Origin of the sequence: Chryseobacterium sp. MMO-72, from assembly GCF_037146035.1 — a bacterium.
Taxonomy (GTDB): Bacteria; Bacteroidota; Bacteroidia; order Flavobacteriales; family Weeksellaceae; genus Chryseobacterium; species Chryseobacterium indicum.
The window spans coordinates 57,672-288,357 of the sequence record NZ_JBBCWG010000004.1 but is presented as its reverse complement, the minus strand read 5'-3'; the positions used below and the strand labels follow the sequence as shown (position 1 = coordinate 288,357).

The 230,686-nt window shown below is 36.3% G+C and carries 207 protein-coding genes, 1 tRNA gene and 3 pseudogenes (2 of these 211 only partly in view); 153 read left to right on the top strand and 58 right to left on the bottom strand.

Features of this window, described 5'->3' with window-relative positions:
* Nucleotides 1–248, top strand: partial view of a glutamine-hydrolyzing GMP synthase gene (gene guaA / locus WFH39_RS08320; RefSeq protein WP_336689542.1) — the 3' end only. Its footprint begins 1,282 nt before the window's first position; 248 of the gene's 1,530 nt are visible here — the last part of the coding sequence; its start codon lies beyond the left edge, outside the window; the stop codon is at nucleotides 246–248.
* Nucleotides 249–542: 294 nt separating this feature from the next.
* Here the strand turns inward: guaA and WFH39_RS08315 are convergent, their stop codons facing one another.
* Nucleotides 543–851 carry a hypothetical protein gene (locus WFH39_RS08315; RefSeq protein ID WP_336689541.1) on the bottom strand — a complete coding sequence of 103 codons (309 nt, stop codon included), beginning with the start codon at nucleotides 849–851 and terminating at the stop codon, nucleotides 543–545.
* 48 nt (nucleotides 852–899) lie between these two features.
* Here WFH39_RS08315 and WFH39_RS08310 point away from each other — a divergent pair, with 48 nt between their 5' ends.
* Entirely contained in the window at nucleotides 900–2,399 is a 1,500-nt protein-coding gene (locus tag WFH39_RS08310; RefSeq protein ID WP_336689540.1) for a carbon-nitrogen hydrolase family protein, read from the top strand.
* A gap of 50 nt (nucleotides 2,400–2,449) precedes the next feature.
* Here the strand turns inward: WFH39_RS08310 and WFH39_RS08305 are convergent, their stop codons facing one another.
* On the bottom strand, nucleotides 2,450–2,599 hold the full coding sequence (locus tag WFH39_RS08305) for a bacteriocin-like protein (RefSeq protein ID WP_336689539.1): 150 nt from the start codon (nucleotides 2,597–2,599) through the stop codon (nucleotides 2,450–2,452).
* 1,299 nt (nucleotides 2,600–3,898) lie between these two features.
* On the opposite strand from WFH39_RS08305, the gene WFH39_RS08300 reads away from it, so the two are divergent.
* Nucleotides 3,899–5,545: an ABC1 kinase family protein gene (locus tag WFH39_RS08300; protein ID WP_336689538.1), complete on the top strand. Its 1,647-nt coding sequence runs from the start codon at nucleotides 3,899–3,901 to the stop codon at nucleotides 5,543–5,545.
* Nucleotides 5,546–5,636: 91 nt separating this feature from the next.
* Here WFH39_RS08300 and WFH39_RS08295 read toward each other — a convergent pair whose 3' ends face one another.
* Nucleotides 5,637–8,276, bottom strand: a complete 2,640-nt coding sequence (locus tag WFH39_RS08295; RefSeq protein ID WP_336689537.1) for a hypothetical protein — start codon at nucleotides 8,274–8,276, stop codon at nucleotides 5,637–5,639.
* A gap of 52 nt (nucleotides 8,277–8,328) precedes the next feature.
* A complete protein-coding gene (locus WFH39_RS08290) occupies nucleotides 8,329–8,508 on the bottom strand; it encodes a hypothetical protein (RefSeq protein ID WP_273077618.1) in 180 nt (59 codons plus the stop codon).
* A 59-nt stretch (nucleotides 8,509–8,567) separates the two neighbouring features.
* Between WFH39_RS08290 and WFH39_RS08285 the strand changes: the two genes are divergently transcribed.
* Nucleotides 8,568–9,311, top strand: a complete 744-nt coding sequence (locus tag WFH39_RS08285; RefSeq protein ID WP_336689536.1) for a S24 family peptidase — start codon at nucleotides 8,568–8,570, stop codon at nucleotides 9,309–9,311.
* A 102-nt stretch (nucleotides 9,312–9,413) separates the two neighbouring features.
* Nucleotides 9,414–10,778 carry a flavin monoamine oxidase family protein gene (locus tag WFH39_RS08280; RefSeq protein WP_336689535.1) on the top strand — a complete coding sequence of 455 codons (1,365 nt, stop codon included), beginning with the start codon at nucleotides 9,414–9,416 and terminating at the stop codon, nucleotides 10,776–10,778.
* Nucleotides 10,779–10,795: 17 nt separating this feature from the next.
* Here the strand turns inward: WFH39_RS08280 and WFH39_RS08275 are convergent, their stop codons facing one another.
* Nucleotides 10,796–11,143: a winged helix-turn-helix transcriptional regulator gene (locus WFH39_RS08275; RefSeq protein WP_336689534.1), complete on the bottom strand. Its 348-nt coding sequence runs from the start codon at nucleotides 11,141–11,143 to the stop codon at nucleotides 10,796–10,798.
* Nucleotides 11,144–11,255: 112 nt separating this feature from the next.
* Here WFH39_RS08275 and WFH39_RS08270 point away from each other — a divergent pair, with 112 nt between their 5' ends.
* Genes WFH39_RS08270 through WFH39_RS08260 form a run of 3 tightly spaced genes read left to right on the top strand, consistent with a single transcriptional unit; the run spans nucleotide 11,256 to nucleotide 13,089 of the window.
* On the top strand, nucleotides 11,256–12,020 hold the full coding sequence (locus WFH39_RS08270) for a type 1 glutamine amidotransferase domain-containing protein (protein ID WP_336689533.1): 765 nt from the start codon (nucleotides 11,256–11,258) through the stop codon (nucleotides 12,018–12,020).
* A 33-nt stretch (nucleotides 12,021–12,053) separates the two neighbouring features.
* Entirely contained in the window at nucleotides 12,054–12,470 is a 417-nt protein-coding gene (locus tag WFH39_RS08265) for an OsmC family protein (RefSeq protein WP_442891699.1), read from the top strand.
* Between the two features lie 4 nt (nucleotides 12,471–12,474).
* Entirely contained in the window at nucleotides 12,475–13,089 is a 615-nt protein-coding gene (locus WFH39_RS08260; protein WP_336689532.1) for an NADPH-dependent F420 reductase, read from the top strand.
* 41 nt (nucleotides 13,090–13,130) lie between these two features.
* On the opposite strand, the gene WFH39_RS08255 is transcribed toward WFH39_RS08260, so the two are convergent.
* Together WFH39_RS08255 and WFH39_RS08250 are read right to left on the bottom strand one after the other, a co-directional pair.
* The gene (locus tag WFH39_RS08255; protein WP_336689531.1) at nucleotides 13,131–13,877 is read right to left on the bottom strand and encodes a pirin family protein; all 747 of its coding nucleotides are present in this window, start codon (nucleotides 13,875–13,877) and stop codon (nucleotides 13,131–13,133) included.
* A gap of 59 nt (nucleotides 13,878–13,936) precedes the next feature.
* Nucleotides 13,937–14,530, bottom strand: a complete 594-nt coding sequence (locus WFH39_RS08250; protein ID WP_336689530.1) for an isochorismatase family protein — start codon at nucleotides 14,528–14,530, stop codon at nucleotides 13,937–13,939.
* A gap of 114 nt (nucleotides 14,531–14,644) precedes the next feature.
* Here WFH39_RS08250 and WFH39_RS08245 point away from each other — a divergent pair, with 114 nt between their 5' ends.
* Complete coding sequence (locus WFH39_RS08245; protein WP_214589304.1) at nucleotides 14,645–14,986, top strand: winged helix-turn-helix transcriptional regulator; 342 nt, start codon at nucleotides 14,645–14,647, stop codon at nucleotides 14,984–14,986.
* A 33-nt stretch (nucleotides 14,987–15,019) separates the two neighbouring features.
* Complete coding sequence (locus WFH39_RS08240) at nucleotides 15,020–16,372, top strand: DEAD/DEAH box helicase (protein ID WP_336689529.1); 1,353 nt, start codon at nucleotides 15,020–15,022, stop codon at nucleotides 16,370–16,372.
* Nucleotides 16,373–16,405: 33 nt separating this feature from the next.
* Here WFH39_RS08240 and WFH39_RS08235 read toward each other — a convergent pair whose 3' ends face one another.
* From WFH39_RS08235 to WFH39_RS08200, 8 genes are all read right to left on the bottom strand, one after another.
* The gene (locus WFH39_RS08235; protein ID WP_336689528.1) at nucleotides 16,406–16,840 is read right to left on the bottom strand and encodes a lipocalin family protein; all 435 of its coding nucleotides are present in this window, start codon (nucleotides 16,838–16,840) and stop codon (nucleotides 16,406–16,408) included.
* 107 nt (nucleotides 16,841–16,947) lie between these two features.
* Nucleotides 16,948–17,913, bottom strand: coding sequence for a tetratricopeptide repeat protein (locus tag WFH39_RS08230; protein WP_336689527.1), 966 nt, complete (start codon nucleotides 17,911–17,913; stop codon nucleotides 16,948–16,950).
* A gap of 17 nt (nucleotides 17,914–17,930) precedes the next feature.
* Nucleotides 17,931–18,584 carry a GDSL-type esterase/lipase family protein gene (locus WFH39_RS08225; protein ID WP_336689526.1) on the bottom strand — a complete coding sequence of 218 codons (654 nt, stop codon included), beginning with the start codon at nucleotides 18,582–18,584 and terminating at the stop codon, nucleotides 17,931–17,933.
* A gap of 77 nt (nucleotides 18,585–18,661) precedes the next feature.
* The gene (locus tag WFH39_RS08220; protein WP_214589308.1) at nucleotides 18,662–19,123 is read right to left on the bottom strand and encodes a lipocalin family protein; all 462 of its coding nucleotides are present in this window, start codon (nucleotides 19,121–19,123) and stop codon (nucleotides 18,662–18,664) included.
* Between the two features lie 194 nt (nucleotides 19,124–19,317).
* The gene (locus tag WFH39_RS08215; RefSeq protein WP_214589309.1) at nucleotides 19,318–20,481 is read right to left on the bottom strand and encodes an iron-containing alcohol dehydrogenase; all 1,164 of its coding nucleotides are present in this window, start codon (nucleotides 20,479–20,481) and stop codon (nucleotides 19,318–19,320) included.
* A 630-nt stretch (nucleotides 20,482–21,111) separates the two neighbouring features.
* Complete coding sequence (locus WFH39_RS08210) at nucleotides 21,112–21,690, bottom strand: hypothetical protein (RefSeq protein WP_336689525.1); 579 nt, start codon at nucleotides 21,688–21,690, stop codon at nucleotides 21,112–21,114.
* A gap of 33 nt (nucleotides 21,691–21,723) precedes the next feature.
* Complete coding sequence (locus tag WFH39_RS08205; protein WP_336689524.1) at nucleotides 21,724–22,128, bottom strand: hypothetical protein; 405 nt, start codon at nucleotides 22,126–22,128, stop codon at nucleotides 21,724–21,726.
* 73 nt (nucleotides 22,129–22,201) lie between these two features.
* A complete protein-coding gene (locus WFH39_RS08200; protein ID WP_336689523.1) occupies nucleotides 22,202–23,524 on the bottom strand; it encodes a hypothetical protein in 1,323 nt (440 codons plus the stop codon).
* Nucleotides 23,525–23,649: 125 nt separating this feature from the next.
* Between WFH39_RS08200 and WFH39_RS08195 the strand changes: the two genes are divergently transcribed.
* Nucleotides 23,650–26,184 (top strand): phosphoenolpyruvate carboxylase, encoded by a 2,535-nt coding sequence (locus WFH39_RS08195; RefSeq protein WP_336689522.1) that lies wholly within the window; start codon nucleotides 23,650–23,652, stop codon nucleotides 26,182–26,184.
* A 168-nt stretch (nucleotides 26,185–26,352) separates the two neighbouring features.
* Here the strand turns inward: WFH39_RS08195 and WFH39_RS08190 are convergent, their stop codons facing one another.
* On the bottom strand, nucleotides 26,353–27,963 hold the full coding sequence (locus tag WFH39_RS08190; RefSeq protein ID WP_336689521.1) for a S8/S53 family peptidase: 1,611 nt from the start codon (nucleotides 27,961–27,963) through the stop codon (nucleotides 26,353–26,355).
* Between the two features lie 86 nt (nucleotides 27,964–28,049).
* Between WFH39_RS08190 and WFH39_RS08185 the strand changes: the two genes are divergently transcribed.
* From WFH39_RS08185 to WFH39_RS08170, 4 genes are all read left to right on the top strand, one after another.
* Entirely contained in the window at nucleotides 28,050–29,174 is a 1,125-nt protein-coding gene (locus WFH39_RS08185) for a DegT/DnrJ/EryC1/StrS family aminotransferase (RefSeq protein WP_214589316.1), read from the top strand.
* Between the two features lie 437 nt (nucleotides 29,175–29,611).
* Complete coding sequence (locus WFH39_RS08180) at nucleotides 29,612–30,049, top strand: hypothetical protein (protein WP_336689520.1); 438 nt, start codon at nucleotides 29,612–29,614, stop codon at nucleotides 30,047–30,049.
* Nucleotides 30,050–30,067: 18 nt separating this feature from the next.
* The gene (gene galE, locus WFH39_RS08175; protein WP_336689519.1) at nucleotides 30,068–31,090 is read left to right on the top strand and encodes a UDP-glucose 4-epimerase GalE; all 1,023 of its coding nucleotides are present in this window, start codon (nucleotides 30,068–30,070) and stop codon (nucleotides 31,088–31,090) included.
* A 28-nt stretch (nucleotides 31,091–31,118) separates the two neighbouring features.
* The gene (locus WFH39_RS08170) at nucleotides 31,119–31,571 is read left to right on the top strand and encodes an adenylyltransferase/cytidyltransferase family protein (protein ID WP_336689518.1); all 453 of its coding nucleotides are present in this window, start codon (nucleotides 31,119–31,121) and stop codon (nucleotides 31,569–31,571) included.
* A 49-nt stretch (nucleotides 31,572–31,620) separates the two neighbouring features.
* Here the strand turns inward: WFH39_RS08170 and WFH39_RS08165 are convergent, their stop codons facing one another.
* The 5 genes from WFH39_RS08165 to pnuC all read right to left on the bottom strand — a co-directional run bounded on the left by WFH39_RS08165 (nucleotide 31,621) and on the right by pnuC (nucleotide 37,588).
* Nucleotides 31,621–34,191 (bottom strand): TonB-dependent receptor domain-containing protein, encoded by a 2,571-nt coding sequence (locus WFH39_RS08165; protein ID WP_336689517.1) that lies wholly within the window; start codon nucleotides 34,189–34,191, stop codon nucleotides 31,621–31,623.
* Nucleotides 34,192–34,358: 167 nt separating this feature from the next.
* A complete protein-coding gene (gene mltG, locus WFH39_RS08160; protein WP_336689516.1) occupies nucleotides 34,359–35,384 on the bottom strand; it encodes an endolytic transglycosylase MltG in 1,026 nt (341 codons plus the stop codon).
* Nucleotides 35,385–35,412: 28 nt separating this feature from the next.
* Nucleotides 35,413–36,180: a diaminopimelate epimerase gene (gene dapF / locus WFH39_RS08155; protein ID WP_336689515.1), complete on the bottom strand. Its 768-nt coding sequence runs from the start codon at nucleotides 36,178–36,180 to the stop codon at nucleotides 35,413–35,415.
* Between the two features lie 104 nt (nucleotides 36,181–36,284).
* Nucleotides 36,285–36,911, bottom strand: coding sequence for a hypothetical protein (locus tag WFH39_RS08150; RefSeq protein ID WP_336689514.1), 627 nt, complete (start codon nucleotides 36,909–36,911; stop codon nucleotides 36,285–36,287).
* On the bottom strand, nucleotides 36,908–37,588 hold the full coding sequence (gene pnuC, locus WFH39_RS08145; RefSeq protein ID WP_336689513.1) for a nicotinamide riboside transporter PnuC: 681 nt from the start codon (nucleotides 37,586–37,588) through the stop codon (nucleotides 36,908–36,910). Before pnuC ends, WFH39_RS08150 begins: the two co-directional genes overlap by 4 nt.
* Nucleotides 37,589–37,753: 165 nt before the next feature.
* Between pnuC and WFH39_RS08140 the strand changes: the two genes are divergently transcribed.
* The 3 genes from WFH39_RS08140 (at nucleotide 37,754) to hemN (ending at nucleotide 41,992) form a co-directional block, all read left to right on the top strand.
* A complete protein-coding gene (locus tag WFH39_RS08140; protein WP_336689512.1) occupies nucleotides 37,754–39,271 on the top strand; it encodes an APC family permease in 1,518 nt (505 codons plus the stop codon).
* Nucleotides 39,272–39,332: 61 nt separating this feature from the next.
* A complete protein-coding gene (locus tag WFH39_RS08135) occupies nucleotides 39,333–40,346 on the top strand; it encodes a WD40/YVTN/BNR-like repeat-containing protein (protein WP_336689511.1) in 1,014 nt (337 codons plus the stop codon).
* A gap of 287 nt (nucleotides 40,347–40,633) precedes the next feature.
* Nucleotides 40,634–41,992, top strand: coding sequence for an oxygen-independent coproporphyrinogen III oxidase (hemN, locus tag WFH39_RS08130; RefSeq protein ID WP_076393548.1), 1,359 nt, complete (start codon nucleotides 40,634–40,636; stop codon nucleotides 41,990–41,992).
* 66 nt (nucleotides 41,993–42,058) lie between these two features.
* Here the strand turns inward: hemN and WFH39_RS08125 are convergent, their stop codons facing one another.
* A complete protein-coding gene (locus WFH39_RS08125; RefSeq protein ID WP_336689510.1) occupies nucleotides 42,059–43,423 on the bottom strand; it encodes a PQQ-dependent sugar dehydrogenase in 1,365 nt (454 codons plus the stop codon).
* A gap of 215 nt (nucleotides 43,424–43,638) precedes the next feature.
* On the opposite strand from WFH39_RS08125, the gene secD reads away from it, so the two are divergent.
* The 7 genes from secD (at nucleotide 43,639) to WFH39_RS08090 (ending at nucleotide 51,459) form a co-directional block, all read left to right on the top strand.
* Nucleotides 43,639–46,551: a protein translocase subunit SecD gene (gene secD / locus WFH39_RS08120; protein WP_336689509.1), complete on the top strand. Its 2,913-nt coding sequence runs from the start codon at nucleotides 43,639–43,641 to the stop codon at nucleotides 46,549–46,551.
* Between the two features lie 357 nt (nucleotides 46,552–46,908).
* Nucleotides 46,909–48,141 (top strand): TCR/Tet family MFS transporter, encoded by a 1,233-nt coding sequence (locus tag WFH39_RS08115; RefSeq protein WP_336689508.1) that lies wholly within the window; start codon nucleotides 46,909–46,911, stop codon nucleotides 48,139–48,141.
* A gap of 187 nt (nucleotides 48,142–48,328) precedes the next feature.
* Complete coding sequence (locus WFH39_RS08110) at nucleotides 48,329–48,673, top strand: Sec-independent protein translocase subunit TatA/TatB (protein WP_336689507.1); 345 nt, start codon at nucleotides 48,329–48,331, stop codon at nucleotides 48,671–48,673.
* 1 nt (nucleotide 48,674) lies between these two features.
* Nucleotides 48,675–49,241 (top strand): phosphatase PAP2 family protein, encoded by a 567-nt coding sequence (locus WFH39_RS08105; RefSeq protein WP_214589330.1) that lies wholly within the window; start codon nucleotides 48,675–48,677, stop codon nucleotides 49,239–49,241.
* The gene (locus tag WFH39_RS08100) at nucleotides 49,238–50,053 is read left to right on the top strand and encodes a tetratricopeptide repeat protein (protein WP_336689506.1); all 816 of its coding nucleotides are present in this window, start codon (nucleotides 49,238–49,240) and stop codon (nucleotides 50,051–50,053) included. Before WFH39_RS08105 ends, WFH39_RS08100 begins: the two co-directional genes overlap by 4 nt.
* Before the next feature lie 457 nt (nucleotides 50,054–50,510).
* Nucleotides 50,511–50,969, top strand: coding sequence for a tRNA (cytidine(34)-2'-O)-methyltransferase (locus tag WFH39_RS08095; RefSeq protein WP_214589332.1), 459 nt, complete (start codon nucleotides 50,511–50,513; stop codon nucleotides 50,967–50,969).
* Between the two features lie 52 nt (nucleotides 50,970–51,021).
* Nucleotides 51,022–51,459, top strand: coding sequence for a hypothetical protein (locus WFH39_RS08090; RefSeq protein ID WP_336689505.1), 438 nt, complete (start codon nucleotides 51,022–51,024; stop codon nucleotides 51,457–51,459).
* Nucleotides 51,460–51,463: 4 nt separating this feature from the next.
* Here the strand turns inward: WFH39_RS08090 and WFH39_RS08085 are convergent, their stop codons facing one another.
* Nucleotides 51,464–51,937 (bottom strand): 23S rRNA (pseudouridine(1915)-N(3))-methyltransferase RlmH, encoded by a 474-nt coding sequence (locus WFH39_RS08085; protein ID WP_108411135.1) that lies wholly within the window; start codon nucleotides 51,935–51,937, stop codon nucleotides 51,464–51,466.
* A gap of 134 nt (nucleotides 51,938–52,071) precedes the next feature.
* Here WFH39_RS08085 and WFH39_RS08080 point away from each other — a divergent pair, with 134 nt between their 5' ends.
* Nucleotides 52,072–53,091 (top strand): YihY/virulence factor BrkB family protein, encoded by a 1,020-nt coding sequence (locus tag WFH39_RS08080; protein ID WP_336689504.1) that lies wholly within the window; start codon nucleotides 52,072–52,074, stop codon nucleotides 53,089–53,091.
* On the opposite strand, the gene nhaA is transcribed toward WFH39_RS08080, so the two are convergent.
* From nhaA to WFH39_RS08015, 13 genes are all read right to left on the bottom strand, one after another.
* On the bottom strand, nucleotides 53,088–54,269 hold the full coding sequence (gene nhaA / locus WFH39_RS08075; RefSeq protein WP_336689503.1) for a Na+/H+ antiporter NhaA: 1,182 nt from the start codon (nucleotides 54,267–54,269) through the stop codon (nucleotides 53,088–53,090). The two genes, WFH39_RS08080 and nhaA, sit on opposite strands and share 4 nt — an antisense overlap.
* A 2-nt stretch (nucleotides 54,270–54,271) precedes the next feature.
* Nucleotides 54,272–56,482 (bottom strand): RelA/SpoT family protein, encoded by a 2,211-nt coding sequence (locus WFH39_RS08070; RefSeq protein ID WP_214589336.1) that lies wholly within the window; start codon nucleotides 56,480–56,482, stop codon nucleotides 54,272–54,274.
* Nucleotides 56,483–56,594: 112 nt separating this feature from the next.
* A complete protein-coding gene (locus WFH39_RS08065; protein ID WP_336689502.1) occupies nucleotides 56,595–56,960 on the bottom strand; it encodes a hypothetical protein in 366 nt (121 codons plus the stop codon).
* A gap of 212 nt (nucleotides 56,961–57,172) precedes the next feature.
* Nucleotides 57,173–59,107, bottom strand: coding sequence for an acetate--CoA ligase (gene acs, locus WFH39_RS08060; protein ID WP_290261807.1), 1,935 nt, complete (start codon nucleotides 59,105–59,107; stop codon nucleotides 57,173–57,175).
* Between the two features lie 99 nt (nucleotides 59,108–59,206).
* Nucleotides 59,207–61,093, bottom strand: a complete 1,887-nt coding sequence (locus WFH39_RS08055) for an AMP-binding protein (RefSeq protein WP_336689501.1) — start codon at nucleotides 61,091–61,093, stop codon at nucleotides 59,207–59,209.
* Between the two features lie 106 nt (nucleotides 61,094–61,199).
* On the bottom strand, nucleotides 61,200–61,559 hold the full coding sequence (locus tag WFH39_RS08050) for a response regulator transcription factor (protein ID WP_336689500.1): 360 nt from the start codon (nucleotides 61,557–61,559) through the stop codon (nucleotides 61,200–61,202).
* 139 nt (nucleotides 61,560–61,698) lie between these two features.
* The gene (gene tnpA / locus WFH39_RS08045) at nucleotides 61,699–62,136 is read right to left on the bottom strand and encodes an IS200/IS605 family transposase (protein WP_214589341.1); all 438 of its coding nucleotides are present in this window, start codon (nucleotides 62,134–62,136) and stop codon (nucleotides 61,699–61,701) included.
* A 33-nt stretch (nucleotides 62,137–62,169) separates the two neighbouring features.
* The gene (locus tag WFH39_RS08040; RefSeq protein WP_442891701.1) at nucleotides 62,170–64,878 is read right to left on the bottom strand and encodes an ATP-binding protein; all 2,709 of its coding nucleotides are present in this window, start codon (nucleotides 64,876–64,878) and stop codon (nucleotides 62,170–62,172) included.
* Nucleotides 64,871–65,065 (bottom strand): hypothetical protein, encoded by a 195-nt coding sequence (locus WFH39_RS08035; protein ID WP_336689498.1) that lies wholly within the window; start codon nucleotides 65,063–65,065, stop codon nucleotides 64,871–64,873. The genes WFH39_RS08040 and WFH39_RS08035 overlap by 8 nt, the downstream gene beginning before the upstream one ends.
* A 77-nt stretch (nucleotides 65,066–65,142) precedes the next feature.
* Nucleotides 65,143–65,370 carry a DUF6814 family protein gene (locus tag WFH39_RS08030; protein WP_116099539.1) on the bottom strand — a complete coding sequence of 76 codons (228 nt, stop codon included), beginning with the start codon at nucleotides 65,368–65,370 and terminating at the stop codon, nucleotides 65,143–65,145.
* Nucleotides 65,371–65,413: 43 nt separating this feature from the next.
* Entirely contained in the window at nucleotides 65,414–66,994 is a 1,581-nt protein-coding gene (locus WFH39_RS08025) for an MFS transporter (RefSeq protein WP_336689497.1), read from the bottom strand.
* 204 nt (nucleotides 66,995–67,198) lie between these two features.
* Nucleotides 67,199–68,578 (bottom strand): porin, encoded by a 1,380-nt coding sequence (locus WFH39_RS08020; RefSeq protein WP_336689496.1) that lies wholly within the window; start codon nucleotides 68,576–68,578, stop codon nucleotides 67,199–67,201.
* 190 nt (nucleotides 68,579–68,768) lie between these two features.
* The gene (locus tag WFH39_RS08015; protein ID WP_050379900.1) at nucleotides 68,769–69,185 is read right to left on the bottom strand and encodes an IS1/IS1595 family N-terminal zinc-binding domain-containing protein; all 417 of its coding nucleotides are present in this window, start codon (nucleotides 69,183–69,185) and stop codon (nucleotides 68,769–68,771) included.
* 160 nt (nucleotides 69,186–69,345) lie between these two features.
* Between WFH39_RS08015 and WFH39_RS08010 the strand changes: the two genes are divergently transcribed.
* From WFH39_RS08010 to argH, 8 genes are all read left to right on the top strand, one after another.
* On the top strand, nucleotides 69,346–69,942 hold the full coding sequence (locus tag WFH39_RS08010) for a GNAT family N-acetyltransferase (protein WP_336689495.1): 597 nt from the start codon (nucleotides 69,346–69,348) through the stop codon (nucleotides 69,940–69,942).
* Entirely contained in the window at nucleotides 69,914–71,101 is a 1,188-nt protein-coding gene (gene argG / locus WFH39_RS08005) for an argininosuccinate synthase (protein WP_336689494.1), read from the top strand. Before WFH39_RS08010 ends, argG begins: the two co-directional genes overlap by 29 nt.
* A gap of 393 nt (nucleotides 71,102–71,494) precedes the next feature.
* On the top strand, nucleotides 71,495–72,460 hold the full coding sequence (gene argC / locus WFH39_RS08000; RefSeq protein WP_336689493.1) for an N-acetyl-gamma-glutamyl-phosphate reductase: 966 nt from the start codon (nucleotides 71,495–71,497) through the stop codon (nucleotides 72,458–72,460).
* Nucleotides 72,461–72,766: 306 nt separating this feature from the next.
* Nucleotides 72,767–73,906 (top strand): aspartate aminotransferase family protein, encoded by a 1,140-nt coding sequence (locus WFH39_RS07995; protein WP_336689492.1) that lies wholly within the window; start codon nucleotides 72,767–72,769, stop codon nucleotides 73,904–73,906.
* Between the two features lie 307 nt (nucleotides 73,907–74,213).
* Nucleotides 74,214–75,185, top strand: a complete 972-nt coding sequence (locus WFH39_RS07990; RefSeq protein ID WP_336689491.1) for an acetylornithine carbamoyltransferase — start codon at nucleotides 74,214–74,216, stop codon at nucleotides 75,183–75,185.
* Between the two features lie 55 nt (nucleotides 75,186–75,240).
* A complete protein-coding gene (gene argB, locus WFH39_RS07985) occupies nucleotides 75,241–76,035 on the top strand; it encodes an acetylglutamate kinase (RefSeq protein ID WP_336689490.1) in 795 nt (264 codons plus the stop codon).
* Entirely contained in the window at nucleotides 76,010–77,092 is a 1,083-nt protein-coding gene (locus tag WFH39_RS07980; protein ID WP_336689489.1) for a M20 family metallo-hydrolase, read from the top strand. Before argB ends, WFH39_RS07980 begins: the two co-directional genes overlap by 26 nt.
* Before the next feature lie 278 nt (nucleotides 77,093–77,370).
* Nucleotides 77,371–78,675, top strand: coding sequence for an argininosuccinate lyase (gene argH, locus WFH39_RS07975; protein ID WP_336689488.1), 1,305 nt, complete (start codon nucleotides 77,371–77,373; stop codon nucleotides 78,673–78,675).
* Between the two features lie 127 nt (nucleotides 78,676–78,802).
* On the opposite strand, the gene WFH39_RS07970 is transcribed toward argH, so the two are convergent.
* Nucleotides 78,803–79,264 (bottom strand): Lrp/AsnC family transcriptional regulator, encoded by a 462-nt coding sequence (locus WFH39_RS07970; RefSeq protein WP_076393695.1) that lies wholly within the window; start codon nucleotides 79,262–79,264, stop codon nucleotides 78,803–78,805.
* Nucleotides 79,265–79,428: 164 nt separating this feature from the next.
* On the opposite strand from WFH39_RS07970, the gene egtD reads away from it, so the two are divergent.
* The 9 genes from egtD (at nucleotide 79,429) to WFH39_RS07925 (ending at nucleotide 90,074) form a co-directional block, all read left to right on the top strand.
* Nucleotides 79,429–80,415, top strand: a complete 987-nt coding sequence (gene egtD, locus WFH39_RS07965; protein ID WP_336689487.1) for an L-histidine N(alpha)-methyltransferase — start codon at nucleotides 79,429–79,431, stop codon at nucleotides 80,413–80,415.
* A 21-nt stretch (nucleotides 80,416–80,436) separates the two neighbouring features.
* Entirely contained in the window at nucleotides 80,437–81,618 is a 1,182-nt protein-coding gene (egtB, locus tag WFH39_RS07960) for an ergothioneine biosynthesis protein EgtB (RefSeq protein ID WP_336689486.1), read from the top strand.
* A 343-nt stretch (nucleotides 81,619–81,961) separates the two neighbouring features.
* Nucleotides 81,962–82,852, top strand: coding sequence for an aspartate carbamoyltransferase catalytic subunit (locus tag WFH39_RS07955; RefSeq protein WP_336689485.1), 891 nt, complete (start codon nucleotides 81,962–81,964; stop codon nucleotides 82,850–82,852).
* Nucleotides 82,853–83,092: 240 nt separating this feature from the next.
* Nucleotides 83,093–84,166: a carbamoyl phosphate synthase small subunit gene (locus WFH39_RS07950; protein ID WP_235131081.1), complete on the top strand. Its 1,074-nt coding sequence runs from the start codon at nucleotides 83,093–83,095 to the stop codon at nucleotides 84,164–84,166.
* Nucleotides 84,167–84,481: 315 nt separating this feature from the next.
* Nucleotides 84,482–87,661, top strand: coding sequence for a carbamoyl-phosphate synthase large subunit (carB, locus tag WFH39_RS07945; protein ID WP_336689484.1), 3,180 nt, complete (start codon nucleotides 84,482–84,484; stop codon nucleotides 87,659–87,661).
* 235 nt (nucleotides 87,662–87,896) lie between these two features.
* A complete protein-coding gene (locus tag WFH39_RS07940; RefSeq protein WP_336689483.1) occupies nucleotides 87,897–88,706 on the top strand; it encodes a tetratricopeptide repeat protein in 810 nt (269 codons plus the stop codon).
* Nucleotides 88,707–88,745: 39 nt separating this feature from the next.
* Nucleotides 88,746–89,294 (top strand): hypothetical protein, encoded by a 549-nt coding sequence (locus WFH39_RS07935; protein WP_336689482.1) that lies wholly within the window; start codon nucleotides 88,746–88,748, stop codon nucleotides 89,292–89,294.
* Between the two features lie 12 nt (nucleotides 89,295–89,306).
* Entirely contained in the window at nucleotides 89,307–89,738 is a 432-nt protein-coding gene (locus WFH39_RS07930) for an SRPBCC domain-containing protein (RefSeq protein ID WP_336689481.1), read from the top strand.
* Nucleotides 89,739–89,750: 12 nt separating this feature from the next.
* Nucleotides 89,751–90,074, top strand: a complete 324-nt coding sequence (locus WFH39_RS07925; protein ID WP_336689480.1) for a hypothetical protein — start codon at nucleotides 89,751–89,753, stop codon at nucleotides 90,072–90,074.
* Between the two features lie 215 nt (nucleotides 90,075–90,289).
* On the opposite strand, the gene WFH39_RS07920 is transcribed toward WFH39_RS07925, so the two are convergent.
* Nucleotides 90,290–91,135, bottom strand: a complete 846-nt coding sequence (locus WFH39_RS07920; protein ID WP_336689479.1) for a hypothetical protein — start codon at nucleotides 91,133–91,135, stop codon at nucleotides 90,290–90,292.
* 112 nt (nucleotides 91,136–91,247) lie between these two features.
* On the opposite strand from WFH39_RS07920, the gene WFH39_RS07915 reads away from it, so the two are divergent.
* The 6 genes and pseudogenes from WFH39_RS07915 to WFH39_RS07890 all read left to right on the top strand — a co-directional run bounded on the left by WFH39_RS07915 (nucleotide 91,248) and on the right by WFH39_RS07890 (nucleotide 96,576).
* Nucleotides 91,248–92,399, top strand: coding sequence for an ABC transporter ATP-binding protein (locus WFH39_RS07915; protein ID WP_336689478.1), 1,152 nt, complete (start codon nucleotides 91,248–91,250; stop codon nucleotides 92,397–92,399).
* Between the two features lie 21 nt (nucleotides 92,400–92,420).
* Complete coding sequence (locus WFH39_RS07910) at nucleotides 92,421–94,298, top strand: hypothetical protein (RefSeq protein WP_336689477.1); 1,878 nt, start codon at nucleotides 92,421–92,423, stop codon at nucleotides 94,296–94,298.
* 208 nt (nucleotides 94,299–94,506) lie between these two features.
* Complete coding sequence (locus tag WFH39_RS07905; protein WP_336689476.1) at nucleotides 94,507–95,112, top strand: DUF2911 domain-containing protein; 606 nt, start codon at nucleotides 94,507–94,509, stop codon at nucleotides 95,110–95,112.
* A gap of 3 nt (nucleotides 95,113–95,115) precedes the next feature.
* Nucleotides 95,116–95,643 carry a GNAT family N-acetyltransferase gene (locus WFH39_RS07900; protein WP_336689475.1) on the top strand — a complete coding sequence of 176 codons (528 nt, stop codon included), beginning with the start codon at nucleotides 95,116–95,118 and terminating at the stop codon, nucleotides 95,641–95,643.
* A gap of 332 nt (nucleotides 95,644–95,975) precedes the next feature.
* A pseudogene (locus WFH39_RS07895) lies at nucleotides 95,976–96,334 on the top strand (cupin domain-containing protein).
* Nucleotides 96,335–96,345: 11 nt separating this feature from the next.
* Nucleotides 96,346–96,576 carry a hypothetical protein gene (locus WFH39_RS07890; RefSeq protein ID WP_336689474.1) on the top strand — a complete coding sequence of 77 codons (231 nt, stop codon included), beginning with the start codon at nucleotides 96,346–96,348 and terminating at the stop codon, nucleotides 96,574–96,576.
* 47 nt (nucleotides 96,577–96,623) lie between these two features.
* Here WFH39_RS07890 and WFH39_RS07885 read toward each other — a convergent pair whose 3' ends face one another.
* Complete coding sequence (locus WFH39_RS07885; RefSeq protein ID WP_336689473.1) at nucleotides 96,624–97,367, bottom strand: dienelactone hydrolase family protein; 744 nt, start codon at nucleotides 97,365–97,367, stop codon at nucleotides 96,624–96,626.
* An 861-nt stretch (nucleotides 97,368–98,228) separates the two neighbouring features.
* Nucleotides 98,229–98,660 carry a type I restriction enzyme HsdR N-terminal domain-containing protein gene (locus tag WFH39_RS07880; RefSeq protein ID WP_214589371.1) on the bottom strand — a complete coding sequence of 144 codons (432 nt, stop codon included), beginning with the start codon at nucleotides 98,658–98,660 and terminating at the stop codon, nucleotides 98,229–98,231.
* A gap of 8 nt (nucleotides 98,661–98,668) precedes the next feature.
* On the opposite strand from WFH39_RS07880, the gene holA reads away from it, so the two are divergent.
* The 30 genes and pseudogenes from holA to WFH39_RS07730 all read left to right on the top strand — a co-directional run bounded on the left by holA (nucleotide 98,669) and on the right by WFH39_RS07730 (nucleotide 145,733).
* A complete protein-coding gene (gene holA / locus WFH39_RS07875; RefSeq protein ID WP_336689472.1) occupies nucleotides 98,669–99,706 on the top strand; it encodes a DNA polymerase III subunit delta in 1,038 nt (345 codons plus the stop codon).
* A 186-nt stretch (nucleotides 99,707–99,892) separates the two neighbouring features.
* Nucleotides 99,893–100,834, top strand: a complete 942-nt coding sequence (gene trxB, locus WFH39_RS07870) for a thioredoxin-disulfide reductase (RefSeq protein WP_076393660.1) — start codon at nucleotides 99,893–99,895, stop codon at nucleotides 100,832–100,834.
* Nucleotides 100,835–101,062: 228 nt separating this feature from the next.
* Nucleotides 101,063–101,147, top strand: a tRNA-Ser gene (locus tag WFH39_RS07865).
* Between the two features lie 933 nt (nucleotides 101,148–102,080).
* A complete protein-coding gene (locus WFH39_RS07860; protein ID WP_214589402.1) occupies nucleotides 102,081–102,797 on the top strand; it encodes an NUDIX hydrolase in 717 nt (238 codons plus the stop codon).
* Nucleotides 102,798–102,814: 17 nt separating this feature from the next.
* Nucleotides 102,815–104,299, top strand: coding sequence for a xylulokinase (locus WFH39_RS07855; protein ID WP_336689471.1), 1,485 nt, complete (start codon nucleotides 102,815–102,817; stop codon nucleotides 104,297–104,299).
* Nucleotides 104,300–104,407: 108 nt separating this feature from the next.
* Complete coding sequence (gene xylA, locus WFH39_RS07850) at nucleotides 104,408–105,736, top strand: xylose isomerase (RefSeq protein ID WP_336689470.1); 1,329 nt, start codon at nucleotides 104,408–104,410, stop codon at nucleotides 105,734–105,736.
* A 94-nt stretch (nucleotides 105,737–105,830) separates the two neighbouring features.
* Nucleotides 105,831–108,710: a SusC/RagA family TonB-linked outer membrane protein gene (locus WFH39_RS07845; protein ID WP_336689469.1), complete on the top strand. Its 2,880-nt coding sequence runs from the start codon at nucleotides 105,831–105,833 to the stop codon at nucleotides 108,708–108,710.
* Between the two features lie 11 nt (nucleotides 108,711–108,721).
* Nucleotides 108,722–110,665, top strand: coding sequence for a RagB/SusD family nutrient uptake outer membrane protein (locus tag WFH39_RS07840; RefSeq protein ID WP_336689468.1), 1,944 nt, complete (start codon nucleotides 108,722–108,724; stop codon nucleotides 110,663–110,665).
* Nucleotides 110,666–110,751: 86 nt separating this feature from the next.
* The gene (uxuA, locus tag WFH39_RS07835) at nucleotides 110,752–111,930 is read left to right on the top strand and encodes a mannonate dehydratase (protein WP_336689467.1); all 1,179 of its coding nucleotides are present in this window, start codon (nucleotides 110,752–110,754) and stop codon (nucleotides 111,928–111,930) included.
* A gap of 120 nt (nucleotides 111,931–112,050) precedes the next feature.
* A complete protein-coding gene (locus WFH39_RS07830) occupies nucleotides 112,051–112,866 on the top strand; it encodes an SDR family oxidoreductase (protein ID WP_336689466.1) in 816 nt (271 codons plus the stop codon).
* Between the two features lie 19 nt (nucleotides 112,867–112,885).
* Nucleotides 112,886–114,304 (top strand): glucuronate isomerase, encoded by a 1,419-nt coding sequence (gene uxaC / locus WFH39_RS07825; RefSeq protein WP_336689465.1) that lies wholly within the window; start codon nucleotides 112,886–112,888, stop codon nucleotides 114,302–114,304.
* A 2-nt stretch (nucleotides 114,305–114,306) separates the two neighbouring features.
* Nucleotides 114,307–115,314 carry a PfkB family carbohydrate kinase gene (locus WFH39_RS07820; protein WP_336689464.1) on the top strand — a complete coding sequence of 336 codons (1,008 nt, stop codon included), beginning with the start codon at nucleotides 114,307–114,309 and terminating at the stop codon, nucleotides 115,312–115,314.
* On the top strand, nucleotides 115,311–115,943 hold the full coding sequence (locus tag WFH39_RS07815; RefSeq protein ID WP_336689463.1) for a bifunctional 4-hydroxy-2-oxoglutarate aldolase/2-dehydro-3-deoxy-phosphogluconate aldolase: 633 nt from the start codon (nucleotides 115,311–115,313) through the stop codon (nucleotides 115,941–115,943). The genes WFH39_RS07820 and WFH39_RS07815 overlap by 4 nt, the downstream gene beginning before the upstream one ends.
* 2 nt (nucleotides 115,944–115,945) lie before the next feature.
* On the top strand, nucleotides 115,946–117,235 hold the full coding sequence (locus WFH39_RS07810) for an MFS transporter (RefSeq protein WP_336689462.1): 1,290 nt from the start codon (nucleotides 115,946–115,948) through the stop codon (nucleotides 117,233–117,235).
* 126 nt (nucleotides 117,236–117,361) lie between these two features.
* Nucleotides 117,362–119,083 carry a glycoside hydrolase family 43 protein gene (locus WFH39_RS07805; RefSeq protein WP_336689461.1) on the top strand — a complete coding sequence of 574 codons (1,722 nt, stop codon included), beginning with the start codon at nucleotides 117,362–117,364 and terminating at the stop codon, nucleotides 119,081–119,083.
* A 209-nt stretch (nucleotides 119,084–119,292) separates the two neighbouring features.
* Nucleotides 119,293–120,903: a glycoside hydrolase family 43 protein gene (locus WFH39_RS07800; protein ID WP_336689460.1), complete on the top strand. Its 1,611-nt coding sequence runs from the start codon at nucleotides 119,293–119,295 to the stop codon at nucleotides 120,901–120,903.
* Between the two features lie 297 nt (nucleotides 120,904–121,200).
* Nucleotides 121,201–123,060, top strand: a complete 1,860-nt coding sequence (locus WFH39_RS07795; RefSeq protein ID WP_336689459.1) for an alpha/beta hydrolase-fold protein — start codon at nucleotides 121,201–121,203, stop codon at nucleotides 123,058–123,060.
* Nucleotides 123,061–123,153: 93 nt separating this feature from the next.
* On the top strand, nucleotides 123,154–124,521 hold the full coding sequence (locus WFH39_RS07790) for a glycoside hydrolase family 43 protein (RefSeq protein ID WP_336689458.1): 1,368 nt from the start codon (nucleotides 123,154–123,156) through the stop codon (nucleotides 124,519–124,521).
* A gap of 2 nt (nucleotides 124,522–124,523) precedes the next feature.
* Nucleotides 124,524–126,464, top strand: coding sequence for a glycoside hydrolase family 97 protein (locus tag WFH39_RS07785; RefSeq protein WP_336689457.1), 1,941 nt, complete (start codon nucleotides 124,524–124,526; stop codon nucleotides 126,462–126,464).
* Between the two features lie 240 nt (nucleotides 126,465–126,704).
* Complete coding sequence (locus tag WFH39_RS07780) at nucleotides 126,705–129,227, top strand: glycosyl hydrolase 115 family protein (protein ID WP_336689456.1); 2,523 nt, start codon at nucleotides 126,705–126,707, stop codon at nucleotides 129,225–129,227.
* A gap of 261 nt (nucleotides 129,228–129,488) precedes the next feature.
* Nucleotides 129,489–132,218 (top strand): T9SS type A sorting domain-containing protein, encoded by a 2,730-nt coding sequence (locus WFH39_RS07775; protein WP_336689455.1) that lies wholly within the window; start codon nucleotides 129,489–129,491, stop codon nucleotides 132,216–132,218.
* Nucleotides 132,219–132,430: 212 nt separating this feature from the next.
* Nucleotides 132,431–135,058 carry a glycoside hydrolase family 3 C-terminal domain-containing protein gene (locus WFH39_RS07770; protein ID WP_336689454.1) on the top strand — a complete coding sequence of 876 codons (2,628 nt, stop codon included), beginning with the start codon at nucleotides 132,431–132,433 and terminating at the stop codon, nucleotides 135,056–135,058.
* A gap of 84 nt (nucleotides 135,059–135,142) precedes the next feature.
* Nucleotides 135,143–137,125 (top strand): alpha-L-arabinofuranosidase C-terminal domain-containing protein, encoded by a 1,983-nt coding sequence (locus WFH39_RS07765; protein ID WP_336689453.1) that lies wholly within the window; start codon nucleotides 135,143–135,145, stop codon nucleotides 137,123–137,125.
* Nucleotides 137,126–137,343: 218 nt separating this feature from the next.
* Entirely contained in the window at nucleotides 137,344–139,041 is a 1,698-nt protein-coding gene (locus WFH39_RS07760) for a ribulokinase (protein WP_336689452.1), read from the top strand.
* A 331-nt stretch (nucleotides 139,042–139,372) separates the two neighbouring features.
* Nucleotides 139,373–140,071, top strand: coding sequence for an L-ribulose-5-phosphate 4-epimerase (locus WFH39_RS07755; protein ID WP_336689451.1), 699 nt, complete (start codon nucleotides 139,373–139,375; stop codon nucleotides 140,069–140,071).
* 176 nt (nucleotides 140,072–140,247) lie between these two features.
* Nucleotides 140,248–141,744 carry an L-arabinose isomerase gene (gene araA, locus WFH39_RS07750; protein WP_336689450.1) on the top strand — a complete coding sequence of 499 codons (1,497 nt, stop codon included), beginning with the start codon at nucleotides 140,248–140,250 and terminating at the stop codon, nucleotides 141,742–141,744.
* 20 nt (nucleotides 141,745–141,764) lie between these two features.
* Nucleotides 141,765–142,925: an aldose epimerase family protein gene (locus WFH39_RS07745; RefSeq protein ID WP_336689449.1), complete on the top strand. Its 1,161-nt coding sequence runs from the start codon at nucleotides 141,765–141,767 to the stop codon at nucleotides 142,923–142,925.
* A gap of 3 nt (nucleotides 142,926–142,928) precedes the next feature.
* A complete protein-coding gene (locus tag WFH39_RS07740) occupies nucleotides 142,929–144,656 on the top strand; it encodes a sodium:solute symporter family transporter (protein ID WP_336689448.1) in 1,728 nt (575 codons plus the stop codon).
* Nucleotides 144,657–144,838: 182 nt separating this feature from the next.
* Nucleotides 144,839–145,321 (top strand): annotated as a pseudogene (locus tag WFH39_RS07735) (Crp/Fnr family transcriptional regulator); the annotation flags it as partial.
* 58 nt (nucleotides 145,322–145,379) lie between these two features.
* Nucleotides 145,380–145,733 carry a DUF4260 domain-containing protein gene (locus tag WFH39_RS07730; RefSeq protein WP_336689447.1) on the top strand — a complete coding sequence of 118 codons (354 nt, stop codon included), beginning with the start codon at nucleotides 145,380–145,382 and terminating at the stop codon, nucleotides 145,731–145,733.
* 5 nt (nucleotides 145,734–145,738) lie between these two features.
* On the opposite strand, the gene WFH39_RS07725 is transcribed toward WFH39_RS07730, so the two are convergent.
* Nucleotides 145,739–146,425, bottom strand: coding sequence for an NUDIX hydrolase (locus WFH39_RS07725; protein ID WP_336689446.1), 687 nt, complete (start codon nucleotides 146,423–146,425; stop codon nucleotides 145,739–145,741).
* A gap of 521 nt (nucleotides 146,426–146,946) precedes the next feature.
* Between WFH39_RS07725 and WFH39_RS07720 the strand changes: the two are divergent.
* From WFH39_RS07720 to WFH39_RS07670, 11 genes and pseudogenes are all read left to right on the top strand, one after another.
* Nucleotides 146,947–149,343: pseudogene (locus tag WFH39_RS07720) on the top strand (beta-L-arabinofuranosidase domain-containing protein).
* Nucleotides 149,344–149,481: 138 nt separating this feature from the next.
* Nucleotides 149,482–151,395: a sialate O-acetylesterase gene (locus WFH39_RS07715; protein ID WP_336689445.1), complete on the top strand. Its 1,914-nt coding sequence runs from the start codon at nucleotides 149,482–149,484 to the stop codon at nucleotides 151,393–151,395.
* Between the two features lie 113 nt (nucleotides 151,396–151,508).
* Nucleotides 151,509–152,963 carry an MFS transporter gene (locus WFH39_RS07710; RefSeq protein ID WP_336689444.1) on the top strand — a complete coding sequence of 485 codons (1,455 nt, stop codon included), beginning with the start codon at nucleotides 151,509–151,511 and terminating at the stop codon, nucleotides 152,961–152,963.
* A gap of 288 nt (nucleotides 152,964–153,251) precedes the next feature.
* On the top strand, nucleotides 153,252–154,373 hold the full coding sequence (locus WFH39_RS07705; RefSeq protein ID WP_336689443.1) for an endo-1,4-beta-xylanase: 1,122 nt from the start codon (nucleotides 153,252–153,254) through the stop codon (nucleotides 154,371–154,373).
* A gap of 101 nt (nucleotides 154,374–154,474) precedes the next feature.
* On the top strand, nucleotides 154,475–155,449 hold the full coding sequence (locus WFH39_RS07700) for a glycoside hydrolase family 43 protein (protein ID WP_336689442.1): 975 nt from the start codon (nucleotides 154,475–154,477) through the stop codon (nucleotides 155,447–155,449).
* 167 nt (nucleotides 155,450–155,616) lie between these two features.
* Entirely contained in the window at nucleotides 155,617–157,647 is a 2,031-nt protein-coding gene (locus WFH39_RS07695) for an alpha-glucuronidase (protein ID WP_336689441.1), read from the top strand.
* Between the two features lie 281 nt (nucleotides 157,648–157,928).
* Entirely contained in the window at nucleotides 157,929–158,582 is a 654-nt protein-coding gene (gene fsa / locus WFH39_RS07690; RefSeq protein ID WP_336689440.1) for a fructose-6-phosphate aldolase, read from the top strand.
* A 4-nt stretch (nucleotides 158,583–158,586) separates the two neighbouring features.
* Nucleotides 158,587–159,432: a transketolase gene (locus WFH39_RS07685; protein WP_336689439.1), complete on the top strand. Its 846-nt coding sequence runs from the start codon at nucleotides 158,587–158,589 to the stop codon at nucleotides 159,430–159,432.
* A gap of 597 nt (nucleotides 159,433–160,029) precedes the next feature.
* Entirely contained in the window at nucleotides 160,030–160,983 is a 954-nt protein-coding gene (locus WFH39_RS07680; RefSeq protein WP_336689438.1) for a transketolase family protein, read from the top strand.
* Between the two features lie 112 nt (nucleotides 160,984–161,095).
* Complete coding sequence (gene galK / locus WFH39_RS07675) at nucleotides 161,096–162,280, top strand: galactokinase (RefSeq protein ID WP_336689437.1); 1,185 nt, start codon at nucleotides 161,096–161,098, stop codon at nucleotides 162,278–162,280.
* Complete coding sequence (locus tag WFH39_RS07670) at nucleotides 162,249–163,292, top strand: UDP-glucose--hexose-1-phosphate uridylyltransferase (protein ID WP_336689436.1); 1,044 nt, start codon at nucleotides 162,249–162,251, stop codon at nucleotides 163,290–163,292. The genes galK and WFH39_RS07670 overlap by 32 nt, the downstream gene beginning before the upstream one ends.
* A 16-nt stretch (nucleotides 163,293–163,308) precedes the next feature.
* Here WFH39_RS07670 and WFH39_RS07665 read toward each other — a convergent pair whose 3' ends face one another.
* Entirely contained in the window at nucleotides 163,309–164,217 is a 909-nt protein-coding gene (locus WFH39_RS07665; protein ID WP_336689435.1) for a helix-turn-helix domain-containing protein, read from the bottom strand.
* 153 nt (nucleotides 164,218–164,370) lie between these two features.
* Here WFH39_RS07665 and WFH39_RS07660 point away from each other — a divergent pair, with 153 nt between their 5' ends.
* The 5 genes from WFH39_RS07660 to WFH39_RS07640 all read left to right on the top strand — a co-directional run bounded on the left by WFH39_RS07660 (nucleotide 164,371) and on the right by WFH39_RS07640 (nucleotide 167,849).
* Nucleotides 164,371–165,195 (top strand): SDR family NAD(P)-dependent oxidoreductase, encoded by an 825-nt coding sequence (locus WFH39_RS07660; protein ID WP_336689434.1) that lies wholly within the window; start codon nucleotides 164,371–164,373, stop codon nucleotides 165,193–165,195.
* A gap of 31 nt (nucleotides 165,196–165,226) precedes the next feature.
* Nucleotides 165,227–166,060, top strand: a complete 834-nt coding sequence (locus tag WFH39_RS07655; RefSeq protein ID WP_336689433.1) for an alpha/beta fold hydrolase — start codon at nucleotides 165,227–165,229, stop codon at nucleotides 166,058–166,060.
* Between the two features lie 27 nt (nucleotides 166,061–166,087).
* Nucleotides 166,088–166,978 carry a helix-turn-helix domain-containing protein gene (locus WFH39_RS07650; RefSeq protein ID WP_336689432.1) on the top strand — a complete coding sequence of 297 codons (891 nt, stop codon included), beginning with the start codon at nucleotides 166,088–166,090 and terminating at the stop codon, nucleotides 166,976–166,978.
* Between the two features lie 274 nt (nucleotides 166,979–167,252).
* On the top strand, nucleotides 167,253–167,528 hold the full coding sequence (locus tag WFH39_RS07645) for a DUF6150 family protein (protein WP_336689431.1): 276 nt from the start codon (nucleotides 167,253–167,255) through the stop codon (nucleotides 167,526–167,528).
* Nucleotides 167,529–167,543: 15 nt separating this feature from the next.
* Nucleotides 167,544–167,849: a DUF2911 domain-containing protein gene (locus WFH39_RS07640; protein WP_336689597.1), complete on the top strand. Its 306-nt coding sequence runs from the start codon at nucleotides 167,544–167,546 to the stop codon at nucleotides 167,847–167,849.
* Here WFH39_RS07640 and WFH39_RS07635 read toward each other — a convergent pair.
* Nucleotides 167,798–170,839 carry a DEAD/DEAH box helicase gene (locus WFH39_RS07635; protein ID WP_336689430.1) on the bottom strand — a complete coding sequence of 1,014 codons (3,042 nt, stop codon included), beginning with the start codon at nucleotides 170,837–170,839 and terminating at the stop codon, nucleotides 167,798–167,800. The genes WFH39_RS07640 and WFH39_RS07635 overlap by 52 nt on opposite strands.
* Nucleotides 170,840–171,053: 214 nt before the next feature.
* Nucleotides 171,054–171,218 (bottom strand): helix-turn-helix domain-containing protein, encoded by a 165-nt coding sequence (locus WFH39_RS07630; protein WP_305121825.1) that lies wholly within the window; start codon nucleotides 171,216–171,218, stop codon nucleotides 171,054–171,056.
* Between the two features lie 191 nt (nucleotides 171,219–171,409).
* On the opposite strand from WFH39_RS07630, the gene WFH39_RS07625 reads away from it, so the two are divergent.
* On the top strand, nucleotides 171,410–171,982 hold the full coding sequence (locus tag WFH39_RS07625; protein WP_336689429.1) for a hypothetical protein: 573 nt from the start codon (nucleotides 171,410–171,412) through the stop codon (nucleotides 171,980–171,982).
* 39 nt (nucleotides 171,983–172,021) lie between these two features.
* On the opposite strand, the gene WFH39_RS07620 is transcribed toward WFH39_RS07625, so the two are convergent.
* From WFH39_RS07620 to WFH39_RS07575, 10 genes are all read right to left on the bottom strand, one after another.
* The gene (locus WFH39_RS07620) at nucleotides 172,022–172,666 is read right to left on the bottom strand and encodes a response regulator transcription factor (protein ID WP_336689428.1); all 645 of its coding nucleotides are present in this window, start codon (nucleotides 172,664–172,666) and stop codon (nucleotides 172,022–172,024) included.
* Nucleotides 172,667–172,670: 4 nt separating this feature from the next.
* Nucleotides 172,671–173,399 (bottom strand): sensor histidine kinase, encoded by a 729-nt coding sequence (locus WFH39_RS07615; protein ID WP_336689427.1) that lies wholly within the window; start codon nucleotides 173,397–173,399, stop codon nucleotides 172,671–172,673.
* Nucleotides 173,400–173,907: 508 nt separating this feature from the next.
* Nucleotides 173,908–175,344 (bottom strand): hypothetical protein, encoded by a 1,437-nt coding sequence (locus WFH39_RS07610; protein ID WP_336689426.1) that lies wholly within the window; start codon nucleotides 175,342–175,344, stop codon nucleotides 173,908–173,910.
* An 11-nt stretch (nucleotides 175,345–175,355) separates the two neighbouring features.
* The gene (locus tag WFH39_RS07605; RefSeq protein WP_336689425.1) at nucleotides 175,356–178,160 is read right to left on the bottom strand and encodes a hypothetical protein; all 2,805 of its coding nucleotides are present in this window, start codon (nucleotides 178,158–178,160) and stop codon (nucleotides 175,356–175,358) included.
* Between the two features lie 6 nt (nucleotides 178,161–178,166).
* Nucleotides 178,167–178,970 carry a COG1470 family protein gene (locus WFH39_RS07600; RefSeq protein WP_250902131.1) on the bottom strand — a complete coding sequence of 268 codons (804 nt, stop codon included), beginning with the start codon at nucleotides 178,968–178,970 and terminating at the stop codon, nucleotides 178,167–178,169.
* A 79-nt stretch (nucleotides 178,971–179,049) separates the two neighbouring features.
* Complete coding sequence (locus tag WFH39_RS07595; protein WP_336689424.1) at nucleotides 179,050–179,595, bottom strand: peptidoglycan-binding protein LysM; 546 nt, start codon at nucleotides 179,593–179,595, stop codon at nucleotides 179,050–179,052.
* Nucleotides 179,596–179,792: 197 nt separating this feature from the next.
* On the bottom strand, nucleotides 179,793–180,338 hold the full coding sequence (locus WFH39_RS07590) for a peptidoglycan-binding protein LysM (RefSeq protein WP_336689423.1): 546 nt from the start codon (nucleotides 180,336–180,338) through the stop codon (nucleotides 179,793–179,795).
* Between the two features lie 200 nt (nucleotides 180,339–180,538).
* Nucleotides 180,539–181,084, bottom strand: a complete 546-nt coding sequence (locus WFH39_RS07585) for a peptidoglycan-binding protein LysM (RefSeq protein WP_336689422.1) — start codon at nucleotides 181,082–181,084, stop codon at nucleotides 180,539–180,541.
* Between the two features lie 77 nt (nucleotides 181,085–181,161).
* Complete coding sequence (locus WFH39_RS07580; RefSeq protein ID WP_336689421.1) at nucleotides 181,162–181,707, bottom strand: peptidoglycan-binding protein LysM; 546 nt, start codon at nucleotides 181,705–181,707, stop codon at nucleotides 181,162–181,164.
* A 197-nt stretch (nucleotides 181,708–181,904) separates the two neighbouring features.
* Nucleotides 181,905–182,447: a peptidoglycan-binding protein LysM gene (locus WFH39_RS07575; protein WP_336689420.1), complete on the bottom strand. Its 543-nt coding sequence runs from the start codon at nucleotides 182,445–182,447 to the stop codon at nucleotides 181,905–181,907.
* A 567-nt stretch (nucleotides 182,448–183,014) separates the two neighbouring features.
* Here WFH39_RS07575 and WFH39_RS07570 point away from each other — a divergent pair.
* The gene (locus tag WFH39_RS07570; RefSeq protein ID WP_336689419.1) at nucleotides 183,015–186,914 is read left to right on the top strand and encodes a response regulator; all 3,900 of its coding nucleotides are present in this window, start codon (nucleotides 183,015–183,017) and stop codon (nucleotides 186,912–186,914) included.
* A gap of 519 nt (nucleotides 186,915–187,433) precedes the next feature.
* On the opposite strand, the gene WFH39_RS07565 is transcribed toward WFH39_RS07570, so the two are convergent.
* Nucleotides 187,434–188,972: a hypothetical protein gene (locus WFH39_RS07565; RefSeq protein ID WP_336689418.1), complete on the bottom strand. Its 1,539-nt coding sequence runs from the start codon at nucleotides 188,970–188,972 to the stop codon at nucleotides 187,434–187,436.
* A 534-nt stretch (nucleotides 188,973–189,506) separates the two neighbouring features.
* Here WFH39_RS07565 and WFH39_RS07560 point away from each other — a divergent pair.
* Together WFH39_RS07560 and WFH39_RS07555 are read left to right on the top strand one after the other, a co-directional pair.
* Nucleotides 189,507–189,671 carry a hypothetical protein gene (locus WFH39_RS07560; protein WP_214589456.1) on the top strand — a complete coding sequence of 55 codons (165 nt, stop codon included), beginning with the start codon at nucleotides 189,507–189,509 and terminating at the stop codon, nucleotides 189,669–189,671.
* A gap of 101 nt (nucleotides 189,672–189,772) precedes the next feature.
* Complete coding sequence (locus WFH39_RS07555) at nucleotides 189,773–190,036, top strand: hypothetical protein (RefSeq protein WP_336689417.1); 264 nt, start codon at nucleotides 189,773–189,775, stop codon at nucleotides 190,034–190,036.
* Between the two features lie 18 nt (nucleotides 190,037–190,054).
* Here the strand turns inward: WFH39_RS07555 and WFH39_RS07550 are convergent, their stop codons facing one another.
* Nucleotides 190,055–190,333 carry a hypothetical protein gene (locus tag WFH39_RS07550; RefSeq protein WP_336689416.1) on the bottom strand — a complete coding sequence of 93 codons (279 nt, stop codon included), beginning with the start codon at nucleotides 190,331–190,333 and terminating at the stop codon, nucleotides 190,055–190,057.
* 142 nt (nucleotides 190,334–190,475) lie between these two features.
* Here WFH39_RS07550 and WFH39_RS07545 point away from each other — a divergent pair, with 142 nt between their 5' ends.
* The 29 genes from WFH39_RS07545 to WFH39_RS07405 all read left to right on the top strand — a co-directional run bounded on the left by WFH39_RS07545 (nucleotide 190,476) and on the right by WFH39_RS07405 (nucleotide 208,233).
* Nucleotides 190,476–190,697, top strand: coding sequence for a hypothetical protein (locus WFH39_RS07545; protein ID WP_336689415.1), 222 nt, complete (start codon nucleotides 190,476–190,478; stop codon nucleotides 190,695–190,697).
* Between the two features lie 5 nt (nucleotides 190,698–190,702).
* On the top strand, nucleotides 190,703–191,260 hold the full coding sequence (locus tag WFH39_RS07540; protein WP_336689414.1) for a helix-turn-helix transcriptional regulator: 558 nt from the start codon (nucleotides 190,703–190,705) through the stop codon (nucleotides 191,258–191,260).
* A gap of 44 nt (nucleotides 191,261–191,304) precedes the next feature.
* Nucleotides 191,305–191,499: a hypothetical protein gene (locus tag WFH39_RS07535; RefSeq protein WP_336689413.1), complete on the top strand. Its 195-nt coding sequence runs from the start codon at nucleotides 191,305–191,307 to the stop codon at nucleotides 191,497–191,499.
* A 329-nt stretch (nucleotides 191,500–191,828) separates the two neighbouring features.
* A complete protein-coding gene (locus WFH39_RS07530) occupies nucleotides 191,829–192,053 on the top strand; it encodes a hypothetical protein (RefSeq protein ID WP_336689412.1) in 225 nt (74 codons plus the stop codon).
* A gap of 9 nt (nucleotides 192,054–192,062) precedes the next feature.
* The gene (locus WFH39_RS07525; RefSeq protein WP_336689411.1) at nucleotides 192,063–192,695 is read left to right on the top strand and encodes an N-6 DNA methylase; all 633 of its coding nucleotides are present in this window, start codon (nucleotides 192,063–192,065) and stop codon (nucleotides 192,693–192,695) included.
* Complete coding sequence (locus tag WFH39_RS07520) at nucleotides 192,695–193,606, top strand: tyrosine-type recombinase/integrase (protein ID WP_336689410.1); 912 nt, start codon at nucleotides 192,695–192,697, stop codon at nucleotides 193,604–193,606. Before WFH39_RS07525 ends, WFH39_RS07520 begins: the two co-directional genes overlap by 1 nt.
* 9 nt (nucleotides 193,607–193,615) lie before the next feature.
* A complete protein-coding gene (locus WFH39_RS07515) occupies nucleotides 193,616–194,275 on the top strand; it encodes an HNH endonuclease signature motif containing protein (RefSeq protein WP_336689409.1) in 660 nt (219 codons plus the stop codon).
* On the top strand, nucleotides 194,259–194,675 hold the full coding sequence (locus WFH39_RS07510; RefSeq protein WP_336689408.1) for a hypothetical protein: 417 nt from the start codon (nucleotides 194,259–194,261) through the stop codon (nucleotides 194,673–194,675). The genes WFH39_RS07515 and WFH39_RS07510 overlap by 17 nt, the downstream gene beginning before the upstream one ends.
* Nucleotides 194,672–194,986 (top strand): hypothetical protein, encoded by a 315-nt coding sequence (locus WFH39_RS07505; RefSeq protein WP_336689407.1) that lies wholly within the window; start codon nucleotides 194,672–194,674, stop codon nucleotides 194,984–194,986. The genes WFH39_RS07510 and WFH39_RS07505 overlap by 4 nt, the downstream gene beginning before the upstream one ends.
* Nucleotides 194,987–195,132: 146 nt before the next feature.
* Complete coding sequence (locus WFH39_RS07500) at nucleotides 195,133–195,393, top strand: hypothetical protein (RefSeq protein ID WP_336689406.1); 261 nt, start codon at nucleotides 195,133–195,135, stop codon at nucleotides 195,391–195,393.
* A 29-nt stretch (nucleotides 195,394–195,422) separates the two neighbouring features.
* Nucleotides 195,423–198,464, top strand: a complete 3,042-nt coding sequence (locus tag WFH39_RS07495) for a hypothetical protein (RefSeq protein WP_336689405.1) — start codon at nucleotides 195,423–195,425, stop codon at nucleotides 198,462–198,464.
* Nucleotides 198,464–198,829, top strand: coding sequence for a hypothetical protein (locus WFH39_RS07490; RefSeq protein ID WP_336689404.1), 366 nt, complete (start codon nucleotides 198,464–198,466; stop codon nucleotides 198,827–198,829). Before WFH39_RS07495 ends, WFH39_RS07490 begins: the two co-directional genes overlap by 1 nt.
* Nucleotides 198,830–198,836: 7 nt before the next feature.
* Nucleotides 198,837–199,382, top strand: coding sequence for a hypothetical protein (locus tag WFH39_RS07485; protein WP_336689403.1), 546 nt, complete (start codon nucleotides 198,837–198,839; stop codon nucleotides 199,380–199,382).
* Nucleotides 199,379–199,840 carry a hypothetical protein gene (locus WFH39_RS07480; protein ID WP_336689402.1) on the top strand — a complete coding sequence of 154 codons (462 nt, stop codon included), beginning with the start codon at nucleotides 199,379–199,381 and terminating at the stop codon, nucleotides 199,838–199,840. Before WFH39_RS07485 ends, WFH39_RS07480 begins: the two co-directional genes overlap by 4 nt.
* 2 nt (nucleotides 199,841–199,842) lie before the next feature.
* Complete coding sequence (locus WFH39_RS07475) at nucleotides 199,843–200,418, top strand: hypothetical protein (RefSeq protein WP_336689401.1); 576 nt, start codon at nucleotides 199,843–199,845, stop codon at nucleotides 200,416–200,418.
* 1 nt (nucleotide 200,419) lies between these two features.
* Nucleotides 200,420–200,749, top strand: a complete 330-nt coding sequence (locus WFH39_RS07470) for a hypothetical protein (RefSeq protein WP_336689400.1) — start codon at nucleotides 200,420–200,422, stop codon at nucleotides 200,747–200,749.
* A gap of 11 nt (nucleotides 200,750–200,760) precedes the next feature.
* Nucleotides 200,761–201,225: a hypothetical protein gene (locus tag WFH39_RS07465; RefSeq protein ID WP_336689399.1), complete on the top strand. Its 465-nt coding sequence runs from the start codon at nucleotides 200,761–200,763 to the stop codon at nucleotides 201,223–201,225.
* Between the two features lie 2 nt (nucleotides 201,226–201,227).
* On the top strand, nucleotides 201,228–201,473 hold the full coding sequence (locus WFH39_RS07460; protein ID WP_336689398.1) for a hypothetical protein: 246 nt from the start codon (nucleotides 201,228–201,230) through the stop codon (nucleotides 201,471–201,473).
* Between the two features lie 3 nt (nucleotides 201,474–201,476).
* Entirely contained in the window at nucleotides 201,477–201,893 is a 417-nt protein-coding gene (locus WFH39_RS07455) for a zinc ribbon domain-containing protein (protein ID WP_336689397.1), read from the top strand.
* 17 nt (nucleotides 201,894–201,910) lie between these two features.
* The gene (locus tag WFH39_RS07450) at nucleotides 201,911–202,141 is read left to right on the top strand and encodes a hypothetical protein (protein WP_336689396.1); all 231 of its coding nucleotides are present in this window, start codon (nucleotides 201,911–201,913) and stop codon (nucleotides 202,139–202,141) included.
* A 31-nt stretch (nucleotides 202,142–202,172) separates the two neighbouring features.
* On the top strand, nucleotides 202,173–202,406 hold the full coding sequence (locus WFH39_RS07445) for a hypothetical protein (RefSeq protein WP_336689395.1): 234 nt from the start codon (nucleotides 202,173–202,175) through the stop codon (nucleotides 202,404–202,406).
* Nucleotides 202,407–202,874: 468 nt separating this feature from the next.
* Nucleotides 202,875–203,273, top strand: coding sequence for a hypothetical protein (locus tag WFH39_RS07440; protein ID WP_336689394.1), 399 nt, complete (start codon nucleotides 202,875–202,877; stop codon nucleotides 203,271–203,273).
* 1 nt (nucleotide 203,274) lies between these two features.
* Nucleotides 203,275–203,832, top strand: a complete 558-nt coding sequence (locus WFH39_RS07435) for a hypothetical protein (RefSeq protein ID WP_336689393.1) — start codon at nucleotides 203,275–203,277, stop codon at nucleotides 203,830–203,832.
* A 33-nt stretch (nucleotides 203,833–203,865) separates the two neighbouring features.
* Complete coding sequence (locus tag WFH39_RS07430) at nucleotides 203,866–204,534, top strand: hypothetical protein (protein WP_336689392.1); 669 nt, start codon at nucleotides 203,866–203,868, stop codon at nucleotides 204,532–204,534.
* Between the two features lie 10 nt (nucleotides 204,535–204,544).
* On the top strand, nucleotides 204,545–206,335 hold the full coding sequence (locus WFH39_RS07425; RefSeq protein ID WP_336689391.1) for a hypothetical protein: 1,791 nt from the start codon (nucleotides 204,545–204,547) through the stop codon (nucleotides 206,333–206,335).
* 64 nt (nucleotides 206,336–206,399) lie between these two features.
* On the top strand, nucleotides 206,400–206,765 hold the full coding sequence (locus WFH39_RS07420) for a hypothetical protein (protein WP_336689390.1): 366 nt from the start codon (nucleotides 206,400–206,402) through the stop codon (nucleotides 206,763–206,765).
* Nucleotides 206,762–207,172 carry a hypothetical protein gene (locus tag WFH39_RS07415; RefSeq protein ID WP_336689389.1) on the top strand — a complete coding sequence of 137 codons (411 nt, stop codon included), beginning with the start codon at nucleotides 206,762–206,764 and terminating at the stop codon, nucleotides 207,170–207,172. Before WFH39_RS07420 ends, WFH39_RS07415 begins: the two co-directional genes overlap by 4 nt.
* On the top strand, nucleotides 207,150–207,686 hold the full coding sequence (locus WFH39_RS07410) for a hypothetical protein (protein WP_336689388.1): 537 nt from the start codon (nucleotides 207,150–207,152) through the stop codon (nucleotides 207,684–207,686). The genes WFH39_RS07415 and WFH39_RS07410 overlap by 23 nt, the downstream gene beginning before the upstream one ends.
* Nucleotides 207,679–208,233, top strand: coding sequence for a glycoside hydrolase family 19 protein (locus WFH39_RS07405; RefSeq protein ID WP_336689387.1), 555 nt, complete (start codon nucleotides 207,679–207,681; stop codon nucleotides 208,231–208,233). Before WFH39_RS07410 ends, WFH39_RS07405 begins: the two co-directional genes overlap by 8 nt.
* A gap of 27 nt (nucleotides 208,234–208,260) precedes the next feature.
* On the opposite strand, the gene WFH39_RS07400 is transcribed toward WFH39_RS07405, so the two are convergent.
* On the bottom strand, nucleotides 208,261–208,485 hold the full coding sequence (locus WFH39_RS07400) for a hypothetical protein (protein ID WP_336689386.1): 225 nt from the start codon (nucleotides 208,483–208,485) through the stop codon (nucleotides 208,261–208,263).
* Nucleotides 208,486–208,494: 9 nt separating this feature from the next.
* Complete coding sequence (locus WFH39_RS07395) at nucleotides 208,495–208,710, bottom strand: hypothetical protein (RefSeq protein ID WP_336689385.1); 216 nt, start codon at nucleotides 208,708–208,710, stop codon at nucleotides 208,495–208,497.
* Between the two features lie 36 nt (nucleotides 208,711–208,746).
* On the opposite strand from WFH39_RS07395, the gene WFH39_RS07390 reads away from it, so the two are divergent.
* From WFH39_RS07390 to WFH39_RS07270, 25 genes are all read left to right on the top strand, one after another.
* Nucleotides 208,747–209,004 (top strand): hypothetical protein, encoded by a 258-nt coding sequence (locus WFH39_RS07390; RefSeq protein WP_336689384.1) that lies wholly within the window; start codon nucleotides 208,747–208,749, stop codon nucleotides 209,002–209,004.
* 109 nt (nucleotides 209,005–209,113) lie between these two features.
* Nucleotides 209,114–209,926 carry a hypothetical protein gene (locus WFH39_RS07385; RefSeq protein WP_336689383.1) on the top strand — a complete coding sequence of 271 codons (813 nt, stop codon included), beginning with the start codon at nucleotides 209,114–209,116 and terminating at the stop codon, nucleotides 209,924–209,926.
* 2 nt (nucleotides 209,927–209,928) lie between these two features.
* Entirely contained in the window at nucleotides 209,929–212,013 is a 2,085-nt protein-coding gene (locus WFH39_RS07380; protein WP_336689382.1) for a coiled-coil domain-containing protein, read from the top strand.
* 53 nt (nucleotides 212,014–212,066) lie between these two features.
* Complete coding sequence (locus WFH39_RS07375; RefSeq protein ID WP_336689381.1) at nucleotides 212,067–212,879, top strand: hypothetical protein; 813 nt, start codon at nucleotides 212,067–212,069, stop codon at nucleotides 212,877–212,879.
* A 96-nt stretch (nucleotides 212,880–212,975) separates the two neighbouring features.
* Nucleotides 212,976–213,272, top strand: coding sequence for a hypothetical protein (locus tag WFH39_RS07370; protein WP_336689380.1), 297 nt, complete (start codon nucleotides 212,976–212,978; stop codon nucleotides 213,270–213,272).
* Nucleotides 213,250–214,590, top strand: a complete 1,341-nt coding sequence (locus WFH39_RS07365; protein ID WP_336689379.1) for a hypothetical protein — start codon at nucleotides 213,250–213,252, stop codon at nucleotides 214,588–214,590. Before WFH39_RS07370 ends, WFH39_RS07365 begins: the two co-directional genes overlap by 23 nt.
* Entirely contained in the window at nucleotides 214,590–215,507 is a 918-nt protein-coding gene (locus tag WFH39_RS07360; protein WP_336689378.1) for a DUF6712 family protein, read from the top strand. The genes WFH39_RS07365 and WFH39_RS07360 overlap by 1 nt, the downstream gene beginning before the upstream one ends.
* Nucleotides 215,504–216,352: a hypothetical protein gene (locus WFH39_RS07355; RefSeq protein ID WP_336689377.1), complete on the top strand. Its 849-nt coding sequence runs from the start codon at nucleotides 215,504–215,506 to the stop codon at nucleotides 216,350–216,352. The genes WFH39_RS07360 and WFH39_RS07355 overlap by 4 nt, the downstream gene beginning before the upstream one ends.
* Entirely contained in the window at nucleotides 216,333–216,773 is a 441-nt protein-coding gene (locus WFH39_RS07350; RefSeq protein WP_336689376.1) for a hypothetical protein, read from the top strand. The genes WFH39_RS07355 and WFH39_RS07350 overlap by 20 nt, the downstream gene beginning before the upstream one ends.
* Nucleotides 216,774–216,775: 2 nt before the next feature.
* Nucleotides 216,776–217,198 carry a hypothetical protein gene (locus WFH39_RS07345; protein ID WP_336689375.1) on the top strand — a complete coding sequence of 141 codons (423 nt, stop codon included), beginning with the start codon at nucleotides 216,776–216,778 and terminating at the stop codon, nucleotides 217,196–217,198.
* 52 nt (nucleotides 217,199–217,250) lie between these two features.
* Nucleotides 217,251–218,078, top strand: coding sequence for a hypothetical protein (locus WFH39_RS07340; protein WP_336689374.1), 828 nt, complete (start codon nucleotides 217,251–217,253; stop codon nucleotides 218,076–218,078).
* A 16-nt stretch (nucleotides 218,079–218,094) separates the two neighbouring features.
* Nucleotides 218,095–218,628: a DUF4468 domain-containing protein gene (locus WFH39_RS07335; protein WP_336689373.1), complete on the top strand. Its 534-nt coding sequence runs from the start codon at nucleotides 218,095–218,097 to the stop codon at nucleotides 218,626–218,628.
* Nucleotides 218,629–218,651: 23 nt separating this feature from the next.
* Entirely contained in the window at nucleotides 218,652–219,158 is a 507-nt protein-coding gene (locus tag WFH39_RS07330) for a DUF4468 domain-containing protein (RefSeq protein ID WP_336689372.1), read from the top strand.
* A gap of 218 nt (nucleotides 219,159–219,376) precedes the next feature.
* Entirely contained in the window at nucleotides 219,377–219,694 is a 318-nt protein-coding gene (locus WFH39_RS07325; protein WP_336689371.1) for a hypothetical protein, read from the top strand.
* Entirely contained in the window at nucleotides 219,675–219,929 is a 255-nt protein-coding gene (locus tag WFH39_RS07320) for a hypothetical protein (protein WP_336689370.1), read from the top strand. Before WFH39_RS07325 ends, WFH39_RS07320 begins: the two co-directional genes overlap by 20 nt.
* A gap of 85 nt (nucleotides 219,930–220,014) precedes the next feature.
* Complete coding sequence (locus WFH39_RS07315) at nucleotides 220,015–220,836, top strand: hypothetical protein (protein ID WP_336689369.1); 822 nt, start codon at nucleotides 220,015–220,017, stop codon at nucleotides 220,834–220,836.
* A 4-nt stretch (nucleotides 220,837–220,840) separates the two neighbouring features.
* The gene (locus WFH39_RS07310; RefSeq protein ID WP_336689368.1) at nucleotides 220,841–221,095 is read left to right on the top strand and encodes a hypothetical protein; all 255 of its coding nucleotides are present in this window, start codon (nucleotides 220,841–220,843) and stop codon (nucleotides 221,093–221,095) included.
* 33 nt (nucleotides 221,096–221,128) lie between these two features.
* A complete protein-coding gene (locus WFH39_RS07305; RefSeq protein ID WP_336689367.1) occupies nucleotides 221,129–221,311 on the top strand; it encodes a hypothetical protein in 183 nt (60 codons plus the stop codon).
* 7 nt (nucleotides 221,312–221,318) lie between these two features.
* Entirely contained in the window at nucleotides 221,319–221,645 is a 327-nt protein-coding gene (locus WFH39_RS07300; RefSeq protein WP_336689366.1) for a hypothetical protein, read from the top strand.
* Complete coding sequence (locus WFH39_RS07295) at nucleotides 221,626–222,267, top strand: hypothetical protein (protein ID WP_336689365.1); 642 nt, start codon at nucleotides 221,626–221,628, stop codon at nucleotides 222,265–222,267. The genes WFH39_RS07300 and WFH39_RS07295 overlap by 20 nt, the downstream gene beginning before the upstream one ends.
* Nucleotides 222,242–223,954, top strand: coding sequence for a hypothetical protein (locus WFH39_RS07290; RefSeq protein ID WP_336689364.1), 1,713 nt, complete (start codon nucleotides 222,242–222,244; stop codon nucleotides 223,952–223,954). The genes WFH39_RS07295 and WFH39_RS07290 overlap by 26 nt, the downstream gene beginning before the upstream one ends.
* A 92-nt stretch (nucleotides 223,955–224,046) precedes the next feature.
* Entirely contained in the window at nucleotides 224,047–224,814 is a 768-nt protein-coding gene (locus tag WFH39_RS07285) for a GLPGLI family protein (RefSeq protein WP_336689363.1), read from the top strand.
* A gap of 37 nt (nucleotides 224,815–224,851) precedes the next feature.
* Nucleotides 224,852–225,136 carry a hypothetical protein gene (locus WFH39_RS07280; RefSeq protein WP_336689362.1) on the top strand — a complete coding sequence of 95 codons (285 nt, stop codon included), beginning with the start codon at nucleotides 224,852–224,854 and terminating at the stop codon, nucleotides 225,134–225,136.
* A gap of 602 nt (nucleotides 225,137–225,738) precedes the next feature.
* Nucleotides 225,739–230,343, top strand: a complete 4,605-nt coding sequence (locus WFH39_RS07275) for a phage tail tape measure protein (protein ID WP_336689361.1) — start codon at nucleotides 225,739–225,741, stop codon at nucleotides 230,341–230,343.
* Between the two features lie 2 nt (nucleotides 230,344–230,345).
* Nucleotides 230,346–230,686: the beginning of a hypothetical protein gene (locus WFH39_RS07270; RefSeq protein WP_336689360.1), read on the top strand. The gene runs 1,669 nt beyond the window's last position; 341 of the gene's 2,010 nt are visible here — the first part of the coding sequence; it begins with the start codon at nucleotides 230,346–230,348; its stop codon lies beyond the right edge, outside the window.

The window sequence follows — 230,686 nt, the reverse complement described above, 5'->3', positions numbered from 1 at the left end:
TTTCTCAGGCTTTCGTGGTGCTTCTTCCGGTAAAATCAGTAGGCGTAATGGGCGATGAGAGAACATACGAATACACAGCCGTTGTTCGTTCCGCAAACACCATCGACTTTATGACAGCAACGTGGAGCAGACTTCCTTACGAGTTCTTGGATACCGTTTCCAGCAGAATCATCAACGAAGTAAGAGGAATCAACAGAGTAGCGTATGATATTTCAAGCAAACCACCTGCAACTATTGAGTGGGAATAATTTGAATGGAATTTTAAATATAAATCCTGCCTTTTGGCGGGATTTTTTGTTTACCAATCCTGTCTCAGAAAAATTAATAGGCTTAAAAGATAAATCAGGATAAGAAAAACAATTCCATTGAAGATATAAAGTGAAATTTTTCGGTGATGCTGATGAATAATGTAAAAGTTAATAATTAGAATTAGTAAAATAACGGGAATAAATTCAAGGAAAAACTCAATTTGAATACATATTGATAAAATCAGATAGATCCATGATATCAATAAAATAACTACAGAAATAGTTTTCATTAGTTTAATTTTCAAGTATAAAATCAGAAAAAATTTTAGAATAATCTTCACTAAAATAGAAAATCCTGCTTATTCCATCATATCTTGCAATTACAAACTTGATATACTTGTAAGATTGTTTTTGTATTAAATAAAAGTCATTTAAAATCTGCTTTGTATTTTTTTTGGTATTTTCGTTTTTCGAAATATGATTTCTAAGTTCGTATAAACTAATAAGTTCATTTATAAACAATAGACGATCGGTATATGAAATATCAAAATTTTTCATCTTCGAATCATAATTTTGGATTTTGTCATAAATTAATTCCTTCATTTTTTTTATACTAACTTTTTTCCCTAAATTTAAATAAAATTACATCAAATGCAAATAGAAACAAGACCATTAATGGTTCAGGATTATGATGAATTGGTCATTACCATGAAGAGAGCTTATCCCCAAATGTCGGAATACGTCTGGTCTAAAAAAAGTATCGAAAAACTTACCCGAATATTTCCTAAAGGACAAATCTGCATTACGGTTGACGGAAAACTCGCAGCGGTTGCCCTTTCCATTATTGTGAATTATGATGAATTTGGCGACGATCACACGTACAGCGATATCACAGGAAATTATACTTTTAACACCCACCTTTCAACAGGAAATGTCTTATATGGGATCGAAGTCTTTGTGGATCCGGAATTTCGTGAACTGCGTCTCGGAAGAAGACTCTATGATGCGAGAAAAGAACTCTGCGAATTACTGAATCTAAGATCCATTGTTTTAGGCGGAAGAATTCCAAATTACCACAAACACAGCGATTTATCTCCAAGAGAATACATCCGAAGAGTTCGCGATAAAGAAATTTATGATCCGGTTCTGTCTTTTCAGCTTTCCAATAACTTTTTACCGATCAGGGTTTTAAAGAAATATTTGCCGGAGGACGAATCATCCAAAGAAAATGCAGTTCTGCTTCAGTGGAACAACATTTATTACAGCAAAAAACCAAACACGATGCAGGACAGCATCATTCGTTTGGGGTTGGTTCAATGGCAGATGAGACATTTTAAGGATATTGATGCTTTTTATGAACAGGTGGAATTTTTTGTCGACGTAATGGGAGATTACAAAGCAGATTTCGTTCTGTTTCCGGAACTGTTCAATACGCCTTTGCTGGCTCCTTTCAATAAACTTTCGGAAAGAGACAGTATGATTGAGCTGGCGAAATTAACCGAAGAGATCAAGATGAAAATCTCAGATCTGGCGATCAGTTATAATGTCAATATAATTTCCGGAAGCATGCCGGTTTTCGAAAATAATGATTTATACAATGTAAGTTACCTTCTTCACAGAGACGGCAGAGTAGACGAATACAGGAAGATCCACATCACACCCAACGAGAAAAAATATTACGGAATGAAAGGCGGAAACGAAATCCGTGTTTTCGATACCGACTGCGGAAAAATAGGTTTAGTGATCTGTTACGATGTTGAATTTCCGGAGCTTCCAAGAATTTTAGCCGATCAGGGAATGAAAATTCTATTTGTACCTTATCTTACAGACACCCAAAATGCGTATATGAGAGTTCGTCATTGCGCCGCAGCGAGAGCAATTGAGAACGAATGTTATGTGGCAATTGCAGGTTGCGTAGGAAACCTTCCCGGAGTTAATAATATGGATATTCAGTTTGGTCAGGCTGCGGTTTTTACCCCTTCGGATTTTGCGTTTCCGTCGAATGCAGTGAAAGGAGAAGCCACCCCGAACACAGAAATGACATTAATTGTGGATGTCGATCTGAATTTATTGAAAGATCTGCATCATCATGGTTCAGTTCAGGTCATGAAAGACAGGAGAAAAGATTTGTACGAAACATACCTAAAATAGAAAAACGGAATGCATTTCTGCATTCCGTTTTTATTCTTTCAAAAAAGATCCTAATTCGGGCACAAAACAGCCGGACAGATTAATCCGGGACATCTTGGTCTTCCATCATCAGGACAGCACTTATTAGAGCAGTTTTTGATAAATCCGCTTCCTGCGATATTTTTCATTTGTTCTCTTGAAACTTTCTTTAAATTTTTCATTTTAATAATTTTTTAGCGTTGGTTTTAAATATTTTGTCATTGTAAAGTTAAAGAAAAAAATGATAGAATATTCATTTAGAGCTTTTTCCCGCTATCCACTGTATCTTTTTTGTTACTGGCTCCGCTTCGCTTCGCCCGCAACAAAAAAGGATGTCGTTTCTATCGGGGCTATGGTTGGAAGTTGCTTCATTAACATTAGGAAATAACCACAGAGTTTGTCAATCCTTAGAAATCTAAGCGCAAATCTTTCAGTCTTATATTTTTCTAATACTACGTTTAGATTCCTGCGGAAAGACAAACTAAATTGAAAAGATTGAATAGCTTTATTATCATTACACTGCTATCATTTGCTGAGTAAAACGCCGTTGCGAACGAAAAATATTTTCAATCCTTTTAAATGAAATCTTTGTGATCTTTGTTTTAGGAAATAGATTCTTGGATCTGCTGTGCTTCTTTCAGGATAACATATCATATTTAATAAAATTTACTTCAAAAATTTGCGATAATAAAAACTTGCATTACACTGCTATCATTTGCTGAGTAAAACACCATTGCGAACGAAAAATATTTTCAATCCTTTTAAATGAAATCTTTGCGATCTTTGTTTTAGGAAATAGATTGTTCACTGTGTTGCGCTTCTTTCAGAATTACATCTCATATTTAATAAAATTTAATTCAAAAATTGCGATAAAAAAACTTGCATTCCACTGCTATCATTTGCTGAGCAGAACGCCATTGCGAACGAAAAATATTTTCAACCTTTTTAAATAAAATCTTTGCGATCTTTGTTTTAGGAAATAGATTCTTCAATCTGCTACGCTTCTTTCAGAATTACATCTCATATTTAATAAAATTTACTTCAAAAATTGCGATAAAAAAATTTGCATTACACTGCTATCATTTGCTGAGTAGAACGCCATTGCGAACGAAAAATATTTTCAATGTTTTTAAATAAAATCTTCGCGATCTTTGTTTTAGGAAATAGATTCTTCAATCTGCTGCGCTTCTTTCAGGATGACATCTCATATTTAATAAAATTTACTTCAAAAATTGCGATAAAAAAACTTGCATTACACTGCTATCATTTGCTGAGTAGAACGCCATTGCGAACGAAAAATATTTTCAATCCTTTTAAATAAAATCTTCGCGATCTTTGTTTTAGGAAATAGATTCTTCACTGCGTTGCCTTTGATCAGAACAAACTGAAAGGGAAAATTATAAAAAAGCGATTTAAAATAGAAAATTAATTATTATCAATAGGAACAATTTTTGAATTAAATTGCAACTACATTTCAGACTATGTTCGATAAACAGCAAAGAAAATTAAAAAGATCTGCCCGGTTAATTTCCGTATTAAGCAAATACGGCTTCAAAGATCTGTTGGCAAGAATGAACGGCGGAAATAAAGAGGAAATTCCAGCCAATTCCGACGAAGTCGTTTCAAAAGGAACTGTTTACGAAAGAATCCGGCTCTTTTTGGAAGAGCTGGGACCAACTTTTGTAAAGCTCGGACAGTCTTTCAGTAACAGAGAAGATCTTCTTCCGCCGGAACTTCTTCAGGAACTTCAGAAGCTTCAGGATAAAGTGGAAACGGTTGAAATGAACGTGGAAGAAATACTGGAAAACGAATTTAGTATTTCGGTGAAAGATCATTTTGCGGATATTCAGAAACAGCCTTTGGCAACAGCATCGATTGCGCAGGTTTATAAAGCAACATTAATTGATGCTACAGAGGTTATTCTGAAAATTAGAAAATCAGATGTTCAGTCTGTGATTGAAGACGATTTACTGCTTATCAAAGATCTGGAAAAACTGGTCTCTTCTTATTCCGAAATAGGAGAGAAGCTCAATCTGAAACAGGCGATTTCCACCTTTGAAAAATCTTTACTGGAAGAAGTTTCTCTGATTAATGAAAAGGAAAACATCCTGCAGTTCAGAAGAAATTTTAAAAACAGCAAAGAAACCTACGTTCCGAAGGTGTATGAAGAATTTTCCAACAATAATGTTCTTTGTATGGAGTTTATTGATGGAATTAAAGTAACTGATACGTCAAGGCTCTTGCAATACGATATCGATCCAGTAATCATTTCCGAAACGGGGCTAAGACTTTTTGTTTTCCAGATTTTAGACTATGGATTTTTCCATGCAGATCCTCACGCGGGAAATATTTTGGTAAAAAAAGACGGAAAATTAGTTTTTATTGATTTCGGTGCAGTCGGGAAAATTCCTCCGAATGATAAAGAAGTCCTTGAAAATCTTATTGTAAGTTTTGTTGCCAAAAATCCGCATAAAATTGTACGTTATCTGAAGAAAATGGCTATCAGTTATGAGATTCCGGATGAAAGAAGATTTGAAAATGATGTGGAAGATATTCTGAATTTCGTTCACAGCACCTCTCTGAAAGAAATTAATGCACAGGTCATCATCAATAAGATGAAAGATGTGCTGAAAGATAACCGTCTTCATATGCCGGATTACTTTTATCTTTTGTTCAAAGGAATCAGTCTTATTGAAGGAGTGGGAAGAACTATAAATCCGGACTTGGATGTGGTAAAAAGTCTCTATCCTTACACTAAAAAAATATTTACCAGAAAAATAAGTCCGAAAAATATTGTAAAAACAGGAATGGACAGAATGCTCATGTTTACAGACAGTGTAGACGAAATTCCCAAAGAACTGCGTTCTGTTTTACAGAAATTAGACGAAAATAAATTCACCGTTTCCAGCGAAATAAAGAATATTGAAAAAACAAACCAGCTGATAAAATCAAGCATTATCAATCTTATTCTGGCAATGGTTTTAGGCGCAAATATCATTGCAACGGCAATTGTATTTACTTCAGAATCGGGACCGAGAATCGGGGAATTGTCTTTGGTAGCCGTTTTAGGATTTATATTTTCTGTATTTTTAGTAATTGTTATTTTACTGAGGGTTACGAGAAAGTAAAACTTTCAATTCTAAAATAAAAACCCTGCAAGTTCAGTATTTTAGTCTGGACTTGCAGGATAATATGGTTTTAGTAATTTAAATTTTGAAATTAGTTATAGACTCTGAATTCAAATGATCCGGCTTCTCCGTAAACATCATAGTTGAATCCGTAAGAATCTACAATATCGACGTAAATAGTATCATTATCTATTCTTCCGCTTACGCAAAATCTCTGATCTTTTCCTACGGTTTTTTGGTTTATTACACTTACTGACCAAATTTTTCCGGCAGGAAATGCTCCGTTTAAAGTACCGATAAATTCTCCTGTACCTTTCTTACTCCACACAATATCTCCAACGGTATTTTCAAATACTGTAAATCTTGGCTGTGCTGCAGATTCATCAAATACCAAAGATCCTGAATAAATTTTGTATGGTTTAACCTCTTGTAAATGCTTTCTCTGAACAAAATCTGTATCGCTATTGGCTGGAAATACATTAATTCCTGAAATACCTGTTCTACGGTCTATTTTAGCAATATTTGAAAGATATACAGAACTGATGTTTGAATTACCAATCGTTGCAGTATTGTCACCGTTTCCTGTTGTTGCTGCACCTAGTACAATTTCATTAGTAGACGTGTTTCGATCTTTGAAACCACTTCTGTTACCTACAACAACACTTTGAAAAACATTTTTGGAGTTTCCGGTTGCCTCACCTATGAAAATACTTTTCTGTGCTTCTTCTACATTTATCCCTGCGCCATTTCCTACAGCAACCAGTTCGTTCCATATATTATTATCGTAAAAATTTCCTTTGAAACTTTGTAGTGCATAACAGCCTAATACAACTGAAGATCTAAGATTAAGTACATTTGGGGCAATGTCCTGACCTACTGCTGTTATTCTGTCAACAATATTACTTGCGTTCTTGAGATTATTATATCCAACTATAGTATTGATCCTTGTCTTTCTTATATTTTCAAGATTATTATTACCAAAAACAAATGTTGTTGCAATAGAGTTAGCTTTTGATAAAGAGTTGGTACCAAAAATAGCATTATTGATTCCTACTGCATATTGGGAGGCAGAATTTTTACCAAAAGAGATATGATTGTCATTACTGTTTGCAGTTCTTAATTCAAATGTAACACCATTGTTAAAATCTCGCACTTCGTAAATAGGTGATTGTTTTTCATTGTTTTTAATACGCTGCATGGAAACATTTATCTCTCCTGTGATATTTGTTCCTTCTAAAGAAATATCTAAAAAATTATTAACATTATCGGTTACTTCAGCCAATTGATTGTTTAATATCCACTTGTCATCATTACCACTGTCAATGAGATAAATTGTTTTATATCCCCATGTCCCGGTATTACCAATATTTGAGTTGATGCTAAACAGGTAAGATTCTCCCGGAGTTAACCCTTCAAAAAGTCTGTAATTTCCGGCGGGAGAATTTTTCAGGATTAACTTTTTTGTTTTTACATCATATGATGCATTGGAATTTGACGGTGAAGAAACTAAAGAAAGATTTACATTCTCAACAGGAACTTTATTCAATTCGTCCTGAATATGATTAATAGATTTTCCCTGAATTCCAAAATATTTTTCTTTAAAATTACCTTCTACTAATGGTCTGTAATTGAAGTCCGGGCTTCCGTTTCCGTAATGCTCGTGAGAACCGATTAACAGGTTGTGACTTGCAGGATGTCTTTTCGGATCTTTATAAAATCCAAAGCCTAACATGACATCATTATCTAAATAGGAATCATGCGTTTCGCCGGGATATTTTCCATTTGCATCGTAAATATTTCCTCCCATCACCAGCGAGTTAAATATATAACGGTAATTTCTTACATTATATCCTGTAACTACAGAACTATGTATATCGCCTGCCCAGATTAAATTTCCGATGGTGACGTTATTAGTCATCATTTGTCTTAAATTAAAACCATTGGAGGCTATTGCGGTTCTGTTTTGGTTGCCATAAATTCCTTTAGCATTAGCAATATTGTTACCAAAGGCTGTTATTGAATCGCCAATCGGAATATCATTCAATTCATACAAAGCAGTACCGAATAAACTGTAATTTGTTCCATCAACAAAACCTTTCCCTAGTTTTGAACCGTAGGCGATTAACGAATCATGTGCAGGGTGTTCAGGTCTGTACTCTGTATTTCCTTTAAAATCAGAAAGAATATCGGTTCCCTGTAAGATATATCTTGAAGAATATAATTTTTCGCTCTCATCTTTCCCAATATAATTCGGTAAGACATTCCATCCTGCAATAAAAGCATCATACATTGTTTTGTTTTCATGATCTTTATTGTTTGTAATAACCCTTCTGCCAGAGTTTGTTGTATACTGCAAATAATGATCGTTGATGTATTGTTTTGAATAGACATTTCCTGTTAAACCACTTTCAGAACTGTCTATCGTGGCAATATTTGAAGGTAACTGATTAACATTTAATTTATTTTTCCAATTTTGGATGTTCTCACTGCTTAAATTGGAAGCGTCTAATTTGGCTAAACTGTTTTCATGAGCATTAGAAGAATTAAGGTGATTATTGAACGCTTCTAAACTTGCTGTTTGATGAAAAAGTGCAGAAAGTCCTTCGATTGATGAAAGCGGAATAAATTCGTTTTTGTGAAAAAAAGAAGACCAGGATGCTGCAAATTCCTCTTCCGTAGGTGTTTTTCCTGTCTGAAACCAATATAGAATTGTATTTAAAGGTGTTGCCATTTTTTTAATATTTTGTTAGTATTTGGTTGATAGATTTTAATTTGTGATAATATTAGTAAGTGATTTTAAATTTCGGGAACATGTAATCGTCCTTTCGGATCTCAGGATAATAATTTTGTTCATCAGATAAATCGATCTTATAATTTGATTTCGAATAGAAATCTTTTGCTGTTTTTTGACAATTGGCGAGAATTTCAGCAATTTCTTGTAACTTAGTTATTAATATTTCCATACTTTTGGTTGATTTAAAAAAGCAAATATAAACGATTTATTTCGTATAAAAAAATAAATATGCATCAAATTTCGCCTATAAAAAATAAAATTTTACAATATATTGAATATAAGGGTATTAGTAAATATAAATTTTATCAGGAAAGTGGTATTACAAGAGGAGTTTTGGATAAAGAAAGTGGAATAAGCGAAGATAATATAGCGAAATTTATCGCTTATGCGCCGGAAGTTGATCTGTCATGGCTTTTTTTAGATCAGGGAAAAATGCTTAAAAATAAAGAAATCGAAAAAACGTTTGAAATTGGTGATTTTAAAAATGATAAAAAGCTTCAGCCTGAAATGGTAGACATTTCCGGAGATAAGCAATATGAAAAAGTTTTTAGTAAGCTGAAATTTGATGATGAAATAAAGATTGTTGAAAACGGAATTCCTTTTTACAGCTTGCCGGTAAGCGCAGGAAAACTTAATGAACTGCTGGAATTAACGGAAACACCTACCGGATATATCAATTTGCCCGGAGTTCACTGCGATGCATTTTTTCCTATTGTTGGTGCTTCATTTGAGCCCTATATTAAAGCAGGAGACATAATAGGAATCAATTTTATAGATAAATGGGAAAATCTCGATCCGGATTGTATTTATTTAATTATTACTTATGATCAGAGAATGATTAAAAGATTAATGCATCATCCTGATGATAGTACATTGCTGATATGTATTTCTCCAAACTATAAAGAATTTACTATTGATAAATTTACTATCCGATATATCCATAAAGTAACATTTTGCGGACGTCCAATCTGATTTTCATAAACCGTCGGACTTAATTTTTTTGTTTTTAAAAGTTTTTATTGCATTTTTAAACGTATGGAAAAATAAATTATATTTGTTTTTCAAAAAATACAAATGCAACGCAGAAAATTTATTAAGAAAACTTTAGCAGGTCTTCCCCTTATATTTTTAGCACCTTCTTTGTTGGCAAACTCATGTTCTTCGGAAGATGAAACTGAAACTCCTAACGGAAAATCTGTCATCGTTATTGGAGCGGGAATTTCTGGTCTTGCTGCAGCTAAAAGATTGAAAGAAAAAGGCTTTGAGGTTACAGTTTTAGAAGCTCAGGAAAAAGTTGGAGGAAGATTAAAGACCAACCGAAGTCTGGGAATTCCTTTTGATGAGGGAGCAAGCTGGATTCACGGAATTAATGGTAACCCGATAACAAATCTTGCACAGCAGGCAGGAATGCAGACTTTTGAAACGGTTGATGACAGCAGGAAATCTTATGATATTGGAGGAATCCTACGGAGCAATACCGTATTTGATAATACGGAAACCGAATATTACAATATTCTTTCCACTTTAAAAAACAGCGGAAATCCGGCGCAGAGTTTTCAGACCGTTTTTCAGAATTTGTATCCGAATAAATTTAACGACAGGTTATGGAAATTTTTTCTTTCTACCTACTTCACTTTCGACAGGGGAGATCTGGATAAGGTTTCTTCCGTGCTTTATGATGAAGGAGAAGAATTTGGAGGAGTAGAAAAAATAGCAACCAATGGTTATGATACGATTGCCAGTTTTTTATCTTTCGGATTGAATATCAGACTCAATGAAAGAGTTAGCAAAATAGATTACAGCAATGCCAAAATAAAGATAACTCATAACGGAAGTATTTCAGAGGCAGATTATGTAATTGTAAGTGTTTCGTTGGGGGGTTTAAAAGCCAATAAAATTGAATTTCTTCCCTCACTTCCAGCTGCAAAGCAAAACGCTATCCAAAAAGTGGGAATGAACTGTGTAAATAAATTTCTTTTAACATGGAACACTGCTTTTTGGGATGATGTACAGTATATTTCTTACACGCCGGAAATTAGAGATAAATTTAATTATTTTGTGAATGTAAAGAAATTCAGTCCCAATGCAAATGCTTTAATGACTTTTGCCTACGCAGATTATGCAAGACAAACAGAGACGATGTCAGATTCTCAGGTTATCTCAGAAATCATGAGTCATCTGAAAGATATTTACGGAAACAGCATTCAGGATCCGGTAAATTTGCTTCGTACCAAATGGCAGAACAATGAAAATTTTTTCGGTTCCTATTCCTATACAGCAGTCGGTACAGAAATGTCTCATTTCGATGATTTGGCAGAAGAGGTAAACGACAGGCTTTTTTTTGCCGGAGAGCACACGGAAGCAGATTATTTTTCAACGGCTCACGGCGCTTACTTAAGCGGAATTCGGGAAGCTGATAAAATTATAGCATTGCTTTAAATGAAGTAACGGTTAAATTATTTTTCTTCAATGCCGAAATCTTTCATCAGCTCAAATCCGTAATTTCTTAAAATTGAAATAATTTCTACAGCTTTTTTACCGCGCTCAGTAATATTGTATTCAGTTCTTGGAGGAACTTCCGGAAATATTTCTTTGGAAATAAAGCCGTCTTCCAGCAATTCTTTTAAACTTTTAGAAAGCATCCTGTCTGAAATATGAGGAATGCTGTTAGCCAATTCCGAGTAACGCCATGCTTTATCTTTCAGACGCCAGAGAATAGGCATTTTATAGGTTCCGCCTATTTTGCTCATGGCAAATTCTACAGGATTGTGAAAAAGGTGCTTATCCGAAACAAAATCAGGCATACTTACATTTTTGTGTGTTTCTTACAAAGATAGCCATTATTGATTTTCTTTCCTACTCAGAATTATCTTTGTTTCATCAAAATTAGAGATTTTAAAATCAAAAAAACAAAAAATGGAAAAAGTAAAAGAAGTAAATAGCTATGTTCATTTTCACGGAGCTCCCGTAAAAGGTAAAATTCTGATGGTGGCAAGCTCGCCGAGTGTGAGTAAACAAACCAATTGGCTAATCGGTTTCTGGGCAGCAGAATTAACTCATCCTTTAAGAGTCTTTCAGGAAGCAGGTTACGAAGTGGAACTGGTTTCAACAGAAGGCGGAAAACTGGAAATGGATGGCTATTCCAACCCTTTGGATGAAAGCGGTTATTCTGCTCATGATGTAATTTCTTTAGGGTACATGCAGAAAACTGACTTTAACGAGATGCTTGAAAATACAAAAAAACTAACCGAAGTTGATGTAAAAAACTATGACGCTGTTTTCTTGGTTGGCGGACAGGGACCGATGTACACATTCAGAGGAAATAAAGATTTGGAACAATTATTTGTGAGTTTCTATGAAAGCGGAAAGCCAAGCGCAGCAGTTTGCCATTCAACAACTTTATTATTGGAAGCTAAAAAATCAAATGGTGAATTATTAGTAAAAGGAAAAACCTGGACCGGTTTTGCTGATGCAGAAGAAGAGTTTGCAGATCAGGCGGTCGGAATGAAAATTCAACCTTACAGAATTGAAGAAGAAGCTAGAAAATTACAGGAAACAACATTTAAAGTTGCGGCTCCGTTTAGTTCATACGCTATTCAGGACGGGAATTTAATCACCGGGCAACAGCAGAATTCGGGAGCGGCTGCTGCAGAATTAGTTGTAGAGCTTTTAAGTAAATAATGTATTACAGTTTATATTGATTAAATAAAATATATGCAGATCAAAAGAAAATCTACCGCAGTATGGAGCGGAACCGGGAAAGACGGAAAAGGAAACCTTTCCACACAAAGTACAGTTTTAAACGAAACCCAATATGGTTTTAATTCCCGTTTCGCAGACGGAATCGGAACGAATCCTGAAGAACTGATTGCCGCAGCTCATGCCGGTTGCTTCAGTATGAAACTGGCTTTTAATTTACAGGCTGCGGGTTTTTCGGCAGATGAATTAAAAACTGATTGTGAAGTCGTTCTGGAAGATGGAAGCATTACTCAGTCCAACATTACTTTGGCAGCAAAAGTTTCCGGAATTGAAGCTGAGAAATTTGAGGAGTTTGTAAAAGATGCTGAAGCCAATTGTCCGGTTTCTAAACTGCTGAATGCAAAAATTACCGTAAATTTCACGTTAAACTAAAAGTATGAATATAGCAATCATCGGCTCCGGAAATGTAGGCGGAGCTTTGGCTCAACAGTGGATAAAATCGGGACATAACGTTTTGATAGGCGCACAATTTCCTTTGAGTGAAAAAAATATTTCCTTTGCAACAAAAATCGGGGAAGATCGTTTTGCGGTGATCGAAAATGCGGTGAAGCAGTGTGAAGTAATTCTTATCGCAACACCTCCAACGGCGATTTTTGAAGTGATTGAACAGTTAGGCGATGTTTCGGGAAAAGTAATTATTGATGCTACCAATGCAGTAATGAAGTCTCCGGAACCTTATAAAACAGTGTATCACGCTTTGGCAGATAAAACCAATGCAGAAATCGTAAAATGTTTTAACACAACAGGTTTTGAAAATATGCTCGATCCGATATACAATGGTGAAGGAATCGATATGCTTATGGCGGGAGACAGCGAAAAAGCAAAAGAAGTTGCCAAAAGGCTTGCTTTGGATTGTGGTTTCGCTTCCTGTACAGACTTTGGAAAAGCGGATAAAGTAGAACTGCTGGAAAAATTTGCACTTTCGTGGATCAATCTCGCCATTATGCAGGGTTACGGAAGAAACATGGCTTTTAAGATTTTGAAAAGATAATTTATAAAAAGGGCTGAAGTTTAAAATTTCAGCCTTTTTGTTTATCTTTTCATTCCGCTATACATTCCGTTTCTTGTGAACTTTGAGTTTTTATCAATTTCAAAGCAAACCATTGTGCAGGTTTCATCTACTGATAAAATTTGGGACTTATTATCAAGAATGACGCTGTCGCCTTGCTGCAGGGAAGTTTCATTTACATTCAGTTTCCCGTCGAAAATATAAATAAAATAAACAGAGTTTTCAAAATATGAATCGGGTAATCTGATGTTGTTTTTTTCCGCTTCCATATCATACACCAAAATATTGCTTTTGATTTCAAGTGGTGCATTACTGCCTTTTACGCCTGCTACGAGCCGCCATTCATTCTTGCTTAATTTTCCGGCATTGGCAAACTGTACATGAGGCGGATCGTCTTCGTTCTCAGGTCTTATAAAAATCTGTAAAAGCCGTACATCTTCTGTAAACCTCTCAGCAGGAATACTTTCTTCGTGATAAATACCGCTTCCTGCATTCATCAGCATTAAATTCTCCGGTGTTACTGCGATTTCCTTACCCGTACTGTCTTTGTGCAGCGTTGTACCACTTCGCATCAGCGTAAGTATTTCGTCATTTTTGTGAGGATGCATCCCTACAAATGCGCCCGGTTTAAGATGAGCATCATCAAATCTGCCTAAATTATAAAATCCAAGATCATGATCAGCCGTATTTCTTCCGGGAATTACAATATTAATATGAAAATCCCCGTGTCCGGCTTTTTGTCTTTCAGAAGCTTTATTTATTGTGAACATAAAAAAGTTATTTAAAAAAATAAATGAATCCTTAAATTGAGGAACCATTTATTTTTAATTTATGCCATAGATGGTAAAACATCAGAAAACAAGATTCCTAATAATTCTCCACCTTCGGGTCTTGCCCAGTCTTCAGCAATTTCTGCCATAAGCGTATTAGTAGCTGTTAAAACAACTCCTGCTTTTGCCATTCTCTGCTGGCTTAGATTTTCACTTAAATCAAACGGAGAACCGGATGCATCCATTACAGCCTGTACATTAAAACCTTCTTCAACAGCACTTATTGCCGGATAAACAAGACAGACGTCCGTTGTTACTCCTGCCATAATTAAATTTTTCTTTCCAGTTGCCAAGACTGCATCCCGAAAGTCTGTATGCTCCCAACAGTTTACAATTCCTTCTCTTTTTATTCTTTTTTCGAATGCCTCAGGAAGAATTTCTGCTAATGCGGGCATTAAAGGTCCTTGTGCGGCATATTCCTGACTGCTTGTAAATATAACAGGAATATTCAGAACTTTTGCCATTTTTGCCAAAGCCAGTGTTTTCTTTTCAACTTCTTTCAGAGGAATATTTTTGATGAGTTTCATTGTTCCCACTTGGTGATCTATAAGCAATAAAGCTGTGTTGTCTGATGTGAATTTTGTTGTATTCATTTGTTTTGTTATTTTAAATATGTATTGCAAAATTAAAATGCTTACTATACTTTTGCAATAAGTGTATAAAATGTATATTAGTATACTTTAATATAGTTATTTAAGTAATAGGCAATGCAAGAGAAAATAGAAATTCAGCCGGTAATGGATGCACTGGAAGTTATTGGCGGAAAATGGAAGTTTCCCATTTTATATAGCTTATGCAGCGGAAAAAAGAGATTTAAAGACTTATTGGGAGATATCGGAAAGATTACGCCCAAAATGCTTAGTCTTGAACTAAAAGACTTGGAAATAAACGGGCTGATAACCAGAACGGCTATTGCAACTGTTCCGGTGACGGTAGAATATGAAATGACGGAATACGGTCTTACATTAAAACCCGTATTGGTTCATATTCAGGATTGGGGCAAAAAACACCGCGAGAAAATTATTAATGAAAGCAGGAATGCAAAATAAGGGCTTCAAAAATTAATTGTCTATCTTTGCAAAATGGAAAAACTCACTTTTGCAGATTTTGACCTTCCGGTTAAAATTCTTGATGTTTTAGCAGATCTTAATTTATTTGAACCTACTCCTATTCAGGAAAAGAGCTTAAAACCTATACTTTCCGGACGTGATGTAATGGGAATCGCACAGACGGGAACAGGAAAAACTCTGGCGTATCTTTTACCTGTTCTTAAAACATGGAAATACAATAAATCGGGGAATCCTACGGTTTTGGTGCTTGTTCCTACGAGAGAATTGGTGGTACAGGTTGCAGAGATCGTAGAAAAACTGACGGAAAATACTACTGCAAGAGTAATCGGGATTTACGGAGGAAAGAATATCAATACCCAGAAATTGTTATTTGATAACGGATGCGACATTCTGGTGGGAACTCCCGGAAGAGTAATGGATTTGGCGATCGATAATGCCATTTCTTTAAAAGAAGTTCAGAAGCTGATTATTGATGAGTTTGACGAAATGCTGAACCTAGGTTTCAGACCACAGTTGGCACATATTTTCGAAATGATGAAGGAAAAAAGACAGAATATTCTTTTTTCTGCAACCATGACGGAAGCTGTTGATGAAATGCTGGATGAGTACTTTGCAAGCCCTGTCGAAATTTCACTGGCAAAATCCGGAACGCCGCTTGAAAAAATTGAGCAGACTGCCTACAAAGTAGAGAATTTCAACACCAAGATCAATCTATTGGAGTATTTACTGAAAACCGATACCGATATGTCCAAAGTATTGATTTTCACCAATAATAAAAGAAATGCAGATCTTTTATTCACAAAAATTGATGAACTTTTTCCTGAGCAGTTTGATGTGATTCACTCCAATAAATCGCAGAATTACAGACTAAAAGCGATGAAAAGCTTTGAAAATGAGGAGATTAAAGGGTTGATTACGACAGATGTCATGGCAAGAGGTCTTGATATTTCGGATATTACCCATGTTATCAATTTTGAAACGCCGGATATTCCTGAACAGTATATTCACAGAATCGGTAGAACGGGTAGGGCGGACAAAGATGGTAAAGCCATAACTTTTGTTACCAAAAAAGAAGAAACTTTAGCTCTCGACATTGAATTATTGATGGATAAAGAACTGAAATACATCGATTTCCCGCAAGAAGTAAAAATAAATCCTAAAAAAATCGCTTCAGAGGAAGAAACGGTAATCATGAAAAATCCTGTGAAGGTTAAACTGAATGAAGGAGGAGGAGCTTTTCATGAAAAGAAAGCGAAAAATACCAAAGAAAACTGGGGCGGACCTTCTAAAAGAAAAGCACCTAAAAAATTTGGAGCCAACAGAGCGCAGCAGAAATCAATTTCTAAATCCAAAAGAAAGAAATAAAAAAACTCCCGAATTTTTCGGGAGTTTGCTTTTTTATCGGATCAGGACAAGAACTATTTTATCGTCGATTCCGTCTCCGTCTTCATCACTGTAATCTGAAACAATATGCATTTCATAATTGGTAAGCTTCAGAACTTCACTGGATTCGCCGTCTATAACGATCTGTTTATTCAGCGGGTCATAAGAATAAGAAGAAGTATCTGTTCCCAAATTTTCACAATTTCCGCTCATTCCATCATCAAAAATGTTGCTTACCATTGTATTGTTCGATTTAAAATCAAACGTACTTTTTTTGTAGCAGCTTGAAGAAGGATCATTATAAATAGTACTTCCGTTTTTTCCGGAAACTGCCATTTCTCTGGAAGGCTTCCAGACTCCTACAACAGATGCATATGCATCGTCATCATCACTTTTGCAGGCTGTGAAAAGAAAACCTGCCGAAATAGCAAGAAATAAGATTTTTTTCATGGTTTAAACTAATTTTTAAGGCTGCAAAGAAAAGGAAAAAAAATTATTATACCGAAAAATTATTAAAAAATCTACCAATAATAATGTGTTTCAGGATGTTTCTCTTTTTACTTAAATTCGATCTTATTTTTATTTAAAATCTCTTTGAATTTTTCAACTTTACCCTCTTCCTGCATTTTTTTATAGATGTAACTTATCATAGTTTCTGCATCTGTTCTGTAAGGAGATTTTTGATTGTCATAAATTCTAAGAGCTTTTGCCATGTAATCTAAAGCTTTTTCATTTTCTTTTAAAGCACTAAAATAAATGTTACCCATTCCATAATATACTTCTGGATCTCCTGGATACATCTTATCCAGATCTTTATAAGCGTCAATAGCTTTCTGATATTCCTTTTTATAAATATAAGCTATAGGGATATTTTGTAAAGCCATTTTTCCTTTAGGATCAACTTCCAAAGATTTTTTATAAGCTTCTAAAGCTTTGTCATAATCGCCTACTTTTCTGTAGGTAATGCCTAAATTATCCCAAGCATAAGTAAATTCTGGATCAATTTTTACAGCATTTTCATAATTTTTTATAGTTTCTTTCCAATCCTCCTTTTTTGACGCCGAAATTGCCATATTGTAAAATTCTAAAGCTTTATCATTTTTTGATAGTTTTTCAGACTTACTTTCTGCAACGTTCATAGCCTTTTTCAGACTGGAACAGTTTTTCATCAGGCTTCTTTCAATGGAGTTATAGTTTTCTCTATATTTCTCAGAATCCTTATTAGTTTCTAAATTTAGGGTTATATTCTTTTTAGTATCTGAACTTTTATTCTTTTTTGAAGATTCCTCCACTTCAGATAGTAAAATTCCAAGTTGCAGTGCAAGTGCATTTTTATCGATACATTCATGAATATTTTTAATTATAGAATCCTTTTTTTTATCAAAAAGACTTATTGAATCTACACATTTACAAGTGTTTTCAGAGAGTTCATCGATCAGTTTTTGTTTTGTAGATTTTTCTTGTGAAGAAATAGATATGCAAAAAAATATCGAAATTAAAATGGTTATTTGTTTTTTTATCATGGTATAGTGTTAAAAAGTTATTTCATATAAGGATTCATCACAGAAGTCCATAATCTGTAGCCTTCCGGAGTCATGTGAAGCATATCTTCCACAAAGAGGTCTTTTCTTACATTTCCGTTTTCATCCTGCATTACCTTTGTGATGTCAATAAACGCTGAATTCGGTTGTTTTTTCATGAAATCGGCAATCTTTTTATTGGCTTCCTTCATTTGTGGCCAAAGTTTTTCGCGGCTCGGAGAATATTTAATGGAAATATAATCCACTTCTATTTTCGGGAATTTTGTGCGGATTTTTTTGTAGAATGTTTTAAATCTTTCCACTACAACATCAGCTTTCAATTTGGCGTTGTCAGCAAAATCATTTTCACCACAGTAAATGATGATCTGTTTGGGCTGATAAGGATTCAAAAGATCCTCTGCATAATCATTAAGATCCGTTAACCTTGATCCTCCGAAACCTCTGTTGATAATGGTTTTATCCGGAAAGTAATTCGCGACATCCGTCCATTTGGTAAAAGATGAACTTCCTACCAAAAGAATTGCATTTTTAGCCGGAGGATTTTCCAGATTCAGTTTCTTAAAATTTTGAATGTCCTGCCAGAACATCGGTTTTTCCTGTGCAAAAAACAGGGCAAAAGTCAGCATCAGAAATGCCGAAAAAATCTTCTTCATTGTTTTAATAATTTTAGTTGAATATTAAAATTTCTTTTCAAGAAAAAACTCCCGAAATTTTCGAGAGTTTTCTTTTTTTATCTTTTGTAGGTAATATATTCCGCATCCGGTATCGTATCACCGTTTTGGTCTATGTTGCCGGACATTTGCTTTATTCTCATCTCAGAGCTCGTAAGAATTACAATTCTGTATTTCACCGGGCTCGTGTTGGTATAAGTAACCGTTAAATCTTTTGTTTCAGAATTGTACTCATATTTCCCTTCTACTTTCGCCACAACATTACAGTTTGTACCAGTTCCTCCATACGTTGTAAAAGAGGTATAATAATCTGTTCTGAACTCCAGTTTGTCATTCACAGAACATCCTGTAGGCGTTGAAGTACCGATTACAAATTTATCGTCTTTTCCTGATATCGTTTCTTTTTTACTGATCTTCCAATCACCTTTCATCATATCCATTTCATAACCTTGGATATCATCATCGTTACATGAAGTAAGCGCTAACGCTGAAAAGGCAAATAAAAGTAATTGTTTTTTCATTTTTACAAATTTAAGAATATGCTAAAATATAAATAAATTTGAAATATCTCTAATGAAATTAAGGTTTTTTAAACGATTGATTACAGAAAAAGCAAATTGGAACAAAAATTGTAAGGTTAAAGTTTATTCCTGTCTGTTTTATTTTTTACAGCATAGCAATAAACTTCCCTCTTCGGATCTGAAACTTTCGGCTTTTAATAGCTCATTTCCACAATTTTAGAAGCATCTTGAGGTGTCAGTTTTCTGTATTCTCCCAAACCAAGCCAGTTTCTCTCTGTAAAAGTTTTTTCCACTCTTTCAGCAGTACCTTTATAATCTTCTGTATAATCAGAAAGTTTCGTATCAATATGAAGGCTGTGGAAGAATTCTTCCAGCTTTTTGATTCCCAGTTCTGCCTTTTCTTCCAGTGTTCCGTCTTTAATTCCCCAGACTCTTTCTGCGTACTGAGCCAGTTTACCTTTTTTGGTTTCAAAATTATAACGATAATGCGATGGCGCAATAATGGCTAAAGTTCTTGCGTGATCGATCCCGAAATAAGCCGTCAGTTCATGTCCCATCGCGTGAACCGCCCAGTCTGTGATTACTCCCTTCTGTATCAGTCCGTTCAGAGCCATTGTACAGCACCACATGAAATTTCCGGCTGCGTCATAATCAAATTCCTCCGCCAGAACTTTCGGAGCGGTTTCCTGTATACTGATCAGAATACTTTCTGCAATTCTTTCCTGAAGATCCGCAGAAGAAGGAGCCGTCATATATTGTTCCAGAACGTGAGTATAAGCATCCGTTAAACCGTTAACGATCTGTCTTTGCGGAATTGATCTCACCACTTCAGGATCCAGAACCGAGAACTGAGGAAATAATCCCGGACCTCCCGAAGACAATTTTTCGTTGGTTTCTCTTCTGGAAATCACGTACCCCGAATTCATCTCAGAGCCGGTAGCAGGAAGCGTAAGAACAGTTCCGAAAGGCATTCCTTCCCCTTCAAAAGTTCTTACAGGTTTCGTAAGGATTTCCCACGGTTCTCCATCGTAATTTGCAGCAGCGGAAAGAAACTTCGTTCCGTCGATTACAGATCCGCCTCCGACAGCCAAGAGAAAAGTAATATTATTTTCTTTGATAAAGCTCAAAGCATTAATCAACACTTCATATTCCGGATTGGCTGGAACTCCGCCGAATTCATGCACTTCATGATCTTTTAAAGCTTCTTTTACCTGATCGTAAACACCGTTGTTTTTGATGCTTCCGCCTCCGTAAATCATTAAAATTTTGGCATCTGCGGGAATTTCTTTTGAAATTTTAGCAATTTCACCTTTTCCGAAAAGTATTTTGGTTGGATTTTTTAGTTCGAAATTAAGCATTGTTCTTAAATTTATTTTAAATCAAAATTACGCAATACCACACAAAAACTAAGTTAATAAAGTTTTAAAATTTTAATGATTCTCTTTTATTAAAACTATTGAATTTTGTTGAATAATCATTTAAAAGATCACATAAGAAGAAAATCAAAGATTTTCATAGACTAATGTGTTCTGATATAAAGCTTAGAAATTGTTTTAAAATCTTATGTTATTGATGTGTTTAAAAAACTCTTTCATTCAATCTACAACACTGTCATTTTGAGCGAAACGAAGTGGAGTCGAAAAATCTAAAATTACTTCAGACTAAGGGATTCTTCATTGCATATTGCTTCGCAAAATTCCATTCAGAATGATAGAGGAATTTAACCACAAAAGTCACAAAAGATGATGATAAAGCCAAATTTCAGAATAATAAAAGGTCTCAAAAGAATAAAAATCAGAGATTTTTAAAAGCTATTGTGTGCTTTTTCTATTATGATTGTTAACTTTAATTAAGTATAAAAATCTTTTGTGACTTTTGTGGTTAAAAAGTATGTGTATTTAATATTTAAAGATTTCATTTTCAATAGATTAATCATTGAATAATGCTTCGCGAAATTTCATTCAGAATGACAAAAAAACAAAAAAACTTTAATAAGCTCCATTATTTTTCATCTCCAGTTTTCCCGTTTTTCTATTGATTTTAATGAAAAAAGATTCCTTAGTTTCAGAATTGTTTTTAGATTTTGAAAGATACAGCGAAATGTACTGATCTTCAATTTTATATGAACTTCCTAGCTGATTGGAACTGTCAACCGAATATCCGAAAGTATTCGCAATTAAAATAGCTTCCGGAAGATTGTCTACAAATCCGATAAAATCTCTTAGCTGCTGTTCGTTTGAAAAGTATTTCGAACGGCTTTTTTCACAGGCTAAAACGTAGGAAAAACAATCTTCTCCGAGACATTTTTGAAAAAATCCTTTTTCGGGAGCAGGATCATTCAACGTCATCAAATCCGGCATCTGACTTTCGTAAATAATGGCTTTATCAGGATCGGGATTGTTTCTGAGAACACTCCAGTATTCGTATTTCTTATCCGGAACGATAAAAGGGTAGAGCAGTTCTGTATTATCAAGGATTTCCGGAATTTTTTTGAAGTCTGCAGGAACGGTTTTCTGGCTGAATATCCAACCTGAGCAAAGCAGTAAAACCGGAAATAATACTTTCATTCTTTTGTTTTTGCAAATGTAGCGAACAGAAATTTACTGGAAAATAATTTTGTAGTAGCCGTTCTCGTCTTTCACATCAATTCCAATGCCAGTAAAAGTAAGTTTGTTGATCTGAAAGCCATTACAGCCTCCTTTAAATTCCGACGACTGGATCGTAAAAGTGAAATTTTTAGTATTGGAAGTAAAGGTATAATTTTTCGTTCCGTTGTAAGCACCCACGTTTTCCAGAATAACCATATCATCATTGGTTTTTGTAAGCTGAATATTGGTCTGGTTTTCCTCCTTCACCGAATAATTGGTAAGCGTTCCGTCTGTAATCAGATTCACATCATTGGAATCCACAAATTTAAAAGCGATCGGTTGTGGCGCATTGTAACAGTCTTCGCCGCAGGCGGAGAAAAGGAGAAGGGGAAGTAGGAATAGGAGTATTTTTTTCATGGGATTCAGATTGGTGTAGAATGTAAAATTACAAATTTATTACAGAGTGAACAGTTTAATTTATTTTAGAAGTTTATTCTGAATCAATTTCATACGGATTGTTTATTTTTGCTTTCAACTTATCGGCAAGAGGAATCGCAATTTCATCATCACTAAAAATATTATATGAGGAAAGAGTATCATGAGCGCACCATCTGATTTTCCAGTTGTTATCTTTGGTCATCATTAAGATTTTTTGAATAATCATATTACTTCTACTGATATCTTCTTCTTCCAGCCATGCATTTATTAGATTAAGTGCTTTCAGCCTGATTTTATCATTTGTGTTACTAAGTTCTTTATACAAATAATCGATTATTTTTCGTGAAGACTGAGATGGTTCAAGCTCATATAATATTTCATCTAAAATATCAAAGATGTTATTAGAAAAAGGATCTTTTTTAGCAATTTCAAAAAGTCTTATAAATTCATTACCGAGAAAGTCTTTCCAGTCTTCAGCGTTTTCAGATAATGCATAATAAATAGAATCCAGATTGGTTTCCTCAAAATTTGTAATGCTTTCACAGTAAGACTTCAATTCATCTGGATTATTTTTGGCTAAAACTCCAATGTTATCAAGATTTTTCTGAAGTTCTTTTTCATCAAGAGAAAATAGATCATCAATTTTTGGAATACTCTCAAAAGCTGAAAAGTCTTTTTCAGGCATTTTTTTGAAACTGCTTCCAAAATTTGGTTTTAGAAAGCGATTTTTATAAAGTTTCAAATATTGCTCAATAAAATAATCAGGAGTGTCTAAATTATCTATTTTAAATTCAATTTTCTTATTTTTATGATAAAGGGAAAGATATTTTACTTCAGTTTCATACTTCGAATATTCTGTAACTTCTTGTTTGATAAGTATTTTTTCATTTTTGATATTACTCCAGATCATGTATTCATGATTTAGTTGAATTCCATTATTGCTAATTATTAAAATATTTTTCGCCGAGTATTTTTTAATTACTTTTATAATTTTGATACTATAGCTAATAATTAAAAAGGCGCTCATACCAATCATAAAATAATCACCTCTTTTATATTTTGTGTAGTCTAACCCTGCAAGTTTAATAAAATATATTCCGAGAGTAATAAATACCAAATATCCAATGACACCAATTGCCAAAGATAGTTTTGAATAATTAATATGGATTTCACTAGGAAGACTATTATCATCAATAAAAACATTTCTATTTTTATGATAATTATTTTCCGAAACAGCACATATTGCACATATCAGAGAACCAAGAAAAGGAATAAATGAGAAAAACAGGTCCTTTTTAAAGAAAAAGATAGCAACTATTAAACAAATAATTGTTAAAATTGAGAATAATGCAGTTCCAAATTTTTGTTTTATCATGTGTTTTTTTTAACTCTTGCGAAGATACATTTTAAACCTAAACCTCCTTTATTTTATAAAGGATATTTATAAAAATTAAATAAAATCCCATTTGAATTCAGACCAAAATCCCCTACATTTGTTATATGATACACGACCAACGCGCAGAAAAATTCAGGCAGATCGTGGAAAATAAGTTCCAGATCTACAATTCATTGTTTATGAGCCTGCCTTATGATAAAATGACGAATATCGGGATGCTGCTTCCGTTCCTTTGTGAAGAAAGCAAAATCGGTTACGAAGCCGGAAAAACACCTGAAGAAATCGTTGAAGAATTCTTTAAAAATCATACCGATTTGCAGACTGAAGAACAGAAAACAGAACTGCTTTTCAAAATAATCCAATATATTGAAAGACAGGTGGTTTTGTTTGATAGTATTGAGGATGCTGCATTTCCGAACCTGCATTCCGAAAGTGATAACGGAACGGTAACCAATATGTACGAACGTTCGCTTCAGGATCATAAATTGGAAAAAGTGCGTGAAAAACTGAAGGATTTTGCCATTAAAATCGTGTTTACGGCGCATCCGACACAGTTTTATCCGAATTCCGTGCAGAGAATTCTTCACGATCTCAGAAATGCCATTACAACCGATTCTATTACGAATATCGATATGCTTTTGCAGCAGTTGGGAAAAACACCGTTCGTTAATAAAGAAAAACCGACTCCGATTGATGAAGCGTTGAGCATCATTTATTATCTGAGATACGTATATTACGATACCATCGGAGAACTTTTCACGAAAATAAAAACGACATTCGAAAACGATCATTTTCACTTACATGAAGATCTGATCCAGCTTGGTTTCTGGCCGGGGGGAGACCGCGACGGAAATCCTTTTGTAACAGCAGAAGTCACGAAAAGAGTGGCGGAAGAACTGCATACTGCAATTTTAAAAGCCTATTACAACAACCTGAAATCGGTTCGAAGAAGACTGAGTTTCAGAGGTGTTTCAGAAGTTTTAACAAAACTGAGCAACGAACTGTATTCCGCGATTTTCAGAAATGAAAAAATTACGGCAGATGATATTATCAAAAGACTGGAAGAAGCCGAAAAAATCCTCGTGGAACAGCACAATTCATTGTTCCTTGATCAGTTGGTGAATTTCAAAGACCGTGTGAAGATTTTCGGGACACATTTTGCGACTTTGGACGTTCGGCAGGACAGCAGAATCCATCAGAAAGTGATTGATGAGGTTTTTGCTAAAGTATTCGGAGCCAGTGATGCGACGCACGAAGAAAAATTCAGTAAGTTAATTCAGGTTACTGAAAAAGTAAATCCTGATGATTTTGAAGATATTGTAAAAGATACTTTGCTTACGGTTTCCCAAATTTCAGAAATCCAGCAACTGAACGGATTGAGAGGGATGAACCGGTATATTATTTCCAATTCCGATGCGGTAAAAGATGTAATGAATGTGTATGCGTTTTTCAAAGTCTGCGGTTATCAGGAAGAAGAAATCAATATGGATATCGTTCCGCTTTTCGAAACAATGGAAGGTCTTGCCAACGCAGAAAATGTAATGAACGAATTGTATCAAAATCCTGTTTACAAAAAGCATCTGAAAAAAAGAGGAAATCAGCAGACCATTATGTTAGGTTTCTCGGACGGAACGAAAGATGGCGGTTATCTGAAAGCGAACTGGGAAATTTATAAAGCCAAAGAAGTGTTAACGAAACTTTCCGAGCAAAACGGAATTAAAGTCGTGTTTTTCGACGGTCGAGGAGGACCTCCCGCAAGAGGAGGCGGAAAAACCCACGATTTCTATGCTTCACAGGGGAAAACCATTGCGAATAATAAAATTGAATTAACAATTCAGGGACAGACGATTACGAGTATTTTCGGAAATAAAGAACAGGCAAAATATAATTTCGAACAGCTTTTAACAGCCGGAGTGGAAAATGATGTTTTCAAAAATTCGAAAAAAGAACTAACAGAAAAAGAAAGGGCGTTAATCATCGAACTGGCTGAAATCAGTTATCAAAAATATTCAGACCTGAAAGCGCATCCTATGTTTGTTCCTTATTTGCAGGAAATGAGTACGCTCGAATATTACGGGAAAACAAATATCGGAAGCCGGCCGTCGAAAAGAGGAGGCGGAAGTGAGCTTAAATTTGAAGATTTAAGAGCGATTCCGTTTGTAGGATCATGGTCGCAGTTGAAGCAGAATGTTCCGGGATTCTTCGGGTTTGGTTTTGCAATGCAGCAGTTGAAAGAACAGGGACGATTTGATGAGGTAAGAGAATTGTACAGAGGTTCGGATTTCTTTAAAACGTTGGTTTTAAATTCAATGATGAGTATGAACAAGACCTATTTTCCTTTGACGTATTACATTAAAAACAACCCGAAATTCGGTGCATTCTGGAATGTTCTGTTTGATGAATACAATCTTTCCAAAAATATTATGCTGGAATTAACTGGCTTTAAAATGCTACAGGAAGAAGATCCGCTTTCCAGAAAATCGGTGAAAATCCGCGAGAGAATTGTTTTGCCTTTATTGAGCATTCAGCAATATGCATTAATGAAAATTCAGAAAGGGGAAGGCGATCTGGAAGCTTACGGAAAACTGGTGACGCGTTCTTTATTCGGAAATATTAATGCGAGCAGGAATTCGGCTTAATAATAAATAATCTGTGTGTCATTCTGAATGCAGTGAAATGGAATGAAAAATCTAAACATTTTGCTTAGATGTTTGCTGAATGATGATTTGCAATTAGACATCAGTCTTCGGCTTCGCTCAGCCTTCGGGAATAATAAGAAAACCTCTCAATGCGAGAGGTTTTTCAGTTTATTCTTTTATGAATTTTTCGTAGTATATTTTATCCTTCGTCTGAATTTTCAGGTAATAAACACCTTTTGCAAAATCTTCGACTTTTACAGATTTCTGGTTATTGGTTTTTGTAATGAATCTTCCTAAGTTATCATAAACTTCCAAGGATAAAACATCACTTTCTGAAGCTATGTTTAAAATATTTTTAACAGGATTCGGGAAAATGGCAATATTGTTTTTCTTTACCAGTTCTGAAGTACTTAAAACGTTATTGTAAAGACCTCCGAAATTTAAAATTCCGAATCCCATCTGATCGGTATGATTGGGATAAAGAGAAGCGTTCTGTCTTAATTTATCCCTCATTAAATCTCTGTTCATGGTAGGAAAAGCCTGAATAAGACAGGCGACTCCTCCCGCAGCAATGGGAGTGGCAATGGATGTTCCGTTAACTGAAATGGTTGAATTATTATTGATAACACTTGTTGCGGCGGTTCCTCTTGCACTCGCATCGGGTTTTATAACACCCGCAGAATTCGGACCGAAAGATGAGAAGGTGGAAGAAGCTCCGGAAGAATCTACAGCTCCGATGGTAAAGACTTTTGCGTTATCTGCCGGAGTTAAAATATAATGCCACGTCTGAGCTCCTGAATTTCCTGCCGCGAATAGAGTTAAAATACCTTTGTTGACGGCAATTTCTGCACCTCTTGCGATAAAGGAAGTGGTTCCGTTCATATTGGCGTAAGTATAGTTGTATTTCGGGTCATCAAAAGTAGCATAGCCCAGAGATGTTGTAATCATATCAACTCCTTTTCGGTCGGCTTCTTCGGCGGCTTCGATCCAGTAAAGTTCTTCTTCGGGAATTTCTATTGCTGCATTTTCGCTTCGGTACAGATAAAAATCCGCATCCGGAGCTGAGCCGACAAAAGTATCCTGAATATATCCTCCGATTGCACCCAGAACAGCAGAACCGTGGTTGTTAAGCGAAGTATTGTAAATGTCTGAGCCTTTGGCCACAAAATCATATCCGCCCTTGATGTGTCCGTTCGTCCATAATCTTGAATAGGCAGAACCTGTATTTACGTAAGGGAATCCGGAATCAATAACCGCAATGGTAACTCCTGTTCCTGTATAACCTGCCAAATGAAGCGGACGGAGATTGATCTGGTCGATCTGCGCAGAGCCTGAACCATAGTCAAAAGTGGTTAAATTTTTATTCGCCGGGTTGATTGGATCGTCCCACTTATTCTGATGATTCATTTTTGTTCCTCCTGACGAATTTCTTGCAAAACTTTCTACAGACAGCACATAATTCTGCGCCTGAAGCATGGTAATCTGAGCCGGTGTTGCATTCACGGCGACACCATTCAGCCATTTTGAATAATCAGTTACGGTGAATCCTAAATTCTGAATATTGGTAATGTAAGTCGGTTCTATCGGAGCATCCTGATCATTCAGCGTAATTCCTAACGAAGTACGTCTGTTAAGGGATTTTTGAGATAATTCTGATAACGGATTTGCATAGAATGCAGCCTTGTTCGGTTTGTCTTTAAAAAATACAAAAACAAGCGACGTCTGGGCAAAACCGGCAGAGTAACCCGCTAAAAGACAAAAAAGTAAAGTTTTTTTCATGTATTTATTTTGTATAAAGATAAAACAAAATCAATAAAATTTTTGAAGGGATTTTAAATTCCTTATTTTTACAGAAATATTTATTTATGAAAAAGATTCAAATGGTTGACTTACAAAGTCAGTATTACAAGATAAAAAATGATGTGGATAATGCCGTTTTAAATGTAATGGATTCAGCGGCTTTTATCAATGGTCCTGAAGTAAAGTCTTTCCAGAATGAATTAGAGTCCTATCTGGACGTAAAACATGTTATTCCCTGTGCAAACGGAACTGATGCACTTCAGATTGCTTTGATGGGTCTTGATCTGAAGGAAGGTGATGAGATCATCACGGCAGATTTTACTTTTGCGGCAACTGTGGAAGTTATTCATTTGCTTAAACTTAAATCTGTTTTGGTGGATGTGGATTATGATACTTTCACCATTTCAACAGAGGCGATTAAAAAAGCTATTACTCCTAAAACAAAAGCCATTATTCCCGTACATATTTTTGGGCAGTGCGCGAATATGGAAGAAATTTTAAAAATTGCTGAAGAACATAATTTATATGTAATTGAAGACAATGCACAGGCAATCGGTTCTGAATTCACATTTTCGGACGGAACTGTAAAAAAAGCAGGAACCATGTCTACGGTTGGAACGACTTCTTTCTTTCCATCTAAAAATTTAGGATGCTATGGAGACGGTGGAGCAATTTTCACGAATAATGATGATCTGGCGCACCGTTTAAGAGGAATTGTAAACCATGGAATGTACCAAAGATATTATCATGATGAGGTAGGTGTAAACTCAAGATTAGACAGTGTTCAGGCTGCTATTTTGAGAAAAAAACTTCCGCATCTGGATAACTATAACGAAGCAAGAGGAAGAGCAGCAGATTATTATGATGAAGCTTTTGCCGGGCATGAACATATTTTAACACCAAAAAGAGCGGAATATTCTACTCACGTTTTCCACCAGTATACTTTAAGAATTCTGAACGGAAAACGTAATGATTTGCAAAAATTCTTAGCTGAAAAGGAAATTCCGGCAATGATCTATTATCCGGTCGCTTTAAGAAAGCAAAAAGCCTACTTTCAGGAAAGTAACGACGCCGATTTTGTGAATACGGATAAACTTCTGGATCAGGTAATTTCTCTTCCAATGCATACGGAACTGGATGATGAGCAGCTGAAGTATATTACGGATGCGGTGTTGGAGTTTATGGGGTAGACTATGCTTCACGACGAAAGAATATTAAAAAATAAGTTTGCTTATTTTTATGCTATAATTTTTGTTTTTTTTGGCTAATGTATTTTGGCTATTTTACTCTATTGATTATAAGTGATAATTTTATTATTAGTGAAAATTATGCTGGTTTAAAGTATTTATTTTACACATTAATATTTGGAATCTTTTCAACTTTATTAATAAGTTTTGTATGTATTTTTAAGGAATCAAATAAATTTTTCATCAGTTTCAATACTGCTGTACTCTTAATAATTTTTCTTCATCTTTTAAGATACTTTATTGATTTTAAAGAAATTTATTCTCAGTTTGTTTATTTTATATTTTTTTTTGTTTTTGTCTGGAATGTTGGTTAATATTTTTCGACACAAGAGAAGCAAATGTGAGATCGAAAACATAGGAGAAAATAAAGATTAAATAATATGAGACCAAAAATATTTAAATATAAGTTTGTAGGAATATCAATATTCATATTTGAACTATTTGTAACAATGTTATTTGGTTATGGGAGTTATGATTCATTTATAGAATTTAGCTCTGTAAATATATTTTCAATTGAAAATTTTATTTTTATTTTCGCTTTGATGATATTTATTACTGCAGTTTTATGTCTTATTACTATTATATTTAGAATTAAAAAGAGTATATACTGTTTAAATGTAAACCTATTTTTAATTTTACTATTTTTTCTTGTGGGCTATATAAAATTATTAATAAATGATGATTTCAGAAGTGATGATAATTTGAAATTAATGATTACAATTTCTGTTACCTTAGTTTTTATTTTTTTAACTAACTTTTTTAAATATAAAGAAATAGAGTTTTTAGAAATAGATAACATAGGAACACATAACGATTAAAAAAGAAACAATAAAAAAATGGCAATACTCGTAACAGGAGGTTTAGGATATATCGGTTCCCATACGGTGGTGGAACTTTTAAATAACAATTTTGAGGTTGTTATTGTGGATGATTTATCGCATTCCGAGAGATTTATATTAAAAAATATTGAGGAAATTACAAGGAAAAAACCTGTTTTTTATCCTTTCGATCTAAAAAGAAAAGAACTTCTAACGCAGGTTTTTGATGCTCATGAAATTGACGGATGTATCAACTTTGCGGCATTCAAAGCGGTAGGCGAAAGTCAGGTGAAACCTGTTGATTATTATGAGAACAATTTGTTTTCATTAATCAATATTCTGCAGGAATTTAAAGAAAGAGGAATTTCAAACTTTATTTTCAGCTCATCCTGCACGGTTTACGGACAGGCTGATGAAATGCCGATCCACGAAAATACTCCGTTAAAAATGCCTGAAAGCGTTTACGGAAAGGCAAAGCAGATGGGAGAGGAGATCCTGATTGACTTTGCAAAAGCATATCACCGCAAAATTTCTTTATTAAGATATTTCAATCCGATCGGAGCACATCCTTCAGCAAAAATAGGGGAGTTACCTATTGGAGTTCCGAATAATTTAGTACCTTTCGTGATGCAAACTGCGGCAGGAATCCGTGAAAAACTAAATGTTTGGGGAAATGATTACCCTACTGAAGACGGAACGGCTGTCCGTGATTATATTTATATTGTAGATTTGGCTAAAGCCCATGTTGCAGCATTGAAAAAATTAATGGCTGACGATTCTGATCATGCGGTTGTTGATATTTTTAATTTAGGAACAGGAAAAGGTTCATCGGTTCTGGAAGTAGTAAAAGCTTTCGAAACAGCAAATGACGTGAAAGTTCCTTACCAGATCTGCGACAGAAGAGAAGGAGATATTACAATTGCTTATGCAAACGTAGATAAAGCCCAGAAAGAGCTTAACTGGAAGTCTGAAACATCTTTAGAAGAAGCATTACGGACAGTTTGGCAGTGGCAGAAATATTTAGAAACAAGAAACACTTAACAATTTGTACAAAAAAGAAGATATTTATATGAAAACACAAAGAATAGGCATCACGTTTTCGTCATTCGACCTGCTTCACGCAGGGCATATTAAAATGCTTGAAGAAGCAAAAACCGTATGTGACTACCTTATTGTAGGTTTGCAGATTGATCCCTCCCACGATCGCCCAACCAAAAATAAACCGACTCAGACTATCGTAGAAAGATATATTCAGTTAAAAGCAGTAAATGCTGTTGATGAGATTATTCCATATTACACAGAGGAAGATCTTCTGGATATTTTAAAATCTTTTGTAATTGATGTGAGAATTATCGGGGACGATTATCTTGACAGAGATTTCACCGGTAAAAAATACTGTGAAGAAAAAGGAATTGAGATTTTTTACAATAAAAGAGATCACAGGTTTTCTTCCAGCGATTTAAGAAAAAGAATCTACGAAGCTGAACTTCAGAAACTTGAAAAAACAGAAGCTGCAAAATAAAAAAATCCCGAATTCAATTTCGGGATTTTCTGTTTGTATGAAAGGCGGATTACATTGGTCCTCCTTGCTGATCGTCTCCGGTTGCATTGGAGTTGATGTCTTTTTTACGTTTCGGCTGTTCTACTTTTTCGTTTCCTTGCTTGAATCTGTAGGTCAAAGATAAAGCAAATTGTCTTGGCTGCCACTGCATATAAGAATCTCTTATACTGTTTGCCGTGTATGTAGTAGCCTGCATCGCTCTCGTATTGAAAATATCCTGAATATTGAAAGATATTGTTCCATTACCATCCCAAATCGTTTTTGATGCTCCGAAGTTAATGGCATACATATCTTTTCTGTCCTGATAAGCCGTTTTCTGCCCTCCTCTGTAGAAGCCTTGAATCTGGAAATTGAAAGTTTTGTCTACTTTAAAAGTTGTGGTAAGTCTTGCTCTTGTAGAAAAACCACTACCGTTAAAATCTGCAACTGCCTGAATAGGATTTCCGTTTTTGTCGAATGTGTCATACAAAGTGCTGCCTTTGGTATTATATCCGAATAAATCTACGTTACCTAAAAATTTAAGCCAGCTTGTTGCATCCCAGTTAAAATTCAGATCTAAACCGTAACGGTCATCAGATCCTAAATTAATTGGCTTGGTATGAGATTCAATACGTCTTGGTATAATAAGACTTCCATTTTCATCTTCTGCAAGTTTATTATAAACTAACATTTTTGTATCATCGGTCTGATGTCTGAAATACAAAGTCGGATTAATGGTGAATTTCTTTTTAGAAATGCTATAACCGAACTCGTAAGAATCTACATAGGAAGGATTCAGATCAATATTTCCGTCAAAAATATTTTGATTATCGCTATAATTTGGATTAGGAATCATGAAGAATGATCTCGGACGGTCAATTCTTCTCGCATAGTTTAGTAAAAGCTGATTGTCTTTTGCGAATTCATAGCTCAAGTAAACACTTGGAAACAGATTATTATAATTCTTTGTAGTAATTATATCCTTATCCTTAGGAGATAAATTGGCATAATTAATATCGATGTTAGAGAGTTCGTCTCTTAATCCTAACTGATAGCTGATTTTTCCGATCTTACTTTTAAACTGCAAATAAAAAGCATTAAATGTTTCCTTATATGTTGCGTCATAGGTGTAAGGCCTTAAAAATGATAAGGTAGGATTTAAAGCTGTGCTTTCCTGAACATCATTGCTGTAGTCATTAGAGTTGATGTCTATTCTGTATCCTGCCTCTAATTTAGAATATTCTCCAATCGGCAATTCGTAATCTGCTTTACCGATTAACGTTTTATTTTTAGTGTTCTGATTTACAATGTCCTTAAGACTGAATATTCCATCTCTGGTTTCATCAATATTGGTATCATTAAAAGATCTGTTGCTCTGTAAACTTAGTGATACGGATAAATTCTGACCTTTATCATCAAATTTATGATCTAATCCAAAATCTCCCTGAAAAGCAAGATTGTTATTTGTGCCTAAAGTTCTTCTGTTAGAAGATGAACTTGGATTACTTAAATAAAAATAACTGTAGTCAATATTTCCGTCATTTTCGCTGTCAAAAGTTCTCACCGTACCGGAGGCGTTAATTGAAGTTTTTGGAGAAATATCGTATACAACTCCTGCTGAAGCATTGTAGTTGTTATTCTTACTGTTTGTTACAGAATTTTGATGTCTTTCCGTAAAATCGCTTGCTGCAATAGCATTAGAGAAATAATCGTCGCTTCTGTTTGTGTTTTTAGATTCTCTATAACCGCCGCCTCCATTAAGAAACCATGAGAAGTTTCCTTTTCTCCAGCTTAAATTGGTATTAAGGTTTGTTTGCGGCAAATATCCAACGGTTCCGGTAACACTTCCGTTGAAGCCTGTTTTCTTATTTTTCTTAAGGATAATATTCAGAATACCTGCTGTTCCGCTTGCCTCAAATTTTGATGAAGGGTTGGTAATTACTTCAATTTTTTCAATCTGATCTGCCGGAATACTCTGCAAAGCATTAGCTCCATCATCAATCCCCAGAAGGGCAGAAGGTTTTCCGTTGATTAAAAATTTTACATTAGAGCTTCCCCTCATAGAAACCGTTCCGTCTGTGTCTACAGAAACCGAAGGAACGTTGGAAAGGACGTCCTGAAGATTTCCCCCTTTACTTACAATATCCTGAGACGGATCATACGTTCTTTTATCCAGTTCTACCTTGTAAGGCTTCGTAGCCTGAGCTGTAATCACAACTCCCTGAATGTCTCCTGTTTTCAGATTGGTAGCACTCTTTTCAGGGTCGATTGATAAAGCACCGATGTTTCCTGCCGCAGTAATTTGTTTGTTAACTACACTTTTCTGGTAATCGATTGCTTCAATAGTAATATCATAAGCTCCCGGAGCAAGATCAAGCTTGTACTGACCTTTTTCGTCGGTAAGCGTAGCATCACTGAACTGTTTGTTTGCCTTGTTACTGAAGGTAACAGAAGCGTAAGGAACGGGCTGGTTATTCTTGCTGACAACCGACCCGGAAATACCGACCTTCTCCTGTGCAAAAGCCAATGCTGCTGCCGAAAGTACAAAAGTAAGCCCTAAGGTTTTCTTTGTAAAAATGTTAATGATTTCCGTCTGATTCATAAGGTATTTTTTGTGTAAAATCGTAAAAGATTTTCCCTAATATTATGAAATTGTTAATCTGTTTAAATTTCATAATATTAAGTTTAATTTATTATTTGTAAGGTATATGTCGGACTAAAAAGCCAAATGTTAGTTGTAGAATTGTTAAAAAAAAGTTAATATGATTATTATTTTATATTTTTTGAATTCAGCCAGTCCTGATAAGCTTTTGCATTAACAGCATGTTCTTCTGCACTTGCTGTAAATTTGTGGTATCCGAATCTCGCAGGATCAGCACACATAAAAATATAATTGTTCTTTTCTGCATTCAGCACGGCATCCACAGAATTTTTATCTACTACACAAATAGGTCCCGGAGGAATTCCTTTGTTTGAATAGGTGTTGTATGGCGATGGAGTAGAAAGATGCTTATAAAAAACCCTTTTGATTTGCTCCTTAAAATTTGTCTGCTTATTGATTGCATAAATTACCGTTGGATCAGACTGAAGTTTCATCCCTTTTTTATAGCGGTTAAGATATAATCCTGCAATCGTTTTCTGTTCGTCCTTTTTTCCTCCCGATTCCTTGTACACGATAGAAGCCAGAGCATAAATCTGATCTCTCGTTAAACCGGATTGCTGTTCTTTAGATTTTCTTTCGCTGTTCCAGAATTCATTGTACTGATCATCAAATTTTTTGAAAAATTCTTTCGGAGTTACCGTCCAGAAAAAATTGTACGTATCAATAAAAAAATACTTTTTTAAATCTTCCGCATTGTTATATCCTTTTTCGGCAGCAATTGAATTGAATTCGTTGACGAATTTTAAAGAATCTACTTCTGTTTTTTTAGTTACTTTACCAATCATCTGATAAACATCCCCAAAATCACCAATTCTGAAACTGTTCTCACTCTGATTTCCTGCTTTAATCATATTAACCAAATTCGCGTTCCCTAAACCTTTCTGGAAATGATAGCGTCCCGGTTTGAAATATTTTTCAAGATCCTTTTCTTTCGCAACGGCTTCAAAAGCTTCTTTATTATCGACGTATTTCGCCGCAGAATCAAGGATTTGTTTAAAATTTGCCTGATGAGGAATCAAAACATATCCGTCTTTTTCGATGTTATTACCGTAATATTTTTTATAAAATTTAAATCCAAAAAATCCGCCTACTACAAAAACAAGCAGGATGATGATAAGAATAGCTTTCTTCATTTAAATGGTGATTAAAAGTTTTATTTTTTTAAATAAGGTCTATTTTACCTCTAAAAACCTGCTTTGCAGGACCTTCGAGCCAGATGTTCTGAAAAGTGTCTCCGTTTTTTTCAGCATATACTTTCAGATTTCCGCCCAAAGTTTTAACTTTTACAGAGATTAGATTGTTATTTTGCAGAAAAGTTAAAGCCGAAGCCGTAACTCCCGTTCCGCAACTGTAGGTTTCATCCTCAACGCCTCGTTCATAAGTTCTTACGAAAATCTCATCATCAGAAATTTTTTCCATAAAATTAACGTTGATGCCTTTTTCCTTATAATTTTCAGAATTTCTGATACCGTTTCCTTCTGCAAAAACGTTGTAGTTAACGATATCTTCCACATATTTCACGTAATGTGGCGAACCCGTATCCATTACCGTGTCCTCTCCGTCATTGGAAATGGTAGTAACATCGCTCATTTTTAACTTTACGATTCCGTTGTGGATTTCGGCAATATGTTCCCCGTCAATAGCCGTGAATTTACAACTGCCTTCAAAAATATCAAGGAAAAAAGCAAAAGCTACAGAACATCTCGCTCCGTTTCCGCAAAAGCTCTTAGAACCGTCCGAGTTATAATAATCTACTTCAAAATCATAGCCTTTCGCGGTGTTTATTTTAATAAGTCCGTCTGCTCCGATCCCGAAACGGCGGTCACAAAGCTTCTGAATATTTTCAATGGAAAGATCATCCCATTCTCCGGAACGATTGTCTATCATTACAAAATCGTTTCCTGTGCCCTGATATTTATAGAATTCCATATTTATTAATAGAATGTTTGTTTTAAAAATTGAAACTGCAAAATTACTATAATTAAAACGAAAACGAACAGTGTTAGCTGTCCGTTTCCTTATTTATAATGGTTTTATCTGAATCCGCCTCCGCTTCTCGTTGGCTGAGGAGAAGTTTGCTGCGGTTGAGGAGTCGAAGTTCCCGAACTGTTTCTGAACCCTCCGCTGTTTGAATTCATATTGCTTCCGGAATTATTTCTGAACCCGCTGTTTGAATTACCGTTACCGGAATTGTTTCTGAATCCGCCGTTATTCTGAGGCTGTGGCGTTACCGTATTCTGTTGTTGATTTCTGAATCCGTTATTCGGTCTCTGGTTCGTGTTTTGCCCGCTGTTTGGTCTGAAGCTTCCGTTTGAAGTTCCGTCATTTACACCGCCTCTGAAGCCATTGTTTGGTCTTGCGGAAGTCGTTCCGTTTGATCCTGATCTTCTTTCAACATAAACTTTTCTTCTGGAATTATTATAGTTCTGGTAATAATACGGCATCCCGTTATCATAATAATATGTGTAGTCGTTTCTGTAATAATATCCATCATTTCCCCAATATCCGCCGTTTCCGTAATATCCCTGAGGCGCATAGTAATATCCGTTATCATAATAAGGATCTCCATAATTGTTGGCATATGGATCCGAATATATCGCACAAGAGGTTAAACTTGCCATTGTAATTAAGCTGAACGCTATTTTAAATAAATTTTTCATGTTTTTAATTGTACTTTTTTTTCTTTATAACTTTTTTTCCAACTGGCGTATCCCTGGATCGCCATAATAGTAAATACCAAATATTGAACCGAAGTGATTCCAAGTTTCTTATGAATCATCATCGGAATGCAGATAAAGTCTCCGATGATCCAGAAAATCCAGTTCTCTATGCGTCTTTTCGCCATAAACCACATCCCCACAAGAAAAATAGAAGTTGTAATGACATCCAGCCAGTTTCCCCAGTCTAAATGATACAGACCTAGATCTACACCTTTCATAGAAAACTTATTGTCAATATAAGGCTTGAAATAATACACTACAGTTACTAAGATTATACTTAAGACGAAAAGTAAAGTTCCGTATAGCCATTCTTTTTTGGATGCCCAGCTTACTTCCACATGAACATGATCCTGCGAACTTTTTCCCCAAAGAATCCATCCGTAAATGCTCATTACGGTGTAATAAACATTAATCATACAGTCTCCGAGCAGACCAAAATTGAAAAGAATATACACATACATTAAAGTTGAAACAATTCCTGTAGGATAAACCCAGATATTTTTTTTAATTGAAAAATAAACACTTAAAATTCCGAATACCGTAGCGGATGATTCCAGCAGAATCTGCGTGGCAGAGTAGGTTTCATAGGGTTTTAAGAAAAGATCGTATACATTCATGCGGTCAAAAATAAGTAAAAAAACACTTACTTTGCAATGATTTAAATATTATGAAAATCAGAATTTTAAGTTTCAGAATATAAAATTAACACGGAAAAATTATTAATAAACGTTAATGTTTCTAAATTTTTTATATTTTCGTAAATCTTTAATAAATAATAAAATATGTCTAAAATTTGGACCAAAAAACCGATGAGTGCTTTCGAAAATGATATGAAAAGCAGTCAGCTCAAAAGAGTACTCGGTAAATGGAGTCTTACAGCTATCGGAATCGGGGCTATTATTGGTGGAGGAATTTTCGTACTTACAGGAACCGGAGCGTATTATCATGCCGGACCTGCATTGGCTCTTTCCTTCATTATTGCCGGAATTGCTTGTGTATTTGCAGCATTGTGTTACTCAGAATTTGCATCTATCCTGCCTGTTGAAGGTTCAGCGTATGCCTATGCGTACGGAACTGTGGGAGAAATATTTGCATGGATCATCGGTTGGGGGCTCATCCTTGAGTATGCGATGGGATCTATGACAGTAGCCGTTTCCTGGTCGGGATATTTTAATAAGTTGTTAAAAATGTTCGGTCTTCATCTTCCGGATTATCTTACTTCAGATCCTGCAAGTTATACTGGAGAAGGTTTTTCGATGAATTTACCGGCTTTTCTTATCGTAATTTTTGTAATTTCTATTCTTATCAAAGGAACTAAAGAAGCTGCAAAAGCGAACAATCTTATCGTAATCATGAAGGTTTCTGCGGTTCTTTTCGTTATTATTGCAGGAGCATTCTTCATTAATGCAGATAACTGGGATCCTTTCATTCCTGCTGCTAAAATGGTTCACGAAGGTGAAAATGTAAAGGAAGCGTATGGTATTCAGGGAATTATTTCCGGTGCTGCAGCAATTTTCTTTGCGTATGTAGGTTTCGATGCCGTTTCTACACAGGCGGGAGAAGCGATCAATCCTAAAAAAGATGTTCCGTTTGCGATCATCGTTTCACTTTTGGTTTGTACAGGATTATATATTTTGGTATCTCTTGTTTTAACAGGAATGATGCACTATTCAGACTTTGATCCTCATGGAAATTATCCGGATGCAATTAAAGCACCTGTAGCGTATGCATTTGAAATTGCAGGACAGGGTTGGGCTGGATACATCATCACGATTGCAGCAACTGTAGGTTTAATTTCCGTATTGATGGTAATGATTATGGGACAGTCCAGAATTTTCTTAGGAATGTCTAAAGATGGTCTTATCCCTAAAATGTTCAGCGATGTTCATCCTGTAAGAAAAACGCCGGCTAAAAGTTTAATGCTTTTAGGAATCATTATCGCTACTGTTGCAGCGTTTACGCCGATCAGTAAATTGGCAGATATGACGAGTTTCGGTACTTTATTCGCGTTTACAATGGTTTGCGTAGCGGTTTGGATCTTAAGAAAAAAAGAACCGAATATGCCAAGAACATTTAAAGTTCCTGCACTTCCTGTAATCGCAACATTAGGAATCTGCATCAACCTTTATCTGATCTGGAACTTAAGCCACGAAGCAAAATACCTTTCTATGGGTTGGTTAGCGCTTGGTGTAGTCATTTACTTTACCTATAGTTTAAGAAACAGTAAACTTCACAAAGTGGGTTATGGCGAAACGTTCAAAGCAGAACAGGAACCATTGCAAAAACCTGATTTAGATTAAAATTTTATAAATAGATCAAATAAAATCCACAGAATTCTGTGGATTTTTTATTTTTGTGAATATGAAAAAGCTTTTACCATTTTTACTGTCATTCTCCGGGATTTTTACATTTTCTCAGCAGATCGAAAGTTCAAAGATTATTTTAAACGATAAAATCAGCATCAGAGCTATTGAAATCTACGATAACAAAGTCTGGTACAGCGGAACGGACTCCAAGTTTGGTTTTGTTGATTTAAAGAATTCAAAAAATCAAAAACAGATCAGGCTGTCTGAAAAGAAATTACAGTTTAGAACATTGGGACAGGATAAAAAATCGTTTTATGCCATTAATATTGAAAGTCCTGCTGAATTTTTTAAGATTGATAAAAAAAGCTTGAAATATGAAGTGGTTTTTAGAGATACTGTAAAAACAGCTTTTTATGATGCGCTTCATTTTGTGAATGATAAACTGGCTTATACCTTCAGTGATGCATATAAGGACAGTAAATTAAAACTTGCCAAATTTGATAACGGAAAGTGGGCTATGCTTAAAAATGATGTTGTATTAAATGAAGGAGAAGCAGCTTTTGCGGCGAGCAATACCAATATTTCATCCACCAAAAATTATGTATGGATTGCGACAGGAGGAAAAGCTTCAAGAATTTTAAAATTAAATTTTAAGAATAATCAATTTAAAATTTTCAATACTCCGGTTATTCAGGGAGAATCTTCTCAGGGAATCTATTCCATCGATTTCTTAGACGATAAATTCGGGATCGCGGTTGGCGGAGATTACACAAAACAGGAAGCTAATATCAACAATATCGCAACCACCAATGATGGCGGCGAAACATGGCAAATTCAGGCTTCCGGACAAAATGCAGGATATACAACCTGCGTGAAAATAAGACCGGGTTCTAAAGGAAGAGAGATTATTTCTGTCGGAGATCGACATATCAGTTATTCTTCTGATTTCGGGAAAACATGGAAGAAAATTTCGGAGGAGAAAGGTTTTTTTGTTTGTCAGTGGATCAATGAAAATACTGTTGTTTTTGCAGGAAATGGTAAAATTTCTGTCATGAAATTGAAATTCTGAATCTAAAGAATAGAATTTAACTTCAGAAATTCCCAAAACGATTATTTTTTTGAACTTATCTTTGATGTTTTTATATGTATAATGTTTTAAATAAGAGAGTTTCCCAATATTTTACTTTAATAGAAGTCTAAAAATCTATTCAGTTAAAATTTAAATTCGCGATATTTAGACTCATTATAAATTTCATAAAAACGACTAATATATTTCATGATACAAAATTCATCAGATATAGTTAATTTTGCATTGTGAATCCTGATCTAGGTTCACCTTAAAATTGTAAACAGAAAATGAATTCTTTAATCGATAAATATAATATTCCCGGACCTCGTTACACTTCTTATCCTACCGTTCCTTATTGGGATGAAAATTCTTTCACTCCGGAATTGTGGAAGCAGAGTGTCATCCGAACATTCAAGGAAAGTAACGCAGAAGAGGGGATTTCTATATACATTCACCTTCCTTTTTGTGAGGCTTTATGTACGTTCTGCGCATGTCACAAACGGATCACAAAACAACACAGCGTTGAAATTCCTTATCTCGAAAGTGTTTTAAAAGAGTGGCAGCTTTACCTTAAACTGTTTAACGAAAAGCCCAAACTGAAAGAGTTGCATTTAGGAGGCGGAACTCCGACTTTTTTCTCTCCAAAAAACTTAAAAACCTTACTGGAAGGAATTTTTGAAACGGTGGAAATTGCCGAACATCAGGAATTTTCTTTTGAAGGACATCCGAATAATACCACGAAAGAACACCTTCAGACTTTGTACGATTTAGGCTTCAGAAGAGTAAGCTTTGGCGTTCAGGATTACGATCCGAAAGTGCAGAAAGCGATCAACAGAATCCAGTCTTTCGAAAAAGTGAGAGAAGTAACGGAATGGGCGAAAGAGATCGGTTACAGAGGAATCAGTCACGATTTGGTTTTCGGACTTCCGCATCAGACTTGGGAAGCGATGGAAAGCACCATCCGCAAAACGATGGAATTAAAACCGGACCGTTTGGCATTTTATTCTTACGCACACGTTCCGTGGGTTAAAGGTGTCGGACAAAGAGGTTTTGATGAAAACGATTTGCCAAGTGGTGAAGAAAAACGCCGTTTGTACGAAGACGGTAAAAAATTATTAGAAGAATTGGGCTATATCGAAGTCGGAATGGATCATTTTTCTCTGGAACATGACGATTTATACCAGTCTCTGATTCAGAAGAAATTACACAGAAATTTCATGGGGTATACGTCAAGCAAAACGCAGTTGATGGTTGGTTTGGGAATGTCTGCCATTTCAGATTCCTGGTATGCTTTTGCCCAGAATATCAAAACCGTGGAAGAATACCAGAAAATGGTAGAAGAAGGAGAAATTCCTGTCGTAAAAGGTCATATTCTGAATGATGAAGATCTTACGGTGAGAAGACATATTCTGAACCTTATGTGTCAGTTGGAAACCACTTTTGACATCAACAATTCTTTTCCTGAGCTTGAAAATGCTTTTGAAATGCTGAAAGAAATGGAAAATGATGAGCTGGTGGAAATTAACGGTCATCATATACAGATTACAGAGAAAGGAAGAGCCTTTACGAGAAATGTAGCGATGGTTTTCGATCTCAGAATGATGAGAAACAAACCGGAAACGAGAATTTTCTCGATGACGATATAATATTTTTGAAATAAATAAGAAAGCCTCAGTCCATTTTTGGAGTGAGGCTTTTTAGCTGTCTGAAATTTATTCAATTATTATTTTTTTGCTGTAAGATTTTTCATTTCCTGAATTCAAATTAATAAAATAAACTCCCGAAGGAATCCCCGAAATATTGACGCTGTTGTCACTTTCAATTTTTCCCTGTTCCAAAACCTTTCTTCCTTCAAAACTGATGATCTCAACTATTGCGTTTTTATCTTTCACACCCTCGATGAAAATTTTTTTCGAAGTAGGATTCGGATAAACCTTGATTGGATTTGAAAGTTCATTTTCCTGAACTCCTAAAGTTGTAGTCGTAATTCTGAAAATCTTACCGCTGTTGACGGCAGCTACAAAAAGTTCATTTTGATTATTCACTCCGAACGTTGAAAAATTATTGCCTGAAAAAGCAGAAGTCCAAGTGATCGAATCATCTGAGTTCAGACTGCCGATCTGTGTGGAGCAGTAATCTGCAAAAAAATATCTTCCCTGCAGCGCCGGAAACTGTGTCCCTCTGTAAACATAACCTCCCGTTATCGAACATTTTCCTCCCGAATGATCATACGCGGCAATGGGAAAAGTCATTGTAGATTGTGCGGCGCAACCTGTCGTATTGTAAGTATTATTTCCTTCATAACAGCGCCATCCGTAATTAATTCCTGCCTGTGTTAACGGCATTCTGTTGATTTCTTCAATCTGTCCCTGTCCCACATCGGCAATCATTACATTACCGGAAACGGTATCAAAATTAAACTTCCATGCATTTCTTAATCCGTAAGCCCAGACTTCATCGGCTCCGTCAACTCCTACAAAAGGATTTCCGGGAGGGATATTGTAGGCTCCTGTGGAATTAATATCCAACCTCAGTAATTTACCCAAGAGAGAATTTTTATTCTGGGCATTATTATTTGGATCGCCGCCGCTTCCGCCATCGCCTGTAACGATCCACAAATATCCGTCCGGTGCAAAATGAATACTTCCGCCGTTATGATTATCAAAAGGTTTAGAAAGATTCAGAATAATTTTTTCAGTTGTAGGATCGGCAACATCAGGATTGGCAGAACTTCTGGTATATCTGGCTACGGTAATATTTCCGCCGGTATCATTGTAATACACAAAAAAATACCCATTTGAAGGGTATTGCGGGTGAAAAGCCAGTCCGAGAAGTCCTCTTTCTCCTCCGTACGTGATTTTTGAACTGATGTTTAAAAAATTAGCAGAGTTTACTGTTCCGTCCGATTGTAAGATTTTAATGATTCCGTTTTGCTGAACAACAAACATCCGACTGTCGTTGGCGTTGGTAATTTCTACGGGTGCCGTAAACCCGGTCGCAAATTCTTCCAGAGTAATGCTTTGGGCATTCAGGATGAGGGAAGAAAAAATACCTGCGTAAAAAAGTAGTTTTTTCATAATATTTTGATATTTAGTGTATTAAATCTGAATGAAAATTCCATACCAATGAACCATTGAAAAATTCTTTAAAATACCACGAAATAATTATTAAATCTTAAATGAAAATAAGAATGCCGATATATCTGAAAATAAACGATTTCTGTTGTTAAAAATTCATAAAATACAAGAAAATGATTATATTTGCCGACTTAATTTAACGTAGTTATAACAAAATGCAAGGAAAAGGACTTATTACAATTGTTGCTATTGTACTAGGGTTAATTTGCTTAAATGAGCTATTACCAACATGGTACGCCAGCAAAATTGAAAAGCAGGCGACTGCTATTGCAGGAGACAATCCGGAGAAGTATCAGAAAGAAATTGCAAAACTTTCTAAGGATACTCTGAATCTGGGATTCACTAAACTTTATTACACAAAAGCCAAAGACAAGGAAATGAAACTTGGTCTTGACCTTAAAGGAGGGATCAACGTTCTTTTGGAAATCAACCAGAGAGATCTTGTGAATGATCTTACAGGGTATTCTACAAACCCGATCCTTATTGAGGCTTTAAACAAAACAGATGAAGTTCAGAAGAATTCTACAAAAGCTTACATCGACAATTTCTTCGATCAGTTCGATGCAATTAACAAAAACAAGGGTACAAACCTGAAGTTGGCAGATCCGGAACTTTTCGGAAATACAACGCTTACTGAAGTGAAGTACAACACGCCTGATGATCAGGTAAAAGCAATTGTTAAAAGAAAGATCGATGCATCTGTAGGAACCGCTTTTGAGGTAATCAGAACCAGAATTGATAAGCTTGGAGCCATCCAGCCGAACGTTCAGAGAGTTCCGGGAACCGCAAGAATTTCTGTTGAAATGCCGGGGATGAAGGATATCGATAAAGTAAAGAAAATGCTTCAGACTTCTGCAAAACTTCAGTTCTGGGAAGTACAGCAATCTCCTGAAGTGTATCCTTATTTCCAGACATTAGCTACTATGATCGCTGCAAAAGGAGATTCTATGGGAGTTGCAAAAAATGTAAACTTGATGAATATCTTGCAGGGTGGAAAATCTATGAGCCAAAGTGCTGTAGGAAGCGTAAAATTGTCTGATACCGCTGTTGTAAACAAAATTTTAAACAGCAAAGTTGCACAGTCTTTACGTCCTGCAAACATAAAATATACCCAGTTTATGTGGGGATACAAGCCGGAAGCTTCCGATGCTGAAAGCTTAGTATTATATGCCATTAGAGGGAATATCAACCAGAAAGCTCCGGTAGACGGTGCAGTAGAAAGTGCAAACATCGGCTATGATGAGTTGAGCAGAGTAGTGGTAGATATGCAGATGGATTCTAAAGGAGCTAAAGAATGGAAAACATTAACAGAGAAAAACGTTGGAAAACCTGTTGCTGTAACGCTTGATGGCAGAGTTTACACTGCGCCGAACGTTGTAGGTGCTATTCCAAACGGTAGAACTCAGATTTCTGGAAACTTCTCTCAGGAGGAAGCAAAAGAACTGGTTGACGTTTTAGGAGCGGGTAAATTACCGGCAGGAGCAAAAGTAGTTCAGGCAACGGTTGTTGGTCCGTCTTTAGGTCAGGAATCGATTGATGCAGGGTTAATGTCGTTCATGATTGCCTTTGCGATTATTATCGTTTACATCATTTTCTACTACGGTGGAGCAGGTGTTTATGCGGTAATTGCCATGATCATCAACTTATTCTATATTTTCGGTATTATGGATTCGGGCGACTTTACGCTTACGCTTCCGGGTATCGCGGGTATCGTTTTAACAATGGCAGTTGCTGTTGATACAAACGTTATCATTTACGAAAGAACAAAAGAAGAATTATTCGCAGGAAAAAGTATTCTTGAAGCATACAAAGATGGTTTCAAACACGCATTGAATGCGATTATCGATGGTCACACAACTACATTCTTAACGGCTGTTGTATTGTTCTTCTTCGGAACAGGACCTATCAAAGGTTTCGCATTGACTTTGATGATCGGGGTTGCAATGACATTGTTCACTTCCGTATTGCTTTCAAGAGTAATGATCTTCTCAAGATTGTCTAAAGGAAAAGGACTTTCTGTATGGACTCCGGCAACGAAAAATCTATTCAGAAATACGTGGATCGATTTTATCGGGAAAAGAAAATATGCATACATTTTCTCGGCTGTTTTAACGATTGCTTGTATCATTTCAATCGCAACACACGGTTTCAAATACGGTATCGACTTTACAGGTGGTAGAAACTATGTGGTAAGATTTGATAAAGATGTAAAAGCGGAAGATGTTGAAGATAAATTAGTCTCTTTATTCAAGACGGAAGACGGTAAAAACTCTTCTGTTGAAGCTAAAACTTTCGGAAGCAACAACCAGGTAAAGATCTCTACAGATTACCTTATCGAAGACGAATCTTTAAAAGCAGATCAGGTAATTGAGCAAAAATTGTATGAAGGTTTAAAATCAAACTTACCTGCAGGAACAACGTTGAAAGACTTCAAATCTGCAGATAAAGAGCATGCAGGAATTATTTCTTCTGAGAAAGTTGGACCTTCTGTAGCTGATGATATCAAAGTTCACGGTATCTACGCCGTTTTAGGAGCTTTAGGAATTATCTTTATCTACATTTTACTAAGATTCAGAAAATGGCAATTCTCTTTGGGTGCGGTTGCTGCGTTATTCCACGATGCGATCATTATTTTGGGGTCATATTCATTACTTCACAAGTATATGCCTTTCAATATGGAGATCAATCAGGACTTCATAGCTGCGATTCTTACTGTATTGGGTTATTCAATTAACGATACCGTAATTATCTTCGACAGAATCAGAGAATATTTAAGAGAGAAGAAATCATTAACATTAGCAGGATTATTTGATGATTCTATTTCAAGTACTTTGGGTAGAACATTCAACACCTCATTCACAACAATTCTTGTAATTCTGGCAATCTTCATTTTTGGTGGAGATAACCTTAGAGGATTTATGTTTGCCATGTTAATCGGTATTGGTTTCGGTACGTATTCATCCATCTTCGTGGCATCCGCAATTGCCTACGACTTCCTGAAAACAGGAAAAGAAGATGAAGTGCATGGTAAATCAACAACCAACAAAGAAGTACTTGCTTCAAAATAACTTATACTACAATAAATAAGAATAAAAGTCTTCCGGTTTCGGGAGGCTTTTTTTTGTGGATGTCGAAAGCTCCTCCTTAGAATTTTTATTGTTTTAAATTCTTTATTTAATCAGGAGTTATTTCCTGCTTTCCGCACTCGCTATTTTATAGTTTTGGCTTTGGGGGCGCGGCGAAGCCGCGCCCCCAAAGCCAAAACTATAAAATGAGCTCAAACAAATGCTGCAATCAGGACTAGGGTTGCAGTCGGGAAAATTCCTGTCACACAAAAACACGAAATCTTCAATTACAATAACAAATAATATTCAATAAATAATTAATATCATTTGAAATCATTATTTTTCTAATTTTGCAGATGTATGGAAAACTCTAGAAAAAAAGCCGCAATCGGCTTCATTTTTATTACATTACTGATTGATATTACGGGGTGGGGAATCATCATTCCGGTGGTTCCGAAACTTATTGAAGAACTTATTCATAGTAACATAAGTGAGGCGGCAAAATATGGAGGCTGGCTTGGTTTTGCCTATGCGTTTACGCAATTTATTTTCTCTCCGATTGTAGGAAATCTCAGCGATAAATTCGGGCGCAGACCTATTATTCTGATCTCGCTTTTCGGTTTTTCAATAGATTATATTTTCCTTGCTTTGGCTCCTTCCATTGTCTGGCTGTTTTTAGGCCGCGTTATTGCGGGAATTACAGGCGCAAGTGTTACTACGGCGAGTGCTTATATCGCGGATATTTCTACAGATGAAGACCGTGCAAAAAACTTCGGACTCATTGGAGCTGCTTTCGGACTGGGATTCATCATAGGTCCCGTTTTAGGCGGTCTTTTGGGAGAATATGGTTCCAGAGTTCCTTTTTATGCGGCTGCAGGATTATGTCTGCTGAATTTCCTTTACGGATATTTTATCCTTCCCGAAAGTTTAGATAAAGATAAAAGAAGAGAATTCAACTGGAAAAGAGCAAATCCTGTCGGTTCTTTTAAATTTTTAGGAAAACATCCCGAAATCTCAGGTTTAATAGTTTCTTTGATCTTAATTTATATCGCAGGACACGCCGTACAAAGCAACTGGAGCTTCTTCACCATGTATAAATTCAACTGGAATGAAAGAATGGTGGGAATTTCCTTAGGAGTGGTTGGTTTGCTTGTCGGTTTGGTTCAGGGAGGTTTGATCCGATGGACAACGCCCAGACTGGGAGAAGAAAAAAGTATTTATTACGGTCTTGCTTTGTATGCATTCGGGATGCTTCTCTTTGCATTTGCCACACAAGGCTGGATGATGTTTGCATTTTTAGTTCCTTATTGTTTAGGAGGAATCTGCGGACCGGCTTTGCAGTCGGTAATTACGAAAAGTGTTCCTGCTAATGAACAAGGGGAATTACAGGGTGCATTAACAAGTCTGATGAGTGCCACTTCAATTATCGGTCCTCCGATGATGACGAATTTATTTTACTTTTTCACCCACGACGAAGCTCCTTTCAAATTTTCGGGTGCGCCTTTTTTCTTAGCTTTCATTTTAATGACGGTCAGCGTGATTATTACTTATGTTAATTTCAGGAAAAAAAATATCAAAAAAGAAGAACTGTAGTCTGCATTTAAAGAAAGAATTATTACATAGTTTCAATAATAGAAAACAATATTTTCGTGATGTAATTATTTAATTATCTTATATTTACATAAAGTTGATTATTTGAATAATTTTTAATACAGCTTAATATTTTATTAAAAGTTAATATTTAACATCCAATTTCGTATATCTTTCGTAATTTTACAGTATGGAATTAAGCATTGGAGAAATGGCACTGATTGCCATAGCAATCGTTGTATTATTCGGACCGGATAAACTTCCTCAGATTGCACGCGACTTGGGTTCGGGTGTAAGAAAAATGCGTGGCGCAGTGGAAGACATCAAAACCGAGATCATGAAAGAAACGGACAATCCTGTTTCTGAGATCAAGCGCGAAATTGAGAAAGTAAAAGATGCTGCAAAAGATTTCAATCCGATGAATGATGTTCAGAAAGACATCCTGAACGAACCTCAGACATCTCAGGCATCCAATGAACCTCCAAAACCAAAACCTTCTGAAGACGAAACCTACGAAGGTCCTGTAAGCAGATAGGATGGAGGAGATCATTCAGGAAGATAAAAAAGTCTTTTTGTTTCTCAATAATCTGGGAGACCAGTCTTTTGACCAATTTTGGCAGCTCATTTCCAGTACATGGATCTGGATTCCGCTTTATATTATTTTCTGTTATTTTTTATTCAAAAATTACAAATTAAGATCATTGGTTTTTATATTGATCTTTGTAGGTATTGGTGTAGCGGTTTCGGATCAGCTTGCCGGTGTTTTCAAATATGGCGTTGCCAGATTAAGACCTTGTCATGATCCCACATTAGAACATCACATGAGAATTGTGAAATGTGGCGGACAGTATGGTTTTTACTCTGCTCATGCTTCTAATACATTTTTTCTGGCAACTTATTTAAGTATTTTATTAAAAAAGAATCTTAAATGGTTTCCTTATGTTATATTTGTATGGGCGGCAGTAGTTGCATACAGCCGCATTTATTTAGGAGTGCATTTCCCGATAGATATTTTGGTGGGGGCGTTTGTTGGATCTTTATTGGGAGTGGTTTTCAGTGCGCTCGCAAAAAAAGTAATCAACAAACAAAAAATAACTTCATGAAAAAATCTTTATTCCTTTTAGCAACAGTATTTACTTCATTCAATCTTAACGCACAGGACAAAAAAATAGCTGAAGACTGCTTTCAGAAAGCGGACTATAAATGTGCGGAAGAACAGTATTCCAAATTGGCTCAAAGTGAAAGAATCCAGAAATTACAGTCGGAATATTACAACAATTTAGGAACCGCCCAGAGAAGACTGGGTAAAACTTCACTGGCTTTTAAATCTTACGAATCCGCCTTAAAAGCAAATCCTATGTCCGCTGCTGTATACGCCAATTTAGGCTCCATTCACGGACAGAAAGGAAATAAACAGTCAGCAATCGATTATCTCAACAAAGGGCTTCAGATTGAGCCTGAAAACGCAGATATTTACCTTACCCGTTCCAAAGTCTACGAAAGTTTAGGCAAAAAAGATCTTGCCATGAAAGATCTTAACCAGATTCTTACCTTTGCACCCGATAATATTTATGCAAGAACCGGACTCGCGAATCTGAAAAAAAACAGCGGAGATCTTGAGGGTGCTTTAAAAGATTACAACCAGCTTATTTCAGAGAAACCTGAATCTTTGCTGTACAGTGGAAGAGGAGACGTTTATTTTAGGTTGAAAAAAAACAAAGAAGCTCTTGCGGACGTTAATAAAGCGATTTCTATAGATCCAAAGTTTGCTCAGGCTCATGTGAACAAAGCTCTGATTTTATTTGAAACAGCAAAGCCTAAAGAAGCATGTGCAAGTTTAGATAAAGCAGTAAGCTTAGGATATGAAAAGCCTTTATTGATGGATTATTATTCTAAATGTGAGGTTAAAAAATAAATTTTAACCATTATATAGATTATGCCTCTTTAGCTTAAAAAACTTAATAAAATCAATTTATTGATTTCTTAATTCCTTAATCAAAATCACTCTAACCAGCTTAATTTCTTAATGTTAAATTAAGAAAAAGCTATACAACTTTTATTAGCAATATTTGAAAAGGCTCTAACAACAAAATAGATAGAAATGCAATTGAAACGGATCAGATGATCCGTTTTTATTTTTAAATCTTTAAACTTTTATTTAATCGTGAAACTTTATTTAAAGCTAGTGGCTGCAAATGAAAAAGGTACAGTTTTAAAAAATCTTCGATTTTTATTCTTTTAAATTCTGATTATTGCAGTATAACGGTCTTTTGCAGCTTTTGCGGTTTATTCTAAAATTAGTTTAACAAGTTTTTATATCAATAGCAGAATTTAGTAAAACTTAATTATTTTTGAACCCTTAAAAATAAGTCATGTTAAACATTGTTCTCGTAGAACCGGAAATACCCAATAACACAGGCAATATTGGGAGATTGTGTGTAGGAACCGAAAGCAGATTGCACTTAATTCATCCTTTTGGATTTGTCATTAATGATAAAAATCTGAAACGTTCAGGATTAGATTACTGGGTTCATCTTGATGTTACGGAATACCAGAATGTAGACGAATGGATAATGAATATTCCGGATTTGTCGCGTGTTTTCCTGATGAGTTCACATGCAGAAAAATCGTATCTGGAAACAAAATTTCAGGATGGAGACTGGCTGGTTTTCGGAAAAGAAAGTGTAGGTTTAAGCAAAGATGTGCTTGATCGTTTTGAAAATCATCTTACCATTCCGATGTCTAAATTAATCCGAAGTTTCAATATTGCCAACTCCGTTGCTTTTGTGGTGGGGGAAGCAAAAAGGCAGATTGGTTTAAAAAATGTCTAATATTTTATAAAATTAGAGTCGATATATTCTTATGGAGGATCGAAAAAATTTTTTGATTAGAAAAAGAACTGAAATTATTGTATGCTGTGTAATAATTTTCTTATTTCAATTAGTTCCAACATATGATTTCTATAAAATTGAAAATGATTTAGATAAATTTCGAGCAGCTGAAATTAAAAATATTAAAATAGATACGATAAACTATCTCCATTATAGACCAGGTAATTGGAATTCAAAATATTTGCAAATAGTTTTAAATGATAACAAATCTTATCCGTTTATAACCGAAAATTATGAGGATAGAGAAAAAATAAGTTTGGGTGATTATGTTCAGAAGAATAAAAATAGTTCTGAATTATTAATAAATGATAGGGATATTTTTATTTTAAAGGATTTGACAATGGAAAAAATATTAGAAAGACTATTTATGTTATTAGTTTCTTCTGTTCCGGTTTTAGGAATACTATTTGGCAAAAAAAATACCAAATAAGAATTTAATCATTATGATAAGGTTTTCCCTGTAAAATCTGGTCTGCTCGATATAATTGTTCCACAATAAATAATCGGATCATCTGGTGCGTAAAAGTCATTTTGGATAATGACATTTTTTCATTCGCTCTGCTGTAAATCTCTTCTGAAAAACCGTAAGCTCCGCCAATCAGAATGTGAATTTTTTTCACGGAAGAATTCATCCAGTTGTCAATTTTCTGGGCAAATTCTCTGCTGGTAAACTGTTTCCCTTTTTCATCAAGAATAATCACGGAATCTGTTCTGTCGATATGATTCATAAAAAGTTTAGCTTCCTCCTTTTTAAGAAGATCAGGGGAGAGATTTCTGGCGTTCTTTACATCAGGGATTTCAATGATTTCAAAATTCCAGTGTTTGGGAAGACGTTTCAGATAGTAATTGATTAAAGAAGAAATTTCCTTATCGTCAGTTTTGCCGATGCAAAGCAAATTAATCTGCATTTTTTATTTTAAGTTTAGACAGCAAAGATATTCATAAATTAAAGAATCTCACCATATGAAAATTGGCATCAGATTTTCAAGTTTAAAAAAATCATTATTTTTGTATGGCACCTTTATGATGAAGTAAAATAAATATGGGCATAAAACTTCCTAAATTCATCTTGAAAATTCAAGAATTTTTCGACGATATACATATTCCTTTTTTGGGAATATCGCTTTGGCAGATGTTTCAGATCTATATCAGCGGTATTTTTAAAGATAAAATCGGACGTAAAGCTGCAGCAATTTCGTGGAGTTTTACCATCAGTCTTTTTCCGTTTATTCTGTTCCTGCTTTCGGTTTTGCCTTATATGCCTCATTATGATAAGCTTCAGTTTTATATTTTCGAAGTGTTGCTGCATAATGTTTTCCCTTCCAATATAGAAGGTGACGTCCGAAATTATATAGAAACGAGCATTGTTCCCAATATGAAGGGGATTAGTAATTTAACCATAGTTTTTGCTTTGATATTCGCAACAAACGGAACCTTCTCACTCATTAACGGATTTAACGAAAATACCGATGAAAAAATGTCGGATGTAAAAGAATTTATCCTGTCTTTTTTCATCACTATCGGATTTATTACGATTGTATTTCTAGCCCTTTTCGGAGTCTACTATTCAGAATTTGTTCTTAAACTGTTTACGCCGGTTGAGGATATTTCATGGCTGGTGGATAACCTTTCCAAAATCATCGGATTTGTATCATTCCCTATCTTTTATTTTATCTTACTGGCTTTATTTTACTGGCTGGGAACGGTAAGAATTGCCAGATTCAGACAGGCGGTTCCGGGAGCTATTTTAACAACGGTTTTATTTGTACTCACTACTTACGGTTTCGCTCTTTATGTTAAAAATATTGCGCGATACAACGTTCTCTACGGCTCTATCGGAAGTATGATTCTTTTAATGGTTTGGGTAAATGTAAATGTTTATCTCTTACTTTTCGGAAATGAACTCAATATGGCAATAAGAAAAGTGAGAATCGAAAAACTGCTTTCCGACGAACTGAAGAAAGAAGCAAAAGGCTATCATGCAAAAAATTCTGAGCCGGATTTGGAAGGCGATGAAAATCATAAGTGGAAATTGACCGATAAAAAAGACAAAGAAAATTAATTTTCCTCGTCTTCTATAATATCATTTTTAGAGCTTATTTTCAGAATTATAAAACCCGAAACGGCTGCTATAAAAGAAGCAATTAAAATCGCAAATTTAGCCTCATCCTGAATCGGAATTTCATCCTTGAAGGATAAGAGTGCGATAAAAATAGACATCGTAAAACCAATTCCTGCAAGCAATCCTACGCCTATCATGTGCATCCATGTACTGTTTTGAGGAAGTGAACTTAGTTTCAGCTTTATGGCAATCAGAGAAAAAAGATTGATCCCGACTAATTTTCCTGCAACTAATCCGATGATGATGCCTAAACCTAAAGTGTTTGTAAGACCTCCCATCATTTCATTGTTGAATGTAATGTTGGTATTGGTTAAAGCAAAAACAGGCATAATGATAAAACTTACCGGGAAATGAAGCTGATGCTCCAGTTTTTCTAAAGGCGAAATCTCAACATTGAAAACATTGGTAGGAATGGTAAATGCCAGTAAAACTCCTGCAATGGTAGCGTGAATTCCTGAATGATGAAGAAAATACCACAAAAATAATCCCGGAATCAGATAGAAGATAATTCGGGTAACTTTCAGGAAATTCAATAAAAATAATAAAGCGGTAATTCCTAAAGACAGGAGTAAATAGATCCAGTGAATCTGCTCTGTATAAAATACTGCAATGACCAGAATCGCTCCTAAATCGTCTACGATAGCTAAAGCGGCAAGGAAAATTTTAATCGAGTTTGGAATTCCCTTTCCCAACATGGAAATAATAGCCAATGAAAAAGCAATATCTGTTGCCATCGGAATTCCCCATCCGTTTCCGTATGAGGTTCCAAAATTGAAAAAGCTGTAAATAGCTGCCGGAACCAGCATTCCGCCGATTGCCGCAAATATCGGCAGAGAAGCATTCTTAAATGAAGAAAGTTCACCTTCTACCATTTCTCTTTTGATTTCCAACCCCACCAAAAGGAAGAAAATAGCCATTAAACCGTCATTAATCCAGATACTAACGGGATATTTTAAATGAAAAATTTCTGTTCCTGCTTCTCTGTCCAGAAAGTGCTGAAAGCTTTCCGCAAAAGAGGAATTGGCAATAAGTAAGGAAACTAAAACACAGAAAATCAGGATAATTCCTGAAGCCTGACTGCTTTCGAAAAATTTTTTAAAATATACCGTTAAATTCATATCTAAGATTGTAGTCGTCTCACTCTGGAAACGCCGTTAATATCATTCAGTTTGGTGAAGGTCTGCTCAAGCTGGCTTTTATTTTTTACCTCAAGAATGATCGTTCCCGTAAAAATTCCGTCATTGGATTCGATGGACATACTTTTCATATCCATTCCCATTGCTCCACTGATGACGGTGGTAATATCATTAATCATTCCCATTCTGTCGAGTCCTTCAATTTCTATTTTCACTCTGTTCTTAAAGCTTTCCGCATTCACCCATTTTGCAGGAATTACCCTGTAATCATATTGCGCACGAAGGTTAATTGCGTTCGGACAATTGTCACTGTGTACTTTGATCCCGTCTGAAATCGTGATAAATCCGAAAATTTTGTCTCCCGGAATTACCGTACAGCATTTTGCATAGCTGTAATTCAGTTTTTCTTCATCTTTTCCAAAGACGATCATGTCGAGGTTCTGCTCTTTCGGCTCTACAAAAGTTGTATTTTTCGCAGGCGATTTTCTGAATCTTGAAAGCAGGTTGTTGAATACATTTTTACTTTCAATATATTTTCTTAAACTGCTTGCATCCAGATCGTTGGATTGAAATTTAAGAAAAAGCTCCTGAGAAGTTTTAAGGTTAAAGAATTTCTGAAGCTTGTTTACTTCTTCATCGTTAAAGTTAATTTTAGCATGACGCAGTTTTCGCTGCAAAATTTCTTTTCCTTCTTCTACCAACTGATTTTTTTGTGAGTTTAAGTAACTCTTGATCTTTGATTTGGCTTTTGAAGTAACAACAAATTCCAGCCAGTCGGATTTTGGTTTCTGGTTTTGGGAAGATAAAATATCAATCTGATCTCCATTTTGCAAAACGTAAGAGATCGGCACCAGTTTTCCGTTGATTTTTGCGCCTAAACATTTCATTCCCAGATCGGAATGAACGGAAAATGCAAAATCCAGAGCGGTTGCATTGGTCGGCAAAATTTTAATCTCACCTTTTGGCGTAAATACAAAGACTTCCTTTGAATATAAATTCAGCTTAATATTATCCAAAAGTTCAGATGTAGAAAGGTTTTGCTGCTGTTCCAGAACTTCCCGGATTTCAGTTACCCAGTTTTCAAAATTCCGGTCTTCAGAGCTTTGTTTATAGCCTTCTTTGTATTTGTAATGGGCTGCAACCCCTTTTTCAGCAATTTCGTCCATTCTTTCGGAACGGATCTGTACTTCAATCCATTTTTTATCGGGACCGAGAACCGTTAAGTGTAAACTTTCGTATCCTGTAGAACGGGGCTGCGTAATCCAGTCCCGCATTCTGGAAGGATTACTGTGATAAACATCTGTTACAATGGAGTAAATTTTCCACGCAAGAAATTTTTCATTTTTGGCATCAGATTTATAAATAATTCGGATGGCATAATTGTCGAAAACTTCTTCAAAAGAAACTCCCTGTTTCAGCATTTTCCTGTAAATTGAAGATATGGCTTTTGCGCGTCCTTTAATTTTGAAGTTTAATCCCTCTTCATTTAATTTTTCAGAAACTTCTTTTTTAAATTCCTCAATATATTTTTCGCGGCTTTCTTTGGCGAGTTCTAATTTCTCGGTAATTTCTTTGTAAACATCCGGATTGTTATACTTTAAAGAAAGGTCTTCAAGCTCAGATTTGATGTTGTATAATCCGAGACGGTGCGCCATCGGAGCGTAAATATATACGGTTTCGGAAGCAATTTTCTTCTGTTTGTCCGGTGCCATGCTTTCCAAAGTACGCATATTGTGAAGACGGTCTGCAATCTTGATCAGAATCACCCTGAAATCTTCAGACAGCGTTAACAGAAGCTTTCTGTAATTTTCAGACTGCACCGAAATATTCTGATGATTCATGATGGAAATTTTCGTGAGTCCGTTCACGATATTGGCTATTTTCTCCCCAAAAATTTTCTTCAGATCTTCGTAGGTATAGTCGGAGTCTTCAATTACATCATGCAGTAATGCGCAGGCAATGGAAGTGGCACCCAAACCGATTTCCGTTGCTACAATTTTGGCAACAGCAATGGGATGGTAAATGTAGGGTTCACCAGATTTTCTTCGCTGATCTTTGTGCGCATCGAGCGCTATATCGAATGCCTTACGGATGAGCTTGTTATTTTCCTCATCCAAAGTTCTGTATGTATTCGAAATCAGATCCTTATATCTTGCAAGGATCTCCTTGTTTTCCTGTTCTAAGTCGTAACTCATTTGTGTAAAAGCCTATATTTACACGAAAATACGAATTTTTTTGCAGTTTTCAGCATTAAAAATCCGCAGAACGCTCTGCGGATCGGTGGTTATTAATTTTTATCTTTAATGGTTAAAATTTTACTTCAGAATCTATTCCGGCGGTAGAGATTTTAATCTTTATATCGGGACTATTGTGGATTTCTGCTTTGTTTCTGGCATCAATGAATCTCTTGATGTTCATGTAATTTGCCTGTTCAATTTCCATATTTTCAAAAAGGTAGGTCTTTAAAACATCATTCTCACTGAAAATACCGGAAGCACTATCGGTCTGATGCTCATCTTTCACGACAACACTTACCAGATATTGGGAGTGTAATTCATCATCATGAAGATATACAATGTATTCTGAATCTTTGAAACCTGAGTTTTCGAGGTCTGCTTCTATTTTTTTATAATCGCTGTGATGTCCAAATAATCCAGCTAATATATTTGACATAAGCATTGGTTTTAATGAGTATATAAAGTTAGTTATTATAGGTGAAATATTTTAGTGAAAATTTAAATAAATTATTATTTTAATGTAAAATCTATAAAATTTGCATGTTTCTTTGAAATTGTCTATTGAATCAATATTTAGTAAGTATGTCAGAGTACAAATAAGAAAAAGCGGACTAAAAGCCCGCTCCCTGATACATCAGTTTATATAATTTAGTTAATCCTTTCGTTTTTGATCTCTTCCACAATTTCAGGATTCAAAAGGGTAGTGATGTCTCCGAAGTTGCTGAAATCTCCTTCCGCAATTTTTCTGAGGATTCTACGCATAATTTTTCCTGAACGTGTTTTCGGAAGTCCTGAAACAAACTGGATTTTATCAAGCTTGGCAATCGGACCGATCTGGTCTGAAATCAACTGATTAATTTCTTTTTTAAGATTGTCCTTATCTCTGCTTTCTCCGGATTCTTTCAGGATCACGAAACCGTACAGCGCATTTCCTTTGATGTCGTGAGGATACCCTACGATTGCAGATTCCGCTACAGCAGGATGTTCATTGATGCTGTCTTCAATTGGTGCTGTTCCTAAATTGTGTCCGGAAACGATAATCACATCATCTACACGACCTGTAATTCTGTAATAGCCAACTTCATCTCTTAAAGCACCGTCTCCCGTGAAATATTTCCCCGGAAAAGCGGTAAAATAGGTTTCCTTATATCTTTGATGGTCTCCCCAGATCGTTCTGGCAATTCCCGGCCATGGAAAACGGATGCACAGATTTCCTGTTACCTGATTTCCGGTGATTTCGTTGCGTTTATCATCCATCAGAACAGGCTGAATTCCCGGTAAAGGAAGTGTTGCGTACGTTGGTTTTGTAGGAGTAACGAACGGAAGAGGAGAGATCATAATTCCTCCGGTTTCTGTCTGCCACCAAGTATCTACAATAGGACATTTTTTGTTACCCACATGATCGTTGAACCAATGCCAAGCTTCATCATTAATGGGCTCTCCAACAGAACCGATCACTTTTAACGAGCTTAAATCATGTTTGTCTACCCATTCTGAGCTTTCTTTAGCCAGAGAACGGATCGCAGTCGGAGCTGTGTAAAACTGTGTAATTTTATGTTTTTCAATCACTTCCCAGAATCTGTCAGGTTCAGGATAAGTAGGAACCCCTTCGAAAATGACAGTAGTTGCACCGTTTAAAAGCGGTCCGTAAAGGATGTAGGAATGTCCTGTAATCCAGCCGATATCTGCGGTACACCAATAAATATCATTTTCTTTATAATTGAATACATTTTTAAAAGTATACGCGGTGTACACCATATATCCGGCACAGGTATGAAGCATTCCTTTAGGTTTTCCCGTAGAACCGGAAGTGTACAGAATGAACAGCGGATCTTCTGCATCCATAATTACGGTAACGAAATCCGGAGAGGCGTTTTCGTAAAGATCTTCCATCCAGAAATCTCTGTGCTCCTTCATTTTTACTTCATTGTTGGTTCTTTTTACCACCAAAACTTTTTCTACGCTCGGTGTTTTTTCCAGAGCTTCGTCTACAATGCTTTTCAAATCCAAAACTTTGTTTCCTCTGTAGCTTCCGTCTGAGGTGATGACCATTTTTGCACCACAGTCATTTACTCTTGAAGAAACGGCAGATGCAGAAAATCCTGCAAAAATAACGGAATGAACAGCTCCAAGTTTTGCACAAGCCAGCATTGTGATGGCTAATTCAGGGATCATCGGAAGATAAATGCAGACTCTGTCGCCTTTTTCGATGCCCATTTCACGAAGAACATTCGCGGTTTTGTTGACTCTTTTGTAGAGTTCGTTATAAGAAATATGCTGTGCTTCTTCTTTTGGATCGTTCGGTTCCCAGATGATTGCTGTTTTATCGCCTCTTACCGCTAAATGTCTGTCGATGCAGTTTTTGGTAATATTTAATTTAGCATTTTTAAACCACGAAATTTTGGCTTCATTCATATCGTATTTCACGACCTTGCTCCATCTCTGATACCACACGAAATTTTCATCTGCAATTTTATCCCAGAATTTTTTAGGATTTTTGATAGATTTTTTATACTCTTCAAAATATTGCGGTAAGTTTTCTATCTGATAGTTTCTCATATCCTTTCTTTTTTGAAATTTTATTATTTAAATTTTTAGTCTCTTTAAAGTCTGTTTAAACTTTAATACTGTCTTTTGCGACTTTTGTGGTTAATCCTGAAATAGTTTAAACAATTTTATATTTTATCTTCTATAATTTCCAATTTTCTCCTGAATCTCTTCAATGATTTTTTCGTCATCAATCGTTGAAGGAATCTGGAATTCTTTTCCGTCCAGTAGAGTTCGGATCAGCTTTCTTAAAATTTTTCCTGAACGGGTTTTAGGTAAGCGTTTTACAACCATCACATTTTTAAGACAGGCAACGGCGCCTATTTTTTCACGGACTGTTTTTACGATATCCTTTTCTACCTGATCTTCAGAAACAGTAGATCCATTTTTTAAAACAACCGTTGCAAAAGGAATCTGTCCTTTCAGTTCATCATCAATTCCGACTACGGCGCATTCTGCAACATCGGGATGAGAGGAAACAATTTCTTCCATTTCGGAAGTGGAAAGGCGGTGTCCTGCAACATTAATTACATCATCCACTCTTCCGGTAATGAAAATATAACCGTCTTCATCTTTTATGGCTCCGTCTCCGGAAAAATAATAGCCTTTGTACTGCGAGAGATAACTTTTCTCAAAACGGTCATAATCTTTCCAGATACCCAGCAAAGCTCCGGGAGGAAGCGGTAATTTTATAACTAAATAACCTTCATGATGCGCATCCAGTTCATAACCGTTTTCATCAAAAATTTTAATATCATAGCCGGGAATTGGTTTTCCTGCAGAGGCTCTTTTGATTTTGTAGTCTTCATTAAAAGTCATTAAACCCAGCATTGGCGAACCTGATTCGGTCTGCCACCAATGATCGATTGCCGGAACGCCGATGTGTTCTGCAAACCAGTCCAGAGTGGCAACATCACATCTTTCTCCTGCTAAAAACTGCTTTCTAAAGTGGCTTAAATCATACTTTTTCACCAATTCTCCGTTCGGATCTTCTTTTTTGATGGCTCTGATTGCGGTAGGAGCGGTAAACATGGCTGCTACTTTATATTCGGAAATAATTCTCCAGAATGTTCCGGCATCGGGCGTCATAATAGGTTTACCTTCAAAAATAATCGTTGAATTTCTGTTGATTAAAGGACCGTAAACGGTATAACTGTGACCAACTGCCCATCCGAAATCGGAGGCTGCCCAAAAAGTTTCTCCCGGTTCGATTCCATAAATATATTTCATCGAAAACTTCAACGCGGTCGCGTAACCTCCTGTATCTCTTGCAACGCCTTTTGGCTTTCCTGTCGTTCCGGAAGTATACAGCAAATAGAGCGGATGAGTGGATTCCACTGAAACACAATCTGCTGGTTCTGAATCCTGTACCAATTCTTCGTAATCAATTAACCCATCAAACATTTCATGTTGATTGTCTACTAATTTTCTGTTGTAGACAATGATGTGATCTACCTTATCCTGAGCCAGTTCGATCGCTTTTTCTACCAAAGGCAGATAAGGGATTCTTTTTGCAATTTCAACTCCAGCGGTTGCCGTAATTAATGCTTTTGGTTTACAGTCGTCAATTCTCACCACCAGTTCGTGTGGCGCAAAACCTCCGAAAACCACATTATGGATCACTCCGATTCTCGCGCACGCAAGCATGGAGAACAAAGTCTGCGGAATCATTGGCATATAAATTACAGCGGTATCGCCTTTTTTTAAACCTAAAGAAATTAATCCTCCTGCCAATTTTGAAATTTCTTCTTTGGCTTGATTGAAGGTGTAGGTTTGCTTTTGGTTCGTTACCGGAGAATCGTAAATAACCGCAACCTGATCTCCAAAACCATCTTCAATATGTTTATCAATGCATAAATAGCACATATTGAGTTTTCCGTCCGGAAACCACTGGTTGTATTGGTTTTCGTCATTAGAAGTAATGGTTTTCGGGAATTCAAACCAACTGATTTCCTGAGCCTGTTCTTTCCAGAAATTCTCTTTGTCTTCTATGCTCTGCTTAAATAAAATATCTGTATTCATATTAGTTTTTGTTTTTGTCATTGCGAGGAGCGTAGTGACGAAGCAATCTTTTAATATTTTGTTGAAATTGCTTCACTTCGTTTGCAATGACGGTGTATAAAATGTATTAAAACATTTCTTCTATTTGCTGCATGAGTTTTTTTATTGAATAAGGCTTTGTAACGTAAGCGTCGGCTCCCATTTCCAGACCTTTTTCAATATCTTTCGGATTGTTTTTGGCACTCAGGAAAATTACTTTTGTATCTTTCAGTTTTTCATCCCGTTTTATTAGTTCCAGAGTACTGTATCCATCGAGATTCGGCATCATAATATCCAGTAAAATGACATCGGGCGTCATTGTTTTCAGAAATTCCAAAACTTCTGTTCCGTCTCTTGCAATAAATACATCGTATCCGTTTTTCTTGAAGCTGTATTCCAGCGACATTAATATTTTGTGCTCGTCATCAGCAATGATTATCTTCTTCATATTGTGATTGTCTTTTTGTTCAACTGCATTGTTTTTTTTGTTTCTTTTGGTGAACCCGAAGGGTTCAATTCAAATAGCCGTAGGTGAAACCTATGGCATAAAGATTCGCATCAAATCAACCCGTAAGGGTTGAATTTTATTAATTGAATTCCGGCTCGATTCCATGTTCTGCTAAAAGCTTTTTAAATTCGTCATCAAAAGTCTCTGTTCTATGGTGATGTTTTTGATTTTTTATATAATTTATTATTGTTTCTTTATCCTTTAATGAATAGGTAAATGCTCCATATCCTTCCTGCCACCCTGAGAATTCAGGAAATAATCCCGATTCTTTCATCCATAAATTGGATGCAACTTTTATATCTTTTACAAGGTTGCTGAGAGTGATATTCGGATGAACGTCACAAAAAATATGAATGTGATCTGGCATTCCGTTAATTCTATATAATTTACACTTTTTATTTTTTAAAATTCCCCAAATATATTTGTATAGCTCTGATTCATTTTCTTCATTAATTGTTTGTTCCCGATGTTTGGTTCCGAAAACAATATGATAAAATATTTGTCGATATGTTCCCATTTTCTCATTTGTGTTTATTTATTTCCATAGGTTTTACCTACGGCTACTGTTATTGAACCCTTCGGGTTCTCCTTCTTGTTCTTTTGGCAGAGCAATCGTAAAAGTCACGCCCAATCCGCTGTTTTCTGCTTTTATGGTTCCGCCCTGAGCTTCTGTGATTTTTTTTGAAATGGCAAGTCCTAGTCCGCTTCCCGTTGGTTTCAAAATGTTTTGATTTTTCGACTGATAAAATTTATCGAAAATCATTTCCAGATCCTCTTCGGGAATATGCTTTCCGGTATTGAAGATTTTAATGATTAACCAATCTTCCGTTTCTGATAATTTGGTCTGAATAGTTCCCTGTTCATCCGTAAATTTCAAAGCATTTCCTAAAATATTCTGAAAAAGCTGAATCATTCTTGCTTCATCATATTTAAATAAAAACTGATTGAGAAGATTGACTTCACTCAGATGAATATTTTTCTGCTGAATAAGATGCATAAGAGGATTGACTGCTTTTTTGTACGTTTCAAGAATATTATTTTCCTGAATATGCAGTACGATTTCACCATGCTGCAATTTATCCAGATACAGAATATCGTTGATGATTTCACTCAGCCTGTCGGATTCTGTGATGATGTTGTTTAAAAATTCCTTTTTAATTTCCAGAGGAATATCGTCATCATCGGCTAAAATTTCTCCGGCGGAACGGATGGCGGTAATCGGAGTTCTTAATTCATGGGCAACAGAATCCAAAAAATCATCTTTCTGACGGTCTTTAATGATGAGGTTTTCATTGGCATTTCTCAGATCATCGGATAACTTTTGAAGCTCTTCCGATTGTTCGGTAAGCTTTTTATTAAGCGTGATGGTTTCTTTTGATTCTTCAAGAATGTTTAAAACTTCTTTTAATGAGATTTTATCTTCTTTGGTAACGCCTTCAATTAAAATTTTAGCAGAAGCTGTTCCGATTCTACCCGCAAGAAGATTTTCGGAGAACTTAATAAATCTGGAATCAGCGGTTTCCGTCTGCGAATCAATATTGTATTTTAAATTAAAAATTCTTAACGCCTGTTCCGTTTTGCTTTTACCTAAAAATCGTTCCAGAATATTTTTAATATCGGAAACGTAGGCTGTTCCGCGCCAGATAAAAGCATTTTCGTGGTTTTGAATGTACTTGTCAATATCTACATACAATTCGGCAAAATTCCTTTCACGGTAATTTCCTTTAGTGCTGACAGAAATAATTGAAAATAAAGCAGTATTCACTAAAAGAGACCAGAAGAAAATCTGTGGAATTCTTCCTAAAAAGGAAATCTTGAAAAAGTCAAAAGCATTGTAAAGCTCTCTTAAAACACCTTTAAATTCCTGATTGTAAGAAAAGTAGTATTGTGGAATAATTAATCCGAAATAACAGATTGCCAATCCTGCCAATAAACCGATAACAGCACCTTTATAACTTCCTCTTCTCCAGAAAATAGCTCCGAAAAAAGCAGGTGCCAATTGAGCAATGACAACGAAAGAAATGAGTCCGACAGAATCCAGCGAAGTTTTTAAAATAAAGTATTTGTAAAAACCAAAAGCCATGATAATCAGCGCAAAAATGCTGAATTTTCTGATGTTGGTGATGTTTCTGGTATTCTGAACTTCGTTTTCAGATTTAAATTTACCCAAAAGTCCGTAAGGAATGATCAGGTTATTGGAAAGCATGATGGATAAGGTGATCGCGGAAATAATAATCATCGAAATGCATGAGCTCAGACCTCCCAAAAAAACCAAAACTGTAATTAAAGTATTGTCAAAATATTGCGGAATTAGAATAGAGTAGAACTCCGGATTGACGTCTTGTCCATTAAAAATCAGTCTTCCTCCCCATGCAATAGGAAAAATAAAAATTGTAAAAATCAATAAATAAAGTGGAAAAAACCAAATGGCTGTTTTGATGTGTTTTTCCTGTCGGTTTTCTACGATTGCGGTATGAAACTGTCTTGGAAGAATACAGATCGCTGTTCCCGAAATCATGCAGAGTACCATCCAGTTCATCGCACCTTCAATACCGTTGAATGTATTTTTTTCTTTAAAATCCTTAAAAAGACTTGCTTTTTGATAAATATCCGAGAATCCGTCAAATGCAAAGTAAATAACAAATAATCCTAAAATAATAATAAAGAACAGTTTAAGAAAACTTTCCAGTGCAATAGCGGAAATTATTCCCAAACGTTTTTCGGAAGCATCAACGTAACGTGTTCCGTAATAGGATGAAAATAAAGCAATTAAAACAACAACGAAAGTTGCGTTATCCGTTAAAATGTTTTTAGAAATTGCTGTTTTGGTTACCAGATGAAAAGTTTCAGAAATAGCCTTGATCTGCAAACCGATGTACGGAACAATTGCCAAAAGACAAACCACCGTAATAATCGCGCTGAAACTTCTGCTGTTTCCATATCGTAAAGAAATAAAATCGGCTAAACTGCTGATCTTATTCACTCTGGAAATACGTACAATTCTCGTGTTGATGTAAATCCATGCAGGAATCACCATTATCGGTCCCACATAAATCGGAAGATAATTAAGCCCGCTTGTCGCTGCCACACCGATGCTTCCGTAGTACGTCCATGCGGTACAGTACACGGCGAGAGAAAGTGCGTAGATATAAGGATTGTTGATCCAGAGCTTGCTCTTTTTCTTCTCCGCCAGATGAGCGACTAAGAACAAAAGTGCCAGATAAAACAAAACTACGGTGAATAAAGCGAAACTACTCATCATACTTTTTTACGATTACAAAAGAAATAATGATGGAAACCATCCAGACAGCGAAAATGTAAACCAGAATCATCGGGTAACCGAAAACTTCCCGCTCATTATTGAAAAGCAGTGAAACCGGAATACTGAAGGCAATCAGAAGTCCGATGCTCAGAATGATCAGTTTTTGTTCGTGTCTTTTTTTCATATATGATAATTAAATGAATGATAATTGATGGTCTGATATTTTGTATCATGCATCAACTATCATTCATCATCAATAGATTAAACTTTATCGTCAGAATATTCCCCGATTAGCGCATAATAGCCGAAAATTGCCATTCCGCCGGAAATAATCGGCATCAGTACACAAAGGATAATGATTCCGAAAACCAGATCTTCCTGTTTTCCTGAGGTGATTTTTGGAATTCCCATTACTGTAATTCCGAAATATCCTACAACTAATGCAATGGCGATCCAGAGTACGCCTAATATTTTTTTTAGTCCGTTCATTTTAGTAGTTTTAAAATTAATAAATTTTTAAGTGATTCCGGGATTAATCGTGAATATTATTGTTCTTGTTTTTAAGATAAATTAATCCGACTAAAAGACAGACTCCGGCAACGCCTATAGGATACCAAAGTCCTTCCAGATACCATTCAGGATGTCCTCCGTCTTTTCCTGTGGTTACGAGATAAGTGGCAACAGCAGGAAGCAGTCCTCCGAAAACGCCGTTTCCGATATGATAAGGCAATGACATCGAAGTGTAGCGGATTCTTACCGGGAACATTTCAACTAAAAATGCCGCAATAGGACCGTAAACCATCGTTACAAAAATCACCTGAATGAAAACTAGAAGTACAAGATACCATTTTGTGCTGTCGTTGATTTTTATCGACTGAGTTACTTTTGCTTCTTCTGCTTTTCCGTCTTTCATCACAGGTCCGGTCGGAGACCAGTGTACAATGCTGTCTTTTTTAGCCAAAGTTCCGTCCGTGAAAAGCGTTTCTTTGTGGAAAGTAATTAAACTGTCCGTCGCAATTTTGTCATGAATTTTTGCCGTTCTTTTTTCAACCAAACCGCTTTCTGCAACGGTTTTGGATTTTAAATCAACGCTTTTAAACATCCTGTCATAAATCGGTCTGTACGCTAAAATAGCGATCAGCATTCCGGTCATCATGATTGCTTTTCTTCCTACTTTATCAGAAAGCCATCCAAAGAAAACGAAAAACGGAGTTCCTAAAAACAAAGCAGTTGCCATTAAATAATCCACCTGAATCGATTCAATATTCATCACTTTCTGAAGGAAGCTCATCGCATAAAATTGTCCTGTATACCAGATTACCCCTTGTCCCATCGCTGCCCCGAATAAGGCAAGAAGAACAAATTTGAAGTTCAGTTTGTTTCCGAAACTTTCTTTTAATGGATTTTTAGAAGTCTTTCCTTCACTTTTAGCTTTGGCAAAAAGCGGAGATTCTTTCATATTTTTTCTGATGATGTAAGAAACACCCACCATTAATATCGAAATCCAGAACGGAACTCTCCATCCCCAGCCGTCAAATTCCTCAGTGGAAAGAGTGGTTTTTGTCACCATAATTACAATAAGTGAAATGAAAAGTCCGGCTGTTGCGGTAGTCTGGATCCATGAAGTCCAGTAGCCTCTTCTTCCGGGTTGTGCGTATTCTGCGACATAAGTTGCAGCTCCTCCATATTCACCTCCTAAAGCCAATCCCTGTAATAATCTTAAAATTAATACCAAAACAGGAGCCATAAATCCTATGGTTTCATAACTGGGAATACATCCGATAAGGAATGTAGAAAATCCCATAATCAGTAAAGTAACTAAAAAAGTATATTTTCTCCCGATAAGATCACCTAACCTCCCGAAAAACAGCGCTCCGAAAGGTCTCACGACAAATCCTGCGGCAAAAGTAGCAAGTGTGGATAAAAATGCTGCAGTAGGATTATCTGCCGGGAAAAATTTAGTAGCCAGTACAACGGCAAGACTTCCGAAAATGTAGAAATCATACCATTCGATCAGTGTTCCGAGAGATGATGCTGTAATGACGCTCCAGATCGTACGATTCTTTTGCTTATCAGTCATATTCTCGTAGCTTATTTCATTGTTATCGCTCATATGCTTTAATTTTTGATGTTAGTTTAAATTGATATTGAGTTTTTTAACTTTTTTTGATTTTTATATTAAAAAGTTGGGAAACTTTGCTTAAAAAATTAATAAAAGATGACAAGGTCAAATAAATACGCTTAAAAACGTTTTTGATGTTTTTCTTAATTTATCTTAACCGCTTAAATAATCTTAATGTTTAAAATCTAATTTTTTTTACAAGTAAATCTGGAACTGTACAATGAATTCCCCTTTTGAAGAAGGACTTTCCGTAGGACTTGTATAAACCGGTCTTGTTGAATACTGTGTGGTAATTTTCGCGTGATGACCGTCTATGAACCAGTTTGCACCCACATCAAACTGTGACGAAGATTTGTCAAACGCTTCAAAATTCTTGTGAGTATACGCCGCAAAAGGCTGGATTCTGATTTTTGGTTTTTCAGCCTTACTTGGCAATAGCAATCCGGCTTGTGCGTAGATAATATTCCCTGTTCCGATGGTCGGCTGTAGATTTCCTACTCCTGCAATGGCTTTGCTTCCCGTAAAATTCGGATCAGAAGCAGCGATATTCATAATTCCTAAATTTCTCACGTAATTCGGACCAAACTGATAGTTGTAATAACCTGCATACGCGGAAACTGCCATTTTATTTTTAGCATTTCCCAAAGGAATATCTGCAAAAGCATCTACAGCAACAAGCGTAATGTCATGCTTTTCAATGGTGGAATTTACAGAAGTTCGGGTTCCGTCTTTTTGATGGTAAAATCCTGCGCCAAGATTAAAAACTTTTTTGGTTCCCAGATAAGAACCCACTTTAAAAGGCAGTACATTGGATTCTTCATCTAAAAACTGATACTCTACATATCCGGCTTTTGAAAAATTGGGGTTTCCGTTGTTGTCCACGGCAACCGCTTTAGCAGGATCGGTAACATTTACCGGAGTTAAATCCGTTGCAAAAGGCTTGTTTAAACTGAAACGGTATTCCAGTTTTCCGTATTTGCCTTTCGCAAACATTCCCAGTTGTCTCGCAAACTGATCAGAATTATCGATTAATGGCCACGTAAAAATAGGGGAGTCAACCGTAAGAAAGTTTAATGTTGAAGCCATCGTCATTCGGGAAAGTCCCATGTAGTAATGAAGTCCCGCCCCTAAAGACAAGGTAAATTTTCCTGCTTCTCCGGGTAGAAATACAGCGTATTCATTCCATGCATCATGAAAAAAGAGCTGCGGTTTTTTACCGTTTCCATAACCTCCTGTTCCTGAAGTTCCCGAACCGCCTCCATTGATAAATGTCTGATTGTTAATCCCAAAATGCGCTAAGATCATATATCTTTTGGAAATCTGAGCGTACGCCAAAGTACGTAATCTCCTGTTTCCCAGACTCCAAGAATTGTCTGTCGGTTCTCCGCCAACCATACTTCCCGGATTCATCTGCGTGTTCCTCAACCAAAATTGATCCCATAAAATGAACCTGACATATTTATCGCCCTGCTGATTGAGATTAATTTTTAATCCGCTTCCGTAATCCGGCGAACCTTGAGCGTGTAAAGAATTGCTGATTAAAGCCAATCCAATAAAAGTGATTAATTTCTTCATAAATTATCAATTTTTGGCGTTGTTTTTTGTGAAAGCCAAATTGTAATTAAAAATTTATTTAAAGAAATTTAATATATATTAATGGTCAGTATATAGATAGGTCTTTAAATTCTCAGTTTTGAGTTTGAAATTTATTGGTTTTGAGTCGGATTATAAATTCCCAATTCACTTATTTACAATTGATTTTATGTTATTTCTTAAATCTTTCCCATTTTATCAGCATATATTTGTCTGCAAACTGAGTGATAATTAATCCTGAATTTTTCAGATTTTCTTCTTTACTCATATATTCAATCAGCTCATTTTGTTTTAGGATTTTATATACCGGATGAAACTCAGAATGAGGAGGTCTTGTAATATTGTATTTCTTGATCCATGAACTGATTGTTACGTGAGAAACGCCGATAATTCTTTCAATTTCACGAAAACTTAAACCCTCGAGATAGAGCTGTAAAGCTTTGGTTACGTAGTAATCGTCTATTTGTTTTCCCAGTTTTTTTACCGTGAAATAATAGTTGCAGTCTTTGCATAGAAAGCGTTGCTTGTTGTTTACAATTCCGCTTTTAACCACTTTGTCTGTGTTGCATTTGGGACAGCGATTTTCCATAACTATATCTTTTTAGCAAATATATAATAATTTAGCAAAATATTAATTTCATATAAAGATAAAATTACCTGTATATTAATTTAATTCAATAAAATTATCTTTTTTATTTGGTTTTAAAAGAAATTATATTTTAAATTTGCCAAAAAATTTAGATAAATAAATGGAAATAGAAATTTCCTCATCCATGCATCTGATGTATTTGAGTGAAATACAGCAGGAAATGTACGATTCTGCACAGCGCAGAGGAACGGGAATTGCCAAACGTTCTATCGAGTATCTCAGTAAAAAAATTACTGAAGGTAACGCTGTAGTCGCCACCGATAAAGGAAAGTGGGTGGGTTTCTGTTATATAGAAACATGGTCTCACGGACAGTTTGTTGCCAATTCCGGGCTTATTGTTTCTCCGGAATTCAGGCATTTGGGAGTGGCAACCTTAATCAAGGACAAAGTCTTCGCTTTGTCCCGAAATAAATATCCAGACGCTAAAATTTTCGGTTTAACTACAGGTTTGGCAGTCATGAAGATCAACAGCGATTTAGGATATAAACCCGTTATTTATTCTGAACTTACTCAGGATGAAGAATTCTGGAACGGCTGCAAAAGCTGCGTGAATTATGATATTTTAATGAAAAAAGAACGGAAAAACTGTCTTTGCACAGCAATGCTTTTCGTTCCCGATAATATAAAAAACAGCACTGAAAATAATCAGTCTGAAAACAGATACAATAATGAGCAAGAAAGTAGTTTTAGCATTTAGCGGAGGTCTCGATACCTCTTACTGCGCCAAATATCTCAGCGAAACACTGGGATATGATGTGTATGCAGTTACTGTAAACACCGGAGGTTTTTCCAAAAATGAAGAAAAAGAACTGGAGAAAAAAGCCCTGAATCTTGGGGTAAAAAAATACAGGTGCGTTGATGCTCAGGAAGATTATTACAATTCTTGCGTAAAATATCTGATTTTCGGAAATGTTCTGAAAAACAATACCTATCCTCTGTCTGTAAGTGCGGAGCGTACCATTCAGGCGCAGGAAATTGCAAAATATGCGATTGAAATCGGAGCGGATGCAATTGCGCACGGAAGTACGGGAGCGGGAAATGATCAGGTTCGTTTTGATCTCATTTTTCAGGTGATGTGTCCGAATGTAGAGATTATTACGCCCATTCGTGATATGGCTCTTTCTCGTGAAGAAGAAATTGAATTTTTGAAAAGTCACGGCTATGAAATGGAATTCCAGAAAGCACAATATTCTGTCAATAAAGGACTTTGGGGGACTTCAGTTGGCGGAAAGGAAACGCTGACATCAAGAAATTATCTTCCTGAAGAAGCTTTTCCGTCACAAATTAAGAAAAATCAACCCTCTGAACTGGAGATTGAGTTTAAAAATGGTGAAATTATCTCTGTAAACGGAGAAAGTTTTGAACATCCGGTTTACGCGATTCAGAAAATCGAGGAATTGGCTTCCGCTTACGGAATCGGTCGTGATATTCACGTAGGAGATACCATTGTCGGAATCAAAGGAAGAGTAGGTTTTGAGGCAGCAGCAGCTTCAGTAATCATCAAAGCGCATCATTTATTGGAAAAACATACGCTTTCAAAATATCAGCAGATGATGAAATCCCAATTATCCGACTGGTATGGAAACTGGCTTCACGAAGCACTTTTCTTAGATCCTGTGATGAGGAACATTGAGTCTTTTCTGGTTGATTCTCAGAAAACAGTCAGCGGAAAAGTATTTGTAACTCTTCATCCTTATCGATTTATTTTGAATGGAATTGAGTCTGAACACGATCTGATGTCGGACAAATTCGGAAGCTACGGAGAAACAAACAGGGCATGGACAGGCGAAGATGTAAAAGGCTACACAAAGATTGTTAGCAATTCTTTAAACATATATCATCAGATTAATAAATAAAATTTGGGCAGCTTTATCCGCCTGTAGTTTATCCTTAGCTTGTCGAAGGATCCCAATCTTTTATTCATCGTTCCTCCTCATAAAAGGATTTCCGTTCAAGTCGGGCTGGAAGAGATTTGAAGAGACCAGTGAACCCGAAGGGTTCAATATGAGTAGCCGTAGGTGAAACCTATGTATTAAAAGATCAAAAGAAACCAATGAACGTGAAGGGTTCAATACGAATAGCCGTAGGTGAAACCTATGTATTAAAAGATCAAAAGAAACCAATGAACGCGAAGGGTTCAATACGAATAGCCGTAGGTAAAACCTATGTATTAAAATATCAATACAAACAAAGAACCCGAAGGGTTCAATATAAATAACCTTAGGTGAAAACTTATGGAAAATAATAAAATGAAGAAGAAAATTGGAATCATCGGAGCCAACGGTTACACAGGAAGCGAACTGGTTCGTTTGCTGGCTTTTCATCCCAATGTATCATTGAGTTTTTTATATAGCCGTTCAAATTCGGGAACAAAAATTTCAGACTTGTACCCGGATTTAACGACGGTTTGTGAAATGATTTTAACGGATCAGTCTGAAGAAGTCGATATTCTCTTTCTATGTCTTCCTCACAAAGAAAGTCAGAATTGGTTGATTCAGAATCCTATAAAAGATGAAACATTGGTGATTGATTTAGGGAACGATTTTCGCCTCGATGGAAACTTTGGAAACAGAAATTTTATCTACGGATTGCCCGAAATCAATAAAAAACAACTTTCCGGAGCCAGAAGCATTGCCAATCCTGGATGTTTTGCAACAGCAATTCAGCTCGCTTTGCTTCCTTTAGCTCAAAAAGGGTTGTTGAATGAAGTGTATACAACAGGAATCACAGGTTCCACAGGTGCGGGTCAGTCTTTACAGGCAACCACACATTTTACTTGGAGGAACGATAATATTTCAGCGTATAAAACTTTAACACACCAACATGTGGATGAGATTCTACAACAATTAGTTTCTTTTAATACCAATGAAATCAGTCTGAATTTTGTTCCGTGGAGAGGCGATTTTGCCAGAGGAATTTTTACAAGTTCAACAATAAAGACAGATTTAGAACTTTCAGAGATCTATCAGTTGTTTGAAGATTTTTATGCAGAGGAACCTTTTGTACAGGTAAGCGGAAAAGCAATTGATTTAAAGCAGGTTGTCAATACCAATCGCTGTGTGATACAGATTGAAAAATGTGGGAATGTTGCGGTCATTCACTCAGCGATTGACAATTTGTTGAAAGGCGCTTCCGGACAGGCGGTTCAAAACATGAATATTGCCATGGGCTGGGAAGAAAATTTAGGATTGAACCTGAAAGCGACAGCGTTTTAAACGTGAATAGTCAATAGGTTAATCGTAAATTTTTATAACTCAATCAAAACCGACTTAGGAAAATGGAGCGTTAAGAAAATTGAAATTTAATCCGTTAAGAAATTCCCACTGTTTGAGCACGAGGCAAATTTTCAGTCGAAGAACAAATCTTCAATTCGTGCGAGTTTTGGGAATTTTAGGATTTAATTTAAATTTTTAGCGAAAGTTTCCAAGTCTTGAATTTTTGTTTCTTTTGTTTCAAGACAAAAGAAAAATATAATAAAGATGAATCATTCATCAAACATCAATTATCATTTATAAATAGACATGAATTTATTCAACGTATATCCATTATTCAACATCAATCCGGTAAAAGCTCAGGGATCATTCCTTTGGGACGATAAAGGTGAAAAATATCTTGATTTTTACGGAGGTCATGCGGTGATTTCTATCGGTCACAACCATCCCCATTATCAAAATCAATTAAAAAGTCAGTTAGATAAAATATCTTTCTATTCAAATTCGGTTCAGAATGAACTGCAGACTGAACTTGCTGAAAAATTGGGAAAACTTTCAGGTTTAGAAGATTATAATTTGTTTCTGTGTAATTCAGGAGCAGAAGCGAACGAAAATGCTTTAAAACTGGCTTCTTTCCACAATGGAAAAAATAAGGTGCTGTATTTTTCAGGTTCATTTCACGGAAGAACTTCGGCAGCCGTTTCGGTAACGGATAATCCCAAAATTGTAGCTCCGGTAAATTATGATGAAAGATTCATTAAATCTGAATGGAACAATATCGAACAGCTTGAAGAAGGTTTTGAAAAACAGGGAAACGAAATTTCATCCGTCATCATTGAAGGAATTCAGGGAGTCGGCGGAATTATGATTCCAACGGTTGAATTTTTAACTAAAATCAAAGAATTGTGCGAAAAATACAATGCTGTCTTGATTTTGGATGAAGTTCAGTCGGGATACGGAAGAAGTGGTTATTTCTTTGCCCATCAGGAATTTAGAATTGAAGCAGATATCATCACCACTGCAAAAGGAATGGGAAATGGTTTCCCGATTGGTGGTGTTTTAATTCATCCGAAGTTTCAGGCAAGTAATGGTTTATTGGGAACGACTTTTGGCGGAAATCACTTGGCTTGTGTAGCGGCAATTGCTGTTTTAGATGTCATGAAAGATGAAAATCTTATCGAAAATGCTCAGAAGATGGGCGAATATATTGAAAATAAAATTAAAGATTTTCCACATATCAAAACCATCCGAAGGAAAGGCTTGATGATTGGTATTGAACTCGACAGAGACTGCTCGGAAGTGAGGAACAGTCTGTTGTACCATCATCATATTTTCACAGGAAACTCTAATGATAAAGCGGTCTTAAGGATTCTTCCGGCGCTTAATATTAAAAAAGAACAAACGGATCTATTCATAAATGCTTTGAAAGAAGTATTGGAGAATATTTAACATGTGAAAATTATGTGGTCTGTCATTCAGAACATAAACTGAAGGTTTACGAACGAAGTTCAGAAGTGTAGTGAAGAATCTCTTTTATAATGTTATTAGATTCTTTCTTCATCAGAATGACAAACACAATTATCATTAGCTGAGTAGAACGCCCTTGCGAACGAAAATATTTTCCAAGTTAAATAAAAAAACTTCGCGACCACAGCGTTAAAAACTCAATCAAGTAGGTAAGATAAAAAATCTTTAAAATTTATTTAAAAATGAAATGGATATTCCATTTGTCCATTGAAAAAATAAAAATTACCAAATGAAAAAATTCACCTCTGTAAGCGATGTTGAAAACTTACAGCAAATCATAAAAAAAGCTCTACAAATTAAAGAAAATCCTCTTTCAGAACCTGAAAAAGGAAAAGGAAAAACAATAGGACTTGTCTTTTTAAATTCAAGTTTGAGAACCCGTTTAAGCAGTCAGATTGCGGCTCAGAATTTAGGCTTAAATATTTTAACCTTAAACGCTGCTCAGGAAGCTTGGAATTTAGAATTCGCAGACGGAGCAGTAATGAACGGCGATACGGTGGAACATATTAAAGATGCAATTGAAGTATTAAATCAGTATTGCGACATAATTGCAGTTCGTTGTTTTGCAGGAATGAAAAGCAAGGAAGATGATGTAAACGAAAGCATTTTAAGCCAGTTTGAGCAACATGCAAAAGTTCCGGTTATTTCTCTTGAATCTGCAACACGTCATCCTTTGCAAAGTCTTGCAGATTGCACCACCATTACCGAAAACTGGCACTTCGACAAGCTCAGTGTAAACCGTAAACCGAAAGTGGTTTTAACCTGGGCGCCTCACATCAAGCCCATTGCTCATGCGGTGGGAAATTCCTTTGCAGAATGGATGCAGGAAATGGATGTAGATTTTGTCATTACCAATCCGGAAGGGTATGATTTAGATAAAAACTTTACAAAAGATGTGAAGATTATTCATAATCAGGAAGAAGCATTGAAAGATGCCGATTTTATCTATGTTAAAAACTGGTCGTCTTTTGATGATTATGCTAAAATGCCCGAAGTAAAAGACAATTGGATGCTGACGAACGAAAAACTGAAAAATACCAATCATGCAAAAGTAATGCATTGCCTTCCTGTCCGCCGAAATGTGGAACTGAGTGATGAGGTGATGGATGGTGAAAATTCAATCATTTATCAGCAGGCAAAAAACCGGATTTTCTCGGCTCAGGCGGTTTTTTCTGAAATTTTAGATGAATTGAATTCTTAATAAATCAAACCTCATAGGTTTTTAAAACCTATGAGGTTTCCAAAAAAGATTTGTAATGAAAGAAAAGTTATACATCATAAAAATTGGCGGAGCATTAATTGATGACGAGGAGTTGTTAGAACAGTTTTTAGAACAGTTTTCTGAAATTCAGGAAAAGAAAATTCTGGTACATGGAGGAGGAAAACTGGCAACAACTTTAGCCGATAAACTGGGAATTGAACAGAAGCTCATAAACGGAAGAAGAATAACCGATAAAGATACGTTGGATATTGTCGCAATGGTTTATGCGGGAGGAATCAATAAAAATATTGTGGCAAAACTTCAGCAGAAGAAATGTAAAGCCATTGGTTTTTCGGGAGCGGATGCAAACTTAATTAAAGCCAAAAAAAGAGAACACGCTGAAATAGATTTCGGATTTGTGGGAGATATCACCGAGAAAAGCGTGAACAGAAAATTAATTTCAAAATTGCTGAAACTGGAACTGGTTCCTGTATTTTCGGCAATTACCCACGATAAAAAAGGACATCTTTTCAATACCAATGCAGATACTATTGCTTCGGTAATTGCACAGGCTTTATCCGTAAAATATGATGTTGAATTGTTATACTGTTTTGATAAAGAAGGTGTTTTGGAAGATGTGAACAATCCGGAATCGGTTATTAAAAATATCTCCGAAGAAGAATTTTCAATCTTAAAAGAAGATGGAAAACTTCACAAAGGAATTCTTCCAAAGTTAGAAAACGCTTTGGGAGCAGTAAAAAATAATGTCAATAAGGTATTCTTAATTAAAGAAACCGAACTGAAAAACCATATAGAAAACCATCATGCAGGAACTGAAATCTGTTTATAGCAAAGAAGAATTACGGAATAACGCTGTTGAATTATTAAAAAAGCTGATTGAGATTCCGTCATTCAGCAAAGATGAATTTAATACGTCGGTTGAAATTGAAAATTTTTTCAAAAAACATCAGATTCCTACAAAACGTTTTAAAAATAACATTTGGGCGGTAAACAAAAATTTTGATGTTTTCAAACCGTCAATTTTGCTGAATACACATCACGATACCGTAAAACCCAACAAAGCATATACTTTGGATCCGTTTGTTCCGATTGAAAAAGACGGAAAATTATTCGGACTGGGAAGTAATGACGCGGGAGCTTCATTGGTTTCGATGGCGCAGGTTTTTTTACACTTTTATGAAAAAGAAAATTTACAATATAACTTAATTATAGCTTTGACGGCAGAGGAGGAGATTTCAGGTTTTGACGGTATTGAAGCGCTTTTTCCCCAATTACCGAATATTGAACTCGCCATTGTAGGAGAACCCACGCAGATGAATCTGGCGATTGCAGAAAAAGGACTTTTGGTAATAGATGGTGAAATGAAAGGCACTCCTTCTCACGCCGCTCATCCGAACAATGATAATTCGATTGTGAAATGCATGGAAGATTTGCAGAATATTTTAAATTTCAAATTTCCAAAAGTTTCGGATTATTTGGGCGAAGTTAAAATTACCTTGTCAGGAATTCACGCAGGAGTTCAGCATAATGTCGTTCCGGAATCCTGTACTTTCACTTTAGATATAAGAGTTACGGATGAATATTCTAATAAAGAAGCATTTGAAATCATACAGTCTCAGATGAAATCCACTTTAACCGCAAGATCTTTCAGGCTGAATTCTTCAAAAATTGAAATGGATCATCCTTTTGTAAAAGCAGGTTTGGAAATTGGGAGGACAACGTACGGTTCGCCAACTTCATCTGATCAGGCGATCATTCCGTGCACCTCCGTAAAGCTCGGTCCCGGCGACAGTACCCGTTCTCACACCGCGGATGAATACATTTACATAAAGGAAATAGAAGAGGGGATTGTGATTTATATTGAGATTTTGGAGAAAGTTTTATAAGCTGGAAGTAGGAAGGTGGAAGAGGGATGAATGATGGGAGGCTTGTAAGTAACGACTTAGGAATCGGAGGCGTTAAGAAAATTAATTCTGTGAACGTTAAGAAAATTCTGCTGTTCGAAGCGCGAGATAAATATTGAACCGAAGAACAAATTTTGAATTCGCGCAAGTTTAGAATTTTTAGAGAACAGAAATAATTTTTAGCCGGAGTTTCCAGTCTTGAATTTTTGTTTCTTTTGTTTTAAGACAAAAGAAAATTTTAAAAACAAAAAAGAAATTTTATGAAAAAAATATGGCAGAAAGACAATAACGCCACCAATATATTAGTCAATACATTCACAGTCGGGAAAGATCTTGATTTTGATGAACGTTTGGCAAAATATGATGTCAAAGGTTCAATGGCGCACTGCAAAATGTTAGCAGAAGTGGGAATTATTTCTGTTGAAGAATCAGAGCAAATGTTGTTTGTTTTAGCAGAAATTTTAGACGATATTGAAAACGGAATCTTTGAAATCGATAAAAATGCGGAAGATATTCATTCCCAGATTGAATCAATTTTAATTGAAAAATTGGGCGATACCGGAAAGAAAATTCACACGGCGCGTTCCAGAAACGATCAGGTTTTACTGGATATCAAATTGTATTTATTGGACGAAATCCGTGATATTACAGCATTAACAGACGAACTCTTTCAGATATTAATTAAATTGGCGGAACAGCATAAAAATGTGCTGCTTCCGGGATATACACATTTGCAGATTGCAATGCCTTCCTCATTCGGATTGTGGTTTGGAGCCTATGCAGAAGCATTGTTAGATGATATTGAAATGCTGTTTTCAGTTAAAAATATCATCAATAAAAATCCATTGGGTTCGGCGGCGGGTTATGGTTCGTCTTTCCCGATTGACCGTGAGAGTACAACATACAATTTAGGCTTACAGTCGATGAATTACAATTCGGTATATGCTCAGATGACGCGTGGGAAGTCGGAAAAAATGCTGTCAATGGCAATGGCGACTTTAGCGGGAACTTTAGGTAAATTTTCTTACGATGTTTGTTTGTATTTAAGCCAGAATTTTGATTTCATCAGCTTTCCGAAGGAATTTACCACAGGAAGCAGCATTATGCCTCACAAGAAGAATCCGGATATTTTTGAATTGGTTCGTGCGCGCTGCAACAGAATACAGTCGTTACCGAATGAATTTATTTTACTGACGAATAACCTTCCTTCAGGCTATCACAGAGATATGCAGCTTACGAAAGAAATCCTTTTTCCTGCGATTGATTCCTTAAAAGAATGTCTGGAAATTTTAAATTATACATTACCCAATATTCAGGTGAAAGACGGGATTTTGGAGGATGAAAAATACAAATATCTTTTCAGCGTAGAGAAAATCAATGAAGAAGTTAAAAACGGAAGTTCCTTCCGGGATGCTTACGTAAAAGTAGGGCAGGAGATTGAAAATAATGCGTTCGATTTTGAAACTGGAAATTTAAACCATACGCATCAGGGAAGTATTGGAAATTTGTGTTTAGATAAGATAGAATATCAGTTTAATAAACTGAAAAATAAATTATTGGGTTGAATTATTTTAAACCATTAAGATTCATTTAAGGAGTTAAAAAAAATTAAGAGATATAGGATTTTTGATATAATTCGCTTCAAAATCTTAAATTAGCTTAATTTCTTAATTAAAATCTTAATGGTTCATTTTAACCCAGATCAATCTTAAACTTCGTAGACTTTTTCACCTCGTGCAATACAATAGAACTGTGATATTGCCCGATATTCGGGATGTTTGAGATCACATTCACCGTAAAATCATTATAAGAATTAATATCTTTTGCGATAATCTTCAGCATATAATCGTATTCGCCGGAAAGACTGATGATTTCCTGAACTTCATCATGCTGCATGATGTTTTTCTCAAATGTTTCCAGAACTTTTTTAGACTGTTCTTTAAGACGCACATTGCAGTAAACCACAATATTTAAGCCCAGTTTTTCGCGGTTTAAAAGACCTACATATTTCTCAATAATTCCCTGTTTCTCCAGTTGCTTGATGCGTTCGTACGTCGGAGTGAAAGTAAGACCAATTTTTTCTGAAATTTCTTTCACCGAAAGTGTAGAATCTTCCTGAATAATACTGAGAATCATCCTGTCTTTTAAATCCATATAGTCTATTTTGAATGGTAAATATACAATTTTATAAAAATTAAAACTAAATTTTTTGTGTTTTGAACTCAAAAATCCCTTCATAAACAGCCCGAATATTAATCTTTGTATTTTAGGCAATGGCAAAATAATTGCTGTAATCTGCGTACGAAATCCAGATTAATATGAACCGAAATACGACTACGGCAACAACTTCATTGGCTGATTACGATCCCCATCATAAATTTAAAAGTGAAATTTTAGACGGACTGAAAGAGGAGCCTAAACATTTATTATCCAAATATTTCTACGATAAAAAAGGCGACGATCTTTTTCAGCAGATCATGAATATGCCAGAATATTATCTCACCGATTGCGAACTCGAAATTTTTACCGGAAAAAAGAGGGAACTCGCAAACGCGATACGAGCATTCGACGAGCCTTTTGATCTGGTGGAACTCGGAGCAGGAGATGCTACAAAATCCTCTCATCTGCTTGAATATCTTGTAAAGCAAAACGCAGATTTTACCTACATGCCGATTGATATTTCGGCAAATATTATTTCAATTTTGGAGGAAAATCTTACATCTGAAATTCCGGGGCTTCAAATGACAGGTCTTAATGGAGAATACTTTGAAATGCTCGATAAAGCAAATAAAATTTCTTCCCGCAGAAAAGTCATTCTTTTTTTAGGAGGAAATATTGGAAATATGGAAATTGAAGAAGCTTATCAGTTCTGTAATGCATTGAAATCGAGACTTAATCCGGATGATATTCTTCTCATTGGTTTTGATCTGAAGAAAAATCCACACACCATTCTTGCTGCCTATAACGATAAAGCGGGAATAACGGCATCGTTCAACCTTAATCTTTTAGAGAGAATTAATGAAGAGCTGGATGCAGATTTTAAAACGAATAAGTTCAAACATTACCAAACCTACGATCCGCTTTCCGGAGCCTGCAGAAGTTACCTGATCAGTCTGGAAGATCAGTCGGTACATATTGAAGAGGAAAAGGTAAACTTTAAGGCAAATGAAGCTATTTACATGGAAATTTCTCAGAAATATTCTGAAAATGAAGTAAATGCAATGGCAAGAAAAACAGGATTTAAACCGTTAAAACAGATTTCGGACACCAAAGGCTGGTTTGTGGATGCGATCTGGAAAGTCTAATTTAAATTAAAAGCTAAAACGATGATCGAACAGAATACACTAGTCAAAGAAAAACAGTTGCTTGAGAATTACTGCAGAATTAGAGCGAGGTCTGTGGAAATATGCGAACCGCTTGAAACAGAAGATTTTGTAGTTCAGCCTGTTGTAGATGTCAGTCCTCCGAAATGGCATTTAGGACACACCACATGGTTTTTCGAAACTTTTATTTTGATCCCGAATCTTGATGGTTATCAGGTGTTTAATTCCCAATATAATTTCGTTTTCAACAGTTATTACGAAACCATTGGCGCAAGAGTAATCCGTACAGACAGAGGAAATTTAAGCCGGCCTTCCGTTGCCGATATTTTTCAGTATCGGAAATATGTCGATGAACAAATGGAAACTTTTCTTTTAAATAACGACTTATCCGATGATCTTCAAAAACTCTTTGAATTAGGTCTAAACCACGAACAGCAGCATCAGGAATTGTTATTAACCGATATCAAATATATTCTCGGTCACAATCCTTTATTTCCCGCTTACAGCGAAAATTTTCCTTTGGAAAAATCAGAATCCGAAAATTTTGAAATGCTTTCTTTTAAGGAAGGAATTTATGAAATAGGTTTCGAAGGAGAAGGATTTTGTTTTGATAATGAGCTGAACAGACATAAAGTATATCTGAATGATTTTCAAATTTCAAACCAATTGGTAACCAATGCAGAATATCTTGAATTTATGAATGACGGAGGATATGAAGATTTCAGACACTGGCATGCGGAAGGCTGGGACTGGGTGAAACAAAATAATGCTAAATCTCCCTTATACTGGCATTTCATAGAAGGTCAATGGATGCATTACACGCTGAATGGTTTAAAAGAGATCATTCCCGACGAAGCTGTTTGTCACATCAACTTTTTTGAAGCCTCTGCTTTTACCTCTTGGAAAGGAATGCGTTTACCGACCGAAGCAGAATGGGAAATCGCTTCCGCTCTTTTCAGCTGGGGAAAACGATGGGAATGGACCAATAGTGCATATCTTCCTTATCCCGGATTTAAAAAACAGGAAGGAGCGGTAGGCGAGTATAACGGAAAATTCATGGTCAATCAGATGGTTTTGAGAGGTGCTTCATTGGCAACACCAAAAGAACACAGCCGAAAAACATACAGAAATTTCTTTCCCACATCACTACAGTGGCAGTTTACAGGCATAAGGCTGGCAAAATAATTTCCGCGGATGATACAGTATATCGAAAATCAACCCAAAAAAATAAACAATTGCTTCCGAAAATAAATGCTTGACAGTGAACGGTGAAAACCTTGCCAATCCGCTTTGTAAAGGTATTTTAACATTACTATTTATTGTATTTAGATGCTGACAAGTAACGGATTTCTCTACAAATTTAATTTTCATTTTGTCAGTTTACAGAATTGTTATATCTTTGCACCTAATGAATAACACAGTATTTATATCATTAGAATTACCGGGCGTAGACGCCCTTTACGATATTTATTTATTTTAAGCGAAGATATTTTCTTCGCTTTTTTTTTGTAAAAAATTTAAAGACAATATGTTTACGATCACAGAACTAAGCAACGAAAGAATTAACAGTATAGTAACAGAAGCATTGGCTTTTGCGAACGGAAAAACTGCCAAAATTGATGGAGAAGTTTTCTGTTCCAATCTTTTCTTCGAAGACAGTACAAGAACAAAAACAAGTTTTGATATTGCTGAAAGAAAATTAGGATTGCAGGTCGTTCCTTTCGATGCTTCCCACAGTTCCGTAAACAAAGGAGAGAGTCTTTATGATACGGTAAAAACCATCGAAAGTTTAGGGGTAAATCTTGTCGTAATTAGAGATAAGAAAGACAGATATTTCGAAGAACTGAAAAACATAAAAATCCCTGTAATTAACGGAGGTGACGGAACCGGAAATCATCCTTCACAATGTATGCTTGATTTAATGACGATCTATCAGGAGTTCGGAAAATTTGAAGGATTAAAAGTAGGAATCGTTGGAGATGTAAAACACAGCAGAGTTGCCAATTCCAATGCAGAAGCATTAAGAAGGTTAGGCGCAAAAGTATATTTCTCAGGACCTGAACAGTGGTTTGATGAAGGCGCCTTAATCAACGGAACCTATCTGAATATCGATGAAATGATCCATGACGTAGATGTTCTGATGTTACTAAGAATCCAGCACGAAAGGCACGATGCTAAAATGAGCTTCTCCGCTTCAGAATACCACAAAAAATATGGTTTGACCAAAGATAGAGAAAAAGCCATGAAAAAAGAAGCCATCATCATGCATCCTGCACCCATTAACAGAGGAGTGGAAATTGATGATGATTTGGTAGAATGCGAACGCTCAAGAGTTTTCAAACAAATGCAGAACGGTGTTTTCGCAAGAATGGCAATTTTAAAAGGAGCCTTGGAAAACCAAGGATATACTTTTAAATAAGAACCAAGGTAAAGAGCCAAGGTAAAAGTAAAAAGAATCAAGTAGTAAGCCGACCCGAAAGGGTCAAACCACAATAGCCGTGGGTGAAACCCATGGAAAAGAAAAAAGATGATAACCAAAGCCCTGAAAGGGCGATCTGTTAATAGCCATGGATTAAACCCTTGGAAACAAAAAAGATAAAGATTATCAAAGCCTCGTAGAGGCGACCTGTTAATAAAAAAGAAAATCTAAATAAATAAAATGAAGAAAAAGTTAATACTGGAGTCCGGTGAAGTGTTTCACGGAGAAGGTTTCGGAGCAGAATTGGAAACGGCAGGAGAAGTGGTTTTCAATACCGGAATGACAGGGTATCAGGAATTGATCTCTGATCCGTCTTACTGCGGTCAGATTGTTTGCATGACCTATCCGCTTATCGGAAACTATGGAATTAATAGAGATGACTATGAGAGTATTGAACCGGCAATTAAAGGACTTATTGTAAAAGAACTTTGTGATCTGCCATCCAACTTCCGTACTCAGATTACTTTAGATGAATTATTTAAAAAGAAAAACCTTTCCGGAATTTCAGGAATCGATACCAGAAGACTCACAAGAATTCTTCGTAACCATGGAGTGGTGAAAGGAAAAATTGTAAACGCTGATGCCGATGAAAGCACAGTGGTTTCAGAATTAAAATCAACCAACTTCCCAACCAATCAGGTTGAGCAGGTTTCCACAAAAACACCTTATGCAAATCCGGGAAGAGGACTTAAAGTGGTGCTTGTAGATTTTGGTTCCAAATTAGGAATTATCAGAGAATTATCCCAAAGAAACTGCGATATTACAGTGGTTTCGCAGGATGTAACCGCAGAAGAGATTTTACTAATGAATCCGGACGGAGTAATGTTATCCAACGGTCCCGGTGATCCTGAAGATAACCAACAGGCTTTAGAAATGATCAGAGGAATTTTAGGAAAAGTTCCGATCTTCGGAATCTGTTTAGGACACCAGTTAATTGGTCTGGCGTGTGGCGCAAAAACGTTCAAGTTGAAATTCGGACACAGAGGTGGAAACCATCCGGTTTTAGATGTAGAGAAAAACAAAGTGGCGATCACTTCCCAAAACCACGGTTACGCGGTAGATCAGGAAAGTTTGAAAAATACCGACTTAATAGAAACACACATCGCCCTGAACGACAGAACAAACGAAGGTCTGAAACACAAAATTCACCCTTGTTTCTCCGTTCAGTATCACCCTGAAGCAAGCCCGGGTCCGGAAGATGCGAATTATTTATTCGACGAATTTATCCAGTTAATGGAAGATTTTAAAAAGTAGAAAATTAATTTGGGCAGCTTAATCCGCCTCAAGTTTATCCTGAGCTAAGTCGAAGGACTCCCAATCTTTTTTGCAGAACTTTTCGGTCAAAAACAGAACAATCAGGATGGCAAAAAAGGATTTCCGCTCAAGTCGGGCTGCGTGCAATTCGCCGCAAAATTAAAGAATCCGAAGGATTCAATATGAATAGCCGTAGGTGTAACCTATGGAAAACGGTGAAAACCCATGAAAATGGTGAAACCAAGAACAGAACCATGAAATGGTTCAATAACATTAGCCGAGGGTGAACCCATGGAATAATAAAAAAGAAGTAAAATGAAAAGAAACGACATAAAAACAATTTTAGTAATCGGTTCAGGTCCCATCATTATCGGTCAGGCGGCGGAATTTGATTACGCAGGAACGCAGGCTTGCTTATCTTTAAAAGAAGAAGGCTACAAGGTAATTTTGATCAATTCAAACCCTGCAACCATTATGACGGATGTTGAAATCGCAGACAAAGTATACATCGAGCCGATTTCACTTCAGTTTGTAAGTCACATCATCAGAAAAGAACGTCCCGATGCGCTTTTACCAACGCTTGGAGGACAAACCGGACTGAATATGGCGGTAGAACTGGAAAAATCAGGAATTTTGGAAGAATGCAAAGTTGAGGTGTTGGGAACAAAGCTTTCAGCCATCAACAGAGCGGAAGACAGAGATCTTTTCCGTGAACTGATGAGAGAATTAAACGAACCCGTTCCGGAATCTGATATTGTAAACACGGTAGAAGGAGCATTAAATTTTGCAGACAGAATCGGGTATCCTGTCATTGTTCGTCCGGCTTTCACCATGGGTGGAACAGGAGGAGGTATCGCTTCCAACGAAACTGAACTGAAAGAAATTGCTGAACTGGGATTAAAACACAGCCCCGTAACACAATGTCTGATTGAAAAATCAATCGCAGGTTTCAAAGAAATAGAATACGAAGTAATGCGTGATGCAAACGACAACGCCATTGTGGTTTGTAACATGGAAAATATAGATCCGGTTGGAGTTCACACAGGAGATTCAATCGTTGTGGCGCCTTCTCAGACACTTTCAGACAGAGAATACCAATTGTTGAGAAACGCTTCACTTAAGATTATCAGAGCATTAGGAATTGAAGGAGGATGTAACGTGCAGTTGGCTTTAGATCCGCATTCATTCAATTATTATATCATCGAAGTAAACCCAAGAGTTTCGAGATCATCGGCTTTAGCATCAAAAGCAACAGGATATCCGATCGCAAAAATCGCTGCGAAGATTGCGGTAGGTTTAACACTGGATGAAATCATGAATCCGGTAACAGGAAAGACTTATGCTTGTTTCGAACCGGCTTTAGACTATGTGGTAACAAAATTCCCAAGATTCCCTTTCGATAAATTCGAAACAGCGGACAGAAGATTATCAACCCAGATGAAAGCTACCGGTGAAGTAATGGCAATCGGAAGAAATTTCGAAGAATCTTTACAGAAAGCCATCCGTTCTCTGGAAACAGGAATTAAACATATCGGTTTAAAAACTAAACAGGCAGCAGCTTTGACGGCTGAAGAAATCGAAAGAAGAATAAGAGTTTGTGATGACGAAAGATTATTCATCATCGGAGATGCTTTAAGAAGAGGGTACGACTGGGAACAGATCGTAGAATGGAGTAAAATTGATAAATTCTTCATTTGGAAAATTAAAAAGCTGATTGATTTCGAAAAAACAATCGCAGAAAATAAATTCAGCAAAGAAATTTTACAGGAAGCTAAAAAACTAGGTTTTGCAGATATAAATATTGCAGTTCTGTGGAACGTGACGGAGCGTGAAGTGTTCAATTTCAGAAAAGAAAACGGAGTAATGCCGGTGTATAAAATGGTAGATACCTGTGCTGCGGAATTCGAATCGGAAACCCCTTATTTCTACGGAACGTACGAAGAAGAAAATGAATCTGTGGTTTCAGATAAAGAAAAAATCATCGTTCTTGGTTCAGGACCGATCAGAATCGGACAGGGAGTTGAGTTTGATTACGCAACGGTACACTCGGTTTGGGCAATCAAAGAAATGGGTTACGAAGCGATTATCATCAACAATAATCCTGAAACCGTTTCTACGGACTTCTCGATTTCAGATAAACTTTACTTCGAACCTTTAACGGAAGAAGATGTAATGAACATCATCGAGCTGGAAAAACCAAAAGGCGTTGTGGTACAGTTCGGAGGACAGACAGCCATCAATTTGGCAGATAAATTAGCCGCTCACGGAGTTGAGATTTTGGGAACTTCCCTGGAAGATCTGGACAGAGCGGAAAATAGAGATAAATTCGAAAAAGCGCTTCAGGAAATGCAGATTCCGCAGCCTTTAGGAAAAACATCGGTTTCAAAAGAAGAAGCGATAAAAATTGCCAACGAGATCGGTTATCCGGTGTTGGTTCGCCCGAGCTACGTTTTGGGAGGTAGAGCAATGGAAATCGTGTACACGGAAACAGAACTGGCGCACTATATGGAAAATGCAGTGGAAGCAAGCCCTGAACATCCTGTTTTGGTCGACAAATATATGGTGGGAAAAGAAGTGGAAATCGATGCCATCTGCGACGGTGAAACAGTAATCATTCCGGGAATTATGGAGCACATCGAAAGAGCGGGAGTTCACTCCGGAGACTCAATCGCAGTATATCCTCCACAGAATATTTCACAAAGCGAAATCGAAACTTTGGTTGATTACACGAAAAGATTAGCGAAAGGATTAAATGTGATCGGATTGATGAACATCCAGTATGTTCTTTTTGAAGGAAATGTATATGTGATCGAAGTAAATCCAAGATCATCAAGAACTGTTCCTTTCCTGTCTAAAATTACGGATGTTCCGATGGCAAATCTGGCTACAAAAGCAATTTTGGGACAAAAACTGAAAGATTTAGGCTACGAAAGCGGACTGGTTCCAAATAAAGAAGGGGTTTTCGTAAAAGTTCCGGTGTTCTCTTTCTCAAAATTAACAAAAGTAGATATCTCTCTAGGACCAGAAATGAAGTCTACAGGAGAGGTTATGGGGAAAGACACCACTTTGGAGAAAGCTTTATACAAAGGATTAGTTGCGGCAGGAAGAAAAGTTCCGATGCACGGGTCAATTTTGTTTACGGTTGCAGATAAACACAAGCAGGAAGCGGCTGATCTGGCGGCAAGATTCCATGAAGTTGGTTTCAGAATCTGGGCAACGGAAGGAACGGCAAAATTCTTCGAAGAAAAAGGAATTCCTTGCAAAATCGGATATAAAATCGGGGAGGAGAGTGTCAACCTGATCGACCTGATCCAGAAAGGAAAAGTACAGTACGTTGTGAACACGATGACGAAAGGAAAACAGTCGGAAAGAGATGGTTTCCAGATCAGAAGAATGAGCGTGGAAAACGGCGTACCTTGTTTAACATCCATGGATACAGTAGAAGCGATCCTGAAAGTAATCGAAAGCATGAGTTTCAAAATGGAGACAATGTAGTTTTCGGAAATTTTAATGATTTACCATAAATCAAACCTCACAGGTTTTTAAAACCTGTGAGGTTTTGTTTTTATCTGATTTTCGAATTAAATAAATTAAAAGCGAGAGATTTTTTCTTCCGCTTTTTTATAGAGATTTTTCAGAATTTTTTGAAGTAAAATTAAATCAATAATAATTTAATAATTCCGTACATTAGATTTTTTAAAAACTATAACACGGTCCTATAAAGTAAATCATGATTAAAAAAAGCCTTATAATATTTCTTGCACTATTTTGTCATTTTATATTTTCTCAAAGTAAAACAGCTACTTATTATGCGGAAAAAGGAAGAGATCTTGTAAAGCAGAAACAGTATGCAGAAGCTATAAAGAACTATGATAAAGCAATAAGCATTAATCCTAACAGCAGTGTAGTTTTTCATCATCGTGGTGCTTCTAAAGCCAATCTCAAGGATTATAAAGGAGCGATAGCCGATTACTCAACATCAATTAAGTTGAATCCAAATGATTTTGAAGTATTTTATAATCGTGGTGTTGCAGAATATTATTCAAAAGATATCCAAAATGCATGGAATGATTTCAGCAAAAGTATAGAAATGAATGCCGATTTTGCGCAGTCTTATTTATTCAGAGGATATTGTAATGGTGATTTAAAGAAATATGAAGAAGCATTACGTGATTTTGACAAGGCGCTTACACTTGATCCAAACAATGCGGATGGATATATCAACAGAGCTATCGTTAACATAAATGTTGGCAATAATATAGAAGCAATGGAAGATGCTGACAAATCTGTAGTATTAAATCCACAGGATATAAGAGGTTACAATATAAGAGGACAGGCAAAAGCTTTATTGAAAAAATACAAAGATGCTATTGAAGATTTTACGATTGTAATTAATAAGGATCCGAAACATATACAGGCAATTTCCAATAGAATGTCTTTAGAATTAGAATTACACGACACTGAAGGTGCCTGTAAAGATTATTTAAGAATGAAAAAACTGGGCGAGAAAAATACCTATATGGAAACTTATTGTAATTAATCTTTCTAAGTTTAGGAATATCAATATTAAATTACATATATGTTAACTCTGGAAAATATTAATGAATTTTTTGCTGATTATCCGATTAAAGATATTGACTGCAATCACAATATTTTGATGGATTATGAAAAGATTTTTAAAATTTACGATGGTAAATTTGGATATTTAAGCTATCTGGAATTTAAATCTTCGGATAATTCAGAAATTTTTTTAGGCTCTTATCCGATGAACGGAGCCGATCTGTGGAAATGTAAAAAATGTGGAAAGCTCAAATTCTTTTATGCCGAAACAGGCGGTCATTTTCCTCAGACTTTATCTGTTGATGTGGATTTTAATAAGAAATATCTTTCAGATCCCTTTGCAAAATCAGTCTCCATAAAAGCCGAAAAATTGAGTGATTTTATCACTACATTTGGTTTTTCCGAATTGCAAAGTCCTGAAAAAATAGAAAAATTTAACGGAATTAAAGTTATTGATAAATCAAACAGCTATATTTTTGGTTATCACGAATTTAACGGAAACATAGCTTTTAATGTGATTGCAGATAAAACTACTTTGAGAAAAATATATGATTTTGAAAATTCATAAAAACACAAAACGATGTCAACACAAAATTTCTCTTACACCTTCACCACTTTAAAATCCACAGAAGAAGTCTTCAGTACTTTAATCAATCCCGGAAACTGGTGGATTGGTCTGCATAATGAAATCATTACCGGAAAATCTGAAAATAGGAATGATGAATTTATTTTTGATGCCGGAAATGGAGTTCATCATACCGTTCAACAACTTATAGAAGTAAGTCCTTACGAGAAAATTGTTTGGGAAGTGATCGAAAGTAAACTCACATTTGTAAACAAAATGGACGAATGGACAGGAACAAAAATTTGTTTTGAGATTTTCAAAGAAGCCGATAAAACAAAAGTTGTTTTCACGCACGAAGGCTTGAGCCCGCAATTTGAATGTTTTGGTGGTGGCTCGAGTGCATGGTCACAATATTTGGAAAAGTTGGAGAAAGATTTGAATCAATAAAATTTTAAGATTTTGAAAAAGTGTTTTTTATCAGTTATAATTGCTCTTTTATTTTTGATCTCTAATTTGTATTTCGGACAAAAACAGATTCAAAATTCATCGTCTGTTATCAAAAAAAATCTGGATTATCCATTCGGAACTTTATTGAAATTAAAAGTAGAAATCGTAGACGGAACAGATCTGAAAATGAAAGTTTTCGAAGGTCGTTATCTTGTTAAAATTACAGAAGTTAATGGTGTTTCAGTCGCTAAACCATTTATAATGGAGTTTGTGGACGATTCCGGCGAATTTCCAACGGAAGATTTTAGTTTGTATAAAAAACTTTATAAAATATAAGCTGAACATGACTTTTCTTTAGATGATATAAAGAAAATGCAGAAAGATTACGTAGGGAAAACTTTCATTGTTTTGGCTTATGAAACAGGAAAATTCGTGGGAATTCCAAATGAAAGTGATTATGTGCGAAAAAAGGTAAATTCACCACGGTTAATGAGACAGGATGTCAGTTTTCAATTTAAAAATTATATAGTGATAGATTCTAAATTGAAATATTAATTCATTTTATAATAAGCTTTCTTAAAATATTTACTAGGTTTAAAATAAACTTTATTCCTTTCCGCATCAAAAATCCAGTTGAATCTTCTCAATAAATCTGCTCCGAAATAGCTGGATTTCTGGATTTTAAGTTCTCCTGTGAAAAATCCTGCCGAAACATCCTTTAAAACAAAATTTCCCACTTTCAGAACAGGCAAAATTCCGTTTTTGGTGATAACGCTTTGTCCGGCTGAGTTTTTCAATGTTTTTTCGCCGGTTACTTTTAGCTTTTTGTCGAGTTCTTTGCCATCTGCAAATTCATTGCTGTAAAGAATCCCGCCGGAATATCCGGATTGAAGAAGAAAATAGGCTTCTACATTTTGCTTTTCAATGATACTGTTCGCAGGAATAAAAAGCTGTTCATTTTTTAAAAGTAATGGAACTGACTGATAGCCATTTAAATCCGGCATTTTATCATACACTACAAATCTGCTGTTATCATAATCGATCTTAAAAATTTTTCCTTTAAAAATCCCAGTTCCGATTTTTCCGTCTGCTTCATGACCGGTCAGTTCATTATCGAAAAATCTAACATTTTCATGTTTCTTTTTGCCGATTTTTATCGTATTTCCGTCGCTTATTTCATCTTTAAAAATAATATGATCTGCATTTCTTTTCCGGTCCGGAGAAATGGACGCATCTTCCATAGCAATCTGAAACATCAGATCCAGAGAATCTTTGTCATTTACTAAAGTTTTAACAATGATGTTGTTATGCTTCGTAATTCTGAACGGAATGATTTCCTGAGCCTGAATGGTTGATAAAAAAGATAATAATAAAAGCGATGAAATTATTTTGAACATCTGATTCTAATTTTACATAAAAATAAAATTAGTTTTTATTTAAGCCAAAAGAATTGTAGGGAAAAGAAATTTTATATCTTTAAAACCTGAAAATTAATAACTCTGAAACCAAATGACGAAACATCAGCAAAGAGTAGCCGAAGTCTATCATTTTTTCGATAATAAAGATACTGTTTTAGGATTTAGAAAATTACTGGACTGTGCGATGGATACTCAGAATATGGAGATCTACAAAGAAGCTGTTGCATTAACTGACTGGAAAGAACAGTTCCCTTCGTACACGGATGAACTCATCGAAAAATCAAAAAATCTTCTTCAGAAAATAGAAAAAATTCCGGTAAAAGAACAATCGCTGGAAAAATCTGTACTGAGAGCGAGAAATATTTTAAAATCCTACGGAAGCAACCGCTTTTCGCTGGGTCCGGTTTCTGTGGAAATGAATAAAGGACAGGTTTACGGTCTGGTAGGCGAAAACGGAAACGGAAAAACAACTTTACTCAGAATTCTGGCAAAAGAAATTTCCCACAACGAAGGAGAACTGAATTATTCTTTGAACGAAGAACCAAAAAATGAATACGATCTCCGTACAAAGCTGGTTTACATTCCGCAGAGAACGGCAAAATGGTACGGAAGTTTAAAGGACAACCTGAAATTTGTACTGTCAAATTACGGTGTGAAACCTGAAGAAAATGAAACACGAACTTTAATGATGATTGCCCGTCTCGGACTTTGGAATTACAAACATCTGAAGTGGAGCGAACTTTCTTCCGGCTACAAAATGCGTTTTGAATTAGCCAGAACACTGCTAAGAAAACCTGAAATTTTATTACTGGATGAACCTCTTGCCAATCTGGACGTTTTGGCACAGCAGGTTATTCTGGAAGATTTAAAATCGATTGCAAATTCAGTTAATAATCCTATTGCGTTGATTTTGAGTTCACAGCAGCTTTACGAGGTAGAGAAAATATCAGATAAAGTTATTTTCCTGAAAAACGGACAGTACAAAGACAATTCTGAATTGGTAAATGAAGAAAACGACGGACTGATTATCGAAATTGATACCACAAATTCCAGAGAAGATTTATTAAAAGCATTTGAAGGTTTCCCTCTTGAAAAACTGAATTTCAACGGAGGAGTTTATGTCGCTCATTTTTCAGCAGATACAGAGTTTCATACCGTGATGTCTGCGCTCGGAAATGCCAGAATGAATGTGGTGTACATCCGGAATATTTCTTCTTCAACCAGGAGATTTTTCGTAAGCTAATTTTCTCAAATTCAACAAAAAATGCAAAAAATAAATAAAATCAATCAATATCTGCTCGAAAAATATTCGACGGTCTGGAATACCAGAATTGTATGGATGCTTTTGGCAAGTGCAGTTCTTCATATTTTCTTTTTTATCGTAGGCTATATTTCTCACGCTGATCCGGTCTCTTTACAGAAAATGAATGTAAAAGATGACTATTTCCGCGAAGGAATGATTTTTATCCACCTCATTATTTCCGTTCTCATGATGGTGGGATGGCTGATTATGATGTTTAAAAATAACGCATTCAAAAACTTTTATCCTTCTTCAAAAGGAAAATTGTTCCTGCAGTTTGTTCAGTACTTCATTATTATTTTTGCAGGTACCACTTTTTATTTTTCTTACATGACGGGTTTTAAATTGTTTATTAAAAACAAATATCCCGATCAGGAAATGACTGAAAATATCAACGTTATTAATAAAGCCAGTGCTTTTCTTTCTCAGGATCTGGAGCATTATACTTTGGATAACAGAACTTTTCCAAAGTTTTACGATTTGTATTGCGAAACGGATATTAATAAAATAGACCGGAATCAGAAATATTTTGTGTACTATAACAGGGTTTATCAGTTCTATAACTTATATTCAAAAACCGTTTATAAAAAAGATAAATACGGAGATTTCCTTTTCCCGTCAGGTGAAACCAAAAAGAATCTGGCGTATGAAGAAAATAAAAAAGGCTCTGCAACCTACTATTTCAAAAAAGATGTCGTGGATATGTCATCCTACATCAATACCACGGATTTAACGTATTATAATTTTTCTGATGTATTTTATAGTTATGATGATTCAGGAAAGGATTATTTGAGGATGCAATATTCTGTTGAAGAACCTTATGATGGATACAATCAGATGGTTAAAGACTCTTACAAAAAGAAGAGATTCGAAATCAACAGATTTACAACGGATCTGCTGAATAAAAAAAATCCTGCTGAAATTGAAAAGCTGCTAAAAAGTTTTCTTGATATTTCGAAGAAATTCGGAATCAACAATAACCTTGATTCAAAAAGCTGGGTGAAAATGATCTATTATCCCGATGATTTCAACGTCAGATATTTTATTAAAAAATACAAACCGGTTCCGGGTGAAGAATATGATGTAAATAATCCGCCAATGGACGAAGACGGAAATTATGTGTACACCGAGACTGTTGCAGATTCTGTCGCTGCAGTGGTTGACGGTGAAGTGGTAAATGATTCCGTTCAGATCAGAGACTTTAATCCGGATATTGATAACCAGCTTTCTCCGGCGGAATATTTTAAGAATAACACGACAGATTACTACTATTATTCAGACAATCTTCAGAATCTTCTGAATAATGTAGATATTATAAAATCTACAGATTTCTTTTCAGAAAATATTCATATTTATATCTGGATCGCATTTTTCCTCTCTACCATTATTTTCAGCTTCAGAATAACAGGGCTTAAATCTCTTCTTTTCAGCGTGATTAGTGCAGGCGTTTTATTCTTGGCAGTTGTTCTGGTAACAGTTTTATTTTCAGCTTCTGGCGGTAGAAGTGAAATTGAATTTTTTGTTTCCTATTTTGTCTTTTTTATAGGACTGGTGATTTTACTGCTTCCAATTGTAATGATGAAAAGTCTTAAAAAAATTATTGCCTCAATTCTCATTAACATCTCGATGAATGGCTTTGCTCTTTTTGTTTTGCTGATCTTTTTTATCATTAATATCCATCAGGAAAGAAACTGTGAACAGATCAATATTATGTCTTATAACTGTCCTACAATTATCAAAACATTAGAATTCAATCTCAGTTATATAATTTTATGCTGCGGATTTGTCTTTATGTATCTGTATACCTCCATTCTGCATAAATGGAAAGCAATGCCGAATTAATTTTCATTAACGATTGAAACTTATCTAAACTTTTGATTATTCTGAAAAAAGCTTTCTAAAATATCTTTTGCAATTAAACTTAAAACCGGTTGAAACAATAAAAAAGCTTACTTAAACAAGAAATTAAAAATGGCATTTTAACAAATTTTATCATGTCAGAAAATGATTTTTATGTTCAATTTTGTAATTTTAGGCAAAATTTAAAAAAGTGAAAAAGTTACTATTTGCAATTTGTATATCAGCTTCAGTTTTCAGTTTAGCTCAGGATTATTCTGTACCGGTAGCAAGTCCGCGCCAGAAAGTAGAGCAGCAGTTTTCAATGTCTAAAATCACGATTGATTACGGAAGACCGGGAGTAAAAGGACGTAAAATCTTCGGAGAACTGGTTCCTTACGGACAGGTTTGGAGAGCGGGAGCGAATTCATCCACCAAAATTACTTTCGGACAATCTGTAAACTTCGGCGGAAAAATTGTTCCGGCAGGAACTTATGGATTATTCATCGTTCCGACAGAAAAAGAATGGAAAGTAATCTTAAACAAAGATTTCCAGCAGTGGGGAGCTTATACATATGATGCAAAACAGGACGTTGTAGATGTTACGGTTCCGGTTAATAAATTAGCAGATAAGCAGGAATGGTTCGAAATTACTCTGAATCCTACAGGCGAAAACTCAGCCAACCTTGTGTTAAAGTGGGATCTTTCTCAGGCGGAAGTTGCTTTAAAACCGTCAAGTCCGGAAGCAGTAAGTAAAATTGCAGATAAGCTGAAGGAAATCAAAAAGATAGAATCTGACGCAGCAAAAACAAAAGGCTAAGAAATGAACTTTTCTATTCAGACTGTTTTAGAAAACGAAAAATATCAGTTAATCCCCTTACAACAAGGGGATTTTGAGTCTTTATATGAAGTAGCTTCCGATCCGAAAGTATGGGAACAGCATCCCAATAAAGACCGCTACCAAAGAGAAGTTTTCGAAAATTTTTTCAGAGGAGCAATAGAAAGCAAAGGTGCCTTTAAAATTATTGAAAAAGAAACAGGAGCCGTTTTAGGAAGCAGCCGTTTTTATGATTATGATGAAGCAAAGAACAGTATTTTTATAGGCTACACATTTTACGGAACAAAATCCTGGGGAAAAGGAATCAATCCGCAGATTAAAAAATTAATGCTCGATTATATTTTTCAGTTTGTAGATGTGGTTCATTTTCATATCGGGAAAGAAAATTACCGTTCCCAGATTGCTTTGGAAAGATTAGGCGGAAAGAAAATCGCAGAGCAGGAAGTCGCGTATTTCGGAGAACCGACGAGAACTAACTTTGTATACGAAATTAAAAAGGAGAACCATTTTTAAAACTTGTTTAAGCTAATTTCAGAATAAACCGCAAAAGGGACAAAAGATAATGTTAAAGTGAATTTTCATAATAATCAAAGCGCTAAAAAGAATAAAAATCAAAGATTTTTAAAAACTATTGTGAGCTTTTTCATTTATAATGATCAGCTTTAAATAAAAGTTAGTTCATCTTTTGCTCCTTTTGCGGTTAAATAAAAGTTTAGGCAGACTTTTAGTTTAAATTAAAAACTTTGTTAACTTTTATAAGTGAAACGGCTTTGTGAAACTAAAAAGCGATCACTAGTAAAAAACTTTGTTTACTTAGTGTTCAAAAAAATAAAAAAATAAATAATATGAAGAAATATAAAATTCAGCAATCCCATTCGTTGTTCCTACCACAGATGGAAAACTCATCGAAGAACATTGGGGAAATTCAACAGGAAATTCCAATATTTCTATTGCACACATGGTTGCACCGCCCAACTGGAGCGAACCGCATCAGACTCCCGAATTTGATGAATTCACCTTAATTATTTCAGGAAAAAAACAATTTGAAATTGACGGAGAAACAGTTGTCTTAGAAAAAGGACAAAGTATTTTAATTGAAAAAGGAGCAAGAGTGCGATACAGCAACCCATTTTCAGAAGAATGTGAATATGTTGCCATCTGTCTTCCGGCTTTTTCTATGGATCTTGTAAACAGGGAAGAATAAAGAATAAAAGTATGGCGCTACAAATTTGTCCGAAATGTAAAGAAACTTCCTTTACATGGTTTATCAACGGAAAGTCTCATCTAACGGTTTGGAGCTGTTTCAATTGTGATTACGAAGCAAAGGAAAGCGAAAGTGAGAAATACATCTGCGAAAACTGTGGAAACAAAACAAAAACAAAGCTTAAAGATAAAGAAACCGAATATTTCTGGTGTTCTGATTGCAACACGACAAGCGAACTATAAAGAAAACGACCTCTAATTTTGGAGGTCGTTTTTTGTGAGGATTATAATTATTTCAGAAGTTCTTTTAAAAACATCAGCGTGTGGTTCCACGCTCTTTTTGCCATCACTTCATTGTAATCCGGCGATTTCGGATCGGTAAAAGTATGTTTGGAATGTGCATACGTGATGATTTGCCAGTCTGCGTTTCCTTCATTCATTTCCTTCACCAGATTATTGTAATCTTCCGGACTTACTCCTCTGTCATCGGCAGGATTTTCCACCAGAATTTTTGTCGAGATCGGTCCGTTTTTTCTCGCCTGATCTTTTCCGATGCTTCCGTGGATAGAAACAACTCCCACCACAGGAAGATTTCCCCTCGCTGATTCCAAAGCTCCCGTTCCTCCGAAACAATAGCCGATAACCGCAATTTTTTCAGGAATTGCCCCGTTTTTTTTCAATTGTTCCAGCGCAAGTGAAATCCTTTTCTGGTACGCTTCGTAATTTTTCTTGTAATATCCCGAATTTTTCGCAGCCGTATCCATATTGGTGGGAATATTTCCCTCACCGTAAATATCCGCAATAAAAGCAACGTAGCCTTGTTTTTCAAGTTCGGCAGCGGCTGTTTTCGCTTCATCATCAATTCCTTTCCACGCAGGAAGAATCAGAACTCCCGGAAGTTTCTTTCCCGCATTGGAAGTAACCAGTCCGTTAAGTTTCTGCGCGCCGTCCTGATAAGCTACAGGTTTCAGATTCTGACCAAAAAAAGTCACCGAAGTCATTAAAAATGAAGACAATAAAAATGAACGTATCATATTTTGTAATTTAATTTTTTTTAGGAGCTGTTTCCTGCTTTCGCTACTTGCTTTTTCTGTATTTCGGCGGTGGCGAAGCCACCGCCGAAATACAGAAAAGAGCTCAGACATGCCGCTCAATCAGGGCTAAATATCTGTCTGTTAATCAATGTTGTAACAATACCATCAATAGTTCTGCCAAATTCAGCCATTGCCTGTTAAGATTTAATCAATAAAAATTATGAACATCTTTTGTTCTCTCAAAATTCAAGATTTTTCATTTAATCAAACCCCATATTTTCAAGTTTGTTTAAACTAATTTTAAATTTAACCGCAAAAGAGACAAAAAACTTTATTGAATTTACTTAAAGTATTTCAAAAGTCTGCAAAGAGAAAAAATCTTTGATTTTTTTTAACTTATGTGCTCTTTTTTCCATTTAAGTATTAAACTTAAACAACTAAAGTGTTACAATATTTTGCGGTAAAAAAGTTTAAACAAGTTTTTCATAAAACAACAAACAATGCATTTCTAAATTATTGAAAAATAATCAGGAATTTAAATTACTAAAAATAACTCAAAATCAATAAAAATAACATATCGAGTCTGTTTAAACTTTTTATTTAACCGCAAAAGCAGCAAAAGATCTACTAAATTTTTTATTTAAAGTTGATTATTATAAATAAAAAAAGCCCACAATAGTTTTTAAAAATCTTTGATTTTTATTCTTTTGAGCGCTTTAATTATTATAGAAATTCGGCTTTAACATTGTCTTTTGTGCCTAATTCTGAAATTAGTTTAAAACAAGTTTATCATTTAAATTTTCATCATCAATTTAACTCAATCAACCTAAAACTTAGCCTCAACCTCAATCAATCTTAACCTCACTCCGGCTTATAAAACAGATACTGCTCATTCTCATAATACGCATGAATATGCTGCAAACCATTCGTCAGAACAATCTCTTTCGCTCCGATCACAGAATTATATCTTGCAGTCTGCTCAAAAGTCTTCTCAGTTAATTTAATCTGAGGCGCCTTACATTCAATTAAAATTTTAGGCTGTGCTTTTTCAGTAATTAAAAGATCAACCCTCTTCGTTAAACCATTTAAAACAATCTTTTTTTCCGTAATTAATGCAGAAGCAGAGTAGGACTGTACCGTAAGATAATAATGGATCCAGTGTTGCCGTACCCACTCTTCAGGAGTCAGCAAAAGGTAAGTTTTACGAACCAAATCATAAATAAAAAACTTATCTTTGTCTTTCTTGAATTTAAAATCAAAAGTTTCCTGAAAATTCAGTTTTGGAAGTTCCATTTATTAAGATGAAAGAATTAGATTTAATCCTCAAAAATATTAAAAATAAAGAAGTTTTACCGATTTATTTTTTTCACGGAGAAGAACCCTACTTTATAGATCTTGCTGTAAAAGCTCTCGAACACGACTTTCTGACGGAAGATGAAAAAGCATTCAACCAAACCGTAGTGTATGGCAAAGATACCACTTATCAGGAAGTTCTCTCTTTGGCGAGACAGTTTCCCATGATGGGCGACAAACAGGTAATCATTGTAAAGGAAGCGCAGGATTTAAGACTTGCTGAAAGCGAAAGCAATGCTTTGGAAATGTATGTTCAGAATCCTGTTCCGTCCACCGTTCTGGTTTTTGCGCACAAACACAAAAAATTAGACAGCCGAAAAAAAGTCACCAAATCTTTAGAAAAAGCGAAAGCATTATTTTTAAGCGAATCAATCCGGGAAAATAATCTTCCCAAATGGATTGCGGATGAATGTACCGCATTAAAAATAAAAACAGCTCCGAATATCTCACATCTTCTGGCAGAATATTTAGGAAACGACCTCTCAAGAATTGCCAATGAGCTGAATAAACTGAAAATCATCCTGAAAGACGGTGAGGTTTTAGACGGAACCATCATCGAAAATCACATCGGAATCAGCAAAGAATACAATGTTTTTGAATTACAGAAAGCTTTAGGAACAAAAAATGCCAACGCAGCATTTAAAATTGCACATTTTATGGGCAAAAACCCTAAAAACAATCCTTTCGTGATGATGCTGGCAAGTTTGTACAATTACTTTTCCAATGTCATTATTTATAACACAATGATTGGTCAGCCGCCTCAGACAATTGCCGCACAAATGGGCGTAAATCCTTATTTTATAAAAGATTATGCAGAATCGGCGAGATTGTATCCATTAAAACATGCAACCAGAGTCATTTCAATTTTAAGAGAATTCGACATGAAAGGAAAAGGATTGGGCGCGGTAAATATGAGCGAAGCAGAACTGATTAAAGAATTGGTTTACAAAATTATAAATGTCGATAAAATTAAGATGAAAGTATGATTTTGGGTAATTGTTTGTTGGTTGATTGACCTTAATTTTACCGTCAACGGACAACCAACATCTAACAGCTACTATCGAAATTCAACATATTAGATATTGACAACTATCATTAAAATAACTTTAAATAAACAGTAAAAATTCCGAAATTAGCACTCGGTAATTTTAAATTTTTTTGAAAAGCAGAATATGGAGCAAAACATTTTAGATTGTGTGATCGTTGGATCTGGACCTTCTGGTTTCACAGCGGCAATTTATGCAGCAAGAGCAGACTTAAAACCTGAACTGTACACAGGTCTGGAGCCGGGCGGACAATTGACTACAACTACTGAAGTCGACAACTTTCCGGGATATCCAAACGGAATTACAGGTCCTGAAATGATGATGGATTTGCAGAAGCAGGCTGAAAGATTCGAAACAAAAGTACATTATGAAATGATTACTAAAGTTGAATTTTCAAAAGAAGTAGGAGGAGTTCATAAACTGTACGCAGGAAATAAAGAAATTTTTGCCAGAACTGTGATTATTTCTACCGGAGCTACTGCAAAATATTTAGGTCTTGATGACGAAAAAAAATATAATGGAGGAGGAGTTTCCGCGTGTGCAACGTGCGACGGATTTTTCTACAGGGGAAAAGATGTTGTGGTGGTAGGAGCAGGAGATACAGCAGCAGAAGAAGCGACTTATCTTGCAAAGCTGGTGAACAAAGTAACCATGTTGGTAAGAAAAGATGAATTCAGAGCTTCTAAAGCAATGGTTCACAGAGTGAATAATACGCCCAATATTGAAGTGAAATTCCACCATGAGTTAATCGGTATTGAAGGAGAAAATAACCTTGTAGAAAGAGCAGTGGTCATTAATAATCAGACTCAGGAAAAATCTACCATTGATGTCCACGGAATCTTCATTGCCATTGGTCACAAACCGAATACAGATATTTTCGTGGGACAGATTGATCTGGATGAAAACGGATATATTGTAACGGAAAAAGGTTCTTCAAGAACAAATCTTCCGGGAGTTTTTGCAGCAGGAGATGTTCAGGATCACATCTACAGACAGGCGATTACAGCGGCGGGAAGTGGCTGTATGGCAGCCATGGATGCAGAGAAGTATCTTGCAGAATTGCATTAATCTTAAGAAATTAAATATAAAACGCATCTTTCGGGATGCGTTTTTTCTTTACAATTCGCACAAAAATTATTTTAAAAAGGGTATAATTAAAGTTTTAAACAGAAATAATTCACCTGATTTTTAGTTCATTATTAATTTTTGTTAAAATTTGTCAGGAAAATATTTTGTCAGAATTGAAAAACGTTCTATATTTGCACCACTGAAAACAACGATATAATCGGAGTTTCTGGAGAGTTGGCAGAGTGGTCGATTGCGGCAGTCTTGAAAACTGTTGACTGTAACAGGTCCGGGGGTTCGAATCCCTCACTCTCCGCAAAAAAAATCCTTCAAAGTAAAATTTGAAGGATTTTTTTTATTACTGCATATGTAATTTCAGACGTTTTTAGGATCAGGCTCAAAAGGGATCAAGCGAAAAATATGGGGACTATACAAAAAGTTTAGCTGCTCTGAATAAGAAAAACGTTCTGTTATTTATCTGATTAAGCTCTTCATTTTCTGTAGTACCATCCGTTTATTTTCTGTTAAATTATTATTTGGTTCATAATTAATCTGCAAATTAAAAGATTTTATAAGTTGCAATATACTTTCAACTCAATTATAAGTTGTAGTTTAAAGTAAATTAATATTCCCGGAAGTACAGAGCATGATATTCTAAAACTGACGTTTAAAAGCGGTAATCATTGGCAAAAGAGAATTTACAAATTGAATTTCTTATGGTATTAAAAAGGGTTCCGGATGTATTTCTGTTTTTGTATTTATTGATTTTGAAAGCTGCTGAAAGCATACAATTAAATAATTTTCTACAGATGATATTTAAACTTTATTTTACCTGAAATAATTTATTTTAATTTATGCTAAATTCTGTTATTTGTAATTTTCTAATCGCTTACATGCAAAAACGGTAAAAAAAAATATCAAATTTTAACGTTTTTTAGCTTTAAAAGTGTTTTTTTTACACTTGTTTGTATTTTTTTTAAGTTATTTTTTTTACAATTCTTATCATAATATTTATCTAAAAAAATCACTTATTTTCTTACTCTAATCTCCATCATAAATACTTGTTAATTGATGCATTACAATATTGATAAGTGTAATTTTAATGATAACCTTATCATAATTTGTATGTGAATGTTTTCATAAAAAATCGATATGTAAATTGCTGATATTTAGGTCTTAGTGTGAAATTTATTTTTTTTATTCATTTGAATTTTTATATTTGTCATGTTACATAAATGTTAACACTTGCATGAGCCCCAATTTTATACATACCTATGTTTCGGTTGACTGTGTTGTTTTTGGTTTCGACCATGAAAACAGATTAAATATCTTATTAGTAGAAAGGCATCTTGATGAAGAAAGACAGATAAAACTTCCGGGAAGTCTCATTTTTAGTGATGAAGATGTGGACGATGCTGCAGAAAGAGTGCTGCACGAGCTTACAGGAATTAAAAAAATGGTTCTGAAACAATTTAAGTGTTTTGCAGATCCTATGAGAGCCAATAATGAAAACGATATCCAATGGATGGGAACAGAGTACAAACAGCATATCGACAGAATTATTACCGTTGCCTATCTTTCTCTGTGTAAGATTGATCATAAGATTAACAGTACAAAATACAGCACGGTAGATTGGTTTCCCATTGATGAGGTTCCTTCTCTGCCGTTTGATCATAATAAAATTATTAATGAATCTTTAGGGGAGGTAAGAAAATGGATAGAAGTTGATTTCTCTATTATATTTGAGCTTCTTCCAAAAAAGTTTACCATTAGACAGCTCTATCAGTTGTACAGTGCATTAAGTGAAAAACAAATTGATATTAAAAACTTCCATAAAAAAATCTCCTCGTTCAATTATATCATACCATTGGATGAGATTGAAAAAAATGTATCACACCGCGCAGCCAGATATTATAAATTCGATGCCAAAATTTACAAGAAAAACAATACTAAACTAATAAAATAATACCTTTTTAAAACTATATGTACTTACTAGGCTATGATATCGGCAGTTCTTCTGTGAAAGTTTGTCTCGTTGAAGCATCCAGCGGAAAAGTAATTGCGTCCGAATTTTCACCTAAAAAAGAGATGAAAATCACTGCAATTCATCCCGGTTGGGCAGAGCAGAATCCTGTCGACTGGTGGACAAATCTGAAGTTGGCTCATGAAGCGGTAATGCATGAAGCCGGCATAAATGCAGAAGACATTAAAGGAATTGGTATTACCTGGCAAATGCATGGTTTAATTTTAGTAGACAAAGATCAGAACCTGTTAAGACCCTCCATCATCTGGTGCGACAGCCGTGCTGTTCCTTATGGAGAAAAAGCCTTTAAAGAAATCGGAGAAGAAAAATGTTTATCTCATCTCTTAAATTCTCCAGGGAATTTCACCGCTTCAAAATTAGCCTGGGTAAAAGAGAATGAGCCGGAAATTTTCGAAAAAATAGACAAGATAATGCTTCCCGGAGATTACATTGCCATGAGACTTTCCGGAGAGATCGGAATAACGGTTGAAGGCTTGTCAGAAGGGATTTTCTGGGACTTTAAAAACAATTGCATCTCAGAAGATGTCATTAATTATTACGGGATTCCGAAAAGCTTTTTTCCTGAAATCGTACCTACATTCGGAATTCAGTCAGCAGTTTCTGCCGTAGCGGCAGAGGAATTAGGCTTAAAAGAAGGAACTCCCATTTCATACAGAGCAGGAGATCAGCCCAATAATGCATTGTCACTCAATGTTTTCAATCCCGGAGAAATCGCTTCCACAGCAGGAACTTCAGGCGTTGTTTACGGTGTTTTAGATAAATTAGACTACGATAAATTATCAAGAGTAAATACTTTCGCGCACGTTAATCATACCGAAGAATTAACGAGATTAGGAGTTTTACTTTGTATTAACGGAACCGGAATTTTAAATTCCTGGTTAAAACATAATCTGGCAACCTCCCTGTCTTCTTACGGAGATATGAACGACATGGCGTCGCTTTCACCGGTAGGAGCCAAAGGATTAAGCATCATTCCTTTCGGTAACGGAGCAGAAAGAGTACTCGAAAATAAAGAAACCAATTGCTCCATTCACGGGATTAATTTTAATATCCATACCAAAGGAGATATCCTGCGTGCCGCACAGGAGGGAATAGTATTTTCCTATGAATACGGAATGGACATCATGAGAAATATCGGGATGGATATTCAGGTAATTCGGGCAGGAAATGCCAATATGTTCCTAAGTTCAATTTTCAGAAAATCGTTAGCCGGAGTAAGCAACGCCGTTATTGAACTTTATGATACCGACGGAGCGGTAGGTGCTGCAAGAGCCGCAGGAATGGGAATCGGCTTTTACGCAGATGCTAAAGAAGCCTTTGCCTCTCTGGAAAGAATAGCCGTAATAGAACCGCAGCTGGAAAAAAGAGAACAATACTTAGAAGCCTATTCGAGATGGAAACAGCATCTTAACGAAATAGTATAATCACCAATACAAAAAGATTTTTTATTGTACTTATTGACCCTCAAGGATCAGTGAGCAGGGAAACTTTATGTTGAATTTTAAAATTAAACTAAAAATTATAACAAATATATGAACACTTTAACAGGTACGAAAGAGTTTTTTACAGGTATCGACAAAATCAAGTTTGAAGGGAAAGAAAGCAGAAATCCAATGGCTTTCAGATATTATGATGCAGAAAGAATTGTGATGGGAAAACCTATGAAAGACTGGACGCGTTTTGCGATGGCTTGGTGGCATACCTTATGTGCAAACGGAAGCGATCCGTTTGGAGGACCAACAATTCATCATCCATGGGACATCGGAAACGATGCTGTAACCAGAGCAATGCATAAAATGGATGCCGGTTTCGAATTTATGTCTAAAATGGGCTTCAATTACTATTGTTTCCATGATATAGATTTGGTAGATCCTGCCGATAACTGGAAAGACTACGAGAAGAATCTTCAGGCTGTAGTGGAATATGCAAAACAAAAGCAGCAGGAAACCGGAATTAAACTTTTATGGGGAACGGCAAACGTTTTCACGCACGAAAGATATATGAACGGAGCTTCCACGAATCCGAATTTTGATGTGGTTGCGTGCGCAGGAACTCAGGTTAAAAATTCCATTGATGCTACAATTGCTCTTGGTGGCGAAAACTACGTTTTCTGGGGTGGTAGAGAAGGATATATGAGCCTTTTGAATACCGATATGAAGCGTGAAAAAGACCATTTAGCACGTTTCCTTACCATGTCCAGAGACTACGCCCGTCAGCAGGGCTTTACAGGAACTTTCCTTATTGAGCCAAAACCGATGGAACCTACAAAACACCAGTATGATTACGATTCTGAAACGGTGATCGGCTTCCTGAGACATTACGGATTAGATAAAGATTTTAAATTAAATATTGAAGTGAACCACGCTACATTGGCAGGACATACTTTCGAGCATGAACTTCAGGCAGCAGTAGATGCAGGAATGTTAGGAAGTATTGATGCAAACAGGGGAGATTATCAGAACGGATGGGATACAGATCAGTTTCCGGTAGATTATTTAGATATGGTTCAGGCATGGCTGGTATTACTTCCTGCAGGAGGTTTAGGAAACGGAGGAGTTAATTTCGATGCTAAAATCAGAAGAAACTCTATTGATCCTGAAGATTTGTTTATTTCTCATATTTCGGGAATGGATGTTTTTGCGAAAGGACTTTTAGCGGCAGCAGATATTCTTGAAAATTCAGATTATAAAAAACTGAGAACAGACCGTTACGCATCTTTCGACAACGGAAACGGAAAGGCTTTTGAAGCAGGAACGCTTACTTTGGAAGATCTTCAGAGGATAGCTCATGAAATTGGGGAGCCACAGCCAAAAAGCGGAAAGCAGGAATTGTTTGAAGCGATTGTGAATATGTATATCTAAATAAACGTAAAAAGGCTGCTAAACACTAAGGATTTTTCAAAACGATAATTATTAATAGCCTTTTTATTCAAACCTAATATTAAACGTAATAATTATGAATCGATCTTATTTAGCTAAAACCAATAAAGCAGCGCTCTTTTTTGCGATGGCTTTATTACCTTCCGGTTTAGCCTATTCTCAGAGTAAAAAAGATACTGTTGCTAAGGAGAAAAAAATAGAAGAAGTAGTGGTAATTGGGTACGGAACCCAAAGAAAGGAAGCCGTAACAGGCTCCGTAGCATCTGTAAAAGGAGATGTTTTAAGAGAAGTACCTACTGCTAACATTACTCAGGCATTGCAGGGAAGAACCGCAGGGGTAGATATTAGTCAGACATCTACAAAACCCGGAGCCAGCATGCAGATTCGCATCAGAGGAACACGATCTTTAACACCCAATGCGAATGATCCGTTAATTGTTCTTGATGGAATTCCGTTTGTGGGATCACTTGGTGACATCAGTTCAAGTGACATTAAAAGTATAGATATCCTGAAAGATGCTTCTGCAACTGCGATTTATGGTTCCAGAGGAGCGAATGGAGTTATATTGGTAACAACCAACAGAGGTTCTAAAGGTCAGAAGCCGAGATTTACTTACAATTCTTTCACAGGAGTTCAGACCTTGTTTTCAAGGTTTCCGATGATGGACGGTCCTAAATTGGCTAAATTAAGAGCTGATGCAGGAAATATTTACGGATTAGGAAAAGATGAAACGTTGGACACCAATACAGATTGGCAAAAGCTGTATTACAAACCGGCGATGATGACCAGTCATGATGTAGGGGTTTCGGGGGGAACGGAAGGAGGTAATTACAACGTAGGATTATCCTATTTTAAGCAGGACGCTTTAATTCCAATCCAGAATTATGAAAGATTCTCACTAAGGATCGCTTTGGATCAGCAGGTTGGTAAAAGCTTCAAATTCGGATTTACATCCAATACCAACTATACAGTGTCAGAAGGAAATGGCGTGGCAGGAGCGCCGGTTCTGGGAAACTCTCCGTTAGCAAACCCTTATAATGCAGATGGAAGTATTAAAAGAACCATTAGTACGGCATCGAATATTGATCAGTCCTGGGTATACATCAGAAAAACCCTTGAAAATCTGGGGGATAAATATGTAGATGAAAGCAAAGGTTTTTCTTCATACAATAATTTATATGGAGAAGTAAGCTTACCGATTAGCGGTTTGAAATACAGATTAAATGTCGGATTGGATTATACCACTTCTAACAGCGGAAATTATACAGGAGTAGGGGTTTTCAATGTGAATTCAGCCGCTCCTTCCAGTGCAGGAAAAGGAAACAGCCAGACTTATCACTGGACATTAGAAAATTTATTAACCTATGACAGAACTTTTGGAAAGCATAAGATTAATGCTGTAGCCTTATATTCTGCAGAAGGAAATCGGTATATCAGCAGCTATATGAGTGCCAAAAATGTACCTTCAGACTTCTTCCAGTATTACAATTTGGGACAGTCTCCACAAGCAGATATTTCTGTGAAGCCTGAAGATCAGGTATATGTACAGAGAGGGCTTATATCGTATATGGGACGTGCTATGTATACCTACGATAATAAATACATGATTACAGCAACGCTTCGTGCAGATGGCGCATCTGTTTTGGCACCGGGTAACAAATGGCATACCTATCCCGCAATATCTTTAGGCTGGAATTTGGCGAATGAATCTTTCATGCAGAGTCTCAAAGCCATCAATCAGTTCAAATTAAGATACGGATGGGGGCAGACTTCCAATCAGGCTGTTGGTCCGTACACTACCAAAGGAACTTTAGGGGTTGTTCCGTATAATTTCGGAAATACCAATACGACAGGGGTTTATATTACTACTGCACCAAATCCAGAGCTGGGCTGGGAATACTCTAAAACCAATAACTTCGGTTTGGATTTCGGATTATTTAATAATAGATTGACAGGTACTGTAGAGTATTACAGAACTAAAACAGAACAGGTTTTATCTCCGACAAATCTTCCTATATCCGGAGGTATTGCGAGTGTAACGAACAACATAGGACAGATAGAAAACAAAGGTTGGGAAGTTTCACTTAATGGTACGATCATAAACAATCCTGATGGCTTCAGCTGGGATGCAGGGGTTAACTGGTATGCCAACAGAAATCAGATTTTAGCTTTGAATTCAGGGACTACCCGTGATGTGGCGAACAATTGGTTTGTTGGACATAATATCAATGCGATCTATGACTATCAGAATATTGGCTTGTGGCAGCAGGGAGATCCTTATCTGAATATATTAGAGCCGGGTGGTAATATAGGTATGATTAAAGTTCTTTACACCGGTGGTTACAATGCAGATGGTACTCCGTTAAGAGCTATTGGTCCGGACGACAGACAAATTATCGATACAGCTCCGGATTGGCAGGGTGGTTTCAATATGAGATTTGCTTACAAAAATTTTGAATTGAGTACTGTAGGTGCATTTCAGCATGGTGGTGTTTTAATCAGTTCTATTTATGGTTCTTCGGGTTATCTTAACAGATTAACGGGAAGAGGGAATAACGTAGATGTAGATTACTGGACGGCAGAAAATCCGAATGTAAGATATCCTAAGCCGGGAGGTATAATGAGTGGGGATAACCCGAAATACGGTTCTACTCTTGCTTACTTCGATGGATCATATCTTAAACTGAGAACGATAACACTAGGTTATAATTTGAAGAAAGAATTTTTAGATGATCTGAAATTAAATAGTTTAAGAATTTATGTAACGGTAACTAATCCTCTGGTTCTTTTCTCTCCTTATCATAAAGAATCCGGGATGGATCCGGAACCGAACTCTTACGGTAACCAGAATCAGGCGGTAAACAGCAGTCTTCCATATAACGGGCGTCAGCTGATTATAGGAACCAATAACCCGTCTACACGTAATTATCTAATGGGAATCAATTTATCTTTTTAAATTACAAAATCATGATCAAGTTTAATAAAAAAATAGTTTTAGGAGCGTTTTTCTTCTCGCTTTGCTTATCCAGTTGTAATGAAATTCTGGACGAACAGCCAAGATCTAACTATACGGTGGATTATTTTAATACGCCGGATGGGGTAACAGCAGGGGTAACATCTTTATACAGAAGTTTACGTTTATTGTATGGTAACGGCTACTTCATGAGTAACTGCCAGAACGGTACCGACGAATCTACTTTTGCACAGAGTGCAGACGGAAACTTTAAAGAATTGGACTTTTCAGGAAATGGTAACGTTACACCATCTTCTTTTCCTCCGAGTATGATTTGGGGATCTGTATTCCCTTCTATTAATACCGCAAACGGAATTGTAGAAAGAGGTCCGCAGTTTGGCGTGGCAGAATCATTAATTTCCGAAGCAAGATTCTTCAGAGCATTTGATTACTTTATGCTGGTTCAGACGTATGGAGGAGTTCCGTTAGATTTGGGAGCAGGAGAACTTGCACTGAATACAAATGCGATAACAACTTCTAAAAGAAATACCGTTCCTGAAGTCTACACGAGAGGAATTTTTCCTGATCTTAGAAAAGCAATAGATAATTTACCTGCTTCACCAAGAGTAACGGGAGGAGTAACGAAAAATGTTGCAAGATTATTTTTAGCAAAAGCCTACCTTACATACGGATGGTGGCTGCAGAACCCGAATAGCATTCCAACGTATCCGGACGCTCCAAGAACCGATCCGGATGGTCATAATGCACAATGGTATTTCCAGCAGGCTTATGATACCGCTATGCAGGGAATAACTACTCCTGGTCCATATGCTTTACAGCCTACATTTTATGATGTAAATGTAGGATCAAACGACAGAAACAACGAATGTATGCTGTATGCAGATCATACTCAGGCTAGTGCATTTTATAACGAATCAGATCCTGTAGGTTTCGGTTCAGGATGGGCTCCTGATAACTTCGCTGCGTGGATGCAGACCTGGAACTACACCAACCTGAAGAGCAGCAGCTCCGCAACAACTTTTACTGCTGTAAGTTCTGTACAGCGTGCTGCAACACAATCTTTAGGTCGTCCATGGGTTCGTATGGCTCCTCCGATTGGCGTTATTCAGAATACATTTGCTGATAAAACTACCGATTCAAGATATGACGGTACTTTTGTTACGACTTACAGAGGTAACTGGGACAAAGCAGGCGTTACAAACCCTGTTCTGTATAATGCCAATAACTTACCTGTACAACCGGGAGGAGCGATTCTGAGTTTCCTTAATGATGATTCCCAGACGCCGACATATCCTTCAGGAGCAGGGCAAAACGGTGTGGGCGCAGGTACATTACCGGGAAGAGCAGATTGGGTAGTTGCACCAAACGGAATCAGCAGAATTGTTTATCCGGGATTGTGGAAAATCGGCACGTACCGTACGGATGATCCAAACGGACTTGGATATCCTAATGCAGGACTTACCCGTCCTTTCAACGTAGCAAAATTCTCAGAATTCTACTTTATCGCAGCAGAAGCAGCCGTAAAAGGAGCTTCAGGTTCTATGACGGCGAGAGATTTAATTAACGTAATCCGTGCAAGAGCAGGAAAATGGAAATTTAATAACGCTCAAAATACAACGTACATTGCAGATAATAGTGTCGCAATGACTGCTGCAACGCCTTCTGTAATTACTATTGATTATATTCTGGCAGAAAGATCCCGTGAATACTACGGAGAATTCTACAGATGGTACGATTTAGTACGTACACAGAAATGGGGCGAATACGCAGCTTCTTATAAAATCGGAGGTACTGCTTATGGAAACCATACACCGCAGACCGTAACACGTAATATTCAGCCGTTCCATTATCTGAGACCGATTCCGCAAGGACAAATCGATGCAATGAGTGGAGCAACTGCTGAAGAAAAAGCAAAATACCAGAATCCTGGTTATTAAAAGTGAGTTAGTTTCACATTCATATATAGTTTACAGGGCAGATCCTAAAATATCTGCCTTGTTTTTTAATTAAAAATTTTAATGGTATGGAAAAAACATGGCGTTGGTTTGGGAAAAACGATAAAATTAAATTACAGACCCTTTTACAAATTGGTGTAGAAGGTATTGTTTCGGCATTACACGATATTCCTAATGGAGAAATCTGGAGCTTAGAGGCTGTTAACGATTATAAAAATTATATAGAAAGTCACGGTCTTCGCTGGTCTGTTGTGGAGAGTCTTCCCGTAAGCGAAGCGATCAAATACGGAGGAGAAGACCGTGATTTTTTAATAGAAAATTATATTAAAAGTCTCGAAAACTTAGGAAAAGCAGGGATAACTACGGTTTGCTACAACTTTATGCCGGTTTTAGACTGGGCAAGAACAGATCTTTTCCATGAGTGGGAAGACGGTTCATCATCATTGTATTTTAACAAAGCAAGATTTGCTTATTTTGAAATTCATATTCTTAAAAGAGAAGGAGCAGAAAAGGACTACAGCGAGGAAATTCTCCAAAAAGTTGAAGAACTGAAAAATACACTCACAGAAAAAGATAACCATGATCTGATCGATTCTGTTATTGTGAAAACACAGGGATTCGTTAACGGAAACATAAGAGAAGGCGAATTAAATCCCGTAGAAAAGTTCAACAATTTACTGGCTTTATATGATGGGATTGATAAAAATAAGCTTCGCGAAAACCTGAAATATTTCCTCGAAAAAATAATGCCGGTTTGTGAAGAATGGAATATCCAGATGTGTGTTCATCCCGATGATCCGCCTTTCGCACTACTCGGTTTGCCAAGAATTGTCACCAATGAAGAAGACATCGACTGGTTTCTGAATGCAGTAGACAATCCCCATAACGGACTGACTTTCTGCGCAGGTTCTCTGAGTGCTAATCTACAAAATGATGTTCCGAAACTGGCTCAGAAATTTGCCCACAGAACAAAATTTGTTCATCTCAGAAGCACCAATGTTTTTGAAAACGGAGACTTTATTGAAGCACATCATTTAGGCGGAAGAGGAAAGTTAATAGATGTAATAAGAGTATTTGAAAAAGAAAATCCCGATCTGCCCATGAGGATCGATCACGGAAGATTATTATCGGAAGATACAGATAAAGGCTATAATCCGGGATATTCTTTCTTGGGAAGGATGCTGGCTTTAGGACAGATAGAAGGAGTAATGGCAGCGGTACAGAATGAAATGAACAAAAAACTTTAATCAGAAAGAACCCGAAGGGTTCAATACAAATAACCGTAGATGAAACCTGTGGAAAACAGAATACAATGAACAGCGAACCCGAAGGGTTCAATATCAACCATTATTCATCAAAAATTAAAAATGAACGAAATATTCAGCATAAAAGATAAAGTCGCAGTCATTACAGGAGCCTCAGGTGTTTTGGGAGGAAGTCTTGCCAAAAGTTTTATCGAAGCCGGTGCAAAAGTGGTGATGTTAGGAAGAAACCACGAAACACTGCAGTCCCGTGTAAAGGAACTTGCAGGTTCAGAAGATAATGCATTTGCCGTGGAAGCCAATGTAATGAACATTGAAAGTCTGGAAAATGCATCAGAAAAAATCATCGAAAAATATGGTAAAATAGATATTTTGCTGAACATCGCCGGAGGAAATATTCCTTCAGCAACCTTATCTCCCGACCAGTCATTTTTCGACATGAATATCAGCGGATGGGATGAGGTTACTGCTCTTAATATCAACGGAACTGTTTATCCGAGCTATGTTTTCGGAAAAATAATGGCGGAACAGAAAAGCGGCAGCATTGTTAATATTTCATCAATGGCAGCGTATTCTGCAATTACAAGAGTCGCCGGATATTCAGCGGCAAAATCAGCAATTACCAATTTTACCCAATGGCTGGCTTCCGATCTGGCTTTAAAATTCGGAGATAAAGTCCGTGTAAATGCAGTAGCGCCGGGATTTTTCATCGGAGATCAGAACCGTGCCATTTTACTGAATCCTGATGGATCTTTAACGGACAGAAGCAAAAAAGTAATTGCTAAAACGCCCATGCAGAGATTCGGGGAAGTGGAAGAGTTAAATGGAACAGTGCAGTTTCTCTGTTCAGATGCCGCAAGCTTCATCACCGGGGCTTTGATTCCTGTTGACGGAGGTTTCAGTGCTTTCAGCGGAGTTTAATTTTTTTTTAAATTGAATAATGAGTCATTTCATTAAAAATAAAGACGTTTTCGGAGATTCGTTTTTGCTGGGATCAGCAAAAGCAGAGAACCTCTATTTTGGCTATGCGGAAGGAATGCCCATCATCGATTATCACAATCATTTGGAACCTGATGTCATTTCGCATAACCGGAATTTCCGTTCTCCTACCTCAATCTGGCTGGATGGCGACCATTACAAATGGCGCGCGATGCGGAATTTCGGGATTGATGAACATTTCATTTCAGGAAAAGCAGCCGATGAAGAGAAATTCCTTAAATGGGCAGAAACCGTTCCTTATACGCTTCGGAATCCGCTATTTCACTGGACTCATCTTGAGCTAAAAAATACTTTTGGAATTAAGGAATATTTGTCCGGTAAAAATGCGGCAGATGTTTACAGCTCAATGCAGGATTCCTTACAGAAACCCGATTTTACGCCACAGAATTTGCTCAGAAATTATAAAGTAGAAGCACTTTGTACAACAGATGATCCTTCGGATGAGCTGGATCATCATAAAAAATTAAAAGCTGGTGATTTCAGTACAAACGTTCTGCCGAGTTTCCGGCCGGATATTTACATTAATATTATTGATCCCGAATCTTATATTCTCAACCTTAAAAAACTCGAAAAAGCTTCCGGAATCAATATCAGTTCAGTGTCCGATTTATTAAATGCACTTCAGTCAAGAATCAATTATTTTGATGAGGTTGGAGCTAAAGTTTCAGACCATGGATTTGAATATTTTCCGGACACAACGAAATGGAGCTCAGATCTGGAAAAAGAGTTTTCAGAATTTCTGAAAGGCAACAAACCTGCATTTTCCAATCCGGATGCGCTTTGCGGATTTCTTCTGAAAGAACTTTGCAAAATATATTCTGATAAAGGCTGGGTTCAGCAGTTTCACGTAGGAGCAACAAGAAATAACAATTCCCTCATGCTGAAAAGTATTGGCGCCAATACAGGTTTTGATGCAATCGGAGAGCAGTATTTTGCTCAAAGGATGAGTGTTCTTTTTGATGAACTCAATTCCGAAGATAAACTTGCAAAGACGATTATTTACAATTTAAATCCGGCTTATAATGAAGTTATGGCTTCTCTTGCAGGCAATTTCAACCAATCAGGGATCCGGTCAAAAATACAGTTCGGTGCTGCATGGTGGTTTCTGGATCAGTTGGATGGAATGCAGAAGCAGATGAACACACTTTCGAATATTGGATTAATAAGCACTTTTGTCGGAATGCTTACCGATTCCAGAAGCTTCCTTTCGTTTTCCAGACATGAATATTTCAGGAGATTGCTTTGTAACATATTCGGAAGAGAAATGGAAGAAGGGCTTCTTCCCGATGACGAAAAATGGGTTGGAGCGATAATTCAGGATATCTGTTATTACAACGCCAAAAATTATTTCAATTTTTAAGAATGAATCAGGGAAATTCAAATAAAATTTTATGCTTCGGAGAACTGCTTTTGCATTTTGCTCCGGATTCTCATGGAAATTGGCTGGAAAATCAGTCCGTTAAAATTTATATAGGCGGAGCTGAATATAATGTGGCTTCCGCTCTTTCCAAATGGGGAAATAAGGTTTCTCTGTATTCTGCATTACCGGAAAATTATCTGGGCGATCAGCTGGAATTAAAATTAAATCAGGAAAAAATAGAAATCCTCGCAGAAAAATCAACAGGCAGATTAGGAACCTTTTATCTTCCTTTCGATGGAGATATGCAGAATGCCAAAGTGATCTACGACCGTTTTCCTTCGGTTTTTTCAGAATCAGACTTTTCAGGATTTTCCGATGATGAGGTTTTTCAGGATGTAACCTGGCTTCATATAAGTACAATTACACCCGCTTTGAGCGAGAATGCCTTTCAAAAATGTTTTGATTTGATGAAGAAAGCCAATGCCCGGAATATTAAAGTTTCTCTCGATCTGAATTACCGTGCTTCTCTTTGGCAGAATCAGAATCCTCTTGATAAAATCTCAAAGCTGATGCCGTTTGTGAATGTTTTAATGGGGAATATATGGTCAATTCAGGAATTTCTGGACATTTCAATCCAGTACGATCTGAACGGAAATTTTGATGATGAAAATCTTGTAAAGCAGGCTGAAAAATCAGCTTTGGAAATTCAGAAATCTTATCCCAATGTAGAAAGCATTGCCAATACTTTCAGATTCACAAAAGGGGACGAAGTTCATTATTTTGCAACCCTGTATTCCGGAGGGAAATTATTCATATCAGAACACTACTATTCTGATAAAATTCTGGAAAGAGTAGGCAGCGGAGATTCTTTCATGGCGGCTCTTATTCACGGGATCATCAAAGAAAATACAACCCAAAAAATCCTGAATGATGCTGTAAAAGTAGCCTTTAAAAAACTTTTTGTACAGGGCGACACCATCAACGAAACGATTAATATCGAGAATTTATGAGTTCAACAATCATACAAAAAATAAAAGAGCAGAAGATCGTTCCATTGTTTTACAATGAGTCTTTCGAGGTTTCAAAATCCATTGTAGAATCGCTTTATGAAGCGGGAATCCGCGTTGTAGAATACACCAATCGTGGAGCATCTGCTTTAGAAAATTTCAGAAAACTGAAAGAACTGTCAGCGACAGAATTTCCGGAACTCTTCTTAGGAATAGGAACCGTAAAAAATGCGGCAGAGATGAATGAATACGTAAATGCGGGTGCAGACTTTATGATTACACCGGTGATTGATGAATCCATCGTTAAAAATGCTTCGGAAAGAAATGTTTTACTGATTCCGGGATGTTTTACCCCGTCAGACGTAAATCTGGCTTATCAGAACGGACTTAGAATGGTAAAAATATTTCCTGCGGATGTCGTAGGGAAAAAATACATCAGATCGATCCAGCCTGTTTTCCCTGAAATGGAATTTATGCTGACCGGAGGAATCAGCTCCGATCCGGAGGATATTATGAGTTGGCTGGAAGGCGGAGCTGTTGCGGTAGGACTCGGAAGCTCTCTGATTAATCCCAATCTTTCTTCCGAAGAATTAAAGGATAAGGTTAAAAAATTATTAATTCAATTAAAATAAAAATGCAGATACCTAAAACGAATCTCAGATGGTGGATGCTGTCTTTGGTTTTCCTCGCTACAACGATTAATTATCTTGATCGTCAGGTGATGGGATTGCTGAAACCAACATTAGAAACCGAGTTCCACTGGGACGAAAAAGATTACAGCTATATTGTGATGGCTTTTACCGCAACATATGCATTAGGTTATCTGGCAATGGGACGTTTTATTGACAGAGTGGGAACCAAAATTGGTTATGCCGTTTCTTTGGTTGTGTGGAGTCTTGCTTCTATAGGACATGGTTTTGTGAAGAGTACAGTAGGATTTATTGTTGCAAGAATGTCTTTAGGTTTAAGCGAAGCCGGAAATTTTCCTGCGGCTATAAAATCTGTTGCAGAGTGGTTCCCGAAAAAAGAGAGGGCTTTGGCAACAGGAATTTTTAATTCGGGAGCAACTGTCGGGGCTATTCTTGCACCTGTTTTGGTTCCTTTTATTCTTGGGCATTACGGATGGCAGCAGACCTTTGTCTGGATTGGCGCATTGGGTTTATTATGGATTATTCTTTGGTGGAAATTCTATTACACACCGGAAAAATCAAAGCTTATAAGCCGGGAAGAACTTCAGTACATCAAAAGTGATCAGCAGACACCGTCAGAATCTCAGGCAGGAATTCCCCTGTCAGAATTATTAAAATACAAAGTAACATGGTCATTTGCAATCGGAAAAATAATGACAGACCCCATCTGGTATTTCTTCATGTTTTGGCTGCCCGCTTATTTTTCCGATGTTTTCAAAATGGATTTAACCAAACCTTCTATTCCATTAATCGTTATTTACAGCGGAACCACTATTGGAAGCATTGGCGGCGGTTATTTTTCATCTTTTTTAATTAAAAAAGGCTGGGCAATCGGAAGAGCGAGAAGCATCGTGATGCTGTTGTTTGCATTAATGGTGGTACCGGTAATGTTTTCAAAATATGTCGAAAATATGTGGATAATAACCATTGTTATTGCGTTTGCAACTGCTGCGCACCAAGGCTGGGGAGCAAATCTCATGACAACGGTTGGCGACAGACTACCCAATAGCCATGTAAGTTCCGTGATCGGATTTGGCGGAATGCTTGGTTCGGCGGCAGGAATTATTTTCCCTCTGTTTATTGGTGTTGTTCTGGATACATTCAAAAAATCAGGAAATATTAACGGAGGATACAACATCATTTTCTTTATTGCAGGAATCTCTTATGTTTCCGCATGGCTAATCATTAAACTGATTAATAGGAAATCTTCAGGCGAAGAATTAAGTAAAAATTAAGACGTTGCTGCTTTAATAATAAATAAAATGCAGCTTTGAAAGATTTAAAAAGGTCAGATTCAATATTTTTCTGACAAGATTAAAAAGCCTAAATACCATATTAAACAATAATCTAAAAATATAATAATGAGACAGAGAATAATGCATTCGATTTTTTTAAGAAATAAACTTACTTTGTTGGCTGCTGCATCTTGGCTTTCTGTAAGTCATTTTTCTGCACAGACTTTCTCAGATTTTACCTATCGTGGAAACGACAAAATATACAACGACAATCCCCTGAAACCGGACGAATTTTATTCCCCGATTCTTCAGGGCTGTTATCCCGATCCAAGTATTACAAAAAAAGGAGATGATTATTATTTGGTAAATTCTTCTTTCTCAATGTTTCCCGGAGTTCCTATTTTCACTTCCAAGGATCTGGTAAATTGGAAGCAGGTAGGTCACGTTCTCGACAGACCTTCCCAGCTTAAGGTAGAAAAAGGCGGTGTTTCACAGGGAATTTATGCGCCAGATATCAAATACAACAAATTCAACGATACATTTTATATGATTACCACCCAGATTGCAGGTGGAGTTGGGAATATGGTCGTGAAAACCAAAGATCCGGCAAAAGGATGGAGCGAAGTACAAAAGCTGAATTTTGATGGGATTGATCCTGCTATTTTCTTTGATGATGACGGAAAAGCATACATTGTTCACAACGATGCGCCGCCAAAAGGAACCGAGCAGTATCAAGGTCATCGCGTTATTAAAATGTGGGATTACGATCTGGAAAAAGATCAGGTTGTTGCAGGTTCAGACAAAATTATTGTGAACGGAGGAGTAGACCTTTCGCAAAAACCAATCTGGATCGAAGGTCCTCATTTATACAAATACAAAGGAAAATATTACCTGATGTGCGCAGAAGGCGGAACCGGAGGCAACCACAGCGAAGTTATTTTTATGGCAGACTCTCCTAAAGGTCCCTTTGTTCCGGCCAAAAACAATCCGATTCTTACCCAAAGATACTTTCCAAGAGACAGAAAAGAAAAAGTAGATTGGGCAGGTCATGCAGATTTGGTGGAAGGTTCGAACGGACAATGGTACGGCGTATTTTTAGCCATTCGTCCTAATGTAAATAACCGTGTAAATAAAGGTCGAGAAACTTTCATTCTTCCGGTTGACTGGAGCGGAACATATCCTGTGTTCCAAAATGGTCTGGTTCCGATGAAGCCGAAACTGAAAATGCCACAAGGCGTTCAGAATCAGACCGGACAAAACGGATTTTTCCCGAATGGAAATTTTAACTATAATGATAAATTAACCGATAAAAATCTGGATTTCCGTTGGATTGCAATGCGTGGACCGCGCGAAAATTTTATCACCACTACAAAAGCGGGGGTAAAAGTGAATCCTATGGAGACGAATATCAAAGCTTTAGCTCCTGTTTCTGCATTATTCCACCGATTGCAGCACGAAGATTTTGATACCTCCGTAACGCTTGATTTTAAACCTAAATCCGAAAAAGAACTGGCAGGAATCACTTGCTACCAAAGTGAAAGATTCAACTACGTTTTCGGAATCACGAAAAAAGACAAAGATTTCTATATCGTTTTGGAAAGAACAGAAAAAGGGGAATCCAGACTGTTAGCAAGCGAAAAAATTTCACTTTCAAAAAATATTAAATTTCAGGTAACGGGAGAAAAAGATGAAATCAGCTTCAGCTATTCTTTGGATGGCAGAAACTTTAAAAATCTCGGCGGTCCGGTTTCGGGAGATATCCTTTCTACCGATGTGGCAGGCGGATTTACAGGAAGTCTGATAGGATTATACAGTACTTCTTCCAATGACATTGTGCCGAATCAATAGTAAAAGCAATCACTCGGAATATGAATAGGAACGGGCTTTAGCCCGTTTTTCAAAAAAGAACAGCCAATTCGGCTTTAGCCAAAATAAAAGATCATACAGGCTTTTAAAAGGCTAATTCGAATTTACAATAGATTGATTATCAGTAATGTCAAACTGAGCTTGTCAAAGAGTTTTTAGATTGATTAAAACCAAACCAAAATTGCAAAAACGTGAAAATTAATAGACCATTTTATATAGTTTCTTTTTTGGGATTTATCGGGCTGAATCCACTTTCGGCCCAGATAAATCATTCTGAAAAGACGACAACCCATTTTACCAACCCCATCATTTGGGCGGATGCTCCGGATTTATCAATTACCCGAAATGGTGACGATTTTTATCTGATAAGCACCACTATGCATCTGATGCCGGGAGCTCCCGTAATGCATTCCAAAGATCTGGTACACTGGGAAATGTCGAGCTATGTTTTTGATACACTGAATGATAATTCTAAATATGACTTGCTTAACGGAACCGTTTACGGACGTGGACAGTGGGCTTCTTCCATCCGTTATCATAAAGGAAAATATTACGTTCTGTTTTCTCCTAATGATGAGCCTTTCAAATCCTACTTTTATGTCACCGACAATCCTGAAAAAGGAAACTGGAAACTCATCACGAGAACCAGACATTTTCACGATGCCTCTTTGCTTTTCGATGATGATGATCGGGTGTATGTCTTCACGTCAAACAAAGTTTTTGAGCTGAGTCCCGATTTTAAAACCATTATCGGAAATCAGGACGGAACAGAAGTCTTTCAGAAAGATGAATCAGAAACCGGACTTTTAGAAGGCAATCAGATCATTAAAAAAGACGGAAAATATTACATGATGATGATTTCCTGGCCAAAAGGCGGAAAACGCCGTCAGGAAGTGTACAGAGCCGATAAAGTTACTGGCCCGTACGAGAAAAAAGTTATCCTTGAAGACAATTTTCTTGGATTTTCATACGCCGGACAGGGCGCTCTGATTGACGATAAGAATGGCAACTGGTATTCCCTGATCTTTCAGGACAGAAATGGAGTAGGAAGGGTTCCGGTTTTGCTTCCAGTGAAATGGGAAAACAACTGGCCAATTTTGGGTAATAACGGAAAAGTACCTTTCACGGGTGAAGTTCCGCTTCCGACATTTAAACCAAAAAATCATCTGGTAGAAAGTGACGAATTTTCAGGTAAAAAAATGAAAATACAATGGCAATGGAATCATAATCCTGTCAATTCAGCATGGTCTCTATCCGAAAGAAAAGGCTTCCTAAGGTTGAAAACAAGCAGAGTAGTGGATAATTTGTACCTCGCTCCAAACACCTTAACGCAGAGAATGGAAGGTCCTAAATCCAGCGGCATTGTTTCTTTAAATGTGAAAGGAATGAAAGACGGCGATGTTGCAGGTTTCAGTGCTTTCAACGGGGACTCCGGAATTTTGTCTGTCATAATGGAAGGTGGTAAAAAATTTATTGTTTTTTCATCAGATGCAGTCAGTTTAGATAACAAGACCAAGGCAGTTATAAGTGTTAAAAAAGAGGAGAAAAAGCGTATTCCCCTGGATTCCGATATCGTTTATTTTAGAATTGATGCCGATTTCAACCTCGGAAAAGATCTCGCAGATTTCTATTACAGTACCGATCAGAAAAACTGGACCGAAATGGAAAAAGGATACAAAATGATTTTCGATTACCGAAGATTTTTTATGGGTTCCAGGTTGGCAATCTTCAATTATGCAACCAGGAATCTGGGTGGTTTTGTAGATGTTGATTTTTTCAGAGTCAATACTATTTCAGAGTAATGATGTGGGGTTATTTTTGGGGTAGCTTATCCGTCTTCCACTCCCGCTTTTTTATTCGTCGTTTCTCCTCACAAAAAGAGCTCCGTTCAAGCCGGGCTACGAGAGATTCGCTGTTTAAAAAGACATATGAGCTCCGTAGGAGCATTCTGTTAATAGAAAAAAGTTGCGTTACCAAAACAAAGCTTCTTAGAGGCGAACTGTTAATAAAACAGACGATAAAATTTAAAAAAACAAATCCATTTGAATGAATAATTTTTTTATCAAAATAAATAAGTGTAAAAATTACAAATAAAAATCATGAACAGATCCATCATATTAACAGTCACTTTCATGTTATCCGGAATCCTTTTTTCTGCACAGACTTCCGATAAACAGGCACCACAAGGTTTTGATGTAGAAAATCCTACAATTTCCCACGGAAAAATCGATACGGTTCAATATCTATCAAAAACGGTAGGAACGACCAGAAAAGCCCTGATTTACACACCACCCGGATTCAAAAAAGGAAATAAATACCCTGTTCTTTATCTCCTTCATGGCATCGGAGGAGATGAAAAAGAATGGTTCAATCAGGGAAAGCCAAATGTTATTCTCGATAATCTCTACGCACAGGGAAAAGTGCAGCCGATGATTGTTGTTTTACCGAACGGAAGAGCAATGAAGAATGACAGAGCAACAGGAAATATTATGGCTCCGGATAAAGTAGAAGCCTTTACAACCTTTGAAAAAGATCTGCTGAATGACCTCATTCCCTTTGTAGAAAAAAAATATCCAGTTAAAAAAGACAGAGAAAACCGCGCTTTGGCGGGTCTTTCAATGGGAGGCGGACAAACCCAGAATTTTGCCTTCGGAAATATGGATAAATTTGCATGGTTAGGTGCATTTTCTTCAGCGCCCAATACAAAAGAACCTGGTCAGCTTTTACCCAATCCGCAGGATGCCCTGAAGCTAAAACTTATTTTTATTTCCTGTGGCGATGCGGACGGACTGATGCCTTTCAGTAAAAGAACCAGCGACTATCTCAACAAAAACAAAATCCCCCATATTTTTTACATCGAACCGGGCGGTCACGACTTCAAGGTCTGGAAAAACGATTTATATATTTTTTCACAGCTATTATTCAAGCCTGTCGACAAATCTGAGTTCAGTAATTTTACGGTTTTAGGAACACCCGCAGCAACCAATATCAGAAATGCGCAGTATCCTCAAATCCTTCCAGACGGAAGAGTGATGTTTAAAATCAAAGCTCCGGAAGCACAAAAAGTACAGATCGATCTGGGAAAAAAATATGACCTGAAAAAAGATCCCGATGGATTCTGGACAGGCACAACAGATCCTCAAAGCGGAGGTTTTCATTACTATTCCCTGTTGATTGACGGAGTAGCGGTTGCAGATCCCTCCAGCGAAACATTTTACGGAATGGGAAGATACGCCAGTGGAATCGATATTCCCTTTGAAGGAGATGATTTTTATGCTTTAAAAGACGTGCCTCACGGGGACGTCCGCATTAAAAATTTTTATTCCAAAGTCACTAATTCATGGAGAAGAGTCTTCATTTACACGCCGCCGGGTTACGATCAGAATTCCTCCGAATCTTATCCAGCACTGTATATTTTACATGGCGGAGGCGAAGATGAAAGCGGTTGGGCAAAACAAGGCAAAGCCAATCTTATTCTAGATAATCTGATTGCAGAAGGAAAAGCAAAAAAAATGATTATCATTATGCCCGATGCCAATATCGGACAGGCAGGAATCCGAAATTTCGGCGAACGCAATCTTCAGCTCTTTGAAAGAGAGCTGAAAGAATCTGTCATCCCGTTTGCCGAAACCAATTACAGAATTAAAAAAGGCAAGGAAAATCGGGCTTTGGCAGGACTTTCTATGGGTGGAATCTATACATTATATACAGGAATTCAGAATTCCGAGATGTTCTCAGGTTTAGGCGTTTTCAGTTCAGGATATATGCTGCCTGCGCTTCAGGACGTTGCCGACAAGCAGTATAAATTTTTAACGGAAAATAAATCTGCCTTTTCATCCAATATCAGAAATTTTTGGATTTCAATGGGCGGAAAAGACGATATCGCCTATGAAAACGGTCAGAAAATGCTGAAAGAACTGGATAAAATCGGAATTAAATATTCTTACAAAGATTATTAGGGCGGTCATACATGGCCGGTTTGGAGAAACAGTCTCTATGAGTTTGCGCAAGGACTTTTTAAAGAGTAAAATAGTATCCAAAGTCATTAAAATATGAAAACAATAATACTCAATCTCTGTCTGCTAGTCTTTTCGGGAATATTATATTCGCAGAATCCTATTATTCAGACCAACTATACCGCCGATCCGGCTCCGATGGTGTACAATGACAGGCTTTACGTTTACACAACCCATGATGAAGATGATTCCACATGGTTCACAATGAACGACTGGAGAGTTTATTCCACCAACGATATGGTGAACTGGACCGACCACGGAACAATCCTTTCCTACAGCGACTTCGACTGGGCAAAACGTGATGCGTGGGCGGCACAGTGCGTGGAAAGAAACGGTAAATTTTTTATATACGTTCCGATGTGGTCTAAAACCAATAATAAAGGAGCGATTGGTGTTGCGGTGGGAGATAGTCCGTTCGGGCCGTTTCATGATCCGCTTGGAAAACCTCTTGTGCAAAGCGAATGGGGCGACATCGATCCGACAGTTTTTATTGATGACGACGGACGGGCGCATATGTACTGGGGAAATCCGAAACTCAAATATGTAAAACTGAATCAGGACATGATTTCTTACTCCGGCGAGATTGTTGAAGTTCCCATTACAGAAGAATCTTTCGGGAAAAGAGACGGAAAAGAGAACCCCGAAAGACCAACAAAATATGAGGAAGGACCTTGGTTATATAAAAGAAAAGATCTGTATTATCTCTTCTGGCCGGGCGGACCGCTTCCGGAATTCATAGGCTACTCCACAAGCAAAAGCGCAAAAGGACCATGGAAATACGGCGGAATTGTAATGCCAACCGAAGGGAAATCGTTCACTAATCATCCCGGAATCATTGATTTCAGAGGAAAAACCTATTTCTTTTATCACAACGGCGCTTTGCCGGGAGGAAGCGGATTTACAAGATCCGTAAGTGTGGAGGAACTCAGTTTTAATAAAGACGGCTCGGTTGTACCCATCAAAATGACGAGTGGAATAACCAAAGCCATTGCAGCCATTAATCCTTACTCATTTAATCAGGCGGAAACAATTGCATGGTCTGAAAATGTAAAATCTTATCAGAACAAAGCAGCAGGGGTTTTTATCAAAGCAAAAAAAAGCGGCGCTTACACCAGTGTGAAAAATGTGGATTTTGGCAGAAAAGGAGCCGCTACATTTTCAGCAAGAGTGGGAACAACACACAACAGTGACGTGACAATGGATGTTCGTCTGGACGGTATTAACGGACCATTGGTTGCCACAGTAAAAGTTCCTTTAACTGGCGGAGACGACCGTTGGGAAACCGTGAAAACAGAACTGAAGGAAAAAATTACCGGCGTTCACGATGTGTACTTTGTATTTAATGGAAAAGCACCTAAAGATATTATGTTTTTCGATTATTGGACTTTTCTTGAAAATAACTGATTATGATTAAAATATCCTACCTCTCCATATTGTTGTTGTTCCTCACCGGAATTTCAGGTTTTGCACAGGTCGCAGAAATTTCAAGCCCCGACGGAAAATTAAAATTAAATGTCTTTGCTGAAAACGGAAAAGCTCTTTACAATCTTAGTTTTCAGGGAAAAATAATGTTGGAAAAATCACCTTTAGGTCTGATTACCAATGAATCTGATTTTTCTGAAAATTTGAAATTCGTTGATAGTAAAAAAGACAAAGTTTCTAAAAACTACACCAACGAGAAAATCAAGAAATCACAAGTCAGTTATACCGCAAATATTTTGACAGTCAATTTTACCAATGCAGATAACTTTAATATTGGGATTGAGTTTCAGGTGAGCAATAACAATCTGGCTTTCAGATATGAAATTCAGCCGATGAAAGACCATTTAAGTGCGGTCGTACAGTCAGAAACTACAGGTTACAGATTCCCGGCTCAAACCACAACTATCCTTTCTCCAATGATGAAACCGATGACAGGTTTTGCCAGAACGGCACCAAGCTACGAAAGTGGTTATAAAGCTGATGCAGAATTAGGAATAAAATCTGATTATGGTTACGTTTTTCCGGGATTGTTTCATATCGGAAACGACGGGTGGATTCTATTGTCCGAAACTGGTGTGAACAGCCTCTACTGTGCTTCTCACCTCAATACAACTTCTGAAAAAGATCTTTATCAGGTTGCTTACCCGAATAAAGCTGAAAACAATGGATTTGGAAGTACAGGAGCATCCATTTCACTTCCCGGAAAAACACCTTGGAGAACCATCACCATTGGCGATTCTTTAAAACCGATTGTGGAAACCACGATTCCTTTTGATGTTGTGGAGCAAATGTATGAACCCTCACAGAAATATACCTTCGGAAAATCAACCTGGAGCTGGATTCTGTGGCAGGACAACAGTATGAATTATAAAGATCAAAGCCTTTTTATCGATTTAGCATCAGAAATGGGGTATGAATACATTCTGATCGATGCGCTTTGGGACAAAAATATAGGAAAAGAAAGAATGAAAGATCTCATTCAATATGCCAGATCCAAAAATGTAGGCGTATTGCTTTGGTACAATTCCAACGGTGCTGCGAATGATGCGCCGATGGGACCGAGAAACAAAATGAGTTCCTCCATAGAACGCAAAAAAGAAATGAAATGGCTGAAAGAAGCAGGTGTACAAGGGCTGAAAGTCGATTTTTTCGGTGGTGATAAACAGGAAACAATACGTCTGTATGAAGACATTCTTTCCGATGCCAATGATTTTGGGTTAAAAATTATTTTTCACGGAGCCACATTACCAAGAGGCTGGGAAGTAATGTACCCGAATTATGCTGGAAGCGAAGCGGTTTTAGCGTCCGAAATGCTCTGTTTTTCCGAAGATGTTCGTAAACAGGAAGCTTTTTTCGCCTCACTGCATCCATTCATCAGAAATACGGTCGGAAGTATGGAGTTTGGCGGGACTTTTCTCAATAAATATTTAACGAAATCCAACAAAGACAAGAATAAAAGATACACAACAGACAGTTTTCAGTTGGCAACGGCGGTTCTGTTTCAGAATCCGGTTCAGATGTTTGGAGTAACACCGAACAATCTGCATGATGTCCCAAAATTTCAGCTTGATTTTATGAAAGAAATTCCCACACTTTGGGATGAAACGGTTTTTGTAGACGGTTATCCCGGAAAATATTCTGTGATCGCAAGAAGACATCAGAATCAATGGTATGTTGCCGGAATTAATGCAGAAAAAACGGTTAAAAAACTGAAGATCAGTCTTCCTGTGTTTGCTGGAAAAACGGTGAAATTCATCAACGACGATACTCACGGAAATTCATCAGAAAAAGAAGTGAAAGTGAGTGCAAAAGGTGATTTTAATGTGGAAATTCAGCCAAACGGAGGATTTGTTTTGAGAAATTAATTTTTTGGGCAGCTTTTTCCGCCTTCCACTCCCGCTTTTTTGCCTCCGCTTTGCTGCGGCAAAAAGAGCTCCGTTCAAGTCGGGCTGCGAAGAGATTCGCTGCACTCAAAGAATCCGAAGGATTCAATATTAATAACCATAGGTGCAAACCTATGTCAAGAAATACGAATAAATCCGAACCCTGAAAGGGTTCAATTTGATAAGCCATTCAAATTTTATTTAAATAGAAAATAAAAGATTATGAATCAGATAAAAATATTTTTTCTCGTCATGGTATTCGGATGCTGTTTACAACTCAATGCAACAGAACCGTTCATCAGTAAAGAAAAAAATTCGGAAACAATTGTATTAAAAGAAAGATCAGTCCCTCTTTCGATTCTTTTCACCTCCGGAATGGATAATGGAATTTTAAGAGCAGTTAAAAATCTGCAGTCCGATTTTCTTAAGGTAACGGGAAGTGAACCCAATATATTGAATCAGGTTTCGGAAATGAATTCTCCTTTAATCATCATCGGAACAGTAGGAACAAAATCGGTAGTTGATGATCTCATTAAACAGAAAAAAATCGACGGAAAATCTTTAACCGGAAAAAATGAAAAATACATCATTCAGAATGTAAGCCATCCATTTCCCGGCCTTTCTGAAGCAATCGTCATTGCCGGAAGCGACAAAAGAGGAACCATTTACGGCATTTATGAAATGTCTCAGCAAATCGGGGTTTCGCCATGGTATTACTGGGCAGATGTTCCGGTTGAGAAAAAGGAAAACTTATATTTTAAAAAAGGAATGTATACAGACGGAGAACCTGCAGTAGAATACCGAGGAATTTTTCTGAATGACGAAGAACCTTCGTTGGGAGGATGGGCGAGAACAACTTTTGGAGGAATCAATTCTAAATTTTACGAGAAAGTTTTTGAGCTGATTTTAAGGCTGAAAGGCAATTACATCTGGCCAGCCATGTGGGGAAAAGCTTTCTATGACGATGATCCTTTGAACGGACCTTTAGCCGATGAAATGGGAATTATTATGGGAACTTCACACCACGAACCGATGGCTCAGGCTCAGACCGATTGGCATCGGTACATTAAGAAGAATAATTTACCGAATGTCTGGGATTATTCCAAAAATGAAAAAGTTTTGCAGGAATTCTGGAAATTGGGGCTTGAAAGAAGCAAAAACTGGGAAAAATTAGTCACAGTGGGAATGCGCGGCGACGGTGATGAAGCGATGGGAGAGGGAACGAACATCTCCCTTCTGGAAAAAGTAGTGAAAGACCAGCGAAGAATCATTGCTGAGGTGACCGGTAAAAAAGCAGAAAAAACACCTCAGGTTTGGGCTTTGTACAAAGAAGTTCAGGAGTATTACGACAAAGGAATGCGAGTTCCGGATGATGTAATTTTATTATTCTGTGATGATAACTGGGGAAATGTGAGAAAACTTCCGGATCTTTCAAAACCTTTGCACAAAGGCGGTTACGGAATGTACTACCACTTCGATTATGTGGGCGGACCGAGAAATTCAAAATGGATCAATATCAATCCAATTCAGAGGATTTGGGAACAGATGAATCTTTCCTACGAACATAAAGTGGATAAAGTTTGGGTGGTAAATGTCGGAGATTTGAAGCCAATGGAATTTCCTATCAGTTTTTTCCTTGAAATGGCATGGAATCCGAAGCAGTTCAATTCAAAAAATCTTTTAAAATATACCGAAAAATGGGCAGCACAGCAGTTTGGTGAAAAACACGCCGGAGAAATTGCGGGAATGATTAATCTGTATGCAAAATACAACCGTCGCGTTACACCGGAAACACTGGACAGCAAAACATACAGTCTGGAAAACTACCATGAATTCGAAACTGTTTTAAATGATTACAGAGCATTGGCTGTTGATGCATTGCGCCTGAAAGAGCAGATCCCTGCAGAATATCATGATGCCTATTATCAGTTAGTTCTTTATCCTATCGATGCATGCAGCAATTTGTATGAAATGTATTATGCCGTTGCAAAAAACAAGGAATTGGCTGCCAGATACGATTTAAAAGCAAATTATTTTGCGGACAAGGTAAAAGAATGCTTTGAGAGAAATGCATATCTGGATCATAAATACAACAATGAAATTGCCGGCGGGAAATGGAAACACATGATGGATCAGATGAGAATAGGATACAAAACCTGGGCAGACGGAAAAGAAAATATAATGCCTGAAGTAACCTATGTATATGATGATAACGCTTCCAAAGAAAAAATATTTCAGGAGAAAAACGGCTATATTTCGATAGAAGCGGAAAATTTTGCGAGAACCAGCCATTCAGACCGAATTCATTGGGAAGTGATTCCGGATTTTGGTAAAACTAAATCCGGCGTGACTACCTTTCCACAGAATGCCTATCCAAAAGCGGATGAAAATATTTATCTGGAATATGATATGAATTTTGAATCCAAAGGCGAATTCGAAGTCCAGTTGTTATTGGCGCCGACTTTGAATTTTAATCACAACAAAGGACTGCGTTATGAAATTTCTTTTGATAATCAAACGCCGCAGATAGTTAATTTCAATGGTCATTACAGAGGCGAATTGGGAAGATGGCAATCCGAACATATCATAAAGTCCGCAACGAAACACCAGATTTCCCAACCCGGAAAATATACGCTGCGATTCCGTGTTTTGGAGCCTGGGATCGTTCTGGAAAAAATACTGATCAATACGGGAGGTTTACAGCCTTCTTATCTGGGTGCACCCGAAAGTGAAATTCTTCACTGAAAATCAGCAAATAGTAACAACAATCAATGCTTTGCTTATGAAACATTAATCCAATTTGTCATTCTCTTTTTTTAAATATTGTTTTCAGCAAATACAGGACAAGGAAAACAGCAGAGGCTTTGTAACAAAACTTTATTTAAACCCGCTGCCTGATACAGTTCAGGGAATTTTCTTGATGGTTTTTCAATAATAAACCGTCTTGAAGGGGATTGTATATTCCATACTTTACTGAAAAATGATCAAAATTAAAACTAAAACATTATGAAAAAACGTTTAAACTTTTTAGCAATTCAATCTATTTTTCTGCTTGTTAGCTGTTTTTTTTACGGACAGCTTACCACCGTTAAAATCGATAAAAATACCTCGTACCAGAAAATAAAAGGATTCGGAGGATTTGTCTGCAGTCCGCAATTCGCTTATAATCATATGACGACTTCCGAAATTCAGACGCTTTGGGGAACAGGAAGTGAAGGAGGCTATAATATCATGAGGCTGTATATTCCGGAAGACAGCAGCAACTGGAGTGCTGTATTACCAACGGCACAATTAGCAAAATCAATGGGGCTTACTATTTTCGCAAGTCCGTGGACAATGCCCGCAGCCTGGAAAACCAATAACCATGTGAATGCTGTTTATACAGATGCCAACGGAGTCCAGCAGATCGGATATTTGAAACCTGAAAATTATCAGGATTATGCTTTGTATCTCAACAGTTTTGTTACTTATCTTCAGACCAATGGAGTGGATCTGGATTACATTTCTATCCAAAATGAACCGGACGAAATGGCTCAATATCAGGGATGTATCTGGACTCCGACTCAGATAGCGACTTTTGTAAAAGATTACGGACATCTTATCAACTGCAAAGTGATTGCACCGGAAAGTGTGGGTTTTACCGATAATTTTGCCAATGCCATGCTGAATACTGCTACCATGGCTAATTTCGAAGTTTATGGAGGACATCAGTACGGATTAATGCAGTCGGCTTACAAACAGTTCCAGAATTATAATAAAGAAATCTGGCAGACAGAATATCTGATTAATTGGAACTCCGGCAGCCAGACTCCGCGTGATTTCAGCTGGAACCTTGATGCTTTTAACTTTGCTTCAAGCATCAATAATTCCATGCTCGGAAATATCAATGCGTGGATTCATTACGCTTCAAAAAGATATTACGGATTAATGGGCGACGGAACCTACGGAACACCAACAGGAGTGATGTCTAAAAGAGGTTATATCCTTTCCCATTATGCAAAATACGTAACAGGAAAAACAAGAATTGATGCCAAATGGGATGATAAAACTGGAGCTTTACAGGGATCTTCCTATATTTCCACAGATGGTAACCAGATTGTTTTGATGGTCATTAATTCTTCTGCCAATACTTATAATCTGAAGGTCGATCTGCCTTTTTATACCACATCGGGAACAAAAGTACTCACAAATGCTTCTTCCAATATGGTGACCACGCCGATTTCATTCAGTACACCCACTTTCCGTCCCGGAGCGGATATTGCTCCATCAAGCGTAATGACTTTCGTATTCAATAAAAGTGGCGACAGACCGGTTTCTCTGATGACAGGCGGAAATATCCATTACAATAAAATCGAGACACAAACAACCACCAATTCCGCTTTCGGAACTGCTTTTAACATCAGTAATACAACGGTAACATTTTCCAATCCAAGTCCTTTGATCAGTAATAATATGACTGCTTCAAACGGTTATCTTCAGTTGAACGACAGATACAACAAGCTGATTTTACACGTCAACAGCTACACTACAGCGGGACAGAGCTATTCAGATAATACGACTCTGTATTATATCAACAGTCAGGGTATTGCAAAATCTTTCAACTATGGAAGAATCAATTTTCCGACAGGAGGAAATTTTGATATTACCCTTGATATTTCGAGACAGGTGCTTACCGACGGATGCAAAGGAATTTTAGGACTTAGAAATTCAAATTACAGTTCCGTTCTTACCTTAAATTTAGGAGATGTTTATTTTAATGTAGGCAACGAAATTGCTTCAAAATTTAGCGGAACCTATTCAGACAACGACAGCAATCTAATGGACGCATTGGAAAACGGCTACTTTACCTCACTGGATTTCAGGACAACTGCAGGAATTACCCCTTCAAATAACTGGCAGCCTCTAAGCGTAAATTCAAATAACATTTTTTATGTGAATTCTAATGTAAATTCTACCTCAAACAATGTTATTTCCGGAACGGCATGTTCCAATCTTGTCCTTTCAGATTTGGGCAAAGATTTTCAGGTTCCGTTTAACTTCAGCACGACATCAGCTTCTTACAGCAGAACTTTTAACGGGTACGAAACTTTGCTGTTACCTTTTGAAGCCAATATTCCTTCAGGAGTAGCGGTATATCTTATGTCGCCGGGCGCAACAGCGGTTTCGGGAACCCAGATTTCTGGCGGAACAATTCCAGCCAATACTCCGGTACTTGTGAATGCGACAGGAAGCTATACTTTTACAGGAACAGGGAACGTTTCTACACCAAAAGCCATTACCGTAAATCAGATGAACGGAGTCTATCACACCATAAAAGTTCCGGCTAACAGTTATGTTCTGAAAACAGAAAGCGGAGTAACAGGCTTTTATAAAGTTGTTGCAGGAAGTGAACCGATGATTAATCCTTTCAGAGCATACCTCACGGAAGAAAATACATATTCGGCAAATATGCTTCCTTTAAATTTCGCTGTATTGGCTACACAGAATAGCAATCTGCAGAAAGATGAGGTTAAAGTGTATCCGAATCCTGCAAAAACGGAAATTTTTGTTGAATTAAAAACTCAGAATGCAACGGCTGAAATTTATGATGCAAGAGGAGGCTTGGTGAAATCAAGATTGAAAATGACAGCAGGGAAAAACCGTATCGGAATCAGCGACCTTTCTGCAGGAACCTACTTTATTGAAATTTCATCACCAAACAAAAAAAAATCATCACAGAAATTTATTAAACAATAATCTGTATATCAGTTAATTCATCAAAGCCATCATCAGTCTGATATTTTGATGGCTTTGTTTTATTCAATAAAAATCATTACTCGAAAATAATAAGTGTTATTTATACATTTATATAATATAGAATCTTATATTTGTTTTTGTTACAGAATTAGCTGAATGTACCCTGTAATAATTAAAGATTTTTAACCATAAAATGTTTTGTTGTAATAAAAATGAAAAAAATTCTGTTAAATATATCAATCTTTATTTGTGCAGTATCCTCCGCACAGAATTTTAAATATCCTTTCCAGAATCCCGGTCTTCCTGTAGAACAGAGGATCGAAAACCTTCTCGGATTATTAACGGTTGATGAAAAAATCGGAATGATGATGGATAATTCAAAAGCCGTTCCCAGATTGGATATTCCCGGTTACGGATGGTGGAATGAGGCGCTTCACGGTGTTGCAAGAGCAGGAACGGCAACGGTTTTTCCTCAGGCAATCGGAATGGCTGCAGCGTGGGATGTTCCGGAACATTTTAAAACTTTTGAAATGATTTCCGACGAAGCGAGGGCAAAATACAACAGATCTTTTGATGAGTCTCAAAAAACCGGGCGTTACGAAGGTTTGACGTTCTGGACTCCGAATATTAATATTTTCCGCGATCCGAGATGGGGAAGAGGTCAGGAAACCTATGGTGAAGATCCTTATTTAACTTCTGTTTTGGGCGTTGCGGCTGTGAAAGGTTTGCAGGGAAATGATCCGAAATATTTTAAAACGCATGCCTGCGCAAAACACTTCGCCGTTCACAGCGGTCCCGAATGGAACCGGCACTCTTACAATGCAGAAGTTTCTAAAAGAGATTTGTATGAAACTTATCTTCCGGCTTTCAAAGCCTTGGTTTTAGAAGGAAATGTAAGGGAAGTGATGTGTGCTTACAATGCGTTTGATGGTCAGCCTTGTTGTGCGAACAATACTTTACTGACAGAAATTCTCCGCGGAAAATGGAACTACGACGGAATGGTCGTTTCCGATTGCTGGGCTTTGGCAGATTTTTACCAGAAACAATACCACGGAACACATCCCGACGAGAAAAGTACCGCTGCAGATGCGCTGAAACACTCCACAGATTTAGAATGTGGCGACACCTACAATAATTTAAACAAATCTTTAGCAAGTGGTTTAATCACAGAAAAAGATCTGGATGTTTCTATGCGCAGAATTCTGAAAGGTTGGTTTGAATTGGGAATGCTTGACCCAAAATCTTCGGTTCACTGGAACTCCATTCCATATTCCGTTGTGGATTCTGAAGAGCATCAAAAACAGGCTTTAAAAATGGCTCAGAAATCAATTGTATTGATGAAAAATGAGAAGAATGTTTTGCCTTTGAATAAAAAAATCAAAAAAATCGCAGTCGTTGGTCCCAATGCAGATGACGAACTGATGCAGTTGGGAAATTATAACGGAACACCTTCATCTATTGTAACAATTTTAGATGGAATTAAAAACAAATTTCCAAATGCTGAAATTATTTATGAAAAAGGGACCGAAGTTGCCGATCCATCTTCCAGAACTTCGCTTTATCAGAATTTTTTAAACCGGAAAAACGGCGAAAAAGGAATGAAAGTAGCGTTTTTCAACAACAATGAATTCAAAGGAACTCCGGCTAATATTTCAGTCAATAAAAGCGGAATCAATTATAACAGTTTCGGCGGAACCCAGCTTGCTCCCAATGTGGGAAGGGAAAATACATCGGCGATTATTTCCGGCATTTTTAAAAGTTCTTACACCGGCGATGTCATTTTTTCACCTTCAACATCCGATGTTTATACACTTTTTGTTGACGGAAAAGAAATCGCCACAAGAAAAGGTCCCGACGCAAGACATCCTTCGGAATTTCCTGTGAAAATGGAAAAAGGCAAAGAATATCAAATTGAATTACGTCACACCCAAAAAGGAAAATATGTAAGCATCACTTTCGATGTATACAGAAAAGATCCGGTCAATTTTGCTGCCGTTAGAGAAAAAGTGAAAGATGCTGAGGTCATTATTTTTGCGGGTGGACTTTCGCCAAGTCTGGAAGGTGAAGAAATGATGGTGAATGCAGAAGGCTTCAAAGGCGGTGATAAAACGTCCATTGACCTTCCGAAAGTTCAGCGTGAATTGTTGGCAGAATTAAGAAAAACCGGAAAACCTGTCGTTTTTGTGCTTTGCACTGGAAGTTCGCTCGGTTTGGAGCAGGACGAAAAAAATTACGATGTTTTAGTCAACGCATGGTATGGCGGACAATCGGGTGGAACGGCTGTTGCAGATGTTTTGGCAGGCGATTACAATCCGTCAGGAAAATTACCGGTTACCTTTTATAAAAATCTGGAACAGCTCGATAATAATCTTTCTAAAACAGCTAAACATAAGGGTTTTGAAAACTACGATATGCAGGGAAGAACCTACCGTTATATGACCGAAAAACCCTTGTATGCTTTTGGACATGGGTTGAGTTATTCAAATTTTAATTATGGTGATGCTATATTGAGTAAGAATACGATTACAGCAACTGAAAATATGATGATTACCATTCCTGTTAAAAATACTTCAAAACGTGACGGTGAAGAGGTTGTTGAGGTGTATGTAAAAAGAAATAACGATGTTTTAGCTCCTGTAAAGACTTTGAGAGCTTTCGAAAGAGTGTTCATCAAAGCAGGTGAAACCAAAAATGTTCAGCTTACGATTTCTAAAGATTCCTTTAAATTTTATGATGAAAAAGTAGATGATCTGGCTCCAAAAGCCGGAGATTACACCATTTTCTACGGCGGAACTTCTGAGGAATCCGGGCTAAAAAGTATTCAAATGAAAGTTAATTAATCAGCTATAAGAACCGCGAAACCTTACAGGTTTTTAAAACCTATAAGGTTTATCAGTAAAAAATTCAACTTTTCAAGTCAAAAAATGAAAACGAAAACCAAAATATTCACAGCGGCTATTTCACTAAGTGCAGCGTTTTTTTCAGCGCAGAACGGAAATATCAAAAAGCACTTCCTCGATTTAGACGGAACATCCACCAACATCAAAATCCAGCCCACGATGTACGGAATTTTCTTCGAAGACATTAACTTTGCAGCAGACGGCGGATTATACGCAGAACTCATCAAAAACCGCAGTTTCGAATTTGATGAGCCTTTAACCGGATGGAAACAACCCAATACAAAAACATTGTCTCCCAATTTAGATTCCGGCTTTCTGACGATTATTACTGATAAGTCTAAAACCAATAAAAACTACGCAAGAATAACGGTTTGGAATGATAAAAACTATTCACTGGAAAACGAAGGTTTCCGGGGAATCGGACTTCATCAGGGTGAAAAATATGATTTTAGTTTCAATCTGGAAAATGTGTCAGGAAATATTTCTGCCGTCAATACAAAAATTATTGATGAAAACGGAATGGTGATTTCTTCTGCCTCTTCGATAATCAAAGGAGGAGGATGGCAAAAATACAGCACCGTTTTTATACCTTCTAAAACCATTGAAAAGGCTAAGCTTCAAATCACTTTCACAGGAAAAGGGGTGGTGAATATGGATATGATTTCACTTTTTCCGCAAGAAACATGGAAAGGAAGAAAAGGCGGTTTACGAAAGGATTTAGTTCAGAAATTATATGATTTACAACCCGGTTTTTTACGGTTTCCCGGCGGATGTATTGTTGAAGGAAGAACCTTGGCAGAAAGGTACCAGTGGAAAAAGACGATTGGCAGGGTAGAAGACAGGGAAAACCTTATCAATAAATGGAATAATGGATTTCCGCACCGTCTTACTCCGGATTACTGGCAGTCTTTCGGTCTTGGCTTTTTTGAATATTTCCAGCTGGCGGAAGATTTGGGTGCAGAACCGCTTCCGATTCTGAGTTGCGGAATGGCATGCCAGTTCAACACAGCCGAACTCGTAAAAGTGGAAGATTTAGATCCTTATGTTCAGGATGCCTTGGATTTAATTGAATTCGCCAACGGAGATTCCTCTACAAAATGGGGGAAAATCCGTTCTGAAATGGGACATCCGAAGCCTTTTAACATGAAATTCATCGGGGTTGGAAACGAACAGTGGGGAGCAGATTATATCGAGCGTTACAAAGTTTTTGAAAAAGCAATTCACGCCAAATATCCTGATATTAAAATTATTTCGGGAAGCGGCCCTTCTCCCGATGGCGAATTTTTCGATTACGGCTGGAAAGAACTTAAAAAACTGAATGCACAGGTTGTGGATGAACATTATTATAATTCTCCGGAATGGTTTATGAAAAACGCCGGAAGATATGATGAATATGACCGTTCCGGACCTAAAGTTTTTGCGGGGGAATACGCTGCACAATCGGTGGGTGTTGTAAAGCCCGACAATAAAAACAACTGGCTGACCGCACTTTCGGAAGCCGCTTTTATGACAGGGCTGGAACGCAATGCAGATGTTGTAACCATGACTTCTTACGCACCGCTTTTCGCCCATGCAGACGGTTGGCAATGGACGCCCGATTTAATCTGGTTTAATAATCTGTCTTCTTATGCAACTCCCAATTATTATGTTCAGAAATTATTTTCTAACAACAAAGGGACAGATTTAATTAAAATCACTGAAAACGAAAAGTCGTTAAAAGGCGAAAACTATCTTTATGCATCTGCAGTACGGGATCTTAAAAAAAATGAAACAATCATTAAAATTGTTAATGCGCATGCTGAAAAAACTTCAGTTGAAATCAACCCGAAAAACATTACATCCGGCAGTAAGCTCACCAGAATCGTACTTACTTCAGCAGGACTTTCCGATGAAAATAACTTCCAATCGGAGATCATCACACCGAAAGAAGAAACGCAGACCATTAAAAAGGGAAAAATTTCTGCGGAAATTCCGGCAAATTCTCTCGTGATTTTAAAGCTTAAATAGCTCCAAATCCCCATCAATAAAAGAAAATTTAAAATTAAGTGTAAATATTACATTTATTTAAAATAGAATCTTATATTTGTTTTATCTCTTCAACAGAAAACCGGAGAATTCTTTAAGGTAAATGAAATCCTAACGGAAAATCTTTGCATAATGTAATCTATTACAACTGTTATTTTAAAAAAGAGCCAAAACAATAATCAAATAAATTACTTTCATTAATGAAAAAGTATGTTATCGGTTTAGATTATGGAACAGATTCCGTTCGTGCCGTTTTGATTGATACCGAAAACGGTGCCGAACTGGCAACCTCTGTAAGCTATTACCAAAGATGGAAAAAAGGACAGTTTTGCAGACCGGAAGAAAATCAGTTCCGTCAGCATCCGCTGGATCACATCGAAGGACTTGAAAAAACCGTTTCCGATGTCGTGAAAGAAAGTGGAGTTGCGCCCGAAAATATCGTCAGTATTTGTATTGATACTACGGGTTCTTCACCCCTTCCGGTAGATAAAGATGGAATTGCTTTATCCCTTTTGCCCGAATTTTCAGAAAATCCCAATGCAATGATGGTGCTTTGGAAAGACCATACTTCCATCCGTGAAGCTGAAGAAATCAATGATCTGGCAAAAAACTGGGGTGGCGAAGATTATACAAAATTTGAAGGCGGAATTTATTCCTCAGAATGGTTTTGGGCAAAAATCCTCCACATCAGCAGAGAAGATGAAGCCGTAAAAAATGCAGCATACAGCTGGATGGAACATTGTGATTATCTCACATTTTTACTTTCTGACCATAAGGATCTGGCGACATTCAAAAGAAGCCGCTGTGCGGCCGGGCATAAAGCAATGTGGCACGAGTCGTGGAACGGGCTTCCTTCCAAAGAATTTCTTAATCAATTGGATTCATCTTTAGCAGAACTTCGCGACAGATTATATCATAAAACCTACACTTCCGATGAAGTTGCCGGAAATCTGAACGAAGAATGGGCGGCAAAATTGGGATTAACGACTAAAACTGTAATTGCTGTCGGCACTTTCGACGCGCATTCCGGTGCAATCGGTGCAAAAGTTGAGGAGAACACATTAATCAGGATTATGGGAACATCCACCTGCGATATTATGGTGGCTCAAAACGAAATTATCGGCGATAGAACGGTTAAAGGAATTTGCGGACAGGTCGATGGTTCCGTCATTCCGGGATTAATGGGGCTGGAAGCGGGACAATCTGCATTCGGAGATGTTTTGGCATGGTACAAAAATATTCTCACAGAACCCACAATTAATATTCTGATGAGTTCCGATGCAATTGACGAAGACCAAAAAAAGTTGCTGAAAGAAGAAATAGAAAATAATATGATTCGCCATCTCACTCTGGAGGCGGAAAAAATTCCACTTTCGGAAACCGTTCCGATTGCGTTGGACTGGATTAACGGACGAAGAACGCCCGATGCCAATCAGGAACTGAAAATGGCAGTCAGCGGTCTTTCATTGGGAACAAAAGCACCACATATTTTCAAAGCACTGGTTAACGCGATCTGTTTCGGAGCAAGAAAAATCGTTGACCGCTTTGAAGATGAAGGCATTAAAATCCATAAAGTCATAGGAATTGGCGGCGTTGCCAGAAAATCACCATTCATCATGCAGACCTTGGCAAATGTCCTGAATATGCCCATCGTTGTGGCAGCATCAGATCAGGCTCCGGCTTTAGGGGCAGCCATTTATGCCGCTGTTGCCGCAGGAATTTATCCTAACGTTCAGGAAGCAAGCCAAAAAATGGGCTCTGATTTCGAAGCTGAATACTTCCCACAGAAAGAACATGTAGAACAATACGAAGAATTGATGCAGCACTATCAGATTTTAGCAGATTTCACCGAAAATAATATCAAATCTAAGAAAAAGTTGACGGTTGACAGTTTATAGTAATTAATTAGGTTTAAAAAAGCTCCATTAGGAACGTCCTGTTAATAGCAAATAATGTAAATATTATCATCACAAAAAGAGCCTCGTAGAGGCGATCTGTTAAATATTTACATTAATTAAAGAACGATCCACAATCAACCAAAAACCATCAACTAAAATGATTATGGCAGCTTTATCCGCCCTCCGTTCCCGCTTTTTTGTTCCGCTTAGCTGCACAAAAAGAGCTCCACTCAGGTCGGGCTGCGATTGATTCGTATGATAAAACCCGAGGGGTTAAATATCGATAGCCGTAGGTGAAACCTATGCATTTGAAAAAAATATATAAATAAAAATGAGCATTTATAAAGAATTAAAACGAGAATGTTACGAAGCCAATATGCAGCTCGATGCCTTAAAATTGGTGGTCTACACATTCGGAAACGTAAGCGCCGTTGATCGTGACAAAGGAATTTTTGCCATCAAGCCGAGTGGTATTCCTTACGATTTATTGAAACCGGAAGACATGGTAATCTTAGATTACGATGCTAATATCATTGAAGGTAATCTAAGACCATCTTCCGATACCAAAACCCACGCTTATCTCTACAAAAACTGGGAAAACATTGGTGGAATCTCGCATACGCACGCCATCTATTCTGTAGCTTGGGCACAGGCACAGTTGGACATCCCGATTTTCGGGACAACGCACGCAGACCATCTTACAACGGATGTTCCTTGTGCGCCACCAATGCATGACGATTTAATAGAAGGCAACTACGAATACAATACTGGAATCCAGATTCTGGATTGTTTTAAAGAAAAAAAACTTTCTTATGAAGAAGTAGAAATGGTGCTCATCGGAAATCATGGACCGTTTACCTGGGGTAAAAATGCTGAAAAGGCTGTTTACAACAGCAAAGTTTTGGAAACCATCGCCGAAATGGCTTATCTCACCAGGCAAATCAATCCGAATGCAGCCTGTTTAAAAGATTCACTCATCAAAAAACATTACGAACGTAAACATGGTAAAAATGCTTATTACGGACAATAAGTCATGGTTTGTGTTTAATTTAAGACTAATATCTGTCATAAACCTTATAGGTTTTTAAAACCTATAAGGTTTGATAAAAAACATTAGAATCCAAAGGATTCAATATAAATAACCGTAGGTGAAACCTATGGAAAAATAAATATCAATTATCAATCATCATTTATCAATCATCAAATATGTTAACACCTCTCAATACCAAAGAAATCTGGTTCATCACCGGAAGCCAGCATCTATACGGCCCTGAAACATTAACACAGGTAGCGGAACATTCGGCGAAGATTGTGGAAGCCTTCAATGCTTCGTCACAAATTCCTGTGAAAGTGGTTTTAAAGCCAACCGTAAAAACCACGGAAGAAATTTTCGAAACATTAACTGCTGCCAATTTTTCAAAAAACTGTATCGGAATCGTAACATGGATGCATACATTTTCCCCTGCAAAAATGTGGATTCGTGGTCTTACTGCCTTGCAAAAGCCAATGCTGCATCTTCATACCCAATTCAATCAGGATATTCCGTGGTCTACGATGGATATGGATTTTATGAATCTTAATCAGGCAGCACATGGCGACAGGGAATTTGGATTCATGGTAAGCCGTCTCCGCAAAAACAGGAAAGTGGTGGTTGGACATTGGGCAGAGGAAAGAGTTCAGAAACAAATCGGAGAATGGAGTAGAGTTGCTGCTGGCTGGGACGATTGGCAGGGCGCAAAATTTGCCCGTTTTGGAGACAATATGAGATATGTTGCCGTGACAGACGGTGATAAAGTGGAAGCGGAAACCAAGTTTGGATTTTCCGTAAACACTTGGGGAATCGGAGATTTGGTAAGCGTTGTCAATTCAATTGGCGAAGGCGAAATCAAATCGTTGATGGAAGAATATGAATCTTCATATAAAATGGCAGAATCCCTTCTCTCAGGAGGAGCGAACAGAAAATCCCTCGAAGCTGCTGCCAGAATTGAGCTAGGTTTGGAAAAATTCCTGAAAGACGGAAATTTCAAAGGATTCTCGGATACTTTCGAAGATCTTCACGGATTGGAACAGCTTCCGGGAATTGCCGTTCAGAGATTAATGGAAAAAGGTTACGGATTCGCCGGAGAAGGCGACTGGAAAACTGCCGCTTTGGTTCGTGCGATGAAAACAATGGGGCAGGGTTTAGAAGGCGGAAATGCTTTTATGGAAGATTATACCTACCATTTAAATCCTTCCAGTCCATCGGTTCTGGGTTCTCATATGCTGGAAGTGGATCCTGTTTTGGCGGTTGACAAACCTTCTTGTGAAATTCATCCGCTTGGAATTGGCGGAAAAGCAGATCCGGTTCGTCTGGTTTTCAATTCGAGAGGAAATATTGATTCTTTAAATGCAGCATTAATGGATTTCGGAAATCATTTCAGACTGTTAATCAACAAAACAAAAGCTTTGGAAATTACCGAAGAACTTCCGAAGCTTCCTGTAGCGAGAGTACTCTGGAAACCACTTCCGGATTTGTACACAGCCGCGGAAGCCTGGATTTTGGCGGGTGGAGCCCATCATACCTGCTACAGTGAAAACATCAGTGCAGAGCAGTTGGAAGATTTTGCAGAAATCGCAGGTATTGAATCATTAGTGATTGATGAAAATACAAAAATCCGTGATTTTAAGAATACCCTTCGCTGGAATGAAATATATTATCGTTAAACTTGCAAAAATTATAAAAAATGAGAAAAATAAGTGTCAACCTGATAATTCTTTTTGCCGTTTTATGTATTTTCGGGTGCAATGAAAAAGAAAATCAATCAAAAAATCAAAAGCAGGCAATGGAAAATATACAGATTTCAGAATATGGAGTGACGTCAAAAGGTGATTCTGTTAAAAAATATACTTTGACTAATAAAAACGGGATGAAAGTGGAAGTCATCAACTTTGGCGGAATCATCACTTCACTTACCGCTCCCGATAAAAACGGAAAATATGAAGATGTGGTCTTGGGTTTTACAAAACCGGAAGATTATTTTAATGGAAATCCTTATTATTTTGGCGCGTTAATTGGTCGTTACGGAAACAGAATTGCCAATGCCAAATTCACTTTGGAAGGCAAATCCTATGACATTGATAAAAATGACGGACCCAACAGTCTTCATGGCGGAAAAGAAGGATTTCATACTAAAATCTGGAATATTGAACCTGTAAAAGATGCCAAATTCCCAACGTTGAAACTGACTTATACCAGTGCAGATGGGGAAGAAGGATATCCGGGAAAACTAACGACTACGGTATTCTATACTTTGACGGATGACAACGCTCTGGAAATTTCTTACGAAGCGGAAACAGATAAGCCTACTGTTGTAAATTTGACTCAGCATTCGTATTTTAACCTTTCAGGAAATTTCTCAAAAACAATTCTTGACCACGAAATGCAGATCAATGCCGATAAATTTTTGCCGGTGAATGAAACTTTGATTCCGACCGGTGAGCAAAAAGCTGTAAAAGGAAGTGCATTCGATTTCACAGCTTCAAAAGCAATTGGAAAAGATATCAATACAGAAGATGACCAGTTGAAAAAAGGAAAAGGCTACGATCATAACTGGATTCTGAACGGAAGCGGACTGAGGAGTATTGCCAAAGTGTACCATCCCGAATCGGGCAGAGTAATGGAAGTTTTAACCGATGAACCGGGAGTGCAGTTTTATTCCGGAAACTTTCTGGATGGAAAATTCGATACCAAAACTGGCGGGAAAAATGAATTCAGAACGGGGTTCTGTTTAGAAACTCAACATTTTCCGGATTCACCTAACCAATCTTCTTTCCCTTCTACAGAACTGAAGCCGGGACAGAAATACCAGTCGAAAACAATTTATAAATTCTCAGTTAAAAAATAAAATATGGGAAATTTAGCTACTCTTGATATCATCATATTTCTTATCTATTTTGTGGTGGTTGCAGGCTACGGAATCTGGATTTATAATAGAAAGAAATCTGCAGCGACAGGCAGTAAAGATTATTTTCTGGCAGAAGGTTCATTGACTTGGTGGGCAATCGGCGCGAGTTTAATTGCTTCCAATATTTCTGCCGAACAATTTATCGGGATGTCCGGTGAAGGATTTTTTGTGGGAATTGCTGTAGCTGCTTATGAATGGATTGCGGCAATTGCATTGATTATTATTGCAGTATGGTTCATTCCGATTTATCTTAAAAATAAGATTTACACGATGCCACAGTTTCTGGAAACCCGTTACAACAAATCGGTTTCCCTGATTATGGCTGTGTTCTGGCTCTTTTTATATGTTATTGTTAATTTAACTTCCATCCTTTATTTAGGTGCTTTGGCAATTGATACATTGCTGGGAGGTGATAACCTTCATATTATTATGATCGGATTGCTTTTAATGGCTTTATTAATCGGTCTTGGCGGTATGAAGGTAATCGGTTACACAGATGTAATTCAGGTGGCGGTTTTAATTATCGGAGGTTTTGCCACCGTTTATATGGCGCTTCAGATTGTTGATCAGAGAATCAACGGGGCGGCAGTCGGGAATGCTTTAACAGGTTTTCAGACTTTGATGAACGAAGCTCCGCAACACTTTAAACTGATGCTGGAAAAGCCGGTGAAGACCACCACAACTTTGGCAATGCCTGAAAATCTTGATGTTCAGAAATATGTTGTTTTACCGGGATTGGCGATGTATTTCGCAGGACAATGGATTGTAAACCTGAATTATTGGGGCTGTAATCAATACATCACCCAAAGAGCGTTGGGAGCTGATCTGAAAACGGCAAGAACCGGAATTTTATTCGCAGGATTCTTAAAATTATTTATGCCGATTATCGTAATGCTTCCGGGAATTGCAGCGTACGTTTTGTATTCAAAAGGGCATTTAACTGGCTTTAGTGGCGTAAAAGATGGTGCTTATTCTGCAATCTTAGGATTTCTGCCGGTTGGTCTGAAAGGTCTTGCTGTAGCGGCTTTAACGGCGGCAATCGTTGCTTCTTTGGCAGGAAAAGTAAACAGTATTTCAACGATCTTTACATTAGACATTTACAAGAAATATTTAAAAGCTGATGCAACGGAAATCCAGATGGTGAGAACCGGAAGATGGGCGATCATCATTGCCATGTTTGTGGCTTTGGCATTTACATGGACCGATGTGTTAGGAATCGGCGGTGAAGGAGGATTTACCTTCATTCAGAAATATACAGGATTTATAAGTCCCGGAGTTTTTGCCATGTTCCTTTTGGGGATGTTCTGGAAAAGAACGACCGGAACTGCATCTCTGGTGGGGGTAATTTTAGGATTTGTTCTGGCTATCTTCTTCAACAGTTTTGCTGTCGATATTTTTGGAAAAGAAACCTGGTTATATACCGCTTTTACGTATGAAAAACTGGAAAACGGAGTTGTGCACACCATTACAGAAATCCCATTTTTAATTAATATGGGATGGTCTTTCGTGATCACCATTGCAACCATGGTTCTCATCAGTCTTGCAGGACCGAAAGTGAATCCGAAAGCATTCGCAATCGATGCAACAATGTTCCGCGTAGACAACAGAACATTGGTTTTAATCGTTATAACGTTATTACTGCTTACTGCACTTTATGTGAAATTCTGGTAAAATGTAATTATGATAAAATAAAGGCAGGATTCCGTTTTGGAGTCCTGTTTTTGTTTAATTTTAATTCAGCATATAAAAAAACAATGGAAGATTTAAATGAATTAATACAAACATATTTCGGACCGCTGAATGCTCACGAACACTCTGTTATTTAGTCTTATTTCAGAAAAGAACAATTAGCGAAAAATGAAATATTTACAGGTTCAGGCGAAATTTGTAACAGATTAAGCATGGTGAAATCCGGTATTTTGCGTGTTTTCGCTTTATCAGAAGACGGAAAAGAGATTACACAGTGGCTTTCCGTAAAAGGTTTTTTCGTTACCGATGTGATGGGATTTTTCTTTAATCAACACAACCGATGGACGATACAAGCCTTTACCGAAGCTGAATTACTCACCATTTCTAAAACAGATTATTTAAAACTGTGCAGGGAATTCCCCAAATGGGCTGAAATTGAGAAAAGATTTATGATTAAATGTTTTGGAATGATGGAAGACCGGATATTTTCTTATCTATCCATGACCGCGGAAGAAAGGTACAACCGGTATTTTGAGCAGAACAGAGAATTATTTCATCAGGTTCCGCTGCAATATATTGCTTCGGTTTTGGGAATGACGCCCGAAACATTCAGCAGAATCAGGAAACGGCAGGCAGAAAATTCTTGATTTTTATCAAGAGAATCTATTTTCTGTTGTCAGACATTTGTAAGATAAATCTCAGACAATGAAAAATCTCTTGCAGCTCGAAGAATTAGGACAATTTGGTTTAGCCGTTTTCCTGTTTACACAGTTAGAATTTCAGTGGTGGCTTTTTCCGATTTGCCTTTTGCTTCCGGATGTTTCCATGGTCGGCTACTTAATCAATCCAAAAACCGGAGCCCGGATTTACAATTTTTTTCATCATAAAATGCTTGCAATCCTTGTTTTGATTCTCGGATTTTGGCTTAAAATTTCTATCGTAGAATTTGCCGGAATTATTTTATTTGCCCATTCTGCAATGGACAGAATTTTCGGATACGGATTTAAATTTGAAGACGATTTCAAACATACCCATCTGGGTTCAATAGGAAAGAAATAAACCGTTTAAATCTTAAACATAAACCCTTCCGCAAGCTTTTTCTGATATTTTGCTTCATCAAAACGATACAGAAAAGACCCTTTTTTTGAAGAAGTCATATCTTTACCCTCCGTTTTCACAAGAATATCCAGCGCATTAATTTTGCTGATGAAATTCCGCTTGTCGAACTGTTCATTAAAAATCGCTTCGTAAAGATTCTGCAGATCTTTCATCGTGAATTTTTCTGGCAGAAGCTCAAACCCGATAGGTCTTGTGGAAGCTCTTCTGCGCAGCCTCAGAACGGCATCCTTTACCATTTCGTTATGGTCAAAAATAAGACTTGGAAAATCCCGAAGATCAAACCATTTTGCGCTGTATTTTTCATTGATCTGGATATTCTTTTCAATATTAATCAGCGCATAATATGAAATTGAAATAATTCTTGCTGTAGGTTCACGGTCAATCCGCGTATAAGAATTCAGCTGTTCCAGATAGATATTTTCCAGTCCTGTGAGAGTATTCAGAACACGTTGCGCTGCTTCATCGGATGTTTCTTCGTCTCCTATAAATCCACCCATTAACGACCATTCTCCCATTTTAGGCTCAAAATTCCTTTTTACCAGAAGAATTTTAAGATTTTCGCCGTCGAACCCGAAAATAATGCAGTCTACAGCTACCAGATGTCGCGGAAAATGAGAATAGTCTTGTGTCATCGATTATATTTTTATGCAAAGTTAATGCTTTTAGCCTTTGATTTTACTGTCGGATCAATATAAATGTATTTTACACACTTTATTTTACTTTTTATTTTGAATTTCTCAGGATTCCATCATCTTCCTTGTCATTTTGGGAGCATTTTCTACCTTCGAAACTTACATTTTATTCATCTAAGACATTAAAAACAGATGAACTTAATGTTAAAAATATGTTAAAATTAATTTTTCTTTCATTTTAAATTTACCCTGAAACAGTCAGTAGGGCTTAGTCTTAAAAATACGATAAGCTATTAATATAAAATATCAGCGTTCATACTGTATATTCCGTATTCATTTTTCATGCAGGTAATTTGACTGTATGGTTCTGATTATCGCGTTTTTTCATAATCTTAATTTTTATGATAAGCCCCTGTTATTTTTAATTTTTTTCTAAGACTTTAAAATAGACTTTTTTTTGATTTCAGCGGCACATTCTGCAAAATTCTTTGTCATATTGATTCTTTCTTTTATTTTTAGAAATGTTGAACAGACATTTATTAATGAATAAAAAATCGCTGATAGTATTTTTAGGTTTTGGCACACTTGCTTTTGGACAGGTGAGCAAAACAGTCAGTTACTTTCCGCTGAACAAAGTCGCTTTGTCTGAAAGCATATTCAGCAGGGCAATGCAGACAGATAAAAATTACATAATGTCGATGGATGCCGACCGTTTGTTGGCTCCCTATTTAAAAGAAGCAGGACTTAATCCTAAAAAACCGAATTATCCGAACTGGGAAAATACAGGATTAGATGGTCATATTGGCGGACATTATATTTCTGCTTTGGCTTTAATGTACGCTTCTACAGGCGATGCAAAAGTAAAACAGCGGCTGGATTATATGATCGACGAGTTGGAACGTTGCCAGAATCTTTCAGGAAACGGTTATATTTCCGGCGTTCCGTATGGCAAAAAGATATGGAAAGAAATCTCGGACGGCAATATTCGTGCATCCGCTTTCGGACTGAACGACCGTTGGGTTCCTTTATATAATATTCACAAAATATATTCCGGTTTGCGGGATGCGTATTGGTACGCAGACAGCGAAAAGGCAAAAAAAATGCTCATTAAGCTTACCGACTGGATGGCAGATGAAGTTTCCAAACTTTCCGATGAGCAGATTCAGGAGATGCTGAAAAGCGAACACGGCGGACTGAACGAAGTTTTTGCTGATGTTTATGACATTACCAAAAATGAAAAATATCTTAAGTTAGCACACCGTTTTTCACATCAGGCGATTTTAAATCCATTATTGATTCACGAAGATAAACTGACGGGAATTCACGCCAATACGCAGATCCCGAAAGTAATCGGTTTCAAGAGAATCGCAGATCTGGAGCATAATAAAGAGTGGAGTGGCGCGGCAGATTTTTTCTGGACTAATGTTACCCAAAAACGTTCAGCCATTATCGGCGGAAACAGTGTAAGCGAACATTTCAATCCTACCGGAGATTTCAGCGGGATGATTAAAAGTATTGAAGGTCCCGAAACCTGTAATACGTACAATATGCTGAAGCTGACCAAAGAGCTTTTCGCGACCAGTCCGAAGTCGTCTTATCTGGATTATTACGAAAGAGCTTTATACAATCACATACTTTCCACCCAAAATCAGGAAAAAGGGGGTTTTGTTTATTTTACACCCATGCGTCCCGGTCATTACAGAGTATATTCCCAGCCGCAAACCAGTTTCTGGTGCTGCGTAGGTTCGGGAATGGAAAATCACGCCAAATACGGCGAAATGATTTATGCGCATTCTGATAAAGATTTGTACGTGAATCTTTTTATTCCTTCTGTTTTAAAATGGTCAGAAAAAAAATTGGTCATAAGACAGGAAAATAATTTTCCGCAGGAACCTTCCACAAAATTGATCTTTGATCTTACTCCAAAAACTGAAATCAATTTAAAATTAAGAGCACCGGAATGGACGGATGTTTCACAGATAAGCGTTTCCGTTAATTCAAAAAATATCAATATTGCTGTCGATTCCGAAGGTTATATCAATATCAAAAAGAAATGGAAAAAAGACGATGTTGTTGAAATGAAAATGCCGATGCACCTTTCCGCAGAACAGCTTCCGGACAAATCGGATTATTATGCATTCAGATACGGACCCATTGTTCTTGCAGCAAAATATGGCAAAGAAAATCAGACAGGGCTTTTTGCCGACGACAGCCGCGGCGGACACATTGCACACGGACCGCAGATTCCTCTGAACGACATTCCGGCAATTTTAGGATCTTCAACAACGGTTTTGAATCATCTTCAACCTGTTGATGAAAAAGATTTGACCTTTAGAATAAACGGACTTTATCCTCAGAATAAATTTAGTAACGGATTGAAGCTTGTTCCGTTTTACCAGATTCAGGAAGAACGTTACATTATCTACTTTCCTCAGGCAAGTCAGGATAAAATCGAAATGATTCAGAAACAGAAAGCCAAAGAAGAAGCGGAAATCCGAAAACTGGATGATATTACAACGGATAAAATCCAATTGGGTGAGCAACAGCCGGAATCCGATCACTTTTTTAACAGCAAAGATTCCAATACGGGATATATGGAAGACCGTCATTTCCGTGAGGCAAAAGGCTGGTTCAGTTATCAGATGAAAAATAAAGATAGAAATGCAAAATACCTCTATCTTCTCTATTTCGATGCCAACAGCTACCGTACCCTGAATGCCGAAATCAATGGAATTAAAGTGTTTTCCCAAGATTTTGAAGGAAAAATGGGAAGCTCACCGTAAACATTGTTAATCCCTATTCCCGAATCGGAAAAGAATAAAGAAACACTCACCGTAAAATTTATTTCTGGTGAAAAATCATTAACGCCGAAAATCATCGAAGTAAGATTACTGAATCAAATGCCGGATAAAAACTAAAAACAACTGCAGAATTAAATCTGCTCCAAAGGAGCAATATCTGTGTAGAAATACAATTGACCGAAGAAAACAGAACTCCGTAGGAGTTCAATCTAAAAAAGAACAAATTTGCAATTAGCGTTTAAAGTATAAAAAATTATGAACCATAAAAATATTACCAGAACGATTACCTTAATGCTTTGCATATTATGCAATATGGTTTTTCAGGCAAAGGTTACGCTTCCCAACTTAGTTTCAGACGGAATGGTTTTACAGCGCAACCAAAAACTGAATATTTGGGGGAAAGCCGATGCCAATGAAAAAGTAGAAGTGAAGTTCCTCAATAAAATCTACAAAACAACGGCAGATCAAGATGGAAACTGGAAAATCCTACTTCCGGAACAAAAAGCAGGCGGACCGTATACCATGACCATCAACGAAATCACTTTAAAAGATATTTTGATTGGAGATGTATGGCTTGCTTCAGGACAATCGAATATGGAACTGCCCATGCGCAGGCTGACACCGTTGTATTCGAACGAAATCAAAAATGCAAACAATCAGAACATTCGTTTTTTTACCGTCCCCCAAAAATATAACTTCAAATCACCTCAGACTGAATTGGACGGAGGGAAATGGGAAGCAACAAATTCTCAAACCATTCTGAATTTTTCTGGGGTTGCATATTTTTTTGCTAAAGATGTAAGTGAAAAAAATAAAGTTCCGGTAGGAATTATTCACGCGAGTTTGGGAGGCTCTCCAATTCAGGCTTGGATGGATGAAAATTCACTGAAAAAATATCCTGAATATTTGGATGAGGCTAAAAAATGGCAGAATGATAATTTAATAAAATCAACAGAATCTTCGGAACAGGCATTAAGCAAAGCCTGGTATACAGAACTAGATCAGAGCGACATAGGTTTAAACCAACATTGGGAAAAATTTGATCTGAATGATTCTGACTGGAAAACCATGAAAATTCCGGGCTCTTGGGAAGATACGGAAGGCTCTTTTGAAGGTTCGGTCTGGTTCAGAAAAGAAATTATTTTAACTAAAAATCAGGTAGGAAAAGCCGCTTTTTTAAACCTTGGAAGAATTAAAGATGCCGATGTAACGTACATTAACGGAACAAAAGTCGGAAATGTAACTTATGAGTATCCTCCGCGTTGGTACGATGTTCCGGCAGGAATTCTGAAGGAAGGTAAAAATGTAATTGCCGTAAGAGTTTCCAATGGAAGCGGAAAAGGGCAGTTCATCGCAGACAAATCCTATTACCTTGAAATCGACGGACAGAAAATAGATTTAAAATCCGAATGGAAATATAAAATCGGGGCAAAAATGGCAAAAATGGCACCCGGAACAACCTTTATCCGCTGGAAACCGACAGGATTGTACAATGCCATGATTAATCCTTTAATCAATTATAATATCACAGGAGCAATCTGGTACCAAGGCGAAAGCAATACCGGAAAACCGAAAGAGTACGGCGATTTATTAACCATGATGATTACAGACTGGAGAAATAAATTCAATAACAAAGAAATGCCGTTCATCACCGTTCAATTGGCTAATTTTATGGAATCAAAAGCACAGCCGATCGAAAGCAACTGGGCGGAGCTAAGAGACCAGCAGCGTAAAGTTTCATTACAAGTTCCGAATGCCGGACTTGCTGTAATCATCGATGTCGGAGAATGGAATGACATTCATCCGCTCGATAAAAAAACAGTAGGGGACAGGCTTGCATTGCAGGCAATGAAATTGGCTTACGGAAAAAACATCGTTGCAGACGGACCGGTTTATCAGTCAATGAAAATGGACGGAAATAAAATTGTACTTTCTTTTAAAAACGGAACCGATGATTTTGCTCCCGTTGCTGAACTAAAAGGGTTTGCCATCAAAAATCCCGATGGAAACTGGTCTTGGGCAAAAGCAAAAATTGAAGGTAAAAAGGTTATAATCTGGAATGATTCTGTGACAAATCCTGTTGCCGTTCGATACGACTGGGCAGATAATCCCGATGGAAACCTCAAAAACAAAACCGGACTTTCTGCATCGCCCTTCACTACGGAATAATCTTCAAGCCTTTGCTGAGTTTATGCCTTTGCGAACCTTAAAAACGATTAGTAGTCAAAAAATCTTTGCGGACTTTGCGTTTAAAAATTAATTATAAAAATATCAACAATCATATGAATAACTCATCTCAAAAAATATCTGTCGTTGAAAAAATCGGCTACAGTTTGGGAGATTTAGCAGCCAATCTGGTTTTCCAGACTTTAGTTACGTATTTAGCTTACTTTTACACCGATATCTACGGATTAAAACCGGAAGACGCCTCTGTTATCACTTTGATTGTCGGATTGATTGCCGGTTTCGGATTCAATCCGATGGTGGGTGCTTTGGCAGACAGAACACGAACCAAATGGGGAAAATTCCGTCCGTGGATTTTATTTTCTGCCGTTCCGTTGGGCGCAGCCGCACTTTTTGCATTCAGCACTCCCGATTTTTCTTATCAGGGAAAAATGATCTATGCAGCGGCAACATATACGATTTTATTGTTGTTATATGCTGCTAATAATTTGCCTTATGCCGCTTTAAGTGGCGTGATTACAGGCGATATGAAAGAAAGAAACAGTATTTCATCATACCGTTTCGTAGCAGTAATGTTTGCGCAGTTTTTTGTACAGGTATTTATGTTGCCGATCATTTTATCAGCAGGAAACGGCGATAAAGCAGTCGGAATCGAAATCGTAATGACGTGGTTGGCAATCATCGGAACCATTATGTTGCTCATTACATTTTTCACCACCAAAGAAAGGGTGATTCCGAAACCGGAGCAGGAATCTACTTTGGGAGCCGATTTGAAAGATTTAAAGAAAAACAAACCGTGGATTATCATGTTGATTGTTACAGCGTTGATTTTCATTACTCTGGCAATGAAAGGAGGTTCTTATGTCTATTATTTCAACAATTATGTAGATGAAACTTCTTTGAAAAATTTCATATCACCGATTACCGCATTTTTCAGTTCCATCGGGATGAATTTCTTCGGAGAAGATCCTCGTTCAGCAGGTTTCGGGCTCTTTAATGCAGGCGGAATTATCATGATGATCATCGGAATTACCTTTTCAAAAAGATTTGCCGACAAATATGGAAAAAGGGACGCGTTCATTGCATCACTGTTCATTTCAACTTTGTTCATTGTGGCATTCATTTTTTACCCGCCAAAGTCGGTGGGATTAATGTTTCTTTCGCAGATTCTTCATGGTTTTTTCTACGGAATCAGCACACCTTTGCTTTGGGCAATGATTGCCGATGTTGCCGACTATTCCGAGTGGAAAAACAACAGACGCGCCACAGCCATTATTTTTTCCGCTATGATGGTGGGTTTGAAAGTGGGCTTAAGCATCGGAAGTTCACTGGTTTCCTCTATTATCGGTCATTACGGTTACATTTCTTCGGAAGGTACAGAAAACGTGATCCAGCCAGAATCCGTAGCGAATGGAGCTCAGATGCTGGTCAGTATTTTTCCGGCGATTCCATTCTTTGCAGCGTGTGGGTTATTGATGTTCTACGAAATCAACAAAAAAATGGAAACCCAAATCGAGCAGGATTTGAAAGAGAGAAGGAAAAAAGAAGATTAATATGGGTTTAATGATTTGGGCAGCTTAATCCGTCTTCCACTCCCGCTTTTTTGTTCCGCTTTGCTTCACAAAAAGAGCTCCGTTCAAGCCGGGCTGCGAGATTCAGCATAAAACAAATTTTACAATTAAAGACAATATCGGACATTCTTTAGTTTAAGAATTTTTAATAGAGAAAAACAAAATAGCAAAAGCTCCGTAGGAGCAACCTGTTAATAACCAATATATTCAAGCCATTGAGCCTCGTAGAGGCGACCTGTTAAGTTTCGGAATAAATAATAAAAATTAAAAATGAAAAAAATAGCTGCATTACTGGGAATTTTAACCCTGACCGTTTCCTGCAAAACCGCAAGTTCGGCATCACCAAAAGATTCCCTGAAAGATGCTTTCAAAAATAAATTCTACATCGGAACAGCAATGAGCCTTCCTCAAATTAACGGTACCGATGTAAAATCTGATGAAATTATCAAAAAACAATTCAGTTCCATCGTTGCAGAAAACTGTATGAAATCCATGTTTATACAACCGCAGGAAGGGCAGTTTTTCTTTGGCGATGCAGATAAATTCGTAGAATTCGGGGAGGAAAATAAAATGTTCATCATTGGTCATACCTTGATCTGGCATTCACAACTGCCAAAATGGTTTTTCGTGGACAAGAACGGAAAAGATGTTTCGCCCGAAATTTTGAAACAAAGAATGAAAAGCCATATTTCAACTTTGGTCGGCAGATATAAAGGTCGTGTAAAAGGCTGGGATGTCGTGAATGAAGCGATTATGGAAGACGGAACGTACCGCAAAAGTAAATTTTACGAAATTTTAGGCGAAGAATTCATTCCGTTGGCTTTTCAGTATGCGCAGGAAGCAGATCCAAATGCCGAATTATACTACAACGATTACAACGAGTGGTTTCCTGAAAAAGTAAAAACCGTTACCAAAATCGTCAAAGATTTGAAATCCAGAGGTATCAGAATTGACGGCGTAGGAATGCAGACGCACGTAGGACTTGACACTCCAAAACTGGAAGAATACGAAAAAGCAATCACTGATTATGCAGCAGAAGGAGTAAAAGTAAATGTTACCGAAATGGAAATCAGCGCACTGCCTTCTCCTTGGGGAACTTCTGCCAACGTGTCCGATAAGGTGGAATATGAAGCAAAAATGAATCCTTACACCAAAGGATTACCGGAAAATGTGACGAAAGAATGGGAAGACCGTTATCTGGATTTCTTCAGACTATTTATCAAACATCAGGATAAAATCAGAAGAGTAACTTTGTGGGGCGTTACCGACAGTCAATCCTGGAAAAACGATTTCCCGGTAAAAGGCAGAACCGATTATCCGCTGCCATTCGACAGAAATTATCAGGCAAAACCTGTCGTGGAGAAAATCATTGGGTTAACAAAACAAAAATAATTATAGAGCCATTAAACCTTATAGGTTTTTAAAACCTATAAGGTTTGAATAAAAAAATCTATCATTCTATGAATCTATTATCTAAATATCTAAAATAAAAAATGAACAAAGCAAAATACCTTTTCCCGAAAGACTTTATGGCAGATCCTTCTGTACACGTTTTTGAAGGCAAATTATACATTTATCCCTCTCATGACCGCGAAAGCGGTATCGAAGAAAATGACAATGGCGACCATTTCGATATGGATGATTACCATGTTTTTTCCTTAGATGATGTGGAAAATGGCGAAGTTACAGATCATGGTGTTGTTCTTTCAGTAAAAGATATTCCATGGGCAGGAAGACAATTGTGGGATTGCGATGTGGCTTTTAAAGATGGTAAGTATTATATGTATTTTCCTTTAAAGGATAAAAACGATATTTTCAGAATCGGCGTTGCGGTAAGCAATAAACCTTACGGACCATTCGTTCCGGAAAAACATCCGATGATGGGAAGTTACAGCATAGATCCCTGTCTTTTTGAGGATGAAGGAAAACATTATATGTATTTTGGAGGAATCTGGGGCGGACAATTACAACGGTACAGAAACAATAAAGCATTGGAATCTGCCATTCTTCCTGACGAAGATGAACCTGCCATTTCATCAAAAGTAGTAATGCTCAGTGATGATATGTTGGAATTTGGTGAAGAGCCAAAAGATGTTGTGATTCTTGACGAAAACGGAAACCCATTGCTTCACGGTGATAAACATCGTTTTTTCGAAGCATCATGGATGCATAAATACAACGGGAAATATTACTTCTCTTATTCCACAGGAGATACGCACTTGATTTGCTATGCAGTGGGTGATAATCCTTACGGTCCGTTCACTTTTCAGGGTGAAATTTTAACTCCGGTCGTAGGTTGGACCACCCATCACAGCATTGTAGAATTTAAAAATAAATGGTATCTGTTCTTCCATGATTCTGTTCCGAGTGGCGGAAAAACATGGCTGAGAAGCATGAAATTCGTTGAATTGGAATACGATGAAAATGGAAAAATAAAAACTATTGAAGGACTGGAAGCTCAGCAGTAACTTCTAAAACTTTGACAAAGTTTGTTTCTTAAAGAACTCGAAGAGTTCAACAAAAGTAGCCATAGGTGAAACCTATGGAATATTACCGAAGATAAGCCGAACCCGAAGGGTTCAATCTCAACAGCCGTAGTTAAAACCTATGAAATTTAAAGCAAAAATTTAAAATAATGCAACATTTCCGACACTATATATTACTGTTTCTTATGATTCCGCTCATGGCTTGGGCTGAAGACGGAAGCCAGTTATGGCTAAGATATCCGGTAAATCCAAAGTCAAGAAATATTGTGAATTCAAACAGTAAAAGTCCAACTATTAAAATCGCCAAAAAGGAACTCAATCAACATTGGAGCGGACAAGCAGTCGACTTGAAGATTGATCGGTTTCCGGAAAATTTTAAAGACGGTTACAGAATTATTTCAACACCGAAAAAAATTACCGTCTCGGCAAAAACAGATTTGGGACTGTTGTACGGAAGTTATTATCTGTTGAATCTGCAGCAGCAAAAAGCAGATTTTTCTCATCTGAAACTTGAGGAAAAACCTTCCTATGATGTAAGGATTCTGAATCATTGGGACAATCTGGACGGAACTATTGAACGCGGTTATGCCGGTCATTCACTTTGGAAATGGGAAGATTTACCAGGTAAGATTTCCCCGCGATATGAAGAATATGCAAGAGCCAATGCGTCCATCGGGATCAATGCAACGGTTTTGAACAACGTCAATGCTTCACCAAATATGCTTCGAGAAGATTATTTAAAGAAAGTTAAGATTTTGGCTGATATCTTCAGACCTTACGGAATTAAAGTGTATTTGTCTGTTAATTTTTCTTCACCGAAAGTTTTGGGAGGACTGCAGAATTCCGATCCGCTGAATCAGGAGGTACAGAAATGGTGGAAAGATAAAGCCGCAGAAATTTACAGATTGATTCCTGATTTCGGAGGATTTTTAGTGAAAGCCAATTCCGAAGGGCAGCCCGGACCGCAGGATTACGGAAGAACGCACGCAGACGGAGCGAATATGATGGCAGATGTTCTGAAGCCTTACGGCGGAATCGTCATGTGGAGAGCATTTGTGTACAGCCCGAGCAAAGATGACCGTGCAAAACAAGCTCATCTGGAATTTGTTCCGTTAGATGGAAAATTCAGAGACAATGTGATTATTCAGATTAAAAACGGACCGATTGATTTTCAGCCGAGAGAAGCATTTAACCCGCTTTTTGGAGCATTGAGAAAAACTTCGGAAATGGTTGAATTTCAAATTACGCAGGAATATTTAGGACAGGCAAATCATCTGGTTTTTCTGGCACCGTTATTCAAAGAAACTTTAGACAGCGATACTTTTTCAGATGGAAAAGGTTCCACAATTGCTAAAATTACAGACGGAACATTAAGACCTGCAAAACTTACTGCCATTGCTGCAGTTGCCAATATAGGAGAAGATAAAAACTGGACAGGACATCATTTTGCTCAAGCCAATTGGTATGCGTTCGGACGTTTGGCATGGAATCACAATTTAACTTCGGATCAGATTGCAGATGAATGGATTAAAATGACCTTTACAGATCAGAAAAACTTTGTAAATCCGGTCAAAGAAATAATGCTTACTTCCCGTGAAACTGCAGTAGATTATATGATGCCGCTTGGTCTTCATCACATTTTTGCAGGCGGACATCATTACGGTCCGGAACCTTGGGGAGATTACAAAGGAGGAAGACCCGACTGGTCGCCGGTTTATTATCATCAGGCTGATGCAGAAGGACTCGGTTTCGACAGGACAAAAACAGGAAGTAATGCAGTTTCACAGTATTTTCCGCCATTAAATGAAATCTACGGGAATATTAAAACGACACCTGAGAACCTCATTCTTTGGTTCCACCACGTTTCCTGGGATTATAAAATGAAAGACGGAAAAACATTTTGGGACGAACTTTGTTACAAATATGAATCAGGGGTAAAAGGCGTGAGAGCGTATCAGAAAACTTGGGAAACTGTGAAACCTTACGTTGATGCAGAAAGATTCTCAGAGATTCAGGACAAACTGAAAATTCAGGCGGATGATTCCGTTTGGTGGAAAAATGCGTGCCTGTTATATTTTCAGACTTTTTCCAAAAGACCAATTCCTTCTGATATTGAAAAACCTGTCCACCAGCTTGAAGATCTCAAGAAAATTAAGCTCAACATGGGACATCACAATTAATTAATCAATCTCTTTAATTTAAACAAATAACTTTCTAAATCTTTTTAAGACAGGAAGTTGTTTGTTTTATAAATTAAGTGTAAATTTAACACTTAATTAAAAACTTTAATAATAATCAGATGTTTAAAATCTCGTTTGTCATTCAGCAGGAAACTCGAAAGGCAAATAAATAGATGGATTCTTGCAGAATGACAAACTGACTGTTGATGATGGAGCAGTAATCAAAACTAAAAATCAAACAGTTAGTCAAAAAATAATCAATAATCAATAAAAATCTACATATGAAATTTTTTATCGATACTGCCAATTTAGAGCAGATAAGAGAAGCGCAGGATTTGGGAATTCTTGATGGTGTCACCACCAATCCGTCCCTGATGGCAAAAGAAGGAATCAGCGGGAAAGAAGCTGTTTTGCAGCACTACAAAGAGATTTGTGAAATTGTAGACGGCGATATTTCGGCAGAAGTGCTTTCCACAACCTATGAGGAAATAATCAAAGAAGGCGAGGAGCTGGCGGCTATTCATCCTAATATTGTGGTAAAAGTTCCTATCATCAAAGACGGAATCAAGGCGATCAAATATTTTTCCCAAAAAGGAATCAAAACTAATTGTACCTTAATTTTCTCTGCAGGACAGGCTCTTTTAGCGGCAAAAGCAGGCGCAGCTTATGTTTCGCCATTCTTGGGAAGACTGGATGATGTTTCCACCGATGGTCTTCATTTAATTCAGGAAATCAGAACCATTTTTGATAATTATGGTTTCGAAACTGAAATTTTGGCAGCTTCTGTTCGCCACTCGATGCATATCATTAACTGTGCAAAGATCGGAGCCGATGTGGTAACCTGTCCTTTGCCTCCGATTTTGTCATTGCTAAAGCATCCTTTAACGGATTCCGGTCTGGAGCAGTTCATTAAAGATTCACAAAAAATGCAGTAAAAATATGTGCGACATTCAAAAATTAAAAAATATTGCTTCACAGGTTCGCAGAGATATTGTAAGAATGGTTCACGCCTGCCAGTCGGGACATCCGGGAGGTTCATTGGGATGTACAGATTTTCTTGTAGCGCTTTACTTTGATGCAATGAAAAGAAAAGAAGGATTTGATATGACGGGAAAAGGCGAAGATGTATTTTATCTTTCCAACGGTCATATTTCTCCTGTTTTTTACAGTGTTCTGGCACATGCGGGATATTTCGACAAAGCTGAACTGGCAACTTTCAGAAAGCTGAATTCCAGATTGCAGGGACACCCGACTACTCACGAACATCTTCCCGGAGTTCGCATTGCTTCGGGTTCGCTTGGACAGGGATTGTCTGTGGCAGTCGGTCATGCGGTCGGAAAGAAATTAGATAAAGATACGAATTTGGTTTTCAGTCTTCACGGCGACGGCGAATTGCAGGAAGGGCAGAACTGGGAAGCGATTATGTATGCTTCTCACAACAGAGTTGATAATCTCATCGCCACCGTAGATTATAACGGACAGCAGATTGACGGCCCCACCTCCAAAGTACTTTCTCTGGGAAATCTTAAAACCAAGTTTGAAGCTTTTGACTGGAAAGTTCTTGAAGTGGAAAACGGAAACGATATGGAAGAGATTTTGAAAGTTCTGGACGAAGCCAAATCTTTGACAGGAAAAGGACAGCCGATTTGTATTCTCCTGAAAACAGAAATGGGTTACGGCGTCGATTATATGATGGGAACTCACGCTTGGCACGGAAAAGCACCGAATGATGAACAACTTTCAAAAGCATTAGATCAACTCGAAGAAACTTTAGGCGATTATTAAATTAAAAATTATTTGGGCAGCTTTTTCCGTCTTCCGCTCCCGCTTTTTTGCAAATTTCCAAGGCTTTTCCACCGCGGAAATTTGCAAAAAGAGCTCCACTTAAGCCGGGCTGCGAGAAATCGAGGAACGAGATTCATCGATTCAAAATAAAAATAATAAAGTGGAGATAGATTCGCCGTTCCAAATCAATCAACGAACAAAGCATTAAATAGAAAAAGTTTTCTGAAATAACAATAGAATTTATTGTGATGTTAAATTACAGGTCGCTCCTACGGAGCTGGATTCTCTAGAATTAATTTTTCTATTAACAGTTCGCCACGCTGTGGCTCCATCTAAATACGCTTTAGAATAATAAATGCTCTGTAGGAGAGAACTGATAACAGATCAAAATAATTCGGCATCACAAAACCTCGTAGAGGTGACCTGTAAAGCTTTTAGTATTCACAAAAAAAATATTTTGTAAAAACATCGGATAAAATTTACCTGAGAAATCCACTTTTAGCTGAGCAAAGCGCCTTTAAGAACGAAAATATCCTCAATAAGATAAAAAATCTTTGCGCTTTTTGCGTTAAAAAAATATCCACAATTAATATACAAATGAAAAAATATACCTACACAGAAAAAAAAGATACCCGAAGCGGTTTCGGAGCAGGAATGGCAGAACTGGCTGATAAAAATCCCAATGTTGTCGGACTCTGCGCGGATCTTATTGGCTCCTTAAAATTTGAAAAATTCATCGAAAAAGCACCGGAAAGATTCTTCCAGATCGGAATCGCGGAAGCCAATATGATTGGTATGGCAGCAGGTCTTGCAACGGAAGGCAAAATACCTTTCACGGGAACTTTTGCTAACTTTTCTACAGGAAGAGTGTACGATCAGATTCGTCAGTCGGTGGCTTACTCAGGGAAAAATGTGAAGATTTGTGCATCTCACGCAGGGTTAACGTTAGGTGAAGACGGTGCAACCCACCAGATTCTGGAAGATATCGGTTTAATGAAAATGCTTCCGGGAATGACGGTGATCAATACCTGCGATTATAACCAGACCAAAGCGGCAACCATTGCCATTGCAGAGTATGAAGGTCCTGTTTATCTGCGTTTCGGACGTCCCGTAATTCCTGTTTTTACAGATGAAAATCAAAAATTTGAAATCGGAAAAGCATGGATGGTGAATGAAGGAAAAGATGTAACCATCATTGCAACAGGACATTTGGTTTGGGAAGCCGTTAAAGCAGGAGAAATTCTGGAAGAGCAGGGAATCGATGCAGAAATTATTAATATTCACACCATTAAGCCTTTAGATTCTGAAGCCATTCTCACTTCCGTTAAAAAAACGGGTTGTGTAGTAACTGCGGAAGAACACAACAGATTAGGCGGATTGGGAGACAGTGTCGCTCAGCTCTTGATTACAGAATACCTTGCTCCTCAGGAATATGTTGCTGTAAACGACAGCTTCGGGGAAAGCGGAACACCGGATCAGCTGATGGAAAAATATGGATTAACTGCCAATGATATTGTAGAAGCGGTGAAAAAAGTAATGAAGAGAAAATAGACAATTGCATGATTTAAATTTTTGGCACAACTCACGATTTTTCAGAGAAAAAGATAAATTTTATGCGTGAATTCGCGACAAAAAAATTTAAAATCATAAATTGCAGTCAGGTATGCAGGATAATTTAATCAATCACACAAAAGACGCATTTCGGGCATTTTTTCAGTCAGAACCTGAAAAAAATTTTCTCGCTCCGGGAAGAATCAATATCATTGGAGAACACGTAGATTACAGCGATGGCTTCGTTCTTCCTGCGGCTATTGATAAATATATTTGTTTTGCTGTAAAAAAAACAGAGGATGCCGAAATTTCTTTTTTTGCGAAGGATTTTAATGATTCTTTCAGTTTTGATGTTCATGAGAAGCAGATTCCGGTTTCCAAGACCTGGGTGAATTATCTGCTGGGTGTTTTCAATGTTATTCAGGAATCCGGAAAACAAGTCGGAGGATTACAGATTGCTTTCAGCAGTACGATTCCTATGGGTTCAGGCTTATCTTCATCGGCAGCTTTAGAATGTGGATTTGCTTATCTTCTCAACGAAATTTTCGATTTAAATTTAAATAAAAAAGAAATAGCGGTCATCGGTCAGCAATCCGAACATACTTTTGTAGGGGTAAAATGCGGCATTATGGATCAGTTTTCGTCAGTCTTCGGAAAAGAACATCAGGTGATGATGCTGGATTGTAACTCTCTGGAGCATCAGTATTTTGAGGCTAATATCGATGGTTACAGTCTGGTTCTTTTCGACAGCTGTGTAAAACATACCCATCTTACTTCCGGTTATAATGACAGAAGAAGGGATGTTGATAACGGTAAAAAAATATTGGGCAAAAAATTTCCTGAAGTACAGAAATTCAGGGATTTCAGTTTTGAAATGCTGGATGAAGCAAGAGCAGAAATGGGAGAAGTTCCTTATAAAAGATGTTTTTATCTTCTCAAAGAAATCAAAAGAGTGGAAAAAGCAGCAAAAGCTTTGTCAGAAGGCAATATAGAATATCTTGGTGAACTTTTGAATGAAACCCATACCGGACTTTCGACAGAGTTTGAAGTAAGTTGTGATGAGCTCGATTTTATGGTTGAACAAACGTTAAAAGAAGAAGGCGTCTTAGGAGCGAGAATTATGGGCGGCGGTTTTGGCGGCTGCAGCATCAATCTTATTAAAGACGAAAAGGTAAATCGCGTTATTGAAAATATCACAGATCTGTATAAACAGGCTTACAATATAGACATGAAAGTCTACAAAGTAAAAATATCGGACGGAATTAATGAATATCAGAGAAATGAAATCGTCATTTAATCAGAAAAACCATCCTCACAGAAGATACAATCCGCTTTTGGATGAATGGATTCTTGTTTCTCCGCAACGAGCGAACCGACCTTGGCAGGGGCAGACCGAAAAAACATCAGAAGAACAGCTTCCTGCTCATGATCCAAATTGTTATTTATGCTCTGGAAACGTTCGGATCAACGGAGAAAAAAATCCGGATTATAAAGGCGTTTTTGTTTTTGATAATGATTTTGGCTCCCTGATGAAAGACGATGTCGAATTTTCTGTTGAAACTTCAGATTTCTTTTTATTAAAACCTGAACGCGGGATTAACCGGGTTATCTGTTTTTCGGAAAATCACAGTCTTACCCTGCCCGATATGGAAGTTAATGACATTAAAACGGTCATTGATGTGTGGCAGAAACAGTATGAGGAACTGGGAAATCTCGATTACATCAATCACGTTCAGATTTTTGAAAATAAAGGTCAGGTCATGGGCTGCAGCAATCCTCATCCGCATGGGCAGATCTGGGCACAGTCTTCAATTCCCTCTATGGTATTAAAGACGCAGGAAAATCTTAAAAAATATTTTGAAAAAAACGGGACTTCTCTTTTGGAAGATTATGTAAAAAAAGAGCTGGAAGCCAGAGAAAGAATTATTTTGGAAAATGAGGATTTTGCCGCATTAGTTCCGTTTTGGGCAGTATGGCCTTACGAAACGATGGTTGTAAGCAAAAGAAAAATTGAAAATCTTCTTCATTTTTCCGAAAACGAAAAATTATCCTTAGCATTAATTTTAAAAGATCTGACGACAAAATACGACCATCTTTTTAATGTTTCCTTTCCTTATTCAGCGGGAATTCATCAATCGCCAACCGACGGAGAGTCTCATCCGGAGTGGCATTTTCATATGCATTTTTATCCGCCTTTGCTGAGAAGTGCAGAAGTGAAAAAATTTATGGTCGGTTATGAAATGCTTGCCGAAGCTCAGCGTGATATCACACCGGAGCAAAGTGCAGAGATATTAAAGAATCTTCCTTAAAAATAAAATATACCGATCAGATATTAACATTTTCCCGATACTGAACAGGAGTTAATCCAACAATTTTTTTGAATAATCTTGTAAAGTAAGAAGGACTTTCAAATCCCAGATCATAAGCTATTCCGGAAACATTGTTTTCTGAACTTAACAGCAGATTTTTAGCTTCTTTAATCAAATAAATATGAATATGTTCCAAAGCTGTTTTTCCGGTTTCCTGTTTTAGTACATCACTCAGATAACGCGTGGAAACAGAAAGTTTATCCGCAAGGTAATTTACGGTTGGCAGCCCATCTTGCAAGTGCAGGTCTTTTTCAAAATAATTATCTACCACTTTCTGGAATTTTTTGACCATCGTTCCTGATATATTGATGCTTCTGTCGATAAACTGTCTCTTATAAAACCGGTCAGAATATTTAAGAATAGAATCTATGTGCGACAGTATGATCTCACGGCTGAATTCATCCGGATTTTCATCATATTCTTTCCGGATTTTATAATATAATTCCCACAATATCAGTTCTTCACTTGGAGAAATGTGCAACGCTTCATTGATTTCATATTCGAAATAACCGTATTTTTTTATCTGTTCGTAAAGATGATGTCCGGAAAGATAATCTTCGTGGAAAAACATTACAAAACCTTTTTCTGCAAACTGTACATTGCTTACTTCAATGATTTGACGCGGCTTCATAAAAACTGCCGAACCGTTGCTGTGGTCATATTTGGTCTTCCCGTACAAAACGTGCCCTGATTTTATCTTTTTCAGCGCAACCATATAAAAATCACCGGTAAAACGGTCTTCCCCTACAGAATACGTCATTAATTCTTTACACGTCATAAGACTTATCAGCGGATGTTTCGGCATCTCAAAGCCACTTTTCTCGTGAAGCTCAGTGATGCTTTTATAATGGTTGATTTTTTCCATAGTTTACTTTTTATTGACGTTTTACCATATTAAATGTCTCGTTGCGTATTTCTGTGCTATACTTCCGCTCATTTGTGTTAGAGCTTCGGGAGTTCATCCGCCTAACTTTGTCCTATCAAAATTAAACAAATAAACATTTAAAATTTTAATAAAATGCAAAAAACAATTTTTATTACAGGTGCATCAAAAGGATTCGGAAAACTATGGGCAGAAGCACTTTTGAAAAGAGGAGACAGGGTGGCAGCTTCAGCAAGAAATATTTCGGCTTTGGATGATTTGAAAACACAATACGGCGATCAGATTTTGCCTTTGCAGCTGGATGTCAATAATAGAACAGAAGTGTTTGAAGTTGTCGGAAAAATAGAGGAACATTTCGGAAAAATTGATGTTTTAATTAACAATGCAGGCTTCGGATTATTCGGAACCACTGAAGAAACTTCGGAACAACAGGCAAGAGAACAGATGGAAACCAATTTCTTCGGCTCTCTTTGGGTGGCGCAGGCTGTTTTACCGGTGATGAGAAAACAAAAAAGCGGACATATTATTCAGGTTTCCAGCTTTTTAGGATTGACGACTTTACCATTGTTAGGCTTGTACAATGCTTCAAAGTTTGCTGTGGAGGGGCTTATAGAAACCATAGGAAGCGAAACGGCACATCTGGGAATTAAAACAACTTTAATTGAGCCAAATGGTTTTGCAACAGATTGGGCAGGATCTTCGGCGGTTCAGACTTCTTCGGAAATTACAGATTATAATCCGGTGCGTGCTGCGTTTGCGGAGTCCGGCGACAATCCTGAAACCTGGGGAAAACCGGAAGCTACCGTTCAGCCAATTTTGGATATTATCGACAATGGGAATCCGCCACAAAGAGTATTATTCGGTAAAATTGCCTATCATGTTGTAAGCGAAGTGTATAAAAAACGTCTGGAAGATATTGAAAACTGGAAAGAAGTAAGCATTGCAGCACACGGACATTAATTTAAAATACGACTATAAAAATTCTATCACAATGAAAACAGCATTAACAGCAGAAACCCAGTTTGCAGAGATTAACCATAATAAAATTGCCTATCGCAGATTCGGAGAAGGAACGCCATTATTTTTCATCAACCGGTTCCGAGGAATTCTGGACACGTGGGATCCTCTTTTTGTGGATGCTCTGGCGGAAAAAAATACCGTAATTCTTTTTGATTATCCGGGAATTGGAAATTCCGAAGGCGATCTGCCTCTGAATATTTTTGAAGTTGCAGAAACCGTTCCCGCACTTGCCGATTATCTGGGAATCGACAAATTCAATGTATTAGGCTGGTCTTATGGCGGATTGGTAACCCAAACGGTAATGTTTCAGAATCCGGAACGGGTATTGAAAACTGTTTTAATAGGCACTAATCCTCCCGGAGAAAATGAAATCGCAATAGAACCCGTTTTTTTCGAACATGCTTTGAAACCTGAAAACAATCTGGAAGACGAATACTATCTTTTCTTCGAACCGGCTTCGGAAAAAAGCAGAAAGGCAGCCAAAGAATCACACGACAGAATTGTGCAGCGACTAAAGAGAGTATTGATTCCTTCTACACCGGAACTTTTTCAAAGGTACTTTGCAGGTTCCGGATCTTTTAAAGAAGACCAGCTGAATTTCCGCGAAGGATACAAAACTTTGAAAACGCCGGTTCTGGTGATTTCGGGAGACCATGACATTAGTTTTGCCACTGAAAATTGGTTTCCATTAATGAAAAATGCACCTACAATGCAGCATATCATTTTAAATGATGCCGGACACGGACCGCAACATCAGTATCCTGAAATTACGGAGGGTTACATCAATCTTTTCCTGAGTAAATAGTTATTTTTTACAGTTAAAATTCAGCCGATGAAACACTATAAAACCCTGACAGATCTTCATTCAGATAACGGATGGAGCGCTCCGGAAAGTCCGCTTTTCAGTGTAGTCGGCTGTCTGTCCGAATGCACTTTAGGGAATCGGGAATTCACGACAGATGGCTATATTATTGCTTTTAAGAAAATAAAATCGGGCGTTTTTATGTATGGAAGAACGCCCTATGATCACAACAATGGCAGTCTGTTTTTCGCAAAGCCACGACAAATTATCGAAATGAAAGATTTGCATTTTGAAGAAAATGGCTATATGCTGCTGATTCATGAAGATTATCTGAATGGTCACGAACTTTTCAGTACAATAGAGCAATACAGCTTTTTTGATTATGAAGTGACGGAAGCGCTCCATCTTTCCCCAAAAGAAGAGCAGATTATTCTGGAACTAAAGGATAAAATTCAGGAAGAATATTTCAATAATCCGGACGAATACAGCCGTGAGATTATTCTCAGCCATATTTCATCCATTCTGAAATATGCACAGCGGTTTTACAAAAGACAATTCGTCGATCATTCCCAGATAAAAGGAAAAATGATTTCGAAATTTAACGCCGCCTTAAAGAATTACATCAATGAAGGTCAATTGGAGCATAACGGACTTCCCACTGTTGCACAATTAGCAGAGCAGCTTTTTGTTTCTCCACGTTATCTCAGCGATTTACTGAAACAGGAAACAGGAAAAACAGCAATGGAACTCATTCATATTTTTCTGATTTCCGAAGCCAAAAATCTTTTAAGACTTAAAGAAAAACGCATTACAGAAATTGCTTTTCAGCTTGGTTTCGAAAATCCATCCTACTTCACGAGATTGTTTAAAAAACAGACAGGAATGAAGCCCATGGAATTTAAAAACATGAGTTTGAATTAAAGATAATGAACCGTTTACAAACCTTTTTTCAGTTGAAAAGAAGTCATAGTTTTTAGTTTTAGTGGTCATATAAATATACGGAATTTATTTAAAATTTAATGGGTGAAAGACTGTCAGATTTATGGCGGATGATTTTAAATTGGTCTTTTTGGCTGTAACAGATAAAAAATTCTGAAATTATTTTTTCCATTTTGTTTGCTCACATAGTATATTTGTGATTTATTTTCAATCATAATTTTATCTGTTTAATAAAAGCGTAAAAAATCATTTAAAAATGGCAAGAATATATCAGGCTGGATCTATGGGAGAAGCACATGTAAGAGTTGCGTTTGTAAGCAGGGGAGATGCAGATTTATTAGTTCATAGAGTTTCTTCCTGGGGGTCGGCTAAAGGGGATGCACTTTGGCTTATCACTCGTGATAAACAGGATGCCACTTGTTGGATATACGCTGTTTCTCAGGGAATGGCGGATGTGAAAATATGCTTTGTAGACACTTATGGTGAAGCAGGATGGCAGAAGGAAAGCCGATTTAAGGGAAGATTTGCTTGATAAAAGTAGGAAGAAATCTTCAGCCTTTCATTATATTTTCCTGTATTTCGTGAAAATACGCTGAATAAAGAAATTGTCGTTCAGGGTAAACAACTTCCTGCCGGAAAGTACAGCTTTTTCTTGATTCCTAGAGAAAGCGGAACTTGGGCTGCTATCTTCAACAAAGAGCCAGAACCATGGGGCGATTACAAATACGAACAGGTAAAAAATGCTTTGCGTGTAGACGTAAAAACAAAAGCACTGCCTGCAAAACAGCAAGCTAAATTATATTACTTGCTAGATATAACATTTAATTCTACAGCTGCTCTCTCAATCAAATAACTTTCAGTCACACTTAGCAAGTTTAATTGATCTTTAGATATTTTGTTTTTATCCAGACTTGGCTGTACTATATAAACATCAAAATCTAGTGGTAATCGTTTATTTACTAAATCAAGGATTTCAAGCATTTTAGCTTCATCTCCTATTTCATATCTGCTATAATTACCTTTTTGTTTTCTCAGAGCTTCTCTTCTTAATAGATGTTCGATAAATTCTTTACTTCTTTTAAAACGCCAATTTATGGACTTTTGAGCTTGAGCACAAACTTCATATAAGTTTTTTATTTGCTCACTTGTTTTACCATTAATAGCATATTTTAAATGATAAAGTTCAACTTTGATTTTTACTTTATTTTCAACTTTTAATGTAATAATATCGGCTATTTCACCTGAACCATCGTCATCAAAAATGATATCATAGTTCTTTTTTTTAAGATTTTCTATTACCCTAAATTGAATAGAATTTGTCTTTTTGGGATTATAACCTTGTGATTCAACATTTAAATCTACACCATTGAAATCCATCTTTTGAATTTTATTATGGTCAAATTCGTTGACTATAGATTTTAACTCATAAAAATTATTGCCTTCTAAATAATTTCCAGACACAAACCAAATAGGAGGTACTTCTTCTTTTGTAAAATAATCTTCAATATCATGATTTTTTGTACCTATTCTAACTGTGGCTTTTTGTTTATCATTTACTTTCTTAAATTCATAGTTAGGATTACCATTGCTGTCTTTGAATATTTTCAAAACTAAATTTATAATTGTTTTATCTTCATAAAAAATTCCAAAAAGTATATCTCCGTTTTTTTCTGGATTAATTAGTTTAATATCTAAAGTGTAAATAGGATACTCTTTGTTATTTACTATGAAAGTATATTTTGTTTCAAGATTGTTATAAACGTCTTCATTCCAATCAATCATAAACGGAATCTCTGTAGGTCTAACAGATAAAGCTTTAGCAACTAATGCATCCTTCAAAATTTCATCTCCATTGATTGATTTATCATTAATCTTTTTTCCAATATGATTAAACCATTTTATTAAGGTAGGTAAATCATTTCTTCTTCGGCTCCAGATTCTTCCTTTATATGAGCAGCCAATACTTATTTCGTTTCCGTTCTCATAGCCAGTTCCATATATCATAGATTTTTTTACCTTATTAATCTGGCTTTTTGAGAGAGCAGGTTCAATATCAGATCCCACACGCATTACAAATCTTATAAATTTCCCGATAATTTCAGATAGTCCTACATTCTGTAATTTAAATCTTTTAATTTTACCAAGAACTCTGAAAATTTTTCCACCATTCTCTCCGTTTATAATTTCAGCATCATTTCCGATTATTGCTTTTGCCAATTGAGAATGTAAACTACTATTATCTGAACTATTAATGAAAAGCAAATTGAGCTTGGTATTCCAATGAATTATATAGTAATTCCAAAGAACATCATCTAATGAACTACTAATAAGCCAATCAGCTTGTACTCTTTCTGCAGTTACAATTACTAAAACTTTTTCATCTTGATTATAATTATGTCTAATTAGTTCGAAATCATCTTCGTTTGAAAAATAAAGTTTGAAGTTTAAAGGATTCCATGAGCTTGTATTATTTTTATAAATAACCGTACTTAAGGCTGGTTTTAAGCTTTGAAGTGAAATTGGAAATTCTTCGTTTGTTTTGAATCCTTCAAGAAAATTATATAAGTCAATTTCTTGTTGAGTTCTATTTTCTGAAAGAGTAGGTAAGAGTATATTCCAATCCGGATCTTTAGCGTATAATAGCTCTAATTCTTTATTAACTTCTAAATTTGCTAAGTTTGCAATGACTGTAGCATTACCTAATTCGATATCAATTTTTGTTCTAGTAAAACGTCCGATAAATTGTAGAGTAATTGGTAAACTTTGTCTAATGTCGTGTAAAACAGCGATTTTTAAATAAGGTAAATCAAAGCCTTCTCCCAACATATCAACACAGACAATAATGTCAATCTCTAACTTTTTAAGTTTGTTTTGTATTTCTGTGGATTGTCTTTTTCCAAGTCCGGAATAAATTTTTTCAATTTTGAGTTTTGAGTCTAATCTCTTATATATTTCAAAGACTTCATCCGCTCTTTTACGTGTCTTAACTCTTGCTAAAAGTATATGTTTATATTTCTTTTTATCTTCTAATAAAGTTTTAATACCATTTTTTGCAAGTATTTCATCAGCTAATTTATCATCATATTCATAAATAGATACAAACTTGATTGGTTTAAAATAGTTTTCATCTTGAGCTCTTCTCAATGGATAATTGTAAATTATTTTACCGTCCAGTTTTTTTGTGTCATTTCTAAATGGTGTTGCTGTGAATTGTACTATTTTTTTATTCTTAAATATTTTCCGAAGTCTATCCCAAGAAGATGCTTCTGAATGATGTGCTTCATCAAAAAATATGTGAGTAAAATGTTTATTAAAAACTTCTGAATTAATTCTAGTAATTTTATCTAAAATACTGGCAGTAGCTACAATTACATTGCATGATTTAATAAAATTTTCAAGATCTTCAGATTTAGAAATACTTTTTTTCAAAAGTCCAACTATAGGTGTTTTTGCATTTTTATTTATAATATTCAATTTGTATAACAGACCCAATTCTAAAAATTTATTTCCGATTTGTTCTCTTAAAGGATCTGATGGTACAATTATCAATAACTTTTCTAATCTTTCAGAACAGTAAATTGTTAACATGGTTTCTGTTTTTCCTGTTCCTGTTGGTAAAACAACCGTAGCAATTTCATTAGAATTTGTCCAGTGAGATAATATGGAATAATATGCACCAATTTGAGGGTTTCTTAATCCTATTTTATCATTGGTTTCATTTTTAATCTGAAAATTATTTTTAAAAGAATCTAAAATTATTTTAGGATCAGACAACTTTTTAGTTTTGTCATCTACAATTTGAAAAATTTCATTTCCAAATCTTATTTCTTTGATAGTTTTCATATTGTTGGTGATATGTAATTAAAATTTTACACATTATTCAAATGTACAAAATACATTATATCATAACTTTACGGATTTCCGTAAACAACAAAAATAAAAACCACTATAAAAATTTAACTCAGTATTTTCCCTGAATTTTTAGAAGTTTAGATATATTTTTCTTTGAAAAACAAAAAAAATCCCAACTCTCGTCAGGATTTTTAATGTATTTCTTTTAAAGCCCAGCCATTTCAAAGAATTTAGATAACTTAATATTTTGGGCTTCACAAATTCTCATGATGGTAATTAAACTGATCTGATAATTTTCATCTTCTCTAATTCTTCTTACTGTCTTTTCGTCAATATTATTTTCATTAGCAAATTGGCTGTTATTGTTCATAGGAATAACCCATTTATCCCTTATAAATTCAACGATCTTTCTATTTGCAGTTTCCACAGAAGCAAATAAAAGCGTAATTCTGTAAAATAATTCGGATTGAAATCCGAATTGAGTTGATTTTTTATTACTTTTGTAAAGCAGATTAAATCAAAGCAACCCAAAAAACAATAAAAACACAAAACCTTCTTCGTATGAAAAAGAACAGTATAGACTTTGAATCCCGCTTTTGGTGCGGTCGGAAGAAACATTCTGCACTTTCGCTGATGGAAGTATTTTTCCAGTTTCATGATTTGGTAACCGCCAAAAAACATCTAAATCTCATCATGCAATACGCCGCCCAGCGCAAAACACGGATTCCGGAAGATGCTTCCGTTATCTTTTATTTTCACCAGTCGCTCCGGTCGTTTATTCGGGCAGGATATTCCCTTAGAAACAAGCGCGGAAAATGGCTGGTTCATGAACTTTCGGAACATAAAAACCCGATGTTGCAGGGATCGCTGTCGGAAAAAGAATACTGCGATCCGGCAAAAGTTTTCCGGAAAGCCTTTAAAAAATACCGTCTTGAGGAATTCGAAGAGTTTCTGTCGGAAGTCGTGTATTTCTCGCTCGGAACTTTCAATAATGTACCGGAGCGCAATATCGTAGATCCGTATTTGCACCTCATCAAAATGCTGGATGCAGCATGGTTCATTCTGGAACGGGAAAATAACAAAAATAACCTTCCATACGAGCAGCAGCAGACCGCTGAACTTCAGTTACCGTAATGCAGCCCATTACAATCAATAGGAAAATAGTACACTATTTTACTTATTGTATAACCTAAGAATTTCCACAAGTTCGGGGATGGATCGTATTTTCAGCTTATCAAACAATCTGTTTTTGTAAGTACTGATGGTGGATGAATGAAGATTCAGCTGGTTAGAAATTTCTTTAAGGGGAATGCCTTCTGCAAGCTTATTGGCAATTTGCAGTTCGCGGTCGGACAGCATTTCAAAGGAAGAGTTTTTTGGTGAGCCGCTTAAGGTTTCAAAAAAGATCTCTTCTTTTATATTATCACTTACATATCTGCCTTTACTCAGCATTGCCGATAAAGCAGTCTCAATTTCTTCGGTGGAGCTTTGTTTGCTCAGATATCCGCCGGCGCCCATCTTTAGATAACGCATCCCGTACAGCACTTCGTCCTGCGAAGAAAATATTAGAATTTTAAGTGAGGGCTGATGAATTTTTATGTAATCTATTGCTTCCTGAACTGTACCATTAGGCATATTAACATCCATAATTGCCAGATCCAGTTCTTCTTTCTGGATCGTTTTGTACATAGATTTATAATCTTCTACTTCTAAAATTACGGCATCGGGCCTGAATCTTTTAATCGTCTGGATCAGCCCCATTCTTACAATACCGTTATCGTCTGCAACAATAATACGAACGTTAATTTTTGAACTCATCATTTTATAAATTTACAAAAAAAAGGGTGACTGTAGTTCCTTTATTTTCAGCAGAAATGATTTTGATATTTCCCTGCAGCAAGGATATAAAATTTTTAACAATTTTCAAACTTAATCCAACTCCTTTCTCGCCTGCAGTCCCCAGAAATATGGGATTATCATAGGTATAAATTGCAGATAAATACTTTTCATTCATCCCTGTTCCGAAATCCGTCACCGAAAGTAAAACCTGATCGTCTTCTGTACTTGCCTGTAAATAAATATCCTGTTCCGGCAGTGAATATTTTACCGCATTGTTGAAAATTTTATCTAAAACATATTTCAGCAGCAGAACGTCGCTTGTAATAAACGCGCTGTGATCTCCTTTAAAATGAAAACTGATTTTTTTCTCTTTTAATCTGGCAGCGTATTTTTCTTCTAAATAGTGATAAAGATCTGTTACTGCGATCTTAACGGGATTAATCTTAAAATCTCCGTATTGTGTTTTTAGCCAGGTGGTGCTGTCCTGTATGGTTTGCAGATTCTTCTGGGTGTCGTTTTTTATCTGCGGCAGCAGCTTAAAAAAATCTGCCTCGCTTATGGTCTGCTGTTCCAGCGATTTTATAAGCCAGAGAAAATTTCCAAACAGTTCTTTTGAATCATGAGATAATATGGAGATCAGTCCGTTCTTGAAATTGAGTTCATTTTCCAGTCTCTGGATTTTTAATTGCAGTTCGTTGACAAGGTCATTCATAAATTCAATATCAAATATTTTAAAAGCTGTTTGAATTATTTGTTGTAAAAAGGCATAAAAATATTCTATTATATAAGCATAAAAATATATAGTTCAGTCCTTTCTGCCAATATTTGGCAAGTTATAAAAAATATCATAATTAGTAAAAGGAAAATTCAAAAGGATTTGATTTAAATCATAAATTAAATGTCCTGATTCGTAAAAAACGTATAAATTGTACGCAAAATCCCTTTCCATAAGGGTTTTATTCATGATGAACTATGGATTGGATTAACGGAAAGTGGTAAAAATGTAAAGTGAAAAATATCAACAGATTATTGATATCAAGGCATCTGAATGATGCAGAATAGAACGCTGCACGCCGAATAGGCATCCATTTGTTTCAAAAATTATGAAGAGAAAACCGGAAAAGCAGTGTAATCCGGCAGATATAATGATATGCTGAGCCGGCAGTTGATGACTGCTGTTAAAAGTGCTTTATCGTGAAGCGTTATTTCAGAAAGTATTCTTAAATCGCCGTAAAGCTGTAATAAATATTGATAGAGTAGGTGGTGTTTTCCTTACCTACCAGACTTTGCGCACGAGCGGGAGGTATGGTGTATGTTACATTCAGTCCACGATCCAAAACAGGAGTGCCGTTTAATAGGATTTTTTGGGGAGTTTTGGATAACGGAACCGTTACAGGACTTCCGTTTATACCTATTTGCAGAATGTTGGAATTGATGTCGGTCTGCAGACCTGCTTTCTTGAAATAATTTTCGTCTGATTTTACATACAGCTCAAAACTTTCGTTATTAGACAGTATAATTTGGTTGGGAATCGTTTGTGACTGTCCGTTGGTATAATGCTCTGCTGTATTAAAATTAAAATTTACATTTCGTCCGGAACTTGGGATGGTGATCTCTGATAAAGGAAGAACCTTTAACTGAACGGCTGTATTTTGTAAATTGTTAATTGAGTTGTCTGTACTTTTGGCATTGAAGTTCAAATCAAACGTGTAAGTTCCGGCTTCAAAAAAAAGGTTTTTAAAATCGTCTGCAGATACATAAAGCTGCGGAATGAAGCTGTTTCTGTTTCCTGCGGCAACAGTAAAGTTAGCAGCAGAAAAATTCTGAAAATCTGCCGATAAGGCTTTGGTTGTAAGTGCGGGTCCGTTGCTTCCCAATTTAACGGCTGCAATATTTCGGGTTCCCGGAACTCCTTTGGAAGAAGTAAACTGAATATTTGTGGCAGCAGCTTTCGCCCAAAAATTAAAATCGACCGTATTTGCGATTTCCGTATTTCCCAAATCCCATACCTTCGTGTTTGTAGTACGGTAGTCATTTAAAGAAGATACTTCAACATATTTTGTTAAAGATGAAGTGAGCCATCTGATGGTTTGCGGAATAACTAAAATTGTTTTAAAATTAATCGGTGTAAAATCATTATAATTCTGAGTGATATCCATGGAGTAATTCCCTGCCCGAAACGCATTGGCGGTAAACTGGGCAGCAGGTATTTTAAATGTAAAATTGATGTTCCCCCGATTGAATCCTCCTCCGAAGAAAATGGATGAAGGCGGTTCATACCATTTTACAGGGCTTGTACTGAACGACTGAAAGCCGGGCAAAGATCCTGAATATCCGGCAGACGGAAGCTGTCCTCCCATACTTTCCAACTGCCAGAGAAGAGTGGAGCCTGGTAAAGTAGATGAGGAAGAAGAGTGGGTGAAAGCTGCTCCGGAAACAGAGGTAAATGTAGGAGCTATCGGAAGTAATCCCAAAAAGGCATAATCCCAGTTTGTTCTGTTGGCGTTCGTCATTACCCTTGTAGGAACTGAGGTAAATTCAACCCTGTTTAAAATATTATTCTCAGGAATCGACAGATACACGTCCTGAGCTTTTATGGCTGTAAATCCGCAGCATACGGTAAAAATTCCTGTTAAAAAAGCTCTCATCGTTTTCATACCTTCTAAATTTAAAACTTTTTCACCTTAATGGTGGTGTCTTTCTTCTTATACTCAAAAACTACAGTTTGTGAATACCCTTCTTTTGTCACCTGAATAGTCTGGGTAGGCAGAGTATAGGTGTATTTGTCATTTTCAATATAGAGGTCGTATTTTCCGTCTTTCAGGAAGAATTCAAACTCATTTTTTTGGTTAACTACAGCAGTATGAATTTCTCCGTCTTCACCTTTTGCATAAACCACAATTCCGGTTACATCTGTTTCCAGAACATCATATGCCTGTTTAATTTCTTTTAATTTTCCGCTTACTCTGATGTTTTTTACAAGACCAACTTTGCGGTTGATGTTGCTGTCTACCATAATTACAGGATCCATCATTAATCTTGCACCTGCATTTTCATTCACTTTCAGGGTATAAATGCCTTCAGGAACATTCTGGAAAATTACTTTTCCGTTCTTATCCGTAATCGCTACATAATTGTTCAGTTTCACAATTTCACTGGCAAGTACAGATTCTCCGGCTTCCAGAAGTCCATTGAAATTTTTATCTTCAAATAACTGGAACGTCACTTTATGATTTCCGGGCGCTGTAGCTGCGGCAAAATATTTTTTAATTCCTATTCTGAACTGGTAGTAATTGCCGGAGCTTCCATAAGCAGCCGTAGATTTATAACCGGAAAAATTAAAATAACCTGTGCTGGACCACGAAGGCGAGATCTTATATTCCAGATTACCGCTTACATTGCTGTTCAGGTTTCTGTAGAGCTCCGAATAAGAAGTTCCGGCAGAAAAAGATCCCGACAAATTGTTATTCATCATCTGGAAATTATATGAAGCATAAAAATTGTAGTTCGCAAAATTACGGTCTGCATTGTAATAAGAATTTAAATCAAAAACACTCGTTGCGTTCCATTGGGCGGTTCCGTTTAGGGAAAAAGATTTATATCTGTAGGACAGAGTTGTTTTCAGACTGTTGAACCAATCGTCCTTATTGTTGTCTTTTGAATAAGAATATTCCGCTGTTAAATTCAATCCGTGAGAACCAAATGTAGCATTGATGTTGGTTTCCAGCCGGTAAGAAAAAAGCTCCTGCGATGTATAAAAATTCGCTGTTTTTTGCCTTTCAACCTTTGGAGCCAGTAGAAAATTCCATTTTTTTAAAGAAAACTGGTAACCTGATCCCAAAACTTCTGTACTGTTGAAATAATAACGTACATTAGAAGTATTTCCGGGCTGGATCGGCGCACTCTGGAAACTCAGGAACTCCGGGTTTACCTGCGAATTCTGATATTGTATGAAAGCACGCTGCGAATCTGAAAACTGACGGCTGATTCGCTGATTTGTGATAAAAGAACCTCTTTTAATCCCCGCATAACTTTTGGAGGCAAAGGAATTAATAGATTGTACATCCCATTTTCCTATTTTTCCCTCGTAATTTGCCGCTATTAAAGCTCCTGTGTTCTCATCTTTGTTAGAAAGCCCTTTTTCGTGGCTAAGACCAGCTTCTGTACGGATGACATGTTTATCATTAATTAAAAATGATGTTGTCGCGTTTGTTACCTGTGTATCTACGTTAAAGCGCGGATCGTGGTCGAATATATAAGATACTTTTCCGGTGAAAGATTTAGCATTCCCAAAACCATATTTTGCTCCGGCTATTGTAGATCCTTCAGTTTGTTTGAAATAAGTACCATACAGATTATAATTATTTTCCAGTGCAAGAACTTCAAGCTGATTATTTTCTCCAAATCTGGTCGAAACTTTTCCGCCTCTTCCGAAAACAGGGTAATCGTAATCGTTGCCGTTAACATTTCCCACCCGTAATACGGTATTTTTTCTCTCCAGTTCCAGCCAAGTATCATACAGATTATAACGCCCGTCTTCAAGATAGTAATCTGCTCCCATATTGAAGCGCGATTTTAAATTCTCAGTGATCCTGAATGCGGTGTTTCCTCTTAATTGAAGATAATTGAAGCCTGAACTGTTTTCATTATAGCTGAGTTCGGCAAAATTACTTCCGTTCACGGCTTCATTTCCGCGGGCAATTTGTCTGTTGTGCGATAAAATCACCAGATAGAGCGTGTTGCTTCCCACAATTTTATTATCAAGCAGATCTGTGGCGATTGCATTAATGTTAAATTCCGGATAAAGCGTATTCTGTTGTCTGACTCTGATTTTGATTTCAATGGTTTGTTTCTCTAATCCTTCCAGAGTTACGATTTGCTGTTTGGGCATCATTTCCAGACCATCCGGAATGGATTGTAAATCGATTTTTACGGTTCGCTTACTATAACCCTGATTTTCCGCAATCAGCAGAATCGACGATTCGGGCAAAGCCGGATTAATAAAATTTTCGTAGCTGGCTGTGTAGATTGCAATGTTTTTGTTCTCTTCTTTTTTAACAAAAAATGAGGCGCTTTCAGTTTTGGTAACCGCCGGAGTGGCGTAAGAAATATTGAATCTGATCTCATTGGATCTCATTTTCATAAAATCCAGATTAGCGATCAGTTTCACAGGAAGATTTTTAGACTGTCCTGCGCTTAAGGTAAAGTCGTTTTTGGGATAGAAAAGCAATCCCGGATATGTTTTCTCAGGTGTGATATTCTGAATCGTAATTGCTTCAGAGCTTTTATTCTCAATTACTAAGAAATCAGTAAAAGTTGAACCCTTCTCAACAGCTATACTGTCAGTCTCAAAATGGATCTGAATATCCTTCTTTTCCTGAGCAAATGCCAAAGAAAAGTGCAGAAGAACCAATAAAAAAGATAAGAAGGTTCTTCTTAGGATTAATTGTGATATTCCATTTTGTGATTTCAAGACTTACTATTTAAAATTAAAGTTTTTTTCGCCTACGCGTAAATCGTTAGATTCTGCCATTTTGATAATTGCTACACCAAGGAAGTTGCCGGAAATGTTTTCAGGTAAAGAAAACTGAACGGTCTGATTGGTATCGGGAAGCATGGAGATGGAAATTGGAGTCAATTTTATTTCCTTACCACTGTCTTTGTCGGTTAGTTCAAACTCAACGGTGGCATCATTGATGGTATTTCCGTCATTATGGATGTTTACTGCCACTTTTCTTTTCGCTCCATTTTCACTATTCACCTCTGAAATGTTGGTAATATCCAGACTTTTTACATGATTCCCCGGTGGAGTGTAAAAGATGTGAAGTCCTACTTCAAATAAAGTGATGATACCAATACCATTCTGAATACGTGTTTTATCTGCCTGCTGAGGAAGCTGCGTGAAAAACAACATACTGTTGGTAACATCAGACTTTGATGCGTTTGCAGGAATCTGCATGGTTACTACAATCTCCTTTGTACTTCTTGCAGGAACGGTTACTGTGTTTTCCAGAGTTGAAATCCAGGATGCATTGGATGTTTTTGAACTGCCCGGATCAAGATAAACCTTATTTCCGTCTTCTTCTCTAACCCAGTCTTTATAGTTTAGATTAAAAACATAATCTTTCTCCGAGCTGTTTTGAAGAGTGACTGTTCTTGTCACTTTTTCTCCCGGATTACCGGTGAAAAACAATCGTGTAGGAGACATAGAGATGCTTTGTGCCAGAATTGAAGAAGATCCTGTGATTATCAAGAAAATGAAAAGATAGATAAACTTGTTCATGGTGAAAATTGTTTAAAATAAAGATTCCCAAAACTACTGAAAACGTAACAAAATGCCCCTTACAAACTGAAAAAAATTATTATAAAGCTGTTGCAGTATAAGTTACTGTCTGTGTGTAAGTTCCTGCCGGCTTACCTAAGATGTCAGAAGAAGAAGACTTTGCTGCCGGAATGGTATAGTCCAAATTCAGCGTTAATGCGCTTCCAAGCGGAGCGTTTGATACTAACGTCTGATCTGTTGAAGATAAAACAACAGCACTTTTTGTTCCTCCCATAGTTCCGGGAGCTGCAGCTGCTTTAATTGTTAATACATTGACAGGAATTAGGTTGGTTCCATTCACGAAATTCGTACCTCCTGCTTTTACTTTCACATTAAAATTCTTTGTTGAGGTAACTTTTAATGAGTTGGCTTTGTTAACGGTTTGATCCGAGTTATAGTCTGTTGAAGTAGCGTAGTTGAAGTTAACAGTGTTACCAATTGCAGTACTTCCGGCATCAATAGAGATTACGTCGTTCAGAGTAATGTTTACGGTTGTTGTTGCAGTTGTATTCTGAGCCTGAACATTGTTGGTTCCTAATATACTTGCTCCGATTGTTAAGGCTGTGATTGCAATTTGTTTTATCATGATATTTATTTTTAATTTTTTATTCTTGTTAATTTGTTCCCTTTGAACACTACAAATTTATGTCGGCGAAAAAATTTTCTCTGTAATGTAAGCTGGAAGTTGATGTAGTAAAATAACTACAGGATTATTCTTTTCTTGAATAGAAAACCCTCAACACTTAGAAAGGTATTGAGGGCGTATATAAATTTGTGTTTTTATTATAAAGCTGTTGCAGTATAAGTTACGGTCTGCGTGTACGTTCCTGCCGGTTTACCTAAGATGTCAGAAGACGACGACTTCGCTGCTGGAATGGTGTAATCCAAGTTCAGTGTTAAGGCACTTCCAAGCGGAGCGTTTGATACTAATGTCTGATCTGATGAAGATAAAACAACAGCACTTTTTGTTCCTCCCATAGTTCCTGAAGCGGTAGCTGCTTTAATTGTTAATACGCTGACAGGGATTAGGTTTGTTCCATTCATGAAATTCGCTCCTCCTGCTTTTACTTTCACATTAAAATTCTTTGTTGAAGTAACTTTTAATGAGTTGGCTTTTGTTACTGTTTGATCTGAATTATAGTCTGATGCGGTAACGTAGTTGAAATCTACAGTGTTCCCGATTGCAGTACTCCCTGCATCGATAGAGATTACATCGCTTAGGGTAATGTTTACGGTTGTTGTTGCAGTGGTGTTCTGAGCCTGAGCATTGTTAGTTCCTAAAATGAATGCTCCGATAGTTAATGCTGCGATTGCAATTTGTTTTGTCATGATATTGTAATATTTAATTTTTATTCTTGTTAATTTGTTCCCTTTTGAACACTACAAATTTATGTCGGCGAAAAAATTTTCTCTGTAATGGAAGCTGGAAGTTGATGTAGTAAAATAACTACAGGATTATTCTTTTTTTTGAATAGAAAACCCTCAACACTTAGAAAGGTATTGAGGGCGTATATAAATTTGTGTTTTTATTATAAAGCTGTTGCAGTATAGGTTACGGTCTGCGTGTAAGTTCCTGCCGGCTTACCTAAGATGTCAGAAGACGACGACTTTGCTGCCGGAATGGTGTAGTCCAAATTCAGCGTTAATGCGCTTCCAAGCGGAGCGTTTGATACTAACGTCTGATCTGTTGAAGATAAAACAACAGCATTTTTTGTTCCTCCCATAGTTCCGGGAGCGGTAGCTGCTTTAATTGTCAATACGCTAACAGGGATTAGGTTGGTTCCATTCACGAAATTCGCACCTCCTGCTTTTACTTTCACATTAAAATTCTTTGTTGAAGTAACCTTCAAAGAGTTGGCTTTGGTAACAGTTTGGTCAGAATTGTAGTCTGTTGCAGTAGCGTAGTTGAAGTTAACAGTGTTACCAATTGCAGTACTTCCGGCATCAATAGAGATTACATCGTTCAGAGTAATGTTTACGGTTGTTGTTGCAGTTGTATTCTGAGCCTGAACATTGTTGGTTCCTAATATGAATGCTCCGATTGTTAAGGCTGCGATTGCAATTTGTTTTATCATGATATTTAGTATTTAATGATATGCGCCCTTAATACTTTTCTAAGTGTTTAGGGCGCATATGAATTTCTGTGTTTTTATTATAAAGCTGTTGCAGTATAAGTTACGGTCTGCGTGTAAGTTCCTGCCGGTTTACCTAAGATGTCAGAAGAAGAAGACTTCGCTGCAGGAATGGTATAGTCTAAATTCAGTGTTAAGGCACTTCCAAGCGGAGCGTTTGATACTAATGTCTGATCTGTTGCGGATAAAACAACAGCACTTTTTGTTCCTCCCATAGTTCCGGAAGCGGTAGCTGCTTTAATTGTTAATACGCTGACAGGGATTAGGTTGGTTCCATTCATAAAATTAGCACCTCCTGCTTTTACTTTCACATTAAAATTCTTTGTTGAAGTCACTTTTAATGAGTTGGCTTTTGTTACTGTTTGATCTGAGTTATAGTCTGCTGCAGTAACGTAGTTGAAATCTACAGTGTTCCCGATTGCAGTACTTCCTGCATCAATAGAGATTACATCATTTAGGGTAATGTTTACCGTTGTTGTTGCAGTGGTGTTCTGCGCCTGAGCGTTGTTAGTTCCTAAGATGAATGCTCCGATAGTTAATGCTGTGATTGCAATTTGTTTTGTCATGATATTTATTTTTAATTTTTATTCTTGTTTATTTGTTCTCTTTGAACACTGCAAATTTATGTCGGCGAAAAAATTTTCTTTGTAGTGGAAAACGGAAGTTCATGTAGTAAAATAACTACACGATCAATTATTTGTGTCAAATAGAAAAGCCCTCAATACAAAAAGTGTTGAGGGCTTATTTAAAAACTGACGTTTACTTACAGTGCAGTGGCAGTATAAGTTACCGTTTGTGTATAGGTGCCTTTAGGTTTTCCCAGAAGGACATTCGATGCTTTTTGTGCTGAAATAGAATAAGCAATATTTAAAGTTTGTTTCGCGCCTGAAGCGGCGTTACCTACCAGAACCTGATCGGCTGTAGATAAGGTGACCTCATTGAGAGTTCCGGATAAACTTCCGCCGGGTATTGCTTTTACCTGTAATACATCTACTGGAATTACGTTGGTGCCGCTTACAAAGTTTGCGCCCTCAGATTTTACTTTTATATCAAAATTTTTAGAGGAAATGATGACTAAGCTATTGGGAACCGTCACATTTTTTGAAGAATTATAATCTGCTGTATTCGCATAGTTAAAATCTACAGCGTTGCCTGAAGCTGCAGTTCCCATATCCATTGAAATAACATCTGCTAAAATAATATTTACTGTTGAACTGGCGTGATCAGAATTTTGCGCCAAAACAAGATTGGTTCCTAAAGCAACTGTTCCCAGAACCAGAGCGGAGATAAAGATTTGTTTTTTCATGATTGGGTGAATTTGGAGGTGTATTAAATAATATTCATTTAGAATGAACTATACTAACAAACTTAATCTACATTAAATTTAAGAACATTATATGAGATAACCAAGATTTTTATGTTAAATATAAGTGTCATCAGATTCGCATAATTGCTCTTCTTATTAATCTCGTAATTCACCATCTTGCGTAATAAAACTTTCTCCACTGGCTTTAAGCTCTTTATAAAATTTCAGCTTTAAAATCTTTAGATGCTTCTGTCTTTTTAAACGATTTTAGTAGAGATAATAAGATAACCTGCTTCTGAAAATTAGGAATACTTAATATAAAAACATCTTCGATGATCTGTTCCTTAATTACGCTTATTCAAAAAACAGCGAAACAGGATTGAAACTTTGTTCTGCATCTGAGATTTGCATATAAAAATAATATTTAAGAATAAAATGCCAGAAGCCTTTTAAAAAGTAATTGCTTGTCTCGTTGTTGTGAGATATAATGCTCATATTTGCCAAAAAAAACTTTTTATATAAATTTTCTTATTATATTTAGAGTTATAATGATTTATGGTTAATAATATGAGCGATTATATGGTTCCTGATAACGAAAAAGAAAGGATGAAAAAGCTGGAACTTTTTGATTTGTTGAACTTATCTAAAGATTCTCAGCTGGACGTTTTTACAGAAACAGCATGTCTTATTTCCGGCTGCCAAAATGCGCTCATTGCCATTATGGAAAGCGAAACCCAAATGATACAAAGCTGTATCGGGATATCTCTGGATAAAGTAGACCGTAAAAATACAGTCTGTCAATATTCTGTTGCTACAGGACAAACAATTGTTATTAACGACACTTTATCAGACGAAAGATCATCTGGCAATCCGCTGATTATTGAAGCGGGTATTCGTTTTTACGCGGGAGTTCCGCTTTTGGATGACGAAGGTTTTGCTTTAGGAACACTCTGGGTTTTCGATTACGAGCCGAAATCATTATCTGAAGAGCAGATTTCTACTCTTAAGAAATTGGGAGAAGCAGTTACCAGACTTTTAATGGCTAAAAGAAAAAATGTTCACGCAGAATATTTTCAGCAGATCTTTACTGTTTCGAATAATCCTATTTGTGTACTGGATGATAATCTGATTATCAAAGATATAAATCCTGCTTTTGAAAAGGCATTCCATCTTGAAAATAACAGCAAGCCATATCATCTTGATTTTTTAAAACTTCTGGGAGATCAGAGTGAAGATATTAAGCTGAAAGTCAGAAATTTCCTTCAGAATGGTGAAGAATTGATGTTAACGACTTCTACAAAGATGGATGAAAGCCAACAGGTAATCATCGAATGGTATATGAAACGGAATCATAGTCATTCTGAGATTTTTTGCTTCGGAACCAATATTACTCAGTATATTGAAGAGAAACTGCAGATGGAAAGATCAGAACGCCGTTTCAGAAGCTTTTTTGAAAATGCTATCGGATTGATGAGTATGCATGATATGGAAGGTAATATTCTTGAGGTCAACAGAAAGGGCAGAGAAATTTTGCATTATTCTGAAAATGAAGTCACGGGATTGAATTTAAAAGATCTTGTCCCCGAAAAAAACTGGAAGCTGCTGGAAGATTATTTACAGAAGATTAATCAGAATAAGGAAGACATTGGAACAATGATCCTGAAAACAAAGGAGGGAAAGGAGCTTGTCTGGATGTATCATAATAGAGTGGAGATTAATAGGGAAGGACAGCCTTATGTACTAAGTACGGCACTTAATATAACCGAAAGGATGATGTTGGAAAGTGACCTTTTGTACACGAAAAAAATACTTGAGCAAACAAGCGCTGTTGCTCAGGTAGGAGGATGGGAAGTGAATCTGAAAAATAATTCTGTATTCTGGTCGCAGACGACAAAAGAAATTCATAGAATAGATCCGGGGCTGCAGCCTGATTTTGAAAGTGCCTTGCAGTTTTATAAAGAAGAAGACCGGTCCAGAATGAGATTTTTATTCGAAAGAGCTGTATCAGAAGGAATAGCCTATGATGAAGAGTTTCAGCTTATACGTAATGATGGCGTTATGATTTGGGTTAGGGTAAAAGGAATTCCGGAATTAGAAGATGGCGTATGTACAAAGATTTTCGGAATTATTCAGGATATCAATGCTTTTAAAAATATATATCTGGAACTGGCAAGAAAAGAAGCAATGCTTCAGTCTTTTGTAACTTACGTACCCACTGCGGTTGCCATGTTTGATAAAGACCTTAATTATATATCCGTAAGCAGCAGCTGGAAGGATGAATTTCATATGAATCATCTTGATCTTATCGGTCAGAACATTTTTACAGTTTCACCCAATGTCCCGAAAGAAAGGAAAGAGATTTATTTTAATGCATTAAGAGGAAAGACCTATAAAAACGAAAACTTTGTGCTGGAGCAGGAAGACGGTCTTCAGTATTATAACCTAGAAGTAAGACCATGGTATCTTTCAGACGGAGTTACTGGTGGGATCATTATTTCTGTACAGAATATAAGCGATACGGTAAAAACAAACAATGAACTGAAGGAGGCCAAAAAAATGGCTGACATTGCAAGCAAGGCAAAATCGGAATTTCTTGCCAACATGAGCCACGAGATCCGTACGCCGTTAAATGGTGTGATCGGCTTTTCAGATCTATTATTAAAGACTCCGCTTAACGAGATACAAATGCAGTATCTCAACTATATTAACGAATCGGGGGAGAACTTACTTACGATCATTAATGATATTTTAGATTTCTCTAAAATTGAATCCGGAAAAATGGATCTTTTGATTGATAAAAGTAATGTTTATGATATGGTAAGCCAGGTCATCAACGTGATTCTATACCAGTCCCAAAAAAAAGATATAGAATTATTGCTGAATATTGAACCCGGTTTACCGGAAACGATCCTGATTGATGAATCCCGAATGAAGCAGATCCTTATCAACCTCTTAGGAAATGCTGTAAAATTTACAGAACAGGGAGAAATAGAGCTGAAAGTAGAAAAACAATGGATGGATCATGAGAAAATACGGCTCCGTTTCGCAGTGCGGGATACCGGAATTGGAATACCCGTTGAAAAACAGCAGTCTATTTTTAATGCTTTCACACAGGAAAACAGCTCCATCAGCAAACGTTACGGAGGAACCGGACTCGGGCTTACCATTTCAAATAATATTCTGGGCTATATGGGAAGTGAACTCAGGTTAAAAAGTACACTTCACAAAGGATCTGTATTTTTCTTCGATATTGAGGTTCCGTATGAAATGTCTGCGGCAAATAAAGATGAAGAACTGAAGATCAGCAAAGTACTTGTTGTTGACGATAACGAAGCAAACAGAATTATTCTGCAGCATATGCTGGCTTATAAAAATATAGAATCCAGGCTGGCTGCCAATGGGATGGAAGCTTTACAGATTTTGTTAGCGGGAGAACGTTTTGATATTATTCTCATGGATTATCATATGCCCGTTATTTCTGGGCTGGAAACAATTGAAAAAATTAAGGGGTTATTTGGTAAACAGAAAGAAACTTCTCCATTGGTGATCCTTCATACATCTTCAGAAGAACATGATGTTATCAACTCCTTCCGACAGGAAGAAAACTCTTATTTTTTATTAAAGCCGATTAAATCCGAAGATCTATATAAAACTTTAAGGAGGGCGACAGAAAATAATGAAAAACAACTGCCGACAGCTACGGAAACAAAAACAGAACCTTCTTTACATGCGCCTGGTCTTCATGTTTTATTAGTGGACGACAATCCTGTGAATATGCTGCTTAACAGCAGAATAATGCAATCCCTTATTCCTGATGTACAGCTTACGGAAGCTGTAAATGGACTGGAAGCACTTGAAGAATGCAGAAAACAGAGCTTTTCTCTTATCCTGATGGATGTCCAGATGCCGGTAATGGACGGTATTGAAGCAACAAGGGAAATTAGAAAACTTCCGGAATATCAAACAATTCCTATCCTAGGAGTTACAGCCGGAACAACATTTGGAGAAAAAGAAAAATGCCTGCAATCCGGGATGAATGATTTCCTTCCGAAGCCATTACGTCAAGCTGAACTTTTGGAAATGTTGAGCAAATATATTTCGGAAAAAGAAACGGATGTGGAGCATGATGTAACTGCTGAAAGCAACCTAGATATGGAGTTTTTACAACAGCAAACAGGTGATGATGAAGATTTCAAAGGAATATTTTTAAATCTGGTGATTACCGAGCTTACTCAGGCAGAAAATAATATAAAGCGGTCTGTTGCAGAAAGAAATATGGATGATCTGAAAAAAAGTCTTCATAAACTGAAGGGAACAGCCGGAACAGCCGGATTGATAAAACTTTCGGAAAAGGTAATATACTGGGAAAATAAGACTGACCAAAATGTAGATTTTTCAATATTACACGACGAAATAATTCAGGAAATATCAACCGGATTGCATATAATAAAAAAATTAATGAAATAATAAAAACCGAAACTCCATTTATAGTTTAGTGTTCCTGCTCATTTTACCCGTTCAATAAAATGTTTCATAGTGAAATTTTACTGTTTAGGCGGGTAGGTGAAATAGGTTTCCTGAGGAAGAACTAATTACAAGAAATGTTAAATAAAAAAGCGCCAACTGTTTTTAGTTGGCGCTTTTGGGTTTTTGTGACCTTAACGAGCGTATCTTCAAACACTTTTGTCGATGATTTTATTCGATTAAGCCAGATTAAACAAGGATTGGCTATTCGAAATCTAGCATTAAATTTCTCGTAATTAAGAAGATTTTTTGCAATATAATTTTAAATAGTTGAAACAATCTAAATTGAAATAGTTTTACTTTATTTTACTTAGATTGGCTTCCACCTTTTCATAGAAATTTTACGAAGAATATTTTAATTGTACGTAGTTAATAGGATATAAGTAAAGATGAAACGTGGTACATTTAATTATACAATTACCTAAAATTAAATATCGATCCAGTATTTTAAGGGTATTATAACTACTTTTTAAGTAATTCTCTAGCTTCTTCACGAGATGATTCCCTTATGTTATTTTTTAACTTATTAATTACATCTATATTATTAGAAGATTTCATTGTATTAGTATTCGATTTTTTATTAATGTAAGTTTGGGCTGCTCCCTGACTTGCTAATAATGCTGCTTTTAATTCTGCATATTTTTCAAATAAGTGCGAGTTAATCAAAGGAGACTTAACATTTATTTTTTTTGATGTATTTGTCCTATATAAATTATTATTCATAGAGTGACAAGTAAAACAATTCATTCCTTCTGCTTGGAATGTGGTTTCCATAGTGACATTTGCTAAATCTAAACTACCAAAACTTTGCCCATTACCGGTACCATATGGTTTTGATAAATCTCCATCTAGCAACTCATTAATTGGAGCATTCGTTTTTGACCATATAGAGCCTACAAATTTATAGTTCGCCCATATTTTAACTTTATCATTCGTAAGGGCTTTTTTAGCTAATTCGTTACTAGATTTAATCATTGTAGCAAACTCTTTATCTTCTTTAATAACCTCCATTCCTTGAGATGCCTGATTGTATCTAACTCCTTCAGGGTAGGATTGAAATACTTTATTTTTAACTTTTGGAGTAAGAGTGGTTTTATCTTGAATAATTCCATCTTCTGTATTTCCAACAGCGTTTCCATCGAATAATGTGTATTTATCTGATTTAGAATTTACAGGGTCTCCATGAAAACTTGTTCTATCTGGGGCTAAATCTCGTTGATCAAAAGTTGACCACACGCCTTCAGGGTGCTCTGCTGTAACTGTAAATATATGAAAGCCAATCATAGACATTCTTTTTAGCTCAGCGTTATTATAATTTTCGTGCAAATTTTTATCAGGTTTATTAACAATTGCAGTTATATTAAACGTTTTAGTAGAATCTACTACTTGAGATGTTTCTATCCAAGCTATTTTAATTTCGGTAGCACCAACTGGATATTGATTTTTACTCTCACGAATAGAACGCTTTAAGCTGTCATTTTTTAGTATTTCAGCTGCTTGGCTAATAATTAATGATGCATCGGCTGAATGAAACATCTCTAATATTCCGTCATTAGCATGTATCGAATATCTTACGAGAGAATTGCTCTTGCTGCTCAATTTTGTTCCGTCTGCTTGTTGATACAAATCTAAAATTAATGGTAATTTACCATCTTTTATGTATGAAGATGGTAATCCTTTCTTTTTTAAAGAATCTATTTTTATTTCTTCACCAAAATCATTAACCTGTTTTAATTCTTTCATAAATACAGGAACATTATCTTTGGTATTTGACGTTAACCATAAAAATTTTTGCCAAGACCAGTCAACAAACATTTGATCATTGTTAAGAACTATGGTATCGACTGTATTTTTAATTTCGTTATTCTTATTGTAATCTTCAAAAATACTTGCTAAACTTGTTTTAGTATTAGAGTAAGTTTCTTTTTTACAAGATGTAAGCCCCAGTAAAGTAGCTGTTGTAATGCTCAAAAGCATCAGTTTTTTAAATTTTAATTTCATGGTTATTTAGATTATTAGTTTTTAGTTGATTATATTTTTAAAATTGCAATAACATTCTTTAGTTATAATGTTCCCATATGCTCAGTTAGCATAATAATAGTTAGTAACATCATGACTAAATTATGACCAACAGATGAAAGCATAGGGAAAAACATAAATCCCCAACCTGTGCTAATGGGTTTAGTTTATACTTTATCAACAAAACAATATTAATATAATTTCTGTAAAAATAATTCAGTATTATTACTGAATTTTGAATTAATTTATTATGGAATGGTTAGTAAATTTTCGTGTGGTATTTAATTGAATCTCTTATCTTGTAATTTCATGAACTTCAACTAAGTTGCGGAAAATTATTGTATACAAAATTTCTGTTAAGGAACTAAATCGAGTATTTTTCTGAAAGATTAATTTAAACAATCAATTAATTAATACAAATTTCTCAGATTTGACTTGGATAAATTTAATGAACTCTTTAAGCTTTAAAATGTTTAAGCTGGAATATAATCCGGTTATAAAGAATTAATAAAGAAAGTGCTTTTAGATAACTACAAACAATTTACTAGCGATATTGAAGACAAAAGAAAATCAGTTTCAAAAGAAATTAATTTGCTTAACGAAAAGGTATCAAGTGCACGTGATAAGTATGTTGCAGATAAATTAGATGAGGAAGACTATATAAAGAAATCAAAAAAGTAACAAAATCGTAAATAGAACAACTTGAGCAGGAGCTATAGCTGATAGATTCAGAAAGTAAAGAATTAGATATAAAGACCAAAATAGAAAATGCGCTTGATTCAATGGAAAACCTGGCAAACCTTTATCAGCAGGGCGATTTACAAACAAAGAGAACGATTGGGGGTTTGATATTTCCCCAAAAAGTCGAATTTGACGGAAAAAGTTTTCAAACACCTAGAATGAACATTGTCGCTCAGTGTATCTATCAATATAACAATGGATTAGGAAATAAAAAAAACCGACATAAGAGAGTTAAAACTTCTAATGTCGGTGTTGTGACCTCGACAGGATTATTTTTCACTTTGATTATCAATGTTTTAAATTAAAATTATGTCGTATTTGTGTCAAATTTCAGATTTTGATACAATTTTTTTAATTTCTTTAATATAATTTTCTAGTTCTTTAATTCTGCTCTTATCCGAAGTTTCTGTCGTTTTTTGAAGAAAATTATCATGATCGGGATTTAGCAATCTGTTTAGATCAATATCTGGACATTTTAAACATAATGCCTCGAAAAAATCCTGAGAAAATCTATTTCTTTCATTTAACATGGCAGACAATGTGGTACGGTTCATTCCTAATAATTCTGAAAAAGTTTGAACCTTCATGTCTTTAATTTCCATGTACTTATAAATTTTATCGCTGATTGTCATTTAGTTATATTTTTTTAACATATTTTAACAAGATACGTATTGTATCTTTGGATATAATACGTAACTTTGTCACGTAATGCAACGATATGTCACAAAATGCAACGCAAAAGTAATGAAAAAAAAGCGACAAAAGAAAATTGATTCCAATATAGAAGAGGCATTTAAAATTATAGATAACTATTTGCCAGCTAATTATACCAACGAGGTTATGGAGATTGTTCCTTTTGCTACTGCTGAGAATATCAGAACTATTAAGCGAAGAAAAAGTGGTGACTTGAGAATTATTGCTGCATTGAAGAAGGTAGCTGAAAAATATGAAATGATTTTAAATTAATACAAATGAGCTCAATAAGGCTTTATCCCGGAATGTGTGATGGTGCACTAGAAATTTTCTTTAATCATGAATTAAATGAATTAATGGCTATTAACAATGGTCGTATTAAAAAATATGATGACTTGCATGAAAACGAAGTATTTTTTTTAAAAGAAATACTTGACAACGAACCAGAAACAAAAAAGATTCTTAGCGGTTGGTTTACTGATGAGTATAATCAAAAGAAAACTTTGGCAAAATGCCGATTTGGAGGTTTAAATTTTACTCCAGATTTAAAAAACGGCATAGCTGACCCGGATAATATTTTATGCCCTAAAATTTCTAACTGTATAGGATTTGGCGTTGTTTGTAAACCTTTAAAGTATAAAGGTATAGAACTTACAAGTTTTGATATAAAAGCAATAAAACTCCTAAGTTCTTCAAAAAAGAATATTGTCATTGCTGATGAGCTTGATATTCCTTTAGGAAGTTTCGAGATCTACAGAACTAGGCTTTATAAAAAACTGGAAATTACTACAAAACAAGAATTGGCCGGAGTAGCGTTTAAAATTGGGCTGATATAATAGTTAACCGAACCCCGTTTCGGCGGGGTATTTTAGGATTTAGAATGGTGAAATTAGTTTATACAAAAATTGATGTTCGTGGTACTATCAAACAGATTCAAAAGATTGAAACGGAAGACTGCTTATTTGCATTTTCGAGAAAACTAAGAATGTATTACGACCAAGGTTTGATTAGTATTCCCGACGAGATAAGAGAGGTAATGAACGATAAACTGGATAAAATTTATAGAAGCCAGTAAGAATAAAGCACTTAGATTAAATTTCTTATAAAAGGATCAAAAGCAATTTTTTCTTAGTAATCGTGAAAGGATTTAATCAGAGAAGAAGTATAGGTGTTTGCCTGGGTATTCCAATTAAATTTTATAAGGTTTGTAGTCCACTGCTGTGAAGCCCTGGGCTACTTTTAAGGGAATCCGACAGAATAAGTGTTTTAAGCTGAGATACAGTGTAAGCGGCGCTTATGAAGGTGCAAGTCCTTCGTTTCCCACAACTCATATAGAATGAGTTTTCTATGTTATTAGTTTTTTACCCGACCGATGGTCGGTCGGGTTTTTTATGCAATACTTGAATGAATCCCGAAATTAAAAAATTTATTGAATCATTCCGTGAAAAACCTGTAAAACAATTTTCTATTAATGATTTTAGAACCAAAGCAGGAAATATTTCTTTTAACAAACTCTTAAAAGAACATAATCACGAAATATGGCGTACCTGTGAATGCGGAAATCAAGAGGATCTTCGGAAATCTTGGACTTGTTCTAATTGCGGCAAAACATTATTTGAACCTAAATAAAATTAGAGAATGACTACATCAAAACTAATGGAAGTTTTCAATCTTGAAGACATCCTAGATCTGCCAGAAAAAGTAAAGACTGTGTTAGATGGAGATTTGGAAGCTAGAAATAATATTTACTTATCTCTTATTGAGGCTAATAATTATGATATGTCTTACGACTGGTTCCAAGAGACTTACGAAGAAGAATTTGCTCAAAGAGCAAAGGGAAAACAGGATTTTACTCCAAATTCGGTTTCGTTGATAGCTTCAAAGCTAACCGGACAAAAAAAAGGTTTTATTTATGAACCAACGGCGGGAAATGGCGGTATGATTATAATGGATTGGTGGCAAAGATGTTTGAACAGTGCATATCCAATAATGCATTTTCCTTCAGATAATATTGTTGTATGTTGGGAATTATCTAACAGATCACTTCCTCTTCTTTTGTTCAATCTTTCTATTCGTGGAATAATGGGATATGTATTTCACGGAGATGTTTTATCCCAACAGATTAAAATGAAATATATCCTGGTCAATAAAAAAAATGACACTTTAGCATTTTCTGAAGTATTCAAAGATCCTGACAATAAAAACTGGATTTTCGGGGAAACTCTTTTCCAGGAAGAATCAATTTATAAACCATTTAAAAATATTTACTAATGGTATTAGATGAAGTATATGTTAATTGGAAAAAAGACAAACAAAGGTTTGTGAAAAAAAGTACTTTTTCAGCCTACGTACTATTGTATGAAAATCATATAAAAGAAGTTTTTGGTAATGATGAAGAGATAAAAGAACTGGCTGTCCAGAAGTTCGTTTTTCAAAAACTAGATCAAGGTTTATCACAAAAAAGCATTAAAGATATTTTGATTGTCCTTAAGATGATTTTGAAGTTTGGCAATAAGTACGAATTAATCAAATTTAATGATTGGGCAATTCAATATCCAACTGTTCGTGAGTCCCATACAATTGAGGTAATGAATAGAGGGCATCAGAAAAAGGTAATGGAATACATCCAGGAACATTTCACCTTTCGAAATATTGGTATTTTCATCTGTCTTAGTTCAGGCATGCGTATCGGAGAAATTTGTGCTCTAACCTGGAAAGATTTGGATGTTGATGAAGGATTGATCAGAATTACTAAAACTATTCAGAGAATATATGTAATCGAAGACAATGTTCGAAAAACAGAATTGCTTATTGATAGTCCCAAAACAAAAAACTCCATGCGCGATATACCAATGACTAAGGATCTGATAAGAATTCTAAAGCCATTAAAAAAAATTATGAATCCTGAATTCTTTGTTTTGACAAACGACGAAAAGCCCACGGAACCTAGAACTTACAGAAGTTATTATAAAAATTTAATGCGCCATTTGGATATTCCGGATATGAAGTTTCATGGACTCAGACATAGCTTTGCAACACGATGCATTGAAGCTAAGGCGGATTATAAAACAGTAAGTGTTTTACTCGGTCATTCCAATATTAGTACGACACTTAATCTATATGTTCACCCTACGCTTGATCAGAAAAAAGCGGTTATTAATAATGTATTTAAAAAATTATAAATCAAGATTATGACATTTTTTAGAACAGACGAAAATGGTTTTAAAACCACATTTTCAATTGATCAGGATAATTTCCTTAAAAAAAATTACTTAGAAATAAACATTCATAAAATAGCTTCAATTTTTAATAAATCAGAATGTGGTGTAAATAACAGGTTAAAGCAGCTAAATCTTATTATTCCTAAACAACTTGCTCAAGAGAGAAAATCAGCGGGAATGTTTAAGAAAGGAACCATTCCTCCAAATACTGGAAAAAAAATTGAAGATTTTATGTCAATGGAGCATATGGCAAAATTTAAAGCTAACCAATTCAAAAAAGATAATATTCCTCACAACTCAAAGGAGGTTTTCAGGGAAGTTAAGAGAAAAGATTCGTCCGGACACTATTATTGGATGATTAAGTTGCCAGAAAATAGAAGGCTAGTTTATAAACACATTTGGATTTGGGAGAAAAAAAACGGTAAGGTTGGAAAAGGATTTAATGTAGTCTTTAAAAATGGAAATTCTTTGGATTGCAGGATTGAAAATCTTGAAAAATTATCAAATGCAGAACTTATGGAAAGAAATACTCTACATCGCTTTCCTGAAGAACTTAGAAAAATTATACAGCTTAAAGGAGCTATCAATCGTCAAATTAATAAAATCGAAAAAAATGGACAGCACAACTAAAATTCAACTAGATTCATTAATGGGTAAAAAAATTCACTATAACAAACAAAATATAAAAATTCAAAAGTATAAAGAAGTTGGTGGATGTATCTGTATTGTTACTGATGTCAGAACGTTGCAGTTTTTCCCGGAAGAGATCAAAGAGAAGTTTCTTGATGTTATTAGTGACGAAAAACAAGAAGGTACATTTTCTCCGCCATCAACAATAGAAAAACAATCTTTTATTGCTCTACCTGAAGAAAATACAACAGTTAAAGAATCTCTCTTAGAAGCTTTGAAAAAGGTGAAAGCGGATCCATCGTACATTGCTCAGGCGAAAAGCGTCTGCCAGATTGCTGATGCTTTAGTGAATATTCAGAAAACGGAAATTGACTTAATCAAACTTCACAAAGATTTATGAAACAATACCTAACAAGAGTAAGTCAAATTTACTCGGCAAAGAATAAACTTGAGTCTGCAATCTTGGAATTAATTACTGCTAATGATCGGGTTTTAATCGAAGAAAAAGATTTAAAAACTTTTAAGGATGGTATCGTACAACAAATAAATTTTCTTAATCAGGAATATTCAAGAAGTTCTCCTAAAAAACCAAGTTGGTACAATGCCGGAGCTTCTTCGAAAATTAAAGATTATGGAATTTCTGGAGTTGATTGTGTTGCTTTTTACATATATGAAATCAAAAATAAATATCAAATAGAAGATGGCAAGTAAAAAACATCGTAAAAAAATAAAAAAAAATCATCAAACTCGAACTGCTGTAAAGATAATCGGTTACTCTGTTTACAACTTAACCCAAGCAATAGAATCGCTTGGTCGTGCAGCGGAACTTGCACGTATAAATTTTCAAAACTTCACCCATGAATATAGAAACTATCAAATCCGAAACAGAAAGTTATTTTAAATCCGAAGGAAAGGAGAAATTTTTTAAAGAAAAAGTTCAGAACACTAAGTCTGATATTCTTTCAGATTTTAAAAAATGGAATCAAAAAAATCCGGATAAAAAATTCACCGATTTTAAAGCGGAATCTATTGAAGAAATTAAAGCTGGGATGCAGTTTCTTAGTGAGATTCTATATGTCGGAATTTTCCTTACAGCACTTGATGAAGTAGTAGTATAGTAATAATAAACTAATAGCAAGAGTAAAGCATGTCATTTCCAATAAGCCAAGAAGATATTTTTAGAGCAACCAATGGAGGCTGGGATATAATACAAAGATTTTTGCCAGATGCAAATCTTAAGAAGCATTTTCGCATAAGAAATGAAGGTACGGAAAGTGCGAATATCCATGAAAGTGGAGGGATTTATTTCGTAAAAGATTGGGGCGATTCCGGAGGCTTTTTCCAAAAATCAAAACATGCAATTCATATTTATTCGCATTATACAGGTAAAACTTATTTTGAGGCATTACTTGCTTTAGGGGAAGAGCTTAATCTAATTGATCAAACTAAAACCAAAGCAAAAAATATTACCAAGTGCAGCTTCAGTGAATATACTGGTCCGGAATTAAATGATGATGGTTTTGCCTATACAATAAAAGAATTTACACCTTACGAGCTCGAAACCTTAGGTCCCTTAGTTACTTCCGAGATTTGTAAAAAATATAGTCTTTACTCTTTGGAATCTTATTCATGGTTAAAGAAATCAGAAAATACACAAAAAGAATTTTGCGATGTTTTCACGGTTACAAGTTCAGATACAAATCCCGTATTAGCTTTCATTATTTCTGAAGGAGGTGGAAAACCAAAACTTTCTTTACACGGACCTAAAAAAGATGTATCTGTAGAACCGGCAAATCCTGCCAGAGAGTGGATGAAAATCTATCAGCCAAAATCAGCTGACAAAAAATATCGTTTTTCTTATCTGGGTAAAAAACCAAAGCAGCATATTTTCGGCCTCGATATTCTAAAAAGAATGACCGTTAAGAAGGAAGATGTTTTAGATGAAAACGGCCACTTTACGGGAGAGCAAAAAGAAGTAATAGAGAAAATTAAGAAAGTAATTATCTGTTCCGGAGATAGGGATTCTATCAACATGGCTTCAACCGGAAAAGCTGATGCGGTAGTTTGGTTCAATTCTGAGACAGCAGATATCACTGAAAGCGAAATCGGATTATTGTTTAAACATGCAAATGAAGTTATCAATGTTCCAGATCTTGATCCTACAGGAGTAGAAGCTGGTAAAAAAATAGCTTTGGAGCACATGGATGTTAAGACAGCTTGGCTTCCGGAAGAAATCACCAGAAGAAAAGATTTTCGAGGAAATCCTTTGAAGGATTTTACCGATTTCATGAAAATAAACAGCAGCTATGATGATGAAAATCAAACTGATCTCAAAAGAAAAGTTGAACGTTTTCTGGAGCTGGCCAGGCCTGCAAAATTCTGGTCAGGGAAATGGAATAAAAGAACCGAAACTACCGACTATAAAATCAATTATAAAAATGCTTTCAATTTCCTGAAGCTGAATGGTTTTTTTAGAATAAAGGATGAAAACAGAAAGGATGGCTATTATTTTGTAAAACAGGATAAACATATTCTGAAAGAAGTATCTGCACAGGAAATAAAAGATTTCTTTAATAATTTATTAGATCAGAAACAAAGAGAAAAAGGACTTGTATTGTTTCCGGATGATCTGCTAAATATGCTTATTGGCTCCGAAGCTGTTTCTGATAAAAAGCTTGTTAATCTTGAAACCAAAGAATTCGATTTTACAGATCATACATTTAGTACACAATATTTATTTTTTGACAAATTTATCTGGGAAGTAAAGGCAGATCGGGTAGAAGAAATCACTAAAGGTTATAGCCGCTATGTTATGGAAAATGATATTCTAAATAATATCATAAAAAAACAGACAAGACATAGTCTTAATACCAGGGAAATTAGGCTTGAAGCAAATTATGTTGATCGGGATGGCAAGCTTATAAAAGGAAAGCCTTTTTTCGAGATACAGAAAGATGGAAACAACAATTGGGATGTGAAGATTCTGCGTAAAGACTGTGACTTTATGAATTATCTGATCAACGCGAGCCGGGTGCATTGGAAAGAAGAGATTAAAGGTCTGCCTAGGTCAAAATGGGATGATTATCTGCAGCAAAATAATTTTTGCCTGGATATTTATAGAACCGAAGGATCTGCAACTGGTTTAGATGATGATCAGGTTTATGAACAGGAGCTACACTTTGCTAATAAAGTTTATGCCTACGGATATCTGCTTCATAGATACAAAGATCCGTCGAAAGCCTGGTGTGTTTATGTAATGGATAATGAAGTGGTTGATGATAATGAATCTCATGGTCGATCAGGGAAATCTCTTTTATCTAATAATGCGGTCAGATTATTTATGAACTCTAAATATATGGGCGCAAGAAAAAAAAATCTGTTAGATAGCGATTTCCTTTACGATGGAATCACTGATCAGACAGACTACGTTCTTTTCGACGATGCGGACAAAAAATTTCAGTTCAATCAGCTTTTTACTGATATTACAGGAGATCTTAATGTGAATCCTAAAAATCAAAATGCTTATCTGATTCCTTTCCATCAATCGCCAAAGTTTTGTGTAACCACAAATTATGCCCCTTTTGGTTTGGATTCTTCAACAATGGAGAGGCTTTTATTTGTTGCTTACGGGGACTGGTATCATGGAGCAAAAGAGGATATGGAAGCGCGCTCACCACTTCACGATTTTCAGAATAGATTTTTTACAGAATGGGATGATAAGCAATGGAACTTATTTTTGAATTTTTCTGTACAATGTCTCCAGTTTTATTTGGGTACAAAAGACAAACTCGGTGCTCCACAAGGAAATATCAAAAAGAGAAATCTTATTACTGAAATGGGACCGGTCTTCCTTGAATGGGCAGAGGGATATTTTGATGATACCCGCTTAAATAATTATGTAATTAAAAAAGAAGCTTATGAGAGTATTAAATTCTATAATGCATCAATGAAGACAATTTCAGCAACAAGCTTCAAAAAGAAGCTGAATCAGTTCTGTGAGCTGAAAGGATATGTACTTAATCCAACCGATAAGCTTACTACAGCAGATGGCAGGATTATGAGAAGTTTGAATAGTATATCACATGAAATGATATACATCGCAGCTTCAGATATTGAACTCAATCCACTTTATACAGAAATGAAAAAATCAGGAGTGGAAGAAGATGATGACCCTTATAACGTAAAATAATGTACAGATCAAATTTTCCACCATTTAAAGCAGATTTAAAAAAGCATTTTGGATATCTAAGCTTCAACTGTACTCTAATCAATTTGGATCTTGTAGGAATCCGTTTTATAAAATCTGGAGAAGTCGTTGTAATCACTTATAGAGGAAATCGGAAAACAGGTTTCATTTATGAAGGAGAAGTATTTAATGAAAAACAGGTTTTGAGAGCATATAGAGATGCTCCAGATTCCTGGAATGATTTAAAAGAGTATGAAGAAGCATTTGAAGGGAAAGTTGAAGTTTTAGCACCTGTAAAAGATAATTATGTATTTATCAACGATATGGAAGTTCGTCCAAATCAACCTCTCAAAAATGTAAAATTGTAATACTGTAATGAAAAATATAATAATAAAAACTAAACCAATATTATTTTCGACAGAAATGGTTCAGGCTAATTTAAAAGGAATTAAGAGCCAAACCAGAAGAATTGTAGATGAAATGCATTACATGTTTTTAGAGTATGCTTTTCATCATAAAAAAAATATCACAGATTGGATTATCAGAACAGCTAAATATCAGCCGGGGGATATTCTTTGGGTAAGAGAAACTTTTTGGTTTGATCCTTTTCAGCAAGTTTATCATTATAAGGCTGATGAAGATTCATGTATGAAATTATTTACTGGCTGGAAACCTTCTATTCACATGCCGAAAAAAATAGCCAGGATCTTCTTAAAAGTTACGAGTGTACGTTGTGAAAGGCTGAAAGATATTTCAGATGGAGATGCAATTGCTGAAGGAATGGATCCTGATCAAGTTCCTACATATCGCTTCGCAGCTTTATGGAAACGTTTGAACGGGGAAGACTCATGGAACAGAAATCCTTTTGTTTTCATATATGAATATGAAATAATTGAAAAACCTAAAAATTTCCTGCCATGAAAAATTTTGATTTTTTAAAAACACAAGTTTCGCTATTTGATCCTTTTAATGTCGAACTCATTGAGCAAATAGAAGTTTTTAATTACTCTACTAAAACTTTCACCAAGTGCGAATATTGGGGCTGTAATGAAGAAGGAGAAAATGGATATCCATATCATAACTTCGGAATCATTGGAGATTTTGATTTTGAAATTTATAAAGATAAAGTCAGGTTTTACTATGGAGACCATCCGGAATATGGAGTTAAGGACTGGGATGATCCAGAATTAATTTTTCTTCCAAGAGGTGCTGCTCCTATTCCTGAAGGCTTTTTAATATTTGGCTATTTCGACTTAGAACACACCTACGATTCTTCACCTCAGACATTTTATGATATGATTAAACTCATCTGTAATTTTTACGGGAGAATTGAGCAACACATAGAATATCTACAAAACAGAAAAACAAATACATTTTAATTATGGATTACATCAAACAACATTACCAATTACCATTCCTAGAAAAAGGAATGAAAGTAGAAGCAGACGGAAAGTTCGGCAAAATTACCAGAGAAAAAAACGGATATATCGAAATTCTTTTTGAAAGTGGAAAAAAAGGACTGGCGCATCCAACCTGGGAAATGGTTTACTATGATGAAGCAGGAAACGTCATTAAAGATTTCAGGAAGCTAAAAACTTCTGTAGAAGAAGCAATTAGAACTGTGCCGGATCTTGTAAATATTGCTACTGGAGAAACCAATATCGAATTTACTCCAAATCTGAAAATGATCTATATCGCAGATAATAATTGGGAAGAGGATAAACTTATCGCAGTGTCCTGCACATTCACATTTTTCGGCCAGAATGCTCTTGCTTTTATCGTTGTAGAAGATCTACAGCCAAATAAACCTAGATATGCAGAAATCGAAAGTACTAGTGAAGAAATACACGCTTCATTAGTTTCTACATTAAATAAGATTGAAGTTTGGGAAAAGCTGGTTCCGGTTCTGAAAGAGTATAAATCAAAGTGGGAAGAATATCAAAAACAACCTTTTTAATATGAAGTTTAGAATAACATTAAAGGCTGAAGTCATCGTAGAATTTGATGAAAATTCAGAAGAGTTCAAAGAAATTTTTCATGGCTATAAAGATGCTATAGATGGATCTGCTAATTTGGAATCATTATCTGAATCTATTGCAAGTCATGTTTCGCGTTATGGTACAAGAGAATTTATCGAAGGTGTTGGATATTTAAATGTCAATAGCGAAAATCAAACTGTTTTCAATAATGGAAAATACGAAGAAATAGAAAGTCCTATCAATATTGAAGTAGAAACTGATTTGAATGGAAGAGTGGATTTTGAAATTGAATATACAGAAGAAATTTAAAATATAAATCAATGGAAAACTTAACAGTAGGCATTCAATTAATCGCCAAAGAAAGAAATCATCAAATTGACAAACATGGATTTACTGCCGAGCATCATGTAAATCATCCAGAATGGTATAATTCAAACCAACTGCAGTCCGGAGCAATATTATTGCTATTAAAAGAAATAGAAGGAACGATACTTCAAGCTTATCCTAAAAATTGGGATGCAGAAATATTTCAAGACTTCTTGGTTCGTGATGTTAAAGAAAGATTAATTATCGCGGGAGCATTAATAGCTGCTGAACTTGATAGGCTCGACGCCTTGGAAAGTATTTGTTATTTAAAATGTACAAGCTGTGAAAAAGAATTTGATATGGACAAAATGCATGAAGATTCAGGTGGTGATTACTTTTGCGCAGAATGTTGGAAGACACTTGCTCCAACAATGAAAGCTGAGTATGAAGAATTAAAAGCTAAAGGCGAAATCGAATAACTATGCAATATCAAATCGAACAAAACTGGGGTAAAGACTGTAAGGTCTGGGATTATTTTGAAAGCGAAGGTAACGAAGATGAAGTTAAAAAGCAGGCAGTGAAGATTGTAAAAGCAGCTCATGAAAAAAAGCTTGAGAGGAAAAGACATGATCCATTTACAAATATTGATCCTTCTCGACCAACCATAATTATTAGAGAAAATCCGGCAAGAAAGGATGGAATTGTTTATAAAACTAAATGGAGATAAAATATGGAAGAATTTGAAGAAATGGAAATGCCTACACCTTGCCAGCATTGTGGCGAATTATTTGATTTGAATGACGGTTACGGCTCCGAAAAATGGTATCCCAATACAACCATTTGCGAAAACTGCTATGAATTGGAAAAAGGTGAAATAGCAATGGATGAAGACATTCAGGAAATGAAAGATGAATTATCACAAGCTATTGATAATGCAAAAAGATTAGTTGAAGGCCTCAGAAAAACGAAAGTCGATATCGATCCGGAAAGCGATCTTCCTACGCTTATCCGGAAAGCGGAAATGTGGGATAAACTTGATGAGCAAATCGGGAAGATCTATGCTAATGAATGCGAAAGTACTGACGAGGAAGAGGGAGATCTGCTCGATATCGGAGAAGCTGCAGCCAGAGCATTTGGTTATTTATAAGTTTAAATTTTATTTTTATGGATATACAAGAGTTAATTTTTCAGACAGTTAGCGATCATTCGCATTTGTGGATCAAATATTATAAGTTAACAGAATATAAAGCAATGAGTTCTCCCGGAGAATATATAACAATAAGGGCGAGTTTTATAGGCAGCGAAACTATTAACAGGATTTTAGCTGAAGGTTTTGTGATCGAAACTATTCAATCTAAAAAATTGACGCAGACACTTATTCTGACGTGCATTTAAAAAGAGAATTGAACTTTAAAAAAGATTAATTATGTTTTCAGAGATACAAAAAACTCAAAAGTTTTTAAAGCAAAAATTTGGAGACCTAAATAAAGTTCCTCCAGGTGTTTATGCAATTCCGACAACGACAGCCGTAGGTGATGCTTTCATGCGTGTTGTTGTTGGTGAAGATTTAGGATTGAGTGATTTTTCTTTATGGGTTGACGAAGCTCTTACTGAAAGTTGGGAAGAAGCTCTCGAAAAACACATTCCAAGGAAATTTTAGCGCTGAGTATTCAGTGAGATTTTAATTCCCGGTGATAATATCGCCGGGAATTTTTTTATGCGATTCTCAGCCTGTTCCGGGATTTTAAAATTACACTGCCAAAATGCACTTTCAAAGGAAAGACCGCGGCGGTTTTCAATCCACCCCTTGCACCCCATAAAAATTTATTATTTTTTGTAATATTGTAATTAAGAACCTGAATTCTCTATTTGTAAGGTATTACAGTATATTTTATTTTTTGTAATAATTAAATAATCATTACAAAAAAAATGTAATTAAAATATCTATTACAAAAGCATTACAAATCAAAAACATAGGGATTACAGATGTTTTTTTATTTTAAATATCTGTCAATCAAAACGTTATTACAATATTACAGACTTACAAAAAAATTACATTATTTTTTCTTTTTTCAAGTTATTTTACGTAACAATAGATACTTTACGTATCTTTGTGTAAAACCGTAAAATGAAACAGGACTTTCTATATATCAAGAAGTTATATATTATAGCGAAAGATTTACTTTATGATGGAATTCAGGAAGAAGAAATCATATTCAAAGCAGGTAATATGGAGCCGGATTATTTTACTCCGGGAACTGCATTTTTTTCTTTCGATAAAAAAGAAAGCACTTCCGGATTTTATTATGTTAACGAGATGCAATTTTCGGTTCCTGGAAAAGGAGAAAAAGAATATATGGAAAAAGTTTCTAAGGCTGGAGCTGTTCTGGCTGTGCTTGATACAGATCAAAAAATAGTTTTTTACAAAAATGATTACTTCAGCAATACGGCTTTAAAGCCGGAGATAAGCTCTAATAACTTCAAAACCAATATTAAATATACAGTCACAAGTTTAGATGTTCTATAATATGATCCGCTTACGGCCGATAGAAATTCCGGAATATTTAATTCCTTTTATTTTGAAGGAATGTGATGGTATTTCTCTTCTCAAGGATGGCGGCGAATATAAGCAGATATTGATAGAGCCGAAAAGCGTTCTAGGACATTTTTTATACTCTCGTCTAAAGGAGCCTAAATCGGTAAAAGAATTTTGTCTCACGATTTATTCAAATACTCAGGGAAAAAAAAGAGTTGTTTCTTCAGAAGTTATCAATTTTTACAATACTGCAGAATTCTCCATTGATCTCAGCTTTGAAGATCTTGAGCAGTTTTATAAATTCCTAGATTCTTACTTCAGAACGCACTTCTGTTTTTTTGTGAAAGGTTATTGCAAAGGTAGCTCTACGAAAAGCAAAATTAAAAAAGCAATATCCGAATTTTGCGAGATGTATGATCTTTTGGAGTGGGGATATTCTGAAAATCAGATGCGTATACTTTACTACCGTTATACCAATAATGGTGTACTTTCTTTATTCCAAGACAATAATCGATTAAACTACGGATTTTTTGGTGTAACACAGGAATAATGCTCTGAATCTGATTTTTGTAAAAAAAAATCAATGCCCGAATTCAGACTCAATGCCAGGAAGCCCAAAAATGTAGGCGCCGGTTTACCGACACCAAAAGGAGAGCTTTATCTTTTATATAAAGATGATATTACTTCCATGCCGCTGCGGTCTGAAAAAGGTGTAATGTGCATTGGAGATATCCACCTAAAAAACGGGCGGCGTTTTCACATTCTTTATCTAACACCAACAACTCAAAAAAGAAATATAAAATCCGATGGTGAAGTAGATTCACGTGGATGGAAAAAAAAAGTTTCTGGAAATTATCCGGGAGATCAGATAGATATTCACGAGTTTGCCCGGCTTAATATCAATCAAGGCTTTGTCATCGTGATGAATTCTTACGATGATGTCTATCACCGTATTTACGGATCTTTTGAAAATCCGCTATACTTCACAGGCGAATTTACTGATGATAGTGATAAGAAAGGCTATGAGCTGACTTTCGAGCAGAATTTCGCAGATAAAGATCCTGTACTTTTTTACAATGGAGAAATTATTTTAGATGAAAGCGCTATTGAAGATCCGGATATTGACTTTGAGGGGTTATTCGCCCGCAGAGATGGATCCAATCTTAATCATGAAGAAAAAGACAGCTGGGCATTAATTCTTTCAGATTATTTCTTGAGCAGCAATATATTTCCTATAAGTAATCAATGGTAAAAACTAAACTATGACAAACTTTTTAATACCTATTACGGTTAATCAGCTTCCGACAATTGCTGAACTGGACGGAAAGCAAGGGCTGTTTATTCTTCCGGACGGATCTATTCATATTAATCGAAAAGACGATACATGGTTAACTTTAAAAGAACGCAATTATTTTAATGTAACACCAAGTGGACAAAGTCCAGTAGCTTCAAACACTATCAAGAAAATTAGCAGACATTCTGGAAAATCATTAACATACATCGAAACTCAATTAAACCATAACGGCGATTTAATGTCGGATTTGGATGTGACAGGAGACGGATTCTATATCAAGGAAAATGGGAAATATTACGTTCAGATTTTCGATGCCGTCATTGATGTAAGAGATATAGGAATGCTGCCGGGGCAAAATTGCGGGGCGATTTTTCAGAGAAATTTAGAACGCTTAAAAAAAACCGGAGCTGCTTTCATTTTTCCGGCTGCTGAAGGTGATTATATTTTTGAAATTCAAATTTTATTCCCCTACACTGTTGAAGTTAATACACCGACTCAAAGACCGTGGACTATACTAGGTAACGGTGCTTACGCTAATGGAAAAGAAATTGGAGGAAACGGGAAAAGGGGTTCCACCATTCAGCTCGCATATAATGGGAACGGAAATTACTTAGATGCAAAAATTATCACAAGAGGTTTAGGAAACTTAGTAATCGAGGACATTACGCTACAAGATATATCGGGCGATAATACCCCTTTTATTTACTCTACTTATACTACTTTAAGACTGTATAGGAATGCATTTTTGGGCGATCCGAACAAAGTAGGTTCTGCGTGTGATCAAGATATTATTTTTCTTGGTGGTAAAGATGCCACCGAAATCGGTGATAATCCGAATGGAGGCTTTCAGGGATATGGAACCATTATAGAAGCCAATTGGTTTAATCATGTCAGATTTGGTTTGGTTGGACAGAATTACTGTAATGGCATAGTCTTTAAAAACAATAAATTTTGGTTTCAATGCGGAAATGCTAACGGTGGTTGTATTAAATTGGATGGTTCTACATCAAATCAAAGTTGTGCAGGAAATGTGTTTGCTTTTAACCTCGTGGAAATGATACACTATAAGCATTTCTTTGAGGGTTATACGGCATTTAATAACAGTTTCATATGCAATAACTTATACGATGCCAATAGTTTTACAATCGCTTATTATAAGTTTGTAGACTCCGAATATAATATGCTGATTCATGGTTTCCATAATGATGCAGCCGGAGACTCTCCGGCAGGTTCGCCGATATTAATACCGACGATTATAGGAAGTAAAAATCAGGTTGAAATAACCAGTCACCAGGGGCAACTCTCAAGAATTGAGCGATTAGAAGCATCTGAATTAATAGTTAGCAACGGTTCTTCTGTTTTTGATTCAGCAAAAATGAAAGATCAAAGTAGTGATATTTCATTATTTCAGAGATATTTCAAAAACAATAAAGAGCTTGTTACAGTTAGAAAAGAGAATGACGGTTCTGAGACTGATTTGTTTGCTATAAAAGATTATGGAGGAGGCTATTTTGATTATAGTTTTAAGGGTTTAAATCCACGTTTGGTAAGTGATTCAAAGATTAGAATTTGGTCAGGAATGTACAACGAAATATATCTGGGAGATTATGCCGGAAATGGTATTTTAATTTATAATGGAGGTATTAGATTTACACCACAGGCAGCAGCAGGAGTGTTAAACAATTCTTTATTTTTAGACATAACTAATGGTAAACTTTCATTTAAAGACGATACAGGTAACATAAACCTTTTATATTAACTAAGAGCTTGTGTTTTTGATTGTATGAATAATCTCGAAGTTTCGTTAAAAAAATGAATTTATAATGTCAGAAGAAATAGAAAAAAAACTGGAGCTAATTCCAAAGATATGGAAGCTCTTAAAAAACTGGAGTACATACTATGTTCTTCTGATCTTTGGTTTAGGCTACTGGATTTATAACGATGAAAATAGAATTTCAGACTTATATTCTAAAATTGATAAAAATGAAAGTGATCACAGAATTGCTTTAGAATCATTGCAGAGAAAATTAGAGGATCGTAACTGTATAGAAGTTTTTAAAGCATGGAAAGAGGCGGTTCAACCAAAATATGACCAGGAGGAAAAGGATGCTAAGATAGATTTGGAAAACGAGAGGAAGCGAACAGAACAACTTAATGAAACATATAAACTTTTAAATCAATCAAAATGAAAACACTATTAAAATTAATTTTTACCATACTTCCTTTGATTGTGTTTTCGCAGGATACCTTGCAAATTTCAACGGAAGCGAAAGAAATAGCTGCTACAATAGAGCAGAAGAAAAAAAGTATTGATAGTATTAAGTTTCTTAAAAATAAAGAAATTCAGAAACAGTTACGAATTATTGCTTTAATAAAAGAAGAAATAAGGAAAAAAGAAGTCGAGAAAAAATTAAGACACTTTGATAAGAGTATTGTTGTAAAAGTTTTTGATTCAATTGAAGCACTGAAGCCAAACAATGAACCTGAATATTGGGAGGCAATTCCGCGAAAATGGACCGGAAGATTATTTCATAAAGAAGACTACAGAATCCGGAAATATAAATTTATAAATAATGAAAAAGTTTATCTGGATTAGCTTGATTTTTCTATTAACTGTGGATTGTGGTTCAAGAAAGAAAAATTTGGAAGAATCTTCTCAAAAATTCGAATTCGAAAGTAAAAACTCCGGAAGATCTGAAACTGATTTTTACAAAACTACTTTTAGTGAAAATGATTTATCCGAATTGTTGGAAAATCAAAATATGAAAATTTCGTCAAACGGATCTCCCTACCAGCTTCAGCTTGGAAATATATTATTTTCAGGTTCTGCAGATATTGAGTTAAATAAAAGTAAAAAAGAAATTAAGTCTGTGAGCCGGTATTTTGATTATATAGTTTATCATCACGTTAATGTATATAATAGTCAGACTAAATATCGAACGGTGACTACTTATAAATCAGTAAAGACAGAAAGATCCGGGATAAGCTTTTTCGATATCATTTGGATGATTGTTGTTTCTTTTATTGCAGGGATTATTACTTGGGAAATAGTAAAAAAATATCTGCCTTCTACTGTCTTGAAAATTTTAACACTTAATAATAATGATTAATAGAAAAAATTTCTTTGATGGCTATCGATCAAATCTTGATCCTAATAAAAAATTAGATCAGTCAGAAGTTAATGCATTAACCATTTTCCTTGATTTTGTGGATGCTACATGGAATTATTTTACAATTCCACAATGGGCTTACGTTTTTGCAACTACATTTCATGAAACGAAAGCTACGTTTTTACCTGTTAAAGAAGCTTATTGGTTATCTGAATCCTGGAGGTTAAAAAATCTAAAATATTCACCGTATTACGGTCGCGGTTATGTTCAGATAACTTGGAGAGAAAATTACCAGAAATTTTCAAAGGATCTGGGAGAAGACTTTGCGAAAAATCCGGATCTGGTTATGCTTCCCAAATATGCTTTTAAAATATTAATTGACGGATTTAAAACCGGAGCTTTTACTGGAAAGAAAATTACAGATTATATCAATGATAAATCTAAAGATTATAAAGGTGCAAGACGTTGTATTAATGGAACTGATAAACAGGAATTGATTGCATCTTACGCTCAATTTTTCGAAGAATTGTTAACGAATAACAAATGATTTATTCTCACATGAGTTTAAGTTTTCTTAGTAACCGAAATTTAATTTTTCAAATTCAGATTTTGCAAATTCTTCAACAGCTTTTATAGTTTCTCTTTCGCCTGTATGAACTACACCAAAGCTTTCAACAGCTATAATATTTAATGGATTTATATTTTCTACTTTGTACAAAATAAAACTATAGCCTTTGAAATAATGGATATAATATTGTTCTTCTAACGGAGCATAAAATAGTCTTAGTTTTGTTTTCATACTTTAAATTTACAAATGAATATCCAATGCAAAATAAAAAAAGTGTTTGGTTTCAATTTCTCTACCTTCTTTAGCAGTAAATATTATTTTGCAATTAAAGTAAGTTTCTCTTTCAATTTTAATATCATAAATTTTTCTTAGTCCTATTCCGGAAATATTATATTTTAATGCTTTTACTATTTCTAATATAATACTGTGCTGTGCCTCTATTTTAAATTCTTTCATGATTATAAAATTAATAAAGTCTTTTGATAATCAGATATGGTTATCCGTAATATAATTATTTCAGGCAAAAAATTAGCAACGTTGAACGATATTACAATTAAGTTCGATTTGCAACAATTTTTGTCTTACTATAATGGTATTAATATTTCTATAATTAGTAAAAAGTACAAGCTAAATAATTCTTTAATTTCTCAATATAAATCAGGAGAAAAATATCCTTCTGAAGAACAAGCTAGGAAAATCATTGAAAGTATAAAATCTTACGGTGAAGAACTAGCCAGTATTGATCTATAACTTTAATACAAATAGAAAATTTAAAAGCGTCTGATTTTTCAGACGCTTTTGCTTTTTTAATGTAACACATCATTTAATACGCCTCGTATAGTTTTGCGATATGAAAATATTGTCTGAAATATTAGGAGGATCATGGCTTTTCACTACAGATGATCCGCAGCGTCTTAAATCTATGGTTGATACTGTTTTGTCTGGAGGAAAAGTAAATGAAGAAAAACCATTACTTTCTAAGTTTATCGGTGAGCCTGAAGCAGATCCTCAAACCGGAAATGTCACGCTTTTAAATAAAGTTGGGTATATCTCTATGACCGGGATTATGACTAAATATTCCGGAATGTGCTCCAACGGAGCAGACAGCATTTGTGAAGAAGCTATTAGAATAGATCGCGATCCTGATTCTCTTGGAATAATTTTCCATATTGACGGATATGGAGGAAATGCTGATGCTATGCCCTTATTTATTGATCTTTCTTCAAAACTTACTAAACCTTCAATTTGTTTAATCGACAAAGCATTTTCTGCTCATTATTGGGCGGCTGTTCTTATAGGAGAACATTTAATGCTTTCCAACGATCTTACAGCTGAAGTCGGATCCATTGGGGCTATGATTATGTTTGAAAAACCTGAAAGAGAAATGATCATCATTAGGCCTCCGGAATCTTCGGAAAAAAATCAGGATTTCATAGACGCTCTTGCTGGAAAATATGATTTGTACATTCAGAAATTAATTCCATTAGCTCAAAGATTTCAAGCTTCAGTATCAGAAAAACGGCCATCTGTAAAACCTGAAATTTTGAAAGGAGCAACTTATTCAGCTCAGGATGCAATCAAAAATAAATTAGCCGACAGTATTGGAGATATAAACGACGCTTATAACTGGGTTGTTGCAAAATCAGAACTTAAAAAATTAAAGTCTAAATAATTATGAAATTTTTAACCATGTTAGCGAGGTTTTTAGGCCTTGCAAAAGTAGAGCAGAAAGATAATAAAGTAGATCTTTCAGAAGAGCAGCAAAATAAGCTTAAAAGTCTTTTAGGTACAGAAGAAGCGGCGACACTCATTGAGCAGGCAAACAATGAACTTGCTGGGGTTGCGGATGCTCAAACTCAATTAAGAGAAGTTCAAAGTCAATTGGCAACTGCTAATCAGGAAAATCAGGCAGTTACAGCTCAAGTAGAAAACTTAACGACTCAGGTAAGTACTCTTCAATCAGAAGTGGCAGATAAGAATAAGGTTATTGAAAAACTTGCAGATTCTCCGGAAACAATTGTTGAAGCAGTTAATGCCGGTCCGGCTGTGGTTTTCGGAGCTGGAAAAATTGTCGCGGTTGCAGGGTTTTTGATGGGGCTACAAGGGCAGGTTTTCGCAATGGATCGTCCTTGGAATGCAAGAGCTGTTGCCGGTCTTTCGGCTCCGGCTACAGATTTCAAAAATGATATGGTAATAAATACCTTAAACGAAGATATTAAAGGATTTGTAGCTGAATATCCTTCTAAATTTGATTCAATTTTTGATAAAAAATATAATCTGCCAGAACTTTGGAAACAAAATACAATTTTTGGAGTATCAGATAGATTGTTATCAGCTACCATCTCCGTGGAAGAAGTTACTCAACCTAGAAAAGCTATTTGGGTGGCTAAAGGAGGCGTAACAATCAAGCCGGAGGTAATGGAGGTAAAACCAACGCAGATTGATCTTCAGTTCAATTACTGGACACTTCAGGCACTAGAAAATTCCTGGCTTCACAATTTCAATAAGGAAGGTTCTCAGGCTTATAAAATGAGCTTTATAGAATTTCTAATTGTTAAATATCTTGAGAAAGCAAGATCTGAAGATGCTGATGTTTTAGTAAGAGGAGTATTTTCAGAAAAACCTGAAAACTACGATAAGCCAGTTAGTTATCTGATCCGAAATAATGGGGTTCTTAAAATTCTTTTTAATGCAAGAGATATTGATAAAAAGTACAGAGCTTTTTATCTTGGGGAACTTACCGAATCTAATGTTTGCGATTACATTGATAATATGATCCAGTCTTTACCGATTGATGTGAGAAATATGGATCTTCAGATGGACCTTGCTCCGTATTGGATCAGAAAATATCAGACTAGAGACCGTGAATTGTATGGAGGTAATAACGATTTCACAGGATTAATAAAAAACCCGAGAGATTATCCTAATATAGAATTTGTTCCTGTCGTGCAGCTTGAAGGTTCTAAATTTATTTTTGTGACTTTCAAAGACAATGTAAAGCCGTTAGAATTTCTTCCTGAGGAAAAATCAAAACTAACGTTTGAAAAGTTCCTGAGAGATGTATATGCATTTGCAGATTACAAACTAGGAATTGGATTAAATCATATTGGCTTGGAAACTACGGATGATAATCCTTTAAAATATGAACTACAGGCTGTATGGTCAAATTTTGAACCTTTGTTCGACAAAAATTTCTTCATCCCTGTTTTCGATTTCGGAAATGGAGTGGTAAATGCAAATCACAACAGGATTACACCAACACCTGACTTTACTACAGATATTACTTCCATTAAAGGAAATATCGGAAACTATCTTTTCATCAGAGGGAATATCTCTCTACCTGGTAACACGAAAGTTAAGAAAAATTCAGAATTAGTTCTTACTTCAACTGATTTTGATTTGAAATCCGGAGGAACTTTGACACTGATCAAACAAGGTAATACTTGGAAAGAAGTTTCCAGAACTACGGCTCCGGAAACGGTAACAAATCAGGTAGAATTCAATGATACTACAATTGATTATGCAGATTCAGATAAATTCATATATATGGGTGATGCAGCAGCAGATCTTGCATCAATTGCCGGAGGATCTGAAGGAAATACAATCAGGATTTTTGGAGGCGCAGCATCCGGTTCCGCATTGAGTGTGAAAACGGTAGGAAATATTAAGGTTGCAAGTACCTATGTTATGGATTCTCATGCAAAATGGATTGATCTTATTTTCATCGATGGATTCTGGAATGAAGTTTCAAGAGGGTAAAAAATTATAATAACCAAAAACCTCCCGATGTACAGGTTAATCGGTTTTAAATTATGAGAACTGATTTAAAAAAATCAAAAAATAATGCAGGAACGCCCACACCCAAAAAAGCCAATACAATTGCCGCTTTTGTAGATGATATAATTTCCTGGCCTTCCGTCGCTGAAGACGGTGTAACCTTAGTTGGAAATTTTGTTTTCAAACCCGGAACAAATTTCTTCCGCATCTATATGACAGCTCCAACTCAGGCAGCAACTTATGAGTCTTCAGGGAATCCGGATGGGAAAGGAGCAATGAATAAATATGTCGGTGAACACCCGGGTACAACAAAAGAAGCTTTGTCATTCATTAAAAAGAATATGGGTGAAGGATTTGTTCTTATCTATGGTGGTTGCGGCGGTGAAGAGGAAATGAAGGTAATGGGATCCGAATGTCATCCGTTGATTTTATCTGCAGCTGGAAAAGACGATAAGGATGGAAACGTCAATACATTAACTTTCGAGCAGGAAATGATCAACAGGGATTTTATTAAATTCTATTCCGGAGACATTTCTTTTGCTGAGCCAAAAGCTGTTACAGATGAAAATATTATTCTTGCTAAAGCAGACGGTCCTATGTATCAACTAGCAGCTGCTGCAATAACTGCAGATGTGGAATTTACATCTTCGGACTTTGAACATGATCAAATTGTTACCATTATTGGTGGCGGTGGATCTGCTCCTTATATTTTGAAGAATACACCTTCAGGTTCAGTTCCAGTACTTCTAAAAGAAGCTACTAACTGGATCGGGTTGAAAGATTCAATTATTAATCTAAGAGTAGTAAAGGCGGAAAAAACTTATTTAGTAGAAGCATCCAGAAAGTAGTTGATTATATTGTATTTTAAATTGAGAAGCTGTGTCCTTTGATGCAGCTTTTTTGATGTAACAATGTTTCATATGTACTCATTTTATTTTTGTTTTATGGAAGAGATAAATATATATGATGCTCTTCGCTTGATGAGAAAGCTTTCTGCAGAAAATTTTCCTGTTTCCTTCAGCTTTATTTCGTGTGACAGATCCCGTAAAATTTCCGGTGGTTTGATAAAAGTTAAAAATGGAATATTAACCAAGGGAATGCCGAACAGCAAATCTAAATATGCGAAGAATCTTATAGCTTATGAAAATACGGATACTGGCGAAAGAAAACAGTTTTGGCTTCCTCTGTTAATGACAGTTAATAATTATAAAATTACCCATGATAGAATTCTTAGGAGATGATGCGATTGTAAACGGGCAGAGTGCCTTTACTTTTGAAGTAATAGATAAAAAAAGACAGCAGAATGATCCGTACTTTTCTATGGATGTTTTTTCTCCTTCAGTTTTCCAGACTACTTATGGAGACTGGAAAGTTTTTCCTTATGGTGAAAATAATGATCTTCCACTTCAGATCCGGAATATTGTCTATTCCAATTCTATTGCTCCAGGTATCTTAAATAAAAAAACAGGAATGAACTGGGGAAAAGGTCCTAAGCTTTATGAAGAAAAATTTGATGAAAAAGGATTACTTTTCCGAGAATATAAATCAGATCCGGAGATTCAAGCCTGGCTTGATACCTGGGATTATGAAGGATATTTAGCAAAATGTACAACCGACTTTTCACATATTGAAAGTTATTTTACAAAAGTGGTTCAGAACCGTGCGTGGAGAATTGGCAGAGCTCCGAGAATAAAATTACTTGAACATGTTTCTCCTGATCGGAAACCACTTGTAGCCGGAAAGCAATACACACCGACGCATATTTTATTAGCCAGAGAAAATGAGCCTCAGACTTATGATGCTTTTCCCTTTTTTGACAAATACGATCCGTTTAGATATCCGCTGAGCATGAAGTATTCGAATTTATATACATTCGCTTCTTCATTCTTCAGTATTCCTCATATTTTGGGATCAATTCCGTGGATTATTCAGTCTACGAATGTTCCCAAATTTTTGGCTGCATTGAGTAAAAATTCAATCAACATTAAATATCATATCACTTCACCGAAAGAATTTTGGGACCAAAAACGTGACGAAATTAAAGATGAATGTACCGATAAGAATATTGATTTTAAAGAATCCATGTTTAAAAGTTTTAAGCGCAAAATGCTTAAATCCATCGAAAAGGTTTTGTCCGGGTTGGAAAATACAGGAAAGTTTTGGCATTCTGAGCAGGTTTTGGTAATAGAAGGAATGAACATTATAGAAATGGGTTGGAAAATTACGGTTATCGACCAAAAAATGCAGGATACGGTAAATGCTCAGATCGCAATTGCTAATAAAGCCGATAAATCTACAGCAACCGGAGTTGGTGTACATAATGCAATTGGGAATATTTCAGAATCGGGAAGCAATTCCGGATCCGAGCAGTATTACGCACTTAATAATTATCTGCAAACAGGAATTGATATGCCTGAAATGGTGATTATGGAAGTAATCAATGCTGCAATAAAGGCAAATTTTCCAAATAAAAAACTTAAAATGGGATTATATCATGACGAAACAAAACGCCAGGAAGATGTCTCACAAAGTCAAAGAAACTTAATAGCTCCCAGATAATGAAAATGTTATTTAAACAGGAAAATTTTTCACAGGATTTTAAAAAAACTGTCGGAATTGTAGATGCAGATCTCTCATGGGATAAGATACGTCCCTCTCTTGAGTTAGCGACAGACGATATCATTGAAATCATCGGTCTGGATAATTATGATCTGATCTCCGGAGACATTATCCCGGAAAGTTTTCAGCGTTTTTCAGAACTGGTAAGATTTGCTATTGCTTTTAAATCATATATTCTATACGCGCCCACGGGAGATCTGGCAATGACTAACAAAGGCAGAACTATGAGACGTGATGATTATGAAGTAGGAGCTTTCGAATGGCAGATCGCAAATCACAACGAATCTCTGGAAAGATTTTTTTATCGTCACATGAATCTGCTTTTAAAATTCATGGTCAAGAATAATTTAAGTATTAATCTTGAGAAATTTCAGCATAACAATTTAATTGTTCCAACGCTCGCAGATTTTGAGAAACATTTCGGACTCAATGATTCTTATTTTTTATACTTAAATCTTTTGCCAGGATTACGAGAGTTTGAAGAACTGGAACTGCTTCCGCGTATCGGTTTGGAACTCTACGAAAATAGAGATGTTCTGAAGCTAAAAACTGTTCTCTTTAATTATTCTCAAAAAGCAGCAGTCTATTATTCGATAGAGTGGGGTTTGAAGCATCTGGATATTCAGATGTTTCCAAAATCTACTTTCAGAACCACGGAAGTTGCAGGTTCGGATAAATCAAACAGATCTACCGGAATTCTTCCGGCAGAATTTGCTCTGGTTTTTGAAAAAGATGCAAAACGATACATGAAAAAAATGGAAGCAGAAATGTCTTCCTTCAGACAGACATTACCAACGGAAGAATTCAGACTTCCGGATCTTGATTTTAATGATGACGATAATTTTGTAAGTACATGATTGCAATAGAAATACCTCACAAGAAAAAATATCTCTACATGCCGGAAGAGCTGGCTGAGTGCGACGGGCAGCAATACAGGGATTTTGCAAAACTTCTTTTCCTTGCTAAAGAAGGAAAGTTAAGTTTCAGAGATATGAAGATCTGGGCGGTCTATAAACTTTTAAACTTGAAGAGATCCAAAAAACAAAATCCTGAAAAGCTTGCGAACATTATTCAGTTATCATCTTATATCAATAGGTTTTTCGAAATGGATGAAGAGCAGAATATTGTAAATATTAAATTAGATTTTACAAAAAATCATAATCCTGTTTACAGGCTCTTCTGGAAATATTACGGTCCTGAAGATAATTTTGCGGATGTTACTTTTGCACAGTATTGCGATGGCTTAGATGAATATCTTTATTACTCGAATACAGGTGATATCAAAGCGTTGCGCATGCTCTTCTGCATATTTCATTTGAGAAAAGGGGAGACGTATAGTTATAAAAAAGCCAGGCTGAGATCTCAGCATACTTTAAAGTTTGTTGATGTCAGATATCTATACGGTTTTTATCTGTTTTTCTCTTCCATGCAGACGTATGTTTTAGGCGGTGAAATTGATGTGATGGGAAACACTATCGATCTTTCGATTATTTATAAATCAGACGATAAATTTCAAAGTGAGATCCCCGGAACCGGATTACGAAACACAATATCCGATCTGGCAGAAAGCCAGGTTTTCGGACCATACAACTCGGTTCGGGAAACAAACATGTGGCTGGTTCTGGTAAGACTGTATGAACTGAAGAAAAAAGAACTCGACGAAAAAGCAAGAACTAAAAACAATGACTCCACTAGAGCTTAAGGAACTTTTATCAGAAATAAAATCTGAAATTCCGGAAATAAACAGAACGATATCGCTTATTGATGATTCAGATTTGGCTGACTTTGCAGCGGATATGGGAACTTCCGATAATATGGCGTTGGTTGGTATTATCCCTTCTTATCAGCATTCAGGGGAAATAGGAAAATTCAAAATGCTTCCTATATTCCAACTTCAGGTCATAGAAAAAACGGATTATTCGGCACTCAATAATGATGAGTTTGTTTTACTCTATCAAAGAACTTTAGTTGTTATTGAAAAGGTGCGCGATTTTCTTATTGATAAAGTCGAAGATGGATGTTATCCTACGCTTAGTAATTTAGATATTACCGGGCTTGTAATAGATCCGGTAAAGAAGGTATCCCAGTGTAATGGTTGGGCGTTGGATATTATAACTGAATAATTATGTCATTGCTAAATCGAAGGAATTCCGATATCGGAGTAATTGAAGGGCTCTTCATCCAGAAAACTCTTCAGGATCAGGCAAAAGTGATGATGGCAGATACTGCTAAAGAAATGAAGGGTTTTGCGAATGCTGCGTGGAATAAAAGGACGATGACGGTTTCCGGAGATACGCTTACATATACTCATAATATCAATGTACGTTTTATTGATATGAAATCTAAAAGAGCCAGAAGAGGATATAATCCATCTACAAAGAAAATGCGTGCGGGTAGAAATCAGAAAAAATCTTTACCAATTCACAATAAACCTCTTTTCCGGCACAAAAAATATCTGCAAAGACAGCTTGCTTTCGGATTCTCGGATGAAGTGAAAGCAATTTTCGAAAAGATGGCAAAAGAAAATAACCTTCTAAAAGGACAATAAAACCAGCAAACTTATGCTGGTTTTTTTTTATTACTTTTGAAAAAATTTAACCATGAAAAAGCTATTTTTAATTCTATTGCTCTGTCCGTTTTTAGTATTTAGTCAGGCAGAAAAGGATACCATTGTTGCTGCAACAAATCTTTCCTTATTGGGTAAGTCATTGGTATACACAGATTATTCCAGCCAGACCTGCTTTACAAAAGGTGATTATATTCAGGGAATTAACGAAAATGATATTCTTTATATAAGTGATATCTACAAATGTAAGTCAACATACCGGGAAGACGAGTACTTCCTCAAAGTTCATTTTGCAGATAAGGTAGGATATGTAGAAGCAGAACCGGATAAGATACTCCTTTTTGATCATGAAAATATTTCGGTTTCGGTTTTTTATGAAAAATATCAAAGGTTATCCGAAAGCCAGAAAAATATAATGCAGTCTTACACTCCGAAACTTTCATTATACACCTCGGAGGGTAAAAAGTCTGAACTTTTCAGTTATTTAAGAACTTTTGAGAAATATGGTATCGCTATTATTAATGCAAATCCTACGGAAGGATATTCAACAACAGGAGCTGAATTCAAAATTTTGAATGTATCAAAAAAAACAATAAAGTATATTACATTCACTTATTACGGTCAAAATCCTGTAAGGGACAAAGTTGGTACTAATAAAACAAGCCGGGGAATAGGACCGGTTGAAAGTTTTGCAAAAGGTTCCTGGAAGTTTGATATGGTATGGCTTACAGATATCGTGGAATATCTTAAGCTGGTCAGTATCCAAATTCAGTATATGGATGGGAAAATTAAGACGATTCCCTTCACCCAGAGTCTTTGGATAGATGAAGATAAACTCTATGAACTGGAAAGCCTATTATAATTTAAAATATATAACTATGAAAAAACTATTTTTAATTTTTTTATTACTTAATTGTGTATTGCTTTCTGCACAAAACACGGAGCCGGTAAAGTATTCTGAGGTTGTAAAAGTTGACTCTACTTTATCCGCAAAAACTCTTTATTCCAATGCAAAAATTTGGTTTGTTAATTCATTTAAAAATTCAAAAGAAGTTATTGTTTTAGATGATTCTGAAAATAAAATGATTTTGGGTAAAGCAAATATGAAATTCAATAGTAACATATTTGTTGGCTCAGGAGCACGCGAAGGATGGATATCTTTTGATATATCAATCGCGTGTAAAGACGGAAGATATAAGTATGATTTTACAAACTTTATACATAAAGGTAATTCTGTGAATATTGGACTGATTACAACCGATGAAATACTACCTGCATTGCCCGGTCCAACAAATCATAAGATAAAAGTTTCCAAAGAAGTTCGAGAGGTAATTAATTCTAAGATATTGCCATTGATAGATCAACTTAAAAAAACGATGAATAAAAATGTTTCTACAAAGGAAGACTGGTAGAAAATATAAATAAACTAATACCTATGAAAAAACTATTTTCAACTTTCATTCTATTTTTAGCCGTGACGCTAAATTCACAAATAAAAGTCACAGCTGCTCCTGAAGAACTCATGTTATCGGAAAATGTGATCAAGATAGACAGTTTGACTTCTGATCAGATTTATAAAAATTCCATCAAATGGGTTAATCGTACTTTTAAAAATCCGGATATTGTTTTAAAATCTCAAATTCCGGGGGAATTAGTAAGGATTCATTCTGTTTGGAAAATACCGTCTAAAGGTGTTTTCGGAAATACAATTTTACAATTATCGTACTCAATGCAGGTCGATATAAAAGATGGAAGGGTTAGAATAACCGTCAATGACTTGAAAGGTGTTGACCGATTTGTTTACAGTGCCTGTTTTAGAGGTTCAGGAGAAAAACGTCAAACAAATGAATCTCAAAGGTTTTTTAATGATATTGAAACTTATACTGCTGATTTTTTAAACAATTTTATAGAATCATTAAAAGGTAAAAAAGAAGAATGGTAGGAATTTCCCTATCTTTTTTTTGTTTCAAACCAAAAACTTTATATCTTTGTAGTGCTACATCATCGTGAGAAATCACAACAATTTATCGATTAGAGTAAATTCTATATAATTTGCTTCCCAACAGGAGAGACCGAAAGGTCTACATCGTTTCTTACGGTGGTGTAGCAACTCCTTGCGGGGAGCTTTATTTTTTGGATTTAACTTTTAAAAATATTGTTATGCTACACACAATCAATTTAGAAGATACTCCATCATTTATGGATATTTTCCGTTTTGCCGGCGAACAGGCAGCCAAAGGTTTTACAGCAGATAAAACCGAAAAAATAGATACCCCATGCGAATTCTTTCGCAAGAATAAACTGAGTTCTTTTAGATTAAGAACCTTGAAAAACGGAAGTGTAAGATTATCTGTTATCACATCTTCAGGCGCTGAGCATTATGCAATTCATAATAATTTTGTGTTAGCATATATACGATTGGTACGTTCTTATAGTTCACTTACAAAACAACCTAATCATGAAAGATGTACACACTGAGGAAAATCGTGAAGAAAAACAACTGATTACCATTATCAAAAGATTATTTATTGGATATTCTCCGGAAGAAATTGAAGATATGATATTTCATGTCTTCGAGGATGCCAATTTGCAGTCCGGCGATCTCTGTAAAGAAGAAAAACAAATGAGATCTGAGTTTCATATTGCAAGCAGATCTATCCTGCGCATTTTATATAAGAACCCGAGTCTGCTCAAGAAAATAACGAATCTGTAATTTTTTAAGTCCGCAATTGTTGCGGGCTTTTTTAATGTAACAAAGCAATTGCCTGCAATTGCGAACATTTGCATTAAAAAATAATATGAATGAAAACGTATTAAAATATCTTGTTGCGGAGATTGCCAATCCTCAGGAAGATTATAATCAGGGTCTTGCTTTACTGATGCAGAATCCGGGATCAAGACACTCCGTAAGATCTTACAACAATAAAGGCTACACAAAGCAGGGGCTGGAGAATCTGAGATATGATATCAAAAAAGCTTTCGGAATTAAGGATGCAGATATTCGTAAATTCAGAGAAGAGCTTATCACACCTATTCTGGTAGAAAGAACTCTGGAAGGATTTATGGAAGAAAACAGGGATAAGGTAACTGAGCTTCTGAAAGAACTTCCTGAAGAACCGCAAAAGGGAATGAAGCTTTACGGGAAATATACTTTCCTGAGATCGAAAGATTGTCCTAAAGAATTTAAAATTTTGGTAGGTGATGCCATCACTGCATTCGAAAATTACAAGGCAGGTCACGAGGAATTGTTCCAGAAAGTTGCAGCGCTTGCAGATCCGGAACTGGACGAAAACGAAATCTTCGAAATTGCTAACCAGGTTCTTGAAGATTTTGAAATGAACAGAGAAATCCATGCAGAGCTTCAGCATTACGAGGATACCGGAACTATTCTTGGAAAACATGAGATTTTTGAAGATTATAATCTGGATCTGGAAATATCAAAACTTTCTCCGGTAGATCTTGCAACAAGAGGTAATAATCTGAAATCTTATATCTCTAAAACCAACAAGATCATTAATACCAGTAAAGATCCGGAAGAAATTGAGGCTGCAAAAATTCGTTTAGCGAAACTTAAGAATGAAAAGACTTTGGTAGAGAAATATCTTAAATCTAAAAAATAATAATATGAAATTTTCGAATTTATTTTGGTTACGCTTTTCTAAATGGTTTAGTACGATCTTAACCTATTGCTGGTTTGCTTTAATCTCTCTTTATGGTTATCTGGATGATAAATTTTGGGAAAATGATCGTGTTAATTTGATGATCGTTGGGTTCTCCTTTGTAATTGTATTCTTATCGAATATTCATTCTGTAATAATAGATTTATTTATTAAGGCTGAACTTCAAGAAGATCATGAGAGTACAGAAGAAATTGTATAAAAACGACTTTTTATAAGTTAAAAAAATAAAACCATGAATCATAAATTTTTCAGCATTAAAGAGCTAAAGGAGTCTTTGGAAAATGAGCCGGTTTGTGAAAATAACCCGATCATCGAGATTTCTCTGGCGATGCTTAAAAGTATGAGCAGAATAAAGAAACCGGAACCTAAAAAAGGACCGGTTTTCTTTTCTTATAAAAATATTAATATGAACTGATTTCAGGATGAGAGATTATGAAGTGAGATTTTCTCAGGAACAGCTGGAGGAATTGGAAGATCTTTCCGGTGCCGGATATTGCATAGATAAAATCGCGATGTATTTTGATGTTCCTAAAAAGAAAATGCGCACAGAGTATCAAATGGAAGATTCTTGGGTGAGATATCATTATGACCGCGGTATTTTACTGGTAGATGCAAAAGCAGGAATTGAACTGTCGAAAAGCGCATCCGGAGGAAATGTGACAGCAATACAGCAACTGGCAAAACTTCGTAACTCACAAAATCTTCAGGAACTCAGAAAAAGGATAATGTATGGCGAAGAGATTGACTGATTATAACCTTGATGATCTTTACAAGTGGATCGAATCCGGACAGAGTAGCTCTGCTCCGGCTGAATTCATTGATTATGTGAATTTGCTTGAGAAGATCTACCGCATGATGAACCGTATCGATTTGTATGGCTCCAAAGAATCTATTATCAAGCATCTTGTAAATTTTGAAGAATCTCTCAAGGGAAATCGTATAAAGGCTATTGATCTGTATAATGAAGCATTTGAATATTTCAATGCAGATACGAAAATTTCCAAAAAAGCATGGAGAAATTATTATGCCTCTAAGCTGGATCAGGATTATGAGATGGCAAGAGCGGTTTCAGAAAATGCTTCCGATTTTGAGAAAGCTTCCAGAATTGCAGACAAAGCGTATAAATTTCGTCAGCTTGATCAGGAAGATCCGCCGGAGCTTCCAAGAGAAATGTTCAATAAACCGATTAAGGTGTACACCATGGATATGGATCAGTTCGAAGTTGGAAATGAAAATCTTACTGAGATCGAAAACTGGATCGACGAAAATACTAAAGAACTTTCGCCGAAAGCGATTGACAGAATCAAGCAGGAAGCGATGATTTTACCGATTAAAATTTTTGATGATGAACAGACAGACGGTCCGAATTGATTCACTCTCTGTCTACGAAGATGTTGAAGTAAGGTATTCTAGTTGGCTCAAAATGATCACCGATCTCATGGAACCGCAAAACCTTTTTCTTGTACTGGGAAGAGGAACCGGAAAAACTACAGACTATCTTTCTGAGAGATTAATGAATATTTGCTATGAAATGCCTCATAGCTATATTGCATTGGTTGGTAATACGTATACCAATCTTCTTAAAAATGTAGTTCCGGCAATTATAGAAGGCTGGAACCGTAAAGGCTGGGTAGAAGGAATTCATTATGTTGTCGATCAGCCGCCTCCGGATCACTTCAAAAAACCTTACAAAACGCCGTACGAGTATAAGCATACGATTTCCACTTTTACCGGAAATTTTTTCAATTATATCTCCATGGATACGCCAAGTTCCGGAGCCGGTAACTCTTACCAGCATCTTGCCGGTGATGAAACAAAGTACCTGGAGAAAAGCCGAATCGACCGGTTATTCCCTGCACTTCGTGGAGATGCCACAATGTTTGCAAAATCTCCGTATTACCTTGGCGTTACTTTTACCACGGATTATCCGAATATTATTATGCCGGGAGAATATGACTGGATCCTGGATAAAGAGAAAGAAATGAAGCTGCAGCAGATTAAATATCTTTTGCAGATTTCCCTTGAACTGAATAAACTGACCGCCGGAGCGATCCGCGCGGCAAAAAAAAGAAACAAAAAATTACTTGCGACACTTCAGAACAAAATAAAAAAGCTTTCGGTTCTGAAGACCAGACTGCGAATTGGTTCTACATTCTTTTACAAAGCATCATCATTTGTAAATGTCAATGTTCTGCGTCTGGATTTTTTCAAAACTGCGCTGGCTGCTCTCGGAGAAATTGAATTTAATACATCCGTATTATCTCAGGCTCCTCAGGTAGAAGCCGGACAGCGTTTTTATCTTGCTTTTGACAGCCGTCATATTTACGAAGACGGAATTATCAAAGAAAATTACTTCAGATATAAAACCGGAGATAATGCGGAAACATTTTCGACGGATCTTAAATATTGCCTGGACGATAGAGTCTTGGAAATCGGTGCCGATTTTGGAAATATGATTTCCATGGTAGTCGGGCAAACTCAGGGAAATACAATTCGGGTACTGAAAAATTTCTTTACAGTCAATCAGAAAACAGAAAAGATCTGCGAACGCTTCCTGAAGTTTTTCGCACACCACAAGAAAAAAATAATTGATCTTTACTTCGACAGATCTGCCAATGCTTACGAAGATGTTGGACGTGACTGGGCGAATGAGATGAAAAAATTTCTCGAAACGTGGCCGGACGGAACTCCCACCGGATGGACTGTAAATCTGAAATCGCGAAACCAAGGGAATATCGAGCAGGATCTTGAATTCAAATTCATGAAAGCGATGATGAACGAAAATTATAGGGAATTACCAAAATTATTGATTGATAAATACCAATGCCGTCAACTGATATCTTCGATGAATGTGGCGAAACAGATCGTGAAGAAAAATCGTAAAGGAGTTTCCAAAATTTACAAGGATAAATCTTCTGAAAAGCTGCCGAAAGAAAAGCTTCCAATGTTCTCAACGAATATGTCTGATGCGCTGAAATATCTGCTTTGCCGTCGTCCATGGTTAAGAGTCTATCAAAATAAAAGATCTACGTTTTCCGGTAAGGAATCTGACGAGTAATTTTTGGTAAAAAATAAATAAAATTACGGATTCCCATAATAGAGAATAATCAAATTTTTGTATTATTGTTTCTGATTATGATTCTTTTACCTATGAGAAAAATTCTTTTTGTATTTATAATACTAAATATTTTATCTGTTTCCGGACAAAATAAAGCTGTAATCGAGGTTAACTATGAGACAAAAATGATTTCAGACAGTTTAAACAGAAACAAAGTAAATATTTATGTTTCCACATTATTGTGTAATAATGTCGAGTCAATTTATTTCAGTCGCGAAGCTAAAGCATTCTTTAACGGAAATGCTACTCAGACTATAAATACTAGCTATGGTGCTATACCAAAATATCCTAAATCTGTTGGAAGCGTTCATAAAACCAAAGATAAAATGCTTGTTTCGTTACCGATCGGAAAATACATTTTTACATACGAAGAACCGGAATTAAAATGGGAAATTCTTAATGAGACCAAAGATATTAAAGGTTTTAAAAGCAGATTGGCTAGAACCACTTTAGACACAGGAGATACTTATTTTGCTTGGTTTACAAATGATATTTCAATTCCTGATGGTCCCTTTCGATTTAAAGGGCTTTCAGGATTGGTTCTGGAGGTTTACAATAAAAATAAAACTATTGAAATTTATGCAACTGATGTAAAAAAATCTGAAGAGATTTTAGAACCATTAAATTATGGAAATTTTGTAAGAACGAAGACGAAGCAACAATTTTTGGAGGCAAGAAAAAATTATATTGATAATCCGTCTATGTATAATGGTGGAATAAAAGTTATTGATGCCAATGGTAACGACAGAACAAAGGTAATGTCAGACCGTTTGAAAACTATGAATACTTTTCTTGATTAGAAAAATTCTTTTTATATAACAATCAAAATTTTCAACTATGAAAAAATTATTTTTAGTGGGAGCATTAGCTCTATCAGCTTTTACATTTGCCAATACTAAAGAAGTAAAGCAAGAGGTAAAACATGAGAAAACAACTGAAGTTAAGGAGCTAACGAAAGAACAAAAAAAAGCTTTGGCTTTAATCAGATGGTGGTCTGTGGCATATACAAACGCCTGTGGTACTATTAACACCATTTTTTTCCAGTCCGACAACCAAGATGCAAGTCCGGAATTCATTAGGGAATTAGCTTATGCTGTTAATTCTACTTATGATATTTGTTAATCACTCTTAAAAGAACTCAAAAAAGCACCTTTCATTAGAGGTGCTTTTATTTTTTTGGAAATCTTAATTTTTTCTTCAAATTTTCCTGCAACCTCAATAATTTATTCTTTTACAGTCCATTCGATTTAGCAACTTTTTATAAAGTTGCACTTTTTTTATTAATTTTTCTGGTGAAAATTAGATTGAAAATTACTATTTATCAACTATTTATATTCTTAATAAAGCAGTTGTCAATAAATAAAATCACAGAAAAGAAGATTAATTTTAATCATTACAAATAATCAATTTTTATCAGTAAAAAGTACAAAAATAACGGTAAAATTTTAATTAAAATTTTATAAAACGCTGAAATTCTGATTTCTAACCTTCTTAAATTTAGTTTTAGAGCATTTTTTACAGTTCGAGGCCGACGCCGCCAAGAATCGTAATCGCAGTTGCAGGGCTCAAATCGCTGGAAATATGGTTCTGTAGCTCCATTTTTGGCTCAAATTGCTTAAAACTACACTTTAATTATAGCTTATTTACGCTTATTTAGTTATCGTGCAACTTTTTGATGTAACGTCCTTTGATGCCCTGTCAGGGTATTATTGCCATAAAAAACGATGGCTAAAACCATATCAGATGAGATATTAAAGCTTAAGATCATTGTGAATAGTGATGAGTCTCAAAAGCGTGTGCTGGATCTTGAGACCGCCAATCAATCATTAGGGACTAAGCTCAAGCAATTGAATCAGCAGGAAAAGGAGTTAGACAAACAGAGAAAGGCTGAGGAGAAGTCTCTTAAGGCTTTAACAGACAGGCTCAATAAGCATAATGAAAAACTAACATTATCTGTATCTAATACCGTACAGGAGGTGCAGGCATTACGTTCTAAACAGCAGGCTTATGCTCAGGGAACAAAGGAATACGAGAGAATTGAAAAACAGATTGAACGGGTAAAGACAAAAGCTGAAGAAGGCTCAAAGGCAATTCATGAAGAGATTACTCAACTTACAGAGCAACAGGGTAAGTTTCAGGAAAGCTTTAACAAAGCATCTGCTGAATATAAGAATCTGCGTAAGGAGATTGAGGCTACTAAAGATGCCATCGCAGATAATAAGACAAAGATTGATGATGAGATAAAATCAATGGATATTATGAATATGACCATTGATCAGCTTACTCGCAGGGCTAATGATCTTAAAGAAGCAATGAAGCATATGGTAGAAGGTGAGACTCTGGATAAGACCAGGGATGAGCTTCAGGCTATCAATGATCGGGTTGCTGAGTTGAACAATGGACCTGAAGAATCAGGCTTCTTAGATCAATTCAACGAATATATTGGTGTTATTGCTGCTGCTGTAGCATCAGTCGCAGGATTCCTAATGAAAATGCAGGAGATCGTCGATATGAATAATGAATTGGTTGATGCTCAGACGGCAGTGGCAAAAACTACTGGGATGACTACCCAAGAAGTAAAAGAACTTACTGAGGCTTATACACAGTTTGACACCCGGACAGGTAAATTAGATCTCTTGAAGATTGCAGAGGTAGGAGGTAGATTAGGAGTTGCAAAAGCGGAAATTCAGGATTTTACCCGTGAAGTTGATAAAGCGTATGTTGCTCTAGGAGATTCATTTTCCGGAGGAGTAGAAGCTGTGGCAGAAAAGATCGGAAAAATAAAGGGTTTATTTAAAGAAACCAAAGATCTTGACTTCGCAACCGCTCTTAATCAAATTGGATCGGGACTTAATGAACTGGGAGCCGAAGGAGCGGCTTCAGAAGAAAATATGTCGGATTTTGCACTAAGAGTTGGTCAGCTTCCGGAGAAATTAAAGCCTACGATTGCTGAAACTTTGGCGTTGGGGGGTGCTTTTGAGGAAAGCGGTATCGATGCGGAAAGAGCTTCTTCCGGTTATTCGGCATTTGTGCGTACCGCAGCTAAAGAAGCTGCCGGATTTGCAAAAGTAATGCACTTAACGCAGTCTGAAGTAGAGAGGTTGATTAACGAAGATCCTTTACAGTTTTTCTTAAAATTCTCTGAAGGAGCAAAAGGTCTGGATCCTGTAAAATTAGCCCAAATTCTGGATGGTTTAAAGCTTAATTCTAATGAAGTTATATCAATTATTGGGGCAGCGTCCGAAAATACAGATGCCTTCCGGAAATCTATCGAATCTTCTAATATTGCGATCAGTGAAGCTACATCATTGCAGGAAGAATTTGACAAAGTAAATACTAATGCATCTGCCATCTATGATAAGCTGAAAAAGAAATGGAATGAGATCTATACAAGTGAAAAGGTAGCAGCAGTACTTAATTGGATTATTCAGACCATTGGAAAAATGTTGGGCGTTGTAGAAGATACTACCGGAGGTGTTACGAGATTCAGAGAAGGATTATTATTTCTTATTAAAATACTTACTATTGCTACCGTTGCGATTGTATCATATAATACTGCGCTTGCCTTATCTGAACTTACCCTCGCTAAGCTTAAAGAAAGGCTATTGGCTTATACAATTGTTCAGAAGGCACAAAATCTATATACTCAAACTTCTACCACTTTACAAAATTTATGGAATTTGTCAATCGGATACAGTCAGTTGGCAATCGGAAAACTTACCGGAGCAACTAATTTACAGGCTGCTGCACAAAAACGTTTGGATGCTGTAACGAAATCAAGTCCATGGGGTGCTATTGTTGCATTGGTAATGGCTGCTGTTACTGCTTATCTGTTATTTAAAGATAGTATTGAGGAGGCTAGGGAAGCAGAAAAAAAGAGATATGTGGAATCTCATAGATATCAGAGTGATCTTGAAATGATGGTTCAGAAAGGAAAAACTGCTGTACAGGAATACACTGACAGTGTAGATAATCTGATAAGTGTTTTGAAAGACGAAAATTCTACTCAAAATATCCGTAAACAGTCTTATGAAGCCTTAATTAAACTACATCCGGAATTTATGGGTACTGTAGATAAAGAGTATAGGGCTACAGCAAAATTAGCAGAAGTTTATGGCGAACTGGCTCGCCAAATTGATATTTCTGCCCGCGTAAAAGCAAGATCTGAAGCAAAGAAAAGCCTGTATAATGAAAATGCAAGTTTGGAGCTTGAATACATCAAAGGGGCTGCGGCACGCGAAAAAGAACAAAGAGATCGGAATGATTTAAGAAAGAAATATAGTTACAGTGCCGAAAGAGGAAATAGTGCGGTATATATGTTTGGAAGCTTTGAAGAACATAACAAAGGTGCTGAGATCATTAACAAAATTAACGCCAATAATAAAGTTCTGCAACAATATAATGAAGCAGAAAAAAAGCGAATTTCTTTCTTACAGGAGGCTATTAAAACGGCAAAAGGAGCAAGAAAAAAAGAACTTGAAATCGAATTATATGGTCTTCTTGGTATGACAGGTCAGGAAGGTTCTTCCAGTACTTCTAATTATACTCCTTTACCTGAAAAAAAGAAAAAAACTAAAAAAACAGATGCCGAAAAAGAAGCTGATCGAAAAGAACGTGAATACAAAGCAATGCGAGAGAAAATTCTTGAAAATCAGGAAAATTATGATCAGAAAGAACTAGAATTAGAGGCTCAAAAGCAATCTGCTCTTGCCGCAAAACAAAAAGAAGGCTACACCAAAGAACTGGCGACAATAATCTCCGAAAGTGAGAAAAAACTTGCTGAGCTTGAAAAGCAAAAATATCGACAATCTGATTTTGATGACATTGATAAAATCATTGCGCGTGAAAAAGATGCTGTAAAGAAAAAATTTACTGAAATTAAGGCACAATGGATTGAAAGTAATAATTTATTAGATGCTACCATCGTCGCTGAGAAAGAAAAAACAAATAATCAGCTATTATTGGTTGATCAGAAATATTTGCAGCAAAATTTTGAAAAACAGCAGGAGTTTTTCCAGGAGTCACAGAATTTAATTACACGTCAGCAAAATAGCACAATTGCAGAATACGATACTGTTGAAAAACAGAAAAAATTTTTGGAAAGTCAGGGATATTCTCAGTCTACCTTAAATCTTATTACCAATTGGGAGGAAGGCAAATCTCAGATCGAAAAATACTACCAAAAGAAAAGGCTTGAAGAACAGGTTGCCTTTTTACAAGAGCAGGTTAAGACTTTTGAGCTTTTAGCCGAAATGTATCCGGAATATCTTACGGATGAACAAATTCAGAAGATGGAGGCTTACAGAGATACTATTGCATCTCTTATGGCTGAAATTGCGGGAATTAAAAAAACTGAAGATAAAAAGTTAGGTGGAAAGCTAGAATCATTTGGTGGTGGTAATGCGGATATGTTTGGTATGACTGCCGATCAATGGAAAGCTCTATTTACCAATACCGATAATCTTTCGGAGAAAATTCAAAAAGTAGGAGCTGCATTAACTGTAGCGCGAGAAATGTTCAGTGAATATTCAAATTTTGTTCAGGCTCGCGAACAGAAAATGCTTGCTCAAATGGAAGCTGCTAGTGATAAGAAAAAAAGAAAGCTAAAATCTGAATTGGATGCCGGAATTATATCTCAGGAAACATACAAAAAAGAAACAGAATTAATTGATACTGATTTAGATAGAAAAAAAGCTGAATTAGAGTATAAAGCAGCTAAGCGTCAAAGGGCAATGCAAATCGCTCAAGCAATTTCAGGAGTAGCCATGATGGTTATCAATGCTGCTCAGACTCAGCCTTTTTTTCCCCTTGGACTTGTTATGACGGGAGTTGCTGCTGCATTAGGAGCTTTTCAAATTGCAACAATTTTAAATACTCCTCTTCCTGCTGCCCCCGGTGCAGAAGATGGTTTTTATCCGGTTTTGCGAAGCCAAGATAATAAGCTTTTTAAAGCGCGTAAAAGGACTTCCAAAACTGGAGTTTACGATGAACCAACCATGTTGGTTGGTGAAGCAGGAGCTACAATGCCGGAACTGGTAGTTTCCGGAAAAACCATGAAGAAAATAGATCCGGAAATCCAAAGAGTATATATGAATGAAATCCGAAGAGTAGAAGGTTTCGAAGAAGGACTCTATCCTAAAGTTACAAGCTCCGGAAATGATGAAATGCTCATCAAGCTGATGGATCTTATCAAGGAAAATACTGAAGCTACGCGGGAACTCAGAAAATACGGAGTAAAAGGAATCTTTGAAAAAACGGCAAGAACAGGCAAGGATATCAAAGATATGACCGATGAATATGAAGATTTACGAACTAAAAACCAACATTAAATATGCCATTAACTAATCCTATAAATTCTTTTTTTGTACAATCTCTCACGACGGGTGTCGACTGGGAAATTGGAACTCCTTTTCCTCCCAATATTCCAATTAATATAGACTGTTACCGTAACGGTCCGGGATATACCAATTATAAAATTACGCTTGTTGCTAATGTTGGTAATACTGCTGTGGATGTTGTTTATTTCTCTGATGGAACTAATACCATAGATTTTTTTACAAAAAATTCCGGAATCTGGAATCAGGATGTTTTTGTATGTTTTGACAATTTAAGCAGTCTTTCTCAAGGAAACTATCCGGCAGATATCATTGTTACACTTTATGGAATCAGTGG

Excerpts from the sequence above, each read along its gene's own strand:
- WFH39_RS08315 (WP_336689541.1), bottom strand. The coding sequence starts at position 851 with ATGAAGGAATTAATTTATGACAAAATCCAAAATTATGATTCGAAGATG.
- WFH39_RS08310 (WP_336689540.1), top strand. The coding sequence starts at position 900 with ATGCAAATAGAAACAAGACCATTAATGGTTCAGGATTATGATGAATTG.
- WFH39_RS08305 (WP_336689539.1), bottom strand. The coding sequence starts at position 2,599 with ATGAAAAATTTAAAGAAAGTTTCAAGAGAACAAATGAAAAATATCGCA.
- WFH39_RS08300 (WP_336689538.1), top strand. The coding sequence starts at position 3,899 with ATGTTCGATAAACAGCAAAGAAAATTAAAAAGATCTGCCCGGTTAATT.
- WFH39_RS08295 (WP_336689537.1), bottom strand. The coding sequence starts at position 8,276 with ATGGCAACACCTTTAAATACAATTCTATATTGGTTTCAGACAGGAAAA.
- WFH39_RS08290 (WP_273077618.1), bottom strand. The coding sequence starts at position 8,508 with ATGGAAATATTAATAACTAAGTTACAAGAAATTGCTGAAATTCTCGCC.
- WFH39_RS08285 (WP_336689536.1), top strand. The coding sequence starts at position 8,568 with ATGCATCAAATTTCGCCTATAAAAAATAAAATTTTACAATATATTGAA.
- WFH39_RS08280 (WP_336689535.1), top strand. The coding sequence starts at position 9,414 with ATGCAACGCAGAAAATTTATTAAGAAAACTTTAGCAGGTCTTCCCCTT.
- WFH39_RS08275 (WP_336689534.1), bottom strand. The coding sequence starts at position 11,143 with ATGCCTGATTTTGTTTCGGATAAGCACCTTTTTCACAATCCTGTAGAA.
- WFH39_RS08270 (WP_336689533.1), top strand. The coding sequence starts at position 11,256 with ATGGAAAAAGTAAAAGAAGTAAATAGCTATGTTCATTTTCACGGAGCT.
- WFH39_RS08265 (WP_442891699.1), top strand. The coding sequence starts at position 12,054 with ATGCAGATCAAAAGAAAATCTACCGCAGTATGGAGCGGAACCGGGAAA.
- WFH39_RS08260 (WP_336689532.1), top strand. The coding sequence starts at position 12,475 with ATGAATATAGCAATCATCGGCTCCGGAAATGTAGGCGGAGCTTTGGCT.
- WFH39_RS08255 (WP_336689531.1), bottom strand. The coding sequence starts at position 13,877 with ATGTTCACAATAAATAAAGCTTCTGAAAGACAAAAAGCCGGACACGGG.
- WFH39_RS08250 (WP_336689530.1), bottom strand. The coding sequence starts at position 14,530 with ATGAATACAACAAAATTCACATCAGACAACACAGCTTTATTGCTTATA.
- WFH39_RS08245 (WP_214589304.1), top strand. The coding sequence starts at position 14,645 with ATGCAAGAGAAAATAGAAATTCAGCCGGTAATGGATGCACTGGAAGTT.
- WFH39_RS08240 (WP_336689529.1), top strand. The coding sequence starts at position 15,020 with ATGGAAAAACTCACTTTTGCAGATTTTGACCTTCCGGTTAAAATTCTT.
- WFH39_RS08235 (WP_336689528.1), bottom strand. The coding sequence starts at position 16,840 with ATGAAAAAAATCTTATTTCTTGCTATTTCGGCAGGTTTTCTTTTCACA.
- WFH39_RS08230 (WP_336689527.1), bottom strand. The coding sequence starts at position 17,913 with ATGATAAAAAAACAAATAACCATTTTAATTTCGATATTTTTTTGCATA.
- WFH39_RS08225 (WP_336689526.1), bottom strand. The coding sequence starts at position 18,584 with ATGAAGAAGATTTTTTCGGCATTTCTGATGCTGACTTTTGCCCTGTTT.
- WFH39_RS08220 (WP_214589308.1), bottom strand. The coding sequence starts at position 19,123 with ATGAAAAAACAATTACTTTTATTTGCCTTTTCAGCGTTAGCGCTTACT.
- WFH39_RS08215 (WP_214589309.1), bottom strand. The coding sequence starts at position 20,481 with ATGCTTAATTTCGAACTAAAAAATCCAACCAAAATACTTTTCGGAAAA.
- WFH39_RS08210 (WP_336689525.1), bottom strand. The coding sequence starts at position 21,690 with ATGAAAGTATTATTTCCGGTTTTACTGCTTTGCTCAGGTTGGATATTC.
- WFH39_RS08205 (WP_336689524.1), bottom strand. The coding sequence starts at position 22,128 with ATGAAAAAAATACTCCTATTCCTACTTCCCCTTCTCCTTTTCTCCGCC.
- WFH39_RS08200 (WP_336689523.1), bottom strand. The coding sequence starts at position 23,524 with ATGATAAAACAAAAATTTGGAACTGCATTATTCTCAATTTTAACAATT.
- WFH39_RS08195 (WP_336689522.1), top strand. The coding sequence starts at position 23,650 with ATGATACACGACCAACGCGCAGAAAAATTCAGGCAGATCGTGGAAAAT.
- WFH39_RS08190 (WP_336689521.1), bottom strand. The coding sequence starts at position 27,963 with ATGAAAAAAACTTTACTTTTTTGTCTTTTAGCGGGTTACTCTGCCGGT.
- WFH39_RS08185 (WP_214589316.1), top strand. The coding sequence starts at position 28,050 with ATGAAAAAGATTCAAATGGTTGACTTACAAAGTCAGTATTACAAGATA.
- WFH39_RS08180 (WP_336689520.1), top strand. The coding sequence starts at position 29,612 with ATGAGACCAAAAATATTTAAATATAAGTTTGTAGGAATATCAATATTC.
- galE (WP_336689519.1), top strand. The coding sequence starts at position 30,068 with ATGGCAATACTCGTAACAGGAGGTTTAGGATATATCGGTTCCCATACG.
- WFH39_RS08170 (WP_336689518.1), top strand. The coding sequence starts at position 31,119 with ATGAAAACACAAAGAATAGGCATCACGTTTTCGTCATTCGACCTGCTT.
- WFH39_RS08165 (WP_336689517.1), bottom strand. The coding sequence starts at position 34,191 with ATGAATCAGACGGAAATCATTAACATTTTTACAAAGAAAACCTTAGGG.
- mltG (WP_336689516.1), bottom strand. The coding sequence starts at position 35,384 with ATGAAGAAAGCTATTCTTATCATCATCCTGCTTGTTTTTGTAGTAGGC.
- dapF (WP_336689515.1), bottom strand. The coding sequence starts at position 36,180 with ATGGAATTCTATAAATATCAGGGCACAGGAAACGATTTTGTAATGATA.
- WFH39_RS08150 (WP_336689514.1), bottom strand. The coding sequence starts at position 36,911 with ATGAAAAATTTATTTAAAATAGCGTTCAGCTTAATTACAATGGCAAGT.
- pnuC (WP_336689513.1), bottom strand. The coding sequence starts at position 37,588 with ATGAATGTATACGATCTTTTCTTAAAACCCTATGAAACCTACTCTGCC.
- WFH39_RS08140 (WP_336689512.1), top strand. The coding sequence starts at position 37,754 with ATGTCTAAAATTTGGACCAAAAAACCGATGAGTGCTTTCGAAAATGAT.
- WFH39_RS08135 (WP_336689511.1), top strand. The coding sequence starts at position 39,333 with ATGAAAAAGCTTTTACCATTTTTACTGTCATTCTCCGGGATTTTTACA.
- hemN (WP_076393548.1), top strand. The coding sequence starts at position 40,634 with ATGAATTCTTTAATCGATAAATATAATATTCCCGGACCTCGTTACACT.
- WFH39_RS08125 (WP_336689510.1), bottom strand. The coding sequence starts at position 43,423 with ATGAAAAAACTACTTTTTTACGCAGGTATTTTTTCTTCCCTCATCCTG.
- secD (WP_336689509.1), top strand. The coding sequence starts at position 43,639 with ATGCAAGGAAAAGGACTTATTACAATTGTTGCTATTGTACTAGGGTTA.
- WFH39_RS08115 (WP_336689508.1), top strand. The coding sequence starts at position 46,909 with ATGGAAAACTCTAGAAAAAAAGCCGCAATCGGCTTCATTTTTATTACA.
- WFH39_RS08110 (WP_336689507.1), top strand. The coding sequence starts at position 48,329 with ATGGAATTAAGCATTGGAGAAATGGCACTGATTGCCATAGCAATCGTT.
- WFH39_RS08105 (WP_214589330.1), top strand. The coding sequence starts at position 48,675 with ATGGAGGAGATCATTCAGGAAGATAAAAAAGTCTTTTTGTTTCTCAAT.
- WFH39_RS08100 (WP_336689506.1), top strand. The coding sequence starts at position 49,238 with ATGAAAAAATCTTTATTCCTTTTAGCAACAGTATTTACTTCATTCAAT.
- WFH39_RS08095 (WP_214589332.1), top strand. The coding sequence starts at position 50,511 with ATGTTAAACATTGTTCTCGTAGAACCGGAAATACCCAATAACACAGGC.
- WFH39_RS08085 (WP_108411135.1), bottom strand. The coding sequence starts at position 51,937 with ATGCAGATTAATTTGCTTTGCATCGGCAAAACTGACGATAAGGAAATT.
- WFH39_RS08080 (WP_336689504.1), top strand. The coding sequence starts at position 52,072 with ATGGGCATAAAACTTCCTAAATTCATCTTGAAAATTCAAGAATTTTTC.
- nhaA (WP_336689503.1), bottom strand. The coding sequence starts at position 54,269 with ATGAATTTAACGGTATATTTTAAAAAATTTTTCGAAAGCAGTCAGGCT.
- WFH39_RS08070 (WP_214589336.1), bottom strand. The coding sequence starts at position 56,482 with ATGAGTTACGACTTAGAACAGGAAAACAAGGAGATCCTTGCAAGATAT.
- WFH39_RS08065 (WP_336689502.1), bottom strand. The coding sequence starts at position 56,960 with ATGTCAAATATATTAGCTGGATTATTTGGACATCACAGCGATTATAAA.
- WFH39_RS08055 (WP_336689501.1), bottom strand. The coding sequence starts at position 61,093 with ATGAATACAGATATTTTATTTAAGCAGAGCATAGAAGACAAAGAGAAT.
- WFH39_RS08050 (WP_336689500.1), bottom strand. The coding sequence starts at position 61,559 with ATGAAGAAGATAATCATTGCTGATGACGAGCACAAAATATTAATGTCG.
- tnpA (WP_214589341.1), bottom strand. The coding sequence starts at position 62,136 with ATGGGAACATATCGACAAATATTTTATCATATTGTTTTCGGAACCAAA.
- WFH39_RS08040 (WP_442891701.1), bottom strand. The coding sequence starts at position 64,878 with ATGAGTAGTTTCGCTTTATTCACCGTAGTTTTGTTTTATCTGGCACTT.
- WFH39_RS08035 (WP_336689498.1), bottom strand. The coding sequence starts at position 65,065 with ATGAAAAAAAGACACGAACAAAAACTGATCATTCTGAGCATCGGACTT.
- WFH39_RS08030 (WP_116099539.1), bottom strand. The coding sequence starts at position 65,370 with ATGAACGGACTAAAAAAAATATTAGGCGTACTCTGGATCGCCATTGCA.
- WFH39_RS08025 (WP_336689497.1), bottom strand. The coding sequence starts at position 66,994 with ATGAGCGATAACAATGAAATAAGCTACGAGAATATGACTGATAAGCAA.
- WFH39_RS08020 (WP_336689496.1), bottom strand. The coding sequence starts at position 68,578 with ATGAAGAAATTAATCACTTTTATTGGATTGGCTTTAATCAGCAATTCT.
- WFH39_RS08015 (WP_050379900.1), bottom strand. The coding sequence starts at position 69,185 with ATGGAAAATCGCTGTCCCAAATGCAACACAGACAAAGTGGTTAAAAGC.
- WFH39_RS08010 (WP_336689495.1), top strand. The coding sequence starts at position 69,346 with ATGGAAATAGAAATTTCCTCATCCATGCATCTGATGTATTTGAGTGAA.
- argG (WP_336689494.1), top strand. The coding sequence starts at position 69,914 with ATGAGCAAGAAAGTAGTTTTAGCATTTAGCGGAGGTCTCGATACCTCT.
- argC (WP_336689493.1), top strand. The coding sequence starts at position 71,495 with ATGAAGAAGAAAATTGGAATCATCGGAGCCAACGGTTACACAGGAAGC.
- WFH39_RS07995 (WP_336689492.1), top strand. The coding sequence starts at position 72,767 with ATGAATTTATTCAACGTATATCCATTATTCAACATCAATCCGGTAAAA.
- WFH39_RS07990 (WP_336689491.1), top strand. The coding sequence starts at position 74,214 with ATGAAAAAATTCACCTCTGTAAGCGATGTTGAAAACTTACAGCAAATC.
- argB (WP_336689490.1), top strand. The coding sequence starts at position 75,241 with ATGAAAGAAAAGTTATACATCATAAAAATTGGCGGAGCATTAATTGAT.
- WFH39_RS07980 (WP_336689489.1), top strand. The coding sequence starts at position 76,010 with ATGCAGGAACTGAAATCTGTTTATAGCAAAGAAGAATTACGGAATAAC.
- argH (WP_336689488.1), top strand. The coding sequence starts at position 77,371 with ATGAAAAAAATATGGCAGAAAGACAATAACGCCACCAATATATTAGTC.
- WFH39_RS07970 (WP_076393695.1), bottom strand. The coding sequence starts at position 79,264 with ATGGATTTAAAAGACAGGATGATTCTCAGTATTATTCAGGAAGATTCT.
- egtD (WP_336689487.1), top strand. The coding sequence starts at position 79,429 with ATGAACCGAAATACGACTACGGCAACAACTTCATTGGCTGATTACGAT.
- egtB (WP_336689486.1), top strand. The coding sequence starts at position 80,437 with ATGATCGAACAGAATACACTAGTCAAAGAAAAACAGTTGCTTGAGAAT.
- WFH39_RS07955 (WP_336689485.1), top strand. The coding sequence starts at position 81,962 with ATGTTTACGATCACAGAACTAAGCAACGAAAGAATTAACAGTATAGTA.
- WFH39_RS07950 (WP_235131081.1), top strand. The coding sequence starts at position 83,093 with ATGAAGAAAAAGTTAATACTGGAGTCCGGTGAAGTGTTTCACGGAGAA.
- carB (WP_336689484.1), top strand. The coding sequence starts at position 84,482 with ATGAAAAGAAACGACATAAAAACAATTTTAGTAATCGGTTCAGGTCCC.
- WFH39_RS07940 (WP_336689483.1), top strand. The coding sequence starts at position 87,897 with ATGATTAAAAAAAGCCTTATAATATTTCTTGCACTATTTTGTCATTTT.
- WFH39_RS07935 (WP_336689482.1), top strand. The coding sequence starts at position 88,746 with ATGTTAACTCTGGAAAATATTAATGAATTTTTTGCTGATTATCCGATT.
- WFH39_RS07930 (WP_336689481.1), top strand. The coding sequence starts at position 89,307 with ATGTCAACACAAAATTTCTCTTACACCTTCACCACTTTAAAATCCACA.
- WFH39_RS07920 (WP_336689479.1), bottom strand. The coding sequence starts at position 91,135 with ATGTTCAAAATAATTTCATCGCTTTTATTATTATCTTTTTTATCAACC.
- WFH39_RS07915 (WP_336689478.1), top strand. The coding sequence starts at position 91,248 with ATGACGAAACATCAGCAAAGAGTAGCCGAAGTCTATCATTTTTTCGAT.
- WFH39_RS07910 (WP_336689477.1), top strand. The coding sequence starts at position 92,421 with ATGCAAAAAATAAATAAAATCAATCAATATCTGCTCGAAAAATATTCG.
- WFH39_RS07900 (WP_336689475.1), top strand. The coding sequence starts at position 95,116 with ATGAACTTTTCTATTCAGACTGTTTTAGAAAACGAAAAATATCAGTTA.
- WFH39_RS07890 (WP_336689474.1), top strand. The coding sequence starts at position 96,346 with ATGGCGCTACAAATTTGTCCGAAATGTAAAGAAACTTCCTTTACATGG.
- WFH39_RS07885 (WP_336689473.1), bottom strand. The coding sequence starts at position 97,367 with ATGATACGTTCATTTTTATTGTCTTCATTTTTAATGACTTCGGTGACT.
- WFH39_RS07880 (WP_214589371.1), bottom strand. The coding sequence starts at position 98,660 with ATGGAACTTCCAAAACTGAATTTTCAGGAAACTTTTGATTTTAAATTC.
- holA (WP_336689472.1), top strand. The coding sequence starts at position 98,669 with ATGAAAGAATTAGATTTAATCCTCAAAAATATTAAAAATAAAGAAGTT.
- trxB (WP_076393660.1), top strand. The coding sequence starts at position 99,893 with ATGGAGCAAAACATTTTAGATTGTGTGATCGTTGGATCTGGACCTTCT.
- WFH39_RS07860 (WP_214589402.1), top strand. The coding sequence starts at position 102,081 with ATGAGCCCCAATTTTATACATACCTATGTTTCGGTTGACTGTGTTGTT.
- WFH39_RS07855 (WP_336689471.1), top strand. The coding sequence starts at position 102,815 with ATGTACTTACTAGGCTATGATATCGGCAGTTCTTCTGTGAAAGTTTGT.
- xylA (WP_336689470.1), top strand. The coding sequence starts at position 104,408 with ATGAACACTTTAACAGGTACGAAAGAGTTTTTTACAGGTATCGACAAA.
- WFH39_RS07845 (WP_336689469.1), top strand. The coding sequence starts at position 105,831 with ATGAATCGATCTTATTTAGCTAAAACCAATAAAGCAGCGCTCTTTTTT.
- WFH39_RS07840 (WP_336689468.1), top strand. The coding sequence starts at position 108,722 with ATGATCAAGTTTAATAAAAAAATAGTTTTAGGAGCGTTTTTCTTCTCG.
- uxuA (WP_336689467.1), top strand. The coding sequence starts at position 110,752 with ATGGAAAAAACATGGCGTTGGTTTGGGAAAAACGATAAAATTAAATTA.
- WFH39_RS07830 (WP_336689466.1), top strand. The coding sequence starts at position 112,051 with ATGAACGAAATATTCAGCATAAAAGATAAAGTCGCAGTCATTACAGGA.
- uxaC (WP_336689465.1), top strand. The coding sequence starts at position 112,886 with ATGAGTCATTTCATTAAAAATAAAGACGTTTTCGGAGATTCGTTTTTG.
- WFH39_RS07820 (WP_336689464.1), top strand. The coding sequence starts at position 114,307 with ATGAATCAGGGAAATTCAAATAAAATTTTATGCTTCGGAGAACTGCTT.
- WFH39_RS07815 (WP_336689463.1), top strand. The coding sequence starts at position 115,311 with ATGAGTTCAACAATCATACAAAAAATAAAAGAGCAGAAGATCGTTCCA.
- WFH39_RS07810 (WP_336689462.1), top strand. The coding sequence starts at position 115,946 with ATGCAGATACCTAAAACGAATCTCAGATGGTGGATGCTGTCTTTGGTT.
- WFH39_RS07805 (WP_336689461.1), top strand. The coding sequence starts at position 117,362 with ATGAGACAGAGAATAATGCATTCGATTTTTTTAAGAAATAAACTTACT.
- WFH39_RS07795 (WP_336689459.1), top strand. The coding sequence starts at position 121,201 with ATGAACAGATCCATCATATTAACAGTCACTTTCATGTTATCCGGAATC.
- WFH39_RS07790 (WP_336689458.1), top strand. The coding sequence starts at position 123,154 with ATGAAAACAATAATACTCAATCTCTGTCTGCTAGTCTTTTCGGGAATA.
- WFH39_RS07785 (WP_336689457.1), top strand. The coding sequence starts at position 124,524 with ATGATTAAAATATCCTACCTCTCCATATTGTTGTTGTTCCTCACCGGA.
- WFH39_RS07780 (WP_336689456.1), top strand. The coding sequence starts at position 126,705 with ATGAATCAGATAAAAATATTTTTTCTCGTCATGGTATTCGGATGCTGT.
- WFH39_RS07775 (WP_336689455.1), top strand. The coding sequence starts at position 129,489 with ATGAAAAAACGTTTAAACTTTTTAGCAATTCAATCTATTTTTCTGCTT.
- WFH39_RS07770 (WP_336689454.1), top strand. The coding sequence starts at position 132,431 with ATGAAAAAAATTCTGTTAAATATATCAATCTTTATTTGTGCAGTATCC.
- WFH39_RS07765 (WP_336689453.1), top strand. The coding sequence starts at position 135,143 with ATGAAAACGAAAACCAAAATATTCACAGCGGCTATTTCACTAAGTGCA.
- WFH39_RS07760 (WP_336689452.1), top strand. The coding sequence starts at position 137,344 with ATGAAAAAGTATGTTATCGGTTTAGATTATGGAACAGATTCCGTTCGT.
- WFH39_RS07755 (WP_336689451.1), top strand. The coding sequence starts at position 139,373 with ATGAGCATTTATAAAGAATTAAAACGAGAATGTTACGAAGCCAATATG.
- araA (WP_336689450.1), top strand. The coding sequence starts at position 140,248 with ATGTTAACACCTCTCAATACCAAAGAAATCTGGTTCATCACCGGAAGC.
- WFH39_RS07745 (WP_336689449.1), top strand. The coding sequence starts at position 141,765 with ATGAGAAAAATAAGTGTCAACCTGATAATTCTTTTTGCCGTTTTATGT.
- WFH39_RS07740 (WP_336689448.1), top strand. The coding sequence starts at position 142,929 with ATGGGAAATTTAGCTACTCTTGATATCATCATATTTCTTATCTATTTT.
- WFH39_RS07730 (WP_336689447.1), top strand. The coding sequence starts at position 145,380 with ATGAAAAATCTCTTGCAGCTCGAAGAATTAGGACAATTTGGTTTAGCC.
- WFH39_RS07725 (WP_336689446.1), bottom strand. The coding sequence starts at position 146,425 with ATGACACAAGACTATTCTCATTTTCCGCGACATCTGGTAGCTGTAGAC.
- WFH39_RS07715 (WP_336689445.1), top strand. The coding sequence starts at position 149,482 with ATGAACCATAAAAATATTACCAGAACGATTACCTTAATGCTTTGCATA.
- WFH39_RS07710 (WP_336689444.1), top strand. The coding sequence starts at position 151,509 with ATGAATAACTCATCTCAAAAAATATCTGTCGTTGAAAAAATCGGCTAC.
- WFH39_RS07705 (WP_336689443.1), top strand. The coding sequence starts at position 153,252 with ATGAAAAAAATAGCTGCATTACTGGGAATTTTAACCCTGACCGTTTCC.
- WFH39_RS07700 (WP_336689442.1), top strand. The coding sequence starts at position 154,475 with ATGAACAAAGCAAAATACCTTTTCCCGAAAGACTTTATGGCAGATCCT.
- WFH39_RS07695 (WP_336689441.1), top strand. The coding sequence starts at position 155,617 with ATGCAACATTTCCGACACTATATATTACTGTTTCTTATGATTCCGCTC.
- fsa (WP_336689440.1), top strand. The coding sequence starts at position 157,929 with ATGAAATTTTTTATCGATACTGCCAATTTAGAGCAGATAAGAGAAGCG.
- WFH39_RS07685 (WP_336689439.1), top strand. The coding sequence starts at position 158,587 with ATGTGCGACATTCAAAAATTAAAAAATATTGCTTCACAGGTTCGCAGA.
- WFH39_RS07680 (WP_336689438.1), top strand. The coding sequence starts at position 160,030 with ATGAAAAAATATACCTACACAGAAAAAAAAGATACCCGAAGCGGTTTC.
- galK (WP_336689437.1), top strand. The coding sequence starts at position 161,096 with ATGCAGGATAATTTAATCAATCACACAAAAGACGCATTTCGGGCATTT.
- WFH39_RS07670 (WP_336689436.1), top strand. The coding sequence starts at position 162,249 with ATGAATATCAGAGAAATGAAATCGTCATTTAATCAGAAAAACCATCCT.
- WFH39_RS07665 (WP_336689435.1), bottom strand. The coding sequence starts at position 164,217 with ATGGAAAAAATCAACCATTATAAAAGCATCACTGAGCTTCACGAGAAA.
- WFH39_RS07660 (WP_336689434.1), top strand. The coding sequence starts at position 164,371 with ATGCAAAAAACAATTTTTATTACAGGTGCATCAAAAGGATTCGGAAAA.
- WFH39_RS07655 (WP_336689433.1), top strand. The coding sequence starts at position 165,227 with ATGAAAACAGCATTAACAGCAGAAACCCAGTTTGCAGAGATTAACCAT.
- WFH39_RS07650 (WP_336689432.1), top strand. The coding sequence starts at position 166,088 with ATGAAACACTATAAAACCCTGACAGATCTTCATTCAGATAACGGATGG.
- WFH39_RS07645 (WP_336689431.1), top strand. The coding sequence starts at position 167,253 with ATGGCAAGAATATATCAGGCTGGATCTATGGGAGAAGCACATGTAAGA.
- WFH39_RS07635 (WP_336689430.1), bottom strand. The coding sequence starts at position 170,839 with ATGAAAACTATCAAAGAAATAAGATTTGGAAATGAAATTTTTCAAATT.
- WFH39_RS07630 (WP_305121825.1), bottom strand. The coding sequence starts at position 171,218 with ATGAACAATAACAGCCAATTTGCTAATGAAAATAATATTGACGAAAAG.
- WFH39_RS07625 (WP_336689429.1), top strand. The coding sequence starts at position 171,410 with ATGAAAAAGAACAGTATAGACTTTGAATCCCGCTTTTGGTGCGGTCGG.
- WFH39_RS07620 (WP_336689428.1), bottom strand. The coding sequence starts at position 172,666 with ATGAGTTCAAAAATTAACGTTCGTATTATTGTTGCAGACGATAACGGT.
- WFH39_RS07615 (WP_336689427.1), bottom strand. The coding sequence starts at position 173,399 with ATGAATGACCTTGTCAACGAACTGCAATTAAAAATCCAGAGACTGGAA.
- WFH39_RS07610 (WP_336689426.1), bottom strand. The coding sequence starts at position 175,344 with ATGAAAACGATGAGAGCTTTTTTAACAGGAATTTTTACCGTATGCTGC.
- WFH39_RS07600 (WP_250902131.1), bottom strand. The coding sequence starts at position 178,970 with ATGAACAAGTTTATCTATCTTTTCATTTTCTTGATAATCACAGGATCT.
- WFH39_RS07595 (WP_336689424.1), bottom strand. The coding sequence starts at position 179,595 with ATGATAAAACAAATTGCAATCACAGCCTTAACAATCGGAGCAAGTATA.
- WFH39_RS07590 (WP_336689423.1), bottom strand. The coding sequence starts at position 180,338 with ATGACAAAACAAATTGCAATCGCAGCATTAACTATCGGAGCATTCATT.
- WFH39_RS07585 (WP_336689422.1), bottom strand. The coding sequence starts at position 181,084 with ATGATAAAACAAATTGCAATCGCAGCCTTAACAATCGGAGCATTCATA.
- WFH39_RS07580 (WP_336689421.1), bottom strand. The coding sequence starts at position 181,707 with ATGACAAAACAAATTGCAATCACAGCATTAACTATCGGAGCATTCATC.
- WFH39_RS07575 (WP_336689420.1), bottom strand. The coding sequence starts at position 182,447 with ATGAAAAAACAAATCTTTATCTCCGCTCTGGTTCTGGGAACAGTTGCT.
- WFH39_RS07570 (WP_336689419.1), top strand. The coding sequence starts at position 183,015 with ATGAGCGATTATATGGTTCCTGATAACGAAAAAGAAAGGATGAAAAAG.
- WFH39_RS07565 (WP_336689418.1), bottom strand. The coding sequence starts at position 188,972 with ATGAAATTAAAATTTAAAAAACTGATGCTTTTGAGCATTACAACAGCT.
- WFH39_RS07555 (WP_336689417.1), top strand. The coding sequence starts at position 189,773 with ATGGAAAACCTGGCAAACCTTTATCAGCAGGGCGATTTACAAACAAAG.
- WFH39_RS07550 (WP_336689416.1), bottom strand. The coding sequence starts at position 190,333 with ATGGAAATTAAAGACATGAAGGTTCAAACTTTTTCAGAATTATTAGGA.
- WFH39_RS07545 (WP_336689415.1), top strand. The coding sequence starts at position 190,476 with ATGAAAAAAAAGCGACAAAAGAAAATTGATTCCAATATAGAAGAGGCA.
- WFH39_RS07540 (WP_336689414.1), top strand. The coding sequence starts at position 190,703 with ATGAGCTCAATAAGGCTTTATCCCGGAATGTGTGATGGTGCACTAGAA.
- WFH39_RS07535 (WP_336689413.1), top strand. The coding sequence starts at position 191,305 with ATGGTGAAATTAGTTTATACAAAAATTGATGTTCGTGGTACTATCAAA.
- WFH39_RS07530 (WP_336689412.1), top strand. The coding sequence starts at position 191,829 with ATGAATCCCGAAATTAAAAAATTTATTGAATCATTCCGTGAAAAACCT.
- WFH39_RS07525 (WP_336689411.1), top strand. The coding sequence starts at position 192,063 with ATGACTACATCAAAACTAATGGAAGTTTTCAATCTTGAAGACATCCTA.
- WFH39_RS07520 (WP_336689410.1), top strand. The coding sequence starts at position 192,695 with ATGGTATTAGATGAAGTATATGTTAATTGGAAAAAAGACAAACAAAGG.
- WFH39_RS07515 (WP_336689409.1), top strand. The coding sequence starts at position 193,616 with ATGACATTTTTTAGAACAGACGAAAATGGTTTTAAAACCACATTTTCA.
- WFH39_RS07510 (WP_336689408.1), top strand. The coding sequence starts at position 194,259 with ATGGACAGCACAACTAAAATTCAACTAGATTCATTAATGGGTAAAAAA.
- WFH39_RS07505 (WP_336689407.1), top strand. The coding sequence starts at position 194,672 with ATGAAACAATACCTAACAAGAGTAAGTCAAATTTACTCGGCAAAGAAT.
- WFH39_RS07500 (WP_336689406.1), top strand. The coding sequence starts at position 195,133 with ATGAATATAGAAACTATCAAATCCGAAACAGAAAGTTATTTTAAATCC.
- WFH39_RS07495 (WP_336689405.1), top strand. The coding sequence starts at position 195,423 with ATGTCATTTCCAATAAGCCAAGAAGATATTTTTAGAGCAACCAATGGA.
- WFH39_RS07490 (WP_336689404.1), top strand. The coding sequence starts at position 198,464 with ATGTACAGATCAAATTTTCCACCATTTAAAGCAGATTTAAAAAAGCAT.
- WFH39_RS07485 (WP_336689403.1), top strand. The coding sequence starts at position 198,837 with ATGAAAAATATAATAATAAAAACTAAACCAATATTATTTTCGACAGAA.
- WFH39_RS07480 (WP_336689402.1), top strand. The coding sequence starts at position 199,379 with ATGAAAAATTTTGATTTTTTAAAAACACAAGTTTCGCTATTTGATCCT.
- WFH39_RS07475 (WP_336689401.1), top strand. The coding sequence starts at position 199,843 with ATGGATTACATCAAACAACATTACCAATTACCATTCCTAGAAAAAGGA.
- WFH39_RS07470 (WP_336689400.1), top strand. The coding sequence starts at position 200,420 with ATGAAGTTTAGAATAACATTAAAGGCTGAAGTCATCGTAGAATTTGAT.
- WFH39_RS07465 (WP_336689399.1), top strand. The coding sequence starts at position 200,761 with ATGGAAAACTTAACAGTAGGCATTCAATTAATCGCCAAAGAAAGAAAT.
- WFH39_RS07460 (WP_336689398.1), top strand. The coding sequence starts at position 201,228 with ATGCAATATCAAATCGAACAAAACTGGGGTAAAGACTGTAAGGTCTGG.
- WFH39_RS07455 (WP_336689397.1), top strand. The coding sequence starts at position 201,477 with ATGGAAGAATTTGAAGAAATGGAAATGCCTACACCTTGCCAGCATTGT.
- WFH39_RS07450 (WP_336689396.1), top strand. The coding sequence starts at position 201,911 with ATGGATATACAAGAGTTAATTTTTCAGACAGTTAGCGATCATTCGCAT.
- WFH39_RS07445 (WP_336689395.1), top strand. The coding sequence starts at position 202,173 with ATGTTTTCAGAGATACAAAAAACTCAAAAGTTTTTAAAGCAAAAATTT.
- WFH39_RS07440 (WP_336689394.1), top strand. The coding sequence starts at position 202,875 with ATGAAACAGGACTTTCTATATATCAAGAAGTTATATATTATAGCGAAA.
- WFH39_RS07435 (WP_336689393.1), top strand. The coding sequence starts at position 203,275 with ATGATCCGCTTACGGCCGATAGAAATTCCGGAATATTTAATTCCTTTT.
- WFH39_RS07430 (WP_336689392.1), top strand. The coding sequence starts at position 203,866 with ATGCCCGAATTCAGACTCAATGCCAGGAAGCCCAAAAATGTAGGCGCC.
- WFH39_RS07425 (WP_336689391.1), top strand. The coding sequence starts at position 204,545 with ATGACAAACTTTTTAATACCTATTACGGTTAATCAGCTTCCGACAATT.
- WFH39_RS07420 (WP_336689390.1), top strand. The coding sequence starts at position 206,400 with ATGTCAGAAGAAATAGAAAAAAAACTGGAGCTAATTCCAAAGATATGG.
- WFH39_RS07415 (WP_336689389.1), top strand. The coding sequence starts at position 206,762 with ATGAAAACACTATTAAAATTAATTTTTACCATACTTCCTTTGATTGTG.
- WFH39_RS07410 (WP_336689388.1), top strand. The coding sequence starts at position 207,150 with ATGAAAAAGTTTATCTGGATTAGCTTGATTTTTCTATTAACTGTGGAT.
- WFH39_RS07405 (WP_336689387.1), top strand. The coding sequence starts at position 207,679 with ATGATTAATAGAAAAAATTTCTTTGATGGCTATCGATCAAATCTTGAT.
- WFH39_RS07400 (WP_336689386.1), bottom strand. The coding sequence starts at position 208,485 with ATGAAAACAAAACTAAGACTATTTTATGCTCCGTTAGAAGAACAATAT.
- WFH39_RS07395 (WP_336689385.1), bottom strand. The coding sequence starts at position 208,710 with ATGAAAGAATTTAAAATAGAGGCACAGCACAGTATTATATTAGAAATA.
- WFH39_RS07390 (WP_336689384.1), top strand. The coding sequence starts at position 208,747 with ATGGTTATCCGTAATATAATTATTTCAGGCAAAAAATTAGCAACGTTG.
- WFH39_RS07380 (WP_336689382.1), top strand. The coding sequence starts at position 209,929 with ATGAAATTTTTAACCATGTTAGCGAGGTTTTTAGGCCTTGCAAAAGTA.
- WFH39_RS07375 (WP_336689381.1), top strand. The coding sequence starts at position 212,067 with ATGAGAACTGATTTAAAAAAATCAAAAAATAATGCAGGAACGCCCACA.
- WFH39_RS07370 (WP_336689380.1), top strand. The coding sequence starts at position 212,976 with ATGGAAGAGATAAATATATATGATGCTCTTCGCTTGATGAGAAAGCTT.
- WFH39_RS07365 (WP_336689379.1), top strand. The coding sequence starts at position 213,250 with ATGATAGAATTCTTAGGAGATGATGCGATTGTAAACGGGCAGAGTGCC.
- WFH39_RS07360 (WP_336689378.1), top strand. The coding sequence starts at position 214,590 with ATGAAAATGTTATTTAAACAGGAAAATTTTTCACAGGATTTTAAAAAA.
- WFH39_RS07355 (WP_336689377.1), top strand. The coding sequence starts at position 215,504 with ATGATTGCAATAGAAATACCTCACAAGAAAAAATATCTCTACATGCCG.
- WFH39_RS07350 (WP_336689376.1), top strand. The coding sequence starts at position 216,333 with ATGACTCCACTAGAGCTTAAGGAACTTTTATCAGAAATAAAATCTGAA.
- WFH39_RS07345 (WP_336689375.1), top strand. The coding sequence starts at position 216,776 with ATGTCATTGCTAAATCGAAGGAATTCCGATATCGGAGTAATTGAAGGG.
- WFH39_RS07340 (WP_336689374.1), top strand. The coding sequence starts at position 217,251 with ATGAAAAAGCTATTTTTAATTCTATTGCTCTGTCCGTTTTTAGTATTT.
- WFH39_RS07335 (WP_336689373.1), top strand. The coding sequence starts at position 218,095 with ATGAAAAAACTATTTTTAATTTTTTTATTACTTAATTGTGTATTGCTT.
- WFH39_RS07330 (WP_336689372.1), top strand. The coding sequence starts at position 218,652 with ATGAAAAAACTATTTTCAACTTTCATTCTATTTTTAGCCGTGACGCTA.
- WFH39_RS07325 (WP_336689371.1), top strand. The coding sequence starts at position 219,377 with ATGCTACACACAATCAATTTAGAAGATACTCCATCATTTATGGATATT.
- WFH39_RS07320 (WP_336689370.1), top strand. The coding sequence starts at position 219,675 with ATGAAAGATGTACACACTGAGGAAAATCGTGAAGAAAAACAACTGATT.
- WFH39_RS07315 (WP_336689369.1), top strand. The coding sequence starts at position 220,015 with ATGAATGAAAACGTATTAAAATATCTTGTTGCGGAGATTGCCAATCCT.
- WFH39_RS07310 (WP_336689368.1), top strand. The coding sequence starts at position 220,841 with ATGAAATTTTCGAATTTATTTTGGTTACGCTTTTCTAAATGGTTTAGT.
- WFH39_RS07305 (WP_336689367.1), top strand. The coding sequence starts at position 221,129 with ATGAATCATAAATTTTTCAGCATTAAAGAGCTAAAGGAGTCTTTGGAA.
- WFH39_RS07300 (WP_336689366.1), top strand. The coding sequence starts at position 221,319 with ATGAGAGATTATGAAGTGAGATTTTCTCAGGAACAGCTGGAGGAATTG.
- WFH39_RS07295 (WP_336689365.1), top strand. The coding sequence starts at position 221,626 with ATGGCGAAGAGATTGACTGATTATAACCTTGATGATCTTTACAAGTGG.
- WFH39_RS07290 (WP_336689364.1), top strand. The coding sequence starts at position 222,242 with ATGAACAGACAGACGGTCCGAATTGATTCACTCTCTGTCTACGAAGAT.
- WFH39_RS07285 (WP_336689363.1), top strand. The coding sequence starts at position 224,047 with ATGAGAAAAATTCTTTTTGTATTTATAATACTAAATATTTTATCTGTT.
- WFH39_RS07280 (WP_336689362.1), top strand. The coding sequence starts at position 224,852 with ATGAAAAAATTATTTTTAGTGGGAGCATTAGCTCTATCAGCTTTTACA.
- WFH39_RS07275 (WP_336689361.1), top strand. The coding sequence starts at position 225,739 with ATGGCTAAAACCATATCAGATGAGATATTAAAGCTTAAGATCATTGTG.